The following is a 230,686-nucleotide window of genomic DNA, read 5'->3' as shown; positions in this document are numbered from 1 at the left end:
GTTGCCTTTGATCTGCACCATGAACCTGACCAACGCCACCGGGGTGATCCGCGAGCTGTTTGATCTGGACCTGGCCGTGTTCAACGCCCTGGTCGAGCAAGCACCGATTGGCGCCGACGGCGTGAGCATGCTGCCCTTTCTCAATGGCGAACGCGTGCCTGCCCTCCCTCACGCCACCGGCAGTCTGCACGGCCTGACCATGACCAACCTGACCCGCGCCAACCTATGCCGCGCGGTCGTCGAGGGCACCACCTTCGGCCTGCGCTACGGCCTCGACCTGCTGCGCCAGACCGGCCTGCAAAGCCAGAGCATCCGCCTGATCGGCGGCGGTTCGAAAAGCCCGGTGTGGCGGCAGATGGTCGCCGACATCATGAACACCGAAGTGATCTGCACCGAACAAAGCGAAGCCGCCGCCCTGGGCGCGGCAATCCAGGCGGCGTGGAGCCAGTCCGGCGAGTCCCTGGCCAGCCTGTGCGACAGGTGTGTGAGCGTCGACCCGGCGAGCCGCACGCTGCCGGTGGCCGTCAACGTCAGCAGCTATCAACAGGCTTACGAGCGCTATCAACAGCACGTGGCAACCCTTTAAGAGCGAACGACTATGTATCTGGTGTGTGGTGAAGCGCTGTTTGATTTTTTCAGCGAGGAAGAGGCCAGTGGGCAGGCTTCCAAGGTCAATTACAAAGCGATTGCCGGCGGTTCGCCGTTCAACGTTGCGGTAGGTTTGCGCCGCCTGGGCATCGATGCCGGCTTGTTTGGGGGGCTGTCCAGTGATTTCCTGGGCCGTCGCTTGTTGCAAGTGCTCAAGGATGAAGGCATCAGCGAGCAGTTCCTGGTGGAATTCGACGCGCCGACCACCTTGTCGATGGTCGCCGTGGGCGCCAATGGTTCACCGCAGTACAACTTTCGCGGCGAAGGCTGCGCCGACCGGTTGCTGGAAGTCGCTCACCTGCCCGAGTTGGGCGATGACATCCGCGGCCTGCATATCGGCTCGTTCTCGCTGGTGGTGCAACCGATTGGCGACACCCTGCTGAGCCTGGTCAAGCGCGAAAGCGGCAAACGCCTGATCAGCCTCGACCCCAACGTGCGGCTCAACCCGCAACCGGATATCCAGCTGTGGCGCGATCGTGTCGCAGAACTGGTCAAGCATGCCGACCTGATCAAGGTCAGCGACGAAGACCTGCACTTGCTTTACCCAGACCAGTCGGCGGAAAGCGTGCTGCAGGGCTGGCTGCAACACCGTTGCCAGTTGGTGTTCCTGACCCGTGGTGGCGATGGCGCCAGTGTGTTCAGCCGCCAGCACGGCCACTGGTCTGCGCCGGCAGTCAAGGTGGCGATGGCGGATACCGTAGGCGCCGGCGATACCTTCCAGGCCGCGTTGATTACCTGGTTGACCGAGCAACAGCATGACTCAGTAGAGGGCCTGCAACAGCTCACCCGAGGGCAAATCGACGCCATGCTGGGTTTTGCGATTCGCGCTGCGGCATTGACCTGCACCAAGACCGGTCCGGATCTGCCTTACCGCCATCAGGTGAACTGAACCCGGCAGCAGCATGACCAATGTGCCACCACGCAGGCCACGTATGCCGTGGCCTGCGCGCGTTTATATAAATATTGCCATGTGGGAAAACTGTGCTAAACCAACAACAGGAGCAGTAACTACAACACATGCAGGACAGACCCATGCAAAAGAGCAACGGTTTTTCAACCCGCGCCGTTTTAGCTGTCGGCCTCCTCTCACTGCAGTACACCACACCACCACAATCCTACGCTGCATGCACACTCACGCCCGGCCCGGGCAACGACACATTCATTTGCGACAGCGGCACCAGTGCCGGCCTGACCGATCTGCTGGGCAATAACCGCCTGACGCTGCCCGCAGGTGGCAGCGGCATCATCAACGGCAGCGTCATCTTTGGTCCGGGGGCGGACGCCACGCGGATCGATTCCGGCCAGATCACCGGTGCTGTACAGCAAGGCGCCGGCATCGATGACTTCATTATGAACGGCGGGCAAATCCAGTCCCTGGCACAGGGCGACGGCCGTGACACCTTCCGGATGACGGGCGGCACCATCGTCGGTGCGTTCGAGGACGGCGACGTGGCTGAGCAAACCGGTGGCATCATCGACCGCGTTGACATGAAGCTGGACAAGAACGTCTATGACATGTCTGGCGGCACGATCCGGGGCAACCTGGTCACCGGTTTCGATACCGATACGATCATCGTCTCGGGCGGCAGCATTGGCGGCAATATCAGTACCAGCGGCGGCGACGACAGCATCACGGTCAGCGGCGGCGTGATCAATGGCGAGATCCGTGCCAGCGTCGGCAATGACACCTTCAACTGGCTCAATGGCGGCCAGATCAAATCGGCGGTGCTGATGGGGGATGGCAACGACACCGCGCTGCTGCGCGGCCTCAGCGAAAGCCTGTTGGCTGCCACGCCCTCCATCGACGGCGGCCTGGGCAACGACCAACTGACCTTCGACAACACCACGTCCAGCACGGCGGCCCGCTATATCGGCTGGGAGACGGTCAATCTCACCAACAATTCGCGCTTCGATCTGGCGGGAGATTTTTTCCTGGGTGACAGCGCGAGCAATACCGGCACTTTCAACATTGACGGCAGCAGTACGCTGGCCGTGACCCAAGGCAGCGTACGGCCCTATCTCGCCGGCCAGCTGGCGACACTGAACAACGCCGGTACGATCGACATGACCACCGGCAGCGCCACCGCCAACGATGTGCTGGCGGTACATGGCAATTACGTGGGCAATAACGGCCAGCTGCGGCTGCAAACCGTGCTTGGCGATGAAAACTCCGCGACGGATAGGCTGGTGGTGTCCGGTGGCACGCTGAGCGGCCATACCCAATTGGCGGTGAGCAACCTCGGCGGCGTCGGGGGCTTTACCCGCAACAACGGGATCGAGGTGGTGCAGGCGCTCAACGGCGCGGTGAGCAGCACCGATGCCTTCTCGTTGAAGAGCTCGGTCTCGGCCGGGGCCTATGAATATTTGCTGTTCAAGGGTGGCGTGACGGCCGGCACCGAAAACAACTGGTACCTGCGCTCGTCGGTGGTTGCCGTGCAACCGCCGGCGGTGCCACCGGTGCCACCGACACCACCGGCGGTGGTGCCCGTACCGCCAATTCCAGCGACACCGCCGGTGGTCGACCCCGACGAGCCGCCGGTGGAACCGCCAACCTCGCAACCCGTCGCGCCGGTCGAGCCCCCTGCCCCGCCGCCCAGCCAGGTTGCGGCAGGCAACTCGCCGGAATCCGCCGCGGGCAACCCGGCGCTGCCGAGGGGTATTGCCGGTGCTGAGCCCATCCCGTTATACCGCGTAGAAGTGCCGGTGTATTCGGTGGTGGTACCCGCCGCCCAGTTGATGACCCTGCAAGCGCTGGGCACCTTTCATGATCGCCAGGGCGAGCAAAGCCTGCTGACCGAGACCGGCGCGGTGCCGGCAGGCTGGGGGCGTGCCTATGGCAGCGACTTCAACAAACACTGGTCGGGCACCGTGTCGCCGAGCTTCGACGGCTCGGTCAAAGGCTACCAGTTCGGGCATGACCTGATGGCCTTCGAAACCAGCGGCGGGCAGATCCAGCGCTTCGGGCTGTTTATCGGCCAGAGTCGCCTGAGTGGGGATGTGAAAGGTTTTTCGATGGGCTGGCAGAACAATCGCTCCGGGCGGGTCAAACTCGATGGCGATAACTTCGGTGCCTACTGGACGCTCACCGGTCCGAACGGCTGGTATGTGGATCTGGTTGCAATGGGCACGCGCCTGGATGGCGACAACAAGTCCGAGCGTGGCATAAAGATGGACACCAAGGGCCATGCCCTGGCGCTGTCCGCCGAAGCCGGCTACCCGATCGCCGTTTCCGAGCATTGGGTCGTGGAACCGCAAGCCCAGGTGATCCGCCAGACGATCGACCTGGACAGCCAGAACGACGGTATTTCCAGGGTGTCATTCGACTCCCAGGATTACTGGACCGGCCGCCTCGGCGCCCGCCTCAAGGGCCGCTACCTGGTGGATAACACACCAGTCGAACCTTACCTGCGAGTCAACGCCTGGCGCACCTTCGGCGGCAGCGACACGGTGACCTACGATGATGTGGACCGCATCAAGAGCGATCACAAGTCATCCACGGCGGATGTGGGTGTGGGCGTGGTTGCTCGGCTGTCGTCTTCGGTGAGCGTCTACATGGCAGCAGACTACAACACCAACCTGGACGGCAACGCGATGGAGGGTGTCAGCGGTAATGCCGGGGTTCGTATGAGCTGGTAAACATGAAGGTTTTGTCAGCCAGGCATAAATTAATCGATGGTTAATCGCGCAAGTCGAGAGTGAAGTTGTCCTCACTTGCGGAGAACCACCATGAAACTGCGCACGTTAATGCTTGGCGGCGTCCTGACACTGGCAGCAGTGTCAGGCCTGGCTCAGGCTGACGATCAGACAACCGCCGTAAAAACCGTGCCTTACCACTACGGCATGCCGATGAACATCGCCAAGGTATTGGCCATGAACGAAACCCCGACCAATGACTGCAAAGTCATCAAGGCCGATATCAAGTTCCTGGACAAGGCTGGCAAAGTGGAAGATGTGAGCTATCGGAAAATGTCCGAAGCCTGCGATTTCCAGAACTGATCGACAGGCGTAGACAGCATTGGGCCTGGCAATCACCAGGCCCACAGGTCAAGAATCAAGCATTTTCAGTAAGCGCGCCCTCCTACGCGTTGCAGGACGGGGGTATGCGCGTGTTTGAGGTCTTCACGCAACCCGGTGATCAGGTTGCAAATCGCTCGACTGCTGTCGAGTGTATTCGCGTTGATACCTTTGACTTCTAAATCCACCCGGTCACGGTCTAGGTCGTCGTAGACTTTGATCGTCAGCGAAGCATCTTCGGCTTTGATGCATTCGCACCGTTTAGGCAGGAAACTTCCTTCAATAATGCTGCGAAGTTCTAATTCCGAAAGCATGGTCAACCTCTCCTTTTCTGAGACTGCCAACAGATTGTTGTGTATCCGGCGAACGCATGCCCGCCGCGCCTTGCCGACCCTGGAAGACGCTTGTAACACCCAAGCCTACTCGGCAAAACCGGCCTTCGTTGTAACTTTTCCTCATAAGCCAGGTGGCGGGTTATATAAGTAAAACTGTACGGTTTGATCGTCGTCGAACCGCAGCGATTAAACGTTTAACTCTGCACGTGAAATTCACTACATCCCTGCGCAGCGACCCTTCCGGCAACATGTCGCAAACTATCGAAGTGGATGTTCGCTCCGGATGACGATTTGCGCCTGGATCTATAGGTGCCATGGATCTTGAGGGAAAAGTCTTCCACTCGATCAGCACCTGATCCCCCAGCAACGCTGACAATGCAGGCGATCAAGTCAACGGCCGAGTGCCATTTGGCGGCGCGGGGTTTACGCCCAACGTACGAAACGTATACGATTTGTATATTGCCACCACACAGTGAACACCATGGGCATCGTCAAGATCACCGACCAACTGCACGAACAACTACGGCTGGCCAGCGCCACGATGGACCGCTCCATCAACGCCCAGGCCGAGTTCTGGATCAAGATCGGCCTGCTCGCCGAACTCAATCCCCACCTGGCCTACAACGAATTGATCAACAAGTTGCTGCTGGACAAGCCCGACCTGATCCGGGGGCGTACTTGATGATCAAGACCGCCGCGCAACTGGCCGTGATGCGTGAGTCCGGACGCCTGTTGGCCCAGGTGTTTACCATGCTCGACGGTTTTGTCGCCGCCGGCCGCTCCACCCTGGAGCTGGACGCCGCCGTCGAAGCCTTCATCCGCAATGACTTGAAAGCCCGCCCCGCCAGCCTGGGCCAGTACGACTACCCCTTCTCCATCAACACCTCGATCAACGAAGTGGTGTGCCATGGCATGCCCAGCGCCAAGGAAATTCTCAAGGACGGCGACATCATCAACATCGACATCACCCTGGAAAAAGGTGGCTATATCGCCGACTCCAGCAAGATGTACATGATCGGTACCGTCGCCCCCAAAGCCCAGCGTCTGGTCGAGAAAACCTTCGAAGCGATGTGGGCCGGTATCCGTCAGGTCAAGCCTGGTGCCCGCCTGGGCGATATCGGCCACGCGATCCAGAGCCACGCGCAGGCCAATGGCTACAGCGTGGTGCGCGAATATTGTGGGCACGGCATTGGTCGGCAAATGCATGAAGAACCGCAGATCCTGCACTTCGGTCGTCCCGGCACCGGACTGGAATTGCGTGAAGGCATGGTATTTACCGTGGAGCCTATGCTCAACCAAGGCAGTTCAAAAGTACGCAGCCTTAAGGATGGCTGGACGGTGGTGACCCAGGACAACAGCCTGTCGGCGCAGTGGGAACATACCGTGGCGGTGACGAAAAATGGCGTGGAGGTACTCACGCTTCAGGCGTAAGTACCCACGCGCGCTCCGTCGTGGAAGCCAGAGCCGTGTCTACTTAACCATTACTTCGTAGGATAGAACTACGCCTTTGGCGGCATAAATGACAATAGGTTTGTTGCTGTCATAGTCAATTTCAGCATCGACCAACTGCACATCCACGCGTTGCATGCGACGGCTGGTCGAGGCCGGTGGGCAGGCCATGAGCGTCGTGAGTCCTGCACTCTTTCCAATCACGTAATAGCCCTCCGGACTTTTTTTCAACGCCGAAAAAGAAATCGACCAGTTGCAGTCAACTTCTACAGACTCTTTGGCCTTTATTACCACCTTCAGCTGTTCCTCATGATGACGTGGCTCGAGGTTGAACACCGTTTTATTGTAGTCATGGGCACTGGGCACGCCTTCCTGGACAGCTTCCTCCTTAGCCGCTTCAACGAGTCTTAAAATGGTGGCTACCGCCTCACCGATGACACTACCGGTAATATCCATGGTTGTTCCCTCTGGGAGTCATTTGATTGAGGCTCAGAGTTTGAACGTCCGACGGACGGGGGCTGTGGTACATATTGAGTGAGATTTTGCCCGGCCCGGGGGTCTCAATGGGTGCGTCAAGCCACCTGCTTTATGGCGGCCTTGGCTTCCAGCTCACGTACCAACGGCAATACGCGTTTGCCGAAGTACTCGACTTCTTCCTGGAAGTGCAGGAACCCCGCCAGCACCAGGTCCACCCCTACCGCCTTGAGCGCGACGATGCGCTCGGCGATCTGCTGCGGCGTGCCGATCAGGTTGGTCTTGAAGCCATCGTTGTACTGCACCAAGTCTTCAAAGCTCGATTTGGCCCAATTGCCCTCGCCCTCCGGTGAAGCCTTGCCGGCCTGTTTGGCCGCATCACCAAACGCATTCACCGCTTCCGGATCGGCCTTGTCGATGATCTGCGCCAACACAGCGCGCGCTTCCTCCTCGGTATCACGGGCGATCACGAAGGCGTTGACGCCGACTTTGACCGAGTGGTTGTTGGCCGCCGCCTTGGCACGGATGTCATCGACCTGAGCCTTGATGCCTTCCGGAGTGTTGCCGTTGGTGAAATACCAATCCGATACCCGCGCGGCCATGTCCCGCGCGGCTCGTGAGCTTCCACCCTGGAAAACCTCCGGCTGGCCCAGCGGCTTGGGCTTGAGGGTGTAATTGTTGAAACGGTAGAAGTCGCCTTTGAACGTGAAGTCGTCCTGGGTCCAGATGCCTTTCAGGGCGCGGATAAATTCTTCGGAGCGCCGATAACGCTCATCGTGCTCCAGCCAGTGTTCGCCGATGGCCTGGAATTCGCCCTTGAACCAGCCGCTGACGATATTCACTGCGATACGACCGTTGGTGAGCTGGTCGATGGTTGCCAGTTGCTTGGCTGCCAGCGCCGGTTGCCACGGGCCGGGCAAGATGGCGGCGATGACCTTGAGCGTGGTGGTCGCCGCCAGCAACGCGTGGCTGAACGCTACGGACTCATGTTGGTTTTCGGCGCCATAGCCGGCAGTGAAGCGGATCTGCGTGAGGCCGTATTCAAAGCCGGCGGCTTCCGCCAGTTGCGCGAGTTTACGGTTGTAGTCGATGCCCCAGTGGGTGCGTTGTTCGATCTTGCTGACCACCAACCCACCGCTGACGTTGGGCACCCAGTAGGCAAATTTCACGGCTTGCTGACTCATCTCGCGTTACCTCGCACAAAAGGGATGTATGCAGGGCTTGAGCAGCAAGCGTGCCAGTCAAGGGAAACGCCGATGCCAGGGGCTTTGCGCGCAGTACCGCGTGCCGGCGTCGATGTCGCAGAGTGTGCGGGTTTGTCGATCAGCTGTTGCCAGGGCAACAGTGGCTGAACGCTTTGGCCTGTAAATACGGGCGCCGATACCCGGCACGGCATGTGCAATCCCCTTGCATTGATCACTGCCCAGGAACTTGCCCATGACCGAACAACACGTCATTAATCCGCTGTCGACCGGCGTCGACTTCCCGAGCCTGGCTGCGCGCTTTCGACCGATCTTCCAGCGCATCGCCGACGGTGCTGTAGAACGCGAACAGTCTCGCACCCTGCCCCATGAACCGATCCAGTGGCTCAAGGAAGCAGGCTTTGGCGCGGTGCGCGTGCCGGTGGAATATGGTGGGGGTGGCGCCTCCCTGCCGCAGTTGTTCGAATTGCTGATCGAACTGGCCGAAGCCGACTCCAATGTGCCTCAGGCCCTGCGCGGTCACTTCGCGTTTGCCGAAGACCGCCTGAACGCGCCGCCCAGTGCCGGCCGGGATCTGTGGTTCAAACGTTTCGTGGACGGCGATATCGTCGGTTGCGCCTGGACCGAGATTGGCAACGTCGCGATCGGCGATGTGCTCACCCAGGTCAGCCCTGATGGCGACCGTTGGAAGCTCAACGGAGAGAAGTTCTACAGCACCGGCAGTATTTTCGCCGACTGGATCGACGTGTATGCCCAGCGCAGTGACACCGGCGCCGATGTGATCGCCGCTACCCGCGCCCGCCAGCCTGGGGTGGTGCACAGTGATGATTGGGACGGCTTTGGCCAGCGCACTACCGGCAGCGGCACGTCGCGCTTCAACGACGCGGTGGTGGAAGCGGACAACGTCATCGACTTTGCCACCCGCTTCAAATACCAGACGGCGTTCTATCAGTTGGTGCTGCTCGCGAGTCTGGCGGGGATTGGTCGTGCGGCATTGCGCGATGTGGCGCATCAGGTGCGTAGCCGAAAGCGTATTTACAGTCATGGCAATGCGGCGCATGTGAGCCAGGATGCGCAGATTCAACAGGTGGTGGGTGAAGTGGCTGCGCTGGTGTATGCCGCTGAGGCGAGTGCATTGAAGGCGACGCTGCCGGCGCAGCGGGCGTATGTGGCGCGGTTTGGGGGGGATGACGCTGTTGAGCACAAAGCCAATGTGGCGGCCGAGATAGAATCGGCTACGGCTCAGGTGGTGGTGTCAGGATTGATTCAGCGGGCTACCAGTGAGTTGTTCAATGCGTTGGGGGCGTCGGATGTGCGACAGGGTAAGGCGCTGGATCGGCATTGGCGGAATGCGCGGACGGTATCGTCACATAATCCGGTGATTTATAAGGCGCGGATTGTGGGGGATTGGGTGGTTAATGGGGCGGAGCCGCCGTTTGTTTGGCAGATTGGGAATGGGCGGGGTTGAGCCGAGAGTGTCAGATTTTTTGTGTGCGGGCCGGTAACGGCCTGCCGTCAGGCAGGCCCTAGCTTTACCAGGTCGGCCTGATAAATCGATCTGCGTACAGGATCGCAAATTGATTCATCGCGCTCTTCCAGTCATGGGCTGCACTGCCCCAGTTCGCGGTGATATTGCGTAAACCCAGCCAAATCAGCTTCGTCGCGGCATCGTCCGTTGGGAAGTGGCCTCGCGTCTTGATGATCTTGCGCAACTGAGCATTGATGCTCTCGATGGCGTTGGTTGTGTAGATCACTTTGCGTATCGCCGGGGGAAACACGAAGAACGGGATAACCCGATCCCAAGCGCGCTTCCAAGCCGCCACAACCGTGGGATATTGCTTGCCCCAAGGCCCGGCTTCGAAGGCCAGCAGCGCTTGCTCGGCGAGGTCAGCATTGAGCGCTTGATAGATCGGCTTCAATGCCTTGGTCAGCTCACGGCGCTTGTCCCAGCCTGCGTAATCGAGGCTGTTGCGGATCAGATGGACGATGCAGGTCTGCAACGTCGTCTTAGGAAACACAGCACTCAGCGCTTCGGGCAAAATCAAAACGCCAACTTATAACCAATGGCCATCAACATAACCGCCAAACAAGGCCGCAACACCCCATCCGGCAGTTTGCCCGTCATATGGCTACCCACATAGATCCCCGGCAACGACCCCATCAACAAAAACCCCAACAAATGCCAGTCCATATTCCCCATGCTGGCATGCCCCAACCCCGCCACCAGGGTGAGCGGCACAGCATGCGCAATCTCGGTCCCCACCAAGCGCCGCGTAGCCAGAAACGGATACAGAATAAACAATGCCACGGTCCCCAGCGCACCCGCGCCAATGGAGGTCAACGCCACCATGGTTCCGAGGATCGCCCCAGTCACCACCGTCAGCGCATTCAAATTGCGCGGACTCATGTGAAAGCTATCACCGGCATGTCGCTGGGCAAACGCCAACAGGCTCTTCTTGAACAGAATCGCCAAAGCCGTCAGCAACAACACCACCCCGAGCGCCTGTTTGATAACGGCATTCATCACGCTGGGGTCAGTGTGCAGGCTGGCCAGGAACCACAGCGTCAACAGCACCGCAGGCACGCTGCCCAGGGTCAGCCAGCCAGTAATGGTCCAATCGATATTCTTGTTCTTGCTGTGCACCAGCACCCCACCCGACTTGGTGATGGCGGCATACAACAGGTCAGTGCCCACGGCGGTGGCCGGATTGATGCCGAACCACAACAGGATCGGCGTCATCAACGAGCCCCCACCCACACCGGTCATGCCCACAATAAAACCAACGATCAGGCCAGCAACCACAAAACCAACATTACCCACATCCATTCCAGCTACCTGCGGCCTTATAAATTTCTGGCCGCAGGATAGCGATTTTTCTTATAACGACTTATATCAATATGATCTGACTTTATGCCTTTCGGCTAAGTCGATGGCAGACGTACGCCTGGGTCTGATATGGAAAGGCAACAGTGTCGCGCCCCTTCAGTGCCGGATGCGTGTCGATCAGCGCCTGCAATTGCGCGGTGACAACGGCCTTGGGCCCCTCGGCTAGCGCGGCGATAAAGCTCACGGAAAGGAAGCGGTCCATGATCACTTCCTGAGGGCTGCCCACATGGCTGTAGGGGAAACAGGTCATTTCGGGCTCGGAAAAATACTCGCCAGTGAAGGCCTCACGCCACCGCCCCGTATGAAAACGCGGCGTATCCCCCTCGTACGGGGTAATGATGTCAGTGATAGCTGCGACCCAATCCACCGACTCATCCCTTACATTCCACACCAGACCAAGTCGCCCGTCGGGTTTGAGCACGCGGTGGATTTCCGCCAGCGCGGCCTCGGTGGAAAACCAGTGGAACGCCTGGGCACACAGCACTGCGTCGGCGCTGTTGGCGGGCAATGGGATGGATTCAGCGGTGCCTTTGACCAGGCGCACATCGGGCAGCAGTTTGGTCAACTGAGCGCCCATCGCCGCCACCGGTTCGACGGCAATCAAAGTCGGCGCCAGGGTGCTGAGCAAACGGGTGAACTTGCCGGTGCCGGCACCCAGGTCAATCACACGCGATTGCGCGTCGATATGCAGTGTGTCGGCGAGCCAGCCGGTGAGTTGTCTTGGATAATCCGGCCGGCCTTGGGCGTAGGTGACGGCCTGGGTAGAGAAACCTTGTTGAGCAGACGTGTGAACACCAGTCATTGCCAATCTCTCCTCAATTAAAGCGGGGGCACAGTGTGCGCCTTCCCTCACCGACTTTCTAACCATCAGTGGGCAACCACAGCCGGAACCGCGCACCGCCCAAAGGCGAAGCCAATGTCGTCAACGTACCGCCCTGGGCTTCCAGGGCGCGCCGGCTGATGGCAAGGCCCAGGCCGAAACCGCCCGTGGCGCGGTCGCGGCTGCGGTCCAGGCGGTAGAACGGTTCGAAGATTCGTTCGCGCTGGTCGACAGGAATGCCGATACCGTCGTCATCCACCCAGATTTCACAGCCTTTGGAGCATACCTTGACGCCGACCTGGATGCGCTTGTCGCAGTACCGCGTGGCATTGCGCAGCAGGTTCTGCAAGGCACGTGCGGTAAGGCGCGGGTCGAGGCTGAAGCGCTCCACGGCGCAATCGAGCGCCACATCAATGACAATCTCGGGGTTTTCCAGTTCGTCATCGACGCTGCCGAGCACGCTGTCGATAAACTCATCGAGCACCACGTCGACTCGTTCCGGCAGTTGCGCCGGGTTTTGCAGGCGGCTGTAAGACAGCAACTCCAGCACCAATCCATCCAGCTCGCGAATATGCGCCACCAGGCTTTGCAGGCGCTCGCGGCTGGCTTCGGGCAAGTCTTCGGAGAGCGCCAGGGCGAGGCCGAAATCCAGGCGCGTGAGCGGCGTTCGCAGTTCATGGGACACGGCGTTGAGCAGGTCACGCTGCTGGTTGAGCAGGTGTTCGATGTCGTCAGCCATGGTGTCGAACACCGCAGCCAGGCTGCCGATGCTGGAGCTGGCCGGAATGCGCGTGCGTTCAGCCATATTGCCCTGGCCCAGTTGCTCGGCGGTGCTTTTCAAGCGCTCCAGGTCACGCCAGTGCGGACGCAGCCACACCAGCAGGCAGGCCAGCAGCGCCGCGACAATCAGCACGTTGATTGCCCAGTACAGCACATTCATGTCCAGTGGATCGGGCGGTATGGTCAGCTTGACCGCGAACTGCTCGTTGATCGGCGAGCTGATTTCTGTCATCCAGCCCCACTCCCCCAGGCGCACTACTGACTTGCCCTGCTCCAGCAGTTGTTCTTCCGCCGGGGTGTAGCTGGCGTCCTGGCGCAGCAGCAATTGCACTTTCAGCGGCGCGAAGTCACGGCCCAATTGCTCGGTGACCTGAGACCAGCGCTCCACCGGCGCACGCAGGTATTGCTTGACGATCAGCTTCTGCTGGCCGCGGGTCTGTTCGATGTTGTAGTCGATGTAACGGTGTTCGAATAGCTGGATCACCAATGAGGGGATCAGGTAGATCGCCAGGCTGTAGGTGACGATGGTGATCAGGTAAAGGCGCAGCAATACTCGGAACATGGCTCAGCATTCCCACTCGGAACGGCTGAAGAGGTAGCCCTTGCCCCACACCGTCTTGATCTTGCGTGCCTCGCCGGCATTGTCGTCGAACTTGCGGCGCAGCTTGGAGATGGCCACGTCCACCGAACGGTCGGTGCCATTGAACTCGATACCGCGCAGGCGTTGCAGGATCTGGTCGCGGCTGAGCACTTCGCCGGCATGCCGGGCCAGCACCACCAACAGGTTGTATTCGCCGCTGGACAACTCTACCGCCTGCTCGCGCCAAGTCACGGTGCGCTCCGACAAATCGATGCACAGGTTGCCCATGATGATCTGGTCGTTGGCCACCTGGGGTTCGGACAGGCTGCTGCGTCGTAATAAAGTACGCACCCGCGCCAGCAATACACGCGGCTCGCAAGGTTTGGTCACGTAGTCGTCGGCGCCCATTTCCAGGCCCAATACCTGATCGTGGCTGTCATCGCGGGCGGTGAGCATCAGGATTGGCAGCCCCGCCGAGTCAGCGCGCAGCAGGCGGCAGACTTGCAGGCCGTCAAGGCCGGGCAGCATCAGGTCGAGGATCACCAGGTCCGGTGGGTTCAGGCGCGCGCGTTCGCGGACATGGTCGCCACGGCTGAGCACGCTGACGTGATAGCCATTGCGTTCCAGGTAGCTGGCAATCAGCTCGGAGAGTGCGGCGTCGTCTTCCACCAGGAGGATGTTGGGCATGGTGTTTCCAAATAATGCGGTTTGTTGGCGTGTTGCAGGATTGTGCAAGGATATACGCCCCCAGCGCCCCGCGCGCTGCACCTTACATTTCTTCACAGACGAGCTACACAGCTTCACAGCACCACGGCGCAGGTGACTTTAGGATGCGCCAGTCAATATTGGGATAAGAGCATGTCGAAGAATCTGTTTGCGCCATTTTGCCTGCTGGCCCTCACCCTGGCCTTGAGCGCATGTGGCGACTCCGCCGCCGAAGCGCCGCAAATGCCCCTGGCCAAAGTACGCGTCGAAACCCTTGAAGCCAAGCCCCTGGCCATCACCAGCGAACTCAGCGGGCGCATTGCCGCGCCGCGTATCGCCGAAGTGCGCGCACGGGTCGCCGGTGTGGTGATGCAACGGGTGTTCAAGGAAGGTCATGACGTAAAACAGGGTGACGTGCTGTTTCGCATCGACCCCGCGCCGTTCAAGGCCGACCTCGACAGCGCCCAGGCCAACCTGAGCAAGGCCGAGGCGAATGCCTTTCAGGCACGCCTGCAAGAGCAGCGCTACAGCCAATTGGTGGAAGGCAATGCCATCAGCGGCCAGGACTACGACAACGCCCGCGCCGCCGTGCGCCAGACCAACGCCGAAGTCGCTGCCAACAAGGCCGCCGTCGAGCGCGCCCGCTTGAACCTGGGCTACGCCACCGTGACCGCGCCGATTTCCGGGCGCATCGGCCGTGCGCTGGTTACCGAAGGCGCGTTGGTTGGCCAGAACGAGGCCACGCCGCTGGCGATCATCCAGCAACTGGACCCGATCCACGCCGACCTTACCCAGTCCACCCGCGAGCTGAACGACCTGCGCCGCGCCTTCCGCGCCGGCAGCTTGAAACAGGTCGGCCAGGACCAGGCCAAGGCCACGCTGATCGAGGACGACGGCAGCCTGTACCCGCTGCCGGGCAAGTTACTGTTCGCCGAGATCAGTGTCGACCCCGGCACCGGGCAGATCATCCTGCGCAGCGAATTCCCCAACCCGGACCTCGACCTGCTGCCCGGCAGTTTTGTGCGGGTGCGTCTGGAACAGGCCGTCGACAAACAAGGCATCAGCGTGCCGCAACGCGCCATCACCCGCGACAGCGCCGGCATCCCGATGGTGTTGTTGCTGGACGCCGAACAGACCGTGAGCCAGCAGCCGGTGGAATTGGGTGCGGTGATCAATGATCGCTGGATCGTCAGCAGTGGCCTCAAGCCCGGTGACCGCATCGTCGTCGAAGGCCTGCAACACGCACGCCCCGGTGAAAAAGTTGAAGTGGACGACAGCCCGCTCGTAAAGGAATAACCCGCCATGCCGCAGTTCTTTATTGACCGCCCGATCTTCGCCTGGGTGGTCGCCCTGTTTATCCTGCTGGCCGGTCTGCTGGCGATCCCGCAGTTGCCAGTGGCGCAGTACCCCAACGTCGCGCCACCGAAAGTGGAGATCTACGCGGTGTACCCCGGTGCATCGGCGCAGACCCTGGATGAAAGCGTGGTGAGCCTGATCGAGCAGGAGCTCAACGGCGCCGATCACCTGCTGTACTTCGAATCCCAGAGCAGCCTGGGTTCGGCCACCATCACCGCCACCTTCCAGCCCGGCACCAACCCGGAAATGGCCCAGGTCGACGTGCAGAACCGCCTCAAAGCGGTCGAGCCGCGCCTGCCACAGGCGGTGACCCAGCAAGGCTTGCAGGTGGAGAAGGTCTCCGCCGGCTTCCTGCTGCTGGTGACGCTCACCTCCAACGACGGCAAGCTCGATGACGTGGCGCTGAGTGATTACCTCGCGCGCAACGTGATGAACGAACTCAAGCGCCTCGACGGTGTGGGCAAGGCCCAACTGTATGGCGCCGAGCGCGCCATGCGCATCTGGATCGACCCGCAGAAGCTGATTGGTTTCAACCTGACGCCGGCCGACGTAAACGCCGCCATCAGCGCGCAGAACGCCCAGGTCTCGGCCGGTAGCATCGGTGATTTGCCAGGTACCAACACCCAGGAAATCACCGCCGCAATCCTGGTCAAAGGGCAGCTTTCGACGCCCGCCGAGTTTGCCGACATTGTGCTCAAGGCCAACCCGGACGGTTCCACCGTGCGCATCGGCGATGTGGCGCGGGTGGAAGTCGGCAGCCAGGAATACCAGTTCTCCACTCGCCTGAACGGCAAGCCGTCCACGGCGGTCAGCGTACAGCTGTCGCCGGGCGCCAATGCACTGAACACCGCGACCCTGGTGCGGGCCAAGATGGATGAGCTGTCGCGTTACTTCCCGACCAATGTGGAATACAAGATCCCGTACGACACCTCGCCGTTCGTCAAGGTCTCGATCACCAAGGTGGTCTACACCCTGCTCGAAGCGATGGCGCTGGTGTTTGCGGTGATGTTCCTGTTCCTGCAGAACGTGCGCTACACCTTGATCCCGACCCTGGTCGTGCCGATTGCCTTGATGGGCACCTTTGCCACCATGTTGCTGCTGGGCTTCTCGATCAACGTGTTGACCATGTTTGGCATGGTGCTGGCCATCGGCATCCTGGTGGACGACGCCATTGTGGTGGTGGAGAACGTCGAGCGCATCATGGCCACCGAGGGCCTGTCGCCCAAGGAGGCGACGAAAAAGGCCATGGGCCAGATCACCGGGGCTATCATCGGCATTACCCTGGTACTGGTCGCAGTGTTCCTGCCAATGGCGTTCATGGCAGGTTCCGTGGGGGTTATCTACCAGCAGTTCTCGTTGTCGATGGCCACGTCGATCCTGTTCTCGGCATTCCTCGCCCTGACCTTGACCCCGGCCCTGTGCGCCACCTTGCTCAAGCCGATTGCCAAGGGCGCGCACCATGCCAAGGGCGGTTTCTTCGGCGGGTTCAACAAGCGCTTTGAACAGTTCACCGACCGCTACGAAGGCTGGGTGGCCTATGCCCTCAAGCGCAGCGGCCGCTACCTGCTGATCTACCTGGTGCTGCTGGTAGGCCTGGGCTGGATGTTCAGCCGGCTGCCCTCCTCCTTCCTGCCGGTGGAAGACCAGGGCTACACCATCACCGACATCCAGCTACCACCGGGTGCGAGCAAGAACCGCACGGTGCAGGTGGCCGAGCAGATTGAGGCGCACAATGCCGAAGAACCTGGGGTGGGCGACACCACCATGATCATGGGCTTCAGCTTCTCCGGTTCCGGGCAGAACGCCGCGCTAGCATTCACCACGCTCAAGGATTGGTCGGAGCGCAGTAGCGATGATTCGGCCTCGTCGATTGCCGACCGCGCCAACATGGCCTTCAGCGAGCTCAAGGATGCGATTGCCTATGCGGTGCTGCCGCCGCCGGTGGATGGCCTGGGCACCTCCAGTGGTTTCGAGTTCCGTCTGCAAGATCGAGGTGGTGTCGGCCATGCCGCGCTGATGGCGGCACGGACCGAGTTGCTCGCGGCCGCCGAGAAAAGCCCGATCCTGGCCAACGTGCGCGAAAGCGCCCTGGCCGAAGCCCCGCAAGTGCAGCTGGAAGTGGACCGCAAGCAGGCCAACGCGCTAGGCGTGTCTTTCGCGGACGTGGGCAATGTGTTGTCCTCGGCCATCGGCTCGGCCTACATCAACGACTTCCCCAACCAGGGCCGCATGCAACGGGTGGTGGTGCAGGCCGAAGGCGACCAGCGCAGCCAGGTGGCGGACTTGATGAAAATCAATGTGCGCAACAACGCCGGCAAGATGGTGCCACTGTCGTCGTTTGTCGAAGCCAGATGGACTCAGGGCCCGACGCAACTGACCCGCTACAACGGCTACCCGGCCATCGCGATTTCGGGCGAAGCGGCGCCGGGTCACAGTACCGGCGAGGCGATGGACGAAATCCAGCGACTGGTCAGCCAGTTGCCGGCAGGCCTGGGCCAGGAATGGACCGGTCTGTCGTTGCAGGAACGCCTGTCCGGCTCTCAAGCGCCATTGTTGTTGGGCTTATCGCTGCTGATCGTGTTCCTGTGCCTGGCGGCGCTGTATGAAAGCTGGTCGATCCCAACGTCGGTGTTGCTGGTGGTGCCGCTCGGTGTACTCGGCGCGGTCGTCGCGGTGGGCTTGCGTGGCATGCCCAACGATGTGTTCTTCAAAGTCGGCCTGATCACCATCATCGGCTTGTCGGCGAAGAACGCCATCCTCATCATTGAGTTCGCCAAGGACCTGTATGACCAGGGTGAAGACCTGGTCACCGCCACCTTGAAAGCCGCACGGTTGCGCCTGCGGCCGATCATCATGACGTCCCTGGCGTTCATCCTCGGCGTGGTGCCGCTGGCGATTGCCACGGGCGCCAGCTCGGCCAGCCAGCAGGCGATTGGTACGGGGGTGATCGGCGGGATGATCACGGCGACGCTGGCGGTGGTGTTTGTGCCGGTGTTCTTTGTGGTGGTCATGAAGCTGGTGCGTAAACGCAGCGGCTAGCATTAAGCTTCAAGCGGCAAGTAATAGCAGACAGGCTTCTAACTTGCCGCTTACAGCGGCGCAACCTATGGTGCTCACAACTGCCCTGATTCGTGAGCGCCATGTCTTTTCTAGCCCGCACCCACCCTCGCCTCTCCGCCGCCGCCGTGTTCGGGATTGCCGTGGGCATCCTGGCGCCGGCCGATACCCTCGTCAGCAAAATCCTGATGGGCTGGAACGCCGGCGTCTGGACCTACCTCGCACTGATGCTCTGGCTGACCCGCCGCGCCAAGGCCGAGGATGTAAAACGCATCGCCGAGGTCGAAGATGAAAACGCCGGGTTGGTGCTGTTCACCGTCTGCATCGCCGCCATCGCCAGCCTGGCGACCATCACCTTCGAACTGGTGGGCAGCAAAGACCTGGCCAGTTCCGAACGCCTGCTGCACTACGGGTTTACCGGGCTGACGGTGATCGGTTCGTGGTTGCTGATCGGGGTGATTTTCAGCGTGCATTACGCCCGCCTGTATTACACCTGGGACGGCAAGGAGCCGGCGTTGCGTTTTGCCGAGGGCCTGACAACGCCCAACTACTGGGACTTCTTGTATTTTTCCTTCACCATCGGCGTGGCGGTGCAAACCTCCGATGTGGGCGTCGCCACGCGGGGCATGCGCAAGGTGGTATTGGGGCAGTCGTTGATCGGATTTCTGTTCAACACGGCGATCCTGGGGTTCTCGATCAATATCGCCGCCGGGCTGTTCGGCTGACGCTGCACAAACCTTCTAGACGCCTATCCGCTGTTGGTCGCTAATAGCCTCACTTAGTCCGCTTCGGTGTTTTATGACCGCGCACAACTGGATCGACCTGTCCCAGGACGCCGACACCGGCATCGAGACCCTGCGCGCGCATTTTCAAGGCCATGCCTACGACCCTCACTGGCACGACAGCTACCTGATCGGCGTCACCGAGCAGGGCGTACAGCAATTCAACTGCCGTCGCACCCGCCACAACAGCGTGCCGGGCCAGGTGTTCCTGGTGGAGCCCGGCGAACTGCATGACGGCGACGCGCCCACCGCAGATGGCTTCACTTACCATATGCTCTACCTCGACCCGCATTGGTTGGCGCGGGAAGTCAGCGCAGTGTTCGAAGAGGCGCCTCTGGATAGCCAATTGAGTTTCGCCAGCATCTTGACCAATGACCCACGGCTGGCACTCGCCACCAGCCAAGCTTTCCAGGCCTTGCACAGCGGCGAATTGCGCATCGTACGCCAGCGCGCCATGGACCAATTGTTGGAGCGCCTCACCGGTCAACTCTACTGGCGCACCCGCTACCGCGAAGACCCACGCCTGCCGCTGGTTGCACACAAGGCGCAGGAATATCTGCACGCCCATCTGCACGTTGATGTGGGCATGGACGAACTGGCCCTGGCCTGCGGCGTCGACCGTTTCCGTCTGACTCGTGCGTTCAAGAGCGCGTTCGGCCTGCCGCCCCACGCCTACCTTGTGCAACTGCGCCTGGCACGCGCCCGGCATTTGCTGGCCAGGGGCGAACAACCGGCGGACGTCGCCATTGCCCTGGGTTTCTCCGATCAGAGCCACCTGGGCCGGTGGTTCATGCGCGCCTATGGGCTGACACCGGCGGCGTACCGCAAGCGCTGCTCAAATCTTCCAGACAGGTAGCAAGTGCGTTTGTGAAGATCGACTCCATCGATTGGTTTACTGGAGTCTCCTGTCATGTTGCCGTTTATATTGTTCGCCTTTGTGGCGTCGATCACCCCCGGCCCCACCAACATCCTGGTGCTGAGTAACAGCGCACGCCATGGCTTCAAGGCCGCCTTGCCGATCATTCTCGGCGCCTGCGCGGGCGCTGCGGGCCTGGTGTTGGTGGTGGGCAGCGGGTTTGGCCAGTCGTTAGTGCATGTGCCCAAGGTGCAAATGGCCATGCAATGGATCGGCATCGCCTGGTTGAGTTACCTGGCCTGGCAGATCTTCAGCGCGCCCGCCCAAGCCATTGACGTGCAAGCCAGCGAAAAGCCCCTTGGACTGATCGGCGCCGCCAGCCTGCAGGTGATCAATCCGAAAACCTGGATGATGGCGCTGGCGGTGGTCAGCGTATTTGCCGGCAACGGTGCTGAGCGCCAGAGCCAAGTGGTGTACCTGTCCCTGATATTTTTCCTGATATCGCTGCCGTGCCTGGGCACTTGGGCGTTGCTGGGCGTGGGGTCGGCACGGCTGTTTCGTTCGGCCAGGGCGATGCAGCGCTTCAACCGCAGCATGGCACTGTTACTGCTGGTGGCGACTTGGCTGAGTGTGGTGATTTGACGCACCGGCCATCCGACTTTGTCCTACAACAGCTTGACGACTTTCCTCATTTGGTGGTTTCCTGAAACCGGTTTCAGTCATTCCAATAAAAACAGAAGGTCGATGACCGTGAACACTTTTTCCGCCGCCCAGCGCAGCCGTGTGACCATGCTAGATGTGGCCGAGCGCGCTGGCGTGTCCAAAGCCAGCGTGTCGCGCTTCATCGGCGACGACCGCGGCCTGCTCTCCGATGCCATAGCCCAGCGCATCGAGCAAGCCATCGAACAACTCGGCTACCGACCCAACCAGATGGCCCGAGGCCTGAAACGCGGCCGCACCCGCCTGATCGGCATGCTGGTAGCCGATATTCGCAACCCCTATTCCATTGCCGTAATGCACGGCGTTGAAACCGCCTGCCGCCAGCACGGCTACAGCCTGGTGGTGTGCAACACCGACCGCGATGACGAACAGGAGCGCCAGCACCTGGCGGCATTGCGTTCGTACAACATCGAAGGGCTGATCGTGAACACCCTCGGCCATCACCTCGACCAACTGCTGGAGCTGCAACGGGAAATGCCCCTGGTGCTGGTGGACCGCAAGGTCGAGCCGTTGCACAGCGACCTGGTCGGCCTGGACAACCCGGCGGCGGTGCGTATGGCAGTGGAACACCTCGAACGACAGGGTTATCGCGATGTGCTGATGGTGAGTGAAGCCACCGATGGCACCAGTTCGCGGTTGGAGCGCCTGAACAGTTTCAAGGCTGAAATCGCTAGCCGCTCGGCATTGACCGGCGCTGTGCTGGAGCTGGATGAAACACTGCAACAACACCTGCACACCTTTCTCGCAAAACCTGGCCCCAAGGCACTGTTCTGTGCCAATGGCGTCGCGGCGCTGGCTTGCACCCGCGCGCTGAAGAACCTGGGGTGCAGCCTGTTTGACGACATCGGCCTGATCGCCCTGGATGACCTGGAGTGGTACCCACTGGTGGGCACGGGCATTACCGCCCTTGCCCAGCCGACCGAGGCCATCGGCGCCACGGCATTCGACTGCCTGCTCAAGCGCCTGCGCGGCGATACCGAGCCGACGCGCACTCTGGATTTCCTGCCCGAGTTGATCGTTCGTGGCTCGACCCAGCCCATCTGAAAATTTTTTGATCAAAAATGAAACCGGTTTCAGAGGTAAACAACAATGCATAAATACCCCGTCTCCATCAGCCTTTCCAGCTACGGCGCCGACTTGGTACGCCAGCAGGGCCAACTGAGTTTTGTCCAATTACTCGCGGCTGCCGGTGCCCATCGAATCGAATGGCGAGAAGAGCTTTTAACCCACGAACACCCCACCAAACTGGCCCAGGCCGCAGCGCAACAGGGCCTGGAATCGGTGTTCTCATCGCCCCTGGAACTGTGGGTCGCCGGCCGCGCCCAACCGAATGCCGAACTCGCGGCCACCCTGGATCGGGCGCAGGCGTTCGGCTCACGCTGGCTGAAAGTCTCCCTCGGTTACTTTACCGACACCAACGACCTGGAAAGCCTGCACGCCCTGCTCAACCGCCACCCGGTCCGCTTGTTGGTCGAGAACGACCAGACCCTGCACGGTGGCCGCATCGAACCCATGCAGCGTTTCTTCACCGAAGTTGAACGCCAGGGCCTGCCGGTGAAGATGACCTTCGATATCGGCAACTGGCAGTGGCAAGACCAGTCCGCCCTTACCGCTGCGCGCCTGCTCGGCCGGCATGTGGATTACCTGCACTGCAAGGCCGTTGCACGCCGCGCTGATGGCAAGCTGGTGGCCCTGCCGCCCGGCGCCACCGACCTGCATTTGTGGGAACAACTGCTCAAGCACATGACTCCAGGTATTAGCCGGGCTGTGGAATTCCCACTGCAAGGCGATGACCTGGTCGCAATCACTGCGCAGCAGGTCGCCACCCTCACCCTGCTGGGCCAACCCCGTGCGGAGCATGTTCATGTCTGAGATCGATATCCTCTCGTTTGGTGAAACCATGGCGATGTTTGTCGCCGAGCAAACGGGCGATCTGGCCCAAGTGACGCAGTTCCATAAACGGATCGCGGGTGCCGACAGCAACGTCGCCATCGGCCTGTCGCGCCTGGGTTTCAACGTGGCCTGGTTAAGCCGGGTAGGCAATGATTCCCTCGGGCGCTTTGTGGTCGACACGCTGACCCAAGAAGGCCTGGATTGCCGGCATGTGGCCGTCGATCCGGCGCACCCCACCGGTTTTCAATTCAAATCCCGTGAAGAAGCGGGCGATGATCCCCAAGTGGAATACTTCCGCAAGGGTTCGGCGGCCAGTCACTTGTCCATCGCGGCTATCAGCCCTGCTCTGCTGCAAGCCCGTCACCTGCACGCCACCGGCATTCCACCGGCATTGTCCGAGGCGACGCGTGAGTTGTCCGTCGAGCTGATGACGCAGATGCGCAAGGCCGGGCGCAGCGTGTCGTTCGATCCCAACCTGCGCCCGTCGTTGTGGGCCAACCAACAGACGATGATCCGTGAAATCAACGCCCTCGCCGGCCTGGCCGACTGGGTCTTGCCGGGTCTTGGCGAAGGCCGCTTGCTCACCGGTTTCGATGACCCGGCCGACATCGCCGCGTTCTACCTCGACCAGGGCGCCGAAGCCGTGGCGATCAAGCTCGGCCCGGATGGCGCCTACTACCGTACCCAGATGGACCAGGGCTTTGTCGCCGCCGTGCGGGTGGAAAAAGTCGTGGATACAGTCGGTGCCGGCGACGGTTTTGCCGTGGGCATGATCAGCGCCCTGCTGGAAAACCTCAGCTTCCCCGAGGCGGTACAGCGCGGCAACTGGATCGGCAGTCGCGCCGTGCAAAGCCGTGGCGATATGGAAGGCCTGCCCGCCCGTTCAGAGTTACCGATCCGATCCGTTGCCTAACCCACTACCTGTTGCCACAACTACAACAAGCTCAGGAGCAACCCCATGGAAACCGTGAAACTCGCCACCCGCCGTTGGTGGTACATCATGCCCATCGTCTTCATCACCTACAGCCTGGCGTACCTGGACCGCGCCAACTACGGCTTCGCCGCCGCCTCCGGCATGGCCGAAGACCTGATGATCACCCCTGGCATGTCGTCATTGCTGGGCGCGCTGTTTTTCCTTGGCTACTTTTTCTTCCAGGTGCCGGGGGCGATCTACGCGCAAAAGCGCAGTGTCAAGAAACTGATCTTCGTCAGCCTGATCCTGTGGGGCGGCTTGGCCACCCTGACCGGCGTGGTGTCCAATGCCTACATGCTGATCGTGATCCGCTTCATGCTCGGCGTAGTCGAAGCCGCCGTGATGCCGGCGATGTTGGTGTATCTGTGCCACTGGTTCACCCGTGCCGAACGCTCGCGTGCCAATACCTTTCTGATCCTCGGCAACCCGGTGACCATGCTGTGGATGTCGGTGGTGTCAGGCTACCTGGTGCAGCATTTCAGCTGGCGCTGGATGTTTATCATCGAAGGCCTACCGGCGGTCTTGTGGGCGTTTATCTGGTGGAAACTGGCCGATGAGCGTCCAAAGGACGCCAAGTGGCTGAGCGACGCTGAGAAACAGGACCTGGAAACCGCGCTGGCCGCCGAGCAAGTCGGGATCAAGGCGGTGAAGAACTACGCCGAAGCGTTCCGCTCGCCCAAGGTCATCATCCTGGCCCTGCAATTCTTCTGCTGGAGCATTGGCGTGTACGGCTTTGTGCTGTGGCTGCCGTCGATCCTCAAGCAAGGCTTGCAGATGGACATGGTCGAGGCCGGCTGGCTGTCGGCGCTGCCCTACCTGGCGGCGGTGATCGGCATGCTGGTGGTGTCTTGGGGCTCGGACAAGCTGCAAAAACGCAAGCGTTTCGTATGGCCACCGTTGTTGATTGCCTCGATTGCTTTCTACGCGTCCTACGTGCTGGGTGCCGAACACTTCTGGTGGTCCTACACCTTGCTGGTGATTGCCGGGGCCTGCATGTATGCGCCCTACGGTCCGTTTTTCGCCATCGTCCCGGAAATCCTGCCGGCCAACGTCGCTGGCGGCGCCATGGCGCTGATTAACAGCATGGGCGCCCTCGGTTCATTTGGCGGCTCGTACCTGGTGGGCTATCTCAATAGCAGCACCGGTTCGCCCGGCGCTTCGTACCTGCTGATGAGCGGCGCGTTGCTGCTGTCGGTGGTGCTGACGATTTTTCTCAAGCCCGGCGCCAGTGACCGCACGCCGGCGCCCAACCTGGAATTGAAGGTAAAGACCGCATGAAAAAATCAGTCGTGTTGTACAAGAAACTCTCCGCGCCACTGATGGCCCGCCTGCATGAACAGGCCGAGGTCACACTGATCGAAGCGTTGGATGACACCGGCCTGGCCAAGTTGCGCGACGCCCTGCCCGGCGCCCACGGCCTGCTGGGTGCCAGTCTGCGCCTGGATGCGAAGCTGCTCGACCTGGCGCCGCAACTGGAAGCGGTAGCCAGCGTGTCGGTAGGCGTCGACAACTACGACATCGACTACCTGACAGGGCGCGGCATCCTGCTCAGCAACACCCCGGATGTGCTCACCGAGACCACCGCCGACACCGGTTTTGCGCTGATCCTGGCCACCGCGCGGCGCGTGGTCGAACTGGCCGACATGGTGCGCGCCGGCCAGTGGAGCAAAAACATCGGCCCGGCGCATTTCGGCAGCGACGTGCATGGCAAGACCCTCGGCATCATCGGCATGGGCCGCATCGGCGAGGCCTTGGCCCAGCGCGGGCATTTTGGTTTCGGCATGCCGGTGATCTACCACAGCCATTCGCCCAAGCCAGCGGTGGAGGCGCGTTTCGGTGCGCAGTACCGCAGCTTGAACGACTTGCTGCAACAGGCCGACTTTGTCTGCCTGACCTTGCCACTCACCGCTGAAACCGAGAAGTTGATCGGCACAGAACAGTTCGCGCTGATGGGCCCGGAGACGATCTTCATCAATATTTCGCGGGGCAAGGTGGTGGACGAGGCCGCGCTGGTGCAAGCGCTGCAACAACGCACCATTCGAGCGGCGGGTTTGGATGTGTTTGAGAAGGAACCGCTGGATCATGGCTCGCCGTTGTTGCGCTTGAACAATGTGGTGGCCACACCCCATATCGGTTCGGCGACGCATGAGACGCGGGAGGCGATGGCCACGTGTGCGGTGGATAATCTGTTGCAGGCGTTGTCCGGCGAGCGACCGCAGAACCTGGTGAACCCGGCCGCCTGGAAACACTGATTCCTGTAACACCACAAAACCAATGTGGGAGCGGGCCTGCTCGCGAATGCGGTATGTCAGTCGATAGATCTCTTGACTGATCCACTGCATTCGCGAGCAAGCCCGCCCCCACATTTCGACCTCATTCAGGTCAGATAACGAACCGCGCCACCATCCCGTTCAAATCCACCGCCAGGCGCGAAAGTTCATGGCTGGCCGCGCTGGTCTGGTTCGCACCCGCCGCCGACTGGGTCGCCAGGTCGCGGATGTTCACCAGGTTGCGGTCCACTTCGCGGGAGACCTGGGCCTGTTCTTCCGACGCGCTGGCGATGACCAGATTGCGTTCGTTGATCAGGCTGATCGACTGAGTGATCTGCTCCAGGGCGACACCGGCGGCGCGTGCCATTTCCAGGGTGTCCTGGGTGCGCTGGTTACTCTGTTGCATGGATTGCACGGCTTCGCCGGTGCCGTTCTGGATACCGGCGACCATTTTCTCGATTTCCTGGGTCGACTGCGCGGTGCGATGGGCCAGCGCGCGCACTTCGTCGGCCACCACCGCAAAACCGCGTCCGGCTTCACCGGCACGGGCGGCTTCGATGGCGGCGTTGAGGGCCAGCAAATTGGTTTGCTCGGCAATCGCACGGATAACGTCCAGCACCTTGCCGATATCCCGGCCTTGGGTGGCCAGGCCTTCGATCATTGCGGCGGTGTTTTGTACGTCCTGGGTCATGGTCTGGATGGCGCCGACAGTTTCCACCACACGGTCGCGGCCTTCACGGGCGGCCTGGCTGGACTGGGTTGAGGCCTCGGAAGTAGACACCGCGTTGCGGGCCACTTCTTCCACCGCCGCCGTCATCTCGTTGACTGCAGTGGCCGCCTGATCGATTTCATTGTTCTGTTGCTGCAAGCCTTTGGAGGCTTCCTCAGTGACCGCGCTCAACTCTTCGGCTGCCGAGGCGAGCTGGGTGGCCGAGCCGGCGATGTGCTGGATAGTCTGACGCAGGTTGGCCTGCATCGCGGCAAGGGCACCCAACAAGCGTGCCGGCTCATCCTTGCCGTCGTCTTCGATGGCCTTGCTGAGGTTGCCACCGGCGATGGTTTCGGCCACTTCCACGGCTTTGCGCAGTGGCGTGACGATGCTGCGGGTCAACAACCATGCCAGCAGCACGGTGAGCAACGCGGCAACGACGGAAACTGCAATCACGCCGGTAATGGCGCCGTCATAGCTCTGCCCAGCGTCAGCGTCGGCGGTCTTGGCATCGGCCGCGTTGATGGCGATGAGCTTGTTCAGTTGCTCGCCCATCTGGTCGGTGCCGTCCTTGATGCGGCTGTTGATCAGGGCACGCATTTCATCGACTTTGCCCTGTTTGGACAGCGCGAGCATGTCGGCCTGGGCCTTGAAGTAGTTGTCCAGCGTGACCACGAAGGTTTTGTACAGCGCGGCCTCTTCCGGGCCGGCGGGTAGTACCGCGTAGCTGGCCTGGGCGGTCTTGACCTTGTCGGCGAGCACAGCCATGCGGGTTTCAGCTTCTTGCAGGCTGGCAGGTTCGCGATTGACCAGCACACGGAAAGACAGGATGCGCAGGCGCAACACGTTTTCCGTAATAACGGCCAGCGAAGTTACGCTGGGCAGTTGGGTAGCGGTCATGTCCACCGAGGATTGCCGAATCTGTGTCATGCGGTTGACCGCAAACACCCCCAATAAAACCACTAACAACGCAATGAACGCGAAACCAAGAAACGCTCGTGGGGCAATATTCAGCTGACGGAGGGACATAGGGGGGTGCTCTCAGATGGAGTGTTTGCGAGCGTCCCTGCTGCGAAACGATCCGTCAGCGTCAACGCGCTGCTTGGACCTTGGTCACCACTGTTGTCGTTAGTATGTGGGCCTATACGAGATATCGGCAGCTTCCTGATTTTTATGCAGGGCTTTATAAATATTTTTTTACGCTTCTGACGACCGGCGCTTTCTGGCATTCTGCGCCTCCATTTTCTGACCCGAGCCCGCATTTTGTCTGACGCTCAAGCTCCCCGTCCCCGCTATAAATCCGACTTGATCTACGGCCTGGAAGACCGCCCGCACTTCACCGCCGCCATTTTTGCCGCGTTGCAGCATGTGCTCGCCAGCTTTGTCGGCATCATCACCCCCACCCTGATCGTCGGCGGCGTGCTGGGCCTGGAAAGCGAAGTGCCGTACCTGGTGAGCATGGCGCTGTTTGTGTCGGGGCTCGGCACCTTTGTACAGGCACGCAAGTTCGGCCCGATCGGCTCGGGGCTGTTGTGCCTGCAGGGCACCAGTTTTTCCTTTATCAGCGTGATTCTCAGCGCGGGCTTCATGGTCAAGACCCGAGGCGGCGGCACCGATGAGATTCTCTCGACGATCTTTGGCATTTGCTTTTTCGCTGCGTTTATCGAGGTGGTGCTCAGCCAGTTCATCGGCAAGCTGCGCAAGCTGATCACCCCGGTGGTCACCGGGACCATCATTACCTTGATGGGGTTGTCGCTGATCAAGGTGGCGGTCACCGACATGGCCGGCGGCTTTGGCGCCAAAGACCTGGGCACCGCGAGCAATATGGGGTTGGCCGCATTGGTACTGCTGACCATCGTGGTACTCAACCGCTTCAACAACCCGTTCCTGCGCCTGGGTTCCATTGTCATCGGCCTGACCCTGGGCTTCGTCGTGGCCTGGCTGATGGGGCGCGTGGACATGGCCGCGTTGCCCCAGGTGCCCTTGATCAGTGTGCCGGTGCCGTTCAAATACGGCTTCTCGTTCGACTGGGTAGCGTTTATCCCGGTGGCGGTGATCTTCCTGATTTCGCCCCTGGAAGCCGCCGGTGACCTGACGGCCAACTCGATGATTTCCCAGCAGCCGGTCAAGGGGCCGCTGTATATCAAGCGCATCAAGTCGGGCCTGCTGGCCGACGGCCTCAACTCGGCGATGGCCGCTACATTCAACAGCCTGCCAATGGTGACCTTCGCCCAGAACAACGGGGTGATCCAGCTGACGGGCGTGGCCAGCCGCTACGTGGCGTACTTCATCGCCGGCCTGCTGGTGCTGCTGGGGCTGTTCCCGATGATCGGCGCGGTGCTGCAACTGATGCCCAAGCCAGTATTGGGCGGCGCGACCCTGATCATGTTCGGCACCGTGGCCGTGGCGGGGATCAAAATCCTTGCCGAAGCCGGGTTGCATCGACGCAATGTACTGATCGTGGCGATCTCCCTCGGCATGGGCCTGGGCGTTGCCGCCGTGCCGGAAGTGTTGCGCGACTTGCCCAAGGCGTTGCACAACATCTTCGAGTCGCCGATCACCGTGGGGGCTTTCTGTGCAATCCTGCTGAACATTTTCCTGCCGGAGGAGTTCATAGAGCTGGAAGAAGATGAATTTGATCCGGAGTCCTCTACCCTCAAAGTGATGCAGGATCCGGACGTCCCGAAATAGGAGCACTTATCGATGCGCAAGCTCATGGTTCTATCGCTGTTGCTGCTGACCTTGAGCGCTTGCGCGCTGTTCCCCAACCGCGATCCGGTCAACATCAATGTCGTGGGCATCGAGCCGCTGCAAAGCCAGGACCTCGAAGTGCGTTTCGCCGTGAAACTGCGGGTGCAAAACCCCAATGAAACGGCGATCGACTACAACGGCCTGGCCCTGGACCTGGAGGTCAACGGCCGGCCGCTGGCGTCGGGGGTGAGTGATCAAAGCGGATCCATCCCGCGCTTTTCCGAGACCGTGCTGATGGTGCCGGTGAGTGTTTCGGCGTTTTCAGTGTTGCGCCAAACCCTGGGCCTGAGCCAGACCCAGAGCTTGAACAACCTGCCCTATGTGCTGCGGGGCAAACTGGCGGGCGGGTTGTTTGGCACGATGCGTTTTGTGGAGCGTGGCACACTGGACCTGCCGAATACTGCCACTTGGTAAACGCCATGCAACCGACGCTGTATACCGAACGACTGATATTGCGCCCGCTGACCCTGGACGATGCCGACGCGGTCCAACAGCTGTTTGCCCACTGGGAAGTGGTGCGCTACCTCAACGCCGAGGTGCCCTGGCCCTACCCCGCCGACGGCGCGCGCAGCTTCCTGGAGAACGTCGCCCTACCGGGAATGGCGCGTGGCGAGCAATGGCACTGGGCGATCTGCCTGAAGCACTCACCAGACACGTTGGTCGGCAACATCAGCCTGTTCGATACCGAGGGCGACAACCGTGGGTTCTGGCTCGGCCAGCCATGGCAGGGTCAAGGGTTGATGAGTGAAGCCAGCGCGGCGGTCACCGACTACTGGTTCGGCGTGCTCGAACGTCCGGTATTGCACGTCCCCAAGGCGGCGCCCAACCAAGGGTCGCGACGGATCTCCGAACGCGCCGGCATGCGACTGATCAAGACGGATGAAGGCCGGTTTGTCGAAGGCATTTTCCCACGGGAGATCTGGGAGATGACCCGTGAAGAGTGGCTGGAATCCCAATCCTCCAAACGCTGAGGATTCCATGTGGGAGCGGTGTTCAATCGATGATAAAGCGCACGCCCGGCTTGGCCCGTTCATCCACGGTCAACTCAAACACATCCGGCCGGGCGTAGTGCCCCACCACGTCATAGTCATACCGCGCACATACCAAATCATCCGTGTTGATTTGCGCTGTGAGCAACCCGGCTTCTCCCAGCAACGGCCCAGCCAGAATGTCACCCATGGGCCCGACAATCACACTGCCACCGGCAATCAACGGACGCTCAGCCGGCCAGTTCGCTACCTCAACCCCCAGGGCCTCGGGTGACGCCTGCACCTGACATGCACTCACCACGAAGCAGCGTCCTTCATGGGCCACATGGCGCATGCTCACTTGCCACATCTCGCGCTCATCCACCGTCGGCGCACACCAGACCTCCACGCCCTTGGCGTACATCGCGGTACGCAGCAACGGCATCATGTTTTCCCAGCACACCGCGCCTCCAATGCGTCCCACTGCCGTATCGATCACCGGCAGGGTCGAGCCGTCGCCTTTGCCCCAGATCAGCCGTTCGGTACCAGTGGGCATAAGCTTGCGATGCTTGGCCACCAGCCCTCCCGCCGGTTCGAAATACAGCACGGTGCAATACAGTGTGCTGGCGCTGCGCTCGATCACACCGATTACGACGCTGGCGCCGGTACGCGCCGACAGCCCGGCCAGCGCCTCGGTTTCAGCGCCGGGAACATCGATGGCATTGGCAAAGTAGCGAGCGAAGGTCTCGCGACCTTCCGGCAGCCGATACCCCAACTGCGTGCCGAAGGCTTCACCTTTGGGATAGCCACCCAGCAGGGCCTCGGGCATTACCACCAATTGCGCACCGCTGCGCGAGATCTCGTCCTCATAGCTGAGGATCTGCACCAGGGTTTCGCCCTTGCCGCCAGACAGGGATCCGATTTGCAGGGCCGCTACAGTAGAAACGGGCATCGTGTTCACTCCAGATGATGGGGGTTGCCCATTCTCCTGCGACCCTCGATCATGAATAAAGCCCACCTCAATGCTGAATGATATGAGCCAAATAAATATCGCCCAAGTCGATCTCAACCTGCTGAAAACCTTCGAAGCCTTGCACGACGAGTCCAGCGCCAGTCGTGCGGCGCTGCGCCTAGGCGTGACGCAATCGGCGATCAGCGCGGGTCTGCGGCGCTTGCGCGAGGTGTATGGCGATCAATTGTTCGTGCGTACCGGACGCGGCCTGGCACCGACTTTACGGGCCAATCAGCTGAAGCCCGTGATCAGCGAGGCGTTGGAGCGCTGTCGGCAAAGCCTGGCGATGGTCGATCCGGATAACCAGCAATACCAAGGTCGCTCCGTGGTACTGGGTTTATCGGATGATTTCGAGATTGCGTATGGTCGCCGGCTGATGGAGGAAATCGGCCGACGCGCGCCCAAACTCCGGGTGATTTTCCGTCAGACCCATAGCCAGATCGTCGCAGAGGCCCTACTTGACCGCAGCCTCGACCTTGCCATCACGGCTGGGGGGTTCGCCCAAGGCCGATTGAGTCGACAGGTCGTGGGCGAAGGTGATTACCGCTGCCTGATGGATTCGGAACAGACCAGCATCAGCCTGGACGAGTTCGTCACGCGCGAGCATGTGCTGGTGTCGTCAGGCGGGTTTATCGGGATTACCGACGAGGGCCTGGCGGCCCAAGGGCTGAGCCGCCAGGTGTGCGCGTCCACCAGCCACTTCGCGGCGCTGCCGTTTCTGCTCAAGGGCAGCCAGGCGGTGGCAACCATTCCCGGGCACGCCGCCGAGGCCATTGGTGCAATGACCGGCTTGCGGGTACTCGCATGCCCACTGGCTCTGCCGCGCTACCCGGTGGAGCTGGGTTGGCGAACACAGGTGCAACTCGATCCGCTGTTGCTGAAGGTGCGTGAAGCGATTGTGGCGACCTTTACTTGGCCGCCGCCATCAACTTGTTGACCTCACTGCGCACCATGTTGGAGAACTCAGGCGGCGACATGCCGTCGAGTTCGGCGCGCACCCACTCAGCCCACTTGCCCTTGCGCTTGGCGCGCTCGCCGAACAAGCGGGCAGCCTCGCCCTTGGCCTTGCCCAGGTTGGTTTGCCATAGGTCATAGAGGCGGGACTTTTCATCTTCCAGTTCGGCGCGCTCGGCGAGGGTCTTGTTGGCCAGATTGAAACTCATGTTGGATTTCCTGCTGCACAAATAGGCGACATCTTACACTGTAGGTCGAACGTTCCTGATTCGGATTTTACTCAAGACCGGACAGCAGCAAAAAAACTGCAACTTTTGCTGTCGCCCGACACTCCATTGTTCACTGTCACATTCACTCGCAAGGAGTCACACAATGGCCCGCAAATCCGCTGCCCAAGCCGTCGAAGAACAAATCAAGGATCAAGCTTTCAGTGAACTGACGGCGCTGATCGAAGAATCGGACAAGCTGCTCAAAAGCAGCGCTTCCCTGGTCGGCGAAGAAGGTGAAACCCTTCGCGAGCAGGTCGCGATCAAACTCAAGCAAGCCTTGGACTCGGTGTCCAACGTGCGCGAGCGCAGCAAGCCGGTGGTGGACGCCACCGAAACCTACATTGGTGGTCACCCGTGGCAGACCGTCGCCATCTCCGCAGGCTTTGGCTTGGTCGTAGGCTTGCTATTGGGTCGCCGCAACTGATCGAAGGGGCTGCGCCAGCGCCGGCGCAGCCTGTTTTACTGGCCGGCCAATTCCCGCAAATGCGCCAACGCCTCAATGTCAACCTCGATACCCTGCTCGTCCGAGCGCGCCCGTGTGCGATGACGTCGATCCCCCGGCAGCCGCCGCAACCCCGCCGCATGCATCTGCCGCACCAACTCCTGGCTGCGCTCGGCGAAGCTTTGTCCGGCGGTCTTGCTTGGGTCGATGAGGATCAGCAACTGCCCGGTCCATGGCGTACGGGCCCCAGGATGGTCAGCCCAATTGAACTCGAAGGAAAAATGACCGCCGGTCAGCGCCGCCGCCAGCAACTCCACCATCATCGACAGCGCCGAGCCCTTGTGCCCGCCAAAAGGCAACAACGCGCCACCTTCCAGCACTGCCCGCGGGTCCTGGGTCGGTTGGCCCAGACTGTCCACGCCCATTCCCGGCGGCAAGCGCTCGCCCTTGCGCGCGGCAATCTGCACGTCGCCGTGCGCGATAGCACTGGTGGCCAGGTCAAACACAATGGGCGGGCCATCGGCACGAGGTGCTGCGAAGGCAATCGGGTTGGTGCCGAATAATGGACGGTCGGCGCCATGGGGCACCACACAGGTCATGCTGTTGACCACGCTCAACGCCACCAGACCTTGCTCGGCGAAGGGTTCAACATCCGGCCACAGGGCCGCGAAATGATGGGAGTTATGGATCGCCAACAAGGCAATCCCGGCGCTGCGGGTCTTTTCCACCAGTAACGCCCGGGCGGCTTCCAATGCCGGCTGGGCGAAGCCGTTACCGGCATCCACCCGTACAAACCCCGAGGCCACATCCGTGACCTGCGGCACTGCGCGGCCATTTACCCAGCCGCTGGCCAGGGTGCTGACGTAACCGGGAATACGGAAAATGCCATGGCTGTGGGCCCCGTCACGCTCGGCACTGGCGCAGTTGTGGGCGAGGATCACGGCCACTTCGGGCGAAGTACCCTGCCGTACAAACACCTGTCGCAGCAACGTTACCAGTTCAGCGAAAGCGATGGCGACACGAGAACCCTCAATGATCTCTGACGGCGTAGACATCTGCAGCTCCGTTTTTATGATTGGAAGGCGCAACAAGACGAAAGAACCAGACCTGTGATTAAACAACGCGCCCGCAGCCTGCTGTCAATCGACTTTGCCGGCCCGGGCATTTTTGGTCAGTTATCTACCACGTGATGAACGACAAGTTCCGCGCGGAACTGCTGTCGAGCGTCAGACTGAAAGCACTATATTGACCTCAAAGAAGCCCGTCGCTTACTGGCGGCCTCCTTCCCCGACCGCCGCCGCACTGCTGATGCCTTTCTTGATCACGCACCTGGGAAGGCAACTGGGTCCGGGGGCCTGAACAGGCCCCCGAGGGGTCTATCAGTCTTTCTGGTCACGCAGGATATTGCCGGAGGCGCCGTCGATACGCGCTTCATACACAGTGCCATCGGCCTTGCGGCCTTTGACTTCCCAATAGCCGTTGTCATCCGCCTCGGCAGCGTACACCTCGACATAACCACCTTTGGTCTTAGCGACTTCAATCGCCTTTTCAATAGTGATCCAGCCCGCGCCAGGCTTATCGGCGAGGGCGGAGCCGGCGCCAAGCAGCGCGGTGGTAGCACACAGGGCGAGTAAGGTTTTCTTCAGCATTTTCGTTCTCCATTGTGGGAATGTCCTGAAATCGTTAGGTTCGCCCAAACGAGAATAAGTTCCAATTGATGTGCAATCGCCATGATGGCTGTTCTCGCCGTCCACCCAGGGAGGTTAGAATGTGCGAAATCAGGATGAGTTAATGAGCGAAAAGTCCCTTTCAGAAGCCGAATATGACGCCATCACCGACGCCGCCGCGCATTGGTGCATGCGTGTGCACGCGAGCGATTGCACAACTAGCGAGCGTGAGGCTTTTGCTCATTGGCACGATTCTCATCCTCTACACGCTTTCGAATACGCCGCGATGCTCGAAATCTGGGACGTCGCCGACCATCTGCCGCGTAATGCACCTGCCGCTGTCGTGGTGCCGGTCAAGCCTCGCAGCCGTTTGCGCACCTACGCGGTTGCGGCGGCCATCAGTCTGGTCGCGTTACCCATGGCCGCCTTTAGCGGATGGGAGGCCGGCTGGTTGCCCAGCGCTTACGAAAGCTATGACGCCACCCAGGGGTTGCGTCAGGTCACGCTGGGCGATGGTAGCCAGGTAGAGCTGAACCTGGGCACGGAATTGGTCTACAGCAACTACAAGGATATGCGCCGGGTCACGCTGAAAAAAGGCGAGGCATTCTTCAAAGTCAGCCATGACACTGCGCATCCGTTTATCGTACGCACGGGCGAAGGCCAGGTGCGGGTGACCGGCACCCAATTCAACGTCTGGAAATACGAAGACCAGGTGCGGGTGATGCTGCTCGAGGGCTCGGTACAGATTTCCAGCGACAAGGTCCACGGCAGTGTGCCACTTACTCCCGGTATGCAGGCCAGCTATCAACAGGGTGACGCCACGCCACGCGTGCAGGCTATCAACCCCAACGACACCGCACTGGCCTGGCGCCAAGGCAAGCTGATCCTCGACAACCTGGCCCTGGCCGATGCATTGCCGCTGATCAACCGCTACCTGACCAAACCGGTGATGCTGGCCGACGCCAACACCGGAGCGATTCGCATCGGTGGCATCTACAACATCAATGAGGTCAACAACCTCATCCCCTCCCTGCCTAAGGTGTTGCCGGTCTACCTGACCCAAAATCAGGATGGCAACCCCGTACTGAACTCCATCCCGCGTAAAACCCCGAAAAGCTGACCCCGCTGCCTGCAGTCAAGGGGGGTCTTGCGTCTAAAGTGTCCACTTTTCTAACACCCTCCGGCTCCGCAGCGCCCGTGCGAGGCGGACTCGTCAATTTTTCTGTCCCGGTGTTTCACCACTGATACAGCCCAGTGAAGCGTCTGCGCAATGGCTGTATCGGTTCGCCCTGCAAAGGCGTTGTTTCATTGTTGAAACAACGCTGCGAGGACTTCGCCCCCCAATATCTTCAACACGTTGAATATCAACACAAAATAAAAAGCGGCACGGCTTCTGCTCTATCCCTTACAGCGCTGTTTAGGGTCAGCGTGAAGAATAAGGAATGCCGTCGTGAATACACTCACTCAAGGTTCGATGAACGTACTGCTGATCAGCTGTGTACTTACTGCCGGCATCAGTGTTCCGAGCCATGCGGGTGACGGCGTTATCGTGACCGGCCGCGATGTACAAGGGCACATGTACGGACGCCCTGCATTCGGCAAAGACCCCTACCCCACCACCGCCAACGCCAATCCAAGCCGCGAGATCCTGGGTTCCACCGGCGAGCTCAGTGACATGGACATCGGTGGCATCAGCAGCGGCTCAGGCATTACCCGCGCCATCATGCCCAACGGCAACATCCCTGGTTTGAATAACACCCAAGGCAGCGTGTCGACACTGGGTTCTGGCACCGCCGCCGGCCACGGTGCCGGCGCATCCATGGGCGGACAGATCAGCGACTCGATCCAGCGCGGCATGGCACCGTTGAACAACATCGGCAGCATGATGGGGGGCAAATAATGAAGCGTTCCGTGCTCCTTCTGGCCCTGCTGGGCAGCGCGGCGGTCATGGCCGACAACAGCGCCGTGATCAACAACAGCGGCCAAAGCTACAACGGCAACGTGATGATCAACCAGGCGGCGGGCAACCAGCAGCAAACCGCCAACAACCGCGCTGTCGCGCTCGGTGGCCAGGCCACTACCTCCAATATCCAGAGCATGGACGGCAAGGTCGACCCCTCTCTGAACGCCAAGGCCTCGATCGAGGGCACCTCTTTTACCAATGGCAACGGCATGTTGGGCATCAACCAGTCAGCCGGAGCCAATAACCAATCAGTCAATGCCGTGCGGATCAGCATCAACCCTGGCCCGCAAAGCATTGACGACAGCGTCCTGTTGCAACAGAACACGACGACGCTGGCAACCGACTCAGGGCTCACCCCCACCACTGGCAGCCGCCAGGTCGTGACCAGCGACCAGGCCTTCACCGGCAGCCGAGGAGTGATTCAGGTGAACCAGAGTGCCGGGGTGGGGAACCGAGTGGCTAACACCCTGGGCATCACTATCAAGTAACCGCTTGGTAGCACGTTAGACCGTACCAACACTTAACCCACTAATTAGAAGCAAGGAGAAACACCATGAAACCTCAAATGGCCCTGAAACCAATGGTTTTCGCTCTGGCCGCACTCATGGCTGCTGCTGCTCAAGCAGGTGGCTGGCACCCTGCGCCTCAACCAACCGGTGTCGTTGCCTCCGTGGTTACGGATGTGCAAAACAGCGCAGGCAACAAATTCGACGATACCAAAACCGAAAATAACGCCTCTGCCGACGGCTCGGTGACCGGCAACAGCGGTAACGTCGGTGTGAACGTCCAAGCCGGCAGCGGCAACCAGGCCGACAACTCTGGCGCCATTTCCAGCGCCAAAGGCGACTTCGCAACCGTATTCGCCGTGGTCGATGTGAATCAAAACAGCGGGCTGAACAACTTCGTCAACAAAGGCACTCAAAACAACGCCTCCCTGGACAACTCGGCTAACGGCAACTCCGGCAACCTGGGTTACAACGGCCAAGCCGGTCAAGGCAACCAAGGCAAAAACAACCTGGCAATCACCACTGCTGACGGTAAAAACATCGCAGCGGCCGCCAACACCGAGCAAAACTCGCTCGCCAACAGCTACCTCAACACCGCCGCCACCAGCTACGGTTATGGTCATGGCAGCAAGCCTCAATATGTCTCCAACAACTCCAGCCTCGACAACTCGGTTAACCGCAACTCCGGCAACGTAGGTGTAAACCTGCAATCCGGCGCCGGCAACCAAGGCAGCAACAGCCTGTCGATCGGCCAGGGTTGCAGCGTCTGCGCCAGCGGCGTGCGCTTCTGATGCAACGGGGCCTTGGCAACAAGGCCCTTTTTTATTCCCTGTTTTTTATATCAGTATCCAACAGGTCATACGATCATGCGCCTGGCGACCCTCACCCTCTTGATGCTGCTCACCGGTCCGACCTGGGCAGGCACTATGGCGATCTCCGCCATGCCTGGCGGCGCAGTCATCTACAAGAAGGTCGAGAGCATCCGTGAACGCCGGTTCGCAAACCTGGTGGAACAGAAAACCGATTTCAGCTGTGGTGCTGCGGCACTCGCCACCATCCTGCGTCAGGGCTATTGGCTCGACGTAGACGAAGACCACATCATCAAAGGCATGCTGGTCAATGCAGACCAGGACCTGGTCCGCACCCAGGGTTTCTCCATGCTGGACATGAAGCGCTACCTCGAAAGCATCGGCATGCGTGCCAGGGGCTACAAGATCGGACCAGAAACCCTGGTAACCGTGAAGATCCCTGTGGTGGTGTTGCTGGAAATTCGTGGTTACAAGCACTTCGTGGTGTTGCAGCGCGCGGACAAGGACTGGGTCTATATCGGCGATCCGGTGCTGGGCCATAAGCGTTACTCACACGACGACTTCGTCAAGGGCTGGAATGGCATCGTATTCGCCGTGCTGGGTGAAGGTTACGACAAGGCCAACGCCTTGCTCGACCCGCCCAGGCCACTGACCGCCAAGAACAAGATGAATGAGTTCAGGCCTGTCGGCGATGCCGAGTTGATGGACTTCGGTTTCATCCAGAGCGACTTCTTCTAAGAAGCGCAATAAGGGGCAGGACGCTCCAGGAGCAGAAGATGAACACTTCCCGTTGGCTGACGGTCTTGTGTCTGGCAGCCTCAATGCCCGCTCATGCTTCATCGGCGTTCAAACCGATCGAACTCAAGGACTCGGAAATGGCCGAGCTGCGCGGGCGCTATGTGATGCCGGGGCGGATTGTCAGCTTCGGTATTGTCATGAGCAGCACCTGGACCAATGCCGTGGGTGACACCATCACCGGCAAGGCCAGCATGCAAGTCGACTCTTCCACTATCACCCCACAATTCTACGTACAGACCACCGGTTCGACAGGTACGGGCACCAATCCGAATACGGGCACCGGTAACGTAAGCGCAGGGGCAGGCCTGGGCACCGGTTCGGGCGTGACCCAAAGCGTGCGCACCGCGGGTGACGGCAACACCGCTTACAACAATGTCGGCATCAACGTCACCGAGAACGGCTTCGCCCCCTCCAACGCCGTGCAATCCGGGAAAGTGCTGGTCGCTGGCGGTATTGTCACCGGAGACAGCGCGGCAGGTCGCGTGAGCGTATCGGCCAACAATGGCGGCCTGCAGATGGCGATCCAGGGCAATCACAACCAAGGCAATAGCCTCCAGCAGATCGGCGGCGGCCAAGTGCTGCAAGGCACAGTACTGACTGGCGATAGAAACTTCGTCGCCAACATGACCCAGCTCAACGTGGTGATGAATAACGGCCTGAACAACCCGGCACTGAACTGCAACTTGGATCAACTCAAAGGCCTACGCACTCTAGGTTATTGAACTACGCTGACCCTCGACACTTACGCATTAGAAAAGGACGGCTTATTTCATGCATCGATCGTTATCGCTACGTGCGGTGGTCTGTTTAAGTACGCTCTTGCCCGCATCAGTTCTGTATGCCGCGCCAGATGCTGATATCGAGACCCTCAAACGGGAGCTTCTGGAACTCAAGCAGCGGTACGAAGTGCAGCAAAAAGCCCTGGCGGTATTGGAGCAACGGGTGCGTCAAGTGGAGGATCAACCAGCGGCCCCACCACCGAAACGCCTGGCAAAATCCCCGGCGGATTTCCAGAAAGCCAGCGGCGCAACCGTCGCGGGCACCGGGGCGGCGGCAGCCTCAGGTGGTGCGGGCGGTGGCGGCAGTTCCTACGGCCAGTCGCTCAAGGATGATTCGGCGCCGGCGCAAAGCGTAAGCAACCTCTACAACGAAGCCAGTGGTTTCTTCGGCAATGGCAAGTTCAGCTTTGAAACCGGCGTCACCTATGCGCGTTACGATGCGCGTCAGCTCACGCTCAATGGTTTCCTGGCGCTGGATTCGATCTTTCTTGGCAATATCAATCTGGACCGGATCAAAGCGGATAACTGGACCCTCGATCTCACCGGTCGCTACAACCTCGACAACCGCTGGCAGTTCGATGTGAATGTTCCCGTGGTGTATCGCGAATCGACCTACCAGTCGGGCGGCGCCGGTAACAATGGCAACGCTACTTCCGAAGAGTCGGTCACCCGTGACCCAACCATCGGCGACGTCAACTTCGGCGTGGCCTACAAGTTCCTGGATGAAACCCCCACGCTGCCGGATGCGGTGGTGTCGGTTCGCGTCAAGGCGCCGACGGGGAAAGAACCGTTCGGCATCAAGCTGGTGCGCTCAACCGCCAACGACAACCTGTATGTGCCGGAAAACCTGCCGACCGGCAATGGTGTCTGGTCGATCACACCGGGGATCTCGCTGGTCAAGACCTTCGACCCGGCCGTGCTGTTTGGCTCGTTGTCCTATACCCACAACTTCGAAGAGTCGTTCGACGACATCAGCAGTGACGTCAACCAAAAGGTTGGCGGCAAAGTCAGCCTGGGCGACAGCTTCCAGCTCGGCCTCGGCGTAGCCTTTGCGTTGAACGAGAAGATGAGTATGTCGTTCTCGGTGTCCGACCTGATTCAGCGCAAGAGCAAGCTCAAGCCCGATGGCGGCGACTGGCAGTCGGTGGTGTCCAGCGATGCCAACGCCGGTTACTTCAACGTGGGCATGACGATTGCGGCGTCGGATAACCTGACGATCGTGCCGAACCTGGCGATCGGGATGACGGATGATGCGCCGGACTTTACGTTCAGCCTGAAATTCCCGTACTACTTCTAAACCTCACACAAGGAAAAGCCCCGCAACGATAAGGGTCGTTGCGGGGCTTTTCGGTTTACCCGCCCTAGCGGATCTGGTGTTTGTGCAGCAACCGGTAAAATGTGGGCCGGGAGATCCCCAGCACACGGGCCGCGACACTCAGGTTGTCGCTGTGCCGGTTGAGCACATCGCACAGCGCCTGACGTTCGGCGCGGTGCTTGTAGTCTTCCAGTGTAGCCATGGCCGGCGAAATTGCCTGCTGGCCGTGCAATCCCAGATCAACGGCTTCAATCTGGCGCCCTTCGGCCAATACCAGTCCGCGACGTACCCGGTTGGCCAGCTCGCGGACATTGCCCGGCCAAGCATGCTGACCCATGGCGACCAAGGCATCATCACTGAAGCTGCGTGGACGTCGGCCGGTTTCCTGGCTATAGAAGCGCGAAAAGTGGTTAGCCAACATCGCAACGTCACCATGACGCTCGCGCAAGGGAGCGGTGATCACTTGAAGCACATTGAGCCGGTAATACAAGTCTTCGCGAAAGCTACCCTTCGCCACGGCGGCTTCCAGATCGACGTGAGTCGCCGCCAGTACCCGCACATCCACGGGAATCGGCTGGCTGCCACCCACGCGTTCAATCTGTTTTTCCTGAAGAAAGCGCAGCAGATTGGCTTGCAGTTCCATCGGTAAATCGCCGATTTCATCAAGAAACAAAGTACCGCCATTGGCGGCTTCGATGCGCCCGACCTTGCGCTGATGGGCACCGGTGAATGCGCCCTTCTCATGGCCGAACAATTCGGATTGGATCAAGTGTTCAGGAATAGCACCACAATTGATCGCCACGAACGGCTTGGCGTGCCTCTGGGATTGGCGATGCAGGGTCTTGGCCACCAGCTCTTTACCGGTGCCGCTTTCGCCACGGATCAATACCGGGGATTCGGTGGGCGCCAGTTTGGAGAGCAGCTTGCGCAATTCGCGGATGGGCCGGCTTTCGCCCAGCAATTCATGTTCCGGCTCATCAACCTGCGCCTGGCCTTTGCCCCGCAAGCGAGCCATGCCAAAGGCCCGCCCCAGGGTGACCTGCACGCGGGAAACATCGAAAGGTAAGGTGTGGAAGTCGAAAAACCACTCGCAAACGAAATCACCGACGTTCTGCAAGCGCAGCACATCGTGGCTGAGCACGGCGATCCACTCAGCGCCGCTTCGGCCGATCAGTTCCTTGACCGCTTCCGGACGTTCCAAGTGATAGGGCTGCAGACGCAGCAGGCCGACGTCACAGGAGCGGTCACCGACCGCTTCCAAGGTGCAACTGTCGACCTCCCACCCCGCCGTGCGTAAACCGGGCAGCAGCCCGTGACAGTCGGCACAGGGATCGACCACTAGCAACCGGCGTTGAACGGGGGGTATACCCATGACTGTTCCTTGGCGTCAAAATTGTTAAAGTTATTTAGAAACAACAGTTTGTGACGTCTGTCGCTAACCCTAGCAAGATCTTGACGCGGCCCTTGTAACGTTTCGCTATAAGTCGGGGCAAAAAACCACCTCTGGCTGTTTGCACCACAAAAGTTACGGGTTGCCGGAACTTTCAATCAGCTTTTAAAACAGCCGCTTACATGACGTTAATCACTAAAAGCCGAAAATAGTTGCTCTAACATGTGACCCGTACCCCGCCATCGCGCATCAGTACAAGTAACCCGCCGCACGGTCAGCCCAACCGCCGGCACTCACTTGAATGGGCAATGAGAGAGAACCCACATGAACGCCCCGCTCCGCATCAACGAAGCTCTTTTGATCGCAGACCGTGCTTTCCAACCCTTTCAGTGCGTGGCCTGGCACGATGGCAACGGCGCCCTGAGCCTGAGCGTCATCGACCGCACCAATACTCGGATCGGCAGTAAACAACTGTCGTCGAGTGCTTATACCGACCCGGCGCAGTTGGAAAACTTGCTGTTGCAAGCCCGTGCCGAGCTCGATAAAGATGGCTACCAGTTGCAATCCTGGGCAATGCCGAAGTAATCGGCACTGTAACTTGCACTCATGGCGTTAGATGAGTGCAAGTTCAGTGTCAGATCGCGCGAAGCTTATTGAGCGGCCAGAATAAACCGCTCGATTGCCTCTGCCGCACCGTCATCGACATTGCTACCGGTTACTACGTTAGCCTGGCGTTTGACAGTTTCTTCCGCCTGCCCCATGGCGATCGACAAACCCGCCACGTGAAACATTGCCGGGTCATTGCCGCCATCGCCAATAGCGGCCGTCCGCTCCAAAGGCACCCCAAGATGCGCCGCCAGGGTCTTCAAGGCCTCACCCTTGTTGGCCAGCATCGCGGTCACATCCAGGTAAACCGGCTGTGAACGAGAGACATGAGCCAGCCCCTGCACCTTGGGCTGCAACTGCGCCTCCAGCTCCACCAGCAACTGCGTGTTGTTGCTGGCAGCGACGATTTTGTCGACCCGGTCCAGGTAGGGCTCGAAACTCTCCACCACTACCGGCCCGTATCCCAGGCCATCGGCTTCACGCTGCTCCATCGGTCCTGGCGGGTCACGGCGTAGCCAGTCGCCATCGGCAAATACCCACACTTCCACGTCCGGTTCCGCCGAAAACAGCGCCAGGGTCACCAGCGCCGCTTCCGCCGGCAGATGGTGGGCAACCAGGATGCTGCCATCCGGGTTGATCAACGTGCCACCGTTAAACCCGGCTACCGGCACATTGATGCCGAAGGTTTCGATCAGGTGCAGCATGGCCTTGGGTGGTCGCCCGCTGGCCAGGCTGAAAAACACCCCCGCATCACGCAACGCAAGCACTGCATCGGCGGTTCGCTGGCTGAGGCTGTGATCCGGATGCAGCAAGGTGCCATCTACGTCACTGAGGATAAAACGGATAGGATGAATCGCCGCGTCACTCATCCGAGGCTATGCCAGGTGCGACCGTCACGGGCCAGCAAGGCGTCGGCCGCAGCCGGGCCGTCTTCACCGGCTTTGTAGGTCTGGATCCCGTCGTCTTCCTTCCATGCATCGAGGAACGGCTGCACCGCACGCCAGCCGTTCTCGATATTGTCCGCGCGCTGGAACAAGGTCTGGTCGCCGGTCATGCAATCGTAGATCAGCGTTTCGTACCCCGTCGACGGCTGCATTTCGAAGAAGTCCTTGTAGGCAAAACCCAGCTGGATATTGGCCATGTCCAAGGTCGGCCCAGGCCTTTTCGCCAGCAGGTCAAACCACATGCCTTCATTGGGCTGAATCTGGATCTTCAAGTAAGTGGGCTTGAGTTCATCCACCTCGGTGTCGCGAAACTGTGCGTACGGCGCAGGCTTGAAGCAGATCACGATTTCGGTGTCGCGCACACTCATGCGCTTGCCGGTACGCAGGTAGAACGGCACGCCGACCCAGCGCCAGTTGTCGATCATCACCTTGAGGGCGACGAAGGTTTCGGTACTGCTGTCAGGCGCCACGTTGGGTTCTTCGCGATAACCCGGCAGTGCCTTGCCGCCGATTTCACCGGCGGTGTACTGGCCGCGTACCGAATTGGCGCGTGCATCTTCCAGAGACCAAGGGCGGACCGCACCGATCACCTTGGCTTTTTCACCGCGAACAGCGTCGGCGCCAAAGGCAGCGGGCGGCTCCATGGCCACCATCGCCAGCAACTGGAACAGGTGGTTAGGCACCATATCGCGCAGCGTGCCGGTCTTCTCGAAGAAGTTGCCACGGGTTTCAACGCCGACGGTTTCGGCGGCGGTGATTTGCACGTGGTCAATGTAATGGTTGTTCCAGAACGCTTCGAACAGCACGTTGGAGAAACGGCTGATCAGGATGTTCTGCACCGTCTCCTTGCCCAGGTAATGGTCGATGCGATAAATCTGCTTCTCGCTCATCACCTTGAGCAAGCTGGCGTTCAACGCTTGCGCGGTGGCCAGGTCCGAACCAAAGGGTTTCTCGATCACCACGCGGCGGAAACTGTCATCGGTTTCCGTCAGCAGGCCGGCACTGCCAAGGCGCTGCACCACGTCACTGAAGAAACGCGGCGCGGTGGCCAGGTAGAACACCGCGTTGCCGGTGCCGCTGTCGGCGATTTTCCTGCCGATGTCGGCATAGGTGCTGTCGTCAAGGAAGTCGCCCTCGACGTAGCTGATGCCCTTGGCCAATTGCGCCCACAATTGAGGGTCGAGGGCATTCTCACCGTTGCCCTTGACCTTGCTCGCGGCCTCGGTGCGAATGAAGTCCTCGAGCTTCTTGGCGAAATCGGCGTCGCTGATAGCGTTGTGATCAACCCCAACGACGCGCAGGCCATCGCCCAGCAGACCATCCCGGCTGAGGTTGTACAGCGCCGGCATCAGCAAGCGCTTTACAAGGTCACCATGGGCACCAAACAGAAACAGGGTGGTTGGCGGAGCGGGTTCGGCCTTGAGTTTCTTGCCGTTGGCGGTCATTTTTTGGATGTCTCCACGTGACCGCCAAAGCCGAAGCGCATGGCAGAAAGCATTTTGTCACCGTAGGTACTTTGCTGACGCGAGCGGAAGCGTGCAAACAGCGAAGTAGACAGCACCGGCACTGGCACAGCTTGTTCCATGGCCGCCTCGATGGTCCAGCGGCCTTCGCCGCTGTCGGCCACGGAGCCAGAGTAACCGTCGAGTTTCGGGTCGGTGGCCAGGGCGTCGGCGGTCAGGTCCAGCAGCCAGGACGAGACCACACTGCCACGGCGCCAGACTTCGGCGATATCGGCCACATTGAGGTCAAAGCGCTGGTCTTCCGGGAGGTTTTCCGAGTTCTTGGTCTTGAGGATGTCAAAACCTTCGGCGAACGCCTGCATCATCCCGTATTCGATGCCGTTGTGGATCATCTTGACGAAGTGACCGGAACCCGCCGGGCCGGCATGGATATAGCCCTGCTCCGCGCGCGGGTCAGCGCTGGCGGAGCGGTCCTTGGTACGCGGGATGTTGCCCAGGCCCGGGGCCAGGCTCTTGAAGATCGGATCGAGGCGCTGCACGGTTTCGGCGTCGCCACCGATCATCATGCAGTAGCCGCGCTCCAGGCCCCAGACGCCGCCGGAGGTGCCGACGTCAACATAGTGCAGGCCTTTTTCCGCCAAGGCCCTGGCCCGGCGAACGTCATCCTTATAGTTGGTGTTGCCGCCGTCGATGATTGCATCACCGTTTTCCAGCAGCGTGCTCAATTCATTGATGGTGTCTTCGGTCGGTGCGCCGGCCGGCAGCATCACCCACACAGTGCGCGGCTTTTGCAGCCCGGCAACCAGGGCCTCGAGGTCGGCAACACCGGTGGCGCCCTCTTCGCTCAGGCCTTTTACAAATGCTTCGTTACGGTCGTAAACAACGGTGGTATGCCCATTGAGCATCAGGCGCCGTGCAATATTCCCGCCCATGCGGCCTAGTCCGATAATCCCCAGTTGCATGTGCTGATGCTCCTAACTACTAAAAAATGTGTGACATAGTTTATAGCGCAATGAGGCTAATGAGGGTTAGTCCAGAGCGGATCCATGTAGTTTCATGACAAAAATCAGCTATCATTTCACCATCATGACGAGAAAAGTCACACGACCACCAAAAATAAAAAAGTTCCATTACTCGCAAAAAGAATTCAGAATTGTCCTGACTGCTGCCGAGAACCTCGACTCAAGCGTTCTGGCACACCGCGACACACTGGCTATTTGCGAGGTAAGCAATGAGCACTGCACAGATGACACGTCCTCCACAGACCCTCTACGTCAATATTCGACGCGACGAGTTGCGCCAGTTGAAAGACGAACGCGAACAGCTGCAGCAGGAAGTCCTGCGCCTTCGTTCGCACATCATCCAAGCCCAGTTGGAGCAGCCTTCCGGCGCCCAGCCTGCGCTCTGCTAAGCCCGGCCATCGCTTTGTAAGATAACCGCTACAAAAATCTCACAAAGTTTTCACATCACTCTCCCGATACTCCCGCCCCCAAGGGCCACCCCATGCAAGGGTGGCCTCTGTTGCGTGCAGCTCTGCGCGCCGACTGAAAAATTACCGGGTTGGAGCGCTGGATGGCGATGTTCGAACGCAGCACCAAGTCTGCGAAAGGCTTTGATTGGGCCGGCCTTGGTTGGCTGTTCCTGTTTTTCTGGTATTTCTCGGGTATTACCCAACTGCTGATTCAACTCAGCGGCACAGCCGGTTTCAGTGGCTTTCGCCAAGCATTCTTCATGAGCGCGATCTGGCTGGCACCGCTGCTGATATTCCCCCGTCGCACGCGCTTGCTCGCCGCCTTGATCGGCGTGGTGCTGTGGGCCTGCTCGATGGCCAGTCTGGGTTATTTCTTCATTTATCAGCAGGAGTTTTCCCAAAGCGTCATCTTTATCATGTTCGAGTCGAACATCTCTGAGGCCGGTGAATACGCCACCCAATATTTCGCCTGGTGGATCGTGCTGGCGTTCATTGCACACACCGCCGTGGCTATTTTTCTATGGACCCGCGTACGGCCGGTGTACCTGCCGCGCGGCCAGGCCCTGTTGGCGGCAACGGCGATTCTGGTGGCGATTATCGGTTACCCGCTGGTCAAGCAGATCGCCCGCAGCGACACCTTGGACGATGCGATGGACCGCTTTGAGTCGCGCATCGAACCGGCCGTGCCGTGGCAGATGATCGTTGCCTACCGCCGCTACACCGAGCAGTTGGACAACATGCAAGGCATGCTCGACAGCGCCAGCCAGATCCCGCCCCTGACTAACCTCAAGGACACCATGGCCGGCCAGCCGTCGACTTTGGTACTGGTCATCGGCGAATCCACCAACCGCCAGCGCATGAGCCTCTATGGCTACCCGCGCAACACCACGCCGGAGCTGGACAAACTGCGCGACCAACTGGCCGTCTTCGATAACGTCATCACGCCGCGCCCCTACACCATTGAAGCGTTGCAACAGGTACTGACCTTCGCCGACGAAGAGAATCCAGACCTGTACCTCAAGACGCCGTCGATTGTCAGCGTGATGAAACAGGCTGGTTACAAGACCTACTGGATCACCAACCAGCAGACCATGACCAAGCGCAACACCATGCTCACGACTTTCTCAGAGCAGGCTGACGAGCAGGTGTACCTGAACAACAACCGCAACCAGAACGCCCGCCAATACGATGGCGATGTGCTGGAACCCTTCTCCAAAGCCCTGGCCGACCCGGCCGAGCGCAAGTTCATTGTGGTGCACCTGCTGGGCACTCACATGAGCTATCAATATCGTTACCCGCCTACGTTCGACAAATTTACCGACCGCCAAGGCGTGCCGGCGGGTGTGAGTGACGATCAACTGCCGACTTACAACAGCTATGACAACGCGGTGCTGTACAACGACTTCGTGGTGTCGAGCCTGATCAAGGACTACGCCAAGACCGACCCCAACGGCTTCCTGCTGTACTTGTCGGACCATGGCGAAGATGTATTCGACTCCGCCGGCCACGCCACCCTGGGGCGTAACGAAGGCAAGCCGACAGCGCCGATGTACACCATCCCTTTCATGGCCTACGCCTCGCCGAAATGGCGTGAAACCCACGACTGGAGTTTCGCCGGTGACTTGCAACGGCCTTACAGCAGTTCGCAGTTGATTCACACGTGGGCGGACCTTGCCGGACTGAGTTTCAATGAGCTGGACCGTACGAAAAGCCTGGTGAGCGACAGCTTCACGGCGCGCCCACAGATGATCGGCAACCCTTACTTGCGCCAACAGAAGCCTCTGATCGATTTCAGCCTGATCAAACCGAAAAAGGCCAGTTCGACGGATGTCGTGCTTCAGGAAAAACCGGCGCCGTAACAGAAAGATAACAATCATTCTCGTTCAAACCTAAAGTCCCCCTCTCCTTTCGTCTTTTAACCAAGGCCTTTTCCGACCGAAAAGGCCGCAAAGACAACAAGGGGTCTTCCGCGATGTTCGCGCCTTTAGCCGTTCCATGCCCCTCACCCTCGGCCTATTCAGCGTGGTTGCCGGGGAAGGTCAACCAACAGGCCCACGCCGTGGTTAACCTGATATCGCGCTACCCATTCGATGAACATCTTTCGGCGTCACTTAACGTCAATAATCTATTTGATAAAAATATTACGAACATGTCGGCTTTTATAATGGCGTGTATTGGAGAGACCCGCGCTCCTTCACGCTTGCATTGGTTTGGCAGCGCTAAGCGCCCGAGCCAGAGTTAACGAAATCGTTAACTTTCGATCAGCGTTACGTTAATTCCCACTTAATAAAATCCCTACAAGATCACCCCATGAATCTGATCAAGGAGCGAGCGGATATCGATTACTCTTAATGGGAACACCGCCATGAAACTTTCAACCTTGATGCTTGCCAGCCTGATGACCCTGACCTCCGTCGCCGCCTTTGCAGAAGGCGGTTCGGAGCGCTCGAAGGAGTTCTACAACAACTTCACGTTCATGCAGCAAGAGACCCACGGCGCCGCTGAACAAACGGCATTGGCCGATGGAAAGAACGCGACACAAGAGACTGTCGAGAAATCAACTGCCGAGCAACAACCGAATACTTGATTCACCCGTACTACCCTTTACCATCCTGCTCCTATGGCTAAGGTTTACTTGGCGTCATCTAATGGCGCCTTTTTTTTTGCCTATCGTTTATTAAAGCGTTTTGCTCCAGAACAACATGCGCCCATGGGTTGGATCAAATATTGAATCGTCAAAGCCAAACTTTCGATATGCCGACTGAGCCACGCCATTACCTTCCAACACCTCCAGGGTGATTTTGCAGCAGCCGCGCTGCCGGGCAATTTCCTCGACCTTCTGCAGCATTTTCTGGCTCAGCCCCAGGCCACGAAAAGGCCCCATCACCACCACGTCGTGGACGTTGACCAAAGGGCGGCAGGCAAAGGTGGAGAAGCCTTCAAAGCAATTCACCAGACCCGCCGGCTCACCGCCCACAAACGCCAGCACGCTGAACGCATGGGGACGCTTGGCCAGTTCGCCCGGCAATTGCTGCAGAAGGTCGGCAGACAGGCTGCGGCCCCCGCCCATAGGGTCTTCGGCATAATGGTTGAGCACGCGGCCAATAGCTTGCGCATGCACGGGATTGGTGTAGCTGGCTTGCAGCACCAGGATATCCGGGGTGTCCATTTCCATCCTCGATCGCGTCTTCCTGTGAGGGGCACGATTGTAAGCGTGGAGCAGGCGCCAGATGAAGGAGATTAACTACAAAAACGCGCATGAAAACGCAAAGGTCAATCGATTGAAAAAAACGCAGTCAGCCTAATACGGCATTTATTCCCACAGGCCTTAGCCGAAACGCTGCAGCTGCATTTCTTTCAGGCGGCTCAGCGTCCGGCGGAAGGGAAATTCAAGGTAGCCGTCGGTATAGAGGCGTTCCAGCGGCACCTGTGCCTCGATGAACAGCGGCACCTTACGGTCGTAGCACTCGTCCACCAGGGCGATGAACCGACGCACACTGTCATCGTGCACCGACAACTCCGGCAATTCGCGATCACCCGCCTCCACGCGCTGTGCGCCATCTTCGGTTCCTCGGGCAATTCGGCCAGGGCGTTTTTGCGCGCTGAGGTTGGGCACTTCACCCAGCAGGATCGCCTTGAAGCGATCGCACAGCAGCATGAAATCCATCGCCGACAGGGGTTGCTCGCACAGGTCGGCGTAATTGCACCAGAGCACTGTTTCGCTGGACATCGCAACGATCGAGCGATGCCCGACAGTCACCGGCCCACTCTGCGCCGCCTGCCCTTGCGCCAATTGCTTGAATACACCGGCCAGCGCGTCGGGTTGATTGACCCAATAGCGCTGAAACGCCATGCCTGGGTGCAAGCGGTGATCCTCTTCCCCGTCCACCTCCACCACTTGCATATGCTGTTCTATTGCCGCGATGCCCGGCAAAAAACGCTCTCGGTTGAAGCCATCGGCGTACAACTGCCGAGGCGGTTGATTCGATGTACAGACCATCACCATGCCTTCCTCGAACATCACCTGAAACAGGCGCCCCAGGATGATCGCGTCACCGATGTCATTGACAAACAGCTCATCGAAGCACAGCACGCGCACTTCCCTGCTCAGCTCGCGCGCCAGGGCCTGCAAGGGGTCATGGGTGCCTGTCAGTTGGAACAGACGTTGATGCACCCACACCATGAAGTGATGAAAGTGCTGGCGCCGCGCAGGCGCCTGCAGGCTCTGATAGAACTGGTCCATCAGCCAAGTCTTGCCACGCCCCACTGGCCCCCACAGGTAGACGCCGGTGATCGGCGCACGCCCTCGATGCAGGGCTTCATGGCAGGCTTGCAGAGCGTCGACCGCTCGACGCTGGGCGTCGTCGGCAACGAAACCCGGTTGAGCAATGGCGTATTGGTAGGCAGCGAGGGGCGAGTCGAAAGTCATGCCCGTCAGTATGACCTACTGGGAAATGTCCAGCCGCGAAATCTTACCCTGCTCGTTCAATCGAAAGGTGTAGCGCAGCTCCAACGGGCTTCCGGGAAAATTACCCGATACCACATTACTGACCAGCACCTTGCCCGTTCGGTGTTGCACCTTGAGCACTTCGACCCGCGGCTGGTAGCGGCGCGCGGTGTCTTCCATCCAGCGTGCGATGGCTAGGGTGCCGACTTGATGCTGCCCCTCATCGAACACGTTGGCGTCGTCGGCAAAACAATGGGCGACAGCCGAGGTGTCACGGGTGTTGGCGGCTTCGAGATAGGCCATGATGGCCGGTGCCAACTCAGGGATAGACATGGCACAGCTCCTTTCTTGGTGATTTGTGACGCCATGCTAATCCAGGGTTGTGTCAGTTTTTGTCAGGAGTGAACGACCCGGATTCATTCTGTTCCATCACCTTGCGCCAGGCCCGTAGCCAATCACTGCGCCGCCCCGGATAACGCTCGCCATGGGTTTGGACACTCGCCACACGGTCAGTGCGGAAGGTGCGATACGCACCCCGCAATTCACACCAGGCGACGATCACCCGCACTTCATTCAGAAACCCCAAGGCCAGTGGCCAAATCAGGCGTTGGCTCTGGGTCTGGCTGGCGTCCGCGTAATCGATATGCAACTTGGCCTGGTTGCGAATGGCCTCGCGAAACACATTCAGCGGGACTCGGTTTTCCGGATAGCCGAACCCTGGCGGGCCGGGCAATACCGTTGGGTTGTGCAAGGCTTCCTGCGCGGCCGGGTCGAGCACATCGGCGATTTTCGCCAGGGCATTGGCGGCGGCGCGGCTGAGCACGTCATCACCGCGTTGATCCACGTAACGCAAGCCGAGCACGATAGCCTCGGTTTCCTCGGCGTTCAGCATCAAGGGCGGCAGAAACAGGCCGCTTCGCAACACATATCCGACTCCGGCTTCGCCGAAAATCGGCGCGCCTAATGCAGTCAATTCGGCGATGTCGCGGTACAGCGTACGCTCGGACACCTCGAGCTGCGCCGCCAGCACGGCAGCCGTCACCGGGCGCTTCTTGCCCCGCAAGGCCTGGAGCAAAGTCAGTAGACGAGTGGTACGCGACACGGGAAGGCCTGCCGAGAAAGAAAAAGTGACGCAGCTTAGCAGAGCCCCCTGTCAGAAAACGTCAGCAGTAAAAAAGCCCCTTGACCGAATACATTACCGAGATCATATTAAATACATGTTACCAAACATGTAAGAAATCACTGCCTCAGGAGTCCTTGTATGCGCAATAAAGTCTTTGGCCGCCGCAGCGGTCTGCAAGTATCTGAACTGGCTTTGGGCACCGGTAATTTCGGTACGGGTTGGGGCCATGGCGCCGAGCGCGATGAAGCCAAGCAGATCTTTGACGGCTACCTTGAAGCCGGCGGCAACTTCCTCGATACCGCCAATGGCTATCAGTTTGGCCAGGCCGAAAAACTGCTGGGGGAATTTATCGCCTCCGAACGCGACAACCTGGTGGTAGCCACCAAGTACACCCTGCGCACCCAACCGTCCGATGAAGGCACGATCAGGCTGGGCAACAATCGCAAGAACCTGGTTCGCTCGGTGGAAGAAAGTCTCAAGCGTTTGAACACCGACCGCATCGACCTGCTCTGGGCGCACATGAGCGACAATGTCACGCCCATGGAAGAAATCCTGCGTGGCCTTGACGATCTGGTTCGCGCGGGCAAGATCCACTATGCCGGCCTCTCCAACTTCCCTGCGTGGCGCATTGCCCGCGCCGACCTGTTGAGCGAAGTGCGCAGTTTCGCGCCAATCATCGGCATCCAGGTGGAATACAGCCTGGTCGAGCGCAGCGCCGACCGCGAGCTGCTGCCGATGGCCGAAGCGCTGGGGCTGGCCGCCACGCTGTGGTCGCCTCTGGGCGGCGGCTTCCTGACCGGCAAGTACCGCAGCACCCAGGACGACAACCGCGCCAACAAACTCGGGATCCTGGTGCACGCCGAGCACAGTGCCCGCGAAACCGCCGTATTGGACACCCTGCTGGCGGTCGCCGCCGAAGTTGACGCCTCCCCGACCCACGTTGCCATCGCCTGGCTACGGGAGAAAGCGCGGCGCTCTACCACCGCACTGATCCCAATCCTGGGCTCGCGCACCCGCGCCCAACTGGACAGCACCTTAGGCGCATTGCATGTGCAACTGTCAGCCGAGCAAGTCACCCGGCTCGACAACGCCAGCGTCATACCGCTAGGTGTCCCGCATGGCATCATCGCGGAGCGTTTCCCTATCGATATCGGCCTGGACACCCCTCGCCCGCCGGTTATCTGAGGCAAAAAAAACGGCCTGTTGAACAGGCCGTTTCTTATTCAGCGATCTGGCTTAAGCCAGGCTCTTGCTGACCACTTCGAACACATCGCTCGACAGCTCGCCAGACCCACGAATGCGCTCCAGCTCCGCCTTCATCAGCGCCTGGCGTGCGCTGTCGTATTTACGCCAGCGGGTCAACGGCGCCAATTGACGCGAAGCAATCTGCGGGTTGAAGCCATTGAGTTCGATCACCAGGTCCGCCAGGAAGCGATAACCCGAACCGTCCGCGGCATGGAAGTTGATCAGGTTCTGCCCAGCAAACGCGCCGATCAAAGCACGCACCTTGTTCGGATTCTTGAGCGTGAACGCCGGGTGCTCCATCAACGCCTTGACCCGTTCCAGCCCGCCCGGCAAAGTGCTCCCGGCCTGCACGCTGAACCATTGGTCCATGACCAACGGGTTGTCCTTGAAGTTCTCGGCAAACACCGCCAATGCCTGGGCTTTCTCTGTCTCGAATGGCGAATTCACCAGCACTGCCAGCGCGGTCAGGCGCTCGGTCATGTTGTCGGCAGTGTCGAACTGTTCAATGGTCGCCGCCAACACTTCCGGCTTGCCACTGAGCATCAAGTACGACAAGGCAATGTTCTGCAATGCGCGACGGGCAAAGTGCTCGGCCGCCGCCACATAAGGCGTTTGCTTGGACAGCTCGCGATTGGCCTGGTAACGCAGCCAAAGCGCCTCGTGCAGGTTCTCCGACAGCTGCTTGCGAGCAAACTCACGGGCTGCGTGGATGGCATCCACGTCCGCCACCTCGCTGATTTCCGTCAGATAGGCTTCACCCGGCAACGACAGCATTTCCGCAACCATGGCCTGGTCCAGGCTTTCGTCGCTCAACACACTGCGCAGCGCGCTGATCAAGCGCTGATCCATGTGAAACGCCTGGCCCTGTTGGTGCTGGGCGATCAGTTCCTGCAACACCTGCACCGACAACTGCTGGCCGGCATCCCAACGGTTGAAACCATCGCTGTCGTGCTGCATCAGGAACATCAGTTGATCGCGGTTGTACGGGAAGCTCAGCTTCACCGGCGCCGAGAACCCGCGCAGCAGCGAAGGCAATGGCTGCTCTGGGATATCGACGAAGGTAAAGGTCTGCTCGGCCTCGGTCACCGAGATCACGCGCGACGAAGCACCAGCGGCCGCTTCACCAGCCAGGCGCAAGGCGATGCCCGCGCCCTTCCCGTCGAGCAACCCCAGTTCCACCGGAATCACGAACGGCAGTTTTTCCACCTTGTCCGGGGTTTCCGGGCAGCTTTGGCGGAAGGTCAGGCTGTAGGTTCTGGCCGCAGCGTCATAGGACTCGCTCACCGCCAGACGCGGCGTACCCGCCTGACTGTACCAGCGCTTGAACTGGGTCAGATCGGCGCCGTTGGCATCTTCCATGGCCTTGACGAAATCGTCGCAGGTCACGGCCTGGCCGTCATGGCGCTCGAAGTACAGGTCGCTGCCTTTGCGGAAGCCTTCGGCACCGAGCAAGGTGTGGATCATACCCACTACTTCCGAGCCCTTTTCGTACACGGTCAACGTGTAGAAGTTGGAAATTTCGATAAAGCTGTCCGGGCGCACCGCATGAGCCATCGGGCCGGCATCTTCGGCAAACTGGTGGGTACGCAGGTAGGCCACATCCTGGATACGCTTGACCGTCGCCGAGTTCATGTCGGCGGAGAAGCCCGAATCACGGAACACAGTGAAGCCTTCCTTGAGCGACAGCTGGAACCAGTCGCGACAGGTCACGCGGTTGCCCGACCAGTTGTGGAAGTATTCGTGGGCAACGATGGCCTCGACCCGCTGGTGCGCGGCGTCGGTGGCGGTTTCGGCGCGGGCCAGCACGGCGCTGGAGTTGAAGATGTTGAGGCCCTTGTTTTCCATGGCGCCCATGTTGAAGTCGTTCACCGCGACGATCATGAAGATATCGAGGTCGTACTCGCGACCGTAGGTTTCTTCGTCCCAGCGCATGGATTTTTTCAGGCTGGTCATGGCGTGCTGGCACTTGTCGATATTTTCCGGCTCGACGTAGATGCGCAGCGCAACCTCGCGGTTGGTCATGGTGGTGAAGGTGTCTTCGACACACCACAGATCACCGGCCACCAGGGCAAACAGGTACGCCGGCTTCTTGAACGGGTCTTCCCAGGTCGCCCAGTGGCGGCCATCTTCACCGGGACCGCTGGCGATCGGGTTGCCGTTGGACAGCAGGATCGGATAGCGATGTTGCTCAGCGATCACCGTGGTCGTGAAGGTGCTCATCACGTCCGGGCGGTCGAGGTAGTAAGTGATCTTGCGAAAGCCTTCAGCCTCGCACTGGGTGCAGAACATGCTGCCGGATTTGTACAAGCCTTCCAGGGCCGTGTTGGTTTCCGGGTGGATTTTCACCGTGGTGTCCAGGGTAAAGGTCGCACTGTTCGGCTGCACCGTCAGGTGGCGGTCGGTCAGTTGGTAGTCATCAGCGCCGAGTGCCTGGTCGGCAAGGTTGACGCTCAACAGCTCAAGCTGCTGGCCGTCCAGCACCAACGGCGGCAAACCGGCGCCGCGCTCAGGGTTGCGGCGCATCACCAGCTGCGCGTGGACCAGGCTGTGGTCCTCGAACAACTCGAAGGTCAGGTGCGTCTCGTCGATCAGGTAGTCTGGCGCCTGATAGTCCTTCAGGTAGATCATCTTCGGTTGTTCGGTGCGCATGGGGGGCATCCTTCTACTGATGCACGGCGAGCTGGTAGGCCGTGTACTTACGAATGTTGATAACGCCGGTATCGAAGATCAGGTATTGGCCCTTGATCCCCAGCAGCGTGCCTTCGGCAATCGGGTTCTTGTCCAGGTTGAAGCTGACGATCTTGGTGGGATATTGCTCTACCGGGTAGCGGATTTCGATCGGTTCGATGTCGGCAATGGTTTGGATGGCCTGCAGGCCAAAGCGTTCCTGCAAACTCAGCAGGCCCTCGGCGCAGGAGGCGAACAACTCGTCACGGACCTGCTTGAGGTCGACGGACTGGGCGTCGCCCTTGAGCAGCGCGCGCCAGTTGGTCTTGTCGGCCACCTGGCTGCGGAACAGGTCTTCGACAAAACCGGACTGCTGGCGGGTCGCCACGCGCATGATCGGCAGCGCCTGGCTCGCACCCTGGTCCAGCCAGCGCGTCGGCAACTGGGTAGCGCGGGTGATACCGACCTTGATCCCCGACGAATTCGCCAGGTACACCACATGGTCGGTCATGCAGAATTTCTCGCCCCAGCCCGGATCGCGGCAGGTGCCGGCATCGTAATGGCAACGCTCGGGGCTCATGATGCACAGATCACACTGGGCCAGCTTGGTCATGCAGGGGTAGCAGTAGCCCTGGCTGAAGCTGGTCTTGGTCTTGCGGCCGCAATGGCTGCAATGGATGGCACCGAGGTATTCCAGGCGCACGTGAGTGCCGATCAACGGATTGACCGGCACCTCGGCACCACCTAGACGAAACGCGTATTGAACGGTCGGCTCACCGAGTTGCGCCGACATTTTGCTGACTGCACCGCGGCCAATTTCGATCAATGGATCGCATCCGACTTGAACAGGATGTTCGGCACCGGCGCGGACTTGGACGCGCATTCCTGCGGGCCCATGTAGCCGGTGCGCTGGTCTTCCGGCAGGTTCTGGATTTCCCAGGCAATCATGGCTTGCAACGACAGCTCACGCTGTTCGGCGGAAAGCTTGCGGCCATCGGACCACTTGCCGATTTCCACAGCGAGCTTGAGGCTCTCGTAGATGTCCGGCGTGATGTTTTCGATCATTTCAGCAAAAGAGGACATGAGGCTCTTCCTTATCAAATAGAGGCTTTGCGGCGGCTGTACAGCCCACCCAGCAAACCCGTCAGGCAGCCGATAACCAGGCCGCCGACATGGGCAGCGTTGGCGATTTCGCCGAAACCGATCATCGAGACCAGCCCCGACATGCACAGCACCAACCAGATCAGCATCATCGCCAGCACCCCACGGGGCAAGCGGTAGGCCGGGTTAGGCGAGAGTAATTGAAAAATCCAGCAGTGCCCGAGCAGGCCGTACAACACGCCGGACAACCCGCCAAACAGGCCAGGGCCGCCGAAAGCGTACTGAGCGTAGTTGGAGACCAGGCTGAACAACAGGGTCAGGCCCAGCAGGTTGATACTGCCCTGGCGCGCTTCAATGCGCCGGCCCAATTCCCAGTACCACATGCCGTTCATGGCCAGGTGCAGGATGCCGAAGTGGATCAGCATCGGCGTGACCAGCCGCCACCATTGGCCCGAGGCCAAGGTCTCGGCCAGTGGTGTGAACTGGATGTACTCGCCAAGAATGCGAAACGGCAGGAAGGTCAGCCAGGCCATGGTGTGCAGGTTTTCACCGAGCAAGGTCACCGCACCGACGATAAGGCTCGCCAGCAGCACCAGGGCCGTTACCGGGCTATGGCGCAATTGCTGGATAAAGCCTGGGCGCGCGACCGGCGCCTGCTCGGGAATATCCAGTTGCTGGTCCGGGTCGCCGGCGGGAAAGCGCTGGTACAACACGCGTACGTCATCGCTGATCGTCTCGGGCACCCACAACACTTGCTCGCCAGCTTCCTCGCTGACGCGATGAGGCACTTGCATGCGTTGCAGCAGCTTGACGAAACCGCCCAGGTCGACGCTTAGAGGCAAGCGCAATACGGGCACGGTACTCATACAATCACCTCGGGCCGCTCAACATCGACCCAGACGAATTTACGCGGATCCAATTGGGTTTCCTGGTCCAGACGGTACGCCACCAGCTTGCCGTACAGCACCGCGCTGTAGTCCAGGCAGGCCAGGTTCGGGCGGATCGGCGCCGGTTTGCCGCTGCGCCAGTAATGCCCGACGAACAGCAACGGTTCGTCGACGCCGTAGCGCAGCAGGGAATTCTTTTCGGTGGACGACAATGGCGTACGCGCCACCGGCTCCGGCAAGGCATCGGGCTGGAACACGATATCGCCGTAGGTCTTGGGGTCGTCTTCCCAGAACTTGGTGCGAAAGAACGAGCGTGTCAGGCCATCGCCGCCGGTCAGCGTGAGGCCATCCGGCAGGCGCATGTCGGTACCGCGCAACAGCCGGTCGAAGGCATTGCAGGCAAAACTGCCCGGTACGGCGGCGGCCTGCAGGAAGTGCTGGTCGATGCAGCCGTCCGGGAACGTGGCGCGCAGCGGATCGATAAAGCCGCCATCCCAGCAGGCATGCACCACGCGGAAACGTCCGGCGTCGACAAACAGCGGCATGTCATAGAACCAGCCGAGGAAGTCGTGCCAGTCAGCCGTGTGGTGCTCGAACTGGGTCAGTGTCTCGTGGATCAATCGCGCATGCCGTGGAGTGTGCTCGCGCACGAACTGCTTGCCACTGCCCGGTGGTGCGGGCGTGGTCCAGCCCAGGGCGTTGAACTCATGGTTGCCCATGATGCAGAGCGCCTGGCCGGCTTCGGTCATGTCGTGGACGATGTGCAACGCCTCGCGGATGCGCGGGCCACGGTCGATGATATCGCCGAGGAACACCGCCATGCGCGACGGATGACGCCAGGTGCCGCCCTGCTTGTGGTAACCCAACCGGTCGAGCAAGTGCTCAAGGGTGTGGGCGCAACCGTGCACGTCACCAATCAGGTCGTAGCTACGCGCGGGATCGAGCATCAGTCGCCTCCACCCCCCAAGCGGCTGCCCCAGCCCAGCTTGGTGCGGCACACTTCGTAGTAGTTGTGGTCCAGCGGGTGGATCAACCGCAACTTCTGCGCCTTCTTGCTCACGGTGATAGTGTCACCGGGAGCGCAAGTAAAGTGGTTCTGCCCGTCACAGGACACCTGCGGGTAGATCTGCATGTCTTTGGACACCACGATTTTCAACTCACTGTTGCCGTCGACCACAATCGGCCTGCTCGACAACATATGGGGGTACATCGGCACGATCACAATGGCATCCAGCTTGGGATGCATGATCGGGCCACCGGCCGACAGCGCGTAGGCCGTGGAGCCGGTGGGCGTGGCGACGATCAGGCCGTCGGCCTTCTGGCTGCACACGAACTGGCCGTCTATATAAAGTTCGAATTCGATCATTCGCGTGGACTTGCCAGGGTGCAGCACCACGTCGTTGAGGGCATCGCCCTGGCCGATGGCTTCGCCGTGGCGGCGCACTTCGGCTTGCAGCAGGAAGCGGTTCTCCACCAGGTAATGGCCATCGAGCACCTTGGCGACTTCGACTTCCAGCTCGTCCGGGCGGATATCGGTGAGGAAACCCAGGCTGCCGCGGTTGATCCCCAGCACCGGCACGTTATGCCGCGCCAAGGCACGAGCAGCCCCCAGCAGGCTGCCGTCACCGCCGACCACAATCACCATGTCACAGACTTCGCCGAGCATCTTGCGTGACGAGGTTTGCAGGCCGTGGCCCGGCAGGATTTCGGCGATGGTGTCTTCGAGGATCACATGCAGATGACGTTCCAGCAGGAATTTTTTCAGCCGGCGGACGGTGTCCAACACCTGGGTACTGCCCAGGCGACCGATAATGCCGATATTGCGAAATTGCTCCATGAGGCTCCTGCAGGATTTGGGGTGTGGCAAAAAGAACGATTATGGGCGAAAGGCCGGCCCAGGCAAAATCCTTTGTCGCCGTGAAGCCTTGATGACAATGGTTCTCAGCCACCCCCACCGCACTTAAAAGGCTATGCTCGGACCATGACTGTGTTCCCGAATCTGCACAACCTGCCCCGCCAGCTGCGCCACCCCGAAGTGCGCGACCTGGCGTGGGTGATGCTCGCCCCGCCGATGCTGGCGCAAACGCCTTGGCCACAGCGCCATCCGCTGGCAGGCAGCGATTGGGTGCAAGCGCCTCATCTGCTGGAGCACTGGCTGCGCCAACTCGATCAGGACAGCAGCACCTTGCAGCAGTGGCTGAACCTGTCGCGCACCCGACGTCTGGGCTTGTATTACGAACGCCTGTGGCAGTTCGCTGTACAGCATGCACCGGGGGTTGAATTGCTGGCCGCCAACCTGCCAATTCGTCGCGCCGGGCATACCCTCGGCGAGCTGGACATGCTGCTGCGCGACCGCGATGGCGTGCATCACTTGGAACTGGCGATCAAACTCTATCTCGGCCCGCAGGACGGTAATGGCCAGGACACGGCGCAATGGCTGGGGCCAGGCTGCCATGACCGGCTGGACCGCAAGTTGGCCCATCTGGCCCAGCATCAACTGCCGATTTCCAAGCGGGTGGAAAGCCGAGAGGCGCTGGCGGCGCTGGATATCCAGCATTTCGATGCGCATTTGTGGCTGGGCGGTTATCTGCTGTATCCCTGGCCTGGCGAGGCCCAAGCCCCCATTGGCGCCCATCCGCAGCATTTACGTGGGCGCTGGTTGCATCAGCGTGATTGGCAAGCGTTTGTCAGCCTAAGCCCGCCCGGTCGCTGGCAGCCTCTGCCCAGGCATGCGTGGTTGGCGCCAGCGCATTACCCGGTGGATGAAGTCTGGAGTGAAGAACAGATGATGGGCTGGTTGGCGGACCTGGATCCCATGGCGCCGGCGCAGTTATTGGTGCGCATGGTTCAAGTCGATCAGGATTGGGAGGAAGCCGAGCGGTTGTTCCTGGTGGCGGATCTTTGGCCAAATGTGCCGGGCAATAGCTAATCGTCAATATGCCGATAGCCCAGCTGCAACCCCACCGCCAACTCCCGAGCCCGACCCAACCTGATCGGCCCACGCTCGATATCCACCAACAGCCCCGGACACTCGAGCAACGGTAGCCCGGCGATATCCTTGAGTCGCCCGTCAGTGATCACCAGCAGCCGCTGTTGTTCAGTCGGATAACGCTTGCGTCGCAACGTCAACCACGCCCCGGCCTCGGTCAACGCCGCGAGCAACGGCGTGCCACCACCCGCGCCCAATTGATCCAGCCAGCCCGCCAAGCCCTTAGCAGCCTTCAATCCCTGGACCTGCCATTTGGGTGAATGCCCGCTAGCCGTCAACAACGCCATTCGCGCCCGCTGGCGGTAAGCGTCATCAAACAACTGGGCCAACAAACCCTTGGCGTCGGCGAGCGCACGATGCCGCCGTGTGGACGCCGACGCATCGACAATCACCAGCCACAGCTCATGGGCCGAACGACTGCGCAGTTGATACAGCAAATCTTCACGGGTTTGCGGGCGACCACCCAGCAAGGTGCCCGGCCAATGGATCGAACCCTGCTGCGCGCTGCGCGCCTTGCCGTGCCTGCCTCTGTCCAGTCGCCCTGCCTTGGGGCGGGCATCCGCCCCCGTGTCAGGTCGGGGACGGATGCCTAGGGCTTTTTTGGCCAGGTGGGGACTTCCCGGCGTGCGCCCGTGGGCAAGGCCGGTGCGGGCATATCGCCCCATTGACCTTGACCCGGCGAAGCATCGGAGGCCTTGGGCGACTGCCCTTCACTCGGCGGGCTGGACGCAGGGGCCTGCTCTTGGCGGCGATGGCGCAAGGCAAATTCCGCCACCGCGTCGATATCTTCTTCGGCGATAGCACTGGCGCCACGCCAGGCGGCATGGGCCCGAGCGCCACGCAACCACACCAGGTCCGCACGCAAGCCATCGACGCCCGCCGCGAAACACCGCTCTGTGATCTGCGCCAGCGCCTCATCATCCAGCGCGATAGCGTCGAGCCGCGCCCGCGCCTGGGTGCAGCGTTCGCGCAAGGCCGCCTGCGACTCATCCCATTGCGCGCAGAACGCCACCGGATCGCTATCAAACTCCAGGCGACGACGAATGATCTGTCCCCGCTCAGCCGGCAATGTCTGCCCGCTCAACGCCACGTTGAAACCGAAACGGTCGAGCAGCTGTGGTCGCAACTCACCCTCCTCCGGGTTCATGGTGCCGATCAGCACGAAGCGCGCCGAATGACGATGGGAAATGCCATCGCGCTCGATGAGATTGGTGCCGCTGGCGGCCACGTCCAGCAGCAGGTCTACCAGGTGGTCGGGCAGCAGGTTGACTTCATCGACGTACAACACGCCGCCATCCGCCTTGGCCAATACGCCGGGGGAAAACTGCGCGCGGCCCTCGCCCAAGGCAGCATCCAGGTCCAGCGTGCCGACAAGACGCTCTTCAGTGGCGCCCAAGGGCAAGGTCACTAACTGACCGCTGGCCAGCACGTCCGCCAAACCACGCGCTAAAGTCGACTTGGCCATGCCGCGCGGGCCTTCGATCAGCACACCGCCGATCTTCGGGTCGATGGCGGTCAGGCACAACGCCAGTTTCAGGTCGTCGGCGCCGACTACGGCGGACAGCGGGAAATGCGGAATATCAGTCATCAGCTGTCTTCTTCTATATCCAGCAACAGGTTTTCCAACGCCTCACGGTAAGCCCCCGGCTCCTGCCACATGCCACGTTGTTGCGCTTCGAGCATGCGCTCGGTCATGTCGCGCAGCGCATCGGGGTTGTGCTGTTGCACAAAGGCGCGGGTGTCGGGGTCGAGCAGGTAGGCGTCGGCCAACAATGCGTATTGGTGATCGTCAATCAGCGCCGTGGTGGCGTCGAAGGCGAACACATTGTCCACGGTCGCCGCCATTTCAAACGCACCTTTATAGCCATGGCGCTTCACGCCTTCGATCCACTTGGGGTTGGCGGCGCGGGAACGGATCACCCGGTTCAGCTCGCCCTTCAGCGTACGGATCTTCGGCAGGTCCGGCTGGCTGTGGTCACCATGATAGCTGGCGGCCTTGTCGCCGCTCAGGGTTTCCACGGCGGCAAGCATGCCACCCTGGAATTGGTAGTAGTCGTTGGAGTCGAGCAGGTCGTGCTCACGATTGTCCTGGTTCTGCAGCACCGCCTGCACTTGGCTCAGGCGCTGGGCAAATTGTTCGCGGGCGGCGGTGCCTTCGTCGGAACCACCATACGCATAACCGCCCCAGTTCAAGTAAACCTCGGCCAGGTCTTCGCGGCTTTGCCACAGACGCCCGTCGATGGCGCCCTGCACACCCGCCCCATAGGCGCCGGGTTTAGCGCCAAAGATGCGCCAACCGGCTTGTTTCGCGGCGGCCTCTTCGTCCAGACCGGACTTTAGCAACGCCTCGCGCTCATTGCGCACCTTGGCGGCCAGAGGGTTCATGTCGTCCGGCTCATTCAGCGCCGCCACGGCCTGCACCGCGGCGTCGAACAGGCGGATCAAATTGGCGAAGGCATCGCGGAAAAAGCCCGACACACGCAAGGTCACGTCTACGCGCGGGCGATCCAACAGGCTGATCGGCAGGATCTCGAAATCATCCACCCGCTGGCTGCCGGTCGCCCACACCGGGCGCACGCCCATCAGTGCCATGGCCTGGGCGATATCGTCGCCGCCGGTGCGCATGGTGGCGGTGCCCCACACCGACAGACCGAGCTGGCGCAGGTGGTCGCCGTGGTCCTGTAAATGCCGCTCAAGAATCAGGTTGGCGGATTGGAAACCGATGCGCCAGGCCGTGGTGGTCGGCAGGTTGCGTACGTCGACGGTGAAGAAGTTGCGCCCCGTTGGCAGCACATCCAAACGCCCGCGACTCGGCGCGCCACTGGGGCCCGCCGGCACAAAACGGCCGCCGAGGGCATCCAGCAACCCCCGCATTTCCGCCGGCCCACAAGCATCCAGACGCGGTGCAACTACGATACGCAGGCTTTCGATGACCGCCTTCACATCCTCCCAGCCCGGTTCTTCCAACTGCTCAAGCGGCCCTTCCAGGGCTTGCTCGATCAGCCGTGCGGCATACAGTTCCAGGCGTTCGCGGGTATCGCCAGCAGTGCGCCACAACTGCGGATCGATCTTTTGCAATACCAACGGTCGACGCCCGGTCCAGGGTTCGGCCAAGGCGCAGTCCAACGGATCGAAGCCCAACTCGAACGCCTTGGCCAGCACCCGCAACAGGCTCGATTGCGGGCCACGGCCGTCACCGCGCGGGATGCGCAGCAAGGCCAGCAAGGTGTCGATGCGCAAGCGGCCTGCGGGTGACTCGCCAAAGATATGCAAGCCGTCGCGGATCTGCGACTCCTTCAAGTCGCACAAGTAAGTGTCCAGGCGCGGTAGCCACACGGCGGCATCGGCGTCGCTCTCCAGCTCGAGCTCCTGGTCGATGCGGGTTTCGCGCACCAGCTTGAGGATGTCTTTTTGCAGTTCCAGGGCGCGACGCGGGTCCAGCAGTTGCGCTTCGTAATACTCGTCCGCCAGCAGCTCAAGGTTACGCAGCGGGCCGTAGGTTTCGGCACGGGTCAGCGGCGGCATCAGGTGATCGATGATCACCGCCTGAGTGCGTCGTTTGGCCTGGGCGCCCTCGCCCGGATCGTTGACGATGAATGGGTAGATATTCGGCAGCGGCCCCAGCAGCGCATCGGGCCAGCAGTTCTCCGACAACCCGACGCCCTTGCCCGGCAACCATTCAAGGTTGCCGTGCTTGCCCACATGGATCACGCCGTGGGCGCCGTAGGTGTGGCGCAGCCAGAAATAGAACGCCAGGTAACCGTGGGGCGGCACCAGGTCCGGGTCGTGGTAAACGGCGCTGGCGTCTACTTGGTAACCCCGTGCCGGCTGAATACCGACAAACATCAGGCCAAGGCGCAGGCCGGCGATCATCATGCGACCGTCGCGGCACATTGGATCGTTATGGGGCGTGCCCCAGCGTTCCAGCACGGCTTGGCGATTGGCCTCGGGCAAGCGGCTGAACATCGCCTCGTAGTCATCCAGACTCAGGCTTTGATGGCAAGGGCGCAGGTCGAGGCTGTCCAGGTCATTGGTGACGCCGCCGAGCAAATCGTGGATCAGCGCCGTGCCGCTTTCCGGGAGTGCATCCGGCACTGGATAACCTTCGGCGTGCAACGCACGCAGGATATTCAGCGCCGCCGCCGGCGTATCCAGGCCGACACCATTGCCGATACGCCCATCGCGGGTCGGATAGTTGGCGAGGATCAGCGCGATGCGTTTGTCGGCATTTGGCACCCGCGCCAGCTCGACCCAACGCCACGCCAGCTCAGCGACAAAATCCATGCGTTCCGGCGCCGCTCGATAGCACACCACATCCGACTGGCTGCGCTCGCTGCGCCAGGCCAGGTCCTTGAAACTGATCGGACGGCTGATAATGCGCCCGTCCAACTCCGGCAAGGCAATGTGCATCGCCAAGTCGCGGGGGCCGAGGCCTTGCTCACTGGCCTCCCAGCCGGGCTGGTTGTCCTGGGCGCAGATCGCCTGGATCACCGGGATATTGCGGCGAAACGGCCGCAAATGCGGCGCCTCAGGGCTCGACTGGGCGAAACCGGTGGTGTTGAGGATCACCGCCGCACCCACCTCATCCAGCAGGTCCTCGACCACCGCCAGGCAGGCGGGCTCTTTCAGACTGGCCACCGCCATCGGCAACGGGTTGAGGCCCGCCGCCTGCAAGCGCTGGCAGAACACATCGATAAAACCGGTATTGGCCGCCTGCAAATGGGAGCGGTAGAACAGCACCGCCGCCACCGGCCACTCGGCATTCCAGTCGGCCTGCCAATCATTCAGGCGGGCGTTGGCGTGGCGCGGATGATAAATCGCCGTGCGCGGCAGGTTTTGCGGCTCTTCCCAGACATAGTCGCGGCCCAGGTAGCCACTGGCCAGACAGCGATAAAAATCCAAGGCATTCGCCAGGCCGCCCTGGCGCAGGAAATGCCAGAGGCGATCACGCGCGTCGGCGCCGACGGTGCTCAGTGCGCTGAGTTCCGGGTCCGGGCGATCATCGCCCGGCACCAGGATCAGTTGGACGCCCCGCTCGGCCAATTCCACCAGCCGCTCGATGCCATAACGCCAATAACCGATGCCGCCATGCAGCGAGATCAGAATGACCTTGGCGTGGCGCAGCACTTCATCGACATACAGGTCCACCGACGCATGGTTCTGCACCTGCATCGGGTTGGCCAAACGGAAACTGGGGTAATCCTCGGGTAACTGCTGCGCAGCTTCCGCCAGCAGCGCCAGGCTGGAATCGCCGCTGCACAGGATCACCAGGTCAGCGGGGGTTTGGCCAAGGTCGGCAATATTGTCGTCCGAGACGAAACCACCGGGCTGGGTCCTGAGCAGGTGCATGGGTTAAACGCTGAGGGCGGCGCGCAGTTGCGCTTCGAGGCCCGCCGCGTCGAGGTCCTGTCCGATCAGCACCAGGCGCGTGATCCGCGCCTCATCTGCGCCCCAGGCACGGTCGAAATGCTTGTCGAAACGCGTGCCCACACCCTGGATCAACAGACGCATCGGCTTGTTCGGGATCGCGGCGAAACCTTTGACGCGCAGGATGCCGTGTTGCACCACCAGTTGGGTCAGGGCGTCGAGCAGCAGCGACTCGTCGGCTTGCGGCAGGTCGATGGAGATGGAATCGAAGGCGTCGTGGTCATGATCGTCTTCACCTTCGTGATGATGATCGTGATGGCTGTGGCGATCGTCGATATGTTCTTCGGAGCCGGCGCCCAGGCCAATCAACACGTCCAGTGGCAGGCGACCGCTGCTGGCTTCGATGATTTTCACCGCTGGCGGCAGTTCTTCGGCAACTTCCAGGCGCACCCGGGCCAAGTCTTCAGGGCTGATCAGGTCGGATTTATTGAGGATCACCAGGTCCGCGCTGGCCAGTTGATCGGCGAACAACTCGTGCAGCGGCGACTCGTGGTCCAGGTTCGGGTCGAGCTTGCGCTGGGCATCCACTTGATCCGGGAACGCAGCAAAGGTGCCGGCGGCCACGGCCGGGCTGTCGACCACGGTGATCACCGCGTCAACGGTGCAGGCGCTACGGATTTCCGGCCATTGGAAAGCTTGAACCAACGGCTTTGGCAAGGCCAGGCCTGAGGTTTCGATGAGGATATGGTCGAGGTCGCCGCGACGGGCAACCAATTCGCGCATCACCGGGAAGAATTCTTCCTGCACGGTGCAGCACAGGCAGCCGTTGGCCAGTTCATAGACGCGGCCGTTGGCTTCTTCTTCGGTGCAACCGATGGAGCACTGCTTGAGGATTTCACCGTCAATGCCCAGCTCGCCAAATTCATTGACGATCACCGCGATGCGACGGCCCTGGGCGTTGTCGAGCATGTGGCGCAGCAAGGTGGTTTTGCCCGAGCCCAGGAAGCCGGTGACGATGGTGACGGGGAGTTTGGCCAGTGTTTTCATCGGATGCCCTTTGGGGCGGGCATACGGGACGATAGGCCCTGCGACGGCGCGCAGCAGCGGATTTCGTCACCGGATCACCCCGCCCGGTTGAATTTAAAATCGGTTGCGAGGCAGGTCTCCTGGCTTGGGGCTTGCAGGTCTTGCGACCGGCGCTGACTGCGCCTTCCCGCCTTGTCGGCAGTGGCGTGGCAGTCAGCTGAACCCTTTACAGTTGCGGGGGCAGCCGCGGCTTGGACCGCGTTCCCTTCTTAGCTTCGGCCTGGGCTGAAGAACCTCGAGGGTGCAAGGCTACGCAGTGCTTGGGGGATGGTCAATGATGGGGTTTGGGTTGGTGTACATATCCGTTATTTGGGTGATGGCGGGTATTGGTTCCGCCCTTACCTAAACAACGGATATGCCCCCAACAACCCAATTGACTCCCCTCCCGCCCCCATGCTCTCCTACACATCTTGTTTCGGGTGCCCCTCACAGGGTGAAACGGGAAACCGGTGCGTCATAGCGATATGACCAGTCCGGTGCTGCCCCCGCAACGGTAAGCGAGCGAAGTGTCAGATCCACTGTGCCTCCAAGGCATGGGAAGGCGATGCTTAATAGGCGCAATGCCCCTCGCAAGCCCGGAGACCGGCCCGAAAAAATCAGATAACAAACCCGCGGTGGGCGGGCGCTGTTCAAACCCTGCGTGCCCGGCTCGCGGGGTTTTCATGCGCTCGTTTCACCCTGACACCTGAAAGGGACGCGCCATGTCGATCATCAGCAGCACCTCGCACACCGCCAGCACCGCCACCCTGAGCCAACGCCTGACCGCCGCCATCGGCGCGTCAATCCTGGGCGCATGCCTGGTGTACTTCGCCGGTTTCTCGCACATCGAGGCGGTGCACAACGCTGCTCACGATACCCGCCACAGCGCCGCGTTCCCGTGCCACTGAGACCTGCCGACATGATCAAGCGTATTGCGCAAACCGCAGGCTTCACCGGTCTATTGGCTGCCCTGCTGCTGACACTGCTGCAAAGCTTATGGGTCGCCCCGCTGATTCTGCAGGCGGAAACCTTTGAAAAGGCCCCGGCTGCCACCCAAGTGGTGCATGAGCACGCTGCCGGCACCGCGGCTCATACCCATGATGCCGAAGCCTGGGAGCCGGAGGATGGCTGGCAGCGCGTGCTGTCGACCACGGGCGGCAACCTGGTAGTCGCTGTAGGTTTTGCACTGATGCTCGCCGGTCTGTACACCTTGCGTGCGCCAACCCGCACTGCCCAAGGCCTGCTGTGGGGCCTGGCCGGTTACGCAACCTTCGTGCTGGCGCCGACGATGGGCCTGCCGCCCGAACTGCCAGGCACAGCCGCCGCTGACCTCGCGCAACGCCAAATCTGGTGGATTGGCACCGCCGCCTCGACCGCCGTCGGTATCGCGCTGATCGCATTCGGACGCAACTGGTTGTTGAAGGCCCTGGGAGTGGCGATTCTGGTAGTGCCGCACGTGATCGGCGCACCACAGCCGGAAGTGCACTCGATGCTGGCCCCGGAGGCCCTGGAAGCGCAATTCAAGATCGCGTCGCAGCTGACCAACGTGGCGTTTTGGCTGGCCCTGGGCCTGATCAGCGCCTGGCTGTTCCGTCGTAACCGCGACGATCAATACTCGGTATGACGTTAGTGGTTGGCCTGGGTTGCCAGCGGGGCTGTAACAGTCACGCCTTGCTGGCCCTGATTGATACCGCCCTCGCCGAGGGCGGTATCGAGCGCAGCCAAATCACCGCACTGGCGAGTATCGACCGCAAGCGGGATGAACCAGGATTACTGGCGGTTGCCGCGCTTTTGAAACTGCCATTACAGTGCTTCAGCGTGGAACGCCTGGCGGTTTACACAGACCGGCTGAGCCATAAATCCGACATCGCTTTTGCCCATACCGGTTGCTACGGCATCGCTGAAAGCGCCGCACTGGCCCTTGCTGAACAGCTTGCCAATGCCCCCGCCCGCCTGTTGATCACCCGCAAAAAAACCGCCCACGCCACCTTTGCCTTGGCATGCGCGGGTTGAAAACCCGATAATCGCTCCTCTCGATCATGAGCAACTTTCATGCTCACGCGTTTTTCACCAGGATTATCCCATGACCGTCTACTTCATCGGCGCAGGTCCCGGCGACCCGGAATTGATCACCGTCAAAGGCCAGCGGCTGATCCGTAGTTGCCCGGTGATCATCTATGCCGGCTCGCTGGTGCCGGCAGCTGTACTTGAAGGTCATCAGGCGGAAACGGTGGTCAACAGCGCCGAACTGCACTTGGAACAGATCATTGATCTGATCAAGGCCGCCGATGCCAAAGGCCAGGATGTGGCGCGCGTCCATTCCGGCGACCCCAGCCTGTATGGCGCCATTGGCGAACAGATCCGCCACCTGCGGGAATTGGGCATCCCCTTCCAGATCATCCCTGGAGTCACCGCCGTGGCCGCCTGCGCGGCGCTGCTGGAAACCGAGCTGACCCTGCCGGACATCGCCCAGAGCGTGATCCTGACCCGCTATGCCGATAAGACCAGCATGCCCGCCGGTGAGGCTTTCGACTGCCTGGCCCGACATGGCACCACCATGGCGATTCACCTGGGGGTCAATCATCTGGACAAGATCGTCGCTGAACTGCTGCCTCACTACGGCGCGGATTGCCCGATTGCCGTGGTGCACCGGGCAACCTGGCCGGATCAGGATTGGGCGGTGGGAAACTTAAGTGATATTGCCGAGAAAGTGGCGGCCAAGGGCTTTCGACGCACGGCGTTGATTGTGGTGGGCCGGGTGTTGGCCAGCGACAGCTTCAGTGAGTCGTCGCTGTACCGGGCGGGGCATGCCCATCTTTACCGCCCTTGAAACAGGGCATAAAAAAACGGCGCTCACGGGGCGCCGTTTTTTCGTTCGCAGTGAACGCCTTACTCAGTAGTAGGCGTTTTCTTTCTGCGTGTGGTCGGTCACGTCACGTACACCCTTGAGCTCTGGAATGCGTTCCAGCAAGGTGCGCTCGATGCCTTCGCGCAGGGTCACGTCCGCCTGGCCGCAGCCTTGGCAGCCGCCGCCGAACTTCAACACCGCAATGCCATCGTCGACCACGTCGATCAGGCTGACCTGGCCACCATGGCTGGCCAGGCCTGGGTTGATCTCGGTTTGCAGGTAGTAGTTGATGCGCTCGTTCACCGGGCTGTCGGCGTTGACGTTCGGCACCTTGGCGTTTGGCGCCTTGATGGTCAATTGGCCGCCCATACGGTCGGTGGCGTAATCGACCACCGCGTCGTCGAGGAACGCTTCGCTGAAGGCATCGATATACGCGGTGAAGCTTTTCAGCCCCAGGGCGGTGTCTTCAGGCTTCTCTTCACCAGGCTTGCAGTAGGCAATGCAAGTCTCGGCGTATTGGGTGCCAGGCTGGGTGATAAAGACGCGGATGCCGATACCCGGGGTGTTCTGCTTGGACAGCAGGTCAGCCAGGTAATCGTGGGCGGCGTCGGTAATGGTTATGGCAGTCATGGAAACTCCTCACAGGCTTGCCGGCAGTTTACGCCAAATCATTACAGAGGTACAAAGTCCTAGTATTTTTGTCGGGAAATAATCCCCCGATCATCGACGCCGAACCAGTGCTTCAGCACGCGATAAGGGCGTTTCTCCAGCCAGTGGTAGCTCCCATAAGCGCCCAGCGCCGTCACTACGACGCACACAAGCAACATGGCATAGGGGTCTATTCCCATGCGTTTGGCAATAAGCTGCCCAGCGGCGAGTACCGGCACATGGATCAAATACACAGAATAGGAACAATCACCGAGCATTTTCAGAAACCGCGAGCCCTTAAAGTAAGGTTCCAGCGCCACACAACTGATGACCGATATCGCGCTGGGAATACCCCACTCCAACGCACGCGGTAAATCAGCCCCGTGATAAACCGCCATTGACGCACCGACAATACCCAACAACGGCAGCCAGGGTTTGGTCCGACACAAGCCACGGCGATAGAGCATGCCGATCACGATGCCCATCAGAAACTCCAAGACGATGCCGTTGCTGTAGAACCCGCTGGCCAAACCAAGGGTGGGGCCGATGTAGCACGCCAGATACAGCAACGTTGCCACTACCCACAGCCGATACGATGCGCGCACTGACAAAGCAAAGGAAAACAGCACGTAGAACAGCATTTCGAAATTCAGGGTCCACCCGACACCCAGCAGCGGATAGACCTCCACGCCCGGTTCGCTCGGGGCTGCGATGAACAGCAGCGACATGAGCACGTAACTCGGCTCCAGATGCTCATAGGGAAACATCGAAGGCACAGTCGCCACCAGAAGCACCATGAGCAAGGTATAGAACCAATACGCTGGGACGATCCTTGCCACGCGCATGAGCATGAAACGCCAAGGGGTCAGCGCCTTGTCCGCGGTCGCGAGGAAGATCACAAACCCACTGATGACGAAGAAAATATCCACGCCGATACCGCCTTTATCGGCCAGCAGATACTCCAGCGCATTGTGTGCCTCAAAGTCGAAAAACAACTGCATGAAGTGCACACCCACTACCATCCATGCCGCCAAGGCCCGTAGCGCCTGCACTGAAATCAGCATAATCGGAATACCCTTTCCTGCCCCGTAAGATAGATATCCGACCGCTTCAGCACCCGCTCAGAGAGATGACTGGATCACCGGGTACCGTTATAGGTTCTCATAGCGATTCATGTCCAGCACCCCCTCTTCCACCGGCGTGGTTTCACGGACGTACTGCGACAAATCGTGGAAATACTGCCAGAACAGCGGATGGCTGCGGCGCACGCCCCAGCGATCCACAATCAGCTCAAAACCCTTGGCATCCTTGGCCTGCTCCATTTCGGCCACGAACTCGGGCACTTCCCGGGCCGGAATATTGAACATAAAGTTCGGGTAGCTGCTCAGCACGCCAGGATAAATCGTCACCGTATCCAAGCCCGGCTGATAGCGATAAGCCTCACCCATCAGAAACGCCACATTACTGTGGGCACGATTGCGCAGCATGCTGTAGACCACCCGCTTGCCGCTGGCGGTCTCAACCCGCAGCATCGTCGCTTCAGGCAGTTGATCAATAACCTTGAGCCCAGCGGCCGGGCGTGAAGTCAGACGGCTCAGGGCCTGCTCCGCATCCTGGATGGCCGGGTCGACACCGTCGCGGGAGCAATAGGCGCCGCTGCAACGGTTGATCGGATCCGGGCTGACATTCAAATGGCCATAACGGCTGAGCAACTGCTTGGCAAAGTCACGTTTCGGATCGTTTTCGTTGAGGTGCAGGCCGGTGGGCTTGTCGTCATCAATTGCTTCATAGTCCAGCCACAGCTTGATCTTCCCGCTGTTCTGATACCAGTCATCCATAAAATCTTCGCGGGTATCAGCGGGCATCAGCCGCAGGAAGTTCTGCTCGGCACCATTGCGAATCAGGTCGAAATACAATCGGGTCTGGGCCTGATGCGACACATTGCCGAACACATCGAAATTCACCGCCAGTTGGTAATACGTGCGCTCCAGCAGCGGATAGTCGAACAACCACATTGTCTGCGGCACCTCGCCAATCAGGCCTTTGGTCACCGAGGCGCTGTCGAAGTGGCGGAAGATGCTCAGCAAAGCGTTGTCATTGCCCGCCCACAGGCTCGACCAGCTCGGCGGCGGCAAGTCAGCGTAGCTGTCGCGGCGCAGGGCCTCATATTCGTTGCGCTTGTCGCGGTAAGCCAACCACAGGCTGAGCACACTGCCCACGTCATCGTTCTGCCCCGGCATGGCCAGCAACGGCGTGGCCTGGCCGCGATAGCGCGCATCGGTGATGTACAGGTCGTGGTCCGGGTCCTGGAACAGGGTCCAGAAGTTGTCGCGGATCACGTCCGTGGCAATCTGCCCACGGCATACCGGCCCGCGAATAAAGGTACGCACGAAGTACTCGGCGTTATCCAGCATGAATTGGTAACGCGCCTTGGCCGGGATGGCTTCGAAGGTTTCGAAGGGGTTGGCGCGACGGCCCGGGCCATAGCCCGGCAAAGCGTCGACCTGCCAGTTGCCGGCGTAGAACAGCTCTTTGATGCGCGCCATCTTCTCGGCACTGAACGGGTACGTGATATGGGTTTTATGCACAATCACACCCTGCACCGGCCACAGGCGGTAATACACACGGGTGCCGGGGTCATCATTGGGGCGACGGGTAGCGATCAGGTCGATTGGCTGGCCGCTTGGTGTACGCGAGCGCACCCACTGGAAAAAATGCCCCGGCGCGCCATTTTCGAAGTAGATATGCGCGAGATACAGATGTTCGAACAACCAGCGCGCCACCAGGCTTTCCCGCGCCCCCGGCTGGTTGAATAAGTTTTCCCACTGCTGTACCTGGAGGGCTTCCTTGGGGCTGGGCGCCAAGCCTCGTTCGTCGATAGGAGCGCCGGACGCGAGCCAGCGTTGCAGGGTCTGGTACTGCTGGTCGGTCAGGCCGGTGACCGCCAGCGGCATGCCTTCCCTGGGATGGGCACCCGCGTAGGCATTGAACTCGCCGGGCACGGCGCACGTGTTTTCGCGGTTCAGTCCCAGAACGATGTCTTCAGGCAATTTGGCGTTCGGTTGCAACGGGGCGTTATGGCCCAACTCGAGCATGCGCGCCATCAGCGCCGCCTGGCTGCCCTGGGCGTCCAGCACAGAATAGAAACCCTTCTGCTGCCAGGCTTGCTTGCCAAAGGCGTCATAAAACAAACGGGTGGTCGGCGTGGCCTGGCTACGCTCACCGTCGTAGACCGGCACTTTACTCGCGCCGCGCAGCGCACCTTCGGCGCTGCCGAGGTTGAGCTGACAGGCGGAGTCGTAGCAGGCATGGCAGGCCACGCATTTCTCGGTGAAGATCGGTTGAATGTCGCGGGTGTACGAAATCGCCGGGGCGGGTCCGTCAGCCTGTGCAATGCAGGCGACCAGTGCCAGGATGGCGCTGGTGATGAGGCGAAGTGACATGTATCCGGTCCCGATTCAATGCGTGCAGTAAAAAGTGCCGGTGATTCTACCGGGCCATGACGCCGCCCAACATGAACGATATTCATGCAAAACCTGCACATGCTCTAAATCCGCACAGGTTTGCTATGATTCCCCCCCTCCGAAATGCCTGACCAGAGTAGTCCCATGTCCGATCGTAGCGTTCGTCTGCAAGCCCTTCATCAAGCCCTCAAGGAACGTATCCTGATTCTCGACGGCGGTATGGGCACGATGATCCAGAGCTACAAGCTTGAGGAAAATGACTACCGTGGCAAACGCTTCGCCGACTGGCCCAGCGATGTCAAGGGCAACAACGACCTGCTGGTGATCACACGCCCGGACGTGATCGGCGGCATCGAAAAAGCCTATCTGGATGCCGGCGCCGACATCCTCGAAACCAACACCTTCAACGCCACCCGTATCTCCATGGCCGACTACGGGATGGAAGAACTGGCCTATGAGCTGAACGTAGAAGGCGCACGCCTGGCGCGCAAAATCGCTGACGCCAAGACCGCCGAAAACCCGGCCAAGCCGCGTTTCGTCGCCGGCGTGCTCGGCCCGACCAGCCGCACCTGCTCGCTGTCGCCCGACGTGAACAACCCCGGCTACCGCAACGTGACCTTCGATGAGTTGGTGGAAAACTACACCGAAGCCACCAAAGGCCTGATCGAAGGCGGCGCCGACCTGATCCTGATCGAGACCATTTTCGACACCCTCAACGCCAAGGCCGCGATCTTCGCCGTGCAAGGCGTGTTCGAGGAATTGAACATCGAACTGCCGATCATGATCTCCGGCACCATCACCGACGCCTCCGGTCGTACCCTGTCGGGCCAGACCACCGAAGCGTTCTGGAACTCCGTGGCCCACGCCAAGCCAATTTCCGTGGGGCTGAACTGCGCCCTGGGCGCCAGCGAACTGCGTCCGTACCTGGAAGAGTTGTCGAACAAGGCCAACACCCACGTGTCCGCGCACCCGAACGCCGGCCTGCCCAACGAATTCGGCGAGTACGACGAATTGCCGTCGCAGACCGCCGAGGTCATCGAAGAGTTTGCCCAGAGCGGCTTCCTCAACATTGTCGGCGGCTGCTGCGGCACCACGCCGGGCCATATCGAAGCCATCGCCAAGGCCGTGGCCGGTTATGCACCGCGCCAGATCCCGGACATTCCCAAGGCCTGCCGCCTGTCGGGCCTCGAACCGTTCACCATTGATCGCAGCTCATTGTTCGTCAACGTCGGCGAACGCACCAACATCACCGGTTCCGCACGGTTTGCCCGCCTGATCCGTGAAGACAACTACACCGAAGCCCTGGAAGTCGCCCTGCAGCAGGTGGAAGCCGGCGCCCAGGTGATCGACATCAACATGGACGAGGGCATGCTGGATTCGAAGAAGGCCATGGTGACCTTCCTCAATCTGATTGCCGGCGAGCCGGACATCTCCCGCGTGCCGATCATGATCGACTCCTCCAAGTGGGACGTGATCGAAGCCGGCCTCAAGTGCATCCAGGGCAAGGGCATCGTCAACTCCATCAGCATGAAGGAAGGCGTGGAGCAGTTCATCCATCACGCCAAGCTGTGCAAACGCTATGGCGCTGCCGTGGTGGTGATGGCGTTCGACGAAGCCGGCCAGGCCGACACCGAAGCGCGCAAGAAAGAAATCTGCAAACGCTCCTACGACATCCTGGTGAATGAGGTCGGCTTCCCGCCGGAAGACATCATCTTCGACCCGAACATTTTCGCGGTCGCCACCGGTATCGAAGAACACAACAACTACGCCGTCGACTTCATCAACGCCTGTGCCTACATCCGGGACGAACTGCCATACGCGCTGACCTCTGGCGGCGTGTCCAACGTGTCGTTCTCGTTCCGTGGCAACAACCCGGTGCGTGAAGCGATCCACTCGGTGTTCCTGCTGTACGCGATCCGCAATGGCCTGACCATGGGTATCGTCAACGCCGGCCAGTTGGAGATTTACGACCAGATCCCGACCGAGCTGCGCGACGCCGTGGAAGACGTGGTGCTCAACCGCACGCCAGACGGCACCGACGCCCTTCTCGCCATCGCCGACAAGTACAAGGGCGACGGCAGCGTCAAGGAAGCCGAAACCGAAGAATGGCGTGGCTGGGACGTGAACAAGCGCTTGGAACACGCACTGGTCAAAGGCATCACCACGCACATTGTCGAAGACACCGAGGAATCACGACTGTCTTTCGCGCGCCCGATCGAAGTGATCGAAGGCCCGCTGATGTCCGGCATGAACATCGTTGGCGACCTGTTCGGCGCGGGCAAAATGTTCCTGCCCCAGGTGGTGAAATCCGCCCGCGTCATGAAACAGGCGGTTGCCCACTTGATCCCGTTCATCGAGCTGGAAAAAGGCGATAAGCCTGAAGCCAAAGGCAAAATCCTGATGGCCACGGTGAAGGGCGACGTGCATGACATCGGCAAGAACATCGTCGGCGTGGTACTGGGTTGCAACGGCTACGACATCGTCGACCTGGGCGTCATGGTGCCGGCAGAGAAGATCCTGCAAGTGGCCAAGGAACAGAAGTGCGACATTATCGGGCTGTCCGGCCTGATCACGCCGTCCTTGGACGAAATGGTCCACGTGGCCCGTGAGATGCAGCGCCAGGACTTCCACCTGCCATTGATGATCGGTGGCGCCACCACCTCCAAGGCCCACACGGCGGTGAAGATCGAGCCCAAATACAACAACGATGCGGTGATCTACGTGACCGACGCCTCGCGCGCCGTGGGCGTGGCCACGCAGTTGCTGTCCAAGGAACTAAAGGCCGGCTTTGTCGAGAAGACCCGCCTGGAATACATTGACGTACGCGAACGCACCTCGAACCGTAGTGCCCGCACCGAGCGCCTGAGCTACGCTGCCGCCATCGCCAAGAAGCCGCAGTTCGAATGGAGCACCTACACGCCAGTGGTGCCGACCTTTACCGGTGCCAAGGTGCTGGACAATATCGACCTCAAGGTATTGGCCGAGTACATCGACTGGACGCCGTTCTTTATCTCCTGGGACCTGGCCGGCAAGTTCCCGCGCATCCTCGAAGACGAAGTGGTCGGTGAAGCTGCCACCGCGCTGTACGCCGATGCCCAGGAAATGCTCAAGAAGCTGATCGACGAAAAACTCATCAGCGCCCGTGCCGTGTTCGGCTTCTGGCCGACCAACCAGGTGCAGGACGATGACCTGGAAGTCTATGGCGACGATGGCCAGCCGATTGCGCGGCTGCATCACCTGCGCCAGCAGATCATCAAGACCGACGGCAAGCCGAACTTCTCCCTGGCCGACTTCGTGGCACCGAAGGACAGCGGCGTGACCGACTACATCGGTGGTTTCATTACCACTGCCGGTATCGGTGCAGAAGAAGTCGCCAAGGCCTACCAGGACGCGGGCGACGACTACAACTCGATCATGGTCAAGGCCCTGGCCGACCGCCTGGCCGAAGCCTGCGCCGAATGGCTGCACCAGCAGGTGCGTAAAGACTACTGGGGTTATGCCAAGGACGAGCAACTGGACAACGAGGCGCTGATCAAGGAGCAATACAGCGGTATCCGCCCTGCCCCCGGCTACCCGGCCTGCCCGGATCACACCGAAAAAGCCCAGTTGTTCCGCCTGCTCGATCCCGAGGCACGGGAAATGCAAGCCGGCCGCAGCGGCGTGTTCCTCACCGAGCACTACGCGATGTTCCCGGCGGCGGCAGTCAGCGGCTGGTACTTCGCCCACCCGCAGGCGCAGTACTTTGCCGTGGGCAAGGTGGACAAGGACCAGGTGACGAACTACACCGCGCGCAAAGGCCAGGACCTGAGTGTGACCGAGCGTTGGTTGGCGCCGAACCTGGGTTACGACAACTAAGCCCGGCTGGATTGTCTATGCTCTCCCTCACACACCTTGTGTCGAGGGACGTATGGACGATCCAGGCAACAACAAGCCCCCTACCTTCTGGCAGATGCTGCACAGCGTCATGGCGGCAGCCTTTGGCGTGCAGAGCGGCAAAAACCGCGCCCGCGACTTTACTCACGGCAAGCCAAGCCACTTCGCGGTGCTGGGGATTCTCTTTACCGCGGTGTTTGCGCTGACGCTGTTTGGCATTGTCAAGCTGGTGCTGCTTTTGGCGGGCGTGTAAATCGCCATGACCGAGCTTTGGGTAAAACAGCGGACCACTTAGTCACCCAGGGTAGCGACCTCCTGCTCGGACAGCCTCCTCATCAAGGCCTTGAGTTCATCCTCGTAGGCCCTGAACAACACGTTGTACCGTTCGAGATACGCTGGGGTAATTTCGCAGAACTCTTCATCCAGATCCTCGACTTTACCGTCGAGAGTCTTTTGCACCTCGGCGAATTCGTCGGGATATCGTTGCTGCAAGTACTCTTTCCAGTACGGGCGTGCGTTCAGTTGCTCGATGAATGCTGGCGTCTGCTCCTGCTGAAGGACCTGCGCATAAGCTGCATCCAGATCGGTTTGCCTCAGTCCGGACAAGTTTCTGTAGATCATGCTTTCGGGTTGCGGCGGCAGCCCCAAACGCGAGGCCAACTCGATTCGATAGTTCAGGCGAATTTCCGCCGGGTCTAGATGAGGGTTGAGCCGAATGCGTTCGCCAGCGATCGTTTCCAACTGGGCCAGGCGGAACAGACTCCTGGACAACCTCAATATCACGTGGCCCCTCTGAGTGGGTTCAATACCTTTTAATGCATTGAACTCGTACACCTCGACTTCAAGCGCATTGAACAACAGGATACGGCCGTCTCCACAGGTGACGGTGTGCCTGGAGGCCTGGGCGATAGCCATCAACCGCTCGCGCAGCGCTTCATCGGCATAGGCCCCCTCCAGCACTGCCCAGACCCGCGCTGTAAGGCGGGCGCGGCTCTGAGTGAAGTCCCGTGTATGACGCAGTTGCGATAGGATGTAGGCAAAATCACCGGTGCTGTCTTCGTCCATGAGGGAGTCCCATATCCGGTGTTTCTCCGAGTCTGCGGCGACGTCGTTAAACCAGCGGTCTTTTTGCTGCTGCGCAGACTCCTGCTCAGGGTGGGCATCCGCGCCCTCTTCCTCAGAAAGCACATCGCCATACCCCGCAAGAACGCGGTCAATCTCTTCGGCGGTGAAGCCCAGCCCTCGCCCGGTGTCGCTTAGATATTCACTGAGTCTGACGCACTCCTGATGCGTCAATAGGTTGTCGGATAAGTCGATGCCCTCCATCAAGGCCGCATGTTCCGGTTCAAGGGCATTGGAAGGAATTGTCTCGATCCGATTACTTCTCAGATCAAGGGTGGTCAACGCAGGCGCTTCCAGCACACCCTCCGGCCACTGCTCCAGGCGGTTGTCACTCAGATCCAGACGCTGCAAGTGATCAAGACCGCTCATGTCAAATGTACTGAGGTTATTCCTCCCCAGCTCCAGCGTTTGCAAACGTGGCAAGGAGCGCAGGCGGTTTTGCAAGGTCTCGCTGTCCACCAACGCATTATCATTGAGCATCAAGTGAGTCAGTTCGTTAAGGTTCGTCACGTTTTCGGGTAGCACACCCAGCCTGTTGCCACTGAGGTTCAGGCTGTTCAAACGTGGGAATGCGCTCAGAAACTGCTGAGACTCGGTCGTGAGCCGCACGCCACTCAAGTCCAATGCACGGACATGGGAAAAAGTAACCGACAGGTCCGGCAAATCCCCCAGGATCAGGCCGCTCAAGTTGACCTGATAGTGGCTGCTGGCGCGCTCATGCAGCGGCACCTCATGCAGTGTTTCCCGCCAGCAAGCCAGCAGCCGATCGGCAGCCCGGCGACGGTCGGTCGCATTTACCCATTCATTACGGTTACGCACTGCTGGCACGTCGATCCAGCTATTGAAGCGTTGGATCAATTGGTTGTATTGCGCTTCCCACCGCTCAAGGGCCTTTTCAATCTGCGCGGCACCTGCGTCCTGTGCAAGCCATGCGTCTATTCGCGTCCCGGCCTGGTCCACACTCAATTGCGGATCAAGATGCTGCAGCCGCTCGGCTGAGGTCAGGGACGTTCGCGCAGACTCCGCAGTCAAAGGCAACGGCAACAACAGGTCCGGTCGTTCGGAGACCTCTACGGGGAAGAACATGGGATCACCTCCCGTGCGCCCTTCGGCCAGCACCGCTCGGTCAATGCCCAGTGGCCGGCCAAACATGCTCGCATAAGGCGTTCCAGGCTCTGTGCTACGTGCGAAAGCTTGTACCTTGGCCATGCCCTCCGGGCTTAACCTGCAACCACGCAACGAAGTGCCTGCCAGCAAGACCTCGTGCCCCGTCAACGCCGCATCGGGAATGTCAGTGATCGCGCTTGCGCTCATATCCAGGAAGCCAAGCCTCGGCAACGTCAGCGCACCCTCGGGCCATGCGCTGATCTGGGTACTCCCCACATTCAAAGACACGAGATCTCTCAGTGAACTCACATCCAGGCTACCGAGGCGATTTCCCGACAAGTCCAACCTCTGCAAAGAAGTCAGGCGGTTCAAGCGAGCCTGAGTCGCGGCAGTGATCGTCAGCATGTTATCGGACAGATTCAGCTCAGCGAGCTGACCTACCGCCTCGATGGACGATGGCAATTCAGTCAGACGGTTCCCCCTCAAATCCAGCTCATTGAGTTGAGGAAAGCGGCCCAGAAACGCCTCCAGCTGCGTGACCGTCAACCTTGCGCCTGACAAGTCCAGGCGGCGTATGTGAGGGAAGACGATATCGCCTAACACAGGCAAATTTCCCGGCTCCCCCCACCCGGCGAGAGACAGGGTCTGGTCCGCTGGCTGCTCAGGCGCCCTGAACGGACCTGCGACAGGCTCGTCTGGCGCATACCGGGCCGCCAGGGCGTTGCGCCAGCAGGTACGAATTCTGTCAGCCAGTTGCCTACGGGCACTCAAGGACATTTGCTCTCCCTCGACCAGCACACCTTCGCGGCTCTCCCACTGCTGCAGCGTCGTATCCAAGGTGCGGTACTCATCCTGCAACGCTTCGACCGCCTCCAACATTGCCCGTCCTGCCAACCCTTGGCGTGCGAGCACTGCAACGGCGCGAGTCGCCGGCCAAAGGTCCGACTGCGGCAACATTTCTTGAAGGCGCGCCCCACAGTACCCTTCCACCATTGCCGCCTCATCTACCAGATGAGCGGGGTTTTCGTGCACATAGTCGAACGCTCTCATGAACGACTGACGCTCCAGCGCCCCCCAATTCACCCCCAACCGGCGCCACAACGCTTCGTGTCCGCTGAACAGTGCGTCGGGGAGTGAGCGCAGCTCAAGACCGACAAGATTCACGGACTCAAGCCTGTCAAGCGTCTCAATTCCTGTCGGCCACGTTCCTTCTCCGCCAGATAAACGCAACGTGCGCAAACGGGTGAATACGCTGTAATCCAGCACCGGCGGCCGGCCGGCGAGACTCAACGACTCCAACTGGGTCATGCCCTGCAGGGCCTGGGTCAATGCCGCTGAAGCGTCCGCACCCCGTGGCAGATCAAGGTGCAGCTCGGTAATGGGGTTCCAACCGGCCAGTTCTCCGGCCAGAGCCGGCATGTCTGCGCTGGCGACAGATACCCTGAGACCTCTAAGGTGACTGAACGCTTGCCACAGGGCCGCATCGTTGATCTGGGAACTGCCTATTGACAGTGCACGCACATGAGAAAAGTCCGCAGCCATCGCTGGCAAAGGGCCCGCCCCCCATAAGTCCAGAAAACCATTCCCCTCGGTCAGGTCCAGATCACGATTCATCCCAGCTCTCCAGGTGGCGATAATCCGATCCATGAAATTCTGTCGGCGAGGCAGGGGCGACCAGCCTGGCGGCGAGGGATCACCTCGGGTCCAGGTAGCCAACGCCGAACGCAGGCCTTCAAACTCTCTGCCCCGGTTCTCCAGCAAATGATAAATCTGCTGGTCAGTACTCCCTGCGAGCCGACGCATTCGCACAAATTCCAACGCCTGTGAATCAGTCAAGTTCGAATAAACATCGCGCACCCGGCCCGCCAATGCCTGATCAGCCAGATCTTGTGCGCCGCTTCCATCTCCGCTCAATGGATAGCCGACCTGTCCATCCCTCATGCGAGTCGGTGTTTTGAATCGCGAAGGTTTCCACTCAGGCACAAGCGCTTGCATCATCAGCTCACGATTCGCCGTCGCATAGTCGCTCACCAAGCTCTGCAACTGAGCTGTTTGCTCCACCTGCGGCACGCCCAACCGGGTACGAGCATGATCCGGCAGAGCATGCATGATCGAGGCAAAGAAGTTATCGCCTTGAATGGGAACACTGTTCAGAGCATTACCCTGCTGATCGAAGGCCTGAAACTGTTGGCTACCAAACTGGCCGTGGGTATTTTTGACCAGGTATTTAACCTCTTCGGCCGACTCGCTGCCGATACTGTCCAGCAGCCTGCCACGCACGTTCCCCTGCCGCACCTCCAGGCGCATGTCTGGCGGCCAGCTCGGCAACTTTTCCAGCGCGTGTAGCGCCAGGCAGTAGCTGTCGGATGATGCCGCATTGGGCAGATACAGCCCGGCCAATGCCCGATTCAGCCGGGCCAGCCGCGCCTTCACACGTGCCTTGAGCAGCAGTGCGGCAGGAGGCGTCGCAGGCCGAGCCATTTGCACCTGCTCCGCCGGTGTAGCCTCGGTCAATACCTCGTAGGCGGCTTCTGTCGGCAGGCTGGGGAAAACTCTCTGCAACGCTTGCGTGCCAGTGGTCTGTGGGGTGGACAGCCGCTCGCCTACAAGCATGCTGTCAAACAATGATGTGTTGTTTGCCGTCAGGTGATCAGCCAATTGTCGGCGGAAAACAGCCTCACGCTGGGCCGCAACCCGTGCCCCCTGGGACCCGAGCAAACTGATAATTTCCCCTTCCTCCAGATTTGCCAATACCCGTTGCGCCAGCTTCCCTGAAGAGATATCCCCACGGGCGATTCTGATCACTGGCTTGGCCGGCGTAGAGGCCTCGCCATAACGCGTAGACGGCCCTGCAAAGGTTGCATCATCAAACACATCAATCACCCGGCCACGCGGCCAGCGCGGCATGCTGATAACTTCCGGCAGCGTGTAGTTGTAGCGATTGTCTGGCACCGGGGTACCGAGACGCACCTGCTCTAGCAGGTCAGTGAGTTGGCGGTCGACTTTAAACTGACGCAACGTGTCGACTAAAGCCGAAGGCATGGGCAGAGAATCGGTGTGCATTCTGCGCAGTACAGCGTCGTCCACGCCGCTGACCTTGGCGGCGCTGTCCACTGCCGCATCATCCAACCCGTCGGTGGCATGCCCCAGACGCTTGAGCAGCGTGGCATGGTCCCACTGCAAGGGCCGCTCCAGCGTGTGTCGCCACGCGCCCTGGCCATTGTGGTCCAGAATCGGTTGGTAAGCGTCGGCATCCGTGGGGTGCTGCAACCGCCATTTCTTGAGTTGGGGATCGAACTGCTTGCGGTATAGCTTGTTACCCAGGCGCACGTAGCTTTTGCCATCGACCTCGTACTCACCGAACGCATTGGGCTTGAGGTCGTCGCTCAACCGAACGTCGCTTTCATAGGGTATCAAGTCGGGTTTCCACAGGCGCACTTCGCCATTGGGCAGCGTGACCGGGTCCAGCCCCTCGATGACCGGCTCGGCCTTGACTGCCGTCAGCTTGCCAAACGCTTTGCCCACACCAGCGGTCAACGCAATCAGTGCCAGATTCTCCCCAACCTCGATCAAGTGCGCCTTGGCCGCCCTGCGGTCGCCCTCACTCCACTCGACCACCCCTTCGAACGTCAGGTACAACAATTGGAATGCCATCACGGCGAGCATGACCTCGCCCAGCATCGGGACCCACATTGCAAAGGCCGTCAACACCAACATGCCGATATTCAACAGCGCCGCCAACTTGCGCGAACGCACCCGCGCATCGACATCGGCCGTAGGCACGGCATGGCTCGCGGCGTCGGCGATAAGCTGGTCACGGTGGCGCTCATACAAATAGCCCCACAGATCGATGTTTTCCGCCCACATTCCGTGACCGGGCCGGGACAGCGAACGGGTGCCCAAGTACGGGTTATCGATAGCCACCCGCTTGGACGGCGCCTCGGGCGGCAGTCGCCGGAAACCGAGAAAGGGATTGAGCCCGCGCAACAGCTCATTGAGCAGCGCGCCGTACTTGCCCGCTCTGCGACTGTGATCGGTATCAGGCGCCGCTTCGGTGAGTTGGCTGAAATAATCCGGACGGTCAGCGTACGCCACAAACCGGCTGAAGAACCGCTGGTACGCGTTCAGCCCACTGCCATCAGCGGCAATTGACTTGCGGTCGGTGAACTGACGCTTGAGCTCCGCGCCCATCTGCGCATAGGTATAGCGCTTGAGTGGATGCTCCGGGTCGTTCGGCACATACAGAATCAAGTCATCGGAATACCGATATTTTTCACAAATGCTGAAAACCACACAGCCAGTCAGTCTGTGCTTCATCAGGCCCAGGTCGCGAAACCACACGGGGCGTCCACCCAACGTCGGATGAACCTCGCCATTGATAACAGACAGAATCATGGCGTGATCAGCCGGCAGGATGTCTTTTTTCAGCAACGCCAACTCGGCCGCTGCACGTAGCGCATCCTTCTGGGCGTTGATGAATGTGTGCCGGTGTGCCTGGTCGGCCGCTGCGTCCGCTGGGCGAAAATACCCCTTGAGGTAGGTCTGGTATTGGGCACCCATGTCAAGCGTGCGGCACAGCCCGGTGAACTGCGCCACTGTCAACGTTGTGGCAAGGGGCTCATACTCGCCCGGCACAGCCGATTCGACGACGAATCCGGAGGTGAGGTGGAACGCTCCAGCCTCGCACTCGGACGCTTCAAAGTTGTGAAGTGCGGCCTGTAACAACGGCAGTTTCAACACTTCAAACGATGAAACCTCAATGCCGAGGGTGCCCATTTCCAACGGCCTTCTTAAGCACAGGTAGGTTTTTTCGACGTCCAGCGTGACCTTGTATTGAGCCTTGAGCGCCTCGACCAGCAGCGGCTTGGCAAACGCTTCGATATCATTGAAGCCCGCCATCTCCTTGTCCAGAACCGCCAGTGAAGTGGCACTGGCGATGTTTGCGGTGTGCAATGCCTCGCGCTGGGACGGTGTGGCGTTTTTGTACCAGACCGGCATGACGGTCGGCGTTGCTTTCAGCGCACTCAAGTGCGGCGCAGGCAGGCCGGTCAGCCAGGGCGGAATCGTCTTCTTCAGAAACGTATGGTGAATGCTCTTGCTGGCAGGGCGGGGTTTAACTGCCGCGGGCAGGTTGGGCAGTGGCGTTTCGGTCATGGTGGCGCTCCTTGATAATGGAGCGGCCATCACATCAAAGTCGGCCCGTGCACTTGAGGTAAGCAAATATTCAATGGGCCCGTGAACCCAATCAACAGGCGGGAGGGACGATCCCTCCCACCTGGGTCACGCGGTGGACATTCAAACGCCCTCTTCCTACTGATGGCTCACCCAGAACACGGCGGTTCCCACCACTAGGATGATCAGGAACAGAATCGCCCAGGCATCAACAGTACTGTCGGGTTTACGGGCTTTTGTCGAATTGCTCATCGCATCGCCTCTTGTCGGTTTTGTAGGTGATAACGGTTAAACACGATCACAGTAAAGTCGACGATTGCCCGCATGACAAATGTGGATATCGCGATAACCGTTCTCATTAGTCATTTTGGTTATTTGCATATACTCAAACATCACTTTTGCGCATAAACGCAAACTGGTATCGTGCGCCGGCTCCGTTGGGAGTGCGCGGCCGTGCGCGCAGATTTGCCGAGAACAGGACCTATATGTACGTATACGACGAATACGATCAGCGCATCATCGAGGACCGCGTCAAGCAGTTCCGTGATCAGACCCGACGCTACTTAGCAGGTGAACTGAGCGAAGAAGAGTTCCGCCCTCTGCGCCTGCAAAATGGCCTTTATGTTCAGCGCTTTGCGCCGATGCTGCGGGTAGCCGTGCCCTATGGCCAACTGACGTCGCGCCAGACGCGCATGATGGCCAAGATTGCCCGGGACTTCGACAAAGGCTACGCCCACATCAGTACCCGCCAGAACGTCCAGTTCAACTGGCCGGCGCTGGAAGATGTGCCGGACATCCTGGCTGAACTGGCCACCGTGCAGATGCACGCCATTCAGACCAGCGGTAACTGCCTGCGCAATGTGACGACCGACCAATTCGCCGGCGTGGCCGCTGACGAACTGATCGACCCGCGCCCCTGGTGCGAAATCGTCCGTCAATGGACCACCTTCCACCCAGAATTCGCCTACCTGCCGCGCAAGTTCAAGATCGCCATCAATGGCTCGACCTCGGACCGTGCCGCCATCGAAGTGCACGACATCGGCCTGGAGCCGGTGCATAACGAAGCCGGCGAGCTGGGTTTCCGCGTACTGGTCGGTGGCGGCCTCGGCCGTACGCCGGTGGTCGGTGCCTTCATCAACGAGTTCCTGCCATGGCAGGACCTGTTGAGCTACCTCGACGCGATCCTGCGGGTCTACAACCGCTATGGCCGTCGTGATAACAAGTACAAGGCCCGGATCAAGATCCTGGTCAAGGCGCTGACGCCTGAGGTGTTCGCCCAGAAAGTCGAAGCCGAGATGGAACACCTGCGCGGCGGCCAGACCACCCTGACCGAAGCCGAAGTGCATCGCGTGGCCAAACACTTCGTCGACCCTGAGTACAAGGCCCTGAGCAATCAAGACGCCGAACTCGCAGCGCTGGACAAAGAACACCCCGGTTTCGCCCGCTGGCGCGTGCGCAACACCCTGGCGCACAAGAAGCCAGGCTATGTGGCGGTGACCCTGTCGCTGAAACCGACCGGCGTTGCCCCAGGCGATATCACTGACAAGCAGCTGGACGCCGTCGCCGACCTGGCCGAGCGCTACAGTTTTGGCCAACTGCGTACCTCCCACGAGCAGAACATCATCCTCGCGGACGTTGAGCAGAGCCAACTGTTCACGCTGTGGGGCGAGCTGCGCGAAGGCGGTTTCGCCACACCGAACATCGGCCTGCTGACCGACATCATCTGCTGCCCAGGCGGCGATTTCTGCTCCCTGGCCAACGCCAAGTCAATCCCGATCGCCGAATCGATCCAGCGCCGCTTCGACGACCTGGACTACCTGTTCGACATCGGTGAGCTGGACCTGAACATCTCCGGTTGCATGAACGCCTGTGGTCACCACCACGTCGGCCACATCGGCATCCTGGGCGTGGACAAGAAAGGCGAGGAATTCTACCAAGTGTCCCTGGGTGGCAGCGCCAGCCGCGATGCGAGCCTGGGCAAGATCCTCGGCCCATCCTTCGCCCAGGAAGCCATGCCCGAGGTGATCGGCAAGCTGATCGACGTGTACATCGAACAGCGCACCGAAGATGAACGTTTCATCGACACCTACCAGCGCATCGGCATTGACCTGTTCAAGGAGCGCGTCTATGCAGCGAATCATTAAGAACAACGAAGTCGTCGACGAAACCTGGCACCTGCTGCCCAAGGACGCGAGCTTTGACGGCATTTCCAACTGCGACGACCTGATCGTGCCATTGGCGCTGTGGCGCGAACACGGCCATGCTCTCAAGGCCCGCGACGGCGGCCTGGGCGTGTGGCTGGACGCCGATGAAGAAGCCGAAGAGATCGGTGACGACGTGGAACATTTTCAGGTCATCGCGCTGAACTTCCCGGCGTTCACCGACGGCCGCAACTACTCTAACGCGCGCTTGCTGCGTGACCGTTACGGCTACAAAGGTGAGCTGCGCGCGATTGGCGACGTATTGCGCGACCAGTTGTTCTACCTGCGCCGTTGCGGGTTCGATGCGTTCGCCCTGCGCGCCGACAAAGACCCGTACGAAGCACTGGAAAGCCTCAAGGATTTCTCGGTGACGTACCAGGCGGCAACGGATGAACCACTGCCGTTGTTCCGTCGTCGCTGAGTGACGAGCTAGGAGTCTTAAGCTGCAAGTTCACGCGTTTAACTTGTGGCTTGCAGCTTAAGGCTCGCAACTGTCATCTGACACGGCACACCTTCCGGCTGCGCCCGTACCGCTTCGATCACCCCCAGTAATTGCGCCTTGCTGTGGGACAGTTGCGCCTGCATCTCTTCGATCTGCGCAACCTTACGCTCCAGCGCCTCGATCAACTCTTCGCGCTTGTGTTCTCCCGGCGCCGGCATCAGCGCCTTGAGCTCCTGCAAGGTAAAGCCTGCCTGTTGCGCGCTCTGGATCAGTTGCAGCGTCTGCAAGGCTTGCGGGGCATAATGCCGGTAACCGTTGGACTGGCGCCCCACCTGACTGATCAGCCCTTGGGCTTCATAAAAGCGGATCCGCGACGCCGCCAGCCCACTCTGTTTTGCCAGCTCACCAATGTTCATCACAGCACCTGCTTGACATTAAAGTTAACTTTAAGCTTAGCCTGAGGCCTCCCCCGCTCAGGAGTCAACCCATGTCACCCTTTGAAGCCCTGCAACTGCCCAATGGCCAAGTCCTCTCAAACCGTATCGCCAAGGCGGCGATGGAAGAGAATATGGCAGATGCTCGGCAAGCACCCTCTCGCGCATTGAAGCAACTGTACAAAACCTGGGCCGACGGTAAGCCAGGCGTGTTGATCACCGGCAACGTGATGATCGACCGCCGCGCCATGACCGGCCCCGGTGGCGTGGCCCTTGAAGACGAGCAGCAGCTGGCGAGCTTTCGCGAGTGGGCCGACGTCGCCCGCAGCAACGGCGTGCACTTTTGGGTACAACTCAGCCACCCAGGGCGCCAAACGCCGGCAAACCTGCGTCAGCAAGCGCTTGCACCGTCCGCCGTCGCGCTCGACCTGGGCGGTTTCTCGAAGATGTTTGCCACCCCCAAGGCCATGACCGAGGACGATATCCAGGACGTGATCCAGCGCTTCGCCACCAGCGCACGCCTGGCCGAGAAAGCCGGGTTTACCGGCGTGCAGATCCATGGCGCCCACGGCTACTTGCTCAGTCAGTTCCTGTCGCCGCTGAGCAACCAACGTACCGACCGCTGGGGCGGCTCGCTGGAGAACCGCGCGCGCCTGTTGCTGGAAGTGATCCGTGCGGTGCGCGCCAATGTCAGCCCGTCGTTTTGCGTTGCGGTCAAACTCAACTCCGCCGACTTCCAGCGTGGCGGCTTTGCAGAGGCCGACGCACGCGCCGTGGTCGAAATGCTCAACCCACTGTCCATCGACCTGCTGGAGTTATCCGGCGGCAGTTACGAAGCACCGGCCATGCAAGGCGAAGCGCGTGACGGCCGCACCCTGGCGCGTGAGGCGTACTTCCTGGAGTTCGCCAGTCAACTGGCGACCATCGCCAAAATGCCGGTGATGGTCACCGGCGGTATTCGTCGCCTGCCTATCGTGCAACAGGTGCTGGACAGTGGCGTCGCCATGGCCGGGATCGCCACCGCCCTGACGCTGGAGCCGCAATTGATCCAACACTGGCGCGAAGGCCGCGACCCCAACCCGCAACTCAAACCCATCGACTGGAAGCGCAAGCCTCTGGCGTCTCTGGCCATCCTCGCGGTGGTGCGCTATCAGATGCGCCGCCTCAGCCGCGGTCATTCGCCCAAGGCCAACGTCACGCCATGCATGGCGTTGGTGCGTGACCAGTGGTTTCTGGCGCGGCGCACCCGACAATACCGGGCGGCCATGACGCAATCTTCACGTTAAAGGGTGAACATCCGCCGTGATCAAGCTGTCCCCTATTGATCAGCAGTTTTTAACCTCACTGACGATTGGAGTTCTTCATGGCGAAAATCAACCTGGCCCAGCAATTGGCGACCACCCTTGAACAGGCGGGTATCAAGCGCATCTGGGGCCTGACCGGCGACAGCCTCAACGGGCTCACCGACGCCTTGCGCACCATGGACAGCATCGAGTGGATGCATGTGCGCCACGAAGAAGTGGCCGCCTTTGCCGCCGGTGCAGAAGCGGCGGCCACGGGTGAGCTGACGGTGTGTGCCGGCAGCTGCGGTCCGGGCAACCTGCACTTGATCAATGGGCTGTTCGACTGCCATCGCAACCATGTGCCGGTGCTGGCGATTGCCGCGCAGATCCCGTCCTCGGAGATCGGCCTGAACTACTTCCAGGAAACCCATCCCCAGGAGCTGTTCAAGGAGTGCAGCCACTTTATCGAACTGGTCACCAACCCCGAGCAAATGCCCCACGTGCTGCACCGTGCCATGCGTTCAGCGATCCTCAATCGCGGCGTTGCAGTGGTGGTGATTCCGGGCGACGTATCGCTGCTGGAAGTGGAAGACAAACTCAAGCCGTGGCCGGCCCTGCACGCGCCGCGCACGCTGCCTGCGGAACCAGACCTGCAACGCCTCACCGATATCCTGGAAAACAGCCAGAAAGTCACCCTGCTGTGCGGCAGCGGCTGCGCTGGCGCCCATGATCAAGTAGTCGCCCTGGCCGACGCCCTCGGCGCTCCCGTGGTACACGCCCTGCGCGGCAAAGAACATGTGGAATGGGATAACCCGTTCGACGTCGGCATGACGGGACTGATCGGCTTCAGTTCCGGTTACCACGCCATGCTCGACTGCGACACGTTGATCATGCTCGGCACCGACTTCCCCTACCGCCAGTTCTACCCCACTGACGCCAAGATCATCCAGGTCGACCGCAACCCAGACGCGCTCGGCCGCCGCGCCACGCTGGACTTGGGCATCGCCGCCGACGTCAGCGAAACCATCGGCGCACTGCTGCCACGCTTAACGCGCAAGACTGATCGCAGCTTCCTCGAAACCTCATTGAAACATTATGAGAAAGCCCGTCAGGGGCTGGACGACCTTGCTCAACCGTCGAAAGCCAATCGGCCGATTCACCCGCAATACGTGGCACGTTTGCTCAGTGAACTGGCGGATGACGACGCGATCTTCACTGCGGATGTCGGCTCACCCACCGTATGGGCTGCGCGCTATTTGAAGATGAATGGCAAGCGTCGCCTGATCGGTTCGTTCAACCACGGTTCTATGGCCAATGCCATGCCACAGGCCATTGGTGCGCAGGCAGCCTTCCCGGATCGGCAGGTGATCTCGATGTCCGGCGACGGTGGTTTCGCCATGCTGATGGGAGACTTCATCTCGCTGGCACAATTGAAACTACCGGTGAAGGTCATCGTGTTCGATAACTCGTCCCTGGGGTTCGTCGCCATGGAAATGAAGGCTGCGGGCTACCTGGATGCCGGCACCGAACTGAAAAACCCGGACTTCGCCGCCATGTCCAACGCCATGGGCATCCTCGGCATCCGCGTGGAGCAATCCGAAGACCTGGAACCGGCCCTGCGCCGCGCCCTGGCCCATGACGGCCCGGTGCTGGTGGATGTGGTCACCGCGACCCAGGAGTTGGTGATGCCGCCGACCATCAAGTTGGAACAGGCCAAGGGTTTCAGCCTCTATATGCTCAAGGCGGTGATGAGTGGCCGTGGCGATGAAGTAATCGAGTTGGCGCGGACTAACTGGCTACGCTGAACCCAGTGTGGGAGCGGGCGCTCCCACATTTTGATCTCATAGCCAAATCAAGCGTGCTGTTTTTCCACCCATTTACCGTAGGCATCGATAAACGCTTGCAGAAACGGCTTGGTCTTTTCCGACACCTTCCCTGCGTCATCGAACACACTCCCCGCACCGCCCAGATAAGCCTCCGGCTGTTGCATGCACCACACATCGAGGAACACCAGGGACTGACGCAGGTGATGGTTGGCGCCAAACCCACCAATTGCACCCGGCGACACACTGATGATCGCGCCCGGCTTGCCACCCCAGGCACTCTGCCCATAAGGCCGCGAACCTACGTCAATGGCATTCTTCAACGGGGCGGGCACGGAGCGGTTGTATTCCGGGGTCACGAACAGCACCGCGTCGGATGAGCTCACCTGTTGGCGGAAAGTACTGTAGGCTGCCGGCGGTGACGCACCGTCAATGTCTTCGTTGTAGAGCGGCAAATCGCCAATTTCCACAATGTTCAACTTCAGGTTGGCAGGGGCCAGGTCGGCCAATGCCAGGGCGACCTTGCGGTTGATCGAGTCTTTTCTCAAGCTACCGACTATGACGGCTACCGTGTAGACCTTGCTCATTGGGGTTTCCCGACGTCTGATTAAAGGAGCCTGTAGTTATAGAGCCTTCGCGGCATGTTCACCAGAAGGTTTTGAAATTCCTCCGAGGGTTTACCTGGCACTACGACAGATAGGAAACATCCGAAAATATCAGCGAATAGTATTTTTATTCCGTAAGTAAACTACCCCGCTCCATGACGGTCTACAGAACCGCAAATCGAGTGTTTATCTCCAGAGGTTCTAAACAGATGGCAGCAGTATTAGTCGGACAGTTTCATGCCAGAGACGCAGAAGGACGCGTGTATTCGGTGCATGAGTTCCAGGAATCAGACCCGGCGCAAGGCGACCTGGCTGGCTCGGCACCTACCACCACCTACAAGTTGGCCATTGGCGATCGTGTAGAGAAACTGGAAGGCGACGAATTCAAGTTGATCCAATCAGGCACTATTCTTGTGCGCGAATCGCAAACCACCCTCGCCTCATAAGATCTCGCCCTATCGACCTGCTCAGTCCTGGCCATTGACGGCATTGACTGGGCTGGGGTGATCACGGGCGGCGGATCTCCGTGACCTCGATGCCCTGCTCTCCCTTCACACTCTTCAGTGTCACCATCAACCGCCCCCGCTCGCCTTCAACGGCATACATCGAACGCTGGTAGCCCACCGAGTTGTAGCCCGGATGCGCGACCACCTGCCTGACCAATTCCATGCCCAGCACCGGGCCGACCTGTTCGACCACCTGCTCCTGGGAGCGGATAAAGGCTTCGAGTGCCAGGTTTTCCGGCGGGGTTTCGCTTTGAGTGTCGAGGAGATAAGCAGCCACGCAACCGACGCTCACCAGCATCAGCAGTTGTTTGGCCGTTACCCCGAGGAATTTCGGGGATAAACGCATATGAGACCAGACCTGTTTTTGTTGTTAATGCCGTTAGCCGGCTTTGGTCGTTGATGATCAGCGCAGCCATTCTATTGAATACCGGGCCCGCTGCACATAGACTCCGGCGATGCGTTTACGTCATATCGAAGTGATTCAGGCCATCTTGCAGACCGGACATCCAGGCTTGGCCGCCGAATGGTTGCAACTTCCCCTGGGCGATGTGGATGCGGCGCTCAAGGAAGCCGAGGCGCAATTGGGGTTTATGCTGTTCGCCAGTGTACGTGGACGCTTGCAGGCAACTCGCGAAACCCTTGAGCTGCAGGCCGAAATCGCCCACGTATATGAGGCGCTGGAACCGGTTCAACGCCTGGCCAGCCGCCTGAAACACCATCACGCCCCGACCCTGCGCGCCCTCTGCACGCCGCCCCTCGCCAACCAGTTGCTGCCGCAAAGCATTGCGGTGCTGCGCAGGCGCTTCCAGGATACGCCGTGCAACCTGTCGAGCCAGCCGACTCGGGAGATCGTCAGAAGTTTGCTGTTGCACGAAGCCGACGTGGGTCTGAGCCTGCATGACCCGGAACATCCACAGCTCCATAGCAGCGTACTCGCACAGGGCAAACTGCAATTGCTCGCCCCCCATGGCTGGCTCAAGCCCAAGCAAAAGTACATTGCATTACAGGACCTGGCTGGGCAATCGATGATCGGGCTGGAAGGCCAGGACCCGCTCAGCCGCTTGCTTGACGCCAAGCTGCAAGCCTTGCGCCCGCTGCCGGTGGTGCAGACGCGTGTCCAGACTTACCAGATGATGCGCAGCATGGTGGAAGCCGGCGAAGGCCTGGCGGTGGTCGACCCCTTCACCGCGTACGGCGCGCGGGAAGCCGGGCTGGATGCATGCCCGGTGTCGCCTCCGATCATGGTCAACCTGTACGCGCTGACCCTCAAGGACGGCGTGACCTCGCCGGCGCTGAATGCGCTGCTGGAGATTGTGACGCAGAAGGCCGAGGGCCTGTTGGCGGGTTAAGTCTTGTCGACTTCGCTTTTGAACAACCGATACCAGAAAATCGCCACTTCACGGGTTTGCGGGTCGATGCCGCGATAGCGCAAGTGGTCGATGCCGCCCATCACATAGCCACAACGCTCGTACAAACGGCAGGCACCCAGGTTGTTGTTCTGGGTTTCCAGCATCATGCCCGGCAGGTTCTTCTTGCGGCTCCAGAACTGCGCCACATCCAGCAACGCCTTGGCCACCCCATGACGCCGCGCGGCCAGGACGACCGCCAGCTCATCTACATGGGCAAAGCCATTCCAGTTGGTGCTGACCACGATATGCCCCACTGGCCGATCGTCCAGGTAAGCCATGAAGATCGCGCTGTCGGGCGCATCGCGGAAACTGGCGAACTCTTCGGGGTCAATGCCATAACACTTGCGGTACGGCAAGATGCGCTCCACGGGCCATTGATCGACCCGCTTGCCCATCTGCGGCTCACCGTAGGCACTGACCTCAAAGCTGAAGTCATTGCCCCACACGTAGGCATCAAATCCTTCGTCGGCGACCCGTACACTGAGCCCCGGATACTTCGGGTTCATTACAGCTTGCATAACCATCCTTAACCCTTGATGCAATCGACGGTGTAACAACGACCACTGCCGTTATCTTCGTGTTGCAACCCATGAACATCAGCGACAAAACCGGGGAAACTGCTATCGAACGTCCGGGCAAAAGCCAGGTAGTCGATGATCGAGCGTGTCGACTCGGTAAAGCGCTCGCCCGGCATGATCAATGGAATACCGGGCGGATAAGGCACCAGCATCACTGCTGCGATGCGCCCTGGCAAGGCATCAATGGAGACCGCCTCCACTTCGCCCCTCACCAATTGGTCGTAGGCGTCGGCCGGTTTCATCGCGATTTCCGGCAAAACCGTATACATACGCTTGAGGTGCTTGGCGGTAGCGTTGCTGCGATAACAGCCGTGCAATTGGTTGCACAGGTCGCGCAAACCCAGGCCCTGATACCGCGCCGGTCCCTGTGCAAATACCGATGGTAGACAACTGGCCAGGCTGACATTGGCGTCGTAGCTGCGCTTGAATTCCAGCAATTCGGTGAGCAAGGTACTCCATTTACCTTTGGTGATGCCCATGGAAAACAGCACAAGGAAGGAGTACAGCCCGGTTTTTTCCACCACCAGGCCGCGTTCCCAGAGGAATTTACTGACCACCGCTGCGGGAATCCCGCAATCGCTGAGGGCGCCGCCGGCATTGAGGCCGGGCATTACCAACGTCACTTTGATCGGGTCCAGCAGCACGTAGTCTTCGGCCACGTCGCCGAAACCATGCCAGTCATCTTGAGGGTGCAATAGCCAATCTGCGGTGACAACGCGATCGATGCCCGATACCGATGGCGGCTGCCAGATGGAAAACCACCAGTCTTCAGCGGCAATATGCTGACGCAGATTGGCCAGGGCACGGCGAAAACTCAAGGCCTCGTCGAACATTTCCTGCAACAGCGAACGCCCGGCCGGGCCTTCCATCATCGCCGATGCGACATCCAGCGAAGCAATGATGCTGTATTGCGGCGACGTGGAAATATGCATCATGAAGGCTTCGTTGAAACGGTCACGGTCCAACTGGCGTGCGCCGCCGTCCTGTACATGGATCATCGAAGCCTGACTGAAGGCAGCCAGCAGCTTGTGAGTGGAATGAGTGGTGAACACCAGCGGGCTGTCTGGCGTGCGCGAGGTGCCCATGCCGTAGCGACCGACGAAGAACTCATGAAACGCCGCGTAGGCGTACCAGGCTTCGTCAAAATGCAGCACTTCGACGCTGTTGCCCAATTGCTGTTTGATCAGCTCGGCGTTGTAACACAGGCCATCGTAAGTGGAATTGGTGACCACTGCCATTTTCACTTTCGGTGGGCGACCACGGGTCAGTGGGCTGGCGTCGATCTTGGCGCGGATGGATTCGGGGCTGAACTCGCTCAAGGGAATCGGGCCGATGATCCCCAGTTCGTTGCGTTCGGGACACAGGTACAGCGGGATCGCGCCGGTCATGATGATCGAGTGCAACACCGACTTATGGCAATTGCGGTCCACCAGCACAAGGTCATCGCGGCCAACCATGGAGTGCCAGACGATCTTGTTCGCGGTGGAGGTGCCGTTGATGACGAAAAAGGTGTAGTCAGCGCCAAAGTTGCGCGCGGCGCGAGCCTCGGCTTCGGCCAGCGGACCGGTGTGATCCAGCAACGAGCCGAGTTCAGGCACCGATACAGACAAGTCCGAGCGCAGCGTGTTTTCCCCAAAGAATTGATGAAACGCCTGCCCCACCGGGCTCTTGCGGTAGGCCACGCCACCGCCGTGGCCGGGGGTGTGCCAGGAATAGTTGGAATCGGCGGTGTGCTGCACCAGCGCCTTGAAGAACGGCGGCAACAGGCCATCCAGATAAGTGCGGGCCGCGCGCGCGACTTGCCGCGCGAGAAACGGCACAGTGTCTTCGAACAGATAGAGAATGCCGCGTAGCTGGTTGAGTTCGCTCATGGCGTCAGCGGGCGCGTTTTCCAGGGTGACCTGCTCGCCCAGGGCAAAGATCGGCAGATTGGGGGCCCGCAGCCGCGCCAGTCGGATCAGCTCGACCATGTTTTGCAGCAGGTGGGTATTCTCGCCAGCACCCTCGGCGGCGATCAGCATGCACGCCAAACCGTGATGGGTAGAAGCTACCAGTCGCCCCTCGGCGTAATCCACTGCAGAAAAAATACTGAAGCCCTCTTGTTCCAGCTCTCGGGCGATGCCTCGGACCCGGTCACCGGCAACGGTGTCGGCCTTGATGTCGCGGTGCACGATAAGGACAGGGAACTTCAGGTCTTTGTACATGAGTGCTTGTAGTCCTGAGGGCTATGCACTCAAGGGTAGAAGCTGGGAGGCGATGACGCGAATGAAGATTTCAAAGGCTGCACAAATCAAATGTCGAACCGCCGCTCCCACATTTTACCGCGTTGTACCAGCCTATTTCTGGGTCAGGGTCGACCACAACGCCGGCGCACCCGCCGACTTGGCAATCGCTTCCAGCCGCGCCGCATGCTCGGCCAGGTCCTGCTCACTGGCCCGAATAATCGGGGTCGGCTTGCGATCCGCCGGCAGGCGGCGGATTTCCGAGGGACGGTTGCCCGAGCCTTCCGCCGAACCGCTGCCATCGGAGGCGTTACCGGCCAGTGACAAGCTGGTCTGCCCGCCGGTCATGGTCAGGTAGACGTCGGCAAGAATCTCGGAGTCGAGCAAGGCGCCGTGGAGTTCACGCCCGGAGTTGTCGACGCCATAGCGTTTGCACAAGGCATCGAGGCTGTTGCGCTGGCCGGGGTGACGCTCACGGGCCATCATCAAAGTGTCGAGGATCGAGCAGTGCTGGGAGATGTCGGCGCGATCGGTCTGCCCCATCAGGGCGAATTCGTTATTGATGAAGCCGACGTCGAACGCTGCGTTATGGATGATCAGTTGGGCGCCGTTGATGAACTCGAAGAACTCATCGGCGACTTCAGCGAAACGCGGCTTGCCCTTGAGGAACTCGTCAGTGATGCCGTGGACGCCGATGGCACCTTCGTCACTGTCGCGGTCCGGTTGCAGGTAGACGTGGAAGTGACGCCCGGTGAGGCGGCGACCCAAGAGTTCGACACAGCCGATTTCAATGATCCGGTGGCCGTCGGTCACCGGCATGCCGGTGGTTTCGGTATCGAGTACAACAGATCGGATGGCCATCAGGGTTCAGCTCTCAACGGTGTAGTGTGATTCAAGGGGCGCGATATTAACACGTGAGTCGGCATCAGCTCTGCTTGTAGCCGCGCACTTCGTCCACGCCACGGTTGGCCAACTGGTCGGCGCGCTCGTTGCCAGGGTGGCCGATGTGACCGCGCACCCACTTCCAGGTGATGTCATGGCGATTGCATTGCTCATCAAGCAATTGCCACAGGTCGGCATTTTTCACCGGTTCCTTGGCCGCCGTCTTCCAGCCGCGTTTCTTCCAATTGACCATCCACTCGTTGATGCCCTTCATCACGTATTGCGAGTCGGTCACCAGCAGCACGTTGCAGCGGCGCTTGAGTTCTTCCAGACCGCGAATGGCCCCCATCAGCTCCATGCGGTTGTTGGTGGTATTGGGCTCACCGCCCCACAACTCTTTCTCCACGCCCTTGCACACCAGCAACGCGCCCCAGCCGCCAGGGCCAGGGTTGCCCTTGCAGGCGCCATCGGTGAAGAGTTCTACGCTATCGGTCATCGGTTGCTCGGTATTCATTCAAAAAGAGGGTCATGCGTCGCTCTGCTTGCGGTTGACCTTGGCCATCGGCATCGGCACCAGCTTGCCCATCGGCTCGCGGCGCACCTGCTGCACCGGCCGCAGCCCAACCACGATCTTGCGGGCCACCAGGAGATAGAAGCCGCCGCCCGACAATTGCCAGGCACCTGCGCGGCGCTCCCAACCGGCCAGACGGGCTTGCCACTTGGTCGATGCAAGCGGCGGACGATAGCACCCGAAGCGGCGTTTCTCCAGCGCGAAGCCCAGCAGGTTCAGCCAGTCCCCCACGCGTTGCGGCGAGATGCAACGCGCCTGACGCAGGGCATCATGGGCGAACACATGGCGCAGACCCCAACTGCTCCAAGGATTGATACCCACAATCAACAAATGGCCACCTGGGCGCACGCTGCTCGCCGCCTCGCGCAGCAAGCCGTGGGGCGACAGACAGAAATCCAGGCCATGCTGCAACACCACCACATCGGCGGCGTGCTCGCTCAACGGCCAAGCCTGCTCCTCGCAGACAATCTCCACCCCCGGCAACGGCGCCCCCAGGCGCACATTGCGCTGCACCTGGGAGGCGCACGGCGGTGTTTCGGCCGAAGGTCCGTAATGCACCAGATAGCCACCAAAGAACCGGCCCAGCTCGTCTTCGAGCATGCGCCGTTCTTCGTCCAGCAGAAATTGCCCGATGGGACCGGACAACCATTCGCGGGCTGCGCTGATCAGAGCCAGCCACTCAGGATCAGCCTGGGCGAACGCTTTATCAGTCATTGCATTCTCCAACTCGCCTAGACGTTCTAAGATGCACCAATGTGTTCAGCTTGGCGAATCGAAGAATGATACAGATCAGTGCCCTGCCCGCCTTCACCGATAACTACATCTGGTTGTTACAGGACCCGAGCACCCAACGCTGCGCCGTGGTCGACCCCGGCGATGCCGCACCGGTGATGGCCTGGCTCAAGCAAAACCCTGAGTGGGTCCTGAGCGACATCCTGATCACTCACCACCACCATGACCACGTCGGCGGCGTCGAACAACTCAAACGGGTGACAGACGCCAAGGTCTACGGCCCGGCCAACGAGAAGATCCCCGCACGGGACGTTGCCCTCAACGATAACGATCGCATCAGCGTGCTCGGCTGGGACTTCGACGTTTATACAGTGCCCGGCCACACCCTGGGCCATATTGCCTTTTATCACCAGGGCGTGCTGTTCTGTGGCGACACCCTGTTCGCCGCCGGTTGCGGGCGCCTGTTCGAAGGCACGCCGCAACAGATGCACACCTCCCTTGAGCGTTTGGCCGCCCTGCCTGCCGATACATGGGTGTACTGCACCCACGAATACACACAAAGCAACCTTAAGTTCGCTCAGGCCGTGGAACCGGACAACGCCGATATCGCCGAACGGGTAGAAAACGTCCGCCAATTGCGCGAACGTGGCGAGATCACGCTGCCTTCCAACCTGGCTCTTGAAAAACGTACTAACCCATTTCTGCGCACCTCTGAAACATCCGTTAAACAAAAAGCGGACGAACGGGATGGCCGCGACAACCGCTCTGGGGCCGAGGTGTTTGCTAGCTTGAGGGCGTGGAAAGATAAGTTCTAAAGGGAAGCAATCTGGTACGGAATTTCTGAATGGTTGACCGGAACCAAACGGGTTTCTAGAATCGCCCGACATTTTTGCCCGGAACTTACTTCCAGCCAATGTCGTCATCTATTCGTAAATCCAACCATTCAGACGCATTGACCCGCCTGGCTCAAGCTGTGGCGGTGGCTGTGTCCGCCACACTGGCGGGCTGTCAATCAAACAATTTCACCGCACAATCCACCGTGCAACCCAAGCCAAACCTTACTGCCAAGATCAAACAGAAACCCGTCATCTGGCTTTCAGAAAAGCCTGCTCCCGAAGTGCCTCAAGACGTTTGGGAGCGTATGCGACGTGGCTTTCAATTACAGGACGGCGTAGGCGTCAACCCGCGAATCGAGCAACAGCGCCTGTGGTTTGCCAGCAACCCTTCCTTCCTGGAGAACGCCGGCGAGCGCGGCAGTCTCTACATTCATTACATCGTCGAACGCCTCGAAGAACGCAACATGCCCCTGGAGCTGGCACTGCTGCCAGTGATTGAAAGTGCCTACAACCCGATGGCCTATTCGCGTAGCGATGCCGTGGGTTTGTGGCAGTTCATCCCCTCCACCGGTCGCTATTTCAACCTGCGCCAGACCCGCGCCTATGATGGCCGCCGCGACATCACCGCCTCCACCACCGCCGCCCTCGACTACCTGACCCGTCTGCATGACATGTTCAACGGTGACTGGCTGCTGGCCCTGGCCGCTTACAATGCCGGCGAAGGCACCGTGAGCCGGGCGATCGAGCGCAACGAGAAGCTCGGCCTGCCGACCGACTACTGGAACCTGCCCCTGCCCCAGGAAACCAAGGACTACGTGCCCAAGTTCCTGGCGCTGTCCCAAGTGGTGCTGGCGCCCGAGGCCTATGGCGTCAACCTGAACCCGATTGCCAACACGCCGTACTTCGAAGTGGTTGAAGTCAAGCAAAGCATGGACCTGTCACGGGTTGCCGCGCTGGCCGAGATCGACGAAGACGAACTGTTCCAGCTAAACCCCGCGCTGAAACAACGCACCACCCTGGATGGCCCGCAGCATCTGCTGGTGCCGAGTTCCAAGGCGCAATTGCTCACCAGCACCCTTTCGACGATGAAGCCTGAAGAATTGCTGGCGATGCGTCCGAAAAAGCAGGTGTTCGACGAAGTTGAGACTGCGCGGGTTGCCGGGCGTACGCGCAACTACAAAGTACGCAGTGGCGACAACCTGACGTTGATTGCCAAGGCCAACAAGGTCGATGTGCATGACCTGCAGCGCTGGAACAAGCTCAACGGCCAGGCGCTCAAGGTCGGTCAGACCCTGGTGATGCAGGACACGCGCAAAGCCGTCGCCAGCAGCAAAAAGCCGGTGCAGTACAAGGTCAAGAAAGGCGACTCGCTGTACATCGTCGCCAAACGTTTCAACGTTGAGATGCAACATCTCAAGCGCTGGAACCCGCGTACCGGCCAGGCCCTGAAGCCTGGGCAGATGCTGGTGGTTTCCGGGCCGCGCTGAGGCCTGAAGCACGCTGGGGAGCTAATGTGGGAGCAAGCCCGCTCCCACATTGGATCTACGGTGTTCTCAGCGACCTTTTTCCAACCGGAACAAGCTGTTACTGTACCGATCATAAAGCGCAAGCCGCCTGGATCGGATCCCTGACTTGAAGCGTCCCCTCCTTCTACTAATAAGTCTGGCCTTGAGCTTTGGTGCGAACGCGACGATTACCGAGAGCCACGGTTATACGCAGTTCGGCGTGCTCAAGTACCCGGCCAAATTCACCCACTTCGATTGGGTCAACCCTGCAGCGCCGAAAGGCGGGACATTGCGGGTCATGGCATTTGGCACCTTCGATACACTCAACCCCTATACGTTCAAAGGCTCCAGTCCGGTTTCGACCCCCAATTTCCTGCAATATGGCGTCAATGAGCTAAACGAGCCGTTAATGGTCGGCACCGGCCAGTACGCGCCGTCCGGTGATGAACCCACCTCCAGCTATGGGCTGATCGCGCAATCAGTGGAGTACAGCGAGGACCGCAGTTGGGTGGTGTTCAACCTGCGCCCGGAAGCCCGCTTCCACGATGGCAAGCCGATCACCGCCTATGACGTGGCGTTTTCCTATCGCACCCTGCTGACCGAAGGCCACCCGCAATACCGCACCAACCTGCAGGAAGTGGCGCGGGTGGACATCCTCAACCGTCACCGCATCCGCTTTGTGTTCAAGCGCGCCGGCAATCCGTTGCTGATCCTGCGCCTGGGCGAATTGCCGGTATTGCCTCAGCACTACTGGAAAAACCGCGACTTCAAGGCCACCACCTTCGATCCGCCCCTGGGCAGTGGGCCGTACCGCATCAGCAAGGTCAGCCCTGGCCGGCAATTGGTGTTCGAACGGGTCAAGGACTATTGGGGCAAGGACCTGCCGGTCAATCAAGGTTTCTATAACTACGACAAGGTCGAAGTGGAGTTCTACCGCGACAGCGACGTGGCCTTCGAAGCCTTCAAGGCCGGCGAGTTTGACATCTACATCGAGCACCAGGCCAAGAACTGGGCCAATGGCTACAACTTCCCCGCGGTGAACCGTGGCGAGGTGATCAAGGCGCAGATCGCCCACCAGATCCCGACCCAGAGCCAGGGCCTGTTCATGAACAGCCGGCGCCCGATCTTCAGCCAGACCAAGGTCCGCGAAGCATTGGGGCTGATGTTCGACTTCGAGTGGACCAACCGAACGCTGTTCAGCGGCGCCTACAAACGCACCTTGAGCTATTACCCCAACAGTGAATTCTCCGCCACTGGCGTTCCCACCGGCCATGAATGGCTGATGCTCTCGCCGTACCGCGAGCAATTGCCGGCCAACCTGTTCACCCAGCCGTTCAGCCTGCCCCAGACCGACGGGCGCGGCATCCCCCGCGAGACCATGCGCCGCGCCCTGGCCCTGCTCGGTGACGCCGGCTGGAAACTCTCCGGCCAACGCCTGCTCAACAAGGACGGCCAACCGCTGCGCTTTGAGATCCTGCTGGTCAACCCGAACCTGGAGCGCATCCTGCAGCCCTATGTCGAGAACCTGATCAGCGTCGGTATCGACGCGCGCCTGCGCACCGTCGATCGCGCCCAGTACAAGCAGCGCCTGGATCAATTCGACTTCGACATGATCCTGATCACTCTCAACCAGACCTTGAGCCCCGGCCTTGAGCAGTGGCAGTACTTCCACTCCAGCCAGGCCGCGATCAAGGGCAGCAAAAACTACGCGGGCATCGCCAACCCGATTGTCGATCACCTGCTGGAACAACTGCTGGCCGCCAAGACACGCGAAGAGCAACTGGCCGCCGGCCGTGCCCTGGACCGGGTGCTGCTGTGGCAGCACTACAGTATTCCCAACTGGTACCTCAACTATCATCGCTTGGCGTACCGCAACCGGTTCGCCTTTGTCACCACGCCGCCTTATAGCCTGGGCCTGAGCGCGTGGTGGCTGAAAGCTTCGGAGAAAGCCCAATGATGTATTTGCGTACTGCACTGCTCGGCGGCCTGCTGCTGTGCACCGCGGCTCAGGCCGCCCCGCAACATGCGTTGACGCTCTACAACGAACCGCCGAAATACCCCGCTGACTTCAAGCACTTCGACTACGTGAATCCGGACGCGCCCAAGGGCGGCACGTTCCGCGAGTCGGCCATGGGCGGTTTCGACAGCCTGAACCCGTACATCAGCAAAGGCGTGCCGGCCGACAACCTCGGCCTGATCTACGACACCCTGGCCATGCAAAGCCTGGACGAACCCATCACCGAATACGGCCTGGTCGCCGGCAAGATCGAAAAAGCCCCGGACAATAGCTGGGTACGCTTCTACCTGCGACCCGAAGCACGCTTCCACGACGGCCACCCGATCCGTGCCGAAGACGTGGTGTTCACCTTCCAGGAACTGATCAAGGAAGGCTCGCCGATCTACCGCACCTACTACGCTGACGTCGACGAAGTGGTGGCCGAAGACCCGTTGAAGGTGCTGTTCAAATTCAAGCGCACCAACAACCGCGAATTGCCGCTGATCCTCGGGCAACTGCCGGTATTGCCCAAGCATTGGTGGGCCACCCGCGATTTTGCCAAGGGCAACCTCGAAGTGCCGCTGGGCAGCGGGCCGTACAAGGTCGCCGAGGTCAAGGCCGGGCGCATGATCCGCTACGAGCGGGTCAAGGATTACTGGGCCAAGGACCTGCCGGTCGCCAAGGGTTTCTACAACTTCGATAACCGCATCACTGACTATTACCGCGACAGCACCGTCTCCCTGGAAGCGTTGAAGGCCGGGCAGTTCGACTACTGGCTGGAATTCAGTGCCAAGAACTGGGCGAATGCCTACAACATTCCGGCCGTGACCGAGGGCCGTTTGATCAAGGAAGAAATCCCCAACGGCAACCCCACCGGCATGCAGGGTTTTGTATTCAACATGCGCAAACCGATGTTCCAGGACGTGCGCGTACGCAAGGCCATCAGCTTGTTGCTGGATTTCGAATGGAGCAACAAACAGCTGTTCAACGGCGCCTACACCCGAACCCGCAGTTACTTTGAAAACTCGGAGATGGCCGCTACCGGCTTGCCTGACGCGGATGAGCTGAAGATTCTCGAGCCGTTGCGCGACAAGATCCCGCCCGAAGTCTTCACCCAGGCCTTCGAACCGGCCAAGACCGACGGCAGCGGCATGATCCGCACCCAGCAGCGCGAAGCCTACCAACTGCTGCAGGAAGCCGGCTGGCGTATCGTCGACGACAAGATGGTCGACACCACCGGCAAACCGGTGAAAATCGAGTTTCTGCTGGCGCAGACCGAGTTCGAACGCATCCTGCTGCCCTTCAAGCGCAATTTGGCTGATCTGGGCATCGAGCTGGTGATCCGTCGGGTCGACGTCTCGCAGTTCATCAACCGTATTCGCTCGCGGGACTTCGACATGCTGGTGGGCAGCTTTCCGCAGTCCACTTCGCCGGGTAACGAACAGCGCGAGTTCTGGAAATCCTCCAGCGCCGACAAGCCCGGCAGCCGCAACTACATGGGCCTCAAGGACCCGGCCATCGACCAACTGGTCGAAGAGCTGATCGACGCCGACTCGCGCAAAAGCCTGGTAGCCCACGCCAAGGCCCTGGACCGCGTGTTGCAGTTCGGCTACTACGTGATCCCGAACTGGCATATCAAGACCTTCCGCGTGGCGTATTGGGACCATTTGGGCCACCCGAAAGTCCCACCGCGCTACGACGTCGGCACCGCCACCTGGTGGGCCAAGCCTGATGTAAAACCCGCCGTCACCTTAGACCCGAACACAAGCGCCGATCCGGCGAGCGGAGGCGATTAAATGCTGGCCTATATCTTTCGCCGCCTGTTGCTGATCATCCCCACGCTGTTCGGGATCCTGCTGATCAACTTCGTCATCATCCAGGCCGCCCCCGGTGGCCCGGTGGAGCAGATGATCGCCAAGCTGGAAGGCTTTGAAGGCGCCACCAGCCGCATTGCCGGTGGTGGTGCCGAAGTGTCGGTGGCCGGTTCCAGCAGCTACCGTGGTGCCCAGGGCCTGGACCCGGCGTTGATCAAGGAAATCGAGAAGATGTACGGCTTCGACAAATCGGCGCCGGAACGCTTGTGGATCATGGTCAAGAACTACGCCCAGCTGGACTTTGGTGATAGCTTCTTCCGTGACGCCAAGGTCATCGACCTGATCAAGGAAAAGATGCCAGTGTCCATTTCCCTCGGGTTATGGAGCACGCTGATCATGTACCTGGTGTCGATTCCCCTGGGGATCGCCAAGGCCACGCGGCACGGCAGCCATTTTGATGTGTGGACCAGTTCGGCAATCATTGTCGGCTACGCGATCCCGGCATTCCTGTTTGCGATTTTGCTGATCGTGGTGTTTGCCGGCGGTAGTTACCTGGATTGGTTCCCCTTGCGTGGGCTCACGTCTAACAACTTTGACGAGCTGAGCTGGGGCGGCAAGATCCTCGATTACTTCTGGCACCTGGCGCTGCCGATCACGGCCCTGGTGATCGGCAACTTCGCCACCATGACCCTGCTGACCAAGAACAGCTTCCTTGACGAGATCAACAAACAGTATGTGATCACCGCCAAAGCCAAGGGCTTGACCAACCACCGCGTGCTGTACGGCCATGTGTTCCGCAACGCGATGCTGCTGGTAATCGCCGGTTTCCCTTCGGCGTTCATCGGGATTTTCTTCACCGGCTCCTTGCTGGTGGAAGTGATCTTTTCCCTCGACGGCCTGGGCCTGATGAGCTTTGAAGCGGCGATCAACCGCGACTACCCGGTGGTGTTTGGCACGCTGTTTATCTTCACCCTGCTGGGGCTGATCGTGAAACTGATCGGCGACCTCACCTATACCCTTGTCGATCCGCGCATCGACTTTGCCAGCCGGGAGCATTGAGATGAATCTATCCCCCCTCAATCGCCGCCGGTTCGAGCGGTTCAAGGCCAACAAACGTGGCTGGTGGTCGTTGTGGCTGTTCCTGATTCTGTTCGTGCTGAGCCTGGGCGCCGAGCTGATAGCCAATGACAAGCCATTGGCTGTGCACTACGACGGCGGTTGGTATTTCCCGGCGCTCAAGCGCTACCCGGAAACTACCTTTGGCGGTGAATTCCCCCTGGAGGCCAACTACAAGAGCCCATATATCGAGGAACTGCTCAAGGCCAAGGACGCCTGGACGTTATGGGCGCCGATCCCGTTCAGCTACCAGAGCATCAACTACGACCTCAAGGTGCCGGCCCCCGCGCCGCCCTCTTCCGTGAACTGGCTGGGCACCGATGACCAGGGCCGCGATGTACTGGCGCGGGTAATCTACGGCTTTCGTGTATCAGTGCTGTTTGCCCTGACCCTGACCGTGCTCAGCTCGATCATCGGCGTGATCGCCGGCGCCCTGCAGGGCTTCTACGGCGGTTGGGTGGACCTGGCCGGGCAGCGCTTCCTGGAGATCTGGTCCGGGTTGCCGGTGCTGTACTTGCTGATCATCCTGGCCAGTTTTGTGCAGCCCAACTTCTGGTGGTTGCTGGGCATCATGCTGCTGTTCTCGTGGATGAGCCTGGTGGACGTGGTACGCGCCGAGTTCCTGCGCGGGCGCAACCTGGAATACGTGCGCGCCGCCAGGGCCTTGGGCATGCAAAATGGCGCGATCATGTTCCGCCATATCCTGCCCAATGCGATGGTGTCGACCATGACCTTCATGCCGTTCATTCTCACCGGCGCCATCGGCACCCTCACCGCCCTGGACTTCCTTGGCTTCGGTTTGCCGGCAGGTTCGCCGTCCCTGGGTGAACTGGTGGCCCAAGGCAAATCCAACCTGCAAGCGCCATGGCTGGGCATGAGTGCCTTTGCCGTGCTGGCGATCATGCTGAGTTTGCTGGTGTTTATCGGCGAGTCCGCTCGCGATGCCTTCGACCCGAGGAAATGAGATGAATCAGAATAATCTGATCGAAATCCGCGACCTCTCCGTCGAGTTCGTCACGGGCGACCATCACCACCGCGTGGTGAACAACGTCAGCTTCGACATCAAGCGCGGCGAGACCATCGCCCTGGTGGGTGAAAGCGGTTCGGGCAAATCCGTGACCGCCCACTCGATTCTGCGCCTGCTGCCTTACCCGCTGGCGCGGCATCCCTCCGGCACCATCAACTATGCCGGGCAGGACCTGCTGACGCTGAAAGAAAAAACCATCCGCCACATTCGCGGCAACCGCATTGCGATGATCTTCCAGGAGCCGATGACCTCGTTGAACCCGCTGCACTCCATCGAGAAGCAGATCAACGAAGTGCTCGGCCTGCACAAGGGGCTGCAAGGCAAGGTCGCCACCCAGCGAACCCTGGAATTGCTGGAGCTGGTGGGCATTCCCGAACCGCACAAACGCCTCAAGGCCCTGCCCCATGAGCTGTCCGGCGGCCAGCGCCAGCGGGTGATGATCGCCATGGCATTGGCCAATGAGCCGGAGTTGCTGATTGCCGATGAACCGACCACGGCGCTGGATGTGACGGTGCAGTTGAAGATCCTGGAATTGCTCAAGGAATTGCAGGCGCGCCTTGGCATGGCACTGCTGCTGATCAGCCATGACCTGAACCTGGTACGACGGATCGCTCACCGCGTGTGCGTGATGCAGAAGGGTTGCATCGTCGAGCAGGCCGATTGTGAAACGCTGTTCCAGACGCCGCAACACCTGTACACCCAGGAACTGTTGGCGGCGGAACCAAGCGGAGGCCCGGACACCAACGTGATCGGCCCGCCGCTGCTGGAAGTCGATGACCTGAAGGTGTGGTTCCCGATCAAGAAGGGCTTTTTGCGCAACATCGTCGATTACGTCAAGGCGGTGGACGGCATCAACTTCAGCCTGCCACAGGGGCAGACCCTGGGCATTGTCGGTGAAAGCGGCTCGGGCAAATCCACACTGGGCTTGGCAATTCTACGGTTGATCGCCAGCAAGGGCAGGATTCGTTTTGAAGGCCAGCAACTGGACAAGCTGACCCAGCAGCAGGTACGCCCGCTGCGCCGAGAAATGCAGGTAGTGTTCCAGGACCCGTTCGGCAGCCTGAGCCCGCGCATGTGCGTCAGCGAGATCGTCGGCGAAGGCTTGCGCATCCACAAGATGGGCACGCCGGCCGAGCAGGAAGCGGCGATCATCGCGGCGCTCAAGGAAGTGGGCCTCGACCCTGAATCCCGCCACCGCTATCCCCACGAGTTCTCCGGCGGCCAGCGCCAACGCATCGCCATCGCCCGCGCCTTGGTACTCAAGCCCCGCCTGATCCTGCTCGATGAGCCCACCTCGGCACTCGATCGCACGGTGCAGCGCCAGGTGGTGGAGTTGCTGCGCAGTTTGCAGGCCAAGTACAACCTGACCTATCTGTTTATCAGCCATGATTTGGCGGTGGTGAAGGCGCTGAGTCACCAGTTGATGGTGGTCAAGCATGGGCAGGTAGTAGAACAAGGGGATGCCAAGGCGATTTTTGCCGATCCGCAGCATGCCTACACCCGGCAACTGCTGGAGGCAGCGTTTCTCGTACCCGCCTGACCGAACAACGGTAAGTGAAGCAGCCGCGCTCAAGTACCTGAAGGAGGCGCCACCATGCTGTCGAAAACGTTCATGCACCCGGCGCACGCGCCGCGCTTCTGGCGCGACGAGCGCCTGCCCTTCATCGAAGCGCGCACCATCGACGATGGGCGCAAGGTGACCTATACCCGGCATGCCCATGAGCATTTTTCCATCGGTGCCGTAACGACCGGCCGCAGCTATTACCACTACGGTGCCAACACCTTTGAGATCAGCGCTGGCACCGTGGTGCTGATGAACCCCGGCGACGTACATGCCTGCAACCCCATCGCCAATGAGCCGTGGTCCTATCAGATGATGTACCTCGACACCCCTTGGCTGACGGATTTACAGCACCAGTTGGGGTTCGGCACCGAGCAGGGTTATCGGCCCTTCAACACGCCCTACACCCGGGACACGGTGTTGTATCGCGGCTTGCTGGCGTTGTACCGACTGTTGGTGGACGAGCAGGCCGAGCACCTGCAAAAACAGAGCGCGTTGGTGAGTTACTTCAGCGACGTGCAGCAGCGCCTCAACCCCTCAAACGCGCCGCTACGCGAGGTCAACCACAAGCTCGAGCGCGCCGCCGAATACATCCGCGAACACTGCACGCAAACTCTGAAACTGGAAGATATCTGTGGGGCGGCCGAGCTGTCACCGTCCTACCTGATCCGCGCGTTCAAGCAGTATTACGGACTCACGCCCCATGCATTCCTGGTCAACCAGCGCATCCAGTTTGCCCGTACGCAATTGCGCCACGGCGAACTGATTGCCGATGTGGCTCTGGCCGCAGGGTTTGCTGACCAGGCGCATTTCCAACGCGCCTTCAAGCAGCATTTTGCTGCGACGCCGGGGCAGTACCGCGACCGGCTCAAGCGATCAGCAGATAACCCACACTGGCCACCAGCAACGCGGCCATTGAGCGGTTGAATACGCGCACGCCTCGGGGATTGCTCAAATAGCGGCGCAGGAACGTTCCGGCGTAAGCCCAACAGGCTACCGACAGATAGCAGATCACCAGATAAAGGCTTGCGAACAGCCACACCTGCCGGGCATCGCCATCCGCCACAAACAGGCCCATCCCCGCCACACACGCCAGCCACGCCTTGGGGTTGAGCCATTGCATGATCGCGCCATAGAGCATCGACGGTGCCGTGGCAGTGCCCTCGGCGTCCAGGCGGCCGTTGTCCACCGCCAGCTTCCAGGCCATGTACAGCAGGAAGGCCACCCCACCCCACTGGATCAACTGAGTCAGGATCGGCCAGCGCACCAATACTTCATGCAACCCCAGGCCGATCAGCACCAGCAGCACGGTGAAGCCGACGGCAGCGCCAAACACGTGTTTCTGGCTGGCGACAAAACCGAAGCGCGCGCCCGAACTCAGTGCCACCACATTCACCGGTCCCGGCGTGATGGACGTGGCCAGCGCGAAGGCAGCCATGGAAATGATCAAGCTCATTGCTATTCCTTTTTATTCGAACGAGTGACGATGAGCCACGGTAAAGGGCAAATGGAGCGCGGTATTGAACAAAATGCCCCCTGGAGAACTATTTTGCATACACCTGCAGGCTTAATGCCCTCCAAGTGATGGCGGGCTGGCAACCACGTCCGGCCAGCGAGGCGCTGAACGATTGTGCCAATAGCCCGATCACCCACAAGTTAGATGCTTTTATTCCATTGATATAACTGCATTTTTTCTTTCGAATGGCACGTTTCGATAGGCAAAAATGCGTACTTCCCTTGCCGGAGCCGGTGCTAGAGTTCAGCCTCCTACTCATCGCAAAAAAGGATCCGCCATGTCACGTCGTCTGTTGGCAGCTGCCTGCCTGATGCTGTCTTTTTCCGCTGTTCAAGCCGCTGAACGCTGGGAAACCCTGCCGCCAACACCCGCCGCCGTGGCCGGCGCGAAGACCGGCTACGCCGCCGTCAACGGCATCAAGGTCTACTACACCCGTACCGGCCATGGTTCTCCGGTGGTGCTGCTGCACGGCGGCCTGTCCAATTCTGACTATTGGGGCAACCAGGTCAAGGCGCTGTCTGCCAAACACACCGTGATCAGCATCGACAGCCGTGGCCACGGGCGCAGCTCGCGGGACGACAAACCCTTCGGTTATGACCTGATGGCCCATGACGTGGTCGCCGTACTCGACAGCCTGAAAATCCCCCGCGCCGATATCGTCGGCTGGAGCGACGGCGCGATCATCGGCATAGACCTGGCCCTGCGTCACCCGGACCGCATCGGCAAAGTGTTCGCCTTCGCCGCCAACACCCAGACCGCGGGCGTGAAGGATGGCGTCGAGAAAAACCCGACCTTCGCCGCCTTCATCGAACGCGCGGGCAAGGAGTACGCCAAGCTGTCGCCGACGCCGAAAGAGTACGATGCATTTGTCGAGCAGATCAGCCATATGTGGGCCAGCCAACCGAACTGGACCGACGCGCAACTGCAAAGCATCAAGACGCCGATCCTGATTGCCGACGGCGACCATGACGAAGCGATCAAGCGCGAACATACCGAGTACATGGCGGCGACCATCCCCGGTGCCGGCCTGCTGATTCTGCCGAACACCAGCCACTTTGCCTTCCTGCAAGACCCGGCATTGTTCAATGCGGCACTGCTGGGCTTCCTCGACAGTAAATAGCCCCTGTACTCTGTCGGCGCGCCAGGCTTGCTGATCATGCTGCATTCGGCGTTGGTGATGGCGCTGGTGCCGGGGTTCCAAGTGGTGCGCCAGATGCTGGAACTGTCGGCGCTGGCCAAGGCCGATTCACAGAGGCTGATCGACCTGCTGACGCCGCTGTTTCAGCAGTTGGTGGATGGCTGAGACGCTTCAAGCCACCGGCATTTGGGTGACGATATCTGCGATGCCCAACACCCGCCCATCCTCAGCGACGATTTCAACCTTGCGCAATGGCTTGAGTGAGCGCGCATCCAGCACCTGAGCCCCCGCCTCCTCAGGCTCGGTGAAGGCTTGCCCCCACTGCGCCAAGGTCACCAGCACGGGCATCAGCGCGCGCCCCTTGTCGGTAAGCTGATATTCGCTGCGCGCGCCGACTTCGCTGGTTTGCAGCAGGCCTTGCTCGACCATGTCCTTGAGACGGGTGGCGAGGATGTTTTTCGCCACGCCCAGATGCTTCTGGAAATCACCGAAGCGCGTTACCCCGGCGAACGCATCACGGATGATCAGCAGCGTCCACCAGTCGCCCACCACGTCCAGGGCCCGGGCCACCGGGCAGCCATCGCCTTCCAGGCATTTGCGTTTCATCGTCGGCCCTCCGGGCAGTTGAAAAATCAGGTTGCATTATAGGACCAACAAGCACAGGATAAAAACGGTTTCATCATTAAACCTAATTTGTAGCCTGGAGCTAATCATGGATATTCGTGGAAAAGTGGTATTGGTGACCGGTGCCAATCGCGGCCTGGGCAAAGCTTTCGTCAACGCCTTGCTGAAAGGCGGTGCGGCCAAGGTCTATGCCGGTGCGCGGGACCCAAGCAGCGTGAACATTCCCGGCAGTACGCCGATTGCACTCGACATCACCGACCAGGCCAGTGTGCAGCGCGCCGCCGAGCAGTGCACGGATGTCAGCATCGTGGTCAACAACGCGGGGTTCCTGAAGTACGGCTCATTGCTGGCGCAAGACAGCGTCGAGAACCTGCAACAGCACTTTGACGTGAACACCTTTGGCACCTTGCGCGTCAGCCGTGCTTTTGCGCCGATCCTGGCCAGGCACGGCGGCGGCGCGTTGATCAATGTGCTATCGGTATTGAGCTGGTTGAGCCCGCCCGGTACCGGTGGCTACAGCACCTCGAAATCCGCCCAGTGGGGCCTCACCAATGGCCTGCGCGGCGAACTGCGTGAGCAGAACACCTTGGTGATTGGCGTGCACCCTGCGTACATCGACACCGACATGGTGGCCGATGTGCAGGCACCAAAAAGCACGCCCCAGGAAGTGGTCGCTCTTACCTTGCAGGCCCTGAGCGAGGACCGTGAAGAAGTGCTGATCACCGACATGACCCATGCAGTGAAAGCCTCCTTGTCCACCGACAGCCCGGTCTACCTCAACCGTTGATCAAAGAAAAATGCGCGCCCACCCCGGCGCGCACGCCTTCGGCCACGGCCAGCGCCACGGAACCGGCGGCGAGGGATGTATCGCCACAGGCAAACACGCCAGGCACGGAGGTCTGGCGCATGTCGTTGGTGTGAAGGTAAGGGCCGGTGGGACCGTCGGCCAACTCGCAAGCCAGTTGCTCGGCCAAAGGGCTGATTCGGGTGCGGGACATCGTGAAAATGCCGTCGAGCTTGAATACCTGGCCGTCGTCCAACTCCAGGTCAGCACGCTCACCGCGAATGCACCGTACCGCTGCGCCTTCCACGCCGACCCCACGCCGATCCAACTGCGCCTGCTGCTCGGCATCCGGGGTAAATACGCCATTGGTGAACAAGGTGGTGGTGCCCCAGTCCGGCAACATCAGCGCATGGTGCATGGCAAGCGGTGAGGTGGCGAGTACGCCGATGCGGCCTTGATTCAGCTCATAGCCATGGCAGTAAGGGCAGTGGAATACATGCTTGCCCCAGCGTTCTTCAAGGCCTTCGATGCTGGGCAACACGTCGACAACGCCGGTGGCGAGGATCAAGCGTTTGCCTTCAAAGGTGCCGTTATGTTCGGTGCGAACCCTGAAGCCTTCAGCCTGGACCACGCGATCCTGCACCCAAGTGACCGTCGGGTATTCCATCAATTGGGCGCGACCTTCGGCAGCGATCATCTCCGGCGCCTGACCATCCTGGCCGAGAAAGCCGTGGGACGTGGCCGCAAAGCGGTTACGCCGCTGCCCCGCATCAATCACCAACACCTGACGCCTCGCCCGCGCCAACTGCAGGCCTGCCGACAGGCCGGCATAGCTACCGCCCACGATAATCACGTCGTACATCATGAAAATGACCCCATGCTGTGTGCGCTCGGTTATCCAAGCGCCTTCACGACACACCATAAGTTACATAAAAATAGGTCGTCAAGGGTCTCGCAACTTTTAGGGTTACGAACGATACTTTCAGCCTATTCGACCCGAGGCCCCTTGATGAGAAACGACACCCGCCTTTCGCGCATGCTCCACGTGCTGATCCATATGGGGCGCCATGAAGAACGCGCCACGTCGGAAACCATCGCGCAGATGCTCGGCACCAACCCGGTGGTGGTGCGGCGCACGCTCGGGTTGCTCAAGGAAAAGGGGTATGTCCGCTCGGAAAAGGGCCACCAGGGCGGCTGGAGCCTGGGCAAGCCGTTGAGTGAAATCACCTTGTTGGAGATTCACAACGCTCTGGGCACGCCGTCGATATTTGCCATCGGCTTGTCCACCGACCACCCGCAATGCCTGGTGGAGCAAGCGGTGAATGCCGCGCTGACGGATGCCTTCGAGCAGGCCCAGGCGCTGCTGTTGAAACGCCTGGGCAAGGTCACCCTGGCGCAATTGGCCGAAGATTTTGACGAGCGATACCGCGTGGCGATGTTGCCTTAGCGCTGGGTGGGAATACGGATATCACCGTCGCGGCACTGGGATTTGACGCTGCGCGGGCAGCCGGTGAACGCCAGGTCCTTGGTCAGGCACACCCGCACTTCCGAGAGCACCTTGCCTTTGCAGATCACCGCCAGCCCATGGTTGCCCATGCGCGGGTTGCTCTCGCGGAACAGTGCCTCGATTTCACGGGCTTGCAGCGTTGGCGGCGTGTTGAACGGTTGCAGTTGTTGCGCAATAGTGACCACGCCCAACGCAGCATCGGTTTTTTCCAGGTACGCCAACGGCTCCAAACCGCTGCAGGTGCCATGCTTGGCCCATTCGTGCCGAAGCAGTGAACGGGTCGGGAACAATGCCGCCCCCTTCTCAATCTCTTCACGCTTCAGCTGCGATTGCGGCGAGCACGAAGCCGGCCACCCTCCCCGCGCGTACTGCGGCCACAACCCGTGCAATACAAAGCCGTAGCCTTTGCCCGAGCATTGCTCATTGTCCGGGTGCGCCAGGCAAAAAGTCGGCGACCACGACAACGACAGTACGTAAAAATCAAACTCTCCCGGCGTGCCTTGGCTGCGTGGGGCCGCCATTGCACTGGTGGCCAAAGCCAGCCACAACGCTATCCAGTATCTCATCCGTCAATTCCTTTAAAAACCAAACCCTAGTGCGCTTAGCCAGGGTGATGAGGGTTACGTTGTAGCACCTTGTCGAGAATCCGATCGGTCTTCAGCGCCTCAATGGCCAGAGACGGGTGCTCGGCCTCGCCACGGATATGCGCATTCATCGCCATTACGTGGTGCCACTGGATATGTGCGTGGCACGGTACTTCCAGCACTGCGTTGGTTTCGCCTTCAAGGCGCAGGGGTTGGTCTTCGAAGACCGAGAACTGGATACGCCCACGGCTGCCGATCAGCTCCACCCGGTCTTCACGACAGTCCGCGACAAAGTTCCAGCAGCCCATGCCCAATGCACCCGAAGCGAAGCGCCAGCAGGCCGTCACGGCATCTTCAGCCGCGTAGCGACCTTCCTGACGCGAGGTGTAACCCGACACCTCGATGATGTCCCCGGCCAGGTACTGGAACAGATCAAAGCCATGACTGGCCAAGTCGGCAAAATAACCCCCACCGGCAATTGTCGGGTCGGTACGCCAGTTGGCAGCACTGGCGTCATCGACACCCGGTGGCTTGCACAGGGTCCAGGTCAGGTGGCGCAGCTCGCCGATGCGCCCGTCCCGCAGCCAGTCACGCACTTGCTGGAAACGCGGCAGCGAACGGCGGTAATAGGAAACAAACAGGTGCAACCCGGCACGTTCGAAGGTGCGCTGCATCAACGCGCTTTGTTCGGCGTTCAACGACATGGGCTTCTCGACGCAGCAATGCTTGCCGGCGGCGGCGACCATCAGGCTGTATTCGAGGTGGCTATCGGGCGGCGTGGCGATATACACCGCGTCCACTTGCGGGTCGTTGATGAGTGCCTGGGCGTCGGTGTAAAAGCGCGCAATGCCGTGGCGCGTCGCGTAATCGCGCACCGCTTCTTCACGGCGGCCCATTACGGCGACCAACGCCGAACCTGGTGCTTTGTAGAAAGCCGGTCCACTCTTCAATTCAGTGACACTGCCACAGCCGATCATGCCCCAGCGTACGGTGCTCATCTGCTCTCCTCGTCCGTTTTGATCAATCGGGCAGTATCCACATCCCCACACATCAGCGCCATAACCACTTAACATGACAATTGCATTACACTTTTATGACGCTCATTTTGCTGCGGGGGCACAGACGATGAAAATAAGGGCCACGGTCATTTGCGAACACGAGGGGCATATCCTCTTCGTGCGCAAGTCCAGATCCAAATGGGCGCTGCCGGGGGGCAAGGTCGAACGCAACGAGCGTCCGATCAGCGCCGCCGAACGCGAGCTGGAAGAGGAGACCGGTTTGAACGTGGACGGCTTGCTGTACTTGCAGGAGCTGAAAGCCCGCGACACCCTTCACCACGTATTTGAAGCATCAGTGGTGAACATCGATGACGCGAAACCCTGCAATGAGATCATCGATTGCCAATGGCATCCCTACGGCGCCATGGATGACCTGGACACCACCGACGCCACGCGCCACATCGTCAAATCCTTCCTACGTCGCCTGTAGTTCCGCGCTTTGGCCACTGGCCAACAGACCTCGCTTCACCCCGCCATTTTCTTTCTGCCGTTCGACAAAGGACCTGACGAACGCGGCAGCGGCTGCGTGTGCCACCGGTACGGCCATGGCTTGGCGGATGGTCATGAAGTCGTCCTGCACCAGGCGCCATCGCTCGGTGACCTTGGTTTGCAGAAAGTCCCGCACCCCTGCCGCCGCCTCCAGACCTTGCTCGATAAACCAATCCACCGCTGCGGCTGAGGTGGGCGCCCGAACCAGTTCGGCATGCTCGACCGTGCGGCTCAAGTACAGATCGTAGGCCGCGCCTTCGCCGACGGCGATGCGTCGGCCTGGTGCGTCCAGTTGCGCGACGTGAGTGAAAGGTGAGCCCGCCGCCACCAGATACGTGCCCTTGATCGCTACATACGGTGCGCTGAAGGCAATCTCCCTCTCACGCACCGGCTCGATCGCCAGGAACGCCACGCGCCAGGCATCCTCGGCCAGCGCAGCAAACACCTTACCCGCCGCCTCGAACGTGATGAGTTCCAACTCGACACCCAGCTCTGCAGCCAGTGTCTTGGCCAACGCCACGCAAACGCCTTGAGCCTCTCCGTTCGCGCCGCGTTGCGCCAGCACCGGGTTGCCGAAGTTGATGGCGGCGCGCAGCACGCCATCCGGGGCCAGTTGTTGCAGTACGAGGGGGTCAATCATCACGCGCTCCTTGGCGGGTCCGTTGCACGGTCTTGCGGATTACAAACGGCAGCACGCCGCCGTGCACAAGGTAACCAAGCTCTTGCAGCGAGTCGAGGCGCAACGCTAACCGGCTCATGGTGACACGGCCATCGGCACGATCGATCTGCAGCGTAATCGGGTTTTCGCCGACCTGCAGGTTTTCCAGGCCGAGGAATGTCAGGCGCTCGCCGCCGTCGAGCTGCAAGTGCTGCACCGTCTCCCCTTCGCTGAACACCAACGGCAACACACCCATGCCAATCAGGTTACTGCGATGAATACGCTCGATACTGCGCGCCACTACCGCCTTGATGCCCAGCAGGCTCAGCACCTTTGCCGCCCAATCGCGGCTGGAGCCCGCACCATAGTTGTTCCCGGCGAACAGCACCGTCGGCGTGCCGACGTAGCTCTGTGCGGCCAGGTACAGCGGCTGGTAGACGCTGTGGTCGGCATTCCACGCCCACACGCCCTGACGCGGTGATTGCGATGGGTTCAGCAGGTTGTTCAGGCGCGGGTTGGTAAAGGCACCGCGCACCATCACCTCGTGGTTACTGCGGCGGGTCGAGTACTGGTTGAAATCCACTTCGGCCTCGCCTCTCTCACGCAACCATGCGCCGGCCAGACTCTCCGAGGGAATCGTGCCGGCCGGTGAGATATGGTCAGTGGTGACGTTATCGCCCAGCACCACCAACGCCCTGGCATTGCGCACCGACAAGCGCGTCGCCGGCAACGGCTGCACATCCGCCAGGTACTGCGGACGGCGCAAATAGGTGGAGTCCGGATGCCAGGCAAACTGCACGCTGCCATCGGCCTCCAGCGCCTGCCAGTGATGCGTGCCCCGCCATAGCAGTTCACTACGCTGCTGGAACAACGCTGGCCGCACCACGTGCGCAACTTGCGCTGCCACCTCGGCATCACTGGGCATCAACTCATGCAGGTACACCGGTTTGCCTTGGGCGTCCAGTGCCAGCGGCTGGCTGGACAGGTCGATGTCGATACTCCCGGCAATTGCGTAAGCCACGCACAATGCTGGCGATGCCAGGTAGCCGGCCGGGACTTTCGGGTTGACCCGACCTTCGAAATTGCGATTGCCCGACAGCACCACCACCCCCTTGAGCCCTTGCTCGGCGAAGGCCTCCACATGCGCCTCAAGGCTGCCGGAGTTCCCGATACAGGTCATGCACCCAAAACCCGCCAGCTCAAAGCCCAGCGCGGCAAAGTCCTCCAGCAAGCCTGCCGATTCCAGATAATCCGCCACCACCCGCGAGCCCGGCGACAGCGAGGTTTTCACCCAGGGCCTGCGCCCCACACCACGCGCCCGCGCATTACGCGCCAGCAACCCGGCCTGGATCATCTGCGCCGGATTGGCCGTATTGGTGCAACTGGTGATCGCCGACATCACCACCGCGCCGTGAGTCAGCGGGGCATCAAAGGACGGCTCGAAATACTGTTGTCCGCTCTCACCCTGCACATGCTGGTGAAACGAGGCACCCGCCTGCGCCAGCGACCGACGCTGATGGGGCTGATGGGGCCCGGCCACGCTCGGTTCCACCTGGGCCAGATCCAGTTCGATCAACTCATCGAACTGCGGCTCAGGCTCACCTTCCTGGCGCCACAGCGACTGCGCCGCCATGTAGGCCGAGACCTTGGCCAGCAACGGCGCCGGGCGCGCGCTCAATTCCAGGTAAGACAAGGTCTCGTCATCGAATGGGAAAAACACCACCGTCGCACCATACTCCGGCGCCATGTTCGCCACAGTGCCCCGGGCCGCCCAACTCAATGATGCCAGCCCGGGCCCGCTGAACTCGACAAACTTGCCCACCATGCTGCGCCGACGCAGCAACTCGGTCACGGTCAACGCCAGGTCCGTCGCCGTCACGCCGGGGCGCAAGGCATTGCTCACGCGAATCCCCACCACGTGTGGAAATGGAATCGGCACCGGCTCACCGAGCATCGCCGCCTGCCCTTCCAACCCGCCCACGCCCCATCCCAACACACCGATGGCATTGATCATCGGCGTATGGCTGTCGGTGGCAACCATGCAATCGGGATGCAGCAACACACCGCCGTCAGGAGCCGGGCTTTCCCACACCACCTGCGCGATGGACTCCATGTTCATCTGGTGGATGATGCCCGTGCCGGGTGGGATCACCTTGAAGTTGTCCAGGCTGGCCTGGGCCCACTTGATAAAGCGGTAACGCTCGCTGTTGCGGCGAAAGTCGATATCCAGGTTGGCGTCCACCGCACCGGCTTCAGCGTAGTGCTCGACAATCACCGAATGGTCGATGGTCAACACCGCCGGGATCGCCGGGTTCACCGCCGTCGGGTCACCGCCCAGTTCCGCCACCACATCGCGCATTCCGGCAAAGTCGGCCAGGGCCGGCAGGCAGGTGGTGTCATGGAACATCAGGCGGTTGGGCTGGAACGGCACCTCGCAGTCCGGCCCGTGTCCTGTGGCCCGCGCCAGGACGGCGGACAATGAAGCCGGGGCGCATCGGGCGATGTTTTCCAGCAGGATGCGCAGCGAATAGGGCAGCCGATGCAAGTGCGCCGGGGTCAGCAGCTTATGCAGGTCGATATAGGCGTAGCGCTGCCCGTCAATGTGCAGGTGGTTCAGAGCGTGATTCATAACTGCGCGAATACCCGTTCGATGCGCGCCAGGCCCCAATCCAGTTCCTCGCGGGTGATGGACAATGGCGGTGCAATACGCAGCACGTTTTCGTGGGTTTCCTTGGTCAGCAGTCCCTCGGCAAGCAGCGCCTCACAGATCGGACGCGCATCGCGATCCAGTTCCACACCGACCCATAACCCACGCCCGCGAATCTCGCGGATCGCAGGGGATTTCATCGCCTGGAGGCGTTCCACCAGGTAATGGCCGAGCTGCGCGCTGTTGTCGATCAGGCCTTCGTCCTCCAGCACGTTCAGGGCTTCCAGACCAATCGCAGCAGCCAACGGGTTGCCGCCGAAGGTCGAGCCGTGGCTGCCGGCATCGAACAGGTCCATGATCGAGTGATCCGCCAAAAACGCCGACACCGGCATGATCCCGCCGCCCAGCGCTTTACCGAGGATCAGCCCATCCGGGCGAATGCCTTCATGCTGGAAGGCGAACCACTTGCCGGTACGGCCCAGGCCCGACTGGATCTCATCGAGGATCAGCAAAGTGTTGGTCTCATCGCAGAGTTTGCGCAGCGCTCGCAGGAAGCCGGCCGGCGGCACGCGAATACCGGCTTCGCCCTGGATCGGTTCGATCAGCACGGCGCAGGTGTCGGCCGTGATCGCCTGGCGGAAACTCTCGATATCGCCAAAGCGTGCTTCGGTGAAGCCGTTGCAGAACGGGCCGAAGTCGGCCTTGTAATCAGGTTCGGAGGAAAAGCCGACGATGGTTGAGGTACGCCCGTGGAAATTATTGTCGGCCACCACAATCTTCGCCTGATTCGCGGCGATGCCCTTGACCCGATAACCCCAGCGGCGGGCCGCCTTGATCGCGGTCTCCACGGCTTCGGCGCCACTGTTCATCGGCAGCGCGGAATCGAAACCACTGATGCGGCAGAGTGCCTTGAGGAAGTTGCCCAACGGCTCGCTGTAGAACGCACGGGACACCACGCTGATTTTGTCGATCTGCGTCACGGCGGCGGCGCGGATACGCGGGTGTACATGGCCGTGACTGACGGCGGAATAGGCCGACATCATGTCCAGGTAGCGCATGCCGTCATCGCCAATGGCCCAGACGCCCTCGCCCTTGACGATGACCACCGGCAGTGGCGAATAATTGTGGGCGCAGAATTGGTTTTCGAGGTTGATTGCCGGATTGGTGTGCATGGAGAGTCCTGCCTAGTAGATTTCTGATCAAGCGCTGAGCAGCTTGCCGCTGCGAATGGGTGTAGCCCCGGAGACGCGACCCAACGGGTCTCCCGGTTTCACAAACCGCACATCACGGCGCATGTACAGCACACCGGTCGTATTGCTGCTGACTGTCACGGTCTTGCCGCTATGGGGATCGACGATATCGAACAACACCTGCCCCGCTTCAATCCGGCTCCCAACGGTGGCACGGTGCACCAGTACCCCGGCACTCGGCGCGTAGAACTGCTCACTGCCCGCCAGCGGCGTGGCAGGGTTGCGCAGCATCGGCAGTGGGCGCGGCGTGCCTTCGATGGCGCCCAGGTGGGTCAAGTAATCGATGATTGCCGTGGCGTCATGGTCCGCCAGTTCATAGGACACATCGCGCTGACCACGGTGCTCGACCGTCACCGCGATGCTGCTGTCCGGAATCGGAAAACGTGCGCCAAAACGCTCGCGCAAATTCACCCACAACAGGTACAGCGCTTCATCAAACGAATTGGCCTGGGAGTCGGTCGCCAGCAAGGTCGCTTCGGCACCGATGTAACGGGCCAGCGGCTCGATGGTCGGCCACACCGACTCACCGGTGTAGAGGTGCATCGCCGCTTCGCGTGAGCAATGCAGGTCCAGCACGATGTCGGCATCGTGGGCCAGCAGCATCAGGGTCTGTTGCAGCGACTGGTACTCATCCATCGGCTGGGCGGCGCGCAGGCATTCGCCCCAGGCCTGGCGGATCAGCGCGCGGTTGGCGTCGATGTCCTGGCCGAGCCGGTGCTCGATTTTCTCGGCGATGGCTTGGTAAGGTACCGGGAACCCGCGGTTGTAGTTGCGCCCGCTGCCCAGCTCGAAACGTCCACTGGGCGCGCCCAATATGTATTGGCCCAGACCGGCGGGGTTGGCCACGGCGACCAGCACGATCTGCGCATTCAAGCGGCCGGCGTTTTCCAGCGCCGCCAGTTGCCGGCGCAGGTGCGCGGCCACCAGCATTGCCGGGGTTTCATCGGCATGCAGTGCCGCCTGAATATAGATTTTGCAACCTGCACCCATTGCACCGTAATGCTCACTTGCCACGTGCCTGTGGGTACCTTGTGTCGCTTGCAGCAAAGGGTGTTGATTAAGTTTCATAACGCAGAAGTCTCGATATTCGAGTGACGGAACTGGAGAAAATACTAACGAGACCGGGTGATCGCCTGTAAGGGCGGCCGGGGCTATCTTGATCTGCAAAACCGATCAGCCCAGGCCGCCCCGCCCGTGGTTACCAGAGCGCCAGGGTATAGCCCAGCAGCACGCGGTTTTCGTTGACGTCGTTGTAGAAGTTGCCCTTGGCCAGGGCGTTGCGCCAACGCATCGACACCCCCTTGAACGGGCCGGTCTGCACCACGTAGCTGATGTCCACGTCGCGCTCCCATTCACGGCCTTCGCCGTTGAAGCCGATCACTTCAGCCGAATCCCCCTTGGCGTACTTGATCCCGAACAACAGGCCCGGCAGGCCCAGGTCGGCGAAGTTGTAGTCGTAGCGCGCGTGCCAGGCGCGCTCCTTGGTCTGGGTGAAGTTGGTGAACTGGTACTCGGTGAACAGGTAGCTGATGGATCCATCCAGATAGGTGAACGGCGTGGTGCCGAACTGCCGCTGGAAACCGCCGCCGATGCTATGGCCGCCATACTGGTAGGTCAGGCGTGTACTCAAGGCGCGGTTATCGACATCACCCGCGAGGCCAGCGCCGTCCTTGTCGGCCTTGAAATAGCGCACGTCGGTCTTCAGGTTGCCCGGCCCCAGGCCGAAGCTGTTCTTGAAGCCGCCGTATTGCTGGTGGTAGATGCTGTCCAGCTCGGCATAGTGGTAGCTGAGCAAGGTGTTCGGGGTCAGCGAATAATCACCACCGGCGAAGCGGAACTGGTCGCTCAAGGCCGTACTTTTGTAGACCTTGCTGATGGTGGTCAGCTTCATGTCTTCGTAGTTGGTGGAGTCACGGTCCTTGGCCTGGTCCAGCTGGCCGAGGCTGATCTTGAGGTTGCTGATGTCGTTGGACACCAGTTGCGTACCGCTGAAAGATTGCGGGAACAGGCGGCTGGTGTTGGGTTGCAGGGTCGGCAGGTCCGGCACGAGATAGCCCACGCGCAGTTCGCTCTTGGCCAAGCGTGCCTTGGCGGTCACCCCGAGTTTGGAGTAGCTGTCGGAAGCGCGCTTGTCGCTGTCACGCTGTAGCAAGCCGGTGCCGGACTTATCCGGGCTGGAGTCGAGTTTCAAGCCGAGCATGCCCATGGCATCCAGGCCAAAGCCCACGGTGCCGTCGGTAAAGCCCGACTTGATCCCCAGCAGAAAGCCTTGGGCCCATTCGGCACGCACCGACTGGCTGGCTTCTTCGCGGTAGTCACGATTGAAGTAGTAGTTCTTCAATTCCAGCGTACCGCTGCTGTCCTTGATGAAGTCAGCATGGGCGGCGAACGGGATTATCCCGCTGCTCACGACGCCAACGCCGATGATGAATTGAGTCAGGGATTTTTTCATTTTTTTAAGCTCCTGGCAGTGTCATGGTTGGGGGTTTTTATTGTTCTTCGGACATGGCTTCGCCGTTCGCGCAAATCCGGGATTTGCGCGGCGGGTGATGTCAGTCCTGGGTTACAGCGCTAGCGGTACGGGGCCTTGGCGGATGCGGTAGCCACCATTTTCAAGTTTCTCCAAAGGGCTGGCGGCGGCCAGCAACTTGCGGGTGTAAGGGTGTTGCGGGCGGTCGAAGATCTCATCGCGGGCGCCCATTTCCACCACCCTGCCCTCGCTCATTACCGCGACCCGGTGAGCAATGCGCTCCACCGCCGCCAGGTCGTGGGAGATGAACAGGCAGGCAAAGCCGTACTGCGCCTGCAGGCGTTCGAACAGTTCCAGAATCTGCTTCTGGATGGTCATGTCCAACGCCGAGATCGGCTCGTCGGCGATCACCAGCCGTGGGTGACGCACCAGTGCGCGGCCAATGGCGACACGCTGGCGCTGACCACCGGAGAGCTGGTGCGGGAAGCGGTCGACAAACTGTTCGGCCAAGCCGATGTCCAGCAAAGTCTTGGTGACCCGTTCACGCTTCTGCTCGGCACTCATGCCCGGCATGTGGCGCAGCGGCTCAGCGAGGATCTCGCCAATCTTCATGCGCGGGTCGAGGGATGAATACGGGTCTTGGAAAATCATCTGGCATTGCAGGCGATGCTCGCGGTTGCCGGACTTGAGAATGTCCACGCCTTCAAACTCGATGGCGCCGGCACAGGCTTTGTTCAAGCCGACAATCGCGCGCCCCAGGGTGGTCTTGCCCGAACCGCTGCCGCCCACCAGCGCCAGGGTTTCTCCCGGTGCGATGGTGAGGTTGGCCGAGTGCACCACGCGTTTGAACGCGGTGCGGCCCCACAGGCTGCGCGGGCCGGGGTGTTCGATGCATAGGTCCTTGACCCTCAGCAGCGGACCGTCGGCCTGGGGCAAGGCCGCCAGTACCCCGCGACGCGGCAAGGCCTCCAGCAACTGCCGGGTATACTCGGCCTTGGGTGCCAGCAGGATCTGCTCGATGGTGCCCTGCTCCACCGCGCGGCCTTCACGCATCACCACCACCTTGTGGGCGTAGCGCGCCACCAGGGATAGGTCATGGCTGATGAACAGAATCGCCGTGCCCTGCTCGCGAGTGAGGTCGAGCATCAGCTTCAATACGTCCAGCTGTGCCAGGCAATCCAGCGCCGTGGTGGGCTCGTCGGCGATCAGCAGCGCCGGGCGCAGCAACATCACCGAGGCGAGCATGATGCGTTGGCGCATGCCGCCGGAGAACTCGTGGGGAAACGCCGACAGGCAACGCTCGGCATCCTTGATGCCGATATGGCCGAGCATCTCCAGGCTGCGTTCGCGGATCTGCGCATCCGTCAGCTTGGTGTGCAAGCGCAGGCCCTCGGCCATTTGCTCGCCAATGCTCATGGACGGGTTCAGCGACACCATCGGTTCCTGGAACACCATGCCGATCTTGGCCCCACGCAGCTCGCGCAGTTGCTCGGGCTTGAGGCTGTTAAGGTCGTGCCCCTGGAAACGCACCTGGCCGCCGCAGTGTTCCAGCGGTGGCGGCAACAGGCCGATGGCGGCCCGGGCGGCCATGGTCTTGCCGCTGCCGGACTCACCCACCAAGGCGACGATTTCGCCGGGAGCGATGGTAAAGCTCAGGTCGTTGACCGCCAGCGGGCCGTGGGCGCCAATGCGGATTTTCAGGTGATCGACGGCCAAAAGTACGTCAGTCATGCTCATTTACTCATCCGTGGATCAAGGCGGTCACGCAAGGCATCGCCACACAGGTTGAACGCCAGCAACGCCATGGCGATGCAGACACCGGGAAACAGCCCCAGCCAACTGGCCGTGGCGATGTACGGCCGGCTGGCCGCGAGCATGTTGCCCCAGGTCGCCGCCGGTGGCGGTACGCCCAGGCCGAGGAAACTCAACGAACTCTCCGCAAGGATTGCCCAGCCGAACATACTGGTGGCCAGCACACACACCGGCGCCACGCAGTTCGGCGCGATGTGGCGCAGCATGGTGTACAGCTCGGAGTTGCCGATCACCCGCGAAGCTTCGACAAACTCTTTTTCCCGCAGCGACAGCACCGTGCCGCGCACCACGCGCACCACCGACGGCGTGTAGGCCAGGCTCAGGGCGAACACGATGCCGTACAGGCTCGGGCCGATGATCGCCATCAAGCCCAGGGCCAGCAGGATGCCGGGGAACGCCAGCAGCGCGTCGTTGATCATCATCAGGCCACGGTCGACCCAGCCGCGCAGGAAACCGGCCAGCAAGCCGAGAAAGGTGCCGGCGATAATCGCCATGCTCACCGTCAGCACACTCACCCACAGGCTGGTGTGTGCGCCGATCATCAAGCGACTCAAGACATCGCGGCCGTATTCATCGGTGCCCAGCCAGTGCGCGGCGGTCGGTGCCTGCAAGCGCGCCAGCAGGTTTAGCGCCAGCGGGTCATGGGGCGTCCACACCAGGCCGAGTGCGGCCATGATCAACAGCAAGCCCAACAAAACCGCACCGATCAACGCATTCAACGGCGGCACGCGCCAGCCCCTGGGGGCACGCACCGGTGCGGGCAACAGCACCTCGGGTGCAACAGGCAGTGGCTTATTCATAACTTAACCCTGGGGTCGAAGAGCGGGTACAGCAGGTCGACCAACAGGTTGACCAGCACATAAACAAAGGTCACCAGCAGCAGGCAGCCTTGCAGCACCGGGTAGTCCCGGGCGTAGATGGCGTCGACCATCAGCCGGCCGATACCCGGTAGGGTGAACACGGTTTCCAGCACGGCGATGCCGCTGAGCAGGTTGCCGAGGATCAGCCCGATCAGGGTCAGGGTCGGTGCAAATGAGTTGCGCAGCGCATGGCGCCACAGCACCGCACGCTCCGACAAGCCTTTGGCCCGCGCATGGGTGATGTACTCCAGGCGCAGCACTTCAATCGCACTGGCCCGCGCCATCCGCGTGATCGCACCCAGCTCCACCAATGTCAGGGTGACAATCGGCAGCACAATGAAACTCAGGGCCTGCCACGGCGATTGGCCGAATGACACATAACCCACCACCGGCAACCAGCCAAGCTTGATGCCGAACGCATACAACAGCAGCAAACCGAGCCAGAAACTGGGGATCGACAGCAACAACGTGGCGGTCGACACCACGCCGAAGTCCAGCGCACTGTCCTGCTTCCAGGCCGACAGCAAGCCCGCCGGTACCGCAATCAACGCCGCCAACAACACCGACACCAAGACAATTCCCGCACTCACCTGGAACCGGTCCAGGATCAGCGGCAACACCGCCTCATTGGTAGTGATCGAGTGCCCAAGGTCGCCGCTGAGCACCGCCTTGAGCCAGATCACGAACTGCACCGGCAACGGCTGGTCCAGTCCCAGGGACGCCCGTGCGACTTCCAGGCTGTGCGCGTCGGCCATGTCGCCAAGCATCAGCAGTGCAGGATCACCCGGCACCAGGCGGATGATCGCGAACACCATCAGCGAGATCAGCAGCAAGGTCGGAATCGACATCGCCAGGCGTTGGGAGATAAAACGAAACATCCTTAATTGCTCCCGGCGGCTGGAACGCTGACGGTCCACAGGCGCGGCTTGGACACCGGCCAGGTGCGCAGGCCCTTGACGTAGTCACGGCTGGCGGCAATCGCGTTGCCGTTGTACATCGGGATCATCGGCACGTCCTTGATCATCTGCTGGTGCAGTTGATCGAACAGCGTCTGGCGCTTGGTGATGTCGCCTTCGCGCTGGGCTTCACGCAGCCATTCGCGGGCCTGGGGGTTGTCCCAGACCTTGCGTGATTCCTTGTCCTTGTCGCCGGTCATCGAGTCGAAGCTCAGGGCCGGGTCGAGGCGTTCGGAGTACGGGAAAGCCATCATCTGGTAGTTGCCGCTCTGGTAGCGCTCAAGCTGCGTGCCCCACTCCAGGGTTTCCAGTTCCAGGTTGATGCCGCTGGCCTTGGCCATGGCCTGCACGAACACGCCCATATCAAAGATCGCCGCATAGCGCTTGTTCACGATCAGCTTGATGGGCTCACCTTTGTAGCCAGCCTCGCGCAGCAGTTTTGCGGTCCTGGTCGGGTCGAACGTGAAGCCCTGGTCTTCGACGGCGGTGTGGTAATGGCTGCCGCTGGCAACCATCGAATTGTTGGCCTTGGAACGGCCGCCGGTGAGCGCCTCGACGATTTGCGCCGAGTCCAGGGCATGGGCGATGGCCTGGCGCAGGCGCACATCCTTGAGCAGCGGGTCGCGAGTCTGGAACAGCAAGGCGTTGACCGACATAGTGCCGCTGGAGGTCACGCGCACGCCGGGGTTGGCGGCCAGTTCGGTGGCGTCCAGCGGGGTGACGTCGATCAGCAGGTCGACGTTTTTCGACAGCAGCGCAGCTTTGGCGGCCGCCGGGTCCGGGATCACCAGCAGGCGTACGCGGTCCACGTGGGCGGTCTTGTTACCGGTGTAGCCGTCGGGCTCTTTCTCGTCGCGAGCGGTGTAATTGGGGTTACGCAGCAGCTCGACATATTGGCCGGGCTTCCACTCGCCCAGTTGGAACGGGCCGGTGCCGACCGGGGCTTTCCAGCTGCCATCGGCGTTGAGCGAGTCTGCAGACAAGATGCCGCTGCCGCCACACTCAGGCAGCGCAGTGCTGGTGAGGAACAGGCCGTTGGGCTTGTCGAGGGTGAACACCACGGTGAGTGGGTCCGGGGCGCTCATGTCGACGATCTTGGCGCCGCCATGGTCATCGAATTCAGGTGCGCAGCGCCATTGGGTCTTGGGGTCGAGGAAGCGCTTCCAGGTCCACAGCACGTCAGCGGAGGTCAGCGCCTTGCCATTCTGGAACTTCACTCCGTCGCGCAGGTGGAAGGTGTAGCGCAGGCCGTCGTCGGACACCTGCACGTCCTTGGCCAGCAGCGGGCCGACGGTGGCGTCTTCACGGAAGGCTACCAGCCCTTCGGTGATGTGCATGATCACCGCGTCGGAGTTGGTGTCGCGGTTCACACCCGGGTCGGTGCTGCGGATATCAGCGTTGAGGGCCACCTTCAACACACTTTCGGCGTGGGCAGTGCCCACCAGCGCCGCAGACAAAGCGCCTGCCAGGATTAAAGTCTTGTTCATGGATAGCTGCACCTTAAATGTTCCTTACGCATGGGGTTCGGACGCTGGCAGGACCCAAAGAGAGGCACGGCCGAACACCTGGATAGTTGTTGTTGTTTTAATCGCCTTCACGGTTGGCGAATGTTCCTGAACCGATCTTATTCTCCACGCGGCAAGCTTGAGAAGAACGCTCCAAGTGATCAGGCTCGGCTTTTCCGATCACCTGCCAAGTCCGTCGTGACCTGTCCCCAGCCTACCGAAAAATCAGGGGCTGGAGCCGTTTGCGCATGTTCAAAAATAGCGAACCTGATCGGCGTAACCGATCTGTGCGCACCGATAGTCATCAGATAAGCTGGCGGTCATTCAATGGTTTAAATGCTGCAACCTGAGGCAGTCCTTCATGACACTCACCCATCTTCGTGCATTCTGTGCCGTGGTCGAAAAAGGCAGTTTCCGCTCTGCCGCGCGCCAATTGGACGTAGCGCAAAGCACCTTGACCCAATCGATCCAGACCTTGGAAAAAGAACTCGGTGTGGTACTGCTGCAACGCTCGAACCAAGGCATCAACCTGACGTCGGCCGGCGAAGTGTTCCTGGTGCGCGCCCGCTCCATTACCCTCGATTGCGAGCGCGCCTTGCTCGACCTGCAACCCTGGAAAGGCGAGCCCGAGGGCCATATCGACCTGGGCGTGACCTCCGAGCCCCTCGCCGAACTGCTGGTGCCGGTGCTGAGCAACTTCACCCAGCGCTTCCCGCGCATCCAGGTGCATGTCGCCAGCGGCACCACCAAGGGCCTGGTGGAAAAGGTCCGCGATGGTCGCCTGGATTTCGTGCTGTGCCCGCTGGCCCCGAATGTCACCGACATCGACCTGTCCATCGACCGCCTCTACAGTTCCAACGCCGGCATCATTGCACGCAAGGGACACCCGTTGGCCCAGGCCAGATCGGTCCAGGAACTGGTGGATTGCCAATGGATCAGCGTGCGCTCCACCGGCGTGATCGGCGGCGCGGAAAATCGCCTGGTCCAGCTGTTCCGCACCCAGGGCCTGGCGCCGCCGAAGATCGCCATCACCACCGACTCGCTGCTGGAAACCCTGCACATCGTCTCGGAAACCGACTACCTGACCATCGAGCCGCGCATGCTGCCGGGGATGAAGCTGTTTTCCAGCGCACTCACCACCATTGCCATCGAAGAACCCCTGGCACCCCGTGATGTGTGCCTGATCAGCCGCCGCTCCGCGCCCCTCACCGGCGTCTGCCAAGAGCTCACCAGCATGCTGATTTCCTATTCCCGATTGGTGCATCGCAGCCGTTGATCCACCTTCTTGCCGAGCGTTTTCATGCCCCTGACTTCCTACGATGGTTTGCCCCGCGCCAGCGCCAGCGGTGTCGGCGTTGACCCCGACCGTTTGATCGCGTTTCTCGACGAGGTCAAGGCCGCCGGCCTCGACCTGCACGGCTTCATGCTGCACCGCCACGGCCACGTGGTCGCCGAAGGCTGGACCTGGCCGGTAGACCCCAATGAGCCACGCGTGCTGCACTCCATGGCCAAGAGCTTCACCGGCTGCGCCATCGGCCTGGCTATCGCAGAGGGCTTGCTCAGGCTGGACGACCGCCTGGTCGACTTCTTCCCCGACGAAGTGCCAGCCGAAGCCAACCCACGCCTGGCCGACATGACCGTCGAACACCTGCTGACCATGCGCACCGGCCACGCCAGCAACACCTCCGGCTCCGTGTGGCGCGGCATCACCACCAGTTGGATAGCTGAATTCTTCAAGATTCCTCTGGCCCACGCGCCGGGCACCGAGTACGTCTACACCAGCGCCGCCAGCTACATGCTCTCGGCGCTGATCAACCGCGTCACCGGCCAAACCCTGCACGAATACCTCAAGCCGCGCCTGTTCATCCCCTTGGATATTCACAATGAAACCTGGGACATCGGCCCGGACGGCGTGAACCCCGGCGGCAACGGCCTCACCGCCCCCGTGTCGGCGGCGCTGAAACTGGCGGTGCTGCATGCCCAGGATGGACTATGGAATGGGCGACAAGTATTGCCGACCGCCTGGGTCCGCGCCGCCACCCAACCCCAAGGCGGGCCGGACAGCCGTTACGGCTACCACTGGATGATGAAACCGCGACCGGCGTTCAGTGCATTGGGCGTGTTTGTGCAGATGGCGGCGGTGTATCGCGAACACAACGCGACGCTGGTGCTGGTGGGCGGGATGAAAAACTCGGCGGAAATCGTGCCGCATATCGAGCGGTATTTTCCGGCGGTGTTTGGTGAGGATTGCAGCGCGAAACCCGAGGCCGATGCGCGGCTGGAGCAGCGGTTGGCACGCATGGCCGAACGACCTTCGTTGGCCTCGGACTGCGCGGCGCCGGAAGATGCGAAGCGCGTATTTTCCGTAGCACAGAACGGACTCGGCGTGCGTCAGTTATCGTTCGAGTTTGCGGGTGATGTCTTGACCTTCGAGCTGACCGACAGCCAGGCGACTCACCGCGTGCAGGTCGGCATCAACCATTGGCTCAACGGCTTCACCAGCATGCCCGGCCGTGCGCTGCACCATGGGTATGAATTCAAGGATGCGCAGATCGTCGCAGGTGCGCGCTGGTTGAATGAGAAGACATTGGAAATGACCTGGATCTATCCGCAGACGGCGTTTCGGGATCGGGTGCTGTGTGAATTCAAAGAAAATGGCGTGAGTTTCGCTCGTACGGTGAATGTGAACAGTGCGGGGCGGAAGCAGGAAGTGTTGGTGGGCAAATCGCTCTGAGCGCCCCCTTTCCCCTTTGTGGCGTTTGATCTAACCACTCAGGTCGGCTACTACACCGCCGTGCTCTGGCTTTTGATCTTGATCTCAGGCGCCCCGTCAAACACGCCGGCCGGAATTCGGCAGGGATTTTTTTTGGGGGGGGAAACCGGCAGGGATGCCGGTTTAGCCACCGCCCCAAGGCCGACCTTAAGACCGCCACGGGAGCAAGCTCCCTTGTCACAAGGTCAAGACCGAGGCTTACCCCCTACCGCCTGCCCCCGCAAATACAACGCCTCCACCAACTTCCGCCGCTCCTCCCGAGACAAAGAACTGGCAAACTGCGCCACGGTTGAATCCACCAACGCCCGCAACGCCATATCCGCCTCCCGCGCCTTGGCCAGCTCCGCCACCAGCACATCGCGGTCCAGCGTCGGCGCCTCCAGTTGCTTGATCACCCCCAACCGCGCCTCCCGCCCCGCCATCACAAGCGGCTGACTATCGGCACGGTTATGGCGCAACAACTGGCGCAACTCCCGACGCCGCTCCGGCGGCAGCTTGACCATCGCCTGCCGCAACCCATGCTGATTGACCACGGCCTCCACAGGCTTGGCACTCGCCATCCAGTGGTAAAGTCCCCCGCCTACCCCGCCGATCAAAAACACATTGAGCAACACCGAGACCAGCAACCACGGTTTCAGGGATTGGGCGCTCATTGCTCGGTGTCCTCGGCGTTGACGGAAAAGATGACCTGCGCATCGCCCTGATCAAACACACTGGGCAACACCTCGGCGGACACCATCGGCAACGGCACGCTCATGGACGCCACCAACATGCCGGTGACGACGCCGGCAATGCCCACGCCCACCAGCCCTGCAGGCGACAACCAACCGGCATAACGCGACCAGAACGACGCGCGACGCGGCGCAGACCGGCGGATCTGCCGGGCCAGTGCCGGGTCGAGAAAGGCCAGTTGATGGCTGTCCAGTTGGGCATCCAGCCAGCCAGCGGCGTGCAATGCTTCGCGCGCACTGGCATTACCGCTGTCGAGCAGCACCTGGGCCGCGCCGCGCTCCGCCAAAGGCCAACGCTGTAGATCGGCCCCGTAGGCGTCGGCCAAATAAGCAAATCGTTCCGGTGTCATGGTTTTCCCCTTCCTGGGCGGGCGAGCCCGGGTGTATCGGCAAGTTGGCTGCGCAACTGGCGTCGGGCCCGCGACAGCAGGCTCTCCAGTGCCTCGACGCTGATATTCATCAGGGCCGCGGCGTCGATGTTCGACAGCTCCTGGTAATACTGCAACACAATCGCCTCGCGCTGGCGCTCGGGCAACGCCGCCAACGCGGCGGCCATGCGGGCGTTACGGTCGGCGGTTTCCAATTGCTCGTCCGCAGACGGTGAGCTGTCCGCCAGCGCCAGCACCTCCTCTTCGTTCAAAGGACGTTCTTTGCGCCGACGCAACCGGTCATGGCAGAGGTTGAGCGCCACCCGGTGCAGCCAGGTGTCGAAACGCGCCTCGCCACTGCGCCACGTGGACGCATGACGCCAGATGCGCAGGAAGCTTTCCTGGGCCACATCCCTGGCCTCATCGGCATCCCCCAGGATCCGGCTGGCGAGCGCCAGCAGACGCGGCAGTTTGCGCGTCACCATTTCGTTGACGGCCGCAGGTTCGTTGTTGCCGATGCGTGCGAGCAGTTCAACGTCCGGATCAGTGTCTTTCAATCGGGCAATTCTCGGTCAGCGAATCCAATGCCCTTCACGCCAGTACCAGTTGGGACCGTGGGCCTCCCAATGGCCGGGTTCCCAGCGGGCGTTGCGCATCACCGGTTGCCAATGGCCTGGCACCCAGCCGTAGCCGCGACCTTCCCAGCGCCAGTGCCCGCGGTCCCAGGCGTAACCTGGGCGTTCCGCGGGGATCATTTCCACGCGCTCTGGTGGCGGTGCCTGACGGATGATGATTTCGGTCTGGGCAAAGGTGGGGGTGCTGACAAACGCGGCGAGAGCCAGCGGAGCAAGCAAGGCATAGCGCAATTTGGCCAGGGGTCTCATGGCAACTCCTTCATGCAACACGCGAAAGTGCAGGTTGCTGATGGGTTGAACGGGGCGTGTCGAAAAATCCGTCGCAGAACGCGAAGATTATTTACGGGGCAGTATTGCGCGGGGAATGACGGGGCTTGATGAAATGTTTGAAAGCTTCGCGACAGATTTACGCAGTTGGCAACGTTGAAGGATTAACGCTGATCAACCCAAGAGGAAACACCATGTCCCGCCGACTTTACATGCTGGTTGTCGCACTACTGATCGTCAGCCTCAGCGGCTGTGTGATTGTGCCGGAACACCGCCATTGCTGTTGGCGCTATTACGGCGCGCTCGATACGCCGAGCCACACCGTCAACGGCTAGCCTACCGCCGCAAACCCGTGGCGCAACGGTGCCTGCGCCTGATCCGCCAGCCGCGGATCGCGCATGGTTTCCTGGCGGTATCACACTTGCTGACCCTCAGCCTGGGCGTCGGTACGCGTATCGTGAAACCGATAGTCCGATGCTGGGGTTTGTCGCAGAGGTCAAATTACGGGCAAAAAAAATCCCAAGTAGCTGATGGAAACTTGGGATTTAAAAATGCATAAACCGTGGGAGGTGAACGCCTGGCTATAATAACGATTGTAAAAAGCTGTAACAAGATTATTTTAATCCTTTCGTCGGATTAAAAATGCTGTAAGTCGTTCAATAACCAAACTTTTTTTAAGGTAGCGAAGCATATAGATGCCACTTTTTGGTGCAACTATCATTACATTTCCATTTATAAACAAGGGTCATTGAATTAGGGCGGCGTCACACTGTTGGAGAGATGCCCATTCAATTGCTTGCAAGCGTCCTGTGTTTCCAAACTGTTGGGCAGCACCGAACGCCCCACACTTTCCACTTGCCTGCACAGTGCCAGGCGCTCATTGGCGGCTTCCCGCTCGCGGTCGACCTGGGCGTTGAGCTGAACAAAATAAAGGCCCAGTAACACTGCTGCGCAGAGCACTCCGAGTACAAAAAAGCGAAAGCTGTGGGAAGACGACGGCTCAGGTGGGTTCATGACGTTATTGCACCCTGCTCTTCTCGTATCGCACGTCATCGCCGTCGGCCTGGCCGGCCAAGACCCAGCCCAATCGCTGATAAAACCCATTGGCACGTATTTCATCGCGGCCGTCGGTGATCAGAAACAGCCTGTCATGGTGTTCAAACAGCGCAGCCTCGGCCACTGCCATCAGTTGACGGCCCAGGCCCAGGTTTTCGTGGGTCGGCAACACGAACATCGCGAACACCTCGCCTTCAGCCAGGTCGACCATATTGAACGCCACGGGCAGGCCATCCACCTCTGCGATCCATACGCAAGGCGCTGCGCGGATGCTGTCGGCCAACATCTGCGGCGTAATGCCCAGATCTGCCATTTGCTCAACACTCAAATGGTTTTGCACCACCGAGGTGCGAATAGCGAAGAGTGTTTCCACATCGTCCTGCGTCGCCGCGCGAATGAGCGTCTGCATACGAACCTCCCTCATGAAGGCCGCAATTGTATGCAAATCGACACATCGCGATTGTCGTGGATTTGTAAATCAGCCCGGTTACAAGGGCTCGCCATGCTGTTGGCGACGGAATTGACCTGGCGCCAGGCCATGGGCCTTGCGGAAGCAACGGGAAAAGTACGCTTCATCGGTGAAGCCGCAGCGGTGGGCGATCGTGCCAATCATCTGTGCACTGTTGAGCAACAACGTGCGCGCCAACTGCAGGCGACGGTCGAGCACCAGCTGCGAAAAGGGTTTGCCGGTTTCCTTGCGCAACAGGTGAGTGAGGTAGTTGGGGGACAGGAACGCCGCGGCCGCCGTATCCGTAAGGTTGAGTGTCGGTTCATGCAGGTGCTCGCGGATGTAGGCCTGCACCCGCGCCAACGCATCCTTGCGCCCGCGCCGCGTGGCATGGTTGGCGGCAAAAGCTTGCAAGGGTTCGGCGTATTGCTCACAGATCAGGCCGACCAGTTGAAACAGGTAGCCCTTAAGGCGTTCACGGGCACCGAAGGTGCGATGGGCATCGAGTTCGCGCATATGCGCGAGCCAGGTTAGCACCTGGGCAAAAGCGGCGTCATCAAGGATGAAATCCAGCTGTTCCTGGAAGCGAAACGGCGAAAGCTCCGGCGCCTGACCGATGGGAATATCCTCCAGGTCCAAGGGATCGCAGGTCAGTTGCGGCAGGAAAAACGCCTGGCTGAAGTTGATCAGCAGGAATTCGCCATCCTCGGGATGGGGAATCACATGCAACCGATGAGGCAGGATAAACGCCAGCGCCTTACGTGGAAACGGCCGCACCGCGCCGCCGATATGCTGCACGGTGTCGCCACCGAGGTTGATCTGGATCTGGAAATACTCATGGCGATGAGGGCTGGTCAGCGCCGCCCGCCCGCGCTTGTCGCGGATGTAGAAGTCAGGGCGGTCGCTGCGTTGTTGCATGCCGTAAGTGGTGACTCGGGTGCCTGGCATATCGGTCTCTCGGGTGGCCTGGGCACCACTGTAGCCTCAACCCTGGCCGAGGGTGAAATGCAACTCGCCAATGCCGTCGATGCCGGCGGTGACTACGTCGCCCGGTTGCAATGCGCCGACGCCTGCGGGAGTGCCGGTGAAGATCAGGTCGCCCGCCTTGAGCGCGACGGCTTTGGAGGCATGGCTGATGACTTCGCTGACGGACCAGATCAGGTCGGCCAGGTCGCCCACCTGGCGCTGTTCACCATTGACCTTGAGCCAGATTTTTCCACTGGCGGGGTGCCCTACTGCGCTTACCGGCTGCAGCGCGGTAGTCGGCGCGGATTCATCAAAAGCCTTTGCCCAATCCCACGGACGTGACAACTTTTTCGCCTCGGCTTGCAGGTCACGTCGAGTCAGATCGATACCGACGCCATACCCCCAAATGTGGGAAAACGCCTGTGCCGGGCTGATGTCCACCCCGCCCTTGCCAATGGCTACAACCAGTTCAACTTCGTGATGCAGGTCGGCGGTCAGCGGCGGATAAGCGATCACACCTTCGGCCGGTACCACGGCATCCGCCGGCTTCATGAAGAAGAACGGCGGTTCGCGGTCCGGGTCGTGCCCCATCTCCCGGGCGTGCTCACTGTAGTTGCGGCCCACGCAGAACACACGGCGCAGCGCAAAGCGCGCATCACTGTCCTGTACAGCGAGGCTCGGGGTTGGCGCTGGGGTGAAAACGTAATCAGTCATGGCGTGTACCTCGTCGTTTACCTGGCGCCAGTATGGCGAGGAGCGTCAAGCCGAAGTTGGACAGGCTTACGCAGCTTTTGCACTGGCCGGTGCTTGTGCCCAGGAAGATGCCAGCCCGCCGCTATCGCGTTAAACAGTCATTTGCGAGCGACTTTGTAGCGCACGCAGTCCTGATAGAAACCCTGGCGAATCGCCTCGGGCTTGAGCCGCGAACGGCTGTCATAAGTCTGTTCGGTGATGCCCATGGCCATCATGCGCATCCAGGATTTGTTGAACTTCATGCTCTGGATCTTCTGCCGCGCCGCGTACAGCGATACCCCCGACAGCTTGAGTTCCTGGGCCCTGGCGGCGGTGCCGGCGCCCCAACTGCACATGTACTTGTCACCCTCGCGCAGCTCCCGTGCCTGCACAGCAGTTGCGCCGCCGGCCAGGGAGCAGGCGATCAGCATGATTCCAACAGTGCGCATTTGCATCCTCACCTAACCACCTGAAAATAAAAGCGATTCTGGCGAGGATTTGGTTCTAGAGGGGCCATTAAATTGCCTTATTGCGCGATGTTTCAGCTCGCCGCCGCAGGCGTGGTTCGGAACGTGATACCGAGGCGGTTGAAGGCGTTCATCAAGGCAATGCCATAGGTCAGGTCGGCAAGTTCCTTGGCGCTGAACTCGACGGCGGTCGCTGCGTAATCAGCGTCCGATACTGAGCCATGATGGCCTAGCAACTGATGCGGTTATGGCACTTGGGTATGGGGCATCAGGCAGTTACAGTGAGGCCAGCCGTGAACTGGAGATGGACACCTCATGCACACCCTGCCCCCCCCCCGGACCCCGACTCCGCTGAGCCGATCTACCGCCAACTCTACTGGCGTTTTCGCAGCGCCATCGCCGAGGGCCTGCTCAAGCCAGGCGAACGCGTCCCGGCGGCGCGGGCGCTGGCCAAGGAACTGGGGCTGGCGCGCGGGACCATCGACAGCACTTACGCACTGCTCACCGCCGAGGGTTACCTTGAGCCCCGCGGCCATTGCTGGACTACTTGCAGATCAACGCCATTGCGGTGCCGGTGGATCAAGACGGTCTCTGCGTGCAACACCTGCGCGCCGCGCGTGCCGTGGTCGTCACCCCCGCTCACCAAAGCCCGTTGTGTGTTTCCCTGTCCCTGCCGCGCCGGTTGGAGCTGCTGGACTGGGCTCGCCGCGAAGACGCCTGGGTCATCGAGGACGCCAAAGCCCTCGGCCGTGAAATCGCCCGACGTGGCATGCGCCTGGTCTACGGCGGCAGCGCCAGGGGCTTGATGGGGGTGATTGCCGACAGCGCACTGGCCGAGGGTGGCCAAGTGATCGGTGTTATCACCCGTTTACTGCATGAGCTTGGGCACATGCATCCGGGGCTGACCGGCTATGAAATCATGGACGACATGCGTAGCCGCAAAGCCCGCATGAGCGAACTGGCCGATGCTTTCATCGCCCTGCCTGGTGGCCTCGGCACCTTCAAAGAAGTGTTGGAAGCAATGACATTGACGCAGTTGGGCGAGCACCACAAAGGCGTGGCCTGTCTGAACACCGCGAATTTCTTCGCGACGCTGCGCAGCCTGTTTGAGCACGCTGTGAAAGAAGGCTTCATGAAAGCCGAACACAACCAGATGCTGATAGTCGAGGACAACCCCGGCGCCCTGCTCGATGCGCTTGGGCAGTGGCAGGCGCCGCTGGTCAACAAGTGGATCGAGCCGCTCAAGCGTTAGCCCTTTTCGGCCTTGGCGATGCTGCTCTCGAATCCTTTCGCCAAGGCTTTTTTCTTACCTCACCACTGGTAGGTAGCGCTCGCCTGCACGGTACGCTGCGAGCCATACCAGCACCAGGAATAGGAGTAGCAGGACGCGACATACTCTTTATTCGCCAGGTTGGTGGCATTGAGCGCCAGGCGCAGGTTGTCCTTGAGGCTGGTGATGTTTGGAATGTCGTAATGCACGGCCGCATCGAACAGGGTGTAGCCCGGCACTTTCAAGGTGTTGGCGGTATCACCCCAGGACGACCCGACATACCGCGCACCCACGCCGGCACCGAAGCCCTTGAGCTTGCCATCGTGGAAGGTATAGTCGGCCCAAGCCGAGGCGGTGTGACGCGGCACGCCATAGGTGGTGGTGCCTTCGGCGGCGATGGCCGGGCCTACGCCGATGTCGCTGATGGGTGCATACCGCACGGTGTTGTTGGACTTGCTGATGCGGTTGTCCAGATAAGCGTAGGCCGCAGTGATATCCAGGTTGTCGTTGAGACTGGCTTTGCCTTCCAGTTCAAAGCCACGGGATTGCACTTCGCCATCCTGGCTCTGGCAGCGCCCGGTGCCACACAGGTGGGTGGGGTCCGGGTCGGTGGTCAACACGTTGGTCTGGCGCAGGTCGAAGATCGCCGCCGTGATAAAGCTGTTGCTGCCTGGCGGCTGGTACTTGATGCCGATTTCATACTGCTTGCCTTCGGTCGGCTTGAACACCGAACCGCCGTAGCCGGTGCCCGACTGCGGGTTGAACGACTCGGCGTAGCTGGCATACGGCGCCAGGCCATTGTCGAAGAGGTAGACCAGGCCGATACGACCGGTAAAGGCTTTGCTGTCCAGGGACGACTCGGATTTGACACCGGTGCGAATAGCCTTGGTGCTGCTGTCGGTGCTGGCCCAGTCATAGCGCCCGCCCAGCAACAGGACCCATTTGTCCCACTTCATCTGTTCTTGCAGGTACACACCGGTCTGCTCGCTGCGCGAAGTGCCGTCGGTGGTGTAGGCCGGCACCGGCACGGCCGCACCGTAGACCGGATTGAAAATATCCAGGGTCGGGCCGGCGGTGTACACGCCCGAGCCGGACTTGGTGTCGGTGCTGGTGTTCTGGTAATCGAGCCCCATCAACAAGGTGTGCTGCAACGGGCCGGTGTCAAATTTGGCCTGCACCTGGTTGTCGAGGGTGTAGGCATCCAGGTCGACATCGCTGGCAATGGTCGAGCGGCGGATGGTGCGGTAATCCGCCATCAGGTAGTTGCTATAGAGGCTGCGATATTGGCCTTCGCTGCGCAGGTAACGCGCATTCTGGCGCACGGTCCACACGTCATCGACGTGATGCTCGAACGCCCAGCCGATGCTGTAGTACTCGCGGTCACTTTTCTCGAAATTCTTTTCGCCGTCATAGAAATCCACATCGATGCTGCGCCCGGTCGGGCTGTGCAGTACCGAGCCCCAGGCGGGTATCGAGCCGTAGGACGCGCCTTTGGGGTCCTTCTGGAAATGCCCGAGCAGGGTCAGCGAAGTGGCGTCGTCCGGGCGCCAGGTAAAGGTGCTCGACAGTGACTGGCGGCGCGTCTCGGTGTGCTCCACCTGGCCATCGGCATCGTCGAAAAGCCCGGCCACGCGGTAGGAATACACCCCCTGATCATCCAGCGGGCCGCTTAAGTCAAAGGTGGTGCGCTTCTTGTTGAAGGTGCCGTACTCCACACCCACTTCATGAAACGGTGTGTCCAGCGGACGCTTGCTGACCATGTTGATCACCCCGCTCGGCGTGCCCTGCCCGTACAGTACCGACGCCGGGCCGCGCAGCACTTCCACGCGCTCCAGGTCGAAGGCATCTTTCTGCGGTAAGGCGTCACGGCTCGATGGCATACGCAGGCCGTCGAGGTAGGTGGCCGGGGAGAAACCACGGATGGTCAACTGGTCGAGACGCGATGCGGTGGCGCCACGGGTTTCCGGGATGACGGCGGCGCTGTAGCGCAGGATCTGGTTGAGGCTCTCGGCGTTCTGCGCGCGCATCTGGTCTTTGGTGACGATGGAAATCGACTGCGGGGTTTCGATCAGCGCGGTGTCGGTCTTGGTGCCCGACAAACTGCGCGTAGCCACATAACCGGACACCGGCCCGGTCGGGCTTTCGGCCTGGTACGCGCCGCTGATGGTGGTGGCCTGCAACTCCATGGCCCCGCCGTTATCCGGGATGACTTCCAGGCGGTAGCGCTCGGCGGAGATCTTCAAGGCTTGCAACCCGCTGCCGGCGAGCAACTGGTTCAGCGCCACGTCGGTGTCGTATTGCCCGCTCAAACCCTTGCTGCGCTTGCCACGGGTCAGGCTTGCATCAAAGGCCAGCACCAGGCCCGCCTGCTCGGCCAGGCTATTGAGCGACTGGCTCAAGTCACCGGCAGGAATCGAGAAGCTGCGCACGGTGCTGCTCTCTTCGGCGAAGGAGGACTGGACGGTCAACAACGGCACGGCGGCAAAAGCCATCGCCACTGACAAGGCCAGTGGATGCAAGGGACGAGCAAGGCGCGACATGGGAAATCCTGCGTAAGGGAGGTTCTATTAACCATGACGGTCAGGTCGGGAAACCGGGCAAGGATGAGAGCGATTTTTATTTGAGAAACGATACTGCAATCAGGTTGATCGCTTTTTTTTGTAGGCTTTTGAGTTGGTTTTTCGCGGATTTTTCCCGTTTTTAGTCGGTCCTTTCTGAATTTCTCAACCGTTCATCCAGACGCTTTTTGCTACGGCATGCTCCGACGCCTTGCCCTTTGTCGAGACGTCACGGATGACCCACGCTTCCCACATCGACCTTATCGAATTTGAACTGGATGGCTTTCATCAGAGCCTGGTGATTTATCGCCAGCAGATGGACGCGTGGTATTCGCGTGCGCTGGATTCGGTGAGCCATGGGCTGGACATGCCATCGCTGCTGGGGATGGATCGGGTGTTGCGGGTGGGGAATTCGCAGCGTTCGGTAAGCCTTTCAGATGCTGACTTTTCGACCGTGGCCCAGTGTCCGGTGGGCGGCGAGCTGAAGATCGAGAGCCTGTTCGAGTCGGTGTATGACGTGCCGATCGGCAACATCCCGGTGGAGGTGATCGGGCTGGATGATGGCAGTTCCACCGTGGTCATGCTGGATGAACAGGGCAAGGGTTCGCACCACTGCGCGGCGGGCGGGCGCTATCAAGTGCGGGTGCAGGGGGGCGTCTCTGCCGAGCAAGTGGACGCGTTGTTTGCGTCTTACGCTGGGCTGACCGGGGATCTGGAGCAGTGGCTTCGGGCGCAGTGGTCGGATTTTAAACCGCGCTGGGAGCAGTCCACCGCCAGCGCGATTGGCGGCGGCCTACTGGCGGGCAGTTGGGCGGCGATTCGTGATGTGTGGGACAGCATCAAGCTGGTGCAGGCGATTCTTGATGACCCGCTGAAGTACGTCGAACAGCTAGGCGCAGAAGCGGCCAAATTGGCGCAGCTCGCCACCGATGCGCCCAAAGTCATGGAACAGGCGATGCTGCTGGCCAGTGATGAGGCGGCGCTGTTCCTGATGCTGCGCACGGCGATGATCTGGTTGGACGCATTGCCGCCCGGTGTAATGGCTGAGATGGCGGCTGGTTTTGTGGTGTCGCTGTTGATTGATCTGGTGATTGGCGTGGTGTTGACCATCGCGCTACCGGCGGCGGGTGTAGCGTATTTGAGCCTGCGGTTGGTCAAGTATGGCGGGCAGATTCTTGATGCGGCGGTGGGTTTTGTCAGGGGGCTTTTGGGGATTCTGACGAAGTTTATGCAGGCCGTGGATCGCTATAAGGCAGTCGCGGTTCGCGGGGTGGTTGGTGGGTTGAAGCAAGGCAGGCTGCAGATGCGCTGGAAGGCGCGGCAAAACGCGGTGCTGAAGCAAGCGGAGCCTGTGGATGATGTGCCGGCTGTTGGGAAGAATCCGGCTGGGGATGCGGCGGCGCCTTCGGACAAGACAGCCACTAACGGTTGCCCGGTGTCGATGGTCACGGGCGAAGAACTGCTGACCCTCACCGATGGCGCGCTGGACGGAGTTCTGCCGTTTGAGTGGACCCGCTTGTATCGCACCAGCGCGGTGGAAGTGGATGGTGGGTTGGGGTTTGGCTGGAGTCACTCGCTGGCGCATCGCTTGAGTGTTTCCGGGGATTCGGTGGTGTGGACCGATCATGAGAATCGCTCGACCACCCTGCCCTTGCCGACGGCTGCTCGACCTGCGATCACCAACAGCCTGGCCGAAGCGGCGATCTATCTGGGTTCATTGCCTGATGAGTTGGTGCTGGCTCAGGCCTCACGGTTCTACCACTTTCGCGACGGTGTGCTGACAGCGATCAGCGATGCGTATGACAACCGGCTGCGCATTTCCCGGGATTTTCTGGGGCGCATTGAGCGGGTGGATAACGGTGTCGGGCGCTCGCTGTGTTTGCGCTATGCCTCGGGGCGGATCGTGGCGGTGGACTATCAGATTCATCGCGTCGTGGATGAGGGGCCGTTTGTTTGGGTGACGGAGCAGACGGTTGTTTCCTACGCCTATGACGACCTTGGGCGACTCGTTTCAGCGACCAATGCTGTCGGCGAAAGCGAGGTTTATCGGTACGACGAGCAGCACGTCATTCTTGAACGTGGCTTGGCCGGTGGGGCGAGTTTCTTCTGGGAGTGGGAAAAGTCTGGCAAGACGGCGCGGTGTGTCCGGCATTGGGCCAGTTTCTCGCAGATGGACACACGCTACGCCTGGGATGACAACGGCCAGGTCACGGTGTTTAACGCCGATGGCAGCCGGGAAGTCTACGTGCATGACCAGCGGGCGCGGCTGGTGCAGCGGGTGGATCCGGATGGGGCCGAGCACTTCAAGTCCTACGATGACAAAGGTCGGCTGACGGTTGAGCAGGATCCGCTGGGGGCGATCACGGCCTACCAGTACGACGAAGCCGGGCGTTTGGTGGCGGTGTTTCCGGGGGATGACGAGCCAACGTCCTACGAGCATGACAACGGGTTCGTACGGGTTGTGCGACGTGGGGAAGCGGTTTGGAAGTATGAGCGCAATGATCAGGGCGATGTTATTCGCAAGATCGATCCAGACGGCAATGCTACTGACTACAGCTACAACAAATGCGGCCAGCTGGTTGGGGTGTGGTACCCGGATCACAGCTGTCATCGGCTGGTGTGGAATGAGCGTGGGCAGTTGCTTGAGGAGCAGTTGCCGAATGGCGGGGTCAAGCGTTATCGCTATGACGACCTCGGGCGAAAAATCACCCAGGAAGACGAGCACGGTTCGCTCACACAATTTGAGTGGAACGGCGTTGGGCGGTTAGTTCAAATCGTCTTGCCGAGCGGCGACACGCGTAAATATACCTACAACGCTTACGGAAAAATCACCTCCGAGCGCGATGAACTGGGCCACGTCACCCGCTACGAATACGCCGACGGATTGCACCTGATCAGCCGCCGCATCAATGCTGATGGCACTCAGGTCAAATACCGCTACGACAACGTACGTTTGTTGCTGACCGAAATCGAAAACGAGGTGGGCGAAACCTACCGGCTCCAGTACCACAGCAACGGCCTGATCCAGCAGGAAATCGGTTTTGACGGCCAGCGTACGGCTTACCTCTACGACCTCAACGGCAACCTTCGGGAAAAGACCGAACACGGTGATGATGGCAGTCAGCTGGTTACCCGCTACGAGCGCGATTACGCCGGACGCCTCATCAGAAAAACCCTGCCCGACAGCAACACCGTCGATTACACCTACGACCGCCAGGGCAACCTCGTAAGCGTCGAAGACGGCCACTGGTCCCTGGCCTACGAGTACGACAGCCAAAACCGCCTCACCGCCGAACACCAGGGCTGGGGCACCCTGCGCTACGGCTACGACGCCTGCGGTCAGCTGCAAAACCTACGCCTGCCGGACAACAACCGCCTCACCTTCAAACACGACAAAGGCGGCCACCTCGCCACCGTCGACCTGAACGGCACCGTTCTCACCTCGCACCTGTTCCACGCCGGACGCGAACAGCAACGCGCGCAAGGAACACTGCTTAGCCACTACCAACACGACGACCAAGGACGCCTGTTCAACCAAAACATTGGCGATGCCGAAGGCCCGGTGTACCGCCGTCATTACGACTACGACAACACCGGCAACCTCACCCGCCTGCTCGACACCCGCAAAGGCGAACATAACTACCACTACGACCCACTCAACCGCCTCACCCGCGCCGACCACTCCCAAGGCGAGCAAGAACGCTTCGCCCACGACCCGACCGGCAACCTGCTGATGCAAAACCGCCCCGGCCCCGACATCGTGGCGGGCAATCGCCTGATGATCCAGGGCGACCATCACTACGACTATGACACCTTCGGCAACCTTATCCGCGAACGGCGTGGCAAAGGTCACGCCCTTGTCACCGAGTATCGCTACGACTGCCAGCATCGTCTGATCGGCCTTAAAAAACCCAACGGCCAGACCGCCAGCTATCGCTACGACCCGTTTGGGCGGCGCATCAGCAAAACCGTCGACGGTGTAACCACCGAGTTCTTCTGGCAAGGCGACAAGCTCATCGCCGAACACCACAAGGACCGTCACCGCAGCTATCTCTACGAACCGGACAGCTTCCGTCCGCTAGCCTTGCTCGAAGGCTTTGGTCCAAAGGAAGCCAAGCCCTACCACTACCAACTCGACCACCTTGGTACGCCGCAGGAACTCACCGCTGCCGATGGCGAAATCGTCTGGTCCGCCCATTACCGCGCCTATGGAGAAATCAGCCGTCTCGACATCGGAAAAATCGACAACCCGCTGCGCTTCCAGGGCCAATACTTCGATCAAGAAAGCGAGCTGCACTACAACCGCCATCGCTACTACAATCCGGATATCGGTCGCTATCTGACGCCTGACCCGGTGAAGTTGGCGGGTGGGATCAATGCATACCAGTACGTACCGAACCCTACCGGATGGGTGGATCCGACAGGATTGAGTGCCTGTCCCGGGGACGATGGCTGCAAACCACAAACAGGCTTTGAGCCCCCAATCCAAAAAGCCCACGTTGACGAAGGGCTTCCATCTGCTCCGATAGTTCACGGAGTTGATGCTGAAACCTTAAACCGAACACACAGCATCGAAGGAAAATTCTCAACTAAACTGGTTGAAAATATTTCCCGCAACATGCGGGACAGCGGGTACGACAGAAATGAACCCATTGACGTGGTAGAACACAACGAACGACGCTATATTGTTGACGGACACCATAGGGCTTCGGCGGCGAGGCGAACACGAACTCCAGTCACCATAAGACTGTTCAAAGATATTGATAGTCATAAAGGCGCCTTTAGTAACCTTCAAGACGTGATAGATGCTTCAAATACAGTGGGACTTGACAGATTGGATAGGCCAAGACGATGAAAGAACAGCCTTTAGAGAACTTGATAACTGAATATTTAGCGCAAGTAAAAAAAGTAACAGATCTACTCGAACACTCATTCGGGACCAAGAATATTCTGAGGCTCTGGCGCAGCAAAAAAATCCCGCAACGCGGCTCAGTCACCGATGATATAACCTACGAACTACATGGAATTGGTTGCCGGGTTTATCTAGCTGAAATATGTATCGACTTTGATTACGGCCCTGACGACAGGATAGACGGCTTCGATCCTTGGCGGCTGTATATATACGCATGCGAATTACCGCGCAAATATAAGAGATTCACCAAAAGAGACTGTCTTGCACACGACTTCAACGAGTACCTGAAACTAGGAAAAGCCAAAAAAATCCCTGGTTCCATGTCCAACTTGTACTTCATTCAATCATGACTATGACTACCCGGCCTGATGATCGATCAGGCCCTCACCCCCACGCCACCACCAGCAACCCCACCCCCAACACCAAACACAACGGCGAATAAAAATACGTATCCAACCGCGCAAACCGCGACCCACCGACCTTCTTGAAAAAACCCACCAGTTCCGAATCCCCAATCGCCCTGGCAAACATCACCACCGCAATCGCGCTGATCCCCCACTGCAAGGCTCCATGGGACACCGCCGAGAAATACAGCCCGGCCCGCAAACACACCATCAGTGCAATCCCCACCAGCCCCATCGCCACCAGAAACGTGGCAAGCGCCGAAGGTTTGAACGCCGGCTTCGGCCCACGAGCGAATTCGCCGGGCAGTTGGGGGATGGCGGCCTGGAAGCCGAGCTTGCCGCCGGCGGCCCAGTACAAATGCACCATGCTGATCAAGGTGAATATGCCGACAATCCATCGCGCGACAGCAAAGCTCATGGCTGGCTCTCCCTTAAAAGGTGCGAAAGAGGATAGTCGCCTGGAGATTTTTTGCAGGCATTTCGTCGGCGGCTGGTGGTAAAGTGCCGCCCCATGAAAATCGCCCGTGCCGACCGCTCGCTCATTGCCTGGATGCTCTATTGCAGCGTCCTGTTCAATGTATTCGCCTGCAGTATCGGTCATGGGCAGATGGTCGGGATGCAGCTCAATGGCCTCGGTGGTCAGTTTTGTACGGTGGACCCGCGCACCCAGGCGCCCAAGCCGTCCAACGCCACTGAAGAGAATCTGCCGACGCTGTCCAAGGCGTTTGGTTGCCCGCTGTGTTCCACCGGCGGCATGGGCCCGGCGCTGAATTCCAGCCTGAATGTGGCGGTATTGCCACAGCCCCATGCTCCCCCGCCAGCTATCGTCCTGGCTGCTGACATCCTTGCCCGCTTCACCTGGCCAACCGCTCATCCGCGCGCACCGCCTGCTTTCGCCTGATTCCTTCGCTTTCTGATCTGCACTGACCACCGTTTCCGCAAGGAAATACGGGCGGCAGCGCATTGTTTTCAAGCTAAGTTTTTCAGGATGCAACCATGAAACATCTACCCCTGTTGGCGGGCCTGTTCGGCTGCCTGCCTGTCTGTGCCTGGGCCCTTGAACTGGCTCCGACCACCATTGATGGCGAACAAACCGCCGAGCCCGGCCTGGCCCTGGACCAGTCCAGCGGCGTGGCGTCGCGGTTGGGTTTGAGTGTGCGCGAAACACCGGCATCGGTGGCCATCGCCAATCGCAACGACATCGAGCGCCACGGCGCCAAGACCTTCCGCGACGCAGCCAACACTTTGCCGGGCGTCAATGCTAGCGCCCCGCCGGGGTTTGGCGGGTTTGTCTCGTACCGGGGCTTTACCAGCAGCCAGATCACCCAGATGTTCAACGGGATCAATGTCGCGACCGGCCTGGCCCGGCCGGTGGATGCCTGGATCTATGATCGGGTGGAGCTGGTGGGCGGCCCCTCTTCCCTGATCAACGGCGCAGGTTCGGTGGGCGGTTCGCTCAACTACGTGACCAAGCTGGCCACACGCGAGGAACAGGCGGCCGAAGGGCAGCTCACCTACGGCAGCTATGACACCGCCGGCATGGCGTTTGGCGTCAATCATGCCCTGACCGAACCAGGCGCCGAGGTGCAGCATTACGCCCGTTTGGATGTGAGCCGTAACACCAACCACAGCTATATCGACCGCGACCAGCGCGAGGCCTGGAGCCTGGCGTTTTCCCTGCTCAGCGACCTTACCCCCAACCTGTCCCATACCTTGGCGCTGGAATACCAGGATGAACATGAAGACAGCCCTTACTGGGGCACGCCGGTGCTCAATCCCAAGGCGGGCGAGCTGAAGATCGACAAGCACAACCGCTTCAACAACTATAACGTCGCCGACGGTCGCTACGAGCAGCGCACCATCTGGGCGCGCTCGATCATCGACTACCGCCTCAACGACAGCACTACCCTGAAAAACACCCTCTACCATTTGGACAGCCAGCGCGATTACCGCAATCTGGAAACCTACCAGTACAACGCGAACAACAGCGCGATAAATCGCTCGACCGCTTACCAAGTGCGCCATCAGGGCGAACAGAACGGCAACCAGTTCGAGCTGCGCCACGATGACAGTATGTTCGGTCTGTCGACCACCTGGTCCGGCGGCTTCGAGTACAAGGTCAACAGCACCACCAACACCCCGCTGAATGTCCCGGGCAACAGCAGCGTGGACCCGAACAACTACAACCCAGAGCACTTCTACGACATCCCGCGCACCCGAGAGCGCTTCGGCAAGGACAAGACCAACGAAGTCGCGACCAAGGCATTGTTCGTGGAGAACCGACTGGGCCTCACCGACAAACTCTCGCTGCTGACCGGGCTGCGTTACGACGCCATCGACCTGGACGTCACCAACCACCGCGCGACAACCGCCACCAATCCCCGCCACTTCAAGCGCAGCTGGGAACCGGTGACCGGCCGCGTCGGCCTGACTTACCAGTTCATCCCATCGGCCAACGTGTATGTGCAATACAGCACCGCCGCCGAGCAACCGAATACCACCACCCAAGTGTTTGATGTCTCGACGGGCAAACAGTGGGAAGTGGGCAGCAAGTTCGATTATCTGGACGGGCGAGGCTCAGCCACCGTGGCCGCCTACAAGATCGAGCGCAAGGACTTTGCCGTCACCGACCCGCAGGACCCGACCAACAGCATCCCGGTCGGCGCGCAGTCATCCAAGGGTATCGAGTTGGCCAGTTCGTTGCGCATCACGCCTAGGCTGCTGGCGGAGGGTAACTTCGCCTGGGTCGACGCGGAATACGACGATTTCAACGAAAAAATCGCCAGTGGCGCGGTGGTCTCGCGCAAGGGTAATACGCCAACCAACGTGCCCAAGCGCGTGGGTAACCTGTGGCTGACCTATGATTTTGCCGAAGACTGGCAGGGCGGCATGGAGGCGCGGTATGTCGCCGAGGTGTACGCGGACAATGCCAACACGCAAACGGTACCGGCCTACACGCTGCTTGGGACGTTCATGCGCTATAAGGTGGATTCGCATACCTCGGTGACGGGCCGAGTGCGCAACTTGACGAATGAGGTGTATGCCGAGTTTGCGCATGTGTCGCCGGCCTACTATCTGGGTTCGCCACGAACCTTTGAGTTAGCGGTACAAACCAAGTTCTAAACGCATAACGGTAGGAGCCCGGCTTGCCGGCGATGGCGCCCCTGAGGTTGTCATCACCAGTAGCCGGGCTCCTACAGTGCATGCGCACTCTTATTTCAGGCTTGCTTCGACCTTCTGCGCCACATCCTCGGTCAACCAGGCCTTCCACACCTCGGGATGCCCCTTCAGAAACGCCAGGGCCACTTCACGGGGAGCGGTGTGATTTTCGCTCATGGTCGCCAAGGCTTTATTCAGCGGCTCAATCGGAAACTCGACCTTCTCGAAGAACTGCGCAATCTGCGGATGCTCCTTCTGGAATGGCGTCGACACCCCGATGCTCAACTTGGACGCCAACGAGCGTGTTGGTTTTGGATCAGGATTATCCGCATCCGTCAGCGTCTTCCACGCCTCGGCATCAAACGGTGGCTCTTCCAACTGGATCAACTTGTAGCGCCCCATCAGCGGCGTCGGGGACCAGTAGTAGAACAACACCGGTTTGCCCCGGCGGATCGATGAAGCGATCTCGGCATCCAGTGCTGCGCCCGAGCCACTGCGGAAGTTCACGTAGCTGTCATCCAGGCCATACGCCTTGAGCTTCTGCTTGTTGACCACTTCCGAGGTCCAGCCAATCGGGCTGTTGAGAAAGCGCCCCTTACCTGGGGACTCCGGATCCTTGAACACGTCTTTGTAGCGCGCCAGGTCCTTCACGCTCTTGAGCTCGGGAGCAAGAGGCTTGATGCCTTTGGCGGGGTCGCCCTTGACCACGTATTCCGGCACCCACCAGCCTTCGGTTGCGCCCTTGACCGTATCACCCAGGCCCACCACCTTGCCTTCGGCTTCGGCCTTGACCCACACCGGGCTGCGACCGGCCCATTCTTCGCCGATCACCTGGATGTCGTTCTTCGCCAGGGCGGTTTCCAAGGTGATGGTGGTGCCCGGTAAGGTATCGGTGGGTAAGTCGTAGCCCTTTTCGACAATAACCCGAAGTACCTCGGTGATCAGGCTGCCGCTTTCCCAGTTCAAATCGGCAAAGTGCACCGGCGTCTCGGCGGCCGAAACCGGCAGTGCGGCCACGGACAGACCCAGGGCCGTCACGGATGCAGCCAACAGCGTTCTCAATCCTTTCATGCCCTTGCACCTCGCGATATCGCAGCAGACAACGGACGGCTTTGCTGCATATGCGCGAAGCCTCTGAATAGTTAAGTCAACTCAACTGTAGTAGAGGTTCCGGGAGATAGCGTGTGTTCGCGGTATTTGAGGCTTATTCGCTGGCCTTGAAGGTGACCAGTTCACCCTTGCGCCACTTGGCGGCCTTGCCGGTGACGGCCTTGAGGGTTTTGGTCAGGCCTTCCTGCAGTTGCTCGTTGGCGGCGAACACCAGCATGACGCTGTGGCCTTCCTTGAACACAATGCCCTGGCCTTCGGCCGAGGACACAAAGGCGTAGTCACCCAGGCCATACACGGTCAACTTGATGTCGCGGAACTTCAACTCGAACTTGCCGCCTTCACGACTAGGCAATACCGCCGCGCGGAAATGGTCGCCGACTTTGAGTTCAAGGCGAGGCTTGTCATCCACCACCATCGCCGCTTCCGTATCGATTTCGGCAATGTAGATGCCTTCCGGCGTCTGCTCGGTGATGTAAACAAAACGGGATTGAAACTGTTTGACCAACTTTGCGCGCAAATCACCCAGCACGAACAACGCGTGCATATCCAGATTACTGACTGCCAAGGAAACGCCCCCACTTCGAAAAGAGCGCTGTCCGCCAGAGCGGGCAGCACAAAAAAACGGCCATCACGGCACGATCACCTAACTCATTCGTTGAAAAAAACTGAAGAAGATCCTGCTGTCGCGCCAAAAGACTAGTACAGAAGTACGTGATGGACCTTGTGCAAGGTCATCAGGCACCACAGGAGATCACAGGTTCAACGGCCCGAGAATACGAGCCGACCATCTTCAGAGAATAACCTGGCTAAAAATGCAGTTTTCCGACACGCCACACAAATAAACATACCTGACATGGAACCGCGTACCGGACGCCGACAACAATACTAAAGCAGCAGTACCGTTCAAAACCACCGAAAACGCTGCAACCCAGTCAATCGAATAGACCGAAAGGAGCAAGCCATGCAACGATCACCCGACAACGCTATGTCTTCGCATACCCCTTCATCATGTCAGAGCGAGCCTCAATACTACCGCCTGGACGGTTATGATGGGTACTCGGATTCGGTTCTTTACCAAGTCGTACCTGCGGGCAGAAACTTCTTCCACATCCGTGAAGTGCTCAGCGGTCGGATAAAAGGCTTTCGCAGCGGCCATGTCAAGGCTTGTGAACTGGCCAAAAACCTTGAAACCATGTTGCACGCGCCTCACGGCGCAATCGTTTCGTCAGCCCGATAACTTAACTGCGCCGCCGACCTGCAACAACTGCCATACTGGCCCGTCCACTGAAGTTTGTGCCCCTGCGGGCCAGGTTTCACCAGTGCAGTTATCTCCAAGGGAAGGCTCTACGTGACGGAATTTGATATCGGCGATTTTTTCATCCATGGCGATGCAAGGGAAGTAGACGGTGAATTTCAAGCAGTGATCATCATGCGGGCCAAGCCACCGCTGACCATTGTCACCACGCACCAAGTGGAAAAGGACCGCTGGTTCAAAACCGTTGACGCCGCTGCCATTGCAGCAAAGGAGTCCGCCAAGGCTTTGAAGGCTGCCGTAGATTCCGGGGCGCTGAATTCCTGACAATCCGATAGAACTCTGCGGCGCCGCAACCCTCCCATGCATAACGACCACCCTGCATGGAGAACGATATGGACGCGCCAATTCCTACCCTCGAAACGCTGTTTGAACAATTGGGTCTGGATTCAACCCCGGACGGCATCGATGCGTTTATCGTCGCGCACCCCTTGCCGGATAACGTGAAGCTGATCGATGCGCCTTTCTGGTCCGCACAACAAGCAAGCTTCCTCAAGGAAGAGCTGCGCGAGGACGCTGAATGGGCAATTGCGGTGGATGAACTGAATCAACGCCTGCATCAATCGCAGTAACGCTGAATCAATGCAAGCTGTCTGACTGCTCCAGGCGCAGCAGCGCCTGCCAGGCAGCCCTGCACTCCTCGGCTTCATCACGACTGGCGAAGGCGGTGCCGCGCTGCTCACCGTTGAGCAACACCACCCAGCAGGCCTTCTGGCCCAGCGCACGCAGGGTCGGGGGCACGCCACTGCCAATCATCACAGCGACATCGACTTTGTTTTGCATGGAATTTCTCCGCAGCATTAGTTAGCTGGCTAACAATGTTGGTCATGCTACGGTTTTCTTCCAGTTGGAAAAAGCTATCCCCGGAATAGCTCCATTGCATAAACAGCAATAATCCCTAGGGCCCGCCCTTTATCCCCTCGGGTTTATAGCCCAGGCGCAAGCCGCCCCAATGCCGCCCCTTGACCATGATCGGCACCGACAGATCGTGCATCAGCTCTCCGGTGTCGCGGGTATAGGTCTGCAGCAACACGGCCTGCTGGTGGCTGCCACAGCGAATCCCGGTACGGTCTTCGAACTTGCGCTTGGTGCGGTTCTGCACGGCATCCACCTGAACATCGCCGGTCAGCGCTTGGGAAAACGCCTTATTGTGTGTCGGCACATAGCCCTGAGGCGTGCAGGCAATCGCGAACACCAACCCTTCATGCCGTGGCAACAGTGCCTCCTGAATTGCCGGCAACACCTGGTCGGTGTAGCCGTCAAAACGGGTGTGATACTTGCTCGGATTGGTGTTGGCAATCGGTGTGTAGCTGCGATCAAACAGGTCATCCAGGCTGATGCGGTTCTGCTGCACATCGGCTTCGAACTGCGCGGCAATCTGGCTCGCGCCTTCACGGGCCAGGTCATAGATACGTTGGTGATAATCATCCAACCCGACTTCTGCCAAACGTTCGCTGATGGTTTCAGCCTGCCCTTCCATCTGCACGGCGGCATCAGCCAGTTGACGGGTTTGCTGGTCACTGACGGCCAGGTCGCTGCGCATTTGCTCCACGGCATGGAACAAGCTGTCGAGCTGGGCGCGGTTGGTGTCGGTGCCTTGGGCGATCTCATTGACCTGGCCTTCCACATCCGCCGCCAGACTGGCAATGCTTTGCAGTTGTTCACCGGCGTGCTCCACCTGCTCAACACCCGCGTGCAAGTCTGCCGAGAGCTGACGAATCTGTTCGACCACCTGGGCAGTGCGTTGCTGGATATCCGCGACCATCACCCCGACTTCATCGGTGGCCGTAGCCGTATGCCCCGCCAGCCCACGCACTTCATCGGCCACTACGGCAAAGCCGCGACCATGCTCACCGGCCCGCGCCGCTTCAATGGCGGCATTAAGCGCCAGCAAGTTGGTCTGGCTGGCGATGGACTGGATCACCAGGGTGACCCGCTGGATTTCCTCGCTGCGCAGGCTCAAGGCTTCGATCAGTTCACGGCTGGCATTGGCGCGCTGGCTGAGCTGGTGCATACGGATAATCGACTGGGCCAGCACTTCGCGACCCTCGGTGCTGCGCTGATGAGCCTGGCTGGCGGCGCCAAGCGCTTCGCGACTGAGTTGGGAGGTGATCTTTTCGGTGCCGATCATCACCTCGGCACTGCTGACAATCTGCTTGGCCGCGCCCAACTGCGACTGCACACGCGCCGCCAGTTGCTTGACCGAATAGGCCACGCCGGCTGCGGACAAAGCGTTATGGCTGGTGGTGTAGGACAGGTCGCGAGTCAACTCGCCAATTGCATCGACGGTCTCGGCAGATGCACTAACAGGTGTGCGATTTTTCAGGCGAGGCAGCCAGATCACCAGCAGGGCCAGTGGCAGGCAAAGGTAGAGTGGCAGACTGGCGAACGCCAAGCCAAGCAGGACCAACGCCAGGGCGGCGCTCTGCAACAGTGGCGTCAGCCAGCCGGGCAACCCGCGCGCCACTGATCGCGCTGGCACTGCCGCGCCCATCAGAGATCCGTCTCCAGCCATCTTCGTTACCCCACTGCTTGTCATTATTGTCGCTGCATTAAACGCCACTATCGGGCCATTATCCATGGGCCTTTAGTGGGGTAGCTTGCAGCAGATCAATAGACGAGGTGTAACGGTCTTTCCCGGGGAGCCGATGGACGGCCCCCCGCAGCATCACATCAGGCTTGGCGCTGATGCTTGTCGATCTGCTCGTGGCGCTCTTGCGCTTCGATGCAATACTTGGTGGTCGGGCTGATCAGCAGGCGCTTGAGGCCGATAGGCTCGCCGCTATCATCGCACCAGCCGAAGGAATCTTCCTTGATGCGCTCCAGTGCGCGCTCAAGTTGCGGCAGCATGCGCTGGTCGCGGTCGATGGCGTTGACCAGCCAGGTCCGCTCTTCTTCCACGGAAGCGGCGTCGGCCGGGTCAGCCGGGGTGTCCAGGCTTTCAATGGCGATACGGTTCTGTTCAATGCGCTCGTGGTGTTCCACTTTCATGTCTTGCAGCAACTTCTCGAAAAAAGCGTGCTGTTCGGCATTCATGTAGTCATCCGCCGGCATGGCCAGCAACTTTTCCTTTGTCATTGATTTCTCTATAAAAAATACGTGCATTAAGGCGAATAAGGGAGCGTTCCGGAAGGCCTCTGCAGGTCTCGGAAAGGCGCCATCCATTTCAAGCGCCACCCGGCACTCAATTTACGAGGGGCGGCAGTCTAAGGCCGACTTGAGGGCGCAGCAACTGAAAAGACAGGCAATTTTTCCGAGATAACCCCCAAAAGCACCAGGACGGGCTCGGCGAATGGTCATCGGAGTGCGTTTATAGCAGGAAAGTTCGTGAAGCAGCTATAAGCCGCAAGCTGCAAGCGACAAGCTGTAAAGCCTGCCGGTCTTGCAACTTGTCGCTTGAAGCTCAGCGCTTGCGCTGTTTCTTATTGCGGTATTGGTCGATAACGACCGCCACCACAATGATCAGGCCCTTGATGATGTCCTGGATATACGCGTCCACCCCGACAAAGGTAAACCCGCTGGCCATCACCCCGAGGATCAGCGCGCCGATCACAGTGCCGGTGATGCGCCCTACCCCGCCCGCCAAGCTGGTGCCGCCGATCACCGCGGCGGCAATCGCATCCAGCTCATAGGACATGCCCATGCCGGCCTGGCCGGTCGCAGCGCGAGCCGAGGCGACCACACCGGCCAGACCTGCAAGCAAGCCGGCGATGCTGTAGACGATGATCAAGTGACGCTTGACGTTGATGCCCGATGTACGCGCCGCCTGCATGTTGCCGCCAATCGCATAGGTGTATTTGCCGTACTTGGTGTAGCGCAGGGCGATATGGAAGATTACCGCCACCACCAGGAAAATGATCACCGGCATCGCGCCATGACCGATGGCCGTGTACGAGTCCGAGAGCATGCTCACCGGCTGGCCTTCGGTGTAATAGCGCGCCAGCCCACGGGCCGAGACCATCATGCCGAGGGTGGCAATGAACGGCGGAATGCCGGTGACGGCGATAATGCTGCCATTGATCGCCCCCGCCAGCAGGCCCACGCCAAGCCCCATCGCCACCGGGATCCACACCGGCAAATCGGTCAGGCTGGGAAAGACTGCCCGGGAAAAGTCGGAAGTCTGCGCCAAACTCGCGGCGATCATCGCTGACAGCGCCAGTACCGAACCTGAAGACAGGTCGATACCAGTGGTGATAATGACCTGGGTCACGCCAATCGCCAGCAGACCAATGATCGACACCTGCAGGATCATCAGTACCAAACGCTGGGAGTTCATCAGGAAACTCTGATCACGCACGATCCAGCCGAACAGCTCGAACACCAGGCCGATGCCGATCAGCACCAGGAAAATGCTCAGCTCGGTGGGCATGCGTCGACGGCTTTTGGTCGGTACCGTCGCGGGTTTGTTATCGGTTATTGCGTTCATAGCCCATCACCTTCTTATTCTGTACATCAGTGGACTGCGGTCATTCCGGAGGCCAACTGCATGACTTTTTCCTGGGTCGCATCACTGCGGTCCAGGGTGCCCATCAATTCGCCTTCGTGCATCACCATGACGCGGTCGCTCATGCCCAGCACTTCGGGCAACTCGGAAGAAATCATGATCACGGCCATGCCTTCGCTGGCGAGGAAAGCGATCAAGCGATAGATCTCGGCCTTGGCGCCCACGTCGATGCCCCGGGTGGGCTCATCAAGGATCAGCAGGCGCGGGTTGGTCATCAGCCAGCGCGCCAACAAGGCTTTCTGCTGATTACCGCCGGACAAGGTATCGATGCACTGTTCAAGGGACGGGGTTTTCACTCGCAGCTTCTTGCACATGTCCTCGCACAGCGCACGCAGGGCTTTCTGTTGGATAAAGCCGTTGCCGGTGTAGTGCGGCAACACTGCCATTTCCATGTTTTCCAGCACCGACAGGCACGGGAACAGGCCACTGAGCTTGCGGTCCTCGGTCAACAGGGCGAAGCCTTTCTCGATGGCCATGTGCGGGTCAGTGATGCGCACCGCCTTGCCATCCAGGGTGATCTGGCCGCTGCTGCTGGGGGTGATGCCGAAAATGGTTTCCGCCACGTTGGTACGGCCCGAGCCCATCAGGCCGGCGATGCCGAGGATTTCGCCAGCGTGCAGGTCGAACGACACGTCCTTGAACACGCCGTCCAGCGTCAGATTTCGCACGGTCAGCAACAGGTCGCCGATGGGCGTCTCCCGCACCGGGAACAGCTGGCTCAGTTCGCGGCCGACCATCATCGAGATCAGGCTGTCGCTGTTCATGCTGTCGGCGCGTTGCAGGCCGATGTAGTGGCCGTCGCGGAACACCGCCACTTCATCGGCGATGGCAAACACTTCGTTCATTTTGTGGGTGATGTAGACGATGCCTTTGCCCTGGGACTTGAGGTCGGCAATGATCGAAAACAGATGGGCCACTTCCTTTTCGGTAATGGCCGATGTCGGCTCATCCATGATCAGGATGTCGGAGTCGTAGGACACGGCCTTGGCAATCTCGACCATTTGCCGCTCGGCGATGCTCAGGTTGCCCACCTGTTCCTCGGGGTCCAGGTTGATGCGCAGGCGCGCCAGCAATTGGGCGGTGCAGCGGTGCATTTCGCGGTGGTTGACCATGTGCAGGCTGTTGAGTTGTTCGCGGCCGATCCAGATGTTCTCGGCGATGCTCATGTGCGGCATCAGGTTGAGTTCCTGGTGGATCATCGCGATCCCGGCCTTCTGGGCCGCCAGGGGTGTTTCGAATTTGATAGGCTTGCCACGCAGGCGTATCTGTCCGGCGTCGGGTTGATAGATACCGGCGATGATTTTCATCAACGTCGACTTGCCTGCACCATTCTCCCCCATCAGCGCCAGCACCGTGCCGGGGCGCACACGCAGTTGCACGTCGGCCAGGGCTACGACACCGGGAAAGCCTTTACTGACATTGACGATTTCCAACAGGTAGGGTTCTTCCAACTCAACTGGCTGGATACCGGGAGGCTGCGAGACAGTCGCTTGAGCGAGCATAGAGAGGTACTCCATCTGCAGGGCGGCCAAGACCGCCCTGCCGGCTTATTGTTGTTATATCGGGGCTATTTGAACTTGGCGACGTTGTCCGGAGTAATCAGCTGGAACGGGATGATGACGTTCTGCTCGACCGGTTCCTTCTTCGCCATCTTGCGTGCGGCTTCCACAGACCCTACCGCCTGCCCCTTGGCGTCCTGGAACGCCGACGCGGCCATATCACCTTTGGTAATCGCGTTCAAACCGTCCGGCGTGCCATCGACACCGGCAATCAACACCGTGCCTGGCTTGGTACCCGCCGATTTCAGGGCCATGGACGCGCCGATGGCCATCTCGTCGTTGTTGGCCAGCACCGCGTTGAATTCACGGCCCTGGGTCAGCCAGTCGTTGACCAGGGTCATGCCTTTGTCACGCAGCCAGGTACCTGTCTGCTCCTGCTCGATCTTGATGTTCGGGTACTTGGCCAGCACTTCCTTCACACCCTTGGTGCGGTTGGTGGTGGAGTTGTTTGCCAGGTCGCCCAACAGGATCACGATCTTGCCCTTGCCACCGAGCTTTTCAGCGATGTACTGCATTTGCAGCTTACCGGCCTCGACGTCATCGGAGGTCACGGCCACCACATCCTTGGGCAGGTCTTTCTGATCGGGACGGCGGTTGACGAATACCAGCGGTATGCCCGCCTTGGTAGCGGCATTGATGATGTTCTTGGTCGAGGCGGTATCGACCGGGTTGACGATAATCGCGTCGACTTTCTGGCTGATAAAGTTCTCGACTTGGCTCAGTTGCTTGACCACGTCGGCACGGGCGTCTTCGAACTGCAATTGCACGCCGTCACCCTTGGGGTAGGACTTGGCTTGCTTGTCCATGTCTTCGCGCAAGTAGGTGAGGAAGGTGTCATCGAAGGCGGACATGCTCACGCCTATCTTGAGGTCAGCTGCCGAGGCAACACCGCTGGCGAACAGTACCGACAGGGCCAGCGCGGTAAAACGGATCGGGGTCTTCATGAACGGTCTGTCTCCACTTTCTTGTTGGTTTTTTTGGACGTTGCGTTTATCAGAGCTCGGCAGGCAGCCGGATGACGGGGGCGCCCGGAATGCAGCACACCAACGCGCCTTTGTTTTCGACGCACAGCACATTAAGGAAGGAAAAGTAGAGCGGCCGGGCGCGGGGCAGGCCGCGTGGCGCTTTTGCAGGGCGTAAAACTCGCAGTACAGCGTTGAAGATTTTCATCTGACGGTACCTGGTTGTTTTTGATCTTGTTTTTGTTGAGCCGCGCGGATCGAGTCCGAACGTACTTTATGCAACCTGGAAAAGACTTTATTGGAAAATAATTTCCATATCAACACTATTTAGAATTTTGTTCTATTTTTATCGAAATCTCCTACAACAGGGCCATCTCGATCACTTGCCGACGCTCCGCGCTCAAGCGTGCGGCGTCCAATATACGGGTGGTTTCCAGCGCTTCATAAACGTCCACCGGCACCGCCCCCTGCCCTTGCACAGCCAATTGCAACTGCCGATAGAATTGCGTCCAGCAGCCCTTCTCCGACGGCACCCGCTCGCGTTCCGCGCCTTGCTCGAACCAGCCCCAGCGTCGGTGTTCTTCCGCCCCCCAATGCTCGCCCTCGGTTTTCGGCGACTTGCCGGCCATCAACGCTGCTTCCTGGCCATCGAGGCCTTCAACGGTGTAGCAGCCGCAAGTGCCACTGACTCTAAAGCGCGGCGCCTGGCTGTTTTGCAAGGCATTGCCCCACAAGTGAGAGATCACCCCGTTGGCGTGGGTCAAGGAGACAAAAAAGCCATGGTCCACCGTAGGGTGTTCGGCGGTGTAGTGCAGTTGGGCGAACACTCGATCAACCGGACCGAACAATTGCAGGGCCTGATCGACCAAGTGGCTGCCCAGGTCACGCAGCCAGCCGCCACCGCTGGCGTTACCCACGGCTTGCGGGCTGTAGCGTTCCACGCGGGACTCAAAGCGGGTGATCTTGCCCAGGGCGCCAGCGTCGATGAGCTTGCGCAGGGTCAGGTAGTCCGAGTCCCAGCGCCGGTTCTGATAGACGCTGAGCAACGAGCCCTGGCGCTCGGCGGCGGTGATCAAAGCCTGGGCCTGTTCGGCGTTGGCGGCGAAGGGTTTGTCGCTGACCACGGTTACGCCGTGTTCGATGGCTTCCAGCACCAGGGCCGGGCGGCCTTTGAGCGTGGTGGAGATGACCAGGGCGTCGACGCCGGCCTCGACGATCTGGCCGATCGAATCGAAAGCCTTGAGGCCAGAGTGGTCGGTTGCCAACTGTTGGCGGCGCTCGGGTGAGCGCGTAACAACGCCAACAAACGTGGCGCCGGGCAGTGTGGCAATCAGCGGCGCATGAAAGAAACGCCCTCCGTGGCCGTAGCCCACCAATCCGATTCGCATACATACACTCCTTGCTTGAAGTGGAAACCCGCTCCCACACGGACTGCGCTCCACCTGTGGGATGGTGATCAGCCGTAGAAATGTGGGCGATCCGGCAAGCTCACCTTCACGATCTGTTCACTGTTCTGCGCCTCGATGCACGCATCCGCCGCCACCGCCGCCGCAAACCCATCCCACGCCGACGGCCCACCGACCTGCCCTGCCCGCACGCTGTCGATAAACGCCTGCAACTCCACGTCATAGGCACCGATAAACCGGTCCTTCCAATCCATCAGGATCGCGTTGGACAGCTTCGCGCCACTGCGCAGTTGCACCTGGGACGGCTCCGGCAGCTTGGCGATGCCGGTCTCCCCCACTACTTCGCACTGGATGTCATAGCCGTACTGGCAGTTCACAAACACTTCCACATCGATGCGCGTGCCCTTGGCGGTTTCCAGCAGCACGATCTGCGGGTCGCGCAGGTGAGCCAACGCCTTGCTGGACTTGCGCGGGAACACCACTTGCACCGACACGTAGTCATCGTTGAGCAGCCAACGCAACACATCCAGCTCGTGGATCAAGGTGTCGGTGATCGCCATGTCGGTCTTGTAGTTCTCGCCCACCGTGGGGTTGCGGTGCGCGCAGTGCAGCATCAGCGGTTCGCCGATCTGGCCGCTGTCGATCACGGCTTTGAGGGCGCGATAGCCTTCATCGTAAGGGCGCATGAAGCCAACCTGCACCAGGCGTTTGCCGTAAGCCACTTCGGCATCGACGATCTTGCGGCAGCCCTCGGCAGTGACCGCCAGGGGTTTTTCGCAGAACACCGGTTTGCCGACGGCGATGGCGGCGAGTACGAATTCTTCATGGCTCGGCCCCCAGGAGGTTACCAGGATGGCCTCAACCTGTGGCGAGTTGATCAGTGCATGGCCGTCTGGGTAAACCTCAGCGTCCAGCTTCAAATCGACGACGACCTTGGCCGCCTGTTCAAGGTTGATGTCAGTCACCGCGACGACCTGGCTGTTGAGCAGGGTCTGGCTGCAACGACGGATATGGTCCCGGCCAATGGCGCCCGTACCAATCACTCCAAGCTTCAAAGACATACAAAACTCCTCTTGTTATTAGTACTGCCGGGCCTTCGCCAGGTGTTCATTGAGTTTTTTCGCGGCGGCATTCGTGCGTTCGCTGGTAGAGACCTGCGCCACGCCCACCCGCCACCACGACAGGTAGCCGTGGATCATGCTCTTGGGCAGCACCTTGATATCGATCAGGGTGGAAACCGTCTGTGTACGCGCATCAGCCAGTGCCGCTTGCAGCTGCTCCACGCTGCTGACCTTGTAGGTCTTGCAGCCATAGGCCGCCGCGCTCATGGCGAAATCCACCGGCACCAGGCCGCCATCGAGCTTGCCACTCTCAGGGTTGCGGTAGCGGAATTCGGTGCCAAAGCTGTCCATGCCATTACCGATCTGCAGGTTGTTGATGCAACCGAAGGCCATGTTGTCGAGCAGCACCACGTTGATCTTGCGCCGCTCCTGGATCGAGGTGGCCAGCTCCGAGTGCAGCATCATGTAGGAGCCATCGCCGACCAGGGCGTAGACCTCCTTGGTTGGTTCGGCGAGTTTCACGCCCAGGGCGGCGTTGATCTCGTAGCCCATGCAGGAATAGCCGTACTCGACGTGGTAGGTGTTGACGCCCTTGCTGCGCCAGGCGCGCTGCAGATCGCCGGGCAGGCTGCCAGCGGCGGCGACGATGATGGCGTCGTCGGCCAGGGTGTCATTCAATACACCCAGCACGCGGCTTTGGGTCAGGCACGAGCCGGTCAGCTCGATGAATTCACGCAGCACGGCGCGGTCCAGGCGGTCGTCAACTTCAGGCACGAAACCGTCGCCGGCATATTCCACCTGATGCACGCGATCCACTTCGGCATCTAACTGCACCTTGGCCTCACCGACCTGCTCGCCCCAGCCGGAACGGTAATCGCCCAGGGCATCGGCCAGCGCTTCCAGGGCGACTTGCGCGTCGGCCAGCACCTGTACGCCGTCCAGTTTCAAGGCGTCGCACGGGCTGATATTGAGGTTGAGAAACTTCACGTCTGCATGCTTGAACAGCGATTTGGACGAGGTGGTGAAGTCGGTGTAGCGCGTGCCGACACCAATGATCAGATCGGCCTCGGGCGCCAGCAGGTTCGCCGCCAGGCAGCCGGTTTCTCCGATCCCGCCGACATTCAGCGGATGGCTGGAGACCACGGCACTCTTGCCCGCCTGGGTTTCGGCGAAGGGAATATCAAAACGTTCGGCAAAGGCTTGCAGTGCCGCATTGGCGCCGGAGTATTTCACCCCACCGCCGCAGATGATCAGTGGTTTGCGCTTGCCGTGGAAGGCAGCCAGCGCATCATTGATCATCGCCGTTGTGGCCGGACGCCGGTCGATGCGGTGCACGCGTTTCTGCAGGAAGTAATCGGGATAGTCCCAGGCCTCGGCCTGCACATCCTGGGGCAATGCCAGGGTCACGGCGCCGGTTTCAGCCGGGTCAGTGAGCACGCGCATGGCGTGGATGGCGGCGGTCATCAACTGCTCGGGGCGGTTGATGCGGTCCCAGTATTTGCTCACCGAGCGGAAGGCATCGTTGGTGCTGATGCTCAGGTCGTGGAACTGTTCGATCTGTTGCAGCACCGGGTCTGGTTGGCGGCTGGCGTAGACATCGCCGGGCAACAGCAACAACGGGATACGGTTGGCCGTGGCGGTCGCGGCGGCGGTCAGCATGTTGGCGGCGCCCGGGCCTACGGAGGCGGTGCACGCGTAGATCTTGCGGCGCAGGTGCTGCTTGGCGAAACCGATGGCCGCGTGGGCCATGCCCTGCTCGTTGCGGCCCTGGTGCACCACCAGGTCGCCGGCGTCCTGTTCGAGGGCCTGGCCCAGCCCCAGCACGTTGCCGTGGCCGAAAATCGTGAACACCCCGGCGACGAACTTGCTCTGCACGCCATCGACTTCGATGTATTGGTTATCCAGAAACTTCACCAGGGCCTGGGCCATGGTCAGTCTTGTTGTGGTCATCTCGCGCCCCTTATCGTTTCTGCAGGTGGGCGATGCTTGCCCCCAACGCCTGCTGGATATCCGCCAATGCATGCACGCTCTCGGCAAACGGTTCGAACGACAGGTAACCGCTGTAGCCAGTGCTGAGCAAGGTATCGATCTGAGCCGCATTGCCCAGGATGTCGCCCTCGCCTACCAGCACGCGGTGGCCGTCGCGAATCGAACTGAGCGGTGCCTCGGTATCTTCCACCCCGGAGATATGCACCAGCCCGGTCAGTTCCGGGAAAAACTCATGTTCGCTGGCCAGGTGATGGTGGAAGGTGTCGTGCACCAGGCGGAACACATCCAGGCCGCCGATGGACTTGATCGCGTCCACCGCCACGCGCTTGCGGCGCAGGGCACATTCTTCAAAACCCAGGGGCTCGATAAAGCCGAGAATCCCGTACTCGCGCAAGATCGGCGCCAGTTCGCTCATGGTCGTGCGCAAGCCGGCGGCACGCTGGGCTTCGTTGCGCGTGTCGCCCGGCTCATTGAACGGGCACATCACCAGGCCCTGGGCACCGCATTCACGGGCATAGGTCGCCAGTTTGATCGCCTGGGCCCGGCGCTCGTCGTTCCACACATCAAAGGGGTACAGCGCGTTGATCGACAACACGGTGATGCCCTGCACCGCGCACAGTTCGCGCACGCGGCTGGCCGGGGCGCCGAATTCGATTTGCTTGTCCGCCAGGTCGTTGCGGATCTCGATGGCATCGCACTTGAGCGTGGCGGCCAGCTGGATGAAATCCGGCAGGGACAAATGGGGAGCGACCATGCGGTTAAGGGCAAAACGTAGAGGCGACTTCATTGTTGTTCTCCGTCCAAAACCGCTGATTAGAGGTCCAGCAGCCAGCTGTGCTGCGGGTCGTTGTGGAAGTGCCAGGCGCGCTTGGGGCCGGCCATGACATTGAGGTAATAGGACTCGTAGCCATACGGCACGCTGACCGGGTGATACCCCTTGGGCACCACCACCAGGTCGCTGTTTTCCACGGCCATGGCCTGGTCGATGCTGCGGTCGTCGGTGTACACCCGCTGGAACACAAAGCCCTGGGGCGGGTTGATCTGGTGGTAGTAGGTCTCTTCAAGAAAGCTCTGGTGCGGCAGGTCGTCGGTGTCGTGCTTGTGCGGTGGGTAGCTCGACGAATGCCCGGATGGCGTACGCACCTCCACCACCAGCAGCGAATGGGCCGGCTCGCTGTCGGGCAGGATGTCGCACACGTAGCGGGTGTTGGCACCTTTGCCACGCACGCTGCGCTTGCAGTTTTGCGGACGAATCAGGCGTGGCTCGTAGCCTTCGCTGCCGGGGGCGGCGCACACGGCAACCTGCACATCGCTCAAGGCCGTGACCTGGGCATCGGTGCCCGGCGGCAGGTAGGCGGCGAAGGGGGATTTTTCTTCAAAGACCGAATGACGATCCCCGAGGTTCTGCCAGTTGAAGCCTTCGCCTTCGATGTTCACCCGACCACTGAGCAGCACCAGGCACAGCTCCTGGTCCCCGGCGCTGACCGGCAGGGTTTCGCCCAGGCTCAGGCGGTAGGCGGCAAAGCCCACGTACTCCAGGCGCCCGGTTTCCAGGGCGACCATGGTCTGGCCGCGTTTACTGCTTTTGACCAACAAGCTCATCACTCAAGTCCTCTCGTTGAGAAGCGCGCGCAAGGTGTCATAGCCTTTTTTCGCGTAGATATAGCTGGGTGCTACTGCAGGGTCCTGCTCGGCTTCCACCACCAGCCAACCCTCGTAGTGGGCGGCCAGCAGCACGTCGAGCAATTGGGCGAAGTCGATGTCGCCATCGCCAGGCACGGTAAAGGTGCCGTTGACGATGCAGTCGGGGAAGCTCCACATCTGGTTGCGCGCCAGTTGCACCACCGGTTTGCGCACGTCCTTGAAATGCACGTGACAGACGCGGTCGATGTGCTTGCGCAGCACCTCGATAGGCTCACCGCCGCCCATGTAGCAGTGGCCCGAGTCGAACAGCAGGCCGACTTCCGGACCGGTGCGGCGCATCAGTTGGTCGATGTCTTGCGGGGATTCGACATAGGCGCCCATGTGGTGGTGGTACGCCAGGCGCACGCCCTGGGACAGCGTGAAACGCGCCAGTTCAGTGAGTTTGTCGGCGTAGTCCTGCCAGGCTTGTTCACTGTGGAAACGCGGACGTTCGATCAGGCGAATGCGCGAGCCCTGGATCGAATCGGCGACTTCGCCGTACACCAGCACCGTGGCGCCGTTTTGCTTGAGCAACTCGACATGCCCGGCAATGGCCTCGATTTCTTCAGCCACCGAGCGACGGGCCAGGCGGCTGGAGTACCAGCCGGAGACCAGCGCCAGGTCATAAGGGCGCAACACATCGCCGACACTCTTGGCATCTTTGGGGAATTTTCCGTTGAGTTCGAAGCCTTCGTAACCGATCTCCTTGCCTTCGCTCAGGGCGGTACTCAGGGGTGTTTCACCACCCAGGGCCGGCAGGTCGTCGTTGCTCCAGGAGATGGGGTTGATGCCAATTCGGATTGCGGGCATGGCTGCACCTTTTATTGTTTTTCAAAGTTGCCGGAAAGCGGTTCAGCCACGCGCACTGCGCCAGGCGTTGATGAGCTGTTCGAACCTGGCCTGCACCTGCTGGATCAAGGTCTCATCATCAATCTCCCCCGCCATCCACGCGCGGCTCGGTTCCTGGAAGATCGTACGGCCCACGGCAAACCCTCGGCAGGTGGTGCTCTGGCTGGCTTGCTGGAAACCGTCGGCGAGAAATTCCGCCGAGGCGTTCAGGCCCAGCAGCACAACGCCACGGCAGTACGGGTCCCGCTCTTGGATCAGTTCGTCGAGCTTTTTCCAGCCCTGCGCCGACTGTGCCTCGATCTTCCACCACGCGGGGTAGATACCCAGGTTGTACAGGCGCTTGAGGCTGCGGTAGAGCACATCGGGGTACGTGGACGGGTGATCCTTGGGCGGGATGACTTCCAGCAGCAGCTCATGGCCGCTGACAATCGACGCCTCGTACACCGCCTTGAGTTGCGCTTCCTGTTCCAGGCGCAGCATCGGCTCGTCATCCGGGTGCAATTGCACCAGGCACTTGATGATCTGTTCCTGGGGCCAGGCGATCAGGTTGCTGCCCACCGAGCGGCCATGTTCGAACGCCAGGGGTCGTGAATTCTGCACCTCGACCGGGCGCGCGATCCACCAGCCGCGGCCGCTGGCGGCGTTGAGCGCGTCCTGGCCGAAGCGCTGATCGGCGAGCAGGCCGACGTCGGCCTCCACGCCTTGTTCGGCGAGTTTTTTTTCGACGCGTTCGATGGCCTGGATAAACAGTTGCTTGGCAACGCTGATACGTGCCGGGTCCTGGCCGCCTTTCTGCGCCAGATCGACCAGTTGCCAGCGGTGATCGAAGGCAAACACGAACAGCTGTTTCCACGCCTTGCGCGGCACCGTCACGCGGTGCAGGCGTTGCAACGTCACGTCCTGGTCCGGTCGGGTAATCGGCACCGGGCTGTTGAACAGGTATTCCAACTCCGCCGGCGTCGGCATGGCCGGGGCGCAGGCGTGGCGTGAGACGACCAGGCCGCCACAGGCATTGGCCAACTGGCTGCAACGCTCGTCACTCGCCTCGTTGAGCCAGCCGCTGAGGAAACCCGACATGAACGCATCGCCGGCGCCGAGCACATTGAGCACTTCAACACGCACACCGGGGTAGACGGCGCCATCTTCCAGGCGCGCCGGGATGGCGCCGTGGATCACCGTGCAACCCTGCGGGCCGAGCTTGACCACCAAGGTCGCCGGTGTCAGTTCGCGCACCTTACGCAGGGCAGTCAGCAAGTCTTCACTACCGCCCGCGATGAGGAATTCTTCTTCAGTGCCGACGATCAAGTCGAAGCGCGGCAGGATGTTCTGCACGTGCTGGCTGACATTCTGGTCGGCGACAAACCGGGTTTCGCCATCGGCCTTGCCCGCCAGGCCCCACAGTACCGGGCGGTAGTCGATATCCAGCACGCGCTTGACGCTATGCTTGGCCGCGTAATCCAGGGCCTGGATGCTGGCCTTGTACACGCCGTCAGTGGAGAAATGCGTGCCGGTGATCAGCAGCGCCTTGCTGGAGGCAATAAAGGCTTCGCTGATGTCTTCGGCGCGCAGGGCCATGTCGGCGCAGTTTTCGCGGTAGAACACCAGGGGGAAGGTTTCGCGGTCCTTGAGGCCAAGCAGCACCAAGGCGGTGAGGCGTTCCGGGTCGACTTTGATGCCGCTGATGTCGCAGCCTTCACGCGCCAGGGATTCCAGCAGAAAGCGCCCCATATGGTCGTCGCCGACCCGGCTCAACATCGCTGACTTGAGCCCCAGCCTGGCGGTGCCGAAGGCGATGTTGGCGGAGGATCCGCCCAGGTACTTGGCAAAGCTGGACACGTCCTCAAGCCTTGCACCGACTTGCTGTGCATAGAGGTCGACGCCCAGGCGCCCGAGGCAAATCAGATCCAATTGACGCCCACTGGCAAAACGAGTCTGGCCCATGCTGGCTCCTGTTATTTTTATCAGCCTGCGTTGTGCCGACGTAGCGACGGCAAACGCTCTTGGTGGGAGCAGACTAGAACGTCCGGCGACACCAATCAATATTTATTCCATATATTTTTTCATTGGAATATTTTTTCCATTAGGCTTGTACAGAGGCAGTCCAGCGACAGTGCATCGTTTCAGCAAGCCACGCGGGCCGTGATGCCGAGGTATTTTTTTGCGCCTACCCTGTAGACTTGCGCCACCCATCAGCGCAACAGACAAAACGCCAGAAGGATTGACCATGTCCCGCACCGATCCCGAGACCACCCTGGAAGACACTCTCGCCAGCCCTCCGATCAATGCCGAGCGCCTGTTGCAGCTGATCACCGACGAATACGAAAGCCTGCCGCGCCAGCTCAAGCGCATCGCCAGCTACATGAGTCAGCAGAGCGACCGGATCATGGTCGACCGCATCAGCGACATCGCCCGCGAGTGCGAGGTACACCCGTCGGCCATCGTGCGCTTCTCGCAGCGCTTCGGGTTCAGCGGGTTCAGTGAGATGCAGGCGCTGTTCCGCGAGGCCTACACCCACAAGACCACGCCGGTGCAGAACTACCAGCAACGCATCCGCAGCATGATCGCCAACAAGTCGCAGAAAGCCAGCGGCGGCGACCTGGCGCGTGAGTGCGTGAACGCGACCTTGTCCGGCATCGAGCGTCTGGGGTTGGAGTTGGATGATGTCGCGTTCGACAAAGCCGTGGACCTGGTGGTGAATGCCGACAATATCTACGTAGTCGGCGTGCGCCGCTCCTTCGCAGTGGCGGACTATCTGGTCTACAACCTGCAGCACACCAACAAGCGCATCCACCTGATCTCGGGCCTGGGCGGCAGTTACCGCGAACAGATGCGCAGCGTCCGCGCCAACGACCTGGTGATCGCCATCAGCTTCACGCCGTATGGCAAAGAGACCCAGCACTGCCTGCGCATCGCCCAGCATCATCAGGCCAAGACGTTGATCATCACCGACAGCAACCTGTCGCCACTGGCCAAGCGGGCGAACGCGGTGCTGTTGGTGAATGAGGGGTCCTCGTTTGCGTTTCGTTCGCTGAGTGCCACGTTGTGTTTGTGCCAGGCGTTGTTTATTGCGGTGGCTTACCGGTTGGAGTTGAAGGTGGACGAGATTCATGAGCAGGTCGGGTTTGAGGATTGATCGCCCTCAATCAATAAACGTCTGGCTATAAAATTTCGAAGGTGTGATGAGCACTGTATTAACTTCACCACACCTGGTTTATTGCCCGCCTTAGAACTATTTGATATCAAACGTACCCACGGCCCGATAATCACCCGAGTGATTCCCTCTCAACACGCAATCGAAAGAGCCTTTTGCGCGTCCACTTGCCGGATGATGTTCCACTGTCAACGTTCCACTCACGGGAACGCCGGCGGCTCCGTCTCCATAGAAGTAATAGCCCAACGCTACGTCCTTGCTCGTCGCCAAATCAAATTGGCTGCCTGTGGCGCTCTCTTTTATCACGATGTAAAACACTCTTTCCCTGAGGTTTTGAACCCCATAACCCTGCATCAGCCAATACGATTCCTCTCCCACCGGAAAGCCTGGCTCATAAATCATGTGTACCGTGGTCGCATTAAAATCCGACTCCCCAGATGGCCCCCCCGTAAACGCGACGCTGAGCGTACCCACTGCAAGAGCGTTGTGGCTTATCACCTTATCAAGCGCCTGACCTTCCTGAAAACCCTCAAGCCTCATAGCCCCCCTGTCGATTTCAACCCTATCGTTATTCCAAGCACCCCTACCCTTAAAAGTAACAGTCATTACATCCTGATGATCCAGTGACAGGGTGCCTTCCCCACTAACGATGCTGTAGGGCGTCGTTGAAAATCCCTTGGTTTGATTGTAGTACGCAGTCATTTGAGTAGCGTCCGAAAAATCGAATGATCGTGACTCACCCTGAACCATATCCGGAAATGTCAAAAATATTGAATGGTCGGTTAAACTGCCGTGACTTACCTTTTGACCGACGATGACGTTGATGGAGTTATTGTTTCGATACATCAATAAACGCGCAGGTTCGGCCTCAAAGGAATAGTGATCAGGCGTATTTTGAGGATTGAAAATATCGGCCGTAGCGGTGCCTTCCGTATGCCTTGTTTGTTGACTTACTGGCGTGTTCATACTAATCACCTTGAAAGAATTTTTTTGAAATTGCTTGCGCACAATAATCTGCGCCACACCAACTGGATAAAAGCCTTAAGACTATCAACCCGACCTTATGAAATCTTGAACGTGAGTATCAACTGAAAATCCGGACAACTTACTCCGCTTAATTTGCAGTCAACCGTGCCTTCAGCTGCGCCGACTTCGCGGTGTGTGAGAAATATGAGCGTCCCACTGGAAAATAGGCGTCGGTTAAAGCTTAAGGGTCATGACGGGCCTGTTCGCGGGCACTCTATCCGTTGTCTGCGCTATCTTTTGATTCGTTGACTGCGTCATCACAAACGTCCTCAACTAAATTAAAAGATGATGTATTGTTTTCACGACAGGTCAACGCTATCGCAGGCGGGAACCAATGGATACTGTCAACATTGACAGGTATGAGAGAAATTTTCTTACTTCTAATTAAACTAACAAACCGCCGCATTTGAGTTTGCACACTTGAAAATAGACCGATTGAATCGGAAACAGCGATAACTACGAAGGCGGGAGAACGCCACAGTCAATAAGGACGGCGATCAGGCTCACGAGCGTACAGCCAGAATTACCGTTCAGCACGCTCTACCGGCTGCATGGCTTTACAGCAAAAAGCCGCGCCTGTGGGTCAGGCGCGGCTCGGATGATGCAGTTGCTGATTACATGAAGATCGCGATCAGGATGATGATCGGAATAGGGATGCCGAGGAACCACAGAAGTAATGAGCGCATGATGTTCTCCTTTTATTAACGTACGAAGTGTTCAGTTTCGACATACACCACGGCATCGCGACGTCGACCGCCAAAGGTGGCTGCGAAGCTGGCGAAGAACGCACCGATCAACAGCGCCACAAAGGTCCACAGCGAGGTATACGCAGCGACCTTGGCGGCGGTGTCAGCGGCTTGCTTGGCTTTGAGCTTGGCGTCTTCAACGGCTTTACGGGCATCGCCATAGACCTTGTCGATACGCGCTTCGGCGTCCGCCTGGCTGAGGTTGGTGCGCTGGCTGATCAACTGGGCCAGGTAGGCACGGTCTTCGGGGGCGAGCTGGCCGTCGTTGGCCAGCGTGCGGGTGAAGATGCGGGCGACCACGCCATGGGCGGCGTCATCACTGACGGCGACCGGGCGGTCGTCGCGGAACAGGCTGTCGACGTAATAGTCAAAGTCGCCACCGTTGACACCTTTGGCTGCACTGCCGGCGGCTTGTGTGACACCGCTGGCGGCGCCCGCTGCAACACTGGCACCGGCTTTCACGCCACCACTGACGACGCTGCTGACCGAACCGACCACCAGCACTGCGGTAATCAGCGTGGCAACTGCCCAGGCCAGGAAACCATGGGCGGTGTCGCGAAAGTACACCTCATCGCCGTGCATATTTGCCCACTTCACCCGCAACCGGCCGGCGATGTAACCGCCCAACCCAGACGCGACAATCTGCGTAAACGCCAGCCAGACAATCGTGGAAATGCCAAGCCCCTTGGCACTGATACCGTTGTCAGCCCACGGTGACACCGCCGAAAAGCCCAGGCCGAAGCCCAGCAGTACCAGGATCAGGGACAACGCGGCCGCAGCGGCCGCCCCGGCAAAAATCGCTCCCCAGGAAACCCCGGAGAGCGTGCTCGACTCTTGCAGCGTGGATGAGGATGTGATCATTGTTGTGGTGCTCCAAGGCAGAAAAATAGTGTTACAAGTCTCAAAAGGGACAGTGCAGGCACCGTGCCAGTTGGTACAAAAATTAAAAACCTTATAAATCAGCAAGTTAAGTAAATTGAACTTACTTGAACCATGCAACTTGCAAGAAAGGCCCGTTGCGGGCGGGCGATATGCATTCCCCGGCCGCCGGTCATGAAAGATGTGTCAGTTTTGCCAACATGAAGTTTTATTTAGGAAGCGTTCAGCCATTTCTTGGCAAAATGCCCGCACTTCTAGTGTGAACTGCTCACCAGGTAATCCTATGACCCGTATTTTGACCATCGAGGATGACGCCGTAACAGCCCGCGAGATCGTCGCCGAGCTGAGTAGCCATGGACTGGATGTAGATTGGGTAGACAACGGCCGCGAAGGCCTGGTCCGCGCCGTGAGCGGCGATTACGACCTGATCACCCTCGACCGCATGTTGCCGGAACTCGATGGCCTGGCCATCGTCACCACGCTGCGCACTATTGGTGTATCCACGCCGATCCTGATGATCAGCGCCCTCTCCGACGTGGACGAACGGGTGCGCGGTCTGCGTGCCGGCGGTGATGACTACCTCACCAAACCGTTCGCCTCGGATGAAATGGCCGCCCGGGTCGAAGTGCTGCTGCGGCGCAAAAGCACCGTCCAGGAATTCGAAACGGCCCTGCGCGTGGCCGACCTGGAGCTGAACCTGATCAGCCGCGAAGCCAGCCGCGCCGATCAGCCCCTGAGCCTGCTGCCCACCGAATACAAGTTGCTCGAATTCCTGATGCGCAATACCGGGCAGATCCTGTCGCGGATGATGATCTTCGAGGAAGTCTGGGGCTATCACTTCGACCCCGGCACCAACCTGATCGACGTGCACATCGGCCGTCTGCGCAAGAAGATCGACCCACCGGGCCTCACGCCGCTGATCCGCACGGTACGAGGTTCCGGTTATGTCATTGCTGAACCCCTCTAAGGGCTGGCGCTCTTCCAGCAGCCGGTTGCTGGCGCTGTACAGTTCGCTGTTCGTGGCCTGGAGCTGCATCCTCATGGGGGTGCTGTATTACGAGGTGTCGGGCTATCTGGGCGACCTGTCGCGCCACTCCCTGATGCAGCGCCAGCATTTGTTCCAGCGTTTTGACGGCGAGGAACTGGTGGAGGCCCTGACCACCAGCATGACCTTCGACATGAAGGGCGTGGACGCCTACGGCCTGTTCGATGAACAGTTTCGCCCACTCAGTGGTCCCATCCGCGCGGTGCCGCCGGACCTGCCCCTGGACGGCAAGATTCACGCCCTGACCAATTGCGTCGACTCTGACGACCCCAAATTGCCGAAGGACAGCTGCGACGCCGTCGCCACCCACACCGAAGACGGCCGCTGGCTGGTGCTGGTGCGCGCCAACGGTTCGTTGTTCGGCGTGACCCGGATCATCTGGCATGCCCTGCTGTGGGCGTTGTCCCTGACGATTATTCCTGGCGCTGCCGGCTGGCATTTATTGCGCCGTCGCCCATTGCGGCGGATTCGCGGGATCCAGGCCAGCGCCGAAGCCATCGTCGCCGGCGACCTCACCCACCGCCTGCCGCTGTCGAACCGGCGTGACGAACTGGACATGCTCGCGGCTATCGTCAACGCCATGCTTGATCGCATCGAGAAGCTGATGAACGAGGTCAAGGGCGTGTGCGACAACATCGCCCACGACCTGCGCACGCCGCTGACACGCCTGCGTGCGCAGCTATACCGCATCAAGCAGGAGGCCGAGGCGGAGTCGGACTACGCGGTGAAACTGGATGACGCGATTGCCGAAACCGATACCTTGATGGCGCGTTTTCGCGGACTGTTGCGCATCTCCGAACTGGAAGACCACCAACGTCGCTCGGGCTTCCTGGTCATGGACCCACTGCCGCTGTTGCGCGAACTGCACGACTTCTACCTGCCTCTGGCCGAGGAAGGCGAATTGCAACTGCGCCTCGAAACACCGGAGTCCCTGCCCTGGATCACCGGCGACCGTGCCCTGTTGTTCGAAGCCTTGGCCAACCTGCTGAGCAACTCGATCAAGTTCTCCCCGCCGGGTGGCGAAGTGATCCTGCGGGGGGTCAATGATGCCGGCAGCACGCGTATCGAAGTGCACGACTCCGGCCCTGGCATACCGGCGGCGGAACGTGACGCGGTGTTCCAGCGCTTCTATCGTGTGGATGAAAGCGACCAGCAAGGCGGGTTTGGATTGGGCTTGTCGATTGTGGCGGCGATCATCAACTTGCATGGGTTCAAGTTGGAGGTCGGCACTAGCCAGCGCGGCGGTGCACGCTTGGTGCTTGAGTGCCGCCAGCAACTGATGCCAGAAAGTTGAAAATCAACGCGGTCAAACATGTGGGAGCGGGCTTGCTCGCGAAAGCGATTTTTCAGTGACAGATGTACTGACTGAACCACCGCTTTCGCGAGCAAGCCCGCTGCCACATCAGGCTTGCGCTACCCGGTAAATCGGCTTAGAAATTGGCCCGCAAGGCCTCAAGGCCACCGTTATAGACACCCGCAAACAACTCTTCCACCGCCGCATCCGTGGTCTCCGCCGCCGGCGTGAACACACCGGACCAGGTCACTTTCGCCGATGCTTCGCCCAACGCCTCGACCTGTACCGTCGCCAGGTAGGCACTCACCGGAAACGGCGACTGCTCGATGGTGTAGCTGTAGGTACGCCCGACGTTATCAAAGCTCTGCAACCGCTCCACCACCACGCCACCGTCGGCGGTTTGCAGATGACGCACGCGGCCGCCCTCGCTTGGCTCGCTTTTGACAATGAACGGCAGCCAGTCCGGCAAGCTGTTGAAGCCGCCGACCAATTGCCAGACTTGATCGGCCGAGACCGGGATTTCAATCACAGAAGACGCTGTTGCCACGTTAGTTACTCCAGACAATAGAAAACAATTCAGATAGCCATGCTGTCGACCACGCCACCGTCGACCCGCAACGCGGCACCGGTGGTGGCAGACGACAGCGGTGAAGCAATGTACGCCACCAGGTTGGCGACTTCCTCCACATTCGCCGCACGCTGGATGATCGAGGTCGGCCGTGCGTTTCGCACAAACACATCCGCCTCATCCCGCGCACTGCGCCCGGATTTTGCGGTGGCGTCCTTGAGCATCTGCTCCAGGCCGTCGGTAAAGGTCGGGCCGGGCAACACCGCGTTCACCGTCACACCGGTGCCCGCCAGGCGCTTGGCCAAACCATGGGACACCGCCAGGTTGGCGCTTTTGGTCACGCCGTAGTTGATCATGTCCGCCGGGGTCGCCACGCCGGACTCCGACGACAGGAAAATCACCCGCCCCCAGCCCTGCTCGACCATGCCCGGCGTGTAATGCCGTGCCAAGCGCACGCCGGAGATCACATTGACCTCATAGAAGCGTGTCCACTCGCTGTCCGGGGCTTCAAAGAAATCCACATCGTTGAAGATACCCAGGTTGTTGACCAGGATGTCGGCACGCGGTTCGGCGGCGAAGAGTTTTTCTGCGCCTTCGGCTGTGCCGAGATCCGCCACCAACCCACGCAGCTCCGCGCCGGGAACGGCCTGGCGGATGCTCGCCAAGGCGTCATCCACCTTGCCGGCTTCACGCCCGATCACCACCACCGTGGCGCCGGATTGCGCCAGCGCCTGGCTGATGCCCAGGCCAATACCGGCAGTGCTGCCGCTGACAATCGCTACTTTGCCGCTTACGTCGATTTTCATGGTTGAAACTCCTGAAGTTAAAGCGGCAGGGGTGCGCGATCCGAAATCAATCGGGCGTCGCGCAAGGCCTGCCAGAAGCCTGCGGGGATCTTCTCTGACAACGCAGCGACGTCTTCGGCAATCCGCCCCGGACGACTGGCACCGGGAATGACGGCCGCCACGGCCGGATGGGCCAGGGAAAATTGCAGGGCAGCGGCTTTTACGCTGACGCCGAATGCCTGGGCAATCGCCTTGATCTGCTCGACCTTGCTGATGATCGCCGGGCTGGCTTTCTGGTATTCAAAGTGTTCGCCACCGGCGAGGATGCCGGAGCTGTAGGGGCCACCGACGACGATCTCGACGTTCTGCGCCAGGGCCGCGTCCATCAGGCGCTGCAGGGCGCGGTCGTGGTCCAGCAGAGTGTAGCGGCCGGCCAGCAAAAAGCCGTCGGGTTGTGCTTCGGTCAAATCCAGCGTCAGCTCGCACGGCTCGACGCGGTTCACGCCCAGGCCCCAGGCCTTGATCACGCCTTCTTCGCGCAGGCGGGTCAGCACTTTGAAGGCGCCGGTGCGGGCCTGGTTGAAGTAGTCCAGCCACTGGTCGCCGTAGAAGTCTTGGGCAATGTCATGGATCCACACGATGTCCAGGCGGTCGGTTTTGAGGCGGGTCAGGCTGTCTTCGATGGAACGCAGGGTGGCGTCGGCGCTGTAGTCATTGAGCATCTTGTTCGGACGGCCGTGTTCGAAGACGCCGTTTTTTTCGCCGAGGTCGCGGGCGCTGTCTTCGATTTCGTCGAGAATCACCCGGCCGACTTTGGTGCTGAGCACGAAGTCATCGCGGTTGTACTGTGACAAGGCCTGGCCCAGACGGATTTCCGAGAGGCCCGAGCCGTAGAACGGCGCGGTGTCGAAATAGCGCACGCCAGCGTTCCAGGCGGCTTGCACTGTGGCCTGGGCCTCGTCTTCTGGAATGGCGCGGAACATGTTGCCCAGCGGTGCAGTGCCGAAGCCGAGTTGACCGGGAAGTTTATCTTTCAAGCTCATGGTGGATCCTCAAATGGGTAAGAGGTCGCTATGACCGTTGAGCAGATCCTAGATTGCAGAGATCGGACCGTCCAAGACATACTGCGACCAACTTGAGTCCTCCGAGGTCTAACATGATCGACCTACGCCAATTGCGCTACTTCGAAGTGGTCGCCGAAGAAGAACACGTCGGCCGCGCTGCCGAGCGCTTGCACATCTCCCAGTCACCGCTGAGCCGGCAGATTGCCCAACTGGAAGAGCGCCTGGGGCTGACCCTGTTCGAACGCAGCCAGCAGCGTATCCGCCTCACCCGTGATGGCCAGACTTTCCTGGCTGAAACCAGGGCACTGCTGACCCACGCCAACCGCCTGGAATCCCTGGGCAAGCGTCTGGGCCGTGGCGAAGAAGGTGGACTGTGCATCGGCTATATCGAAAACGCCATGCATGCCGGTGTATTGCCCAACGCCTTGCGCATATTGAGGGACGACCGCCCCACCGTGCATATCAAGCTGTATAACCTGCCGTCCCTCGAGCAACTCGAGGGCCTGCGCCAACGCAGCTTGGACATTGCCCTCGTCAGCGAACCACCCGCCGCCGATGATCCGGACCTGATCGCGCTGCAAGTACTGGATGAACCGATGCTGTTGGCTTTGCCGGAGCATCACCCACTGGCAAGCCGAAGCGAGCTGTTGCCAGAGCACCTGGCCGAGCAGGAATGGATTGGCGTACAGCGCAAACCTGGCGCCAACCCAGCCGACGACTTCGTTGCCGCCTGCATCCGCGCCGGTTTCACCCCACAGATTCCCATGGAGGCCGGGGAGCCGTTTACCGCGTTGGGGCTGGTCGCCTCCGGGCTGGGCGTGGCAATGGTGCAAAAAGGCCTGAGCCGCAACGCACCGCCCGGCGTGATACTGCGCGAACTGCCATGGTTGAATTACACCACCCCGCTGTGGGCGGCGTGGCATCGGATCAACCTTCGCCCGTTGGTAGAAACCTTTCGCAAGGTACTGACCGAACCCAAGGCCTGACGCCGCTCCCACATTTGGATTGTGGTGTCGGTTAGATCAACTCCCGCAACCGATACCACAACATCCCCAGTGCCAACAGCGGCGAACGCAATGCCTTGCCGCCGGGAAACGTCATATGGGGTACTTGACTGAAAATATCCAGGCCAGTGCTGCGTCCGGCGTGGATACCTTCGGCCAGCAGCCTTGCACACCAGTGCGTCACATTCAGCCCATGCCCGGAATACCCCTGGGCATAAAACACATTCGGGTACTGCTTCAGGCGCCCCACCTGCGGGAAGCGGTTGGCGGTGATGCCGATCTTGCCGCCCCACTGAAACTCGATGGCGGTATTGGCCAATTGCGGAAACACCTTGAGCATTTTCGGCTGCATGTAGGCGGCGATGTCCGCCGGATCGCGTCCGGAGTAATGGCAGGCGCCGCCGAACAGCAGGCGACGGTCAGCGGACAATCGGTAGTAATCCAGCCCGACCTTCTGGTCGCACAGCGCGAGGTTCTGCGGGATCAATTGGTTGGCCAATGCTTCTGAAAGCGGTTCGGTGGCGATGATGTAACTGCCTGCCGGGAGTACCTTGCCGCTCAAGCGCGGTTCCAGTTCCTCCAGATGGGCATTGCATGCCAGCACCAGGTTGTCGGCACGCACCGTGCCACCGGCGCAGCGCACCTGCACCGTGTCGCCATGGAGCAGTTCCAGCACTTCGGTGTGCTCGAAGATCCGCACCCCGAGGGATTCGGCCAGCCGAGCTTCACCCAGTACCAGGTTCAGCGGATGCAAATGCCCGGAGCCCATGTCCACCAAGCCACCGGCATACATCGTCGAACCCACCACTTGCCGCATGTCCCCAGGGCCGACCAATCGGGTTTCATGGGTGTACCCCAGCGCCGCCAAGTGCGCCTGCTCGCCCTTGAACGCCGCGAATTGCGCCGGGGTATTGGCCAACTCGCAAAAGCCCCAGCGCAGGTCACAGTCGATGTTATGCGCCAGGATACGCTCGCCCACCAAGGCAACCGAGTCGATGCCGGCGTGCTCCAGGTAACGCACACCCTCCTCCCCCACGTACTTGGCGAATCCAGACACATCATGGCCGATACCGCGAATCAACTGCCCGCCGTTGCGCCCGCTGGCGCCCCAGCCAATACGTCGGGCTTCCAGCAGGATCACCGAGAGCCCACGCTGGGCAAGTTCGATGGCGGTGTTGACGCCGGTGAACCCGCCGCCGATCACGCATACATCGGCGGTCAGATCGGCCCCCAATGCGGGCCGCTCCGTCAGGGCGTTGGCCGTAGCCCGGTAATAGGACCGGGCGTGGTCAGTCGACTGCATCATTTGTTGGTCTTCACTTTGCTCCAGGCGCGGGTCATCAGGCGCATGGTCGCCGGGGTCGGCGTGGTGGAAATATAGAGTTTGTCGAGCACGTCCTGCGGCGGGTACACCTCAGGGTTGTTCACCAGTTCCGGGTCCATGAAGGCCTTGGCCGCCGGGTTGGCGTTGGCATACCCCACCGAAGCACTGACCTTGGCGATCACCTCTGGGTCGAGCAGGTAATTGATGAACGCGTGGGCTTCTTTCGGGTTGCTCGCGTCGGCGGGAATCGCCAGCAGGTCGAACCACAGGTTGGAGCCTTCCTTGGGAATCGAATACGCAATGTTCACCCCATTCTTGGCTTCTTTGGCGCGATTGGCAGCCTGGAACACGTCGCCGGAATAACCGAAGGCCACGCAGATATCACCGTTGGCCAGGTCCGAGATGTACTTGGAAGAATGGAAGTACGTGATGTACGGGCGCAGCGTGAGCAGCTTGGCCTCAGCCTGCTTGTAATCCTCAGCGTTCTCGCTGCGCGGGTCCTTGCCCATGTAGTTGAGAATCGCCGGGAACAGCTCGTCCGCCGAATCGAGGAAAGCTACGCCGCACTGATTGAGCTTCTTGATGTTCTCGGGCTCGAACAGCACCGCCCATGAATCGATATGATCGATGCCCAGCACCTGCTTGACCTTGTCGACATTGTAGCCGATGCCATTGGTGCCCCACAGGTAGGGTACCGAGTGCGCGTTGCCTGGGTCATTATTTTCCAACAGCTTGAGCAGCTTGGGGTCGAGGTTCTTGAAGTTGGGCAGTTGCGCGCGGTCGAGCTTGAGGAACGCACCGGCCTTTACCTGGCGCGCCAGGAAGTGGTTGGACGGCACCACCACGTCGTAGCCGGTGCGCCCGGCGAGCAACTTGCCCTCCAGGGTTTCGTTGGAGTCGAACACGTCGTAGATCGGCTTGATTCCGGTCTTGGCCTGGAAGTCGGCCAGGGTGGTCTCGCCGATATAGTCGGTCCAGTTGTAGACGCTGACCGTCGGCGCCGCCTGGCTGGCGCTGCTGAACGCGGCCACCAGGGCCAGCGGGAGAAGCTGTTTCACAAGACGCATATCGACACCCCTTTATTGGTTTTTCAGACGCTTAACAGCAGGAACTCACGCTCCCAGGAACTGATAACCCGCTTGAAATTCTCGTGCTCGGCGCGCTTGACCGCGACGTAGCCGCGCACGAACTTGTCGCCCAGGTACCGCTTGACCGTGTCGCAATCCTCCATGCGTGCCAGCGCATCTTCGAGGGTGAACGGCAGGCGCAGGTTGCGGCGCTCGTAGGCGCGGCCCTCCACCGGCGCGCTGGGTTCGATCTGTTCGGTCATCCCGAGGTAGCCACACAGCAGGCTAGCCGCAATCGCCAGGTAGGGATTGGCATCGGCGCCAGGCAAGCGGTTTTCGACGCGCATGGCGTCGGGGCTGGAGGTGGGCACGCGCAGGCCGACGGTGCGGTTCTCTTCGCCCCACTCGACGTTGACCGGCGCCGAGGTGTCCGGCAGGAAGCGGCGGAACGAGTTCACGTTCGGCGCAAACATCGGCAGCAGCTTGGGAATGTACTTCTGCAAGCCGCCGATGTGGTGCAGGAACAGTTGGCTCTTGTTGCCGTCGGCATCGACAAAGACCGGTTTGCCGGTGGCGATATCCACCACACTTTGGTGCAGATGCATGGCGCTGCCCGGCTCGTCAGCCACCGGCTTGGCCATAAAGGTCGCGGCTACGTTGTGCTTGAGAGCGGCCTCGCGCAGGGTGCGTTTGAACACGGTGATCTGGTCGGCCAGGTCAAGGGCGTCGCCATGGCGGAAGTTGATTTCCATCTGCGCCGGGCCGTCTTCGTGGATCAGCGTGTCGAGGTCCAGGCCCTGGGCTTCGCACCAGTCGTAGACGTCCTCGAACAATGGGTCGAATTCGTTGGCGGCATCGATGGAAAAAGACTGGCGCCCGGTTTCGGCGCGGCCGGAGCGGCCTACCGGGGTTTTCAACGGCAGGTCCGGGTCTTCGCAGCGCTGGGTCAGGTAGAACTCCATTTCCGGCGCGACGATCGGCTGCCAGCCCCGATCGGCGTAGAGCTGCAGGACCTTCTTCAGCACGTTGCGCGGCGACAACTCGATGGGGTTGCCCTGCTTGTCGAAGGTGTCGTGGATCACGATCGCGGTGGGTTCGATGGCCCAGGGCACAACGTAAGTAGCATTGGAAACAGGGCGACAGATCATGTCGATGTCGGCCGGGTCGAGCAGGTCGTAGTAAATGTCGTCGTCGACAAAGTCCCCGGTTACCGTTTGCAGCAGCACACTTTCCGGCAGGCGCATGCCTCGCTCATGCAGGAACTTGTTGGTGGGCGCAATCTTGCCGCGTGCGATGCCAGTCAAATCACTGATCACGCATTCGACTTCGGTAATCTTGTGTTCTTTCAGCCAGGCGGACAGCTGATCGAAGGGGGCGTTCATAAGGACCTCGTCATGGGTTGGGTGCGTGCACCGGCTTGTACTCCTGGCGCATTGAGGTCTATCTTGATGCCGCCGCCCCTGCGGCATCTATCCACTTTGCACGAGCCACAACGCACCAATAGAGTGCGCCCAGGTTACCCATGACACAGGCAACAGCTTTGCGCGTACAGGCCTTCACCACCGGTGACGTGGCCGCTCAATGCAGTGCGACACCCGGCTGGGTGCAACAGTACCAGCAGATGTCCCCGGGGCATTTTGCCGGGCGAATCCGCTACCTGGACCTGCAAGGTGTGGAGGTATACGAAGAGTGCATGAACACCCGCGTGGAGCAGCATTTCAATGCACCGCCTGGTTCGTTGGCCTTTTATTTCGACGGCAGTGACAACACGCTGTACCTGCTCAATGGCGAAAGCCGCAACACCTGGATCACCCCGGAAAACTACCGTGAAGTAGCGGTGGTGTTCGGACCGCAGTTCGTGCAACGCCATGGGCTGGAGGTGGCGAAACTTGAAGGCCTGTTCATGGCGCCGCTGACCTGCCAGCAGAATGGGCTATTCAGTCGCTGGCTGAGTGGCACCCTCACACGCCTGTCCAGCGACATCGACCCCGCCAGCCGCGACACGCTGACCCAGCAATTGCTGGACGATTGCCTGTTCATCCTCGACAACGCTTGCGTATGCCTGGACCGCCACTCATTACAGCGGCGCAGCGAGGAACGCCGGCTGATGGCGCGCATCGGCGAATGGGCGGCGGATGCGCCGGACGAGACCGTCAACCTGCTGGAACTGGCGCGTATTGCCGACGTGCCGTTGCGTCAGTTGCAACAGGGCTTCAAGACCTACACCGGGATGAGCCCGGCGCAGTGGTTGAGGTTGCGCCGTTTGAATGGGGCGCGGCGGGAGTTGCTGGGTTCAGCGGATGCCACCGTGGCCGAGGTGGCGATGAACTGGTCGTTCTGGCATCTGGGGCGGTTTTCCAACAGTTACCGCGCATTGTTCAAGGAACTGCCGAGTGAAACGCTAAAGCACCGCCACTAACGCAGAAGCCTTCTCAATACCTTGTAAAACCTGGCCGATATGCCTAGCTTATGCGCCCCCCGCCCCGCGCTTTAAGGCCCTGCCCCCATGGTTTTGCGTTTTCGTCCCGTCGTCACCTCACGTTTCGCCCTCGGCCTGCTGCTCAGCGGCGGAATAGGTAACAGCCTGGCGGCTGAAATCGAACTGCCGGCGGTGAAAATCCAGGGCCAGGATGAATCCGGCTACCGCAGTGAAACCGCCTCGGTGGGCGGCTTCGATGACGCACCGCTGCTGGACACTCCAGCCTCGATCACGGTGATCAACGCCGCACTGATCAAGGACCAGCAGGCGCGCCTGCTCAGCGAAGTGCTGCGCAACGACGCCTCGGTGGGCGACAGCTATGCGCCCATCGGCTACTACGAGAACTTTGTAGTGCGCGGTTTCTCGCTGAATGCGGCCAGCAGTTACAAGATCAACGGGCGCACCATCACCGGCGAACAGAACGTCGCGCTGGAAAACAAACAGCAAGTAGAAGTGCTCAAGGGCCTGGCGGGCCTGCAAAGCGGGATCTCCGAGCCCAGTGGCGTGATCAACTACGTGACCAAGCGCCCGGAGGATGTACGCTCGGTGACCGTCTCTACCGACGACCGCGGCAGCGGCTACCTCGCCACCGACGTCGGCGGTTGGTTTGGCAGTGAGCAACAGTTCGGCCTGCGCACCAACGTGGCCCATGAAGACCTCAACTCCTATGTGGAACACGCCAATGGCCAGCGTGACTTTGTGTCCCTGGCGTTCGACTGGAACATCAGCCCCGACGCGGTGTTGCAACTGGACGCCGAGTACCAGAACAAGCAACAGCGTTCGGTGCCGGGCTACCAATTGCTCGGCGGCACCGAAGTGCCCCACGATGCCTCGCCGAAAAAGCTGCTGGGCCACCAGAGCGGTTCGAAGCAAGTCGGTATTGATTCACTGAACCTCAACGGCAAGTTCGAGTACCGCTTCAGCGATCGATGGAAAGGCAACCTCAGCGCCGCCCGCAGCAAGGTGGTGATCGATGATTACAGCTCGTTTGCGTATGGCTGCTTCTACGTGACCGATTGCGGCACCGCTTTTTTCAGCCCAACCGGCGACTATGACGTCTACGACTACCGCAGTCCCGACGACACCCGCCGTGACGACGAAGTGCAGGCAGCGATGACCGGGCTGTTCGACACCGGCAGCCTGGGCCATGAACTGACCTTCGGCACCAGCGCATTCCGCCGTGTGGTCGACAAGCGCAAGTCAGTCAACGAATACATCGGTAGCTCCAACATCACTGTCGACGCCCCGACCTTCCCCCCTACCGACGTGCCGCTCAACGACAAGCACAAGCGTCTCGACAGCCGCCAATACGGCCTGTTCGTCACCGACCGCATTCGCCTCAACGAGCAATGGCAAACCATCCTCGGCGGCCGCGAAGTGCGCCTGGATGAAAAAGCCTTCGACCAGAACGGCAACCAACAACGCCACACCCAGCAATACGAGTTCCTGCCCCAGGCATCGTTGATCTATAAACCGGTGGACAATGTGTCGCTGTACACCAGCTACAGCAAAGGCCTGTCCCTGGGCGGCGAGGCGCCATGGACCACCAACAACGACGGTGAAACCCTGGCCCCCACCCCCTCACGTCAAATCGAAGCCGGGGTGAAATACGACTGGCGCCGCATGAGCTTCACCGCCGCCGTATTCCAGACCCGCCAGGCCTACCAATACGCCAAACCCAATAGCGCTGGCACATTCGACTATGTGCAACAGGGCGAGCAAAAGAACACCGGCCTGGAACTGTCGGCCAACGGCTGGGCCACCGAGCGCCTGCAGATCGCAACCAGCGTGGCGGCGATTCGTGCGCGGGTGACCGGCAGTGGTACTGCGGACTATGAGGGCCACCAAGCGATCAACGTACCCAAGCTGCGTGCCAGTGTGTATGCGGACTATGCGTTGCCCTGGGTCAACGGCCTGGCGGTACTGGGCGGCGTGCAATACAGCGCCAAGAAGTACGCCAACCGCAGCGGCAATGTGGAGGTGGGGGATTACGCCGTGGTAAACGTGGGCAGCCGCTATACCACCAAGGTGAGCGGCTATGAAACGGTGTTCCGCCTGAGCGTCGACAACCTGTTCGACAAGCGCTACTGGCGCGACGCGGGCGAGTACATGGGCGATGACTATGTGTTCCAGGGCGCGCCACTGACGGCGCGCTTGAGTGCGTCGGTCAACTTCTAAAGCTTACTTCGGCATCTTGCGGAAACCCACCGCCAGACGGTTCCAGCTGTTGATGGTGGCGATGGCCAAGCTCAGGTCGACTTGTTCCTGGGCGCTGAATTCGGCGGCCAGTGCGTTGAAGTCTTCGTCCGGGGCGTGGGTGTGGCTGATCAGGGTCAGGCTCTCGGCCCAGGCCAGCGCGGCGCGTTCACGCGGGGTGAAAAATGGTGTTTCGCGCCAGGCCGACACGGTGTACAGACGGCGTTCGGTCTCGCCGCCTTTGCGGGCGTCGGCGGTGTGCATGTCGAGGCAGAAGGCGCAGCCGTTGATCTGCGACACGCGCAAACGCACCAGCTCCAGCAATGGCAGTTCGATGGACAGTTTGCCGACGGCGGCTTCCAGGGCGAGCATGGCTTTCATGGCGTCTGGGGAGGCGGTGTAGAAATCGGTACGGGTTTGCATGGTGTTGCTCCAAGGCAGTGGGAATTGATGGCTAGGTTAGTCATCGGGCCTCGGGGGAGGAATATCCAATTCTGGGGAAGAATGGGTGACCAATTTTTGGGGCTCTTTTCCAAAAGTGACCCGCCGTAAGGGAGGAACCATAAGTGGCCGTTACCGAAAAAGGGAGAGTGTCAGATTTTTTGTGTGCGGGCCGGTAACGGCCTGCCGTCAGGCAGGCCCTAGCTTTACCAGGTCGGCCTGATAAATCGATCTGCGTACAGGATCGCAAATTGATTCATCGCGCTCTTCCAGTCATGGGCTGCACTGCCCCAGTTCGCGGTGATATTGCGTAAACCCAGCCAAATCAGCTTCGTCGCGGCATCGTCCGTTGGGAAGTGGCCTCGCGTCTTGATGATCTTGCGCAACTGAGCATTGATGCTCTCGATGGCGTTGGTTGTGTAGATCACTTTGCGTATCGCCGGGGGAAACACGAAGAACGGGATAACCCGATCCCAAGCGCGCTTCCAAGCCGCCACAACCGTGGGATATTGCTTGCCCCAAGGCCCGGCTTCGAAGGCCAGCAGCGCTTGCTCGGCGAGGTCAGCATTGAGCGCTTGATAGATCGGCTTCAATGCCTTGGCCAGCTCACGGCGCTTGTCCCAGCCTGCGTAATCGAGGCTGTTGCGGATCAGATGGACGATGCAGGTCTGCAACGTCGTCTCAGGAAACACAGCACTCAGCGCTTCGGGCATGCCTTTGAGACCGTCAGTTACGGCGATCAAGACGTCCTCGACGCCTCGCGTTTTCAGGTCGTTGAAGACCTTCATCCAAAACTTGGCGCCTTCGGTTGTTTCAATCCAAATGCCCAGGATATCTCGGGTTCCGTCCGGCAATACGCCCAGTGCCAGGTAAATCGCTTTGTTGCGCACCAGGCCTTCGTCACGAATTTTGACTCGCAATGCATCGAAGAAAATTACCGGGTACATCGGTTCAAGCGGTCGCTGTTGCCAGGCGGCAACCTCCTCCAAAACGGCGTCAGTGACGGAACTGATAAAGTCGTGGGAGACTTCTGTTCCGTACTGTTCCGAGAGAAACGCCCTGATTTCGCGAACCGTCATACCTCGGGCATACATCGCGATGATCTTGTCATCAAAGCCTGTAAAACGGCGCTCATGCTTAGGGATCAAGATCGGGGCAAAACTTCCATCGCGATCTCTGGGAATATCCAGACGCAAAGGGCCGTCATCGGTCAGCACCGTTTTGCCACTCTTGCCATTGCGTTGGTTGCTCGAATCCTCAGGGCGCTCCGCGCCCTGAGGATAGCCAAGATGGTGGCCCAACTCGGCACCAAGAGCTCGCTCGATCAGCGCCTTTTTGAACGCCATCGAGGCGTCCTGAATGGCTTCGGCACTCATCGGACCGCTGACGAACTGGTCGATCAGCTCTTTGGGAATGGATGGAAGGTCTCGCGTGGCCTCACGGGCCGGTTTCTTTTTTGTCGGCATACATGCACCTCTAGCAACATGTTATGCCCGAACACAAAATTTATGACAGTCCCGAAAAAGGGGATATGTACTCAGTCAAACCACCCGAGCCATATGCTCCCCAATCCTCCCCCTCAGCCACCGCTCCGCCGGATCATTGTCATGCACCCCACTCCACACCATCGACAACTCCGCCGCATCAATCGCAAACGGCGGATCCTCCGCCCGCAACGACGTCCCGTCGGTCAACGCACACGCCGCATAATCCGGTACCGTCGCAATAATCTGCGTCCCCGCCAACAACGCCCGCAGCCCACTGAACTGCGGCACCGCCAACACCACCCGCCGCGCTCTACCAATCCGCGCCAGGTCCAGATCGATGTTGCCACTCAAGTCCCCCGAGAACGACACCATCGCATGGGGCCGCCCACAGTAGTCATCCAGAGTCAGCGGCTCGGTGCCGTCATCTCCTCGCAAGACCTTGCACGGAATATCCCGCAGCTTCTTGCGCTTGGCATTCGCTGGCAATTCAGTGGTGTAACTCACCCCCACCGAAATCTCACCGCTGGCCAGCAACGACGACATCAACAGGTAATTGGCCCGGCGCACCACCACGATGATGCCCGGCGCTTCTTCGCGCAATTGGCTGAGCAACGGCGGAAACAGACCAAACTCAGCGTCGTCTGAGAGACCAATGCGAAATACCGCACAGCTGGTGGAAGGGTCGAAATCCTTGGCACGGCTGACCGCGCCGGAAATGGTGTCCATGGCCGGTTGCAACTCCTTGAGTATCGCCACCGCGCGTGGCGTGGGCTCCATGCCCCGCCCGTTGCGCAATAGCAACGGGTCGTCGAACAGATCACGCAAACGCCCCAGCGCTGCACTCACTGCCGGTTGGCCCATGAACAGTTTTTCGGCGACGCGGGTCAGGTTCTTCTCGAACATCAGCGCCTCGAAAATCACCAGCAGGTTCATGTCGACGCGACGCAGGTCGTTGCGGTTCATGGTGGCATCCAAACGGTTGGCAGGCACACAGATAAGCACGCAAAACGCGATCCGCATTGCATGCCTGTGCTGTCTTTTCAACGCAGGCACCTGGCGAAATTAACAACGATTAACTCGTCAACCAGACGGTCCGGCAACAAGATAAGCCACGTCTACACTGCATCCATCCACCAGGAACGCTCCCATCGACTGCGGATTTTTGTCATGGCCCAACTAGAGCAATATGCCCCTCGTTTGTCCGCCACCGGTGGCCTGTGCCCACGGCGCGAGCGTATCGCCAAGCAACTGATCCTGGCCAACCTCGGCGAAAGCCTGGCGATTGCCGACCTGGCCCAGGCCTGCGCCTTGTCGCGCAGCCATTTTTCCCGCGCGTTCAAGTGCACTACAGGACTGTCACCGCAGGAGTGGATCCGCCAACAACGCATACAACGGGCCAAGGAGCTGATCACCAGCTCAACCCTGAGCCTGACGCAAATCAGCCTGGAATGCGGTTTTTGTGACCAGGCGCATTTCTGCCACATGTTCACCCGCAGCGAGGGCGTCAACCCGATGACTTGGCGAAATCACCACTCACGGCAAAAGCCGCAAGTGATCGCGGCCTAGTGGTCTGTACGTACCTGGAATATGCTGGCCGCTTCCCATTTTGCGAGCACGGCCCCCCATGAGCGACCCCGGCGACCAGGCCGTGCATTTCGGCCCTTATCGCATCCACCCGCGCCAACGTCTGGTGCTGGAGGCCGGTCACCCGTTGCGCCTGGGGCGCCGAGCGGTGGATATCCTGCTGATCCTGCTGGAGCAAGCCGGCAATGTGGTGAGCAAACAGGAACTGATCACCCGGGTCTGGCCCAACAGCGTGGTGGAAGACGGCAACCTGCGGGTGCATATGGCGGCGTTGCGCAAGGCACTGGGAGATGGTCAGGCCGGGCAGCGCTATATCGTGACCGTGGCCCAGCGTGGCTACAGTTTTGTTGCGCCACTGAGCATCGAGCCGATGACGCTGCCCACCGAGGGTGCACCCCAGCGCCCGTGCCACAACCTGCCGTTGCGTCGCACCCGGATGATCGGCCGCCAGGCCCTGATCGACAGCCTGGTGCAGCAACTGCCCGAACAACGCTTTATCACCCTGACCGGCGCCGGCGGCATCGGCAAGACCACCGTCGCGTTGCGCGTGGCGGAATTGCTGATCGGGCATTACCGCGACGGCATTCGCCTGCTCGACCTGGCGCCGCTGAACGCACCGTCGATGATTCTGCCCAACCTCGCCGCCCTGCTCGACCTCACCTACACCGGGCAAGAGCCTCTGGTCGCGTTTGCACGCTCCCTGCAGGAGCGTCAGTTGCTGCTGGTGATCGACAACTGCGAGCACCTGCTGGACGACATCGCCCTGATCAGCGAAACCCTGCTGCGCCATGCCCCCAGGTTGCATATCCTGGCCACCAGCCGCGAAGCATTGCGTGCCGAGGGCGAATACGTGCAGCGCCTGGAGCCCCTGGCCTGCCCGCCCGCCACCGGTAACCGCGCCCAGGCATTGGGCTATCCGGCCCTGCAGTTGTTGATCGAGCGGGCCATGTCCCATCAGGACAGCTTTGAACTGAGCGAAGCTGAATTGCCGCTGGCGATCGATATCTGCCAACGCCTGGACGGTATTCCCCTGGCGATTGAATTGGTGGCGGCGCAGATCGAACGCTTCGGCCTGCCCGGGCTGCTGGTGCAGATGGAAGACAACTTCCGCCTGCTGACCCGCGGCCGGCGTAGTGCGTTGCCACGTCACCAGACCCTGCGTGCCACGTTGGACTGGAGCTTCGAGCTGCTGAGCGCGTGCGAGCAGACATGCCTGCGTCGCCTGGCGGTATTCCGAGGAGGGTTCAGCCTGGTGAGCGCTGCGGCAGTGATCGCCGGGGAGCAGGTCGCACCGGCCGAGGTGTTGGGTTCGATCACTCAACTGGTCGCTAAATCGCTGCTTAATGTGGAAGCCGGTGATGACGAAATGGTCTATCGCCTGCTGGATATCACGCGCACCTATGCCCTGGAAAAACTCAGCGTTGCCGCTGAACTCGACGCTACCCGTGAGCGTCATGCAGCGCGCTGCCTGGCGCTGATGGAACAGGCGCGCGAAGATTGGGCGTTGATCGCGACGCAACCCTGGATCGACCGCTACGCGCCGCTGCGTGAGGACATTCGTGCCGCCCTCGACTGGGGGCTTGCGCAGGGCGGTGAACACCTTCTGGCCATCCGCTTGACCGTCAGTGCGATGCCGCTGTGGCAAGAGTTGTCATTGCTCAGGGAACACGGCTTGTATGTGGGCAAGGCGCTCGCGCTGATGGGTCGGAGCGGCACGCCCTGCCCCGAGCTGACGATGCAGCTGCAATTGGCGCTGGGCAGCCTGTCTTATCACGCAATGGGCGGGGCTCCCCAGACTATCGCAGCCTTCGTCAGTGCCCAGCGCCTGGCTGAGGAGCGCGAGGATATCGCCGGCCAATTGCGCGCGGTCTCCGGGCACATGGCAGTCAATTTATGTGCCGGCCGCTATCGCCAGGCGTTGGCGCAAAGTGTGCAATTTGATCGCCTCGACCCACGCACCGAGCCACTGCTGGACGTGAGCGCCCAACGCCTGCGCGTATTGGCGCAACACTACAACGGCAACCAGGCCCTCGCCCGGCACAACGCCGAGCAAGTAATCCAACGCATGTCACACAGCGGCCATCTCAACCGATTTGCCCACGGCATTGGCGTGCAATACGATCAGAACGTTGCCTCGCTGACCGTGTTGGCGCGAATCCTGTGGCTGCAAGGTTTTCCGGAGCAGGCCTGGCGTACTGCCCACCAGGCATTGGAATTGGCGTTGCAGATCAATCACGGGACTTCCATCTGCTACACCCTGGCCTTGGCAGGTGTGGTGATCGCCCGCTACAACGGTGACACCGAGACCGCCCGGGATATGCAGGCGCTGCTGCTGGAGCACGCTCACAAACACTCTGTGCGGTTGTTCCAGACCTGGGCGGGACACTATGCCGGCCTTCTTGGGCGCAGTGAGCTGCAGGGCCTGGGGCTGATCGAAGACATCCTGGTCACACTGGGTGTGCACGGGCCTGATGAAACGGCCTTCGAGCGCGCCCGCACAGGCGGCGCCGGCTGGTGCGCGCCAGAGGTTCTGCGGGTACGCGCCGACAGCCTGACCGATTCCCGCCTGGCCGAAATGCTCCTGCTGGAAGCCCTGGGCCTGGCGCACCAGCAAGGCGCGCTCGCCTGGGAATTACGCTGTGCGACCTCATTGGCGAAGTTGTGGCAGGCGCAAGGCCGTGTGCAGGCTGCGCGCGACTTGCTGAGTTCAATTTACGCGCGCTTCACAGAAGGCTTCGCCACCGCGGACCTAATCCGCGTACGCGGCCTGCTCGATGAGTTGCAAGACAAACGGCCGGCCTGAAAACGGTCCCAGGTAATGCCCATATCCCTGCTGCAAATGCGCCATCTGCTGGGGGTCGCGCAGTTGCGCCAGCGCATAGCTGCGCACGCAATTGAGCAGCCGGTAGCGCGGGTTGCCCGGTCCAGGTTCGACGGTCAGCAGTGATGTGGCAATAAGACGCCCCAGCAGGTAAGACAGGTCGGCGTGTTCCAGCTCGGTGCCGGCGACCAGTTCGCTCAGGGTAGGCAAAGTCACCGCCATCTTGAACAAGCCCAATTGCAAGAACAGCCAACGCTCCGGCAGGCTCAGTCGCTGGTAGGTCCAATCCAGGGCTGCGCTAAGGGATTGATGCCGCTCTACCGCCGTGCGTCGGCCCCGTGTCAGCACCTGCAAGCCCTGGCGCAGTTGCTGCTGCAAACCGCGTATGCCCAAGGCATCCACTTGGGCTGCCGCCAACTCCAACGCCAGGGGAATGCCGTCGAGGCGTCGGCAGATATCCCGCAGCGGTGCGAGGTCCTGGCGCCGCAATACAAACCCCTGCTGACCGGCACGCACCCGTGCGACGAACAGTTGCACGGCCGGATACACCATCGCCTGTTCAACACTGCCGAGCGCCGACGGTGCTGGCACCATCAGCCGGGGCACGCGTTGCGTCCATTCGCCTTGGGTTTGCAGGGCCTCACGGCTGGTGATCAGCACGCGGACCTGGGGTGCTGCTTCGCGTAGCACACGTACCAGATGGCGACAGGCGCCAAGCAACAGGTCGGCGCCGTCGAGTACCAATAACAGCTGGCGGGAGGCCAACTGACGGCTCAGTTGCGTGGCATTCTCGCAAGGCTCCAAATGCAACGCTGTGGCGAGGTGGCGCAGCATGCTCTTCGGCGCCTGCACCGTGTCCAGGTCGACCCACCACACACCGTCCCGATAGTGTGGCAATACGCGCTCGGCCAACGCCAGAGCCACGGTGCTCTTGCCGACGCCGGCGCACCCAGTGAGCGTCATCAGGCGTTGACCCGACAGACGCCGCACCAGCACACCCAATAGTTCATCACAGCCCATCACCGGGCTGAGCCGCACGGCCAGATTGTGCCTAGGTAGCGCGACCTGTACAGCGCCGTGCACAGGCGCTGCGAAACAGTAGCCACGCTGTGGGTCGTTGAGAATCAAACGTTGCCCATTAAGGGCCCGACGCAGTGCAGCGATGTGCACCCTCAGGTTGTTTTCCTCGACCACTCTGTTCGGCCACACCCGCTCGATCAAGGTACCCTTGCTGATGTACTGCCCGGGCGTTTCGAGCAGTACCGTAAGGATATCCAATGCGCGTCCGCCCAAAGGCACTGGCCAGCCTGCCTTGCTGACCAGCCGCTGTTGCCGGTGAAAGACATAGGCACCGAAGCGCACCGTGCCATCAGCGTCAATCGCCTGAGGGTTGTTCATCTTTATAAAAGCGCTGAAACGCCCGGCCTTGGGCGTTCGCGCATCCTTTTCCATGGGCTTGACGCTATCTTGCCAGTTGGCGATGACAGGACAATGCTGGCACGGGGAATGACACGGACATTCGGGTGCGCGAGACGGACATTCTGTCGTTAACTGAACTGCTGTCGGTATTGGGTCGGGTTAAGACCCAGTTTTTCGCTGAACAGAAAGCGCATATGTCGCACACTGCCGAAGCCCGCGTGGAAAGCCACGGTCTTCAGCGGCAGGTCTGTGGTTTCCAGTAACTGCCGGGCGCGGTCAATGCGCGCGCCCTGCAGGAACGCCATGGGCGTCATCTGCACGTCCTTGGCGAACAGCCGCGCAAAGTGGCGCGCGCTCATGCCGGCCAATTCGGCCATGGACTCGATGGTATAGGCCTGTTCCAGATGCTCCAGTACATGGTTTTGCACGCGGGTAATCGCAGTTTCCTGGGGGGCCACTGCCGCCGTCATCGGGCTGAACTGGGCTTGGCCGCCCTGGCGCTTCATCACTACCAAAAGCACCTTGGCCACCTCCACGGCGACTTGCTTGCCGTGGTCCTGGGCGACCACTGACAGCGCCAGGTCGATACCGGCCGTGACGCCACCCGAGGTAACCAGGCGCCCGTCCTGCAAATAGATACGGTCGGTTTCGACAATCGCCTTGGGAAACGCCTTGATCAACCGCTCGGTGTAGTGCCAGTGGGTGGTTACGCGGTGATCGTCCAGCAGGCCCGCATGCCCCAGCACAAAGGCCCCGGTGCAGATCGAGCCGAAGCGCCGCGCCCGTGGGGCGGCTGCCCTGAGCCACGACAGCAACGCAGGGTGGCATTCGTTGTAGGCACCGGGACCGCCAGGCACCAGCAACAGGTCGTAGGCGTCCTGGGCCTGATCCAACAGCAAGTCGGTTTGCACCACCACCCCATTGGAGGCGCGCAACGGACCGGGCTCGATACCGATGGTAAGAATCTGGTAGTGAGCCGCCGACGGCAGGTAGCGGTTGGCAATCGAGAACACTTCGAGCGGCCCGGCCATGTCGAGCAGGAGGAAATCCGGAAACAGTGTCATGGCCACGGTTTTCATATCAGGAGAGCCCATCGAGAAGGAATGCGGCGGACATTATTACACGTTCACAACTGTCCACCTCAAGGAGACAGTCATTCAAATTTCAGCTTCTTAATGAATCCCACGCTAACCATTAACCTTCTTCTCAACGCCGGAGCCCTGCATGTCGCAGCCCGCTCCCACTTGAGGACAAGACCATGCTGACCCTTCGCAAAGCTTCCGAACGCGGCGCCGCCAATCACGGTTGGTTGAAGTCGTTTCACACCTTCTCGTTCGCCAACTACTGGAACCCCTCAGAACAGGGTTTTTCCGACCTGCTGGTGATCAACGATGACCGCGTTGCAGCCGGTAAAGGCTTTGGCCAGCACCCGCACCGCGACATGGAGATCTTCTCCTATGTGCTGGAAGGCGCCCTCGAACACAAGGACACCCTGGGCACCGGCTCGGTGATCCGCCCCGGCGATGTGCAACTGATGAGCGCCGGCAGCGGCGTGGCCCACAGCGAGTTCAACCACAGCCAGACCCGTGGCGTGCACTTTCTGCAGATCTGGATCGTGCCTGCGGTGGCCGGCGCCGAACCGCGCTATCAGCAGGAGCACTTCAGCGAGGCGCAGAAACGTGGGCGCCTGCAGTTGATTATCTCGCCGGATGGCAACGACGGCTCCCTCAGCGTGCGCCAGGACACACGGGTGTATGCCGGGCTGTTCGACGGCAATGAAGCCGCGGCCCTGGACCTGCCGCCGGATCGCCATGCGTACATCCATGTGGCCCGAGGCAGCGTTGAAGTCAACGGGCAGCGCTTGCTGGAAGGTGACGGCGCACGCGTGCGGGATGAACGGCAAATCCGCCTGAGCCAGGGCGAGGACGCCGAGGTGCTGGTGTTCGACCTGCGCCCGCAGGAACTGCCACAGATGCCATGACTGGCCCAGCGATGGCTCGCCAAAACGAGCCATCGTTGGCATCGATAGTCACCATCAGCCCAATGAAGTTCTCTTAAAAAATGCAACGCGTAACATCAACCCCATACCAGCAACAACCCAACTCAAACACTCGGAGCACACCCTCATGAAACGCCAAATCTTGCTTAGCCTCGCTTTTTCGGTACTTGCTGCAAACGCATTTGCTCACCCGGTTGTTGCTGAAGGCGGCGCGGATCGCCTGATCGAAAGTCGCATTGCAGAGGGTGGCTCGGACCGCCTGCAAGGTAACCGCGTTGCCGAAAACGGTTCGGACCGCCTGTTGGAACGTCGTGTCGCCGAAGGCGGTGCTGATCGTCTGCAGGAACGTGGCCTGGCTGAAGGCGGTGCTGATCGCCTGCAAGGCAACAACGCTTAACCCCGCACGGCTTGCGGGAACCCCAAACCGGCCTGATCAGCCGGTTTTTTTTCGCCTTCGATTTCTGTTGCCGTGCCTCGATGCACGTGTACACCCGCTACACGGTTTCCAGCGTGTAGTGCCCTCAATATCTATCGTTAACGCCCCTTCGAGCATCGTCGCAAATAAAAAACCTCAGTGAACGTCTCTCCAGGAATAACCCAACACACAAAAAATGCAAATTACTGATATATCGAATAAATCATGATTCTATATTTTAATAATTAGATTAGAACCAATCGGCATTTTACAGCCCCGGCCACTGCCCCTACCTTGGACGCGAATAACCGACCCCTTGCCCGGTGGAGGTGTCCCTCACGCACAATACAAGGACAGACCATGAGCATCGAATTCATCGGCTACATCGGCGGCCACCACGCTTCCGAAATCCACCCGCGCAGCGGCCCTACCCTGCAACCCGACTACGTCGAGACCGTGGCCCGCGCCCACGAAGAAGCCGGCTTCGACCGCGCGCTGGTGGCCTTCCACTCCAACAGCCCGGACAGCATGCTGATCGCCTCCCACGCCGCCAGTGTGACCAAAAAACTTCAATTCCTCATCGCCCACCGCCCCGGCTTCGCCCAGCCCACTTTGGCCGCACGTCAGTTCGCTACCCTGGATGTGTTCAATGGAGGGCGCACGGCGGTGCACATCATCACCGGCGGCGACGACCGCGAACTGCGTGCCGATGGCAGCCATATCGGCAAGGATGAACGTTACGCGCGCACCGATGAATACCTGGGCGTGGTGCGCCAGGAGTGGACCAGCGAACAACCTTTTGACTTCAAGGGCACCTACTATCAGGTCGAAGGCGCGCACTCCACGGTGAAGTCGCCACAACAGCCGCATATCCCTCTGTACTTCGGCGGCTCTTCTACAGCGGCGATTGAAGTGGCCGGCAAACACGCTGATGTATATGCACTGTGGGGCGAAACCTACGAGCAAGTGCGCGAGATCGTGACCCGGGTACGCGCCGAAGCGGCCAAGCATGGGCGCACGATTCGTTTCAGTCTGTCGTTGAGACCAATCCTCGCCGAGACCGAAGAGCTGGCGTGGGCACGGGCCGACCGCATCTTGCAACAGGCGACCGAGTTGGCACAGCAGAGTGGTTTTGTACGGCGTGAACCGCCGAACGAAGGTTCGCGCCGTTTGCTCGCGGCGGCGGCACAGGGGTCGCGGTTGGATAAGCGTTTATGGACGGGAATTGCGGGGTTACTGGGCGCGCAGGGCAACTCCACCTCGCTGGTCGGTACGGCTGAGCAAGTCGCGCAGGCGTTGGTGGATTACTACGACCTGGGGATTACCACCTTCCTGATTCGTGGGTTTGATCCGTTGAATGATGCCATCGACTATGGCAAGCGACTGATTCCTCTCACCCGGCAGCTGATCGCTGAACGCGAGCAGGCCAAACAGGTCGCTTAATCAAGAACACCACACAACTAAATGTAGGAGCGGGCTTGCTCGCTCCCACATTTCTAGATTTTCAGTGGATTGAGTATCAGTTTTTGTAGTCGGTATCACTGCGTTCCAACTGCCGGATCAACGCATTCCAATGCCGCGCCACGCCCGGTCCCTCGCCGCTGGCGTGCGCCTTGGCCTGTTGCTCGACTTTCTCTACAACGTCCACCGGCGGGAAGATCAACTCCGCATTCCCCGCAGCCTGGGCTGCGATCTGGATATTGCAGGCCCGCTCCAGTTGCTGCAGTTGCTGAAACGCATGCTCTACGCTGACGCCTGCGGTCAACAGCCCATGGTTACGCAGGATCATCACACTCTTGTCGCCCAGGTCCGCGACTAACCGCTCGCGCTCGTCAAGGTCGAGGGCAATGCCTTCATAGCCGTGGTAGGCCACACGCCCGGAGAAACCAATCGAGTGCTGGGAGATCGGCAGCAAGCCGTCTTTTTGCGCTGACACCGCAATACCGTCGCGGGTGTGGGTGTGCAGCACCGCTTGCAGGTCATGACGTGCGCCGTGGATGGCGCTGTGGATCACATAGCCGGCGTAGTTGATGCCAAGGCCCGTAGGGTCGTCGACAATAGTGCCATCGAGGTCGACCTTGACCAGGTTGGAAGCGCTGATCTCATCGAACAACAGCCCAAACGCGTTGATCAGGAAATGCTCGTCCGGGCCCGGTACGCGTGCCGAGAAGTGGGTGTAGATGTGGTCGGTCCACTTGTACAAGGCCGCCAGGCGATAGGCGGCGGCCAGCTTGACGCGCACTTCCCACTCCTGCGGGGTGACGCGCTGACGAACATTGTTGGAGACGCTGGAAATCGAGGTGACGCTGCTCATGGCAAAACTTCCTGGATGGCCTTAAGGACTTCCAGGCAAGCCTATGGGATGCTCAAAAATAATAAAAAGCACATTTTAATCTAAGCTAATTATTATTTTTTTTCATATCAAGCTGCATCCTTGATCTTGTGCAGCGAGGCAGCGACCCACTTGCCAAACGCATCCACCGGCCCTTGCAGGTTCCCCAGGAAGTGCGGGTAGATCAGCCATAGATCCATCACCGGCTTGAAATCCTTGAGCGGCATCACCGCCAAGTGCTCACGGTGAGCGCTGCGCTCCAGCAATGGCCGCGGTACCAGGCCCAAGCCCAGGCCGTCAGCCACCAAACCCAACTGCAACTCGGTGCCGAAGGTTTCCAGATTGACCCGCAACGCCAGGCCCTGATCGGACAAGGTACGCTGCAAACCGGCGCGAAAACCGCAGCCGTCCGGGTTCAGAATCCAACCGTTCTGGTACACATCCGCCAGCTTGCAGGGCTTCTTCGGCAGTTGGGATTTGGCGCAGACCACCACCAGTTCCATCTTGCCGATCGACTCACCGATGATGTTGTCCGGGAAGATCTTACCCGCCGGGAACAGCGCCGCCGCCGCATCCAGCTCGCCGCGTTCGATCTTGCCGACCAACTGGCTGCCCCAGCCCGTGGCGACCTGCGCACGCAAGTCCGGGTATTCGGCACGCAGGTGCTTGAGCGCGTCCAGCAGCACCACATCACCGATGGTCTGCGGCACACCCAGGCGCAACAGACCGGTGGGCGGAGCATCGGTGGCCACCAGCTCACGCAGCGCATCCATTTCGCGCAGGATCAGCCGGCACTGCTCGTAGACGCGGGTGCCGATCAGCGTAGGCTTGAGGGGCTTGGTGTTGCGGTCGAACAGCTCCACCCCCAGCGCTTGCTCGAAGTTCTGCACGCGGCGGGTAATAGCCGGCTGGGTCAGTTGCAACGACTCGGCGGCATGGCTGATGGACTGGCAACGAATCACTTCGACAAAGGCATCGATATCGTCAATTTTCATTTGGGCCGCACATAGAGAACAGTCATTAAGATGTGTGCGAAGCATAGTTGCAGGAACGCTGCCTGGATAGCCCGCGCTGTGATCGATAACGTCTAACGCTATTCAGACCGGTTCTAAATTACCTTCAGCTATAAGCTAATCATTAAAAAATAGCATATTAACTATAAACATTATGCTTAGATAAGCCCATCGACACCGATCACACCACGGAATTGCCATGACCCAGGCCAAGCATCCCGAAAGACTCAGAGCCTTTATAGGCGCCCTGGCGGAATTGATCGACGGCAATCCACGCGAAGGCGACCTGTTGCACCGTGGCAGCAAGCTATTGGCGCAATTGGTCAGCCATGATGACTGGCTCCCCGATGAGTTCGCCCAGCCCGATCCCGAGCGCTATCAACAATTGCTGCTGCATGCCGACTCGCGCCAGCGTTTCAGCATCGTCAGTTTTGTGTGGGGGCCGGGGCAAAGCACGCCGATCCACGATCACCGGGTATGGGGCCTGATTGGCATGCTGCGCGGTGCGGAGTTTTCCCAAGGCTTCAAGCGTGCGCCGGATGGCCGCCTGTTGGCTGAAGGCAAGCCGATCCAACTGGTGCCGGGCCAGGTGGAGGCCTTGTCGCCCAAAGTCGGCGACATCCACCAAGTGAGCAATGCCCACAGCGACCAGGTGTCCATCAGCATTCACGTGTACGGCGCCAATATCGGTGCGGTGCGTCGCGCGGTGTACCAGCCTGACGGCAGCGAGAAACTGTTTATCTCCGGTTATTCCAACGCCTTCCTCCCGAATATCTGGGATTTGTCCAAAGAAAAGAGCCCTGCCCTATGACGACCCTATCCACCCGCAGCTTTGTGCAGATTCGCCAGGCCCTGTTGGACCATGAAGAAGTCGCGCTGGTCGACGTGCGCGAAGAGGCGCCGTTCGCCGAATCCCACCCGCTGTTTGCCGCGAATATACCGCTGTCCAAGCTGGAACTGGAGGTGTATTCGCGCATTCCACGGCGCGATACCCAGGTCACTGTCTACGACAATGGCGAAGGCTTGGCCACCCGCGCTGCCGAGCGCCTGATCGTCTTGGGCTACACCCAGGTCAGCCTGCTTGAAGGGGGTTTGGCGGGCTGGCGCAAGGCCGGTGGCGAACTGTTTATCGACGTGAACGTGCCGAGCAAGGCCTTTGGCGAGCTGGTGGAAAGCAAGCGGCATACTCCCTCCCTGGCGGCTGAAGAGGTGCAGTCACTGCTCGACAGTCAGGCCGATGTGGTAGTGCTTGACGCCCGCCGCTTCGACGAATATCAGACCATGAGTATTCCAACCAGCATCAGCGTGCCCGGTGCCGAGTTGGTATTGCGCGCCCGTGAATTGGCGCCAGACCCGGCTACCCGCATCATCGTCAACTGCGCAGGGCGTACCCGCAGCATTATCGGCACCCAGTCGCTGATCAATGCAGGCGTGGCCAACCCGGTGTCGGCGCTGCGCAACGGCACCATCGGCTGGACCCTGGCCGGGCAAAAACTTGCCCATGGTCAAACGCGCCGCTTCGCCCCGACCTCCGAAGAACACCGCCAAGTCGCCGCCGCCGATGCGCGTCGTGTCGCTGACAAGGCCCGCGTGGGCCGTGCCACCCTGGCCGATCTGCACGCCTGGCAGCAGGAAAAAACACGCACCACCTACCTGTTCGACGTGCGTACCCCGGAAGAATTCGAAGCCGGGCACCTGCCCGGCGCGCGCTCGACGCCGGGCGGCCAGTTGGTGCAGGAAACCGACCACGTCGCCAGCGTGCGCGGTGCCCGTGTGGTACTGGCGGATGACGACGGCGTGCGCGCCAATATGTCTGCGTCGTGGCTGGCCCAGCTGGGCTGGGAGGTGCATGTGCTGGATGACCTGCAACCGGCACACTTCAGCGAGAAAGGCGCCTGGATTGCGCCGGTTCCAGCACCCGCCCAAGCCGAACTGATCAGCCCGCACACCCTCGCCGATTGGCTCGGCCACGGCGACACCGTGGTGCTGGATTTCACCGCCAGCGCCAACTACGTGAAGCGCCATATTCCCTGTGCCTGGTGGGCGCTACGTGCGCAACTGCCCCAGGCCCTGGCCAAAGTGCCCGCCGCCCAGCGATACGTACTGACCTGCGGCAGCAGCCAACTGGCGCGCCTGGCGGTGGCAGAAGTCGAAGCCATCACCGGCAAGCAGGTTTTCCTGCTGCAGGACGGCACCACCGGCTGGGTCAACGCGCAGTTGCCCCTGGAGGAAGGTGAAACCCACCTCGCTTCGCCGCGCATCGACCGTTACCGCCGCCCGTACGAAGGCACCGACAACCCCAAGGAAGCCATGCAGGCTTATCTGGACTGGGAGTTCGGCCTGGTCGAGCAACTGGCTCGTGACGGCACCCATGGTTTCTATGTGATCTGACGGTATGCCCTTGTCGGGCCTTCCCAACAGCCGACCCCTTCTCCAGGCGGAGGCGACTGCAACCTACCCTCTAGCCTGGAACCTGCCTCATGCGTCTGACCTTGCCCCTCCTGCTGATCGCTCTACTATCGGGCATCACCTACGCCAACGACTTGCAACCCTTGCGGGTCGCCAATCAGAAATCCACCATCAAAGCGCTGCTGGAAGTCTCCGGTGAAGCCAAGGATGTGCCCTACCAGATCCAATGGTCGGAATTCCCTTCTGCCTCACCGTTGGGCGAAGCGTTGAACGCGGGGGCAGTGGACATCGGCGCCCTCGGCGACGCCCCCTACGTGTTCGCCCTGGGGGCCGGTGCATCGCTCAAGGTGGTCAGCATCATCCACGCCGAAGGGCGTAACACCACAGCCCTGTTGGTGCCCAAGGATTCACCGATCAAGACCGTCGCCGACCTCAAGGGTAAGAAGATCGTTACTGGACGCGGCTCAATCGGCCATTACCTGGCGATCAAGGCCCTGGCCACTGCCGGACTGACCACCAAAGATGTGCAGTTCATTTTCCTGTTGCCGAGCGAATCGCGCCTGGTGCTGGATAACGGCACCGCCGATGCCTGGGCCACCTGGGACCCGTACACCACCGTGGTCACCTCGCAAAGCCAGGCCCGCGTACTGGTCAGCGGCAACAAGCTGTTGAGCAACCACCTGTACCTTGCCGCCACCCGCCAAGCCATCGCCGACAAGCGTCCGCAATTGGATGACTTCGTTGCCCGCCTAGACCGCGCCTATGCCTGGGCCAACGTCCACCCCAATGAATACGCAGCGGCCCAGGCCAAGATCACCGGCCTGCCGCTGGCAGTGCATGTGGAAGTGGCCAGGGACACCCACCTGAACTCAGTCGCCATTGACGACGCGGTCATCAGCGGCCTGCAATCGACCGCCGACACCTACCAAAAAGAAGGTCTGTTGCTCAAGCACATCGACGTCTCACAAGGCTTCGACAAGAGCTTCAATGCCAAGCGTGCCCCCCTTTCCCAAGCCTCGCGCTAAATAGGAGCAGAACATGAGCAAGCCACGTCAATTGAAACCACGCCATTTAAAATTGGGTGCAATGGTCCACGGCGTCGGTCACGGCTGGGGCGAATGGCGCCACCCGAACGCCCAACCCAACGCCAGCACCAGCTTTGGTTTCTACAAGCAGCAGACTGAACTGGCCGAAGCCGCCAAGTTCGACTTCGTGTTCATCGCCGACAGCCTGCATATCCACGCCAAATCCAGCCCGCACTACCTTAACCGTTTCGAACCGCTGACCATCCTTTCCGCCCTCGCGGCAATCACCACGAATATCGGCCTGGTCGCCACGGTGACCGTCAGCTACACCGAACCGTACCAGGTGGCGCGCCAGTTCTCATCTCTGGACCATATCAGCGGCGGTCGCGCCGGCTGGAACGTGGTTACCTCGTGGCTGAGTGGCACCGCCGACAACTTCAGCAAGGCTGAGCACCCACCTCACGCCGTGCGTTACCGCATCGCCAAGGAACACGTGAACACAGTTCAAGGCCTTTGGGATTCGTGGGAAGACGACGCCTTTACCTATGACAAACAGACCGGCGAGTTTTTTGCCCCGAGCAAGCTGCATGCGCTCAATCACAAGGGCGATTTCTTCTCGGTGAAAGGCCCACTGAACATCGCGCGTTCGCGTCAGGGCCAGCCGGTGATTTTCCAGGCCGGGACTTCCGAAGACGGACGCAACTTTGCCGCGGAAAACTCTGATGCGATTTTTGTGCATGTCGACAGCATCGAAGAAGGCCTGGCCTACTCCCAAGACCTGAAGCGTCGTGCCAAAGGGTTTGGTCGCGACGCCAATAGCCTGTCGATCCTGCCGGGTATCCGTCCTATTGTCGGGCGTGATCAGGCTGAAGTGGAAAGCCGCTACCAGCAGGCCGTGGACCTGGTCACCGTGGAAGATGCCATCGTTGCCCTCGGCCGCCCGTTCAACGACCACGATTTCAGCCAATACCCGCTGGACGCGCCGTTCCCGGAACTCGGAGACCTGGGTTCCAACAGTCAGAAAGGCGGCTCCGACCGTATCAAGCAACTGGCCAGGGACGAAGGCCTGACCCTGCGTGAAGTGGCCCTGCGCTTCTCGCGGCCAAAACGTGATTTTGTCGGCACCCCGGAGCAAGTCGCCGATGCGATCCAGACCTGGTTCGAAACCGGCGCCAGCGACGGTTTCATCATCAACTCGGTACTGCCGGATGGCTTGCAGTATTTCACCGAACTGGTGGTGCCGGTGCTGCAGCAACGCGGCCTGTTCCGCACCGATTACAGCGGCCAGACCCTGCGCGATAACCTGGGCCTGGAGGTGCCGGCCAACCGCTACAGCGTCACCGCCGGGGTTGAAGAGCGGCAGCAGGCGCTGGCATGAGCCGATCCTCGCCCCCTTCCCTACGCTCCGTGGAAGTCGCTCACTTCGACGCCCTGCTCGAACGCCTCACCACCGAGCTGGCCAGCACCGCCCACGTCTATGACGAGAGCGGCGCCTTCCCCTATGCCAACTTCCAGTTGCTGCACCAATATGGCCTGGTCGCACTCACCGTGCCCAAGGCTCTGGGCGGCGGTGGCGCCAGCCTGCCCCAGGCGCGCAAGGCCATCAGCGCGATTGCCAAGGGCGAACCGTCCACCGCGCTGATCCTGGTGATGCAGTACCTGCAACACACACGCCTGCAAGACAGCCAGACCTGGCCCGCCCACCTGCGTCAGCAAGTGGGCGAAGACGCCGTGCGCAACGGCGCCTTGATCAACGCCCTGCGCGTCGAACCCGACCTCGGCACGCCGGCCCGTGGCGGCCTGCCGGCGACCACCGCGGTACGCACCGCCGAAGGCTGGCGCATCAGCGGCCGCAAGCTCTACTCCACCGGCAGCCACGGCCTGAGCTGGTTCAGCGTGTGGGGCCGCAGCGATGACGCCGACCCACTGGTCGGCGCCTGGCTGGTGCCCAAGGACAGTCCCGGCGTGACCATCATCGACACCTGGGACCACCTGGGCATGCGCGCCACCTGCAGCCACGAAGTGGTACTCGACAACGTGCTGGTGCCGCTGGACCACGCCGTCTGCGTCAGCCCGTGGAGCGCACCGTCGCCCGAGCTGGATGGCGAAGGTTTCCTGTGGATGTCGGTGTTGTTGTCCTCGGTGTACGACGCCGTGGCCCAGGCCGCGCGGGACTGGTTGGTGAACTGGCTGGAAGAGCGCGCGCCGTCCAACCTCGGTGCCGCGCTGTCGACCTTGCCGCGCTTCCAGGAAACCGTCGGTCATATCGATACCCTGCTGTTTGCCAACCGCAGCCTGCTCGACGCTGCCGCCGAGGGCCACACCCCGGTCGCCAATGCGGCACAGTTGAAATATCTGGTGACCCACAACGCCATCCGCGCCGTGGAGTTGGCCATCGAAGCCTCGGGCAACCCCGGCCTGTCGCGCCATAGCCCGTTGCAACGGCATTATCGCGACGTGCTGTGCAGCCGTGTGCATACCCCGCAGAACGACACCGTATTGCAAGGCGTCGGCAAGGCCGTCTTCGCCCATCGCCAGAAGGAACGCCCATGAGTCAGGTGATTATCGCCAGCCAGCTGGATGAAGCGTTCAACGAGGTGATCCGTCAACGCCTGGCGTCGATCCACCCCGAAGCCCAGGTGATCGGCGTGCCCGTCGGCGTGCCGAGCGACCTGCCGCCCCAGGCGAATATCCTGTTGCTGCGCCCGATCAATGTGCGCGGCTACACCGCGCCGGACACCCCGCCACCGGGATGGCCCTACGGTACGCAATGGGTACACCTGGTGTCATCGGGCATCGATTTTTACCCGCAGTGGCTGTTCAACGGACCGCAGGTGACCACGTCCCGTGGCAGTGCAGCCGACAACCTGGCCGAGTTTGCCTTGGCCGCGATCTTTGCCGCCGCCAAGCATTTGCCAGACATCTGGGTGAAGGATTCGCAGTGGCATTTCACCGCGTTGCGCCCGCTGAAGGGCACCACGTTGGGCATCCTGGGGTTTGGTGCGATTGGCGAACGCCTCGCGCAAAAAGCCCAGGCCCTGGGGATCAAGGTGATAGCGCTGCGCCAAAGCCGAGCACCATTGAGCACGGGCGTGGAAGCCGCCAAGGATATCCACGACCTGTTCGCCCGCGCCGATCACTTGGTGGTGGCGGCACCGCTGACCGAGTCCACGCGGCTGATCATCAACCGTGATGTACTGGGCAGCGCCAAACCGGGTCTGCACCTGATCAACATCGCGCGGGGTGGGTTGCTCGATCAGGAGGCGCTACTGGATGCGCTGGATAACGGCCAGATTGGATTGGCATCGCTGGATGTGACCGAGCCGGAACCCTTGCCGATGGACATCCGTTGTATACCCATCCGAGGGTGAGGTTGTCACCGCATACGTCGGCGATTTCGACCAACAGCAAGGAGGAGATTGCCGATACGTTTTTGGCGAATCTGGGGCGCTACGTTTCCGGCCTGGAACTTGCCAACCTCGCCAATCCCTGATGGGGCGCGCAAGATCAGCAACCACTCGCCAGGCGTTCGCGCAAAAACTCCACCAGCGCCTGCACCGGCCGCGAGCTTTGCCGGTGTTGCGGATACACCGCCGACAGCGTCAATGCCTCGGGGGCGAACTCGTCCAAGACAGTGACCAGGCGGCCGTCCTTCAACGCATCGCCGACGATAAAGGTCGGCAGGTAGGTCACACCCAAGCCTGCAACGGCGGTGTCGCGCAGCAAGTCGCCATTGTTCACGCGCATGCGCCCACTCACATTCAGCGCCTGCAACTTACCTTTGAAACGCCACTGCACTTGGCGGCCATGGCCGTAGGGCAGACAATCGTGTTCGGCGAGGTCTTCCGGCTTTTGCGGCGTACCGCGCAGGGCCAGATACGCGGGGCTGGCACAGTACACCCGAGGGATGCTGGCAATACGGCGGGCAATCAGGGTGGAATCTTCCAGGGTGCCGATGCGCAGCACCAGGTCATAGCCTTCGCCGATCAAGTCCACGGGGCGGTCACTCAGATCGACCTCCACCGATACCTGGGGATGGCGCTGCAGGAACAGTGGCAACAGACAGCCCAAATGCGCCATGGCAAACGACAACGGTGCGCTGAGACGAATAGTGCCGCGTGGCTCGCTGTTCTGGCCTGCGATGCCTTGCTCCACTTGCTCGACCTCACCCAGCAGGCGCAAGGCGGACTCGTAATAGCTCTGGCCGAGTGGCGTGACATCCAGACGACGGGTGGAGCGATTGAGCAAGCGCACGCCCAGGCGGTCTTCCAACTGGATCAGGCGGCGACTGACGAACTGCTTGGACAGCCCCAGTTGCTCGGCGGCAGCGGTGAAACTGCCGGACTCCATGACCTGGCAGAACAGGCGCATGTCTTCGAAGGGGTTCATTGTCGCTTCTCGGTGGACGATGGACTGTTTTATAACCGGATGGTCGCAACACCACAAATCAAATGTGGGAGCGAGCTTGCTCGCGAATGCGGTGGACCAGTCAACTAATCTGCCGACTGACACTCCGAATTCGCGAGCAAGCCCGCTCCCACGGGGTATTGCGGTGTGCTTGAGAACCGGTTACTTGGCGGTGAACGCCGAGTAGCTGTTCATCAGGTTGCGGTAGTTGGGAATGCGCGGCGACAGCAGGTTGGCCAGGCCTTCCATGTCGTTGCGCCAGTCAACTTGCAGCTCGCAGGCGACGGCGAACCAGTTCACCAATTGCGCACCGGCGGCGGTCATACGGGCCCACGCGGCTTGTTGCACGGTTTCGTTGAAGGTACCGGAGGCGTCGGTGACCACGAACACCTCAAAGCCCTCGGCGAGTGCGCACAGGGTTGGGAACGCTACGCACACGTCCGTTACCACGCCAGCAATGATGATCTGCTTGCGGCCGGTCGCCTTGACGGCCTTGACGAAGTCCTCGTTGTCCCAGGCGTTGATCTGACCAGGGCGGGCGATGTACGGCGCGTCCGGGAACAGGGCTTTGAGCTCTGGAACCAGCGGGCCATTAGGGCCGCTTTCAAAACTGGTGGTCAGGATGGTCGGCAGGTTGAAGAACTTGGCGACGTCAGCCAGGGCCAGCACGTTGTTCTTGAATTCGTTTGGGGAGAAATCCTGGACCAGGGAAATCAGGCCGGTCTGGTGATCGACCAGCAGGACAACGGCATCATCTTTGTTCAAGCGCGAGTAAGTCATGGGGTAACTCCTTTGGGGTTTGATCAGAAGGCAAAGCACGAACAGCCAAACGCACCCCAGAAACCCTGGAAGTCGCTGACCGGCACGCTGGAAAGGCGTGCTTTTTCATGGCTGTGGGAATGCACGCCGCAGGGGCCGCTGCATTGATGAACCTGAGCTTGCAAAGGCGAACTTGGGCGCCAGTGACCTGGCACCTTGACCACCGGCGACCAGTCCGGCAGCACGGGCACGCGGGGCGGGGCAAAATCTTCGAAATCGCCGGCGCCGTAGACCACCTTGCCGCCGACAACGGTGAGGACCGACTCGATCCATTTGATGGCTTCTTCATCGACACTGAAAAAGTCCGCCGACAGTGCCGCCACGTCCGCCAGTTGGCCGACCTTGATCTGGCCCTTCTTGCCCTGCTCGGACGAGAACCAGGCGCTGCCATGGGTAAACAGCTCCAGCGCGGTAAGGCGCGGCAAACCTTCAGCATGCAGTTCCAGACCACCGACGGTGCGGCCGCTGACCATCCAGTACAGGGAAGTCCAAGGGTTATAGCTCGACACCCGCGTGGCATCGGTGCCCGCGCCGACCGGCACGCCTTCAGCGAGCATGCGCTTGATCGGCGGCGTGGCTTCGGCGGCCTTGGCACCGTAACGCTCGACAAAGTATTCACCCTGGAACGCCATGCGGTCCTGGATCGCAATACCCCCACCAAGCGCCCGCACACGCTCGATGTTTTTCGGGGTGATGGTTTCGGCATGATCGAAGAACCACGGCAGACCATTGAACGGAATGTCGCGGTTGACCTTCTCAAACACGTCCAGCATGCGCGAGATGGACTCGTCATAGGTGGCATGCAGGCGGAACGGCCAACGCTGTTCCACCAGGTGACGCACCACCGGTTCCAGCTCCTGCTCCATGGTCAACGGCAGGTCCGGGCGCGGCTCAAGGAAGTCCTCGAAGTCCGCCGCCGAGAACACCAGCATCTCGCCCGCACCGTTGTGGCGCAGGTAGTCATCGCCCTGATGCAGGGTGACGCTGCCGGTCCAGTTCTTGAAGTCGCTGAGTTCTTCCTTGGGCTTCTGGGTGAACAGGTTGTAGGCGATACGCACCGTCAGCTGTTCGTCCTTGGCCAGTTGCTCGATCACCGCGTAGTCATCGGGGTAGTTCTGGAAACCACCGCCGGCATCGATGGCGCTGGTGAGGCCCAGGCGGTTGAGTTCACGCATGAACTGGCGGGTGGAGTTGACCTGGTATTCCAGAGGCAGTTTCGGGCCTTTGGCGAGCGTCGAATACAGGATCATCGCGTTCGGTCGCGCCACCAGCATGCCGGTCGGGTTGCCATTGCTGTCCCGCACAATCTCGCCGCCCGGCGGGTTAGGCGTGTCCTTGGTGTAGCCCGCCACACGCAGGGCGGCGCGGTTGAGCAAGGCGCGGTCGTACAGGTGCAGCACGAACACCGGGGTGTCAGGTGCGGCCTGGTTCAACTCTTCCAGAGTGGGCATGCGTTTTTCGGCGAACTGGAATTCGTTCCAGCCGCCGACCACGCGTACCCATTGCGGGGTAGGCGTACGGTCGGCCTGGTCCTTGAGCATGCGCAGGGCATCGGCCAGGGAAGGCACGCCTTCCCAGCGTAGTTCGAGGTTGTAGTTCAGCCCGCCACGGATCAGGTGCAGGTGCGAGTCATTGAGGCCGGGGATGACGGTGCGGCCCTTGAGGTCGATGACCTGGGTACCACTGCCACGCAAAGCCATGGCTTCACCGTCGGTGCCCACAGCGACAAAGCGCCCCTCGCGAATGGCGACGGCTGTGGCGCGGGGGTTTTCACGGTCCACGGTGTGGAACTGGCCATTGAACAGAATCAGGTCGGCGTTCATAGGGTTTCCTTTGCAGAGGCTTCAAGCCAGGGAGCGAATAGGCGGGTGGCCGCCGGCATCAGCAGGTAGACCACCAGCACCACGATGGTCAGGGTCACCAGAAAGGTGGCGACCACGTAGTTGGAGAGAAACGGGTGCAGCCGCAGTACCGGGCCCCACACGATAGGCACCAGCAGGGTCAGCGGCAGGATTACAAACAGGGTGACCACTGCCTGCTTCCAGCGTGGCGGTTTGGCAGCGTTTTCAGTTTCGGGGCGGAACCAGAATTCGTTGACCGCGCCGATTTCGGTGTTGTCGCCGTCGGCGAGCATCGGGGTGGCTTCGGCGATCAGGGACTTGCGCTCGGGGGAGTCGAGCCAGGTTTTCAGGTCGTCGGTGGAGCGGTAGCGTAATACGCAAGTGAACAGGGCCAGGTTGCCTTGCTTGCCGCGGACTACATCGACACCGAGATGGCCTGGGCGTGCGCCGGCGATGGTGACGATGCGGCGTAGCCAGGCTTCGTAGTCGGCTTCACGGCCTTGCTTGATCAGGTGTTTGACCACCAGGGTGACGACCTCGTCAGCGCCTGGTTTTGTTGCTGGGTCCATGGGGTGTCCCTCTGCCTTGATGTTTCAGCGATGAGGGAGTTTGCGGGGGTTGGGGTGGGGAAAATTGGATGTACGTGCTGTATCGGGGGGGCGTGCTTTGTTGAGTACATATCCGTTATTTGGGTGATGGCGGGTATTGGTTCCGCCCTTACGGCGGGTCACTTTTGGAAAAGAGCCCCAAAAGTAACCAAAAGGGCTCTTGCCCCAACACTCGGTACCTCGCCTAGGCTCGGTATGCCCGTAATCCGACAGGGATTTGGGGGGCCGCCTAAGATCAAAATCAAAAACAAGAGCACAGCGGCCTGACAGCCGGCTTGAGTGGTGTGAAGCAACGGCAACAGCAAAAACGGCCCACTCTAGGGCCGGCAAGCCGGCTCATACACGTATCTGCTTTTGATCTAATCACTCAAGTCGGCTACTAGGCCGCCGTGCTCTTGCTTTTGATTTTGATCTTGATCTTGATCTTGATCTGAGGCGCCCCGTTAAACACGCTGGCCGAACGCAGGCTTGAATCCGTGGGTAACCCGGCAGGACGCCGGGTTAGCCGCGCTGGGCCAAGGATGGCCCATCGCGGCGGCCCACGGATTCAAGCCGGAGTGAGGGCATGCCGAGCCTAGGCGAGGCACCGAGTGTTGGGGCGAGGACCTTTTGGTTACTTTTGGGTCCTTCCAAAAGTGACCCGCTGTAAGAGCGGAACCATAAGCCGCCGTTACCGAAGCAACGGATATGTACACACCCCCCCCCCAATCACCCCGGCAACGGAATCACCCGCAAAGCCCTCACCGACTTATAAGAAAAACTCGAATAAATCTCCTTAACACAAGGCAACGTCTGCAACACCTCCCGCGCAAACTCCCCAAACGACTCCAGATCCCTAGCCACCACTTCCAACAAAAAGTCATACCGCCCCGACACGTTATGACACGCCACAATCTCCGGAATCTCCAATAATCGCTGTTCAAACGCCCGCGCAATTTCCTGGGTATGACTCTCCATCATGATGCTGACAAACGCCGTCACCCCATACCCCAGGGCCTTGGGCGACAGAATCGCCTGATACCCACTGATCACCCCACTCTCCTCCAGGTTGCGCACCCGGCGCCAACACGGCGAGGTGGTCAGGGAGACGCGGTCGGCCAACTCGGCCACGGTGAGCCGGGCATTGCCCTGCAACGCGTTTAAAAGAGCTTTATCGGTGCGGTCGAGACTGACGGGCATAACATGCCTCTGATTGTTGTTTTTCGAGGTTTTTCATCCCAAGACGTGGGAATTAGCAGCAAACATTGCAAAGTTCATCTGTGGTTATGAGCATAGCATTGTAGGAAATAAGGAGCGTCCGACATGAACAATAAACACAACACATTCGGCTTTTCCACCCGTGCCATCCATCACGGCTATGACCCCAAGGATCATCACGGCGCGCTCGTCCCACCGATTTACCTGTCCGCCACCTTCGCTTTCCCAACCGCCGAATACGGCGCCGCCTGTTTTGCCGGCGAGACGAGCGGCCACTTTTATACGCGTATCTCCAACCCGACGCTGGCACTCTTGGAATCCCGCATGGCGACCCTGGAAAACGGCGAAGCAGCGGTGGCCTTCAGCTCCGGCATGGGCGCAATCGCCGCGACGTTCTGGACCCTGCTACGCCCCGGCGATGAGGTAATCGTCAGCCAGACCCTGTACGGTTGCACCTTCGCCCTGCTGCACCATGGCATCGGCGAGTTCGGCATCAAGGTGCGGCATGTCGACCTCACGGACCTGGCGGCCCTGCAGGCCGCGCTCAGCCCTGCCACCCGCATGATCTATTGCGAGACCCCGGCCAACCCTACCCTGCAGCTGGTGGACATCGCCGCCGTGGCCGCCCTCGCCCATCAACGGCCGAACGTCACCGTGGTGGTCGACAACACCTACTGCACGCCCTACTTGCAACGCCCGCTGGACCTGGGTGCCGACGTCGTAGTGCATTCGGCCACCAAATACCTCAGCGGCCACGGCGATATCACGGCGGGCATCGCGGTGAGCAGCCAGGCCCTGGCCCAGCGCATTCGCCTGCAAGGCCTCAAGGACTTGACCGGCGCAGTAATGTCGCCCCAGGACGCCTCGCTGTTGATGCGCGGCCTCAAGACCCTGGCGCTGCGCATGGACCGTCATTGCAGCAACGCCCAGGCGGTGGCCGAGGCCTTACAGGCGCACCCGGCCGTGGAACGGGTGACTTACCCGGGCTTGCGCTCTTTCCCACAATACGAACTGGCAACGCAGCAGATGAAAATGCCTGGCGGCATGATTGCCTTCGAGCTCAAGGGCGGCATCGAGGCAGGCCGGCGCTTTATGAACGCGCTCAAGCTATTTACCCGTGCGGTCAGCCTGGGTGATGCCGAGTCACTGGCCCAGCATCCGGCAAGCATGACCCATTCCACCTACACCCCGCAGGAACGGGCGGCACATGGCATCAGCGAAGGGCTGGTGCGCTTGTCGGTGGGCCTGGAAGATATCGCCGACCTGCTGGCGGATGTGCAGCAGGCGCTGGCTAAGTGCACCCGTGCCGTACCGCGTCCGTCCAAGTTTGTGCGTATTTAATCCGATTTTTTCAGATTGGATCCCCTTCCCGTCGCCAGGCTGTACTAGCATAGGTTCCGGCGGGAAGGACTATCACGCCAGGTATTCGCATTGGCTTGCACCTTAACCCCCGCCGCTATAAAGCCGAATACCTGCACGCCTCATGGACGAATTGATGAACGCACAGTTGTTTCCCCATATTGGCAAAGTCATCGCCAGCACCGGCAGTCGCCATTTTCCACGCATGCTGCATGACCTGATTCTTACCCAACTGTCAGTGGACGCCACCCATATCACGCAATTGCGGGTAAGCGCCGAAGGGCAAACTCGTCGCAAGATCAGCCCGGTCTATACCGATTCGGCAGTGCCCCTGGACGAAGAACAACCCGCCGCCCAATTACACCTAACCCGCCGGCGGGACGACGTGCGCTATGTGCTGTCAGTGTATCGCTCACACCAGTCCGACAGCTTTTCACCCCAGGAACGCAGCATGCTGCAGGACTTCTCCACCCTGCTGCTGCCCATGGTGGAAAAACACATTGCCGCTATCCAACCGTGCCGCCAGGACGGCGATTTGATGGTGCCGGAAAACCAGGGCATCGAAACCCTGCGCAGGCGTATTGAAGAACGCTTGGTGCAGTCGGGGCTGACCCTGTCCAGCCGGGAGCTTGAGGTCTGCGTAGGCCTGCTGGCCGGGCGTACGGCGCCGGAGTTGGCGGAGCAGCTGGCATTGAAGGTCAACACCATCGAGAGTTACCTGAAGCGCGCGGCGATCAAGCTGGGGATCAGTGGCCGGCATTCGTTGCTGCGGTGGATGTACGCTACTGAGGACACCGCTGGTTTTTAAGACTACTCAGGTCTAAATGTGGGAGCGGGCTTGCTCGCGAATTCGGTATTCAGCCAATGAATCTGTTGACTGACACACTGCATTCGCGGGCAAGCCCGCTTCCACATTTGATCTATGTTGGCTGAGACATCTCAATCCCTTGCCAGCGCTTCGATCGGGTCGAGCCGCGCCGCATTCCGCGCGGGTACAAAACCGAACACAATGCCGATCAGCGTCGAGCAGGCAAACGCGGTGATGACCGAGCCCATGGAAAACACCATCTCCCATTCCTTCACAAACAACGAGAACAGAAAACCCAGGGCATAGGACAGCGAGATCCCGATCAGCCCGCCAATCAGGCACACCATCACCGCTTCCACCAGGAACTGCTGGCGAATATCCGACTGGCGCGCGCCCACTGCCATGCGAATTCCGATCTCACGGGTACGCTCGGTCACTGACACCAGCATGATATTCATCACCCCGATCCCACCCACGAGTAACGAAATCACCGCAATCAACGACAGCAGCAACGCCAGGGAGCGACTGGTTTTCTGCACCGTCTGCATGATGCTGTCGAGGTTGTTGGTGAAGAAATCCTTGGTGCCGTGGCGTTGCAGCATGAGCTTATTGACGTTGTCTTCCACCACCTTGCTCGGCTGGCCGTCCTTGATGCGCACGGTGATGCTGTCCAGATGACGCTGCCCCAGCAAGCGCCCCGCCGCTGTTTCATAGGGCACCCACACATTCAGCGCTTTGCTGGCGGCGAACATGTTCTTATTATCGGCGGTCACCCCAATCACGGTGCACGGCAGGTTACCCACCAGGATCACCTGACCCAGCGGGTCGACGTTAGGGCCGAACAGTCGGTGCCGGGTGTTGTGGTCGATCACCACCACCTGGGCCTGGCGCCGTGCATCGCTTTCGCTGAAGGCGATACCGGCTTCGAGCTTGAGGCCCTTGACCTTGAAGTAGCGGTCGCTGACGCCATTCACCTGCGCATCCAGGTCGATGTTGCCAAAGCGCAGCAACAGGTTGCGGCCCACCACTGGCGTAGCACTGTCGACGTAATACAGCTGGTTCAACGCGTCCACATCCGAAGGCATCAAGGTCTCGATGGCCGAGGCACGACTGTCACCAAAACTGGTGCCGGAAAAGATGTCGATGGTGTTGCTGCCGATCGCCTGGATGTCCTTGAGCACATAGCGCTTGGCCCCTTCGCCGATAGCCGAGATCGACACGACTGAAGTGATGCCGATGACGATACCCAGCATCGTCAACAAGGTGCGCATGCGATGAGACACCAGCGCGACCCAGGCCATGTTGAAGGCCTCCTTGAACAACCCCAGGCTCGCCACCAAACGCCGGGCGTCGCTGCGTTCTGGCTCTATCGGTGTGTCGCTGGGCAGCTCCAGGCCCGCGCTGTCATTGGCCTTGTCGCTGACAATCTGGCCGTCACTCACCTCGACGATACGCTGGGCATTCGCCGCGACCTTGGGGTCGTGGGTGACAATAATCACCGTGTGCCCCGCCGCGTGCAGCTCGGCGAGGATGCGCATCACCTCCTTGCCACTGTGGGTGTCGAGGGCACCGGTGGGTTCGTCGGCGAGGATTACTTCGCCGCCGTTCATCAAGGCGCGGGCGATACTTACCCGTTGCTGTTGGCCACCGGAGAGCTGGCTGGGGCGATGGGTGGTGTGGCCGGACAGGCCCAGTCGCGCGAGCAACTCCCGTGCACGGCTGTGGCGTTGGATTTGCGGTGTGCCTGCATAGATCGCCGGCATTTCCACGTTGTGCAAGGCACTCAGGTGCGCCAGCAAGTGGTAGCGCTGGAAGATAAAGCCGAAGTAATCGCGGCGCAGTTCGGCCAACTGCTCATCCCCCAGGGAGCGGGTTTCGATGCCGTTGATCTTGTAACTGCCGGCCGTGGCGTAATCCAGGCCGCCGAGGATGTTCATCAGGGTGGACTTGCCAGACCCCGAGGCGCCGATGATCGCGACCATTTCCCCGGCATGAATCGTCAGGTCGATGCCCTTGAGCGCGATGAACTCACGCTCGCCGGCCATGAAACTGCGGGTGATGCCCTTGAGTTCCAGCAGTGGCTGAGTCATCCGTCAGTTCCCCGCCACGGCCGGCGTAGCGTCGCCGATCACCACTTTGTCGCCTTCGGCCAGGCCTTCGAGGATCTGCACCTTGACGTTGTTATTGATCCCGGTCTTCACCTCCCGCAACACTGCCTTGCCCTTGGCGTCCAGCACCCGCAACGAGTAGGTGCCGTCGTTGTTACGCGCACCCAGCGCCGCCACCGGCACCATCAGCGCGGCCTCGGCGGTGTCGAGCACGATGCGCACCTGTGCGGTCATGGCGATGCGCAAGCGGTGATCAGGGTTGGGCACATCGAACAACGCATTGTAGAACACCGCGGTGTTCTGCTTCGGCGTGCCGGCGGTCTGGGTTTCCAGGAAGTTCTGCGGCGCCGGTTCCGTGCCGCGCAGCTTGGCGTAATAACGTTTGTCGGCCTCACCGAGGATGGTGAAGTACACCTGCTGGCCGGGGCTGATGTGGATCACATCCGCCTCGGAGACCTGGGCCTTGACGGTCATGGTGTCCAGGTCGGCCAGCTTGAGCAGCACCGGCGCCAGTTGGTTGGCGATCACGGTCTGGCCTTCCTGGGTGACGATACCCACTACATCGCCGTCGATGGGCGCGACGATTCGGGTATAGGCCAGGTTGACCTTGGCGGTGTCGATCTGAATGTGAGCGCTTTTGATCTGCGCGTCCAGGGACAAGAGGTTGGCCTGTTGCACCTGGAAGGTGGACTCGGCGTCTTCGAAGTCCTGGCGGGAGACCGACTCGTCACTCTGCAGGCCTTTGTAGCGTTCGTACACGGATTTGGCTTGCTTGAGCTGGGCGGCGGTGGCGCGGCGTTGGGCCTGGAGGTTTTCTTCGTCGACCTGGGCTTTGCGCAGGGTGTTTTGCAGGATCAATGGGTCGATTTCGGCCAGCCATTGACCCTTTTTGACCTTGTCGCCGACTTTGACCTTGAGTGACTTTAATTGGCCGGAGACCTGGGCACCGACGTCTACCTGTTTGATGCCTTCGAGCAGGCCGGTGGCGAGCACGGCGTTTTCGATGTTGCCGCGTTCGGCGGTGGAGGTGAGGTATTGCGGTGCGTCGGCGGGGGCTTGGACCGTGTAGATGATTAGGCCTATGGCGACTGTGATTACCGTGAGCATTCCTAGTTTGCGTAACTTTGACTTTTCCATGGGTGGCCTTTGGTCGTTTACATATCCGTTATTTAGGTAACGGCTGATATGGGTTCCGCCCTTACGGCGGGTCACTTTTGAAAAGAGCCCAAAAGTAACCAAAAGGCTCTTGCCCCAACACTCGCCACCTCGCTTAGGCTCGGTGTGCCCGTAATTCGACAGTGATTTGGGGGGTCGCCTAAGATCAAAATCAAGATCAAAAAAAGAGCCAGAGCCGTTTGATATCTTCCTGATATAGGAGATCTAAACTGTGGGAGCGGGCTTGCTCGCTCCCACATTTGGACCGAAACCAGCTTCCAGAAACCGGTCGGCTAACAGGCCGCTGCGCTTTTGCTTTTGATCTTCGGCGCCCCGTAAAACCACGCTGGCCGAACGTAGGCTTTGGAGCGTGGGTAACCCGGCAGGACGCCGGGTTAGCCGCGCTGGGCCAAGGATGGCCCAGCGCGGCGGCCCACGCTCTAAAGCCTACGTTCGGGCACACCGAGCCTAGGCGAGGTGCCGAGTGGTGGGGCGAAGGCCTTTTGGTTACTTTTGGCTGGGCCGGCTTCCGGCCTTTCCAAAAGTGACCCGCTGTAAGAGCGGAACCATAAGTGGCCGTGACCGCAGCAACGGATATGTACACCGACAAACCCCTCACGACACAACCTCCCCAACCACCAAACCATCCACCCACCACCGCGCCAACCCCAAAACGTTGGGCGCCTTGAGCAACGTAAAGTGATTCCCCCCGCCATACCAAACCTGCAACCCACTCCCCTGCCGCCGCCACCCCTCAACCATCAACCCCTGCTCCCGCTGATTCCCCGCCGCATCCAGCGCCGGATCCTCAGCCAACACCAACCGAACCACGCCCTTAAAGCGCGCACCAGGCCGATACTGCGTGCGCAACGCCGCCGCATAAGTCCGCGCCGGCCCATCCATCGCATCCACAGAAGAGCGCCCAGGCAACAGACCAACGCCGACCATCCCAGCGTGTAACTGCCGGCGCTGAGCCACCTCATCACGCCCGGCAAAGTCCACCAGGTCGATCCCCAACGACTTCCCGGCCGACAACTGCATCGCCTCAATCAACCGCATCAACGCCGCCGTCGTCGTATAGGGCCGAACGGCGCGCTCCGGTGACTCACTGTCGATCACCGTCAACGACGCCACCTGCCGCCCAGCCGCCTGCAATCGCAACGCCATCTCCAGCGCAACCCAGCCCCCAAACGAATGCCCCACCAGATGCACCGGCCCCTGCGGACATTCCTGCTCCAACGCCTTCACGTAACAAGCCGCTGCCACTTCCACCTGGCTATGAGGCACCGCCTCACCCTCCAACCCACGCGGTTGCAAGCCGAACAGCGGCCAATCCCGCCCCAATGCCTCGCTCAAGGCGACAAATCCGGTAACGCTGTCTCCAGCCCCCGGCACACAGAACACCGGCGTATATCCCGCACGCCCACTCTGAATCCTCAGCAACGGTTGGTGCTGAGCCTGAACCTGCGGCGTACAAGCACCCAGAGCCTCAACCATCGCCCGGCCCAGCGCCTGGATATGCGGCGCCTGCATCATGCTCTGGTGATCCCCCGGCACCGCCACCTGGCGCAATTGCCCCGGCGCCAACACCTCATTCCACCCCAGGGATTCACTGCGCCGCGACAACTCGGTCGGGCGCTCACTCGCACTGAACAGATGCACCGCGATCGGCAACGAAAACAGGCTGTAATGTGCCAGTGCATGCCCGTGCCCGACTTCCCGCTCGATAAAACTCAAGAGGTCCGCGTCCGCAGCCGCCGCCATTTGCGCGTATAGCAAACCTTTATCGCGACAACGCTGCAGCAGGCCCGCAAAGTCCAGAGATCCAATACCTGCCTCCAATTGTTCAAGGCTCGCCAACTCATCCACATCTCCTTGTGCTTTCCAATAGGCCGTGCACTGCAGCAGCAAATGCCGCTTGAGCGCGTCCGGGCCGCTCCAGCGGGCCTTGCCCTGATCGGTCATGCGCGGCACGTAGCTGTCGATAAGGCCGAGAAATTCCAACGCCTCATCCAGCCCCAAGAGTTGCATCGCCACTTCATAGGCCAGCACCCCACCAAACGACCAGCCGGCAATCCGGTAAGGCCCATGGGGTTGAATGCCACGGATCAACCCGACCAGACGCGCCGCCAGGCCCTCCATGGTGTTCAGATGAGAATCGCCAAGCGCCACACCGGGCAAGCCGTAGATTGGATAGTCACCGGGCAGATGCTGACCCAGCGCAGGGAAATACACGTCCATGCCGCTGAATTCGTGGACCAGGAACAAGGGCGCTTGCGAGCCACCGGTGCGAACCGTGATCACCGAAGTCTCACGCACCGTCTCATCCGTACGCTGGCGCAGCATTGCGGCAACGGAGGCCACGCTGGCGTGTTGGAACAGTTCGGCCAGCGACACCTGCAACCCCGCGTCTTCCATCAGGTTGACCAGACGGATCGCCAGCAATGAATGCCCGCCCAACTCGAAGAAGCTGTCATGGCGACCGACCTGTTCCAGCTTCAGCACTTCGGCCCACAGCTGCGCCAGGGTGTGCTCCAGGCCATCGGTCGGGGCTTCGAACTCACGGCGGTTGAAGGTTTCCAGGGCCGGCACCGGCAAGGCCTTGCGGTCGACCTTGCCGTTGGCGGTCAACGGCAGCTGATCCAGCGGCACAAAGGCCGACGGCAGCATGTATTCCGGTAATTGGCCCTGCAGATAGGCGCGTACGCTGTCGATGTCGATGGGCTCATCTGCCCAGGTGAAATAGGCCACCAGGCGTTTGTCTCCCGGCGCATCCTCGCGCGCCAACACCACCACCTCCTGGATACCGGCGAAGGTCGCCAGGCGCGCCTCGATCTCGCCCAGCTCGATACGGAATCCACGGATCTTCACCTGATCGTCATTGCGCCCGATGCACTCCAGCAGGCCGTCGCCTGTCCAACGGCCAAGGTCGCCGGTGCGATACATCAAGGCGTCCTCATTCAAAGGGTCGCGCACAAACTTTTCAGCGGTGAGATCAGGTCGATTCAGATACCCCAAGGCCACACCGTCTCCGCCGATGCAGATTTCACCAGTCACGCCCAGCGGCAACGGCTGCAGGTGCGCATCCAGCACATGGACCTGCGTGTTGGAAATCGGTCGGCCGATCGGCACGCTGTCGGCGTCATCAGCCAGCGCGCGCACCTCATAGGTGGTGGCGTAAGTGGTGGTTTCGGTCGGCCCATAGCAATGCACCAGACGCAACGCCGGCGCCTGGGCCAACAGGCTGCGGAAGGCAGCCGGGTCGGCACGCTCGCCGCCGCACAGCAGGATGCGCAAACCTGCCAGGACCTGGGGAATCAGCTGCACGTACTGGTTGAACAATGCCGTGGTAACAAACAACACCGTTGCGTCCGCCAAGGCCACGCCAAAGGCCACCGGGTCGAGCAAGGTGGCATGGTCGATCACCTGCACCTGGCCGCCATTGAGCAGCGGGCCCCACACGTCCATGGTGCTGGCGTCGAACGCCGGGTTGGAGGCAAAGGCCACGCGGTCGCTGGCATTGAAGTCGGCGTAACCGTTATTGATCACCAGGCGGGTGATGCCGCGATGGGGCACCAACACACCTTTCGGCGTACCGGTGGAACCGGAGGTGTACATGATGTACGCCACGCTGTTCGAGGACTGCGACAGGTCCGGGTTGTGGTTGGGCTGGGGGTCGAGCGCCAGGGTGTCCAGGTCTAACCGTTGTACGGCGTAGTCGACGGCAATATCGCTGCGGGTCAATAACCAGCCCGCACCGCTGTCCTGCACCATGAAACCCTGGCGTTCGGCGGGTGCGTTGATATCCAACGGCACATAGGCGGCGGCGCATTTGAGCACGGCCAGTTGGCTGATCAGCAGGTCCCGGCAGCGCGGCAACAGGATCGCCACGTTATCACCGGGACGCAGCCCAAGGCCCAGCAGGTGATGGGCCAAGCGATTGGCGCGGGTATTCAGCTCGCCATAACTCAGCGACTGTCCGCCATGCAGCACCGCCAATGCGCCGGGACGTGCCTGGGCCTGGGCTTCAAACAGGCGTTGCACCGTGTGTTCGCGCGGGAAGGGGCGCGTGGTGGCATTGAAATCCAGCAGTTGCTGGCGTTCGACGACAGGCAGGATCGGCAAGTGACTGATGCCCATTGCGCTGCCCTGCTCCAACGCCTGCACCACTTGTTCCACGGCAACCTGCAAGTAGCCGCACAACCGGCGCGCACCCTGCCCCACGATTTTCAGGAAGAAACCATCCCCCAGATCATCCACGCTCACTGACAAGCCATAGTTGCTGCGTTCTTCAGCCTTGAGCAACCGAATGCCCTGCCACGCTTCGCTGGCAGCCTGCGGCGTGCTGTGGCGATAGTTGAACAGCGTGTCGAACAGCGGCGTTGCCACCGGCACGCCGCTGCAACGTTGGGCCAACGCCAACGGCGCCTGTTCATGGCTGAGCAACTGGCTGAGTCGTGCGTGGGTGGCCCGCAGCGCGTCGCGCACCGAGCGTTCACCGAGGTCGACCCGCAGCGGCAAGGTATTGATAAACGCCCCCATGGCCCGTTCGGCCCCTTCACCGCCTTGCAGGCGACCAAGCATCACGCTGCCGAACACCACCGAATCGCGGCCCGAAACCTTGCCCAGTACCTGGGCCCAGGCCAGGTGCATCAGGCTGGCGGCGCTGACGCCAGCTTGCCGGGCTTGCGCGCGCAGGCGTTGGCTCAAGTCTGTATCCAGAGGGCGTTGAATCTGCTCATTGCCGCCCAGGCGCTCGACCTGGGTCGGCTCATCGATGTCACCGAGCATTTCGCGGAAGAACGTTTCGTGATCCTCTGCGCCCACGCGAGTCTGGGCCACATAGTTGCGGTACGGCACAGCCGCACCCAAGGTATGCTGCGTGCCCATGAGGAACGCCTGCATCTCATGTTGCAGGATTTCCAGGGCGATGTGATCCATCACCAGGTGATGGAACAGCAACGTGGCACTGTCCTCATTGACCACCAGGCGCATCACCGGGGCTTGCGACAGATCGAGCCGTTCCGGCACCGCCCCGCGTTCGACACGCAGCGATGCTTGGCGCCACACCACCTGCACCGGCTCTTCCAGGCCGTCCCAGTGGAACGACGAACGCAGGATGTCGTGGCGCTGGATCACCGCCTGCAAGGCCAGGGCAAACGCCTCCAGGCGTTGGGCGCTGTCGAACGCAAACTGCGCCCGCAGCACATAGTCATCAGCGCCCTGCACCGCACGATGGTGATACAGCATGCCGGCCTGCAACGGCGCCAGCGGGTAGATGTCCTGCACATTCGCCGCGCCGCCCGGAATGCGGGCGACGATACGTTCGATGGTCGGCTGGTCCAGTTGAATCAATGGCAACATATCCGGCGTGATCGCAGTGCAATCGGGCGCGATGCGATTGGCCGGCACCGCCACCTCACGACCACCGCCCAATGCCGCCGCCAAGGCTGACAAAGTCGGCTGGCCGAACAACACCTTCACATCCGCCGACAACCCGAGGCGGCGCATGCGCCCCATCAGGCTCACCGCGAGCAACGAGTGTCCGCCCAGTTCAAAGAAGTTGTCGTGACGGCCCACACGTTCCACGTTGAGCAACTCGGCCCACAGGCTGGCCAGGGCGATTTCCGTGTCGCCCTGGGGCACTTCGTATTCGCGCACCACCACCGACTCCAGGCCCGGCGCGGGCAATGCCTTGCGGTCGAGCTTGCCGTTGGGGCTCAGGGGCAAGGTGTCGAGGTGCACGAAGATGGCCGGCACCATGAACTCCGGCAGGTGCTGCAACAGGTGGGTGCGCAACGCGTCAATTTCGCTGAAAGCCCCGGTGTAGTAAGCGATCAGACGATTATCGCGGGCGATCACGGCGGCTTCGTTCACGAATGGATAGTCGGTGAGGCGCGACTGGATTTCCCCCAGTTCGATGCGCAGGCCACGAATCTTCACCTGATCGTCATTGCGTCCCAGGTATTCGATCGTGCCGTCCACCAGGTAGCGGCCCACGTCGCCGGTGCGATAGAGGCGACCGTCGGTGAATGGGTCCTTGAGGAAGCGTTCGGCGGTCAGTTCGGGACGATTGAGGTAACCGCGCGCCACTTGCACGCCGCCGATGAACAACTCGCCGACCACGCCCAAGGGCACTGGCTGCATCTGTGCATCGAGCACGTACATGCGGGTATTGGCGATCGGTTTGCCGATGGGCGTATTGTCCGGCGTCACCGGACCGGTGCAGTCCCACGCGGTCACATCGACGGCGGCTTCGGTCGGGCCATACAGGTTGTGCAGTTCGCTGCCCGGCAGTTGCTGCTTGAAGCGCCGCACCAAACTGCCCGGCAAGGCTTCGCCGCTGCACATTACGCGCACCAACCCTTTGGCTTGGCTCACATCGCCATGGGCCAGGAATACGTCGAGCATCGAGGGCACGAAGTGCAGCGTAGTAATGTGCTCATTTGCAATCACATCGCATAGATACGAAGGGTCTTTGTGACCGCCAGGGCGCGCCATCACCAGGCAGGCGCCCGTGAACAGCGGCCAGAAGAACTCCCACACCGACACATCAAAGCTAAAGGGGGTTTTCTGCAGCACCCGGTCATGGGCTTGCAGACCATAGGCGTCCTGCATCCACAGCAGGCGGTTGACCACACCGGGGTGATCGTTGATCACGCCCTTGGGTTGGCCGGTGGAACCGGAGGTGTAGATCACGTAGGCGCTGAGGGCCTGCGCGTCGGGGTTGTCGATGGCATGGTGCTGCCAGGTCGGCCGATCCAGATCGACCACCGACACGTCTCCCAGCAACCCGCGTGTCGCGCCCTGGGCCAGCACCGCCACCGGCGCGCTGTCCTCCAGCATGTAGGCGATACGTTCCAGCGGATACGCCGGGTCCAGCGGCACATAAGCGGCACCTGCCTTAAGGATCGCGTACAGGCCGATGACCATATCCAGGCCACGTTCCACACAGATAGCAACCCGTGAGTCGGGCTGAACGCCCATTTCCAGCAGGTGATGCGCCAGCTGGTTAGCGCGTGCATTCAGCTCGGCATAGGTCAATACCCGGTCATCGGCCTTGACGGCGACGGCATCCGGCGTACGCGCCACCTGCGCTTCGAACATACCGTGCAAGGTCTGGTCGAGGTCGTAGGCCACCTCGGTGGCGTTGAAGTTGAACAACAGATGCTGACGTTCACGCTCATCCACCAGCGGCACATGCTCCAGCACCGCCTGGTCGTTATCGACCATGGCCTGCAACACCCGGGTGAAGTAGCCGACATAACGCTGCACCGTCGACTCATCGAACAGCGCCACCGCGTACTCCAGCGCGCCGATGATCGTGCCCTGCACTTCGCTCAAGTCCAGGGACAGATCGAACTTGGCGAAGTGGCTGTTCTCGACGATACCTTCCAAGGCCAAATCGCCCAACGCCAGGGTGGGCGCGCTGCTGTCCTGCCAGGTCAACAGCGTCTGGAACAGTGGGCTGTGAGCCAGGCTGCGCGGCGGCCGAGTGATTTCCACCACCTGCTCAAAAGGCAGGTCCTGATGGGCTTGGGCTTCCAGCGCCAGGGCCTTGACCCGGGCCAGCAACGCTTCGGTGCTCAGCTCGCCGGAGGTGTCGATGCGCACGGCCAAGGTGTTGACGAACAGCCCGATCAGCCCTTCCACCTCGCTGCGCGTGCGATTGGCGACGGGTGAACCGATCACCACATCCTGTTGCCCGGACAACCGCGCCAGAAAGGACGCCCAGGCGCTCATCAAGGTCATGTACAAAGTGGTGCCGTGGCGTTGGCTCAAGGCTTTGAGCCCGGCGGTGAGACGTTCGTCCAGGCGCACCTCGACACTGCTGCCGGCGTAGTCCTGCTGCGCCGGGCGCGGACGGTCGGTCGGCAAGGTGAGCAAGGCCGGCGCACCTGCCAGCGCCTGCTGCCAATAGGTGCTCTGGCGATGCAGCACTTCGCCGCTGAGCCACAAACGTTGCCATACCGCAAAGTCACCGTACTGGATCGGCAGCGGCGGCAGCGGGTCGGGCTGGCGGTGGCTGAACGCCTGGTACAGCGCCATCAGCTCTCGGGTGAGCACGCCCATGGACCAGCCATCGGAGACGATGTGGTGCAGGGTCAGCAACAACACATGGTGATCGTCGGCCATGACCACCAGGCGCCCACGCAGCAACGGGCCGCGCTCCAGGTCGAACGGTGCCGAGGCCTCGCCGTGGATCAACGCATCCAGCGCCTGCTGGGGTTGCGGATGGCGGCGCAGGTCCTGCACTTGCAGGGGCAGCACGTCTTCGGCGGGCACGATCAGCACCTGGGCGTCATCACCGTGCTGGGCGAAGCGGCTGCGCAGGGTTTCATGACGCGCGACGATGCGCGCCAGGGCCCGTTGCAGCGCTTCGACATGCAGCTGCCCGCGCAGACGCAGGCCGATAGGAATGTTGTAGGCGGTGTTGGCGCCTTCCATCAAGGCGAGGAACCACAGGCGCTGCTGGGCAAAGGACAGCGGCACCTGTTCATCGCGATTGGCCGGGAGGATATCCGGCAAGGTGCCGCGACCGGCCTGGGCCAGCACTTCGGCGACGGCGGCCAGTTCGGCATTGGCAAACAAGTCACCGAGCAGCAACTCGACGCCGAGGCGCTGGCGTACCTGCGATACCATGCGCATCGCCAGCAACGAATGCCCGCCCAGTTCGAAGAAGTGATCGCGACGCCCGACGCGCTCGACGTGCAGCACATCGGCCCAGATCTGCGCCAGCACGCTTTCGATCTCACCTTCGGGGGCGACGTACTCGCGGGTAAATACCGCGGCCATGTCCGGCACCGGCAAGGCCTTGCGGTCCAGCTTGCCGTTGGCGGTCAGGGGCAGCGCGTCCAGCTTCACGTAGGCGACCGGCACCATGTAGTCCGGCAGGTGCGTCACCAGATGGGCGCGGATGTCGCCCACCGCCAAGGGGTCGAGCTGGCGGTTTTCAGTGAAATACGCCACCAGCCGCTCGTCACGCACCAGCACCACGGCTTCCTGGATGCCCGCCACTTGGTTGAGCTGGGTTTCGATTTCGCCGAGTTCGATGCGCATCCCGCGAATTTTTACCTGGTCATCATTACGGCCCAGGTACTCGATATTGCCGTCCGGCAGCCAGCGCGCCAGGTCGCCGGTGCGGTACATGCGCCCGGTATTGAACGGGTCTTGCAAGAAACGTTCGGCGGTCAGCTCCGGGCGGTTCAGGTAACCCCGCGCCACGCCTTTGCCGCCTACGTACAACTCCCCTGCCACGCCCAATGGGACGGGACGCTGTTGCTCATCCAGCAGGTAGACAGTGGCATTGGCGATGGGCTTGCCGATATGCAACGGCTGGCCAGCCTCGACCTTGCCCGAAGTCGCAACCACGGTGGCCTCAGTCGGTCCGTAGTTGTTGATCAAGTCAAAGCGCTGCGCCCGGCCGAACTGGCGCAGGCGATCGCCACCGATCAGCAAGGTACGCAGCGTCGGGTGTTCGATGTGCTGGCTGAAGGCGTACTCGGCCACCGGCGTGGGCAGGAAACACACGTCCAGCGGCTGCGCACACCACCAGGCCAACAGTGCGTCGATATCTTCGCCGCCGTCATGGGCCGGTGGCAGGTGCAGGGTCGCGCCCACGCACAGCGCCGGCCAGACTTCCCAGGCCATCGCGTCAAAGCCGAACCCGGCGACGCTGGCGGTGTGGCGCCCGGCGCGCAGGTCGAAGGCGGTGCAGTGCCAGTCCACCAGGTTGGCTACGGTGTGATGCTCCACCATCACGCCCTTAGGCAGGCCGGTCGAGCCGGAGGTGTAGATCACATAGGCGAGGTTCGATGGCGTAACTGCAACCTTGGGGTTGTTCGTCGAATGGTGCTGCCAGGTGTAGCGGTCGAGGTTGATCACCGGCACGTCAAGGGCCGGCAAGCGCTCCAGCAAGGCGTGCTGGGTCAACACCGCTACCGGGGCGCTGTCGGTCAGTAGGTAGGCAAGGCGCTCGGCCGGGTGCGTCGGGTCCACCGGCACGTAGCAGGCGCCTGCCTTGAGGATCGCCAGCAAGCCAGCGAGAGTGTCCAGGCCTCGGCGGGCGACGATGGCGATGCGGTCGTCCGGCTTGACTCCCAGCGCCAGCAGGTGATGGGCCAGCAGATTGGCTTGCTGGTTGAGTTCGGCATAGGTCAGCCGACGGCCCGAATGCACGGCGGCAATGGCGTCCGGCGCGAGGGCGGCCTGGGCTTCGATGCGAGCGTGCAGCGTGGTGCCCTGGGGGAAGTCCGCGTGGCTGGTGTTGAAGTGCTCCAACAGCAAACGCTGCTCATCGGCAGGCACCACCGACACTTGGTTGAGCGCGGTGTGCGGCGCCTGTTCCAACGCAGTCACCAGGTTGTCCAGGGCGGTTTGCAGGTAGGCGCAGACGCGCTGCGGGTCGACCAGCGTGCTGGCCAAAAGGCTCAAGCCGAAGCCTTCGCCAAGGTCATCGACACTCAGGGTCAGCGGGTAATTGGTGCGCTCCTCGGCGCTGAGGGCCACGATCCCTTGCCAGGCCGAGACCGCCTCGGCGCTGGCCGCTGGCGCGCTGTGCCGGTAGTTGAGCAAGGCGCTGAATAACGGCGTTGGCGCGATCACGCCGCTGCAACGTTGGGCCAGGGCTAGTGCGGCATGTTCGTGGCGCAACAATGTCGTCAGCCGTGCATGGGTGGCCTTGACCCCGGCGTGCACATCCTGGCTGTCCACGTCCACGCGAAACGGCAGCGTGTTGATGAAGATACCCAGTGCTCGATCGGTGTCATGGCTGCCTTGCATGCGGCCCATCAATACGGTGCCGAACACCACCTGCTGCTTGCCGGCCAGAACGCCTAGCACTTGAGCCCAACCCAGATGAAACAGGCTCGCGGCGCTGACCCCCGATTGCCGGGCCTGAGCGCGCAAACGGCGACTCAGCTGCGGCGCCAACGGCACGCTGAGTTCGACAATGCCGCGCGCATCGCCCTGCACGTCCTGCAAACCGAAGGGCAACGTCGGTTCACTGATGTCGCCGAGCATCTGCCGGAAGAATGTTTCGTGCTCCTGCTCGCTGATCCCCAGCCGCGCCTGCGCGACATAGTTACGAAACGGTACGGCCTGGCCCAACGCAGCGCCCTGCCCCAGCAGGCAGGCCTGCATTTCATGACACACCACTTCCAGGGCACTGTGGTCCAGAGCCATATGGTGGAACAGCAACGTGGCGACAATCCGCTGGTTTGCCGGGTCTTCAGCACGCACCAGGCGCAGCAGCGGGGCCTGGGTCACGTCCAGCCGATAGTGACGCGCATCAAACTGCGCGTGCAATTGCGCGGCGATATCGCCGTCGGACGGGTCCAGCTGCAGCGCTTGTACCGGCAGGCGCGCCTGGCGCCACACCACTTGCGACGGCTCCTGCAAGCCCTCCCACACCACCCCGGTACGCAAGATGTCGTGACGGTCCATCACGGTTTGCAGGGCCTGGGCGAACGCATCGAAACGCTCCAGGCTGTCGAACGCAAACTGCGATTGCATCACATACGGGTCGCCCTGCTCGGCGCTGACATGGTGGAACAGGATGCCTTCCTGCAACGGCGTCAGCGGGTAGATATCCTGGATATTCGCCACGCCACCGTCGACGCTGGCGACAATCCGCTCGATCTCCTCCTGGCTCAGCGTCGACAGGGTCAGCATGGCCGGGGTGAGGTGCTCGGCGTTGGCTGGGATGCCATTGGCTGGCACCTGCACTTCACCGGCCTTGATAGCCGAGTATTCGCCAGCCTTGATCCGTTCGATCAGCGCCGGTTTGTGTTCGCGCAACGCAGCCAGGATCAACGGGTCGCTCAGTGCTTGTTTATTGCCTTGCACCGACAGCTGCTCACCCTTGAGCGCCAGTTGGATGTCCTTGGTTTTCAGCGTCGCCAGCAGTTCGAGAATGCTCACAGGACGATCTCCATTCGTTCGGTCATAGCGGCGTAGCCGGCCAGGGTTGGCTGTTCGAACAACGCACGCACATCGGCTTCCATGCCTTCCTGGCGCAAGCGCCCGATCAAGCTCACCGCGAGCAGCGAGTGCCCGCCCAGTTCAAAGAAATTGTCGTGGCGCCCTACCCGCTCCACCTTGAGCAACTCGGCCCACAGCGCGGCGATCAGGCTTTCGGTGTCGCCCTGCGGTGCCTCGTACTCGCGCACGATCAGCGCATCCACCCCAGGCGCGGGCAACGCCTTGCGGTCCAGCTTGCCGTTGGGACTCAGCGGCAGCGCGTCGAGGTGGACGAACAGCGCGGGCACCATGAAGTCCGGCAGGTGCTGCAACAGATGTGCGCGCAGGGCTTCGATATCGGTTTGCACACCGGTGTAGTAAGCGATCAGGCGGTCTTCGCGGGCTACCACGGCGGCTTCAAGGACCTGCGGATGCTCGAGCAGGCGGGCCTGGATTTCACCCAGTTCGATACGCAGGCCGCGAATCTTCACTTGGTCATCGTTACGGCCCAGGTACTCGATGTTGCCGTCGGGCAGGTAGCGGCCAATGTCACCGGTGCGGTACAGGCGGCCGCGGGTGAACGGATCCTGGAGGAAGCGTTCGGCGGTCAGCTCGGGACGATTGAGATAACCCCGTGCCACCTGCACGCCGCCGATATACAGCTCGCCGACCACGCCCAGGGGCACCGGCTGCAACTGCGCATCCAGCAGGTACAGGCGCGTGTTCGCAATCGGCTTGCCGATTGGCGTATTGTCCGGTACTTCAGGCCGCGCGCAGTTCCACGCGGTGACGTCCACCGCCGCTTCGGTCGGGCCGTACAGGTTGTACAGAGCGACCCCCGGCAGTTGCTGCTTGAAGCGCCGTACCAGGCTGCCCGGCAAGGCTTCACCGCTGCACATCACCCGCTGCAGGCCGGCCGCCTGGCTGACATCGCCGTGGGCCAGGAACACGTCAAGCATCGACGGCACAAAGTGCAGCGTGGTGATCTTTTCAGCTTCGATCACTTCGCACAGGTACGCCGGTTCCTTGTGGCCACCCGGACGTGCCATCACCAGGCGGGCGCCGGTAAACAGCGGCCAGAAGAATTCCCACACCGACACGTCAAAGCTGAATGGGGTTTTCTGCAAGACCGCGTCATGGGCTTGCAGGCCATACGCGTCCTGCATCCACAGCAGGCGATTGACCACACCGGCGTGTTCGTTGATCACCCCTTTGGGCTGGCCGGTGGAGCCGGAGGTGTAGATGACATAGGCCTGATGCTGCGCAGTCAGGTCCGGCACCTGCGGGTTGCTCGCGGACTGGTGTTGCCAGGTGTTGTGGTCCAGATCAATCACAGGCACATCGCTCAACAATGTGCGTGTCGCACCTTGGGCCAGGACCACGACCGGGGCGCTGTCTTGCAGCATGTAAGCAATGCGATCCAGCGGGTACGCCGGGTCCAGCGGCACGTAACCGCCGCCCGCCTTCAGGATGGCGAACAGGCCAATGACCATATCAAGGCCGCGCTCCACGCAAATGCCCACCCGCGAATCCGGTGTTACGCCGCGCTCACGCAGGTGATGGGCCAGGCGGTTGGCGCGCTCGTTCAGCTGCTGGTAAGTGATCTGCTGATCAGCAGCCTTCACCGCCACGGCACCCGGCGTACGCATTGCCTGAGCCTCGAACAGGCCGTGCAAGGTTTGATCGAGGGCGTAGCTGACGTCGGTGGCATTGAACTCGATCAGCAGTTTATGCCGCTCCTCATCGCCCAGGATCGGCAGACGATTCAGCGCCTGATTAGGCGCCTGCTCCAGGGCATGCACCAACCCGGTCAGTGCTGTTTGCATGTAAGCGCAAACCCGTTGCGCATCCACCTGCGACAGCGCGGTGATGTCATAACCGTCGCCCAGATCATCCACGTTCAAGGTCAGCGGGTAGTTGGTACGCCCGTCATTGACCAGTGTCTGCATTCCTTGCCAGGCCTGCTCTGCGCCGTGCGAGCGGGTGGCGGCGCCGCGATGGCGATAGTTGAGCATCGAGCTGAACAGCGGCGCCGGCGCCGCCACCCCGCTGCAACGCTGGGCCAGCGCCAGGGACGCATGTTCATGCCCGAGCAACGCGGTGAGCCGGGCATGGGTGGCGCGAACGGCGGCGCGCACGCCTTGATCATCGATATCCAGGCGCAGCGGCAAGGTATTGATGAACACACCCAGCGCACGGTCCGCGCCCTCGCCGCCGCCCATGCGCCCGACCAGTACCGTGCCGAACACTACGCTGTGCCGGGCCGAGGTCGCCGCCAGCACTTGGCCCCACGCCAGATGGAACAGGCTGGCCGTGCTCACGCCCAACAACCGGGCCTGCGAACGCAGGCGGCGGTTGAGGTCGCCGTCCAGGCACACAGTGTGCTCTTCGATAGCGCGACCGTCGCCGCGCACATCCTGCAAGCCAAAGGGCAAAGTCGGTTCGTCGATATCGGCCAGCATGTCGCGAAAGAAACGTTCGTGTTCCTGCTCGCTGACACCCAAACGCGCCTGCGCCACGTAGTTG

At 60.6% G+C, this 230,686-nt stretch carries 197 protein-coding genes, 5 pseudogenes and 2 riboswitches (2 of these 204 cut by a window edge); of the genes and pseudogenes, 93 read left to right on the top strand and 109 right to left on the bottom strand.

From position 1 onward, the window contains the following. The 4 genes from xylB to LVW35_RS12330 form a co-directional block, all read left to right on the top strand. Positions 1-586 carry the 3' portion of a xylulokinase gene (gene xylB, locus LVW35_RS12345; RefSeq protein ID WP_233895807.1) on the top strand. It extends 896 nt beyond the left edge of the window, so only the last 586 of its 1,482 coding nucleotides appear in the window; the start codon falls outside the window, past its left edge; its stop codon occupies positions 584-586. Between the two features lie 12 nt (positions 587-598). Continuing rightward, a complete protein-coding gene (locus LVW35_RS12340) occupies positions 599-1,537 on the top strand; it encodes a carbohydrate kinase family protein (protein WP_233895806.1) in 939 nt (312 codons plus the stop codon). 143 nt (positions 1,538-1,680) lie between these two features. Next, positions 1,681-4,284, top strand: a complete 2,604-nt coding sequence (locus tag LVW35_RS12335; protein WP_233895804.1) for an autotransporter family protein — start codon at positions 1,681-1,683, stop codon at positions 4,282-4,284. Between the two features lie 90 nt (positions 4,285-4,374). Beyond that, positions 4,375-4,644 carry a DUF2790 domain-containing protein gene (locus LVW35_RS12330; protein ID WP_233895803.1) on the top strand — a complete coding sequence of 90 codons (270 nt, stop codon included), beginning with the start codon at positions 4,375-4,377 and terminating at the stop codon, positions 4,642-4,644. 65 nt (positions 4,645-4,709) lie between these two features. On the opposite strand, the gene LVW35_RS12325 is transcribed toward LVW35_RS12330, so the two are convergent. Beyond that, entirely contained in the window at positions 4,710-4,976 is a 267-nt protein-coding gene (locus tag LVW35_RS12325; RefSeq protein ID WP_233895801.1) for a DUF1652 domain-containing protein, read from the bottom strand. 502 nt (positions 4,977-5,478) lie between these two features. On the opposite strand from LVW35_RS12325, the gene LVW35_RS12320 reads away from it, so the two are divergent. Continuing rightward, positions 5,479-5,679, top strand: a complete 201-nt coding sequence (locus tag LVW35_RS12320; RefSeq protein ID WP_233895800.1) for a ParD-like family protein — start codon at positions 5,479-5,481, stop codon at positions 5,677-5,679. Beyond that, complete coding sequence (gene map / locus LVW35_RS12315) at positions 5,679-6,428, top strand: type I methionyl aminopeptidase (RefSeq protein WP_233895799.1); 750 nt, start codon at positions 5,679-5,681, stop codon at positions 6,426-6,428. Before LVW35_RS12320 ends, map begins: the two co-directional genes overlap by 1 nt. Positions 6,429-6,467: 39 nt before the next feature. Here the strand turns inward: map and LVW35_RS12310 are convergent, their stop codons facing one another. Further along, complete coding sequence (locus LVW35_RS12310; RefSeq protein ID WP_233895797.1) at positions 6,468-6,902, bottom strand: ecotin family protein; 435 nt, start codon at positions 6,900-6,902, stop codon at positions 6,468-6,470. 116 nt (positions 6,903-7,018) lie between these two features. After that, a complete protein-coding gene (sfnG, locus tag LVW35_RS12305) occupies positions 7,019-8,104 on the bottom strand; it encodes a dimethylsulfone monooxygenase SfnG (RefSeq protein WP_233895795.1) in 1,086 nt (361 codons plus the stop codon). A 253-nt stretch (positions 8,105-8,357) separates the two neighbouring features. Between sfnG and LVW35_RS12300 the strand changes: the two genes are divergently transcribed. Continuing rightward, positions 8,358-9,590: an acyl-CoA dehydrogenase family protein gene (locus LVW35_RS12300; protein WP_233895793.1), complete on the top strand. Its 1,233-nt coding sequence runs from the start codon at positions 8,358-8,360 to the stop codon at positions 9,588-9,590. 64 nt (positions 9,591-9,654) lie between these two features. Here LVW35_RS12300 and LVW35_RS12295 read toward each other — a convergent pair. From LVW35_RS12295 to LVW35_RS12275, 5 genes and pseudogenes are all read right to left on the bottom strand, one after another. Next, positions 9,655-10,173 (bottom strand): annotated as a pseudogene (locus LVW35_RS12295) (transposase); the annotation flags it as partial. Further along, complete coding sequence (locus tag LVW35_RS12290; protein ID WP_233895792.1) at positions 10,164-10,949, bottom strand: sulfite exporter TauE/SafE family protein; 786 nt, start codon at positions 10,947-10,949, stop codon at positions 10,164-10,166. The pseudogene LVW35_RS12295 and the gene LVW35_RS12290, both read right to left, overlap by 10 nt. 82 nt (positions 10,950-11,031) lie before the next feature. After that, complete coding sequence (locus tag LVW35_RS12285) at positions 11,032-11,811, bottom strand: class I SAM-dependent methyltransferase (protein WP_233895791.1); 780 nt, start codon at positions 11,809-11,811, stop codon at positions 11,032-11,034. A gap of 58 nt (positions 11,812-11,869) precedes the next feature. Beyond that, positions 11,870-13,171, bottom strand: coding sequence for an ATP-binding protein (locus LVW35_RS12280; RefSeq protein WP_233895789.1), 1,302 nt, complete (start codon positions 13,169-13,171; stop codon positions 11,870-11,872). Between the two features lie 3 nt (positions 13,172-13,174). Next, positions 13,175-13,876: a response regulator transcription factor gene (locus LVW35_RS12275; RefSeq protein WP_159959117.1), complete on the bottom strand. Its 702-nt coding sequence runs from the start codon at positions 13,874-13,876 to the stop codon at positions 13,175-13,177. A 171-nt stretch (positions 13,877-14,047) separates the two neighbouring features. Between LVW35_RS12275 and LVW35_RS12270 the strand changes: the two genes are divergently transcribed. The 10 genes from LVW35_RS12270 to LVW35_RS12225 all read left to right on the top strand — a co-directional run bounded on the left by LVW35_RS12270 (position 14,048) and on the right by LVW35_RS12225 (position 25,783). Continuing rightward, positions 14,048-15,190 (top strand): efflux RND transporter periplasmic adaptor subunit, encoded by a 1,143-nt coding sequence (locus LVW35_RS12270; protein ID WP_233895787.1) that lies wholly within the window; start codon positions 14,048-14,050, stop codon positions 15,188-15,190. A gap of 6 nt (positions 15,191-15,196) precedes the next feature. Continuing rightward, complete coding sequence (locus LVW35_RS12265; RefSeq protein WP_233895785.1) at positions 15,197-18,289, top strand: efflux RND transporter permease subunit; 3,093 nt, start codon at positions 15,197-15,199, stop codon at positions 18,287-18,289. A 101-nt stretch (positions 18,290-18,390) separates the two neighbouring features. Further along, the gene (locus LVW35_RS12260; protein WP_233895783.1) at positions 18,391-19,032 is read left to right on the top strand and encodes a DUF1345 domain-containing protein; all 642 of its coding nucleotides are present in this window, start codon (positions 18,391-18,393) and stop codon (positions 19,030-19,032) included. A 73-nt stretch (positions 19,033-19,105) separates the two neighbouring features. After that, a complete protein-coding gene (locus LVW35_RS12255) occupies positions 19,106-19,945 on the top strand; it encodes an AraC family transcriptional regulator (RefSeq protein ID WP_233895781.1) in 840 nt (279 codons plus the stop codon). A 54-nt stretch (positions 19,946-19,999) separates the two neighbouring features. Continuing rightward, positions 20,000-20,587, top strand: coding sequence for a LysE family translocator (locus tag LVW35_RS12250; protein WP_233895779.1), 588 nt, complete (start codon positions 20,000-20,002; stop codon positions 20,585-20,587). A 108-nt stretch (positions 20,588-20,695) separates the two neighbouring features. Next, positions 20,696-21,709, top strand: coding sequence for a LacI family DNA-binding transcriptional regulator (locus tag LVW35_RS12245; protein ID WP_442799648.1), 1,014 nt, complete (start codon positions 20,696-20,698; stop codon positions 21,707-21,709). A 45-nt stretch (positions 21,710-21,754) separates the two neighbouring features. Beyond that, complete coding sequence (locus LVW35_RS12240) at positions 21,755-22,537, top strand: sugar phosphate isomerase/epimerase family protein (protein ID WP_233895776.1); 783 nt, start codon at positions 21,755-21,757, stop codon at positions 22,535-22,537. After that, positions 22,530-23,471, top strand: coding sequence for a sugar kinase (locus tag LVW35_RS12235; protein ID WP_233895774.1), 942 nt, complete (start codon positions 22,530-22,532; stop codon positions 23,469-23,471). The genes LVW35_RS12240 and LVW35_RS12235 overlap by 8 nt, the downstream gene beginning before the upstream one ends. Before the next feature lie 45 nt (positions 23,472-23,516). Continuing rightward, on the top strand, positions 23,517-24,809 hold the full coding sequence (locus tag LVW35_RS12230; protein WP_233895772.1) for an MFS transporter: 1,293 nt from the start codon (positions 23,517-23,519) through the stop codon (positions 24,807-24,809). Further along, on the top strand, positions 24,806-25,783 hold the full coding sequence (locus LVW35_RS12225) for a 2-hydroxyacid dehydrogenase (RefSeq protein ID WP_233895770.1): 978 nt from the start codon (positions 24,806-24,808) through the stop codon (positions 25,781-25,783). Before LVW35_RS12230 ends, LVW35_RS12225 begins: the two co-directional genes overlap by 4 nt. A 130-nt stretch (positions 25,784-25,913) precedes the next feature. On the opposite strand, the gene LVW35_RS12220 is transcribed toward LVW35_RS12225, so the two are convergent. Continuing rightward, positions 25,914-27,539 carry a methyl-accepting chemotaxis protein gene (locus LVW35_RS12220; protein WP_233895768.1) on the bottom strand — a complete coding sequence of 542 codons (1,626 nt, stop codon included), beginning with the start codon at positions 27,537-27,539 and terminating at the stop codon, positions 25,914-25,916. A 234-nt stretch (positions 27,540-27,773) separates the two neighbouring features. Between LVW35_RS12220 and LVW35_RS12215 the strand changes: the two genes are divergently transcribed. Genes LVW35_RS12215 through LVW35_RS12205 form a run of 3 tightly spaced genes read left to right on the top strand, consistent with a single transcriptional unit; the run spans position 27,774 to position 30,232 of the window. After that, positions 27,774-29,201, top strand: coding sequence for a nucleobase:cation symporter-2 family protein (locus tag LVW35_RS12215; protein ID WP_233895766.1), 1,428 nt, complete (start codon positions 27,774-27,776; stop codon positions 29,199-29,201). Between the two features lie 12 nt (positions 29,202-29,213). Continuing rightward, positions 29,214-29,675, top strand: coding sequence for an LEA type 2 family protein (locus LVW35_RS12210; protein ID WP_233895764.1), 462 nt, complete (start codon positions 29,214-29,216; stop codon positions 29,673-29,675). 5 nt (positions 29,676-29,680) lie between these two features. Further along, positions 29,681-30,232 carry a GNAT family N-acetyltransferase gene (locus LVW35_RS12205; protein WP_233895763.1) on the top strand — a complete coding sequence of 184 codons (552 nt, stop codon included), beginning with the start codon at positions 29,681-29,683 and terminating at the stop codon, positions 30,230-30,232. A 22-nt stretch (positions 30,233-30,254) separates the two neighbouring features. Here the strand turns inward: LVW35_RS12205 and LVW35_RS12200 are convergent, their stop codons facing one another. Then, a complete protein-coding gene (locus LVW35_RS12200; RefSeq protein ID WP_233895762.1) occupies positions 30,255-31,181 on the bottom strand; it encodes a carbon-nitrogen hydrolase family protein in 927 nt (308 codons plus the stop codon). An 82-nt stretch (positions 31,182-31,263) separates the two neighbouring features. Here LVW35_RS12200 and LVW35_RS12195 point away from each other — a divergent pair, with 82 nt between their 5' ends. Next, complete coding sequence (locus LVW35_RS12195; RefSeq protein ID WP_233895761.1) at positions 31,264-32,178, top strand: LysR family transcriptional regulator; 915 nt, start codon at positions 31,264-31,266, stop codon at positions 32,176-32,178. Here the strand turns inward: LVW35_RS12195 and LVW35_RS12190 are convergent. Beyond that, positions 32,150-32,404: a hypothetical protein gene (locus LVW35_RS12190; RefSeq protein ID WP_003190904.1), complete on the bottom strand. Its 255-nt coding sequence runs from the start codon at positions 32,402-32,404 to the stop codon at positions 32,150-32,152. The two genes, LVW35_RS12195 and LVW35_RS12190, sit on opposite strands and share 29 nt — an antisense overlap. A gap of 163 nt (positions 32,405-32,567) precedes the next feature. Between LVW35_RS12190 and LVW35_RS12185 the strand changes: the two genes are divergently transcribed. Then, on the top strand, positions 32,568-32,888 hold the full coding sequence (locus LVW35_RS12185; RefSeq protein WP_010172915.1) for a DUF883 family protein: 321 nt from the start codon (positions 32,568-32,570) through the stop codon (positions 32,886-32,888). A 35-nt stretch (positions 32,889-32,923) separates the two neighbouring features. Here the strand turns inward: LVW35_RS12185 and LVW35_RS12180 are convergent, their stop codons facing one another. Both LVW35_RS12180 and LVW35_RS12175 read right to left on the bottom strand, forming a co-directional pair. Beyond that, the gene (locus tag LVW35_RS12180) at positions 32,924-33,961 is read right to left on the bottom strand and encodes an Ldh family oxidoreductase (protein WP_233895760.1); all 1,038 of its coding nucleotides are present in this window, start codon (positions 33,959-33,961) and stop codon (positions 32,924-32,926) included. Positions 33,962-34,285: 324 nt separating this feature from the next. Continuing rightward, a complete protein-coding gene (locus LVW35_RS12175) occupies positions 34,286-34,555 on the bottom strand; it encodes a PepSY domain-containing protein (protein ID WP_233895759.1) in 270 nt (89 codons plus the stop codon). A gap of 142 nt (positions 34,556-34,697) precedes the next feature. Here LVW35_RS12175 and LVW35_RS12170 point away from each other — a divergent pair, with 142 nt between their 5' ends. From LVW35_RS12170 to LVW35_RS12140, 7 genes are all read left to right on the top strand, one after another. Continuing rightward, the gene (locus LVW35_RS12170; RefSeq protein ID WP_233895758.1) at positions 34,698-35,693 is read left to right on the top strand and encodes a FecR family protein; all 996 of its coding nucleotides are present in this window, start codon (positions 34,698-34,700) and stop codon (positions 35,691-35,693) included. A 330-nt stretch (positions 35,694-36,023) separates the two neighbouring features. After that, positions 36,024-36,473 carry a hypothetical protein gene (locus tag LVW35_RS12165; RefSeq protein WP_233895757.1) on the top strand — a complete coding sequence of 150 codons (450 nt, stop codon included), beginning with the start codon at positions 36,024-36,026 and terminating at the stop codon, positions 36,471-36,473. Continuing rightward, positions 36,473-37,024 (top strand): adhesin, encoded by a 552-nt coding sequence (locus tag LVW35_RS12160; RefSeq protein ID WP_233895756.1) that lies wholly within the window; start codon positions 36,473-36,475, stop codon positions 37,022-37,024. The genes LVW35_RS12165 and LVW35_RS12160 overlap by 1 nt, the downstream gene beginning before the upstream one ends. 65 nt (positions 37,025-37,089) lie before the next feature. After that, positions 37,090-37,833, top strand: a complete 744-nt coding sequence (locus LVW35_RS12155; protein WP_233895755.1) for a hypothetical protein — start codon at positions 37,090-37,092, stop codon at positions 37,831-37,833. Between the two features lie 75 nt (positions 37,834-37,908). Next, a complete protein-coding gene (locus LVW35_RS12150; protein ID WP_233895753.1) occupies positions 37,909-38,589 on the top strand; it encodes a C39 family peptidase in 681 nt (226 codons plus the stop codon). A gap of 38 nt (positions 38,590-38,627) precedes the next feature. Further along, positions 38,628-39,371, top strand: a complete 744-nt coding sequence (locus LVW35_RS12145; RefSeq protein WP_233895751.1) for a hypothetical protein — start codon at positions 38,628-38,630, stop codon at positions 39,369-39,371. Between the two features lie 49 nt (positions 39,372-39,420). Continuing rightward, on the top strand, positions 39,421-40,725 hold the full coding sequence (locus LVW35_RS12140; protein WP_233895749.1) for a hypothetical protein: 1,305 nt from the start codon (positions 39,421-39,423) through the stop codon (positions 40,723-40,725). Positions 40,726-40,789: 64 nt separating this feature from the next. On the opposite strand, the gene LVW35_RS12135 is transcribed toward LVW35_RS12140, so the two are convergent. Continuing rightward, positions 40,790-42,115, bottom strand: coding sequence for a sigma-54 dependent transcriptional regulator (locus LVW35_RS12135; protein ID WP_233895747.1), 1,326 nt, complete (start codon positions 42,113-42,115; stop codon positions 40,790-40,792). Between the two features lie 342 nt (positions 42,116-42,457). Between LVW35_RS12135 and LVW35_RS12130 the strand changes: the two genes are divergently transcribed. Then, on the top strand, positions 42,458-42,718 hold the full coding sequence (locus LVW35_RS12130; RefSeq protein WP_169375741.1) for a hypothetical protein: 261 nt from the start codon (positions 42,458-42,460) through the stop codon (positions 42,716-42,718). Between the two features lie 65 nt (positions 42,719-42,783). Here LVW35_RS12130 and LVW35_RS12125 read toward each other — a convergent pair whose 3' ends face one another. The 3 genes from LVW35_RS12125 to gnd are packed head-to-tail and all read right to left on the bottom strand — an operon-like array spanning position 42,784 to position 46,108. Continuing rightward, a complete protein-coding gene (locus LVW35_RS12125; RefSeq protein WP_233895746.1) occupies positions 42,784-43,608 on the bottom strand; it encodes an HAD family hydrolase in 825 nt (274 codons plus the stop codon). Further along, positions 43,605-45,128, bottom strand: a complete 1,524-nt coding sequence (zwf, locus tag LVW35_RS12120) for a glucose-6-phosphate dehydrogenase (RefSeq protein ID WP_233895745.1) — start codon at positions 45,126-45,128, stop codon at positions 43,605-43,607. Before zwf ends, LVW35_RS12125 begins: the two co-directional genes overlap by 4 nt. Beyond that, positions 45,125-46,108 carry a phosphogluconate dehydrogenase (NAD(+)-dependent, decarboxylating) gene (gene gnd, locus LVW35_RS12115; protein WP_233895744.1) on the bottom strand — a complete coding sequence of 328 codons (984 nt, stop codon included), beginning with the start codon at positions 46,106-46,108 and terminating at the stop codon, positions 45,125-45,127. Before gnd ends, zwf begins: the two co-directional genes overlap by 4 nt. Positions 46,109-46,377: 269 nt before the next feature. Between gnd and LVW35_RS12110 the strand changes: the two genes are divergently transcribed. From LVW35_RS12110 to LVW35_RS12095, 4 genes and pseudogenes are all read left to right on the top strand, one after another. Continuing rightward, positions 46,378-46,557, top strand: a complete 180-nt coding sequence (locus tag LVW35_RS12110) for a DUF6026 family protein (RefSeq protein ID WP_267924896.1) — start codon at positions 46,378-46,380, stop codon at positions 46,555-46,557. Between the two features lie 161 nt (positions 46,558-46,718). Then, complete coding sequence (locus LVW35_RS12105) at positions 46,719-48,476, top strand: phosphoethanolamine transferase CptA (protein WP_233895742.1); 1,758 nt, start codon at positions 46,719-46,721, stop codon at positions 48,474-48,476. Positions 48,477-48,652: 176 nt separating this feature from the next. Next, positions 48,653-48,840 (top strand): annotated as a pseudogene (locus LVW35_RS12100) (hypothetical protein); the annotation flags it as partial. 142 nt (positions 48,841-48,982) lie between these two features. Then, positions 48,983-49,204, top strand: coding sequence for a hypothetical protein (locus LVW35_RS12095; protein WP_233895741.1), 222 nt, complete (start codon positions 48,983-48,985; stop codon positions 49,202-49,204). 90 nt (positions 49,205-49,294) lie between these two features. Here the strand turns inward: LVW35_RS12095 and LVW35_RS12090 are convergent, their stop codons facing one another. From LVW35_RS12090 to LVW35_RS12075, 4 genes are all read right to left on the bottom strand, one after another. Further along, positions 49,295-49,786, bottom strand: coding sequence for a GNAT family N-acetyltransferase (locus LVW35_RS12090; protein WP_233895739.1), 492 nt, complete (start codon positions 49,784-49,786; stop codon positions 49,295-49,297). Positions 49,787-49,945: 159 nt separating this feature from the next. Next, on the bottom strand, positions 49,946-51,046 hold the full coding sequence (gene zapE / locus LVW35_RS12085) for a cell division protein ZapE (RefSeq protein WP_233895738.1): 1,101 nt from the start codon (positions 51,044-51,046) through the stop codon (positions 49,946-49,948). Positions 51,047-51,061: 15 nt separating this feature from the next. After that, positions 51,062-51,397 (bottom strand): nuclear transport factor 2 family protein, encoded by a 336-nt coding sequence (locus LVW35_RS12080; RefSeq protein WP_233895737.1) that lies wholly within the window; start codon positions 51,395-51,397, stop codon positions 51,062-51,064. Positions 51,398-51,449: 52 nt separating this feature from the next. Continuing rightward, a complete protein-coding gene (locus LVW35_RS12075; RefSeq protein WP_233895736.1) occupies positions 51,450-52,166 on the bottom strand; it encodes a helix-turn-helix transcriptional regulator in 717 nt (238 codons plus the stop codon). Between the two features lie 159 nt (positions 52,167-52,325). On the opposite strand from LVW35_RS12075, the gene LVW35_RS12070 reads away from it, so the two are divergent. Then, positions 52,326-53,372, top strand: a complete 1,047-nt coding sequence (locus LVW35_RS12070; protein ID WP_233895735.1) for an aldo/keto reductase — start codon at positions 52,326-52,328, stop codon at positions 53,370-53,372. Between the two features lie 51 nt (positions 53,373-53,423). Here the strand turns inward: LVW35_RS12070 and pepN are convergent, their stop codons facing one another. Genes pepN through LVW35_RS12040 form a run of 6 tightly spaced genes read right to left on the bottom strand, consistent with a single transcriptional unit; the run spans position 53,424 to position 59,924 of the window. Continuing rightward, complete coding sequence (pepN, locus tag LVW35_RS12065) at positions 53,424-56,081, bottom strand: aminopeptidase N (RefSeq protein ID WP_233895734.1); 2,658 nt, start codon at positions 56,079-56,081, stop codon at positions 53,424-53,426. 13 nt (positions 56,082-56,094) lie between these two features. Beyond that, positions 56,095-56,925 carry a DUF2797 domain-containing protein gene (locus LVW35_RS12060; RefSeq protein WP_233895733.1) on the bottom strand — a complete coding sequence of 277 codons (831 nt, stop codon included), beginning with the start codon at positions 56,923-56,925 and terminating at the stop codon, positions 56,095-56,097. Further along, on the bottom strand, positions 56,922-57,182 hold the full coding sequence (locus LVW35_RS12055; RefSeq protein ID WP_010210866.1) for a YeaC family protein: 261 nt from the start codon (positions 57,180-57,182) through the stop codon (positions 56,922-56,924). Before LVW35_RS12055 ends, LVW35_RS12060 begins: the two co-directional genes overlap by 4 nt. Positions 57,183-57,196: 14 nt before the next feature. Beyond that, positions 57,197-58,066, bottom strand: a complete 870-nt coding sequence (locus LVW35_RS12050) for a rhomboid family intramembrane serine protease (protein WP_233895731.1) — start codon at positions 58,064-58,066, stop codon at positions 57,197-57,199. Next, a complete protein-coding gene (locus LVW35_RS12045; protein WP_233896458.1) occupies positions 58,063-59,037 on the bottom strand; it encodes a metallophosphoesterase in 975 nt (324 codons plus the stop codon). Before LVW35_RS12045 ends, LVW35_RS12050 begins: the two co-directional genes overlap by 4 nt. Beyond that, a complete protein-coding gene (locus LVW35_RS12040; protein WP_003217892.1) occupies positions 59,034-59,924 on the bottom strand; it encodes an NAD(+) kinase in 891 nt (296 codons plus the stop codon). The genes LVW35_RS12045 and LVW35_RS12040 overlap by 4 nt, the downstream gene beginning before the upstream one ends. A gap of 144 nt (positions 59,925-60,068) precedes the next feature. On the opposite strand from LVW35_RS12040, the gene LVW35_RS12035 reads away from it, so the two are divergent. Then, positions 60,069-61,016, top strand: a complete 948-nt coding sequence (locus LVW35_RS12035) for a DUF1853 family protein (protein ID WP_233895729.1) — start codon at positions 60,069-60,071, stop codon at positions 61,014-61,016. Here LVW35_RS12035 and LVW35_RS12030 read toward each other — a convergent pair. The 4 genes from LVW35_RS12030 to cobW are packed head-to-tail and all read right to left on the bottom strand — an operon-like array spanning position 61,013 to position 67,490. Next, positions 61,013-61,612: a vWA domain-containing protein gene (locus LVW35_RS12030; RefSeq protein ID WP_233896456.1), complete on the bottom strand. Its 600-nt coding sequence runs from the start codon at positions 61,610-61,612 to the stop codon at positions 61,013-61,015. The two genes, LVW35_RS12035 and LVW35_RS12030, sit on opposite strands and share 4 nt — an antisense overlap. 53 nt (positions 61,613-61,665) lie before the next feature. Further along, the gene (locus LVW35_RS12025) at positions 61,666-62,664 is read right to left on the bottom strand and encodes an ATP-binding protein (RefSeq protein ID WP_233895727.1); all 999 of its coding nucleotides are present in this window, start codon (positions 62,662-62,664) and stop codon (positions 61,666-61,668) included. Beyond that, positions 62,664-66,425, bottom strand: coding sequence for a cobaltochelatase subunit CobN (gene cobN, locus LVW35_RS12020; protein WP_233895725.1), 3,762 nt, complete (start codon positions 66,423-66,425; stop codon positions 62,664-62,666). Before cobN ends, LVW35_RS12025 begins: the two co-directional genes overlap by 1 nt. A gap of 3 nt (positions 66,426-66,428) precedes the next feature. Beyond that, positions 66,429-67,490, bottom strand: a complete 1,062-nt coding sequence (gene cobW / locus LVW35_RS12015) for a cobalamin biosynthesis protein CobW (protein WP_326489603.1) — start codon at positions 67,488-67,490, stop codon at positions 66,429-66,431. Positions 67,491-67,582: 92 nt separating this feature from the next. After that, a riboswitch (cobalamin riboswitch) is annotated at positions 67,583-67,782 on the bottom strand. A gap of 147 nt (positions 67,783-67,929) precedes the next feature. Continuing rightward, positions 67,930-68,134: riboswitch (cobalamin riboswitch) on the top strand. 96 nt (positions 68,135-68,230) lie between these two features. On the opposite strand from cobW, the gene LVW35_RS12010 reads away from it, so the two are divergent. The 4 genes from LVW35_RS12010 (at position 68,231) to cobM (ending at position 70,338) form a co-directional block, all read left to right on the top strand. Then, positions 68,231-68,416: a CbtB domain-containing protein gene (locus LVW35_RS12010; RefSeq protein WP_233895723.1), complete on the top strand. Its 186-nt coding sequence runs from the start codon at positions 68,231-68,233 to the stop codon at positions 68,414-68,416. An 11-nt stretch (positions 68,417-68,427) separates the two neighbouring features. Then, on the top strand, positions 68,428-69,132 hold the full coding sequence (locus tag LVW35_RS12005) for a CbtA family protein (protein WP_233895721.1): 705 nt from the start codon (positions 68,428-68,430) through the stop codon (positions 69,130-69,132). After that, the gene (locus LVW35_RS12000; RefSeq protein ID WP_233895720.1) at positions 69,129-69,521 is read left to right on the top strand and encodes a cobalamin biosynthesis protein; all 393 of its coding nucleotides are present in this window, start codon (positions 69,129-69,131) and stop codon (positions 69,519-69,521) included. The genes LVW35_RS12005 and LVW35_RS12000 overlap by 4 nt, the downstream gene beginning before the upstream one ends. 70 nt (positions 69,522-69,591) lie before the next feature. Further along, entirely contained in the window at positions 69,592-70,338 is a 747-nt protein-coding gene (gene cobM / locus LVW35_RS11995; protein WP_233895718.1) for a precorrin-4 C(11)-methyltransferase, read from the top strand. 63 nt (positions 70,339-70,401) lie between these two features. Here cobM and nfuA read toward each other — a convergent pair whose 3' ends face one another. The 3 genes from nfuA to LVW35_RS11980 form a co-directional block, all read right to left on the bottom strand. Beyond that, positions 70,402-70,986, bottom strand: coding sequence for a Fe-S biogenesis protein NfuA (gene nfuA, locus LVW35_RS11990; RefSeq protein WP_003190728.1), 585 nt, complete (start codon positions 70,984-70,986; stop codon positions 70,402-70,404). A gap of 59 nt (positions 70,987-71,045) precedes the next feature. Next, positions 71,046-72,068: an acyltransferase family protein gene (locus LVW35_RS11985; protein WP_233895716.1), complete on the bottom strand. Its 1,023-nt coding sequence runs from the start codon at positions 72,066-72,068 to the stop codon at positions 71,046-71,048. Between the two features lie 87 nt (positions 72,069-72,155). After that, positions 72,156-74,447, bottom strand: coding sequence for a fatty acid cis/trans isomerase (locus LVW35_RS11980; RefSeq protein ID WP_233895714.1), 2,292 nt, complete (start codon positions 74,445-74,447; stop codon positions 72,156-72,158). A gap of 165 nt (positions 74,448-74,612) precedes the next feature. Between LVW35_RS11980 and metH the strand changes: the two genes are divergently transcribed. Both metH and LVW35_RS11970 read left to right on the top strand, forming a co-directional pair. After that, complete coding sequence (gene metH / locus LVW35_RS11975; RefSeq protein WP_233895712.1) at positions 74,613-78,323, top strand: methionine synthase; 3,711 nt, start codon at positions 74,613-74,615, stop codon at positions 78,321-78,323. Positions 78,324-78,375: 52 nt separating this feature from the next. Further along, positions 78,376-78,594: a DUF2970 domain-containing protein gene (locus tag LVW35_RS11970; protein WP_233895711.1), complete on the top strand. Its 219-nt coding sequence runs from the start codon at positions 78,376-78,378 to the stop codon at positions 78,592-78,594. A gap of 38 nt (positions 78,595-78,632) precedes the next feature. On the opposite strand, the gene LVW35_RS11965 is transcribed toward LVW35_RS11970, so the two are convergent. Next, positions 78,633-85,724 (bottom strand): NEL-type E3 ubiquitin ligase domain-containing protein, encoded by a 7,092-nt coding sequence (locus tag LVW35_RS11965; protein ID WP_233895709.1) that lies wholly within the window; start codon positions 85,722-85,724, stop codon positions 78,633-78,635. Positions 85,725-86,227: 503 nt separating this feature from the next. Between LVW35_RS11965 and LVW35_RS11960 the strand changes: the two genes are divergently transcribed. Both LVW35_RS11960 and LVW35_RS11955 read left to right on the top strand, forming a co-directional pair. Next, the gene (locus tag LVW35_RS11960) at positions 86,228-87,886 is read left to right on the top strand and encodes a nitrite/sulfite reductase (protein WP_233895707.1); all 1,659 of its coding nucleotides are present in this window, start codon (positions 86,228-86,230) and stop codon (positions 87,884-87,886) included. Further along, positions 87,870-88,364: a DUF934 domain-containing protein gene (locus tag LVW35_RS11955; protein ID WP_043050275.1), complete on the top strand. Its 495-nt coding sequence runs from the start codon at positions 87,870-87,872 to the stop codon at positions 88,362-88,364. Before LVW35_RS11960 ends, LVW35_RS11955 begins: the two co-directional genes overlap by 17 nt. Positions 88,365-88,402: 38 nt before the next feature. On the opposite strand, the gene LVW35_RS11950 is transcribed toward LVW35_RS11955, so the two are convergent. Beyond that, complete coding sequence (locus tag LVW35_RS11950) at positions 88,403-88,801, bottom strand: MerR family transcriptional regulator (RefSeq protein ID WP_233895705.1); 399 nt, start codon at positions 88,799-88,801, stop codon at positions 88,403-88,405. A gap of 71 nt (positions 88,802-88,872) precedes the next feature. On the opposite strand from LVW35_RS11950, the gene LVW35_RS11945 reads away from it, so the two are divergent. Continuing rightward, a complete protein-coding gene (locus LVW35_RS11945; RefSeq protein ID WP_233895703.1) occupies positions 88,873-90,105 on the top strand; it encodes an NADH:flavin oxidoreductase/NADH oxidase family protein in 1,233 nt (410 codons plus the stop codon). 77 nt (positions 90,106-90,182) lie between these two features. Next, positions 90,183-91,907 (top strand): ubiquinone-dependent pyruvate dehydrogenase, encoded by a 1,725-nt coding sequence (poxB, locus tag LVW35_RS11940; RefSeq protein WP_233895701.1) that lies wholly within the window; start codon positions 90,183-90,185, stop codon positions 91,905-91,907. Between the two features lie 47 nt (positions 91,908-91,954). Here the strand turns inward: poxB and LVW35_RS11935 are convergent, their stop codons facing one another. Then, complete coding sequence (locus tag LVW35_RS11935) at positions 91,955-92,512, bottom strand: NADPH-dependent FMN reductase (protein WP_233895699.1); 558 nt, start codon at positions 92,510-92,512, stop codon at positions 91,955-91,957. 227 nt (positions 92,513-92,739) lie between these two features. On the opposite strand from LVW35_RS11935, the gene LVW35_RS11930 reads away from it, so the two are divergent. Next, on the top strand, positions 92,740-92,976 hold the full coding sequence (locus LVW35_RS11930) for a hypothetical protein (protein WP_049708675.1): 237 nt from the start codon (positions 92,740-92,742) through the stop codon (positions 92,974-92,976). Between the two features lie 61 nt (positions 92,977-93,037). Here LVW35_RS11930 and LVW35_RS11925 read toward each other — a convergent pair whose 3' ends face one another. Beyond that, positions 93,038-93,382, bottom strand: coding sequence for a hypothetical protein (locus tag LVW35_RS11925; protein ID WP_233895697.1), 345 nt, complete (start codon positions 93,380-93,382; stop codon positions 93,038-93,040). Positions 93,383-93,491: 109 nt separating this feature from the next. Between LVW35_RS11925 and LVW35_RS11920 the strand changes: the two genes are divergently transcribed. Beyond that, positions 93,492-94,385: a LysR substrate-binding domain-containing protein gene (locus LVW35_RS11920; protein ID WP_233895695.1), complete on the top strand. Its 894-nt coding sequence runs from the start codon at positions 93,492-93,494 to the stop codon at positions 94,383-94,385. On the opposite strand, the gene LVW35_RS11915 is transcribed toward LVW35_RS11920, so the two are convergent. The 5 genes from LVW35_RS11915 to LVW35_RS11895 all read right to left on the bottom strand — a co-directional run bounded on the left by LVW35_RS11915 (position 94,382) and on the right by LVW35_RS11895 (position 99,412). After that, positions 94,382-94,963, bottom strand: a complete 582-nt coding sequence (locus tag LVW35_RS11915; RefSeq protein ID WP_233895694.1) for a GNAT family N-acetyltransferase — start codon at positions 94,961-94,963, stop codon at positions 94,382-94,384. The genes LVW35_RS11920 and LVW35_RS11915 overlap by 4 nt on opposite strands. Positions 94,964-94,971: 8 nt before the next feature. Next, a complete protein-coding gene (locus LVW35_RS11910; RefSeq protein ID WP_233895691.1) occupies positions 94,972-97,227 on the bottom strand; it encodes an Orn/Lys/Arg decarboxylase N-terminal domain-containing protein in 2,256 nt (751 codons plus the stop codon). Positions 97,228-97,359: 132 nt separating this feature from the next. Then, positions 97,360-98,100: a DNA polymerase III subunit epsilon gene (gene dnaQ, locus LVW35_RS11905; RefSeq protein WP_233896454.1), complete on the bottom strand. Its 741-nt coding sequence runs from the start codon at positions 98,098-98,100 to the stop codon at positions 97,360-97,362. Positions 98,101-98,170: 70 nt separating this feature from the next. After that, positions 98,171-98,623, bottom strand: coding sequence for a ribonuclease HI (rnhA, locus tag LVW35_RS11900; RefSeq protein WP_010210917.1), 453 nt, complete (start codon positions 98,621-98,623; stop codon positions 98,171-98,173). Between the two features lie 30 nt (positions 98,624-98,653). Further along, positions 98,654-99,412, bottom strand: a complete 759-nt coding sequence (locus LVW35_RS11895) for a methyltransferase domain-containing protein (RefSeq protein WP_233895690.1) — start codon at positions 99,410-99,412, stop codon at positions 98,654-98,656. A 65-nt stretch (positions 99,413-99,477) separates the two neighbouring features. Between LVW35_RS11895 and gloB the strand changes: the two genes are divergently transcribed. The 8 genes from gloB to LVW35_RS11855 all read left to right on the top strand — a co-directional run bounded on the left by gloB (position 99,478) and on the right by LVW35_RS11855 (position 110,212). Further along, a complete protein-coding gene (gene gloB, locus LVW35_RS11890) occupies positions 99,478-100,245 on the top strand; it encodes a hydroxyacylglutathione hydrolase (protein WP_233895688.1) in 768 nt (255 codons plus the stop codon). Positions 100,246-100,343: 98 nt separating this feature from the next. After that, positions 100,344-101,753 carry a lytic transglycosylase domain-containing protein gene (locus LVW35_RS11885; RefSeq protein ID WP_233895685.1) on the top strand — a complete coding sequence of 470 codons (1,410 nt, stop codon included), beginning with the start codon at positions 100,344-100,346 and terminating at the stop codon, positions 101,751-101,753. A gap of 145 nt (positions 101,754-101,898) precedes the next feature. Beyond that, complete coding sequence (locus LVW35_RS11880; RefSeq protein ID WP_233895683.1) at positions 101,899-103,728, top strand: extracellular solute-binding protein; 1,830 nt, start codon at positions 101,899-101,901, stop codon at positions 103,726-103,728. Further along, positions 103,725-105,563, top strand: coding sequence for an extracellular solute-binding protein (locus LVW35_RS11875; RefSeq protein ID WP_233895681.1), 1,839 nt, complete (start codon positions 103,725-103,727; stop codon positions 105,561-105,563). The genes LVW35_RS11880 and LVW35_RS11875 overlap by 4 nt, the downstream gene beginning before the upstream one ends. Beyond that, positions 105,564-106,640 (top strand): microcin C ABC transporter permease YejB, encoded by a 1,077-nt coding sequence (locus tag LVW35_RS11870; RefSeq protein WP_025857226.1) that lies wholly within the window; start codon positions 105,564-105,566, stop codon positions 106,638-106,640. 1 nt (position 106,641) lies between these two features. Beyond that, positions 106,642-107,661, top strand: a complete 1,020-nt coding sequence (locus tag LVW35_RS11865; protein WP_233895679.1) for an ABC transporter permease — start codon at positions 106,642-106,644, stop codon at positions 107,659-107,661. 1 nt (position 107,662) lies between these two features. Next, positions 107,663-109,264, top strand: a complete 1,602-nt coding sequence (locus LVW35_RS11860; protein WP_233895678.1) for an ABC transporter ATP-binding protein — start codon at positions 107,663-107,665, stop codon at positions 109,262-109,264. Between the two features lie 72 nt (positions 109,265-109,336). Further along, positions 109,337-110,212, top strand: a complete 876-nt coding sequence (locus tag LVW35_RS11855) for an AraC family transcriptional regulator (protein WP_233896452.1) — start codon at positions 109,337-109,339, stop codon at positions 110,210-110,212. Here the strand turns inward: LVW35_RS11855 and LVW35_RS11850 are convergent. Continuing rightward, the gene (locus LVW35_RS11850) at positions 110,154-110,741 is read right to left on the bottom strand and encodes a LysE family translocator (RefSeq protein WP_233895677.1); all 588 of its coding nucleotides are present in this window, start codon (positions 110,739-110,741) and stop codon (positions 110,154-110,156) included. The genes LVW35_RS11855 and LVW35_RS11850 overlap by 59 nt on opposite strands. 337 nt (positions 110,742-111,078) lie before the next feature. Between LVW35_RS11850 and LVW35_RS11845 the strand changes: the two genes are divergently transcribed. Then, positions 111,079-111,921: an alpha/beta fold hydrolase gene (locus tag LVW35_RS11845; RefSeq protein WP_233895676.1), complete on the top strand. Its 843-nt coding sequence runs from the start codon at positions 111,079-111,081 to the stop codon at positions 111,919-111,921. Between the two features lie 36 nt (positions 111,922-111,957). After that, positions 111,958-112,104 (top strand): TetR/AcrR family transcriptional regulator, encoded by a 147-nt coding sequence (locus LVW35_RS11840; RefSeq protein WP_233895675.1) that lies wholly within the window; start codon positions 111,958-111,960, stop codon positions 112,102-112,104. Between the two features lie 6 nt (positions 112,105-112,110). Here LVW35_RS11840 and LVW35_RS11835 read toward each other — a convergent pair whose 3' ends face one another. Continuing rightward, on the bottom strand, positions 112,111-112,545 hold the full coding sequence (locus LVW35_RS11835) for a winged helix-turn-helix transcriptional regulator (RefSeq protein ID WP_233895674.1): 435 nt from the start codon (positions 112,543-112,545) through the stop codon (positions 112,111-112,113). Between the two features lie 106 nt (positions 112,546-112,651). Here LVW35_RS11835 and LVW35_RS11830 point away from each other — a divergent pair, with 106 nt between their 5' ends. Then, on the top strand, positions 112,652-113,350 hold the full coding sequence (locus LVW35_RS11830; RefSeq protein WP_233895673.1) for an SDR family oxidoreductase: 699 nt from the start codon (positions 112,652-112,654) through the stop codon (positions 113,348-113,350). Here the strand turns inward: LVW35_RS11830 and LVW35_RS11825 are convergent. After that, positions 113,340-114,212 (bottom strand): NAD(P)/FAD-dependent oxidoreductase, encoded by an 873-nt coding sequence (locus LVW35_RS11825; protein ID WP_233895672.1) that lies wholly within the window; start codon positions 114,210-114,212, stop codon positions 113,340-113,342. The two genes, LVW35_RS11830 and LVW35_RS11825, sit on opposite strands and share 11 nt — an antisense overlap. A gap of 144 nt (positions 114,213-114,356) precedes the next feature. On the opposite strand from LVW35_RS11825, the gene LVW35_RS11820 reads away from it, so the two are divergent. Then, on the top strand, positions 114,357-114,794 hold the full coding sequence (locus tag LVW35_RS11820) for an Rrf2 family transcriptional regulator (protein ID WP_233895670.1): 438 nt from the start codon (positions 114,357-114,359) through the stop codon (positions 114,792-114,794). Here the strand turns inward: LVW35_RS11820 and LVW35_RS11815 are convergent. Together LVW35_RS11815 and LVW35_RS11810 are read right to left on the bottom strand one after the other, a co-directional pair. Further along, positions 114,791-115,420 (bottom strand): ribonuclease T2, encoded by a 630-nt coding sequence (locus tag LVW35_RS11815; RefSeq protein ID WP_233895668.1) that lies wholly within the window; start codon positions 115,418-115,420, stop codon positions 114,791-114,793. The genes LVW35_RS11820 and LVW35_RS11815 overlap by 4 nt on opposite strands. A 35-nt stretch (positions 115,421-115,455) precedes the next feature. Next, positions 115,456-116,436, bottom strand: coding sequence for a Gfo/Idh/MocA family protein (locus LVW35_RS11810; RefSeq protein ID WP_233895666.1), 981 nt, complete (start codon positions 116,434-116,436; stop codon positions 115,456-115,458). A 127-nt stretch (positions 116,437-116,563) separates the two neighbouring features. Here LVW35_RS11810 and LVW35_RS11805 point away from each other — a divergent pair, with 127 nt between their 5' ends. Then, a complete protein-coding gene (locus tag LVW35_RS11805) occupies positions 116,564-116,926 on the top strand; it encodes an NUDIX hydrolase (RefSeq protein ID WP_233895664.1) in 363 nt (120 codons plus the stop codon). Here the strand turns inward: LVW35_RS11805 and LVW35_RS11800 are convergent. The 9 genes from LVW35_RS11800 to LVW35_RS11760 form a co-directional block, all read right to left on the bottom strand. Then, positions 116,912-117,625: a transporter substrate-binding domain-containing protein gene (locus LVW35_RS11800; RefSeq protein WP_233895663.1), complete on the bottom strand. Its 714-nt coding sequence runs from the start codon at positions 117,623-117,625 to the stop codon at positions 116,912-116,914. The two genes, LVW35_RS11805 and LVW35_RS11800, sit on opposite strands and share 15 nt — an antisense overlap. Continuing rightward, complete coding sequence (gene acnA / locus LVW35_RS11795; RefSeq protein WP_233895662.1) at positions 117,618-120,272, bottom strand: aconitate hydratase AcnA; 2,655 nt, start codon at positions 120,270-120,272, stop codon at positions 117,618-117,620. The genes LVW35_RS11800 and acnA overlap by 8 nt, the downstream gene beginning before the upstream one ends. Next, entirely contained in the window at positions 120,269-121,462 is a 1,194-nt protein-coding gene (gene rocD, locus LVW35_RS11790) for an ornithine--oxo-acid transaminase (protein WP_233895661.1), read from the bottom strand. Before rocD ends, acnA begins: the two co-directional genes overlap by 4 nt. Positions 121,463-121,489: 27 nt before the next feature. Next, on the bottom strand, positions 121,490-122,608 hold the full coding sequence (locus tag LVW35_RS11785) for a succinylglutamate desuccinylase/aspartoacylase family protein (RefSeq protein WP_233895660.1): 1,119 nt from the start codon (positions 122,606-122,608) through the stop codon (positions 121,490-121,492). A gap of 130 nt (positions 122,609-122,738) precedes the next feature. After that, complete coding sequence (locus tag LVW35_RS11780) at positions 122,739-123,992, bottom strand: OprD family porin (protein WP_233895659.1); 1,254 nt, start codon at positions 123,990-123,992, stop codon at positions 122,739-122,741. A gap of 111 nt (positions 123,993-124,103) precedes the next feature. After that, a complete protein-coding gene (locus tag LVW35_RS11775; RefSeq protein WP_233895658.1) occupies positions 124,104-125,747 on the bottom strand; it encodes an ABC transporter ATP-binding protein in 1,644 nt (547 codons plus the stop codon). Further along, positions 125,744-126,622, bottom strand: a complete 879-nt coding sequence (locus LVW35_RS11770; RefSeq protein ID WP_233895656.1) for an ABC transporter permease — start codon at positions 126,620-126,622, stop codon at positions 125,744-125,746. Before LVW35_RS11770 ends, LVW35_RS11775 begins: the two co-directional genes overlap by 4 nt. Continuing rightward, the gene (locus LVW35_RS11765) at positions 126,619-127,560 is read right to left on the bottom strand and encodes an ABC transporter permease (RefSeq protein ID WP_233895654.1); all 942 of its coding nucleotides are present in this window, start codon (positions 127,558-127,560) and stop codon (positions 126,619-126,621) included. Before LVW35_RS11765 ends, LVW35_RS11770 begins: the two co-directional genes overlap by 4 nt. A 2-nt stretch (positions 127,561-127,562) precedes the next feature. Further along, positions 127,563-129,125 carry an ABC transporter substrate-binding protein gene (locus LVW35_RS11760; protein ID WP_233895652.1) on the bottom strand — a complete coding sequence of 521 codons (1,563 nt, stop codon included), beginning with the start codon at positions 129,123-129,125 and terminating at the stop codon, positions 127,563-127,565. 379 nt (positions 129,126-129,504) lie between these two features. Here LVW35_RS11760 and LVW35_RS11755 point away from each other — a divergent pair, with 379 nt between their 5' ends. Continuing rightward, complete coding sequence (locus LVW35_RS11755; protein WP_233895651.1) at positions 129,505-130,419, top strand: LysR substrate-binding domain-containing protein; 915 nt, start codon at positions 129,505-129,507, stop codon at positions 130,417-130,419. Positions 130,420-130,443: 24 nt separating this feature from the next. Beyond that, positions 130,444-131,877 carry a serine hydrolase domain-containing protein gene (locus LVW35_RS11750; protein WP_233895649.1) on the top strand — a complete coding sequence of 478 codons (1,434 nt, stop codon included), beginning with the start codon at positions 130,444-130,446 and terminating at the stop codon, positions 131,875-131,877. A 224-nt stretch (positions 131,878-132,101) separates the two neighbouring features. On the opposite strand, the gene LVW35_RS11745 is transcribed toward LVW35_RS11750, so the two are convergent. The 4 genes from LVW35_RS11745 to LVW35_RS11730 are packed head-to-tail and all read right to left on the bottom strand — an operon-like array spanning position 132,102 to position 133,899. Next, positions 132,102-132,569 (bottom strand): periplasmic heavy metal sensor, encoded by a 468-nt coding sequence (locus tag LVW35_RS11745; protein WP_233895647.1) that lies wholly within the window; start codon positions 132,567-132,569, stop codon positions 132,102-132,104. Next, complete coding sequence (locus LVW35_RS11740; protein WP_233895645.1) at positions 132,566-132,997, bottom strand: hypothetical protein; 432 nt, start codon at positions 132,995-132,997, stop codon at positions 132,566-132,568. The genes LVW35_RS11745 and LVW35_RS11740 overlap by 4 nt, the downstream gene beginning before the upstream one ends. Continuing rightward, positions 132,994-133,572: an RNA polymerase sigma factor gene (locus tag LVW35_RS11735; protein ID WP_233895644.1), complete on the bottom strand. Its 579-nt coding sequence runs from the start codon at positions 133,570-133,572 to the stop codon at positions 132,994-132,996. The genes LVW35_RS11740 and LVW35_RS11735 overlap by 4 nt, the downstream gene beginning before the upstream one ends. A 15-nt stretch (positions 133,573-133,587) precedes the next feature. Next, positions 133,588-133,899, bottom strand: coding sequence for a YXWGXW repeat-containing protein (locus tag LVW35_RS11730; RefSeq protein ID WP_233895643.1), 312 nt, complete (start codon positions 133,897-133,899; stop codon positions 133,588-133,590). A 212-nt stretch (positions 133,900-134,111) separates the two neighbouring features. Here LVW35_RS11730 and LVW35_RS11725 point away from each other — a divergent pair, with 212 nt between their 5' ends. Both LVW35_RS11725 and LVW35_RS11720 read left to right on the top strand, forming a co-directional pair. Beyond that, positions 134,112-134,252, top strand: a complete 141-nt coding sequence (locus LVW35_RS11725) for a cytochrome c biogenesis protein ResB (protein ID WP_233895642.1) — start codon at positions 134,112-134,114, stop codon at positions 134,250-134,252. 14 nt (positions 134,253-134,266) lie between these two features. Then, positions 134,267-134,415: pseudogene (locus LVW35_RS11720) on the top strand (sensor domain-containing diguanylate cyclase); the annotation flags it as partial. Between the two features lie 255 nt (positions 134,416-134,670). On the opposite strand, the gene LVW35_RS11715 reads toward LVW35_RS11720, so the two are convergent. The 6 genes from LVW35_RS11715 to LVW35_RS11690 all read right to left on the bottom strand — a co-directional run bounded on the left by LVW35_RS11715 (position 134,671) and on the right by LVW35_RS11690 (position 137,822). After that, the gene (locus LVW35_RS11715; RefSeq protein WP_233895641.1) at positions 134,671-134,931 is read right to left on the bottom strand and encodes a hypothetical protein; all 261 of its coding nucleotides are present in this window, start codon (positions 134,929-134,931) and stop codon (positions 134,671-134,673) included. A 4-nt stretch (positions 134,932-134,935) separates the two neighbouring features. Further along, a complete protein-coding gene (locus tag LVW35_RS11710) occupies positions 134,936-135,382 on the bottom strand; it encodes a GNAT family N-acetyltransferase (RefSeq protein WP_233895640.1) in 447 nt (148 codons plus the stop codon). 78 nt (positions 135,383-135,460) lie between these two features. After that, complete coding sequence (locus tag LVW35_RS11705; RefSeq protein WP_233895639.1) at positions 135,461-136,369, bottom strand: helix-turn-helix transcriptional regulator; 909 nt, start codon at positions 136,367-136,369, stop codon at positions 135,461-135,463. Between the two features lie 36 nt (positions 136,370-136,405). Then, positions 136,406-137,101, bottom strand: coding sequence for a fumarylacetoacetate hydrolase family protein (locus LVW35_RS11700; RefSeq protein WP_233895638.1), 696 nt, complete (start codon positions 137,099-137,101; stop codon positions 136,406-136,408). A 137-nt stretch (positions 137,102-137,238) separates the two neighbouring features. Further along, a complete protein-coding gene (locus tag LVW35_RS11695) occupies positions 137,239-137,568 on the bottom strand; it encodes a hypothetical protein (RefSeq protein WP_233895637.1) in 330 nt (109 codons plus the stop codon). A gap of 92 nt (positions 137,569-137,660) precedes the next feature. After that, positions 137,661-137,822, bottom strand: a complete 162-nt coding sequence (locus tag LVW35_RS11690) for a hypothetical protein (protein ID WP_442799646.1) — start codon at positions 137,820-137,822, stop codon at positions 137,661-137,663. A gap of 24 nt (positions 137,823-137,846) precedes the next feature. On the opposite strand from LVW35_RS11690, the pseudogene LVW35_RS29140 reads away from it, so the two are divergent. Both LVW35_RS29140 and LVW35_RS29135 read left to right on the top strand, forming a co-directional pair. After that, positions 137,847-138,319: pseudogene (locus LVW35_RS29140) on the top strand (GntR family transcriptional regulator); the annotation flags it as partial. Continuing rightward, positions 138,311-138,838: a TIGR00730 family Rossman fold protein gene (locus LVW35_RS29135; RefSeq protein WP_442799674.1), complete on the top strand. Its 528-nt coding sequence runs from the start codon at positions 138,311-138,313 to the stop codon at positions 138,836-138,838. The pseudogene LVW35_RS29140 and the gene LVW35_RS29135, both read left to right, overlap by 9 nt. Positions 138,839-138,897: 59 nt before the next feature. Here the strand turns inward: LVW35_RS29135 and LVW35_RS11680 are convergent, their stop codons facing one another. After that, a complete protein-coding gene (locus tag LVW35_RS11680) occupies positions 138,898-141,396 on the bottom strand; it encodes a TonB-dependent siderophore receptor (protein ID WP_233895635.1) in 2,499 nt (832 codons plus the stop codon). A gap of 253 nt (positions 141,397-141,649) precedes the next feature. Here LVW35_RS11680 and LVW35_RS11675 point away from each other — a divergent pair, with 253 nt between their 5' ends. Beyond that, positions 141,650-146,269, top strand: coding sequence for an RHS repeat-associated core domain-containing protein (locus tag LVW35_RS11675; RefSeq protein WP_233895634.1), 4,620 nt, complete (start codon positions 141,650-141,652; stop codon positions 146,267-146,269). Then, positions 146,266-146,676: a DUF6896 domain-containing protein gene (locus tag LVW35_RS11670; RefSeq protein ID WP_233895633.1), complete on the top strand. Its 411-nt coding sequence runs from the start codon at positions 146,266-146,268 to the stop codon at positions 146,674-146,676. Before LVW35_RS11675 ends, LVW35_RS11670 begins: the two co-directional genes overlap by 4 nt. A 34-nt stretch (positions 146,677-146,710) precedes the next feature. On the opposite strand, the gene LVW35_RS11665 is transcribed toward LVW35_RS11670, so the two are convergent. Continuing rightward, positions 146,711-147,148, bottom strand: a complete 438-nt coding sequence (locus LVW35_RS11665) for a DUF3995 domain-containing protein (RefSeq protein WP_233895632.1) — start codon at positions 147,146-147,148, stop codon at positions 146,711-146,713. Positions 147,149-147,241: 93 nt separating this feature from the next. On the opposite strand from LVW35_RS11665, the gene LVW35_RS11660 reads away from it, so the two are divergent. Continuing rightward, positions 147,242-147,631 (top strand): DUF2946 domain-containing protein, encoded by a 390-nt coding sequence (locus tag LVW35_RS11660; RefSeq protein ID WP_233895631.1) that lies wholly within the window; start codon positions 147,242-147,244, stop codon positions 147,629-147,631. A gap of 95 nt (positions 147,632-147,726) precedes the next feature. Continuing rightward, positions 147,727-149,853 carry a TonB-dependent receptor gene (locus LVW35_RS11655; protein ID WP_233895630.1) on the top strand — a complete coding sequence of 709 codons (2,127 nt, stop codon included), beginning with the start codon at positions 147,727-147,729 and terminating at the stop codon, positions 149,851-149,853. Between the two features lie 90 nt (positions 149,854-149,943). Here the strand turns inward: LVW35_RS11655 and LVW35_RS11650 are convergent, their stop codons facing one another. Then, positions 149,944-150,960, bottom strand: a complete 1,017-nt coding sequence (locus LVW35_RS11650) for an ABC transporter substrate-binding protein (protein WP_233895629.1) — start codon at positions 150,958-150,960, stop codon at positions 149,944-149,946. Between the two features lie 133 nt (positions 150,961-151,093). Continuing rightward, positions 151,094-151,564: a hypothetical protein gene (locus LVW35_RS11645; protein ID WP_016975554.1), complete on the bottom strand. Its 471-nt coding sequence runs from the start codon at positions 151,562-151,564 to the stop codon at positions 151,094-151,096. Between the two features lie 396 nt (positions 151,565-151,960). Between LVW35_RS11645 and LVW35_RS11640 the strand changes: the two genes are divergently transcribed. From LVW35_RS11640 to LVW35_RS11630, 3 genes are all read left to right on the top strand, one after another. After that, positions 151,961-152,236 (top strand): hypothetical protein, encoded by a 276-nt coding sequence (locus tag LVW35_RS11640; RefSeq protein ID WP_233895627.1) that lies wholly within the window; start codon positions 151,961-151,963, stop codon positions 152,234-152,236. A gap of 111 nt (positions 152,237-152,347) precedes the next feature. Then, positions 152,348-152,578, top strand: a complete 231-nt coding sequence (locus LVW35_RS11635) for a hypothetical protein (protein ID WP_233895626.1) — start codon at positions 152,348-152,350, stop codon at positions 152,576-152,578. A 68-nt stretch (positions 152,579-152,646) separates the two neighbouring features. Next, entirely contained in the window at positions 152,647-152,883 is a 237-nt protein-coding gene (locus LVW35_RS11630) for a DUF2789 domain-containing protein (protein ID WP_233895624.1), read from the top strand. A 7-nt stretch (positions 152,884-152,890) separates the two neighbouring features. On the opposite strand, the gene LVW35_RS11625 is transcribed toward LVW35_RS11630, so the two are convergent. From LVW35_RS11625 to LVW35_RS11560, 14 genes are all read right to left on the bottom strand, one after another. Then, positions 152,891-153,094, bottom strand: coding sequence for a hypothetical protein (locus LVW35_RS11625; RefSeq protein ID WP_034104418.1), 204 nt, complete (start codon positions 153,092-153,094; stop codon positions 152,891-152,893). Between the two features lie 115 nt (positions 153,095-153,209). Continuing rightward, positions 153,210-154,442 carry a methyl-accepting chemotaxis protein gene (locus LVW35_RS11620; protein WP_442799673.1) on the bottom strand — a complete coding sequence of 411 codons (1,233 nt, stop codon included), beginning with the start codon at positions 154,440-154,442 and terminating at the stop codon, positions 153,210-153,212. Between the two features lie 542 nt (positions 154,443-154,984). Next, on the bottom strand, positions 154,985-155,389 hold the full coding sequence (locus tag LVW35_RS11615) for a TraR/DksA family transcriptional regulator (protein ID WP_003191666.1): 405 nt from the start codon (positions 155,387-155,389) through the stop codon (positions 154,985-154,987). 325 nt (positions 155,390-155,714) lie between these two features. Next, on the bottom strand, positions 155,715-156,737 hold the full coding sequence (locus LVW35_RS11610) for an ABC transporter permease (RefSeq protein ID WP_233895623.1): 1,023 nt from the start codon (positions 156,735-156,737) through the stop codon (positions 155,715-155,717). 26 nt (positions 156,738-156,763) lie between these two features. After that, a complete protein-coding gene (locus LVW35_RS11605) occupies positions 156,764-158,317 on the bottom strand; it encodes a sugar ABC transporter ATP-binding protein (RefSeq protein WP_233895621.1) in 1,554 nt (517 codons plus the stop codon). A gap of 65 nt (positions 158,318-158,382) precedes the next feature. Continuing rightward, a complete protein-coding gene (locus LVW35_RS11600) occupies positions 158,383-159,318 on the bottom strand; it encodes a sugar ABC transporter substrate-binding protein (protein ID WP_233895620.1) in 936 nt (311 codons plus the stop codon). Positions 159,319-159,367: 49 nt separating this feature from the next. Continuing rightward, positions 159,368-159,544 (bottom strand): hypothetical protein, encoded by a 177-nt coding sequence (locus LVW35_RS11595; RefSeq protein ID WP_233895618.1) that lies wholly within the window; start codon positions 159,542-159,544, stop codon positions 159,368-159,370. A 151-nt stretch (positions 159,545-159,695) separates the two neighbouring features. Then, entirely contained in the window at positions 159,696-160,724 is a 1,029-nt protein-coding gene (locus LVW35_RS11590) for a Gfo/Idh/MocA family protein (RefSeq protein WP_233895617.1), read from the bottom strand. Between the two features lie 68 nt (positions 160,725-160,792). Next, the gene (locus LVW35_RS11585) at positions 160,793-161,803 is read right to left on the bottom strand and encodes a Gfo/Idh/MocA family protein (RefSeq protein WP_233895615.1); all 1,011 of its coding nucleotides are present in this window, start codon (positions 161,801-161,803) and stop codon (positions 160,793-160,795) included. A gap of 18 nt (positions 161,804-161,821) precedes the next feature. Then, positions 161,822-163,753 carry a 3D-(3,5/4)-trihydroxycyclohexane-1,2-dione acylhydrolase (decyclizing) gene (iolD, locus tag LVW35_RS11580; protein WP_233895614.1) on the bottom strand — a complete coding sequence of 644 codons (1,932 nt, stop codon included), beginning with the start codon at positions 163,751-163,753 and terminating at the stop codon, positions 161,822-161,824. A gap of 10 nt (positions 163,754-163,763) precedes the next feature. Next, a complete protein-coding gene (locus LVW35_RS11575; RefSeq protein ID WP_233895612.1) occupies positions 163,764-164,579 on the bottom strand; it encodes a TIM barrel protein in 816 nt (271 codons plus the stop codon). 26 nt (positions 164,580-164,605) lie between these two features. Beyond that, on the bottom strand, positions 164,606-165,394 hold the full coding sequence (gene iolB / locus LVW35_RS11570) for a 5-deoxy-glucuronate isomerase (RefSeq protein ID WP_233895611.1): 789 nt from the start codon (positions 165,392-165,394) through the stop codon (positions 164,606-164,608). Between the two features lie 3 nt (positions 165,395-165,397). Next, the gene (gene iolE, locus LVW35_RS11565) at positions 165,398-166,285 is read right to left on the bottom strand and encodes a myo-inosose-2 dehydratase (RefSeq protein WP_233895610.1); all 888 of its coding nucleotides are present in this window, start codon (positions 166,283-166,285) and stop codon (positions 165,398-165,400) included. A 42-nt stretch (positions 166,286-166,327) separates the two neighbouring features. Continuing rightward, entirely contained in the window at positions 166,328-168,265 is a 1,938-nt protein-coding gene (locus LVW35_RS11560; RefSeq protein WP_233895609.1) for a bifunctional 5-dehydro-2-deoxygluconokinase/5-dehydro-2-deoxyphosphogluconate aldolase, read from the bottom strand. Positions 168,266-168,548: 283 nt separating this feature from the next. On the opposite strand from LVW35_RS11560, the gene LVW35_RS11555 reads away from it, so the two are divergent. Then, positions 168,549-169,457 carry a MurR/RpiR family transcriptional regulator gene (locus tag LVW35_RS11555; protein ID WP_233895608.1) on the top strand — a complete coding sequence of 303 codons (909 nt, stop codon included), beginning with the start codon at positions 168,549-168,551 and terminating at the stop codon, positions 169,455-169,457. Positions 169,458-169,553: 96 nt separating this feature from the next. Here LVW35_RS11555 and LVW35_RS11550 read toward each other — a convergent pair whose 3' ends face one another. Then, the gene (locus LVW35_RS11550; RefSeq protein WP_233895607.1) at positions 169,554-170,441 is read right to left on the bottom strand and encodes a hypothetical protein; all 888 of its coding nucleotides are present in this window, start codon (positions 170,439-170,441) and stop codon (positions 169,554-169,556) included. Positions 170,442-171,202: 761 nt separating this feature from the next. Continuing rightward, positions 171,203-172,108: a hypothetical protein gene (locus LVW35_RS11545; RefSeq protein ID WP_233895606.1), complete on the bottom strand. Its 906-nt coding sequence runs from the start codon at positions 172,106-172,108 to the stop codon at positions 171,203-171,205. Positions 172,109-172,409: 301 nt separating this feature from the next. Here LVW35_RS11545 and LVW35_RS11540 point away from each other — a divergent pair, with 301 nt between their 5' ends. After that, positions 172,410-173,093, top strand: coding sequence for a response regulator transcription factor (locus tag LVW35_RS11540; protein WP_010211030.1), 684 nt, complete (start codon positions 172,410-172,412; stop codon positions 173,091-173,093). Further along, the gene (locus tag LVW35_RS11535; protein ID WP_233895605.1) at positions 173,071-174,465 is read left to right on the top strand and encodes a sensor histidine kinase; all 1,395 of its coding nucleotides are present in this window, start codon (positions 173,071-173,073) and stop codon (positions 174,463-174,465) included. The genes LVW35_RS11540 and LVW35_RS11535 overlap by 23 nt, the downstream gene beginning before the upstream one ends. 136 nt (positions 174,466-174,601) lie before the next feature. Here the strand turns inward: LVW35_RS11535 and LVW35_RS11530 are convergent, their stop codons facing one another. The 3 genes from LVW35_RS11530 to LVW35_RS11520 are packed head-to-tail and all read right to left on the bottom strand — an operon-like array spanning position 174,602 to position 176,861. Then, a complete protein-coding gene (locus tag LVW35_RS11530; protein ID WP_233895603.1) occupies positions 174,602-175,012 on the bottom strand; it encodes an SRPBCC family protein in 411 nt (136 codons plus the stop codon). Positions 175,013-175,041: 29 nt separating this feature from the next. Continuing rightward, a complete protein-coding gene (locus tag LVW35_RS11525; RefSeq protein WP_233895602.1) occupies positions 175,042-175,839 on the bottom strand; it encodes an SDR family NAD(P)-dependent oxidoreductase in 798 nt (265 codons plus the stop codon). Between the two features lie 17 nt (positions 175,840-175,856). Next, positions 175,857-176,861: an aldo/keto reductase gene (locus tag LVW35_RS11520; RefSeq protein WP_233895600.1), complete on the bottom strand. Its 1,005-nt coding sequence runs from the start codon at positions 176,859-176,861 to the stop codon at positions 175,857-175,859. 113 nt (positions 176,862-176,974) lie between these two features. Here LVW35_RS11520 and LVW35_RS11515 point away from each other — a divergent pair, with 113 nt between their 5' ends. Beyond that, positions 176,975-177,868, top strand: a complete 894-nt coding sequence (locus LVW35_RS11515; protein ID WP_233895599.1) for a LysR substrate-binding domain-containing protein — start codon at positions 176,975-176,977, stop codon at positions 177,866-177,868. A 31-nt stretch (positions 177,869-177,899) separates the two neighbouring features. Here LVW35_RS11515 and LVW35_RS11510 read toward each other — a convergent pair whose 3' ends face one another. From LVW35_RS11510 to LVW35_RS11500, 3 genes are read right to left on the bottom strand one after another with little or no spacing between them, the layout of a single operon-like run. Further along, positions 177,900-179,192 carry an NAD(P)/FAD-dependent oxidoreductase gene (locus LVW35_RS11510; protein WP_233895598.1) on the bottom strand — a complete coding sequence of 431 codons (1,293 nt, stop codon included), beginning with the start codon at positions 179,190-179,192 and terminating at the stop codon, positions 177,900-177,902. Further along, positions 179,189-180,277 (bottom strand): polyamine ABC transporter substrate-binding protein, encoded by a 1,089-nt coding sequence (locus LVW35_RS11505; RefSeq protein ID WP_233895597.1) that lies wholly within the window; start codon positions 180,275-180,277, stop codon positions 179,189-179,191. The genes LVW35_RS11510 and LVW35_RS11505 overlap by 4 nt, the downstream gene beginning before the upstream one ends. Before the next feature lie 23 nt (positions 180,278-180,300). Next, a complete protein-coding gene (locus tag LVW35_RS11500) occupies positions 180,301-181,659 on the bottom strand; it encodes a glutamine synthetase family protein (RefSeq protein ID WP_233895596.1) in 1,359 nt (452 codons plus the stop codon). 140 nt (positions 181,660-181,799) lie between these two features. Here LVW35_RS11500 and LVW35_RS11495 point away from each other — a divergent pair, with 140 nt between their 5' ends. Further along, a complete protein-coding gene (locus LVW35_RS11495) occupies positions 181,800-182,696 on the top strand; it encodes a helix-turn-helix domain-containing protein (RefSeq protein WP_233895595.1) in 897 nt (298 codons plus the stop codon). A gap of 87 nt (positions 182,697-182,783) precedes the next feature. Next, the gene (locus LVW35_RS11490) at positions 182,784-184,934 is read left to right on the top strand and encodes a TonB-dependent siderophore receptor (RefSeq protein ID WP_233895594.1); all 2,151 of its coding nucleotides are present in this window, start codon (positions 182,784-182,786) and stop codon (positions 184,932-184,934) included. Between the two features lie 3 nt (positions 184,935-184,937). Here the strand turns inward: LVW35_RS11490 and LVW35_RS11485 are convergent, their stop codons facing one another. From LVW35_RS11485 to LVW35_RS11475, 3 genes are all read right to left on the bottom strand, one after another. Then, entirely contained in the window at positions 184,938-185,375 is a 438-nt protein-coding gene (locus LVW35_RS11485; RefSeq protein WP_233895592.1) for a carboxymuconolactone decarboxylase family protein, read from the bottom strand. Between the two features lie 224 nt (positions 185,376-185,599). Then, positions 185,600-186,859 carry an IS256 family transposase gene (locus LVW35_RS11480; protein ID WP_233891656.1) on the bottom strand — a complete coding sequence of 420 codons (1,260 nt, stop codon included), beginning with the start codon at positions 186,857-186,859 and terminating at the stop codon, positions 185,600-185,602. 75 nt (positions 186,860-186,934) lie between these two features. Beyond that, positions 186,935-187,843 carry a LysR family transcriptional regulator gene (locus LVW35_RS11475; protein WP_233895590.1) on the bottom strand — a complete coding sequence of 303 codons (909 nt, stop codon included), beginning with the start codon at positions 187,841-187,843 and terminating at the stop codon, positions 186,935-186,937. 204 nt (positions 187,844-188,047) lie between these two features. Between LVW35_RS11475 and LVW35_RS11470 the strand changes: the two genes are divergently transcribed. After that, entirely contained in the window at positions 188,048-188,446 is a 399-nt protein-coding gene (locus tag LVW35_RS11470; protein ID WP_233895588.1) for a helix-turn-helix domain-containing protein, read from the top strand. 58 nt (positions 188,447-188,504) lie between these two features. Continuing rightward, positions 188,505-191,267: an ATP-binding protein gene (locus LVW35_RS11465; RefSeq protein ID WP_233895586.1), complete on the top strand. Its 2,763-nt coding sequence runs from the start codon at positions 188,505-188,507 to the stop codon at positions 191,265-191,267. Here LVW35_RS11465 and LVW35_RS11460 read toward each other — a convergent pair. Together LVW35_RS11460 and LVW35_RS11455 are read right to left on the bottom strand one after the other, a co-directional pair. Beyond that, positions 191,214-192,737: a winged helix-turn-helix domain-containing protein gene (locus LVW35_RS11460; RefSeq protein ID WP_233895585.1), complete on the bottom strand. Its 1,524-nt coding sequence runs from the start codon at positions 192,735-192,737 to the stop codon at positions 191,214-191,216. The two genes, LVW35_RS11465 and LVW35_RS11460, sit on opposite strands and share 54 nt — an antisense overlap. Positions 192,738-192,832: 95 nt before the next feature. Next, positions 192,833-193,783 (bottom strand): GlxA family transcriptional regulator, encoded by a 951-nt coding sequence (locus LVW35_RS11455; RefSeq protein ID WP_233895584.1) that lies wholly within the window; start codon positions 193,781-193,783, stop codon positions 192,833-192,835. Positions 193,784-193,962: 179 nt separating this feature from the next. On the opposite strand from LVW35_RS11455, the gene LVW35_RS11450 reads away from it, so the two are divergent. The 3 genes from LVW35_RS11450 to LVW35_RS11440 all read left to right on the top strand — a co-directional run bounded on the left by LVW35_RS11450 (position 193,963) and on the right by LVW35_RS11440 (position 196,561). Further along, positions 193,963-194,685 carry a pirin family protein gene (locus LVW35_RS11450; protein WP_233895583.1) on the top strand — a complete coding sequence of 241 codons (723 nt, stop codon included), beginning with the start codon at positions 193,963-193,965 and terminating at the stop codon, positions 194,683-194,685. A 145-nt stretch (positions 194,686-194,830) separates the two neighbouring features. Then, positions 194,831-195,100 (top strand): hypothetical protein, encoded by a 270-nt coding sequence (locus LVW35_RS11445; protein WP_233895582.1) that lies wholly within the window; start codon positions 194,831-194,833, stop codon positions 195,098-195,100. Positions 195,101-195,478: 378 nt separating this feature from the next. After that, positions 195,479-196,561: an LLM class flavin-dependent oxidoreductase gene (locus tag LVW35_RS11440; RefSeq protein WP_233895581.1), complete on the top strand. Its 1,083-nt coding sequence runs from the start codon at positions 195,479-195,481 to the stop codon at positions 196,559-196,561. A 76-nt stretch (positions 196,562-196,637) separates the two neighbouring features. Here the strand turns inward: LVW35_RS11440 and LVW35_RS11435 are convergent, their stop codons facing one another. After that, entirely contained in the window at positions 196,638-197,432 is a 795-nt protein-coding gene (locus tag LVW35_RS11435; RefSeq protein ID WP_233895580.1) for a class II aldolase/adducin family protein, read from the bottom strand. A 107-nt stretch (positions 197,433-197,539) separates the two neighbouring features. Continuing rightward, on the bottom strand, positions 197,540-198,445 hold the full coding sequence (locus LVW35_RS11430) for a LysR family transcriptional regulator (RefSeq protein WP_233895578.1): 906 nt from the start codon (positions 198,443-198,445) through the stop codon (positions 197,540-197,542). Positions 198,446-198,662: 217 nt separating this feature from the next. Here LVW35_RS11430 and LVW35_RS11425 point away from each other — a divergent pair, with 217 nt between their 5' ends. From LVW35_RS11425 to LVW35_RS11400, 6 genes and pseudogenes are all read left to right on the top strand, one after another. Continuing rightward, a complete protein-coding gene (locus LVW35_RS11425) occupies positions 198,663-199,274 on the top strand; it encodes a cysteine dioxygenase (protein WP_233895576.1) in 612 nt (203 codons plus the stop codon). Further along, a complete protein-coding gene (locus LVW35_RS11420; protein ID WP_233895574.1) occupies positions 199,271-200,854 on the top strand; it encodes a rhodanese-related sulfurtransferase in 1,584 nt (527 codons plus the stop codon). Before LVW35_RS11425 ends, LVW35_RS11420 begins: the two co-directional genes overlap by 4 nt. An 89-nt stretch (positions 200,855-200,943) precedes the next feature. Next, positions 200,944-201,897 (top strand): ABC transporter substrate-binding protein, encoded by a 954-nt coding sequence (locus LVW35_RS11415; protein WP_233895572.1) that lies wholly within the window; start codon positions 200,944-200,946, stop codon positions 201,895-201,897. 13 nt (positions 201,898-201,910) lie between these two features. Beyond that, on the top strand, positions 201,911-203,275 hold the full coding sequence (locus tag LVW35_RS11410; protein WP_233895570.1) for an LLM class flavin-dependent oxidoreductase: 1,365 nt from the start codon (positions 201,911-201,913) through the stop codon (positions 203,273-203,275). Continuing rightward, a complete protein-coding gene (locus LVW35_RS11405) occupies positions 203,272-204,450 on the top strand; it encodes an acyl-CoA dehydrogenase family protein (RefSeq protein WP_233895568.1) in 1,179 nt (392 codons plus the stop codon). Before LVW35_RS11410 ends, LVW35_RS11405 begins: the two co-directional genes overlap by 4 nt. Beyond that, positions 204,447-205,390: pseudogene (locus LVW35_RS11400) on the top strand (D-isomer specific 2-hydroxyacid dehydrogenase family protein). Before LVW35_RS11405 ends, LVW35_RS11400 begins: the two are co-directional and overlap by 4 nt. Before the next feature lie 14 nt (positions 205,391-205,404). Here the strand turns inward: LVW35_RS11400 and LVW35_RS11395 are convergent. The 5 genes from LVW35_RS11395 to LVW35_RS11375 all read right to left on the bottom strand — a co-directional run bounded on the left by LVW35_RS11395 (position 205,405) and on the right by LVW35_RS11375 (position 210,751). Then, on the bottom strand, positions 205,405-206,286 hold the full coding sequence (locus LVW35_RS11395) for a LysR family transcriptional regulator (RefSeq protein ID WP_233895566.1): 882 nt from the start codon (positions 206,284-206,286) through the stop codon (positions 205,405-205,407). A 180-nt stretch (positions 206,287-206,466) separates the two neighbouring features. After that, complete coding sequence (gene ycaC, locus LVW35_RS11390; RefSeq protein ID WP_233895564.1) at positions 206,467-207,084, bottom strand: isochorismate family cysteine hydrolase YcaC; 618 nt, start codon at positions 207,082-207,084, stop codon at positions 206,467-206,469. A 23-nt stretch (positions 207,085-207,107) separates the two neighbouring features. Next, the gene (locus tag LVW35_RS11385) at positions 207,108-208,946 is read right to left on the bottom strand and encodes an amidohydrolase (RefSeq protein ID WP_233895562.1); all 1,839 of its coding nucleotides are present in this window, start codon (positions 208,944-208,946) and stop codon (positions 207,108-207,110) included. After that, a complete protein-coding gene (locus tag LVW35_RS11380; protein ID WP_233895560.1) occupies positions 208,943-209,533 on the bottom strand; it encodes an antibiotic biosynthesis monooxygenase in 591 nt (196 codons plus the stop codon). The genes LVW35_RS11385 and LVW35_RS11380 overlap by 4 nt, the downstream gene beginning before the upstream one ends. 747 nt (positions 209,534-210,280) lie before the next feature. After that, entirely contained in the window at positions 210,281-210,751 is a 471-nt protein-coding gene (locus LVW35_RS11375) for an Lrp/AsnC family transcriptional regulator (protein ID WP_233895559.1), read from the bottom strand. A gap of 123 nt (positions 210,752-210,874) precedes the next feature. Between LVW35_RS11375 and LVW35_RS11370 the strand changes: the two genes are divergently transcribed. Together LVW35_RS11370 and LVW35_RS11365 are read left to right on the top strand one after the other, a co-directional pair. Beyond that, positions 210,875-212,110, top strand: a complete 1,236-nt coding sequence (locus LVW35_RS11370) for a methionine gamma-lyase (RefSeq protein WP_233895557.1) — start codon at positions 210,875-210,877, stop codon at positions 212,108-212,110. A gap of 154 nt (positions 212,111-212,264) precedes the next feature. Beyond that, positions 212,265-212,936, top strand: coding sequence for a response regulator transcription factor (locus tag LVW35_RS11365; protein ID WP_233895555.1), 672 nt, complete (start codon positions 212,265-212,267; stop codon positions 212,934-212,936). A gap of 131 nt (positions 212,937-213,067) precedes the next feature. Here LVW35_RS11365 and LVW35_RS11360 read toward each other — a convergent pair whose 3' ends face one another. The 4 genes from LVW35_RS11360 to LVW35_RS11345 all read right to left on the bottom strand — a co-directional run. Then, entirely contained in the window at positions 213,068-215,026 is a 1,959-nt protein-coding gene (locus tag LVW35_RS11360) for a MacB family efflux pump subunit (RefSeq protein ID WP_233895554.1), read from the bottom strand. A gap of 3 nt (positions 215,027-215,029) precedes the next feature. Continuing rightward, the gene (macA, locus tag LVW35_RS11355; protein ID WP_233895552.1) at positions 215,030-216,181 is read right to left on the bottom strand and encodes a macrolide transporter subunit MacA; all 1,152 of its coding nucleotides are present in this window, start codon (positions 216,179-216,181) and stop codon (positions 215,030-215,032) included. 633 nt (positions 216,182-216,814) lie between these two features. Next, positions 216,815-228,121: a non-ribosomal peptide synthetase gene (locus LVW35_RS11350; RefSeq protein WP_233895550.1), complete on the bottom strand. Its 11,307-nt coding sequence runs from the start codon at positions 228,119-228,121 to the stop codon at positions 216,815-216,817. Next, positions 228,118-230,686 carry the 3' portion of a non-ribosomal peptide synthetase gene (locus LVW35_RS11345; protein ID WP_233895548.1) on the bottom strand. It continues 10,292 nt past the right edge of the window, so only the last 2,569 of its 12,861 coding nucleotides appear in the window; its start codon lies beyond the right edge, outside the window; it ends in the stop codon at positions 228,118-228,120. Before LVW35_RS11345 ends, LVW35_RS11350 begins: the two co-directional genes overlap by 4 nt.

The organism is Pseudomonas sp. HN11 (genome assembly GCF_021390155.1).
In the GTDB taxonomy this organism is placed as follows: Bacteria; Pseudomonadota; Gammaproteobacteria; order Pseudomonadales; family Pseudomonadaceae; genus Aquipseudomonas.
Note: the sequence above shows the minus strand (reverse complement) of the source record. Positions and strands in the feature narration are given on the sequence as shown.

Bases quoted from the DNA above. Each gene is read 5' to 3' on its own strand.
- LVW35_RS11910 (WP_233895691.1), bottom strand. From the start codon at position 97,227: ATGTACAAAGACCTGAAGTTCCCTGTCCTTATCGTGCACCGCGACATC.
- ycaC (WP_233895564.1), bottom strand. From the start codon at position 207,084: ATGACTTACTCGCGCTTGAACAAAGATGATGCCGTTGTCCTGCTGGTC.
- LVW35_RS11415 (WP_233895572.1), top strand. From the start codon at position 200,944: ATGCGTCTGACCTTGCCCCTCCTGCTGATCGCTCTACTATCGGGCATC.
- LVW35_RS11750 (WP_233895649.1), top strand. From the start codon at position 130,444: ATGCCCCTGACTTCCTACGATGGTTTGCCCCGCGCCAGCGCCAGCGGT.
- LVW35_RS12230 (WP_233895772.1), top strand. From the start codon at position 23,517: ATGGAAACCGTGAAACTCGCCACCCGCCGTTGGTGGTACATCATGCCC.
- LVW35_RS11590 (WP_233895617.1), bottom strand. From the start codon at position 160,724: ATGCGAATCGGATTGGTGGGCTACGGCCACGGAGGGCGTTTCTTTCAT.
- LVW35_RS12200 (WP_233895762.1), bottom strand. From the start codon at position 31,181: ATGCCCGTTTCTACTGTAGCGGCCCTGCAAATCGGATCCCTGTCTGGC.
- LVW35_RS12325 (WP_233895801.1), bottom strand. From the start codon at position 4,976: ATGCTTTCGGAATTAGAACTTCGCAGCATTATTGAAGGAAGTTTCCTG.
- LVW35_RS11505 (WP_233895597.1), bottom strand. From the start codon at position 180,277: ATGCGTCTTGTGAAACAGCTTCTCCCGCTGGCCCTGGTGGCCGCGTTC.
- LVW35_RS12265 (WP_233895785.1), top strand. From the start codon at position 15,197: ATGCCGCAGTTCTTTATTGACCGCCCGATCTTCGCCTGGGTGGTCGCC.
- LVW35_RS11895 (WP_233895690.1), bottom strand. From the start codon at position 99,412: ATGACTGATAAAGCGTTCGCCCAGGCTGATCCTGAGTGGCTGGCTCTG.
- gnd (WP_233895744.1), bottom strand. From the start codon at position 46,108: ATGCAACTGGGGATTATCGGACTAGGCCGCATGGGCGGGAATATTGCA.
- LVW35_RS11410 (WP_233895570.1), top strand. From the start codon at position 201,911: ATGAGCAAGCCACGTCAATTGAAACCACGCCATTTAAAATTGGGTGCA.
- LVW35_RS11835 (WP_233895674.1), bottom strand. From the start codon at position 112,545: ATGAAACGCAAATGCCTGGAAGGCGATGGCTGCCCGGTGGCCCGGGCC.
- LVW35_RS11540 (WP_010211030.1), top strand. From the start codon at position 172,410: ATGACCCGTATTTTGACCATCGAGGATGACGCCGTAACAGCCCGCGAG.
- LVW35_RS11600 (WP_233895620.1), bottom strand. From the start codon at position 159,318: ATGAAGACCCCGATCCGTTTTACCGCGCTGGCCCTGTCGGTACTGTTC.
- iolD (WP_233895614.1), bottom strand. From the start codon at position 163,753: ATGACCACAACAAGACTGACCATGGCCCAGGCCCTGGTGAAGTTTCTG.
- LVW35_RS11960 (WP_233895707.1), top strand. From the start codon at position 86,228: ATGTACGTATACGACGAATACGATCAGCGCATCATCGAGGACCGCGTC.
- LVW35_RS12220 (WP_233895768.1), bottom strand. From the start codon at position 27,539: ATGTCCCTCCGTCAGCTGAATATTGCCCCACGAGCGTTTCTTGGTTTC.
- LVW35_RS11665 (WP_233895632.1), bottom strand. From the start codon at position 147,148: ATGAGCTTTGCTGTCGCGCGATGGATTGTCGGCATATTCACCTTGATC.
- LVW35_RS11885 (WP_233895685.1), top strand. From the start codon at position 100,344: ATGTCGTCATCTATTCGTAAATCCAACCATTCAGACGCATTGACCCGC.
- LVW35_RS11725 (WP_233895642.1), top strand. From the start codon at position 134,112: ATGTCCCGCCGACTTTACATGCTGGTTGTCGCACTACTGATCGTCAGC.
- sfnG (WP_233895795.1), bottom strand. From the start codon at position 8,104: ATGAGTCAGCAAGCCGTGAAATTTGCCTACTGGGTGCCCAACGTCAGC.
- LVW35_RS12090 (WP_233895739.1), bottom strand. From the start codon at position 49,786: ATGGACACCCCGGATATCCTGGTGCTGCAAGCCAGCTACACCAATCCC.
- LVW35_RS11510 (WP_233895598.1), bottom strand. From the start codon at position 179,192: ATGATGCAGTCGACTGACCACGCCCGGTCCTATTACCGGGCTACGGCC.
- LVW35_RS12080 (WP_233895737.1), bottom strand. From the start codon at position 51,397: ATGTCTATCCCTGAGTTGGCACCGGCCATCATGGCCTATCTCGAAGCC.
- rnhA (WP_010210917.1), bottom strand. From the start codon at position 98,623: ATGACCGATAGCGTAGAACTCTTCACCGATGGCGCCTGCAAGGGCAAC.
- LVW35_RS11595 (WP_233895618.1), bottom strand. From the start codon at position 159,544: ATGAAAATCTTCAACGCTGTACTGCGAGTTTTACGCCCTGCAAAAGCG.
- LVW35_RS11475 (WP_233895590.1), bottom strand. From the start codon at position 187,843: ATGAACCGCAACGACCTGCGTCGCGTCGACATGAACCTGCTGGTGATT.
- LVW35_RS12210 (WP_233895764.1), top strand. From the start codon at position 29,214: ATGCGCAAGCTCATGGTTCTATCGCTGTTGCTGCTGACCTTGAGCGCT.
- LVW35_RS11555 (WP_233895608.1), top strand. From the start codon at position 168,549: ATGTCCCGCACCGATCCCGAGACCACCCTGGAAGACACTCTCGCCAGC.
- LVW35_RS12270 (WP_233895787.1), top strand. From the start codon at position 14,048: ATGTCGAAGAATCTGTTTGCGCCATTTTGCCTGCTGGCCCTCACCCTG.
- LVW35_RS11360 (WP_233895554.1), bottom strand. From the start codon at position 215,026: ATGACTCAGCCACTGCTGGAACTCAAGGGCATCACCCGCAGTTTCATG.
- LVW35_RS11765 (WP_233895654.1), bottom strand. From the start codon at position 127,560: ATGTTTCGTTTTATCTCCCAACGCCTGGCGATGTCGATTCCGACCTTG.
- LVW35_RS12140 (WP_233895749.1), top strand. From the start codon at position 39,421: ATGCATCGATCGTTATCGCTACGTGCGGTGGTCTGTTTAAGTACGCTC.
- LVW35_RS11855 (WP_233896452.1), top strand. From the start codon at position 109,337: ATGCACCCGGCGCACGCGCCGCGCTTCTGGCGCGACGAGCGCCTGCCC.
- LVW35_RS11870 (WP_025857226.1), top strand. From the start codon at position 105,564: ATGCTGGCCTATATCTTTCGCCGCCTGTTGCTGATCATCCCCACGCTG.
- LVW35_RS11515 (WP_233895599.1), top strand. From the start codon at position 176,975: ATGATCGACCTACGCCAATTGCGCTACTTCGAAGTGGTCGCCGAAGAA.
- LVW35_RS12130 (WP_169375741.1), top strand. From the start codon at position 42,458: ATGAACGCCCCGCTCCGCATCAACGAAGCTCTTTTGATCGCAGACCGT.
- LVW35_RS11775 (WP_233895658.1), bottom strand. From the start codon at position 125,747: ATGAGCATGACTGACGTACTTTTGGCCGTCGATCACCTGAAAATCCGC.
- LVW35_RS11705 (WP_233895639.1), bottom strand. From the start codon at position 136,369: ATGCCAGGCACCCGAGTCACCACTTACGGCATGCAACAACGCAGCGAC.
- LVW35_RS12195 (WP_233895761.1), top strand. From the start codon at position 31,264: ATGAGCCAAATAAATATCGCCCAAGTCGATCTCAACCTGCTGAAAACC.
- LVW35_RS11535 (WP_233895605.1), top strand. From the start codon at position 173,071: ATGTCATTGCTGAACCCCTCTAAGGGCTGGCGCTCTTCCAGCAGCCGG.
- LVW35_RS11745 (WP_233895647.1), bottom strand. From the start codon at position 132,569: ATGAGCGCCCAATCCCTGAAACCGTGGTTGCTGGTCTCGGTGTTGCTC.
- LVW35_RS11820 (WP_233895670.1), top strand. From the start codon at position 114,357: ATGAGAAACGACACCCGCCTTTCGCGCATGCTCCACGTGCTGATCCAT.
- LVW35_RS11395 (WP_233895566.1), bottom strand. From the start codon at position 206,286: ATGAACCCCTTCGAAGACATGCGCCTGTTCTGCCAGGTCATGGAGTCC.
- LVW35_RS11545 (WP_233895606.1), bottom strand. From the start codon at position 172,108: ATGATCACATCCTCATCCACGCTGCAAGAGTCGAGCACGCTCTCCGGG.
- LVW35_RS11710 (WP_233895640.1), bottom strand. From the start codon at position 135,382: ATGCAGACGCTCATTCGCGCGGCGACGCAGGACGATGTGGAAACACTC.
- LVW35_RS12110 (WP_267924896.1), top strand. From the start codon at position 46,378: ATGAGCACTGCACAGATGACACGTCCTCCACAGACCCTCTACGTCAAT.
- LVW35_RS11825 (WP_233895672.1), bottom strand. From the start codon at position 114,212: ATGATGTACGACGTGATTATCGTGGGCGGTAGCTATGCCGGCCTGTCG.
- LVW35_RS11985 (WP_233895716.1), bottom strand. From the start codon at position 72,068: ATGCTGATTTCAGTGCAGGCGCTACGGGCCTTGGCGGCATGGATGGTA.
- LVW35_RS11460 (WP_233895585.1), bottom strand. From the start codon at position 192,737: ATGGAAAAGGATGCGCGAACGCCCAAGGCCGGGCGTTTCAGCGCTTTT.
- LVW35_RS11920 (WP_233895695.1), top strand. From the start codon at position 93,492: ATGCGTTTACGTCATATCGAAGTGATTCAGGCCATCTTGCAGACCGGA.
- LVW35_RS11425 (WP_233895576.1), top strand. From the start codon at position 198,663: ATGACCCAGGCCAAGCATCCCGAAAGACTCAGAGCCTTTATAGGCGCC.
- LVW35_RS11845 (WP_233895676.1), top strand. From the start codon at position 111,079: ATGTCACGTCGTCTGTTGGCAGCTGCCTGCCTGATGCTGTCTTTTTCC.
- LVW35_RS11770 (WP_233895656.1), bottom strand. From the start codon at position 126,622: ATGAATAAGCCACTGCCTGTTGCACCCGAGGTGCTGTTGCCCGCACCG.
- LVW35_RS11480 (WP_233891656.1), bottom strand. From the start codon at position 186,859: ATGCCGACAAAAAAGAAACCGGCCCGTGAGGCCACGCGAGACCTTCCA.
- LVW35_RS11615 (WP_003191666.1), bottom strand. From the start codon at position 155,389: ATGACAAAGGAAAAGTTGCTGGCCATGCCGGCGGATGACTACATGAAT.
- LVW35_RS12155 (WP_233895755.1), top strand. From the start codon at position 37,090: ATGAAACCTCAAATGGCCCTGAAACCAATGGTTTTCGCTCTGGCCGCA.
- LVW35_RS11810 (WP_233895666.1), bottom strand. From the start codon at position 116,436: ATGAGCACCGTACGCTGGGGCATGATCGGCTGTGGCAGTGTCACTGAA.
- LVW35_RS11365 (WP_233895555.1), top strand. From the start codon at position 212,265: ATGAACGCACAGTTGTTTCCCCATATTGGCAAAGTCATCGCCAGCACC.
- LVW35_RS11730 (WP_233895643.1), bottom strand. From the start codon at position 133,899: ATGAGACCCCTGGCCAAATTGCGCTATGCCTTGCTTGCTCCGCTGGCT.
- LVW35_RS11610 (WP_233895623.1), bottom strand. From the start codon at position 156,737: ATGAACGCAATAACCGATAACAAACCCGCGACGGTACCGACCAAAAGC.
- LVW35_RS11695 (WP_233895637.1), bottom strand. From the start codon at position 137,568: ATGCGCACTGTTGGAATCATGCTGATCGCCTGCTCCCTGGCCGGCGGC.
- LVW35_RS11525 (WP_233895602.1), bottom strand. From the start codon at position 175,839: ATGAAAATCGACGTAAGCGGCAAAGTAGCGATTGTCAGCGGCAGCACT.
- LVW35_RS11980 (WP_233895714.1), bottom strand. From the start codon at position 74,447: ATGTCACTTCGCCTCATCACCAGCGCCATCCTGGCACTGGTCGCCTGC.
- LVW35_RS12005 (WP_233895721.1), top strand. From the start codon at position 68,428: ATGATCAAGCGTATTGCGCAAACCGCAGGCTTCACCGGTCTATTGGCT.
- LVW35_RS11930 (WP_049708675.1), top strand. From the start codon at position 92,740: ATGGCAGCAGTATTAGTCGGACAGTTTCATGCCAGAGACGCAGAAGGA.
- LVW35_RS11935 (WP_233895699.1), bottom strand. From the start codon at position 92,512: ATGAGCAAGGTCTACACGGTAGCCGTCATAGTCGGTAGCTTGAGAAAA.
- LVW35_RS11970 (WP_233895711.1), top strand. From the start codon at position 78,376: ATGGACGATCCAGGCAACAACAAGCCCCCTACCTTCTGGCAGATGCTG.
- LVW35_RS12180 (WP_233895760.1), bottom strand. From the start codon at position 33,961: ATGTCTACGCCGTCAGAGATCATTGAGGGTTCTCGTGTCGCCATCGCT.
- LVW35_RS11630 (WP_233895624.1), top strand. From the start codon at position 152,647: ATGGACGCGCCAATTCCTACCCTCGAAACGCTGTTTGAACAATTGGGT.
- nfuA (WP_003190728.1), bottom strand. From the start codon at position 70,986: ATGACTGCCATAACCATTACCGACGCCGCCCACGATTACCTGGCTGAC.
- LVW35_RS12185 (WP_010172915.1), top strand. From the start codon at position 32,568: ATGGCCCGCAAATCCGCTGCCCAAGCCGTCGAAGAACAAATCAAGGAT.
- LVW35_RS12340 (WP_233895806.1), top strand. From the start codon at position 599: ATGTATCTGGTGTGTGGTGAAGCGCTGTTTGATTTTTTCAGCGAGGAA.
- iolB (WP_233895611.1), bottom strand. From the start codon at position 165,394: ATGAGCTTGTTGGTCAAAAGCAGTAAACGCGGCCAGACCATGGTCGCC.
- LVW35_RS11780 (WP_233895659.1), bottom strand. From the start codon at position 123,992: ATGAAAAAATCCCTGACTCAATTCATCATCGGCGTTGGCGTCGTGAGC.
- LVW35_RS12145 (WP_233895751.1), top strand. From the start codon at position 38,628: ATGAACACTTCCCGTTGGCTGACGGTCTTGTGTCTGGCAGCCTCAATG.
- poxB (WP_233895701.1), top strand. From the start codon at position 90,183: ATGGCGAAAATCAACCTGGCCCAGCAATTGGCGACCACCCTTGAACAG.
- LVW35_RS12170 (WP_233895758.1), top strand. From the start codon at position 34,698: ATGAGCGAAAAGTCCCTTTCAGAAGCCGAATATGACGCCATCACCGAC.
- LVW35_RS12250 (WP_233895779.1), top strand. From the start codon at position 20,000: ATGTTGCCGTTTATATTGTTCGCCTTTGTGGCGTCGATCACCCCCGGC.
- LVW35_RS11445 (WP_233895582.1), top strand. From the start codon at position 194,831: ATGAAACGCCAAATCTTGCTTAGCCTCGCTTTTTCGGTACTTGCTGCA.
- LVW35_RS11675 (WP_233895634.1), top strand. From the start codon at position 141,650: ATGACCCACGCTTCCCACATCGACCTTATCGAATTTGAACTGGATGGC.
- LVW35_RS12285 (WP_233895791.1), bottom strand. From the start codon at position 11,811: ATGACTGGTGTTCACACGTCTGCTCAACAAGGTTTCTCTACCCAGGCC.
- LVW35_RS12280 (WP_233895789.1), bottom strand. From the start codon at position 13,171: ATGTTCCGAGTATTGCTGCGCCTTTACCTGATCACCATCGTCACCTAC.
- LVW35_RS11455 (WP_233895584.1), bottom strand. From the start codon at position 193,783: ATGAAAACCGTGGCCATGACACTGTTTCCGGATTTCCTCCTGCTCGAC.
- LVW35_RS11440 (WP_233895581.1), top strand. From the start codon at position 195,479: ATGAGCATCGAATTCATCGGCTACATCGGCGGCCACCACGCTTCCGAA.
- LVW35_RS12310 (WP_233895797.1), bottom strand. From the start codon at position 6,902: ATGGATATTACCGGTAGTGTCATCGGTGAGGCGGTAGCCACCATTTTA.
- LVW35_RS11955 (WP_043050275.1), top strand. From the start codon at position 87,870: ATGCAGCGAATCATTAAGAACAACGAAGTCGTCGACGAAACCTGGCAC.
- zapE (WP_233895738.1), bottom strand. From the start codon at position 51,046: ATGACTTTCGACTCGCCCCTCGCTGCCTACCAATACGCCATTGCTCAA.
- LVW35_RS11370 (WP_233895557.1), top strand. From the start codon at position 210,875: ATGAACAATAAACACAACACATTCGGCTTTTCCACCCGTGCCATCCAT.
- LVW35_RS11575 (WP_233895612.1), bottom strand. From the start codon at position 164,579: ATGAAGTCGCCTCTACGTTTTGCCCTTAACCGCATGGTCGCTCCCCAT.
- LVW35_RS12105 (WP_233895742.1), top strand. From the start codon at position 46,719: ATGGCGATGTTCGAACGCAGCACCAAGTCTGCGAAAGGCTTTGATTGG.
- zwf (WP_233895745.1), bottom strand. From the start codon at position 45,128: ATGACCGCCAACGGCAAGAAACTCAAGGCCGAACCCGCTCCGCCAACC.
- LVW35_RS12260 (WP_233895783.1), top strand. From the start codon at position 18,391: ATGTCTTTTCTAGCCCGCACCCACCCTCGCCTCTCCGCCGCCGCCGTG.
- LVW35_RS11700 (WP_233895638.1), bottom strand. From the start codon at position 137,101: ATGACTGATTACGTTTTCACCCCAGCGCCAACCCCGAGCCTCGCTGTA.
- pepN (WP_233895734.1), bottom strand. From the start codon at position 56,081: ATGCGCACCGAACAACCGAAGATGATCTACCTGAAGGACTATCAGGCG.
- LVW35_RS11430 (WP_233895578.1), bottom strand. From the start codon at position 198,445: ATGAAAATTGACGATATCGATGCCTTTGTCGAAGTGATTCGTTGCCAG.
- LVW35_RS11800 (WP_233895663.1), bottom strand. From the start codon at position 117,625: ATGATTGACCCCCTCGTACTGCAACAACTGGCCCCGGATGGCGTGCTG.
- LVW35_RS11605 (WP_233895621.1), bottom strand. From the start codon at position 158,317: ATGCTCGCTCAAGCGACTGTCTCGCAGCCTCCCGGTATCCAGCCAGTT.
- LVW35_RS11385 (WP_233895562.1), bottom strand. From the start codon at position 208,946: ATGAACGCCGACCTGATTCTGTTCAATGGCCAGTTCCACACCGTGGAC.
- LVW35_RS11875 (WP_233895681.1), top strand. From the start codon at position 103,725: ATGATGTATTTGCGTACTGCACTGCTCGGCGGCCTGCTGCTGTGCACC.
- LVW35_RS11520 (WP_233895600.1), bottom strand. From the start codon at position 176,861: ATGAGCTTGAAAGATAAACTTCCCGGTCAACTCGGCTTCGGCACTGCA.
- LVW35_RS11945 (WP_233895703.1), top strand. From the start codon at position 88,873: ATGTCACCCTTTGAAGCCCTGCAACTGCCCAATGGCCAAGTCCTCTCA.
- LVW35_RS11650 (WP_233895629.1), bottom strand. From the start codon at position 150,960: ATGAAAGGATTGAGAACGCTGTTGGCTGCATCCGTGACGGCCCTGGGT.
- LVW35_RS11420 (WP_233895574.1), top strand. From the start codon at position 199,271: ATGACGACCCTATCCACCCGCAGCTTTGTGCAGATTCGCCAGGCCCTG.
- LVW35_RS11670 (WP_233895633.1), top strand. From the start codon at position 146,266: ATGAAAGAACAGCCTTTAGAGAACTTGATAACTGAATATTTAGCGCAA.
- LVW35_RS12000 (WP_233895720.1), top strand. From the start codon at position 69,129: ATGACGTTAGTGGTTGGCCTGGGTTGCCAGCGGGGCTGTAACAGTCAC.
- LVW35_RS12335 (WP_233895804.1), top strand. From the start codon at position 1,681: ATGCAAAAGAGCAACGGTTTTTCAACCCGCGCCGTTTTAGCTGTCGGC.
- cobW (WP_326489603.1), bottom strand. From the start codon at position 67,490: ATGAAAACACTGGCCAAACTCCCCGTCACCATCGTCACCGGCTTCCTG.
- LVW35_RS11860 (WP_233895678.1), top strand. From the start codon at position 107,663: ATGAATCAGAATAATCTGATCGAAATCCGCGACCTCTCCGTCGAGTTC.
- LVW35_RS11560 (WP_233895609.1), bottom strand. From the start codon at position 168,265: ATGGGCCAGACTCGTTTTGCCAGTGGGCGTCAATTGGATCTGATTTGC.
- LVW35_RS12095 (WP_233895741.1), top strand. From the start codon at position 48,983: ATGAAACTTTCAACCTTGATGCTTGCCAGCCTGATGACCCTGACCTCC.
- LVW35_RS11680 (WP_233895635.1), bottom strand. From the start codon at position 141,396: ATGTCGCGCCTTGCTCGTCCCTTGCATCCACTGGCCTTGTCAGTGGCG.
- LVW35_RS12235 (WP_233895774.1), top strand. From the start codon at position 22,530: ATGTCTGAGATCGATATCCTCTCGTTTGGTGAAACCATGGCGATGTTT.
- LVW35_RS11925 (WP_233895697.1), bottom strand. From the start codon at position 93,382: ATGCGTTTATCCCCGAAATTCCTCGGGGTAACGGCCAAACAACTGCTG.
- LVW35_RS12275 (WP_159959117.1), bottom strand. From the start codon at position 13,876: ATGCCCAACATCCTCCTGGTGGAAGACGACGCCGCACTCTCCGAGCTG.
- LVW35_RS11485 (WP_233895592.1), bottom strand. From the start codon at position 185,375: ATGCAAACCCGTACCGATTTCTACACCGCCTCCCCAGACGCCATGAAA.
- acnA (WP_233895662.1), bottom strand. From the start codon at position 120,272: ATGAATCACGCTCTGAACCACCTGCACATTGACGGGCAGCGCTACGCC.
- LVW35_RS11660 (WP_233895631.1), top strand. From the start codon at position 147,242: ATGAAAATCGCCCGTGCCGACCGCTCGCTCATTGCCTGGATGCTCTAT.
- LVW35_RS11405 (WP_233895568.1), top strand. From the start codon at position 203,272: ATGAGCCGATCCTCGCCCCCTTCCCTACGCTCCGTGGAAGTCGCTCAC.
- rocD (WP_233895661.1), bottom strand. From the start codon at position 121,462: ATGCACACCAATCCGGCAATCAACCTCGAAAACCAATTCTGCGCCCAC.
- LVW35_RS12190 (WP_003190904.1), bottom strand. From the start codon at position 32,404: ATGAGTTTCAATCTGGCCAACAAGACCCTCGCCGAGCGCGCCGAACTG.
- LVW35_RS12330 (WP_233895803.1), top strand. From the start codon at position 4,375: ATGAAACTGCGCACGTTAATGCTTGGCGGCGTCCTGACACTGGCAGCA.
- LVW35_RS11815 (WP_233895668.1), bottom strand. From the start codon at position 115,420: ATGAGATACTGGATAGCGTTGTGGCTGGCTTTGGCCACCAGTGCAATG.
- macA (WP_233895552.1), bottom strand. From the start codon at position 216,181: ATGGAAAAGTCAAAGTTACGCAAACTAGGAATGCTCACGGTAATCACA.
- map (WP_233895799.1), top strand. From the start codon at position 5,679: ATGATCAAGACCGCCGCGCAACTGGCCGTGATGCGTGAGTCCGGACGC.
- LVW35_RS11785 (WP_233895660.1), bottom strand. From the start codon at position 122,608: ATGAAACTTAATCAACACCCTTTGCTGCAAGCGACACAAGGTACCCAC.
- LVW35_RS11965 (WP_233895709.1), bottom strand. From the start codon at position 85,724: ATGACCGAAACGCCACTGCCCAACCTGCCCGCGGCAGTTAAACCCCGC.
- LVW35_RS11840 (WP_233895675.1), top strand. From the start codon at position 111,958: ATGCTGCATTCGGCGTTGGTGATGGCGCTGGTGCCGGGGTTCCAAGTG.
- LVW35_RS12240 (WP_233895776.1), top strand. From the start codon at position 21,755: ATGCATAAATACCCCGTCTCCATCAGCCTTTCCAGCTACGGCGCCGAC.
- LVW35_RS11640 (WP_233895627.1), top strand. From the start codon at position 151,961: ATGCAACGATCACCCGACAACGCTATGTCTTCGCATACCCCTTCATCA.
- LVW35_RS11435 (WP_233895580.1), bottom strand. From the start codon at position 197,432: ATGAGCAGCGTCACCTCGATTTCCAGCGTCTCCAACAATGTTCGTCAG.
- LVW35_RS12070 (WP_233895735.1), top strand. From the start codon at position 52,326: ATGCGCAATAAAGTCTTTGGCCGCCGCAGCGGTCTGCAAGTATCTGAA.
- LVW35_RS11865 (WP_233895679.1), top strand. From the start codon at position 106,642: ATGAATCTATCCCCCCTCAATCGCCGCCGGTTCGAGCGGTTCAAGGCC.
- LVW35_RS11755 (WP_233895651.1), top strand. From the start codon at position 129,505: ATGACACTCACCCATCTTCGTGCATTCTGTGCCGTGGTCGAAAAAGGC.
- cobN (WP_233895725.1), bottom strand. From the start codon at position 66,425: ATGCACCTGCTCAGGACCCAGCCCGGTGGTTTCGTCTCGGACGACAAT.
- cobM (WP_233895718.1), top strand. From the start codon at position 69,592: ATGACCGTCTACTTCATCGGCGCAGGTCCCGGCGACCCGGAATTGATC.
- LVW35_RS12035 (WP_233895729.1), top strand. From the start codon at position 60,069: ATGACTGTGTTCCCGAATCTGCACAACCTGCCCCGCCAGCTGCGCCAC.
- LVW35_RS12135 (WP_233895747.1), bottom strand. From the start codon at position 42,115: ATGGGTATACCCCCCGTTCAACGCCGGTTGCTAGTGGTCGATCCCTGT.
- LVW35_RS12050 (WP_233895731.1), bottom strand. From the start codon at position 58,066: ATGAGTACCGTGCCCGTATTGCGCTTGCCTCTAAGCGTCGACCTGGGC.
- metH (WP_233895712.1), top strand. From the start codon at position 74,613: ATGTCCGATCGTAGCGTTCGTCTGCAAGCCCTTCATCAAGCCCTCAAG.
- LVW35_RS11465 (WP_233895586.1), top strand. From the start codon at position 188,505: ATGAGCGACCCCGGCGACCAGGCCGTGCATTTCGGCCCTTATCGCATC.
- LVW35_RS11470 (WP_233895588.1), top strand. From the start codon at position 188,048: ATGGCCCAACTAGAGCAATATGCCCCTCGTTTGTCCGCCACCGGTGGC.
- LVW35_RS11500 (WP_233895596.1), bottom strand. From the start codon at position 181,659: ATGAACGCCCCCTTCGATCAGCTGTCCGCCTGGCTGAAAGAACACAAG.
- LVW35_RS11850 (WP_233895677.1), bottom strand. From the start codon at position 110,741: ATGAGCTTGATCATTTCCATGGCTGCCTTCGCGCTGGCCACGTCCATC.
- LVW35_RS11620 (WP_442799673.1), bottom strand. From the start codon at position 154,442: ATGATCGGCACCGAAAAGATCACCTCCCAACTCAGTCGCGAAGCGCTT.
- LVW35_RS12320 (WP_233895800.1), top strand. From the start codon at position 5,479: ATGGGCATCGTCAAGATCACCGACCAACTGCACGAACAACTACGGCTG.
- LVW35_RS12255 (WP_233895781.1), top strand. From the start codon at position 19,106: ATGACCGCGCACAACTGGATCGACCTGTCCCAGGACGCCGACACCGGC.
- LVW35_RS12175 (WP_233895759.1), bottom strand. From the start codon at position 34,555: ATGCTGAAGAAAACCTTACTCGCCCTGTGTGCTACCACCGCGCTGCTT.
- LVW35_RS11490 (WP_233895594.1), top strand. From the start codon at position 182,784: ATGGTTTTGCGTTTTCGTCCCGTCGTCACCTCACGTTTCGCCCTCGGC.
- LVW35_RS12010 (WP_233895723.1), top strand. From the start codon at position 68,231: ATGTCGATCATCAGCAGCACCTCGCACACCGCCAGCACCGCCACCCTG.
- LVW35_RS11760 (WP_233895652.1), bottom strand. From the start codon at position 129,125: ATGAACAAGACTTTAATCCTGGCAGGCGCTTTGTCTGCGGCGCTGGTG.
- LVW35_RS12300 (WP_233895793.1), top strand. From the start codon at position 8,358: ATGACCGAACAACACGTCATTAATCCGCTGTCGACCGGCGTCGACTTC.
- LVW35_RS11715 (WP_233895641.1), bottom strand. From the start codon at position 134,931: ATGAACCCACCTGAGCCGTCGTCTTCCCACAGCTTTCGCTTTTTTGTA.
- LVW35_RS11450 (WP_233895583.1), top strand. From the start codon at position 193,963: ATGCTGACCCTTCGCAAAGCTTCCGAACGCGGCGCCGCCAATCACGGT.
- LVW35_RS11740 (WP_233895645.1), bottom strand. From the start codon at position 132,997: ATGACACCGGAACGATTTGCTTATTTGGCCGACGCCTACGGGGCCGAT.
- LVW35_RS12225 (WP_233895770.1), top strand. From the start codon at position 24,806: ATGAAAAAATCAGTCGTGTTGTACAAGAAACTCTCCGCGCCACTGATG.
- LVW35_RS11655 (WP_233895630.1), top strand. From the start codon at position 147,727: ATGAAACATCTACCCCTGTTGGCGGGCCTGTTCGGCTGCCTGCCTGTC.
- LVW35_RS12040 (WP_003217892.1), bottom strand. From the start codon at position 59,924: ATGGAGCAATTTCGCAATATCGGCATTATCGGTCGCCTGGGCAGTACC.
- LVW35_RS11950 (WP_233895705.1), bottom strand. From the start codon at position 88,801: ATGAACATTGGTGAGCTGGCAAAACAGAGTGGGCTGGCGGCGTCGCGG.
- LVW35_RS12160 (WP_233895756.1), top strand. From the start codon at position 36,473: ATGAAGCGTTCCGTGCTCCTTCTGGCCCTGCTGGGCAGCGCGGCGGTC.
- LVW35_RS12025 (WP_233895727.1), bottom strand. From the start codon at position 62,664: ATGACTGATATTCCGCATTTCCCGCTGTCCGCCGTAGTCGGCGCCGAC.
- iolE (WP_233895610.1), bottom strand. From the start codon at position 166,285: ATGCCCGCAATCCGAATTGGCATCAACCCCATCTCCTGGAGCAACGAC.
- LVW35_RS11380 (WP_233895560.1), bottom strand. From the start codon at position 209,533: ATGGACCCAGCAACAAAACCAGGCGCTGACGAGGTCGTCACCCTGGTG.
- LVW35_RS12150 (WP_233895753.1), top strand. From the start codon at position 37,909: ATGCGCCTGGCGACCCTCACCCTCTTGATGCTGCTCACCGGTCCGACC.
- LVW35_RS12205 (WP_233895763.1), top strand. From the start codon at position 29,681: ATGCAACCGACGCTGTATACCGAACGACTGATATTGCGCCCGCTGACC.
- LVW35_RS11585 (WP_233895615.1), bottom strand. From the start codon at position 161,803: ATGTCTTTGAAGCTTGGAGTGATTGGTACGGGCGCCATTGGCCGGGAC.
- LVW35_RS11805 (WP_233895664.1), top strand. From the start codon at position 116,564: ATGAAAATAAGGGCCACGGTCATTTGCGAACACGAGGGGCATATCCTC.
- LVW35_RS11830 (WP_233895673.1), top strand. From the start codon at position 112,652: ATGGATATTCGTGGAAAAGTGGTATTGGTGACCGGTGCCAATCGCGGC.
- LVW35_RS11375 (WP_233895559.1), bottom strand. From the start codon at position 210,751: ATGCCCGTCAGTCTCGACCGCACCGATAAAGCTCTTTTAAACGCGTTG.
- LVW35_RS12290 (WP_233895792.1), bottom strand. From the start codon at position 10,949: ATGGATGTGGGTAATGTTGGTTTTGTGGTTGCTGGCCTGATCGTTGGT.
- LVW35_RS11625 (WP_034104418.1), bottom strand. From the start codon at position 153,094: ATGCAAAACAAAGTCGATGTCGCTGTGATGATTGGCAGTGGCGTGCCC.
- LVW35_RS11915 (WP_233895694.1), bottom strand. From the start codon at position 94,963: ATGCAAGCTGTAATGAACCCGAAGTATCCGGGGCTCAGTGTACGGGTC.
- LVW35_RS12055 (WP_010210866.1), bottom strand. From the start codon at position 57,182: ATGTCCTCTTTTGCTGAAATGATCGAAAACATCACGCCGGACATCTAC.
- gloB (WP_233895688.1), top strand. From the start codon at position 99,478: ATGATACAGATCAGTGCCCTGCCCGCCTTCACCGATAACTACATCTGG.
- LVW35_RS12125 (WP_233895746.1), bottom strand. From the start codon at position 43,608: ATGAGTGACGCGGCGATTCATCCTATCCGTTTTATCCTCAGTGACGTA.
- LVW35_RS11550 (WP_233895607.1), bottom strand. From the start codon at position 170,441: ATGAACACGCCAGTAAGTCAACAAACAAGGCATACGGAAGGCACCGCT.
- LVW35_RS11495 (WP_233895595.1), top strand. From the start codon at position 181,800: ATGACACAGGCAACAGCTTTGCGCGTACAGGCCTTCACCACCGGTGAC.